Genomic DNA, 211,041 nt, shown 5'->3' with positions numbered 1-211,041 from the left:
TCATCCAATGATACCTAGCCTTATATGAAGTTCGTGTTCCTCAGACCGGAGGTTTGCCGCTTGCTTCCTTCAGATTCCACGTCACCGTGGACACCCTTGCATTAAGCTAACCACTACTACTGCCTTCATGATTCGGGACTTCCACCCTATAGATTGCACCCATGCCGGGCGCACAAAAAAAGCATCCTTTTTAGGATGCGTCAGTTTGTCGACAAAAGGGGTTCGGAATTAAATCATTCCGAACCCCTTTTGAAATTCCCTTTGAATTTTGCTCAATATTAAGGAATTGGGTCTTTTACTCGCGATGCCCTCTTTATTCGTCGTGGAGTATTTAAAAATCTCTCCTGATGGGCAAAGGTCTAACAATCAAAATGTTCATCGTAAACTTAGTCATGTTTGCGGAAGAATCCTTCTTTTGTTCGAGGACGTATACGTAAAGCCGGTGTTATTTTATGACCAAATAGATAGCTTGTAATCGCCGGTGTTTTATAAGCTGCATATGCGGTAACAGCTTCTGGTTTCCCAACTTTTTCAATTACTTGTCAACCATGCGTAAAACGATTGAAGAAGTTGAAACAAATATAGCTTACCGTTAGTTCTTAGGCTATGGTTGCCATGATAAAGTGCCGCTTTCAACGTTCGGGGAAAATTATGAGCGACGCTTTAAAGATACAGACTTATTTACAGATTTTCTATCGCATCTTAATGGCAGCTGCTTATAGAAAGTTAATCAGTGCAGAGCACATATTTGTCGATTCCACACATGTGAAAGCCATTGCAAATATTCGAAGATTCGAAAAGAAAATCGTTCGCAAGGAAACACGTGCGTATCAAGGACGACTTCAAGAAGAAATAAATCAAGACCGTGAAAACCATAATAAAAAACCTTTTCCACTGGATAAACTTAATAAGAAAGAATACCGATTGTATATTGAATGAATGTCAGTTTAAATAAAATAACTGGATCAATACTTGGGCGTCCTACCTCTGAATACATATCTTTCGCCAAGTCATATAGGAATGAGAAGTCAATGGCGGCCTCCATTTTTCGGACCAAATGGTTCGCTGGCACCAGTTGATCTAAAGTAATCATTTCAAGTTGATCTCGCTGAATATATATGTTTAGAAAGCATCCTCATCACCTCAAGTTTTAATACTCAAAGTTGATTGGAGCGAGTGTGCGAGACTCCTGCTTAGAAAAGCGCGTCTAGGGGAGACACCAAAGGCGAAAGCCGAGGGCCGACCGCCCGCGGAAAGCGAGTGCCCTACGTTCAAATCAACGTCCAAATTGTATAAGCTAAAAAAATAGACAAACTCGATTTTCATCGGGTTTGTCTACAGTCTGACGCATCCTTTTTAGGATGCATTTTTCCCTGCGAGCCTCATAGTTGAATCTCTTCAACTTGATATTGAGGCGGGGCCGTTCGGAATGCCTTTGTGATATATAATAAATAACAAAAACCAATAATAAACCACCCTGACCCCATTATTAGTGAACTTGTCTCAAGATTGATCCAGAGAATGCCAATTGATATAGCTCCGATTAAAGGCATAATTAAGTAATTGATATATCCCTTTATAGTACGATGCTTTTTTTCCCGGATGATAAAATGGCTGACCACTGACAGATTTACAAAGGTAAATGCCATTAATGCACCAAAGTTGATCAGTGATGCAGCTGTGACTAGATCAAAGAATAAAGCCGACAATGAAATGACTCCAACTATGAGAACATTAATGGCTGGCGTTTTCCACTTAGGGTGAATAAACCCAAACCATTTTTCCGGAAACACTTTATCACGACCCATGACATACAAAAGTCGTGAAACGCTGGCATGTGATGCGAGTCCTGATGCTAGCGTATTGACAAGAGTCGTGCACAGAAAAATGGATTGGAATAGCTTTCCACCTACATAAAGGGCGATTTCCGGCAACGCAGCATCAGGTTCTTTAAAACGCGATATATCCGGAAAAAAGAGCTGAATAAAGAAAGAAGAGGTAATGAAGATGATTCCACCCCAAAGTGCAGTTAAAAATATCGCTTTTGGAATCGTTTTTTTCGGATTTGGCGTCTCCTCAGATAGTGTCGTTACCGCATCAAACCCCAAAAAGGAAAAACAAAGAATCGTGGCTCCGGTTATAATAGCCGAATAGTCCATTCCTTCATTTATGAAAGGTTTTATTGTAAACACTTCCCCTGTACCTTCTCCATTGTGCAAACCTTTGATAACAAGAATGATGAACACTGCCATGATGGCAATCTGAATTAAAACAAAAAGAGCATTAAAGTTAGCTAGTACATTAACGCTGCGGAGATTGAGAATGGTGACAATTGCCACGAATAATACTACCCATAGCCATGATGGAACTTCTGGAAATAAAGCAGTGAGATAAATTTTGGTCAACAATGCATTTACCATAGGTAAAAATAAATAGTCTAACAACGAAGACCATCCTACCAGGAATCCTAAATGTCGGTTAATGGCCTTTTGAGTATAAGTATAGGCAGAACCTGCAGTGGGAAAAACCTTTACTAGTTTTCCATAGCTTGCAGCTGTAAAAAGCATCCCTACCAACGCGACGATATAAGCAGTCGGCACATGGCCCCCCGTAATCCCAGATACAATGCCAAATGTATCAAATACGACCATGGGTGTCATATAAGCTAACCCCATCATAACAATTTGCCATAATTTCAGCGTTCTTTTCAATGTTACCTCATTTTCCACCTATCATTCCTCCTTGAAACCGTTTTCAAATTGTAGGATCAATATTTTTTAAATTGATAAATTTCAATGCCTCCCTCTTTATAAAAATTTCCACTGTATACCTTAATGCAAGTTTTGTGCCATCTGATTTCGGTTTACTTCGATAAATGAATTACGCTAGAAATGTTTTTTATTCCTGCATTCTTACCTGCATTGGATTGATTTATAGGAATAAAAGTCGTTCAGCATCTTATAATTGGCGATTCAATTTCCCATAAATTATTCGCACTTGCATATTCCATTCAAATGATATCTGGTTAGAAGCCACAAAAAACCACTTACTGTGACTTGGCATGATAATTGCATAATTAATCATCCATAGGAATTCATTTATATGAGTTTCAAAACTATTATCGTTATAAGAAAATGGAGGAATAGAAAAATGAAATATCCATTATCCCCTGATGTTAAACCAGAGTTTTGTACGACCGGTTCATTTATGCGCTTACCATCTTCAAGAGAAAATGCCAAATTGGCAGTGGTAGGTATGCCTTTTGATACAGCTGCTTCATTCAGGGTAGGAGCTCGGTTTGCTCCACAGGCTGTCCGCCAGGCATCCATGACGTTGTTTCCTTACCATCCCATTCACAAGGTATTTCCGTTTGACGAATGTAATGCCATTGATATTGGGGACGTTTCGGTAATTCCCCATAATATACATCGAAGCTATGAGATAATTGAAAAGGCTATGGGAGACTTGATGAAAAACGGTATCATTCCAATCGGCATCGGAGGGGATCATTCAGTAACATTGGCTAATCTAAGAGCTGCCGCAAAAATACACGGTCCTGTTGCACTTCTTCATTTTGATTCACATACAGATACCTGGGATACTTATTATGATGAAAAATATTGGCATGGTTCCCCGTTTATCCGTGCATATGAGGAAGGCTTGCTCCAAACGGATAAAGTTTTCCAGATTGGCATCAGAGGCACGCTCAATCATCCAGGAGATATAGATTCAAGTACGGATCTAGGTTACAATGTGATAACTACTCCCGAGCTGAAGAAAAGAGGAATCGAAGATGTCGTGAAGGAGGTCAAGAAAACCATTGGGGATACACCATGTTTCTTGAGCTTTGATATTGATTTTGTTGATCCATCCTGTGCCCCTGGTACTGGCACACTTGAGGTCGGCGGTCTAAATAGCTTTGAAACCCTAGAAATGATACGCTCTCTGCAAGGATTCAACTTTATTGGGTTCGACCTGGTGGAAGTCCTCCCGCCGTACGATCCAACTCAAATTACATCACTATTGGCAGCCACCATCATTCATGACTTTGCCAGTTTAGTAGCCTTACAGCTAAAAGAAGAACAAAAAAAGGAGAATTCGACCCAAAATAGTTTATAGGAACAAACATCAACTATTGAAGAAGGGACATTTCAGATCGATTCTGTTATCGTTCAAAAGGCATCTGCTTTTAGTGAAAGCAGATGCCTTTTTTCTATGTCATCTTTTATCTTGTCCTATAAATATGAGCAAGTTTGAGCTTCTATCGGTATGCGAAAATTTTAAAAAAACACATCCCAGATGGGATGTGTCATCATTTCATTCGTCTGATTCTCCCCCAGAACGATTCGTTTGTGTTGGCAGGGTGTCCCAAAAGCTTGCATCGACCGTTTCAATTGAATGATCTGCAATAGCTCTAACAGCTGCATCCAAAGTGGTGACTGTTTGCTTTATTAGATAGCCATTACTTTTTTGTCCAAGTGCAACTGTCTCGACATTGTGGTCAGACATCCCCCGCATCTCAAAGAGTAAAGTTGCAATATCATAACGAACGGCCGCACCATTACGGCCTATATTTTCTCCTGAACCGCCATCATATTTACCAATATGGCCCCAACCAGTAGGTTCAATTGAGTTATATACAACAGCCCCCAGTTTTTTTGAAGCTTCTAGCACTTCAGGCTTTACGTTTGCGTTTGTAGGATAAAGTATTGAACCTGAAACAAGTTCACCATCTGTTTCGCTTAACGTCCCTTGATGATGTAAATCTATCATGTAATCGATATCGTATTTTGCTAATACATTTTCGTGTAAAGCTTTTACCTCGACTTGCATTTGATTGGTTTTTTTATCATGCTCCCGGTTTAAGTCGACCCCATTTGCATTTGCCCGGGTTAGATGTCGATCACCCTTTGCCAAATAGTCATCAAGAGAGAAATTAACATCTCCCATTGCCCCATCTGCGTTTAACATTGGAATGATAAGAATGTTAACATTTTCCAATATCCCTTTAGTCTTATTTGTTCCTAAATGTTTAATGAACTCCAGAGCACCCTCAGTAGTCAGCTGTTCATTTCCATGCTGTTGAGTTAAAAATAGTATAGTTGGGTTTTTAGGATTGGAAATATATTTCGCAAGATAAATATCTCTTCCTTTTACCGTTTCCCCGATTACTTCCAATGCCAACCTTTCTTGTTTAGCATCCTGGGTTTTTAGATAACTTACCAAGTTTTCGTATGTATGCAGATTTGAAGTTGTCACTTGACCATTTCCAGCACTGGGGCCATTTCCAACCGCTCCGACTGGTAGTGCAACAGCTGTTACAGCGCTTAAAGACATTAAACTAGATAATGAAACTGTTAGAACTTTCTTCTTAAAATTCAAAAAAAAACCTCCCTTTTCATTTAATAATCATAAAAATAACTATTACTAATATTCTGACATTTTTAACACTTTGTGTTAATAGTGAAAAATACCTATGTTTGCAAATAGTTTTCTTCTAAACACCATATAACTTGAAAAGAATTACAAAGGCGATATTCAAAAAACTTTTTCTGTTTGCCGAAACCGATCATGAAGAAAAACCAGGCGGGTACCCGTCTGGTTACTAAGTTGATAAAACTATCAATTTAGGTTTGGACTCATAATCGAATGATTCATTTTTGTATGTATAATAGTTCCATGATGGATTCGCTCCTGCTATCTGTGGAAACTGTTCCACGACCTCTGCCCAGGTCATATCATTTCCCCGACGGTTCAATTCGCAGCATCCGGATTCATTTTAGGCAAAGCGACAAGGGTAATTTCTTTACGAATTTTCTCCGCTTCAGGAGAATTGGTTCCCAAAAACCTCAAGATATTCAAGATTGCATCCGTACCAGTTGTCTCATTTCCGTGGATCTCACTTTGAATTAAAACGACTTTGTCGCCTGTTCCCACGGTTGCTTTATAAATTTCTCTATTTCTATTGGAATATCCAGCTACATCCACTTTTACTTTACCTTGGCTATCACTCGCAATTTGTTCTAGCTTTTTCCCAAGTTCCGCATGCTGGAAAACCTGAAACCGAATAAGTTTGTTGAATGGGTGTACCAGGGGATGTTTCATTAGCTGCAAATGTTGGTGCCGCAATACTTGCCGATAAAACGGCAACTCCTAGAGTTGAAACAATTTTCCATTTTTTTCACATTGCAACAATCACTTACATAAAATATTTTTCTATCTCATTATACAAAATGGCAAAGTAGAAATATGCTGGAATTTGATGTCGTATTATGGCTTTTTATGATTCGGGCATTTGCTTTAACTATAAGATGGTTGCTGCACTCCCTATTCAGATCGTAGTTACATGCTCTTTTTATGGTACTGTGCAAAAAGTGCAGATTTTCCCACGCAAAAGATCCGCGACATTCTTATCACGGATTGTTGTTGCGGGAGGTCTGTCTGTCGAATTGAAGATTTGTACTATAACATCACATTACGTTATAATAAAAGGAAAAATACGAGAAAGGGGAAAACATGAAACTCAACACAAATAGTTCTACACCATTATACATACAATTAAAACAATCTATTATCGAAGATATTAACAAAGGGATTTACTCTCCTGGCGAAAGATTACCAACCGAAACAGAATTATGTGACATATATGGAGTAAGTCGCATTACTGTCAGAAAGGCGGTTTTGGACTTGGTGGAAGAGGGTCTTCTAATACGCCAACAAGGAAAGGGAACATTTGTCCAATATCCTAAAGTAAAAAGGGAATTATTTGCTGTTAATGGTCATGCTGAATATATGTCAGAATTAGGGAAGATACCTCAAACAAAAATCCTTTCATTTGGGATCATACCTGCATCGGCTAATATTTCCAAATCCTTGGAGATTACCCCTGAAAGTGATGTTCTTGAATTACAACGGATCTTATACTATGATAATCAACCTCTCACCTTAGAAATTTCTCATTATTCCTTAAAGGTCCTGCCTGATTTAAATCAACATGTCCATAACTCTGTTTCCATGTATGATATCATAAAGCATAAATATAATATAACTCCTGTTCATAACACGAAACTTTTAAATATGGTTTTGGCAAATGCCGATGAAGCAAAATATTTAGAATGCGAAGTGGGAGACCCCCTTTTCAAAGTGGAGAAAGTGGCATATGACGCTAAGAAGCAACCTATCCATTCATCCTTCCTCTATTATCCTGCTAATCGAGTGACTTTTACGATTGATAGTTCCATATCACAAGAAAAAGGTAACGAATCCCCGTCCTAATCCGGGATCTCGTTACCTTTTTCCATCTAAATCATTTTAAACCATCATATGGTCAGGATGATATTCTTTACCATACCCGAAAGCACCATAGTCCTGACAGGTTTGGGAGGCAACTAAAGCTCCTTTTTGTAAAGCTTTATATACATCTTGACCCTGGACGTACGATGAGAGAAAACCAGCAATAAAAGAATCTCCCGCCCCCAACGTATCTACAACTTTGGTTTGGATAATAGCTTGTTCATATAATTGATTTTCAGTTGATAAAATTGCTCCCTTTTCCCCACGAGTAACACATATCACTTTTGTGCCGAACGAATGCACCTTTTGAATCAGTGCATTGCACTCTGCCTCGTTCAAATTGCTTCCGGAAAAAAATGCATAAGTTACATACGGACAAACTTTTTGTAAATAGTGATCCTCTTGATTTGTCGAAAAATCAAAAGAAATGTCAATGAATTGGCTTAATATTGGAAGATTATGCTCTATTCGGCTATATACACTTGTATGAAGAAGGTCGTGTTGCCGAATATAATCCAAATCCTTGTCATTCAGTACAATCCCCAATCTTGATTGAATTCCCCCCTTATTGGAACCAACAAAAATTCGGTCCCCGTCCTTATCCAACGCGACGACGGCCATCCCATTCTCTCCTACTGCTTGTCTTACTCTACTAATCTCTATCTTTTCCTTTTGCAATACCTCTAACACATGATCTGCTGCCACGTCATTACCTACAATGCCAATATATGAAGACTGTTTATCATTTAAACGATTGTACAGCACTGCCACGTTTAATGTATTGCCGCCAGGATATATCTTTCCTTGGTCTTTATAAAAATCTACTACGTTATCTCCAATTCCAATTAGCTTCATGCCTGTTCCCCCTGTTATCATTTTACACTTCCACTAGCAATTCCACGGATAAAATACTTCTGCATGAATAAAAATAAAATGACGATAGGTGCCGCTGAAATAGTTAATCCAGAAAGTAACACACCCCAATCGGTTTGCAGTGCATCTCGGAATTGCATTAAACCGGCAGGTATCGTACGTAAACTATCATCGTCTATGAAGATGATGGCGAACATAAATTCATTCCATGTATAGTAAGCTGTTAAAATTGCCGTTGTTAATAAAATAGGCTTACTCATAGGGATGAAAATCCTAAAAAGGATTCCAAGATTCGTACATCCATCCAACCGGGCAGCCTCTTCCAGTTCTTTCGGAATGGACAGGAAGTAAGCCCGGATCAATAAGATGGTTAGCGGAATTCTGTATGCTACATAAGGTAAAATTAACGCCCAGTGTGTGTTATATATACCTAGCTTCTGAATGATATTATACAAAGGGATCAGGCTTACTTGGGGAGATAGCATCAAACCGCCTAAGCATATGACCAAAATGAAAGCCTTTCCACGAAAATCAAAGCGAGATAATCCGTAGGCACCCAACGCACTTACTAATACCGTTAGAATACAAGTCATGCCAGTAACCATGACACTATTTAAAAAGTAGGAAGAAATCCCACTATTCCAAGCTGTTACATAATTTTCAAACAACCATGTATGAGGAAGTGACCAACTATGGCTGAAAATTTCCTCTGTGCTTTTGAAAGAACTGATGACCATCCATAATAAGGGATATGCAACAACAAGAAAGTAGGCGATCAAACCTGCATAAACAAGGGCTACTCTCATATTAAAGACTTTTCTTTTCCTTGCATACTCTAGATTTTCCACAACTAATTCCGGTACTCTAATAGTTGATTTAGGCATCTCCATTATTAGTCCTCCTTTCCCGTTTTAAATATTTTCATTTGAACAAGAGAAATAAGTAACGTAATAATTAAGATAACCGTTGCTATGGCAGAAGCATATCCCATCATATCTTTTGAAAAAGCCGTTTTATATAAATAGGTACTTAGTACTTCAGAAGAAGTTCCCGGTCCCCCTCCGGTTAAGATATATGGCTCATTAAACACTGTAAAGGCACCTGTCAATGTTAATATTACGGCGACGAATGTCATTTCCTTTGTTGCTGGAACCGTAATGTGAAAAAACGTTTTTATTTTATTCGCTCCATCCATTTCAGCTGCTTCATATAGTTCAGGTGAAATTTTTTGAATGGATACGATATATAGCATGGCTATATAACCAATCGATTGCCACTGTGAGACAGCAATGACTGCATAGATTGCCGTTTCACTATCACCCAACCATGGCAGTGCTAAATTATTCAATCCAATCATTTTAAGAAACTGATTTAATAATCCCACTTCCGGGTTGTAAAAAAATGAAAACAGCAATGCGATGACTGTCATTGAAACGACGACCGGCAAAAAATAGACTGTGCGAAAGATAGGTGAAAATTTACGGATTAATTTATCTTCTAAAACAGCTGCAACAATTAACCCTCCAAAAACCTGGAAAACAATTGAAATGACAGCATAAAGAATATTATTTTTTAAAGCTTCATAAAATACGGGATCTTTAAATAAAGTAAAGTAGTTATCCATCCCTACAAATGCTTTATCTGGTGAAAATGTACTCCAATTATACATACTATCGCCAATATTCTGGAAAATGGGAATATAAACAAGCAATAAAAAAACTAAGGCTGGAAGAAGATATAGATAAGGTACAAATTTATCGGGTTTTATCATTAAAATATCACTCCCTTAATAAAACGGAAAAATGAATTCCCTTATTTCCCCGCTTCAGTTCTAACAGTATCAGCAGCTTTTTGAACATCACGCATAATTTGTTTAGGTGTTTTATCTCCATTTAACATCATTTGTGTTCCGGTTAAATAGGCATCTGCAATACGCGTATCAATGCTCATGTCAAACCATGGGGCCATTTCTTTTGTGTTTAATATGCTTTGAACCGCTTCCAGCTGTTCCGGGGAAGAATTATTTTCATTCACCGTTCCTTTAACTGCACTATACTTGCCCACATCAGTGACTAGTTTCTCTCCCATCTGTTTAGTGGTTAGAAACTTTAAAAACTCCATCGCTTCTTTAGGATGCTTTGTCTTAGAAGAAATCATAAAGCCCTCAGGTGATCCCGTTAGATTTGTTTGATTACCCTTTCCGCCTTCCACTTCAGGAAAGTTAAACATTCCAAGTTCAAACTTAGTAGGTCCAAATAACTTGATTTCTGCCGTTTCTGCATAAAACATAGGTGCTTTACCATTTGAAAATTGCTGCCTAGCATATTCATGATCTATTGAATTCGTATTCTCGTTAAAATAAGGTAACAACTCTTGGAATTTCTCAAGCGCTTTTATGTAGTCGTCATCCTTGAATTTTCCGGTTTTTCGATTATAATCCATTGCCAGCACTTCCGGACTAACCAGACGTTGATTCAATGTGCCCACATAATGGGAAATTGTCCAAGTATCTTGACTGCCGAATTGAATGGCTGTGTAGTTATTCTTTTTTAACACTTTTAATACATCGATTAATTCATTCCATGTTTTAGGTGGGTATATGTTCAATTTTTCGAAAACATCCTTGTTATAGAAAAACATTTTCCCATCCATTGTTACGGGGACACCATACACCTTATTATTAAATGTATATGGTTTGACTTGGGATGGAACGAGTTGAGAAGACCATGTCGGATCGTTTTTATAATAAGAAGTTAAATCCAAAGCTTTATTTCCTCGCACAAACTGACTGGCAAATTCATCACTCCATGAGAAATAAACATCAGGTGGATTATTTGTACCAGTCATTACTTTAATCTTGTCTTTATACGAATCGTTTAGCACTGCTTCGGTTTTAATATGGATATCGGGGTTTTGTTTTTCAAATTCTTTTACAACTTCATTAAAGTAAGTTTTTTCCGGTTCCTTTGGCCACCTATGGAAAAATGTTAAGGTAGTTTTTCCAACATCTGATTCTGAAGCTGTTTTTTCACCAGAACATCCCCCAAGCATTAAAGATAAACTTAAAAATGATGCAAATATAAGTTTTGTTTTTCTCATGAATACCCTCCTTTTTATAAATGCTTTTAATATCAGGAAATTATACTATAATGTTATAAAACATTATAGTATAATTCGTAAATAAAATATACAGAATATTAAGTTTTCTCCAGCTATTAGTATTCTACTTTCCACATATAACGTCTCTTGCTTAAAGGATGATTACGCGCTTCCGCTAATTCTTCTGCATATTGACGCAATACACGATTTAAGATTAGCGGCGCAATATATCCTTTTACTTCTTCATCGATACCACCAAGATCATACTGTTTTGCATCTAACACAGTTAGCTTTTTGCCATAACGCTGAGAAAAAGATAACGCTCTTTCTTCTAACGGTCTTGTTTCATCCAATCCCAATAGAATGATAAACGGTACATTTTCGTCAATAATTTCGAATGGTCCATGGAAGTACTCACCAGCATGAATGGCATGTGAGTGTATCCATTGCATTTCCATTAAGATACAAATACTGAAAGAATAGGCTGTCCCATAGTTGGAACCACTGGCCATTGTATAGATAACAGGTTCTTTTGCATGAGATTGGGCGAATATTCTTGCATTAGAAGCTTCTTGCTGTAGAGCTTTTTCATACACTGGCTGTAAGTTCTCTAAACTTGATACTAGTTTTCCAAACTTCTCATTGTTTTCCGCTATATGAAGTACACCAAAAACTAGTTGATATAAAACACTGAGGTTTGTATCAAAGGCGTTTACACCGTTACCCCATTCATATTTAATATAAAGGTCCGAATTTTGGGCCAATGGTGATGCTGGTTCGTTCGTTAATGCCACTGTAAACGCACCTTTACTTTTTGCAAACTTAGCCGCTTCTGCTGTTTCAGGAGTTGTTCCAGACATAGAGCATAAAATTACTAAAGATTCCTTCCCTAATTGTTGTGGATTACGATGTATAAACTCATTTGAACTATATAGATCAGAAGTTATATTTTTAGCTTCACGATCCAGTATATACTTAGCTGAATACATAATGGCAGAAGATCCACCGCATGCTACAAAATAAATATTGTTAATTTTCCTACCCTTTAATTGATCCAATACTGTTTTTACATTACTTTTTACATTAATAACAGATTTACTCATTTTCCCACTCCTTCAATATTTGATATACAACATTATGTAATGTTATATATTGTTATATTAATTCATAGTCTTTCTTTAGTCAATATATTTGTCAGAATATTTCATTTATCCTTTAACCTTTTAATATCCATGAATCAGTTACCCAATACATTGCAGTTTCTTTTCCCATTAAAATTTTCATGGGAAATTTTCTTTTGTTGTGAAACGCCCACTTTAACATCAAATATGATGCAAGCCACCTTTCGATTTACCTAATATTACTAATAACTACCAAACTGGCAATAAAATTTGATAATGCACTATATCGGGATGTAAAAAATTGTATGATAATGAAAAAAGAGGATTTTTGTAACATTGCAAACCTAGCGATTGAACTAGTCCTAAGGCGAGTCCATAAAGAAAAGAACGCCGCCAGCTAATAAAGTCCCTAAATAAAAGTTTTTCTTCATTTAAGCCTTTTTGTTTACATATCGAGTGATCATAAAACAAGCTGAACATAAGACAGTGCTAAAGAGTGATATGATCTCCCTTTACCGGTTTCATGCCTTCTTCAAATATAGGTTGCATATTTTCGATTTTGATATCTGGAATAAGAAATACGAATAATATGAAAAGCAGCAGTATTGCTTTTATTTGGTTCATTACTAGATAACAAGTGGTTAAACTAAATGACTATCGTTTTCTGACTTACCCTCTCTCTGGGAATGATCACTATAGTTTTATCCCTAGTATGAAAATATAGCCAAATCAAATAAACCAGCTGAATTATGGACTTCTTACTCTCTGCCTTCCCTTTTTATTGTTGGTAGTAATTAAAATAGGGTGAGTAAAATAGTATATAAGGTGATTTTGATGAATAGCCTGATTTTCTATATTTTCGGAATTGATTGCCTCCATTTCATGACCTATGGAAAGAATAATCCACCTCAAGACGTTTCTATTCACATAAGGTAATTTGGTATGTTAATTGTTTTTTATTAATCTCCAACTTTCTTGCATTTGGAGACAGTTACCTCATCTAATCGTTTATAGGCATCCTGAAGCACAATCTCAATCAAATTCATTGGAAGTTTTTTTAAAAAAGTCTCCTATGAATAAATGCATAGATTGCCAATATGCGCATAATTTATTATAATTTTGAGATCAACGACTTCAATTTTCCCTTGTTGTACTAAGTGGCAGAAAGTTGGATGGTTTAGGGTCACAAAAAAGATAAATGAAGAAAAACCCTGCAGAGATTCCTCTATGCAGAGTTTGTATAAGCTTTCCATTAATTTTTGGATGGCAGGGCACCCATTCCTTTGAATAGGTGCATGGATTTTTTCTCCTTTAACTTGTTCAGATGTATGTTTCATCCCAAGTTTATTTGTTTTTCCAACCTTAACTTCATAATGGTTTTGTCCCCCATTTCCCCTTCAATCTAGAAGCCGTAAAAATTCATCCTATGTACGAAAAAAAATCTACACCCAATAGGTACCAACCCCATCCTAAAAAAATTGTACATTTTGGCGTCAAGGCGCCGAATTCAAGATTCCAATGTAATATATTCAGCTCCATATTCTTTTGCCCAATTATGTATATAACTAAGCAGACTATATCCAAGGCCACTAGGACGATGATTTACATCAGTAACCAAATCATGTACATAAATATAGCGTTCATTATCTGGATCTTCACGCCAGCTAACACCTGCTAATGCTACGATACTTGTATCATGATATAAAGCAAATAACTGTTTACCCTCCTTACGCATATCATTTACTAATTCTAGATATTCCATTAAAGTCAAATCAGGACGTAACTGACTCAATATAGGATAAGCCTGTAAGAATTGATGTTCTACAGTTAACTCTACTATATTTTCCACTGGTATTTTCATACTAATTTACTCCTAACCTTTTTAAGTTTAATTGCTTCGCTTTCCCTTTATGAATCAGGATTAACTTTCTGACATATAAACCATTCCAATATGCTTGATAACCAAGGGCTTAAATGTTCTTCATTAATTATGTGTCTAACAGTTTCCTACTCTCTTCCTTTCTCCTATATATTCGATATACCAACAATTATATGCAAAAATCGTGCCACTCAAAGGAACTATACAAATGGAGTGTCATTTTAAAAAAACAAGCGAACATAATACATATCGGAGTACTACACTTTTTTTCCAAATCCAGGTTGCGATTTTGTTTCTGGAATAAGAGTAATATGAAAACAGCAAATATAATTCGTAATGGCAATTCATTGTTTTTCTTTTAAAGCGATTTCGCGATAGATTCCATACCTTCACCAATGGAATCGGTTCTAATGAATATATTGGAATATTTAGGTAAAAGACAGAAAAATTGAGACCGAATGAAACGGTGATGAATTGTTGAAGAAGGGCAATTAATTTCTGTATGAATAACTTGAACATGAATGGCCAAAAATAAGAAGTATTAAGAAGGAAGGAACAAAAAAAAGGTGAATGCCTGATCGTTTCAACATTTAATCCTTTGTATTTAGTTGGAAAGGCTGTTTTACATACCCCTTCTCCTTTAGCTGTAGTAGTTGTTGTCTTGAAAGTAAGGTTGGAAATTTTCTTCATATTACTTACTATTTTTTAAAAATTTCTATCATCCTTATGCCATATACAAAACATCCAGCTCATTTTGGTAAATCTAACTAAACCTGTTATATATTTAATGATTTTCCCTTCAAAGTTCACTAAAGGAATAAAGCTTTTTTACCTGATATTGATCGGAGGAACCATTTTAATTCTGGTTATCATTCTGGATATCTTGGTTCTTTGGCCCACTATAAAGAAAGCACTTATGGTAGCAAAGTAATTATAATAATGCGAGTTGGCGGCAAATAAAGATCATCATAAAAAAGGCTGGAAATTCGAACAAATCCATTTTCACCGTTGCATTTTGGTTGAATACTATAGGATGATCCAATGAATGTTATGAATGAGGTGGTATGTTGAAACATAAAATAATCATTATTCTTAGTTTAGTTTTTGTAGTATTTATGACTGTTTTATTCATCTTTTACCTCATTAAAGATGATTCTTCCCGATGGATGGTAGCTCTTGGGGGTATATTGATAAGTGCCTTGCCCATTTCAATATTATTTGTTAAACATAATCCCTTTAACATTCCGATCATTATTGGTTTTTATGTTTTTGTTTTCTGTACGACATTTTTAGGGTCAATCGCAAATTTTTATGTGGATTTTAAATGGTGGGACTCTACCCTTCATTTCTACAAGGGCATTTTTATCGGTTTTGTTGGAATTGCTCTCTATAAATTTTTCATCCCTCAAGGGGCGCGAAAAGATATTTCAAGTTGGGTCATCTTTCTATTTGTTCTCTCACTTTCAGTCACTGCCACTGTTCTTTGGGAAGTCTATGAGTTCGCAGGAGACCTGACTTTTACTCAAACCATGCAGCGAGGCGGTAATAAAGATACTATGTACGATATGATTTTCGGTCTTACTGGCGGTCTTCTTATCTCCATTTATTCTAGTGTACAAAAAAATCATGATAATTTGCAGAGGTAATCATATGAATCGTAAGTTAGTTATTTCATTTAGTTTGGTCTATGTACTTTTCATGGCAGCTTTATCTATCTTTTACTATACAACCGATGAAACTTTCAAATCCCTTGTTTCGATAGGTGGTGTGGTTTGTGGAGCAATTCCCCTGCTATTGGCCCTATTTACTAAGCTTCAATTCAATCTGCCCATTATCATTTCCTATTTAATCTTCTTGTTCGGTTCACAATATTTAGGATCTATTTTAGGCTGGTATGGACTGGGGTGGTGGGACACATTCTTACATTTCCTAAGTGGATCCCTTCTTGCTTTTACTGCAATTGCTTTATATGAACGTTTGGTACACAGAAATGCAGGTAATGGGATATCCCCCTGGTTTGTCTTTTTGTTTACCCTCTCTTTCGCAGCACTTGGTGGTGTTATATGGGAAATCTACGAATTTAGTTCTGATCAATTATTCGGAATGACATTACAAGGCGGAGGAAATAAAGATACAATGACAGATTTAATCGCCGATACTGTTGGAGGTCTCATTATTGCAATGTGGGCCGGAGTTCGGACAAAGGTTAAGGTAAGGAAAACATGAAAAAGTTCACATGTTTTAACAATCTTCCATTTCATCTCATCTTAATTGTTAAAGGTTTATGCAAAAATCGGCTAATCAAATCTTAAGTATAGAAATGGTAACATTGCGTTGACTGCATATAAAAACCGACCATCACATGGATGGCCGGTTTTTATGGTCATTTAAATATGATGGATATGATTTTATCCGTCGTCATCTCACTATCTACCACATATGTTCCAGGTCGTAGTCCGTTGGCCTTGCCTTTCTTTTCAACCTCGTCTGAAAACTTATTGGCATTCTTAATGACTTTTGCTTTTTGAAGGGTTTTACCCACATCGATACTTGTCGAGCCTTTAGACACTCTCAGAACTGTACGATATATGACTTTCTCTGTTGGTTCTTTTACATTTTCTTTTTCAGCTTCCGCTTTATCTTTAATCGACTTTGCTTCAGCAATCTCATCTTCCCATTCTTTTTCTGTATGTATGACATACCCTTCAGAAGCCAGAGATTCTTTCATCTCATCTGCTGTTAGTTTCTCTGAAGTGCCCGTCGCTTCACTTGGACCAAAGAAATACACTGCACCGCACAAACCTGCCGCAACAATAAGGCCACCGGCAAAGCTGCGCATTGATTTAGATGTCATTGGCCACATTTCTCCTTTCACTCTTCGTTTTAATGTAAGGAGTAAGCAAGCCTTCTATCTCATTTTCCGTCTGTTTTGTTTTCAGTGCGATGCTTTCAAATGAATAGCCTCGCTTATGTAGGTCGAGTACTTCACGCAACAAGTTCCGCTTTTCGGAAGACATTGCAAGAATGCCTGCCTCTTGCACCGTAATTTCAGCATCTATCTCGATGTTCCTGATTTTTTCCTGTAATACATTCATTTCATTTCCAAAAGTGATAGCAAGCTGTTCCAATTGACTGTCCACTTTTACAGAATCCTTTTTAATAAACGATAAAATGAACAGTAAAACTGCTACACCAAACAAAATGATTAGAGCCCATTCCATCATTCTATGTCCCTCCTTAATAAATTTAAATCTATTATCTCGCTTTCTAATTATATATTGATTTGTTCAAAAACTCGATTTAAAAGTACTAAATACGATAATAGTCACGTAACAAATATAAAAAAGGAATAATTAGCATGTTTTCGGGTTTATCAATAGCTAACACACTCCTTCTCTGTAACTATTATACCATATGAGGACAATATTACCATAAAAAAAGACTCGCTATTTAGGGCCAGTTAGGTCAAAATGATGAAGATTTTTTATAATGTTAGTATTTAGCCCACGCTAACAGCACAATCCTGTCAGCAGGAAAAATTTCCTTTGATAAGTTTAGTGAAATAGGTAGCTTTTAATCTAAACTTTAAAGGGTGCAAACACTTACAAAAAGGCCAAATAATATTAGCTCTGCTTGCATCAGCTAATCGAGACGAAATTGAACGCGACCATGAATTTGATATTCACCATAATCCAAGTCCTCAGATTGCATTTGGACACGGCAATCATATCTGTCTTGGTGCTCCTCCTTTAGACCGGTTGGAGTCTAATATCTCCTTAACGGAATTGGTGAAAATTAAAACTATTATTCCTTCTACTGTTTAGCGTCAAGATTTGTTCTTGCTGGAATTGGGGGGGGGAAATAAACAAAGGGACATTTATTCAAGCCAATAAAGGGTTTGTAATTGAAATGGTTATTTACTTCACTTGTTTTCAAAACTATAAAAAATTCGCTAAGATAAAATGCTTGCTGCACGAGACGATTAATGAACGTCAGAAGCAACGTGTAAAAAAAGGTATCTATCATATACAGCACGTTAATAACTTTTACAACAGACTAAAGGGTTGCATGGAGCGTTTTCAAGGAGTTGGAACATATTATCTGGATAAATTACCTTTACTGGTTTCGCTGGCTAGAAATAGGAAAGAATATGGCGTTTGATAAACGTGTTGAACATATGCTTATTTCAGCTTGTCAAAGATCCAACTATCACACTGTTGAAATGTTAAGAAGATAATGGGTTTGGATTTTAGTAAGCAAAAACGCTCAGAGCATTTTTGTACTCTAAGCGAAGCGTCATAATTTAAATGGACCATTATTAATTTAAGTGAACATAATTTCAGCTAAATAGCTGCATAGGATATTGAACAAGAAAATCAACAATTTTTCTTAACTAAATATATATAAATCAAAAACGATTTCTGCTTGAATTAAGCTAGAAAAATCAATAATGTTTTTCTGTAAATACATTGCGGGTTTTTCGTTATTTTCTATTTGAATTACAATCATAAAAAGAAACTCTAAACCATATTTCACTTTGAGTTGTTTTAAATCTTCCGTTTTCCCTTCAAGGGATTTTAGAATAGGATTCAACTGGTTGTTAATATCGTATGACTCTTGGTATCCTGTGCTTAAAGTCCAATCGGTCTTTTTCCTCCGTCTAATTTTGGTTGATACAAGATTAGGGTTAGTAGAACTTTCGATAATATCTCCCTTTTTGTAAGTTTCTGTGGGTTCAATACCAAGAACATCGGTTACTATCTCCAAAGGGAATTCATCACCAAATGCACTAAAATAAGCCATTACTTTTGTTTTATTCAGAATACTTCATCCTCTTCCTATTTTAAAAAATGTTTAGTACTTGTATCATATACAATAATAAATGGCTAAGCCATTAAGGTTTCTTGTCAAATAACCTGAATCCTTCTAAGTACAAACCTTTCGGACCGACCATTGTTTCGATATTTGTTTAGTTGTTAGTTCATTGAAAGTTAAGCTTATCTCTATAAAGATGTTAGATTTTCTTAATTGAATAGCAACAATCTTTTAGAAAACAGCCTAAAACAAAAATGACTCCAGGCGCAAAAGTGTTCCATCTAAAAGGCAAGACAAAGTTGATTGGAGCGGGTGTTCGAGACTCCTGCGGGAAAAGCGCGTCTAGGGGAGACACCAAAGGCGAAAGCCGAGGAGGCTCCCCGACCGCCCGCGGAAAGCGAGTGCCCTACGTTCCAAACGTCCAAATTGTACAAGCCATAAAAATAGACAAACTCGATTTTCATAGAGTTTGTCTACAGTCTGGAACGATTCCTTTAAGAGGAATCGTTCTTTTGTTTGTGTTTAATTTTCTGTAGTTTCGCTTACTCCTGAATAGCTTTTCTTATGCTTAAAGACAAAGTAAAGTAATGTCAATATCATAAAGCTAATTGTAAAGCCAAGTAAAACATAGACGTTTTGCCACATTAAACCAAAGTTACCACTTGATATAACCTCTTTAAACCCTCTAACTGAGAAGGTCATCGGTAACCAATTATTGAATATTTGTAATGGTTCTGGTATTAATTCAAGTGGGAATGTTCCAGCACTTGTCGTTAATTGTAAGATCAAGATAACAATCGCGATGAAACGACCTGGATCTCCCAATGTTGTTACAAGCAACTGAATCAATGTAATGAATACCAAACTCGTTATAATCGAGAACATTACGAATAACGGTACACTTTTCACTTCCATATCAAGCAGTACTAATGTTAATCCTGAGGCTATAATTGCTTGGATAATACCTACTGCAGCAATAATGCCAAATTTACTTAAGAACCAAGTGAACCCGTTTTTCGGAATTCCAATCGGCTCTCTTAATGGAAAGACAATTGAGAGCAATAATGCACCTACAAACAAACCTAATGATAGAAAGTAAGGAGCAAAACCAGTTCCATAGTTCGGAACTTTATTGATGCTTTCTTTTTCAACCTTAACAGGTTCTGCAACCATGTTATACGTTTCTTCACTAGCATTAATATCAGCTGAACCTTTAGCCGCTTTATTGATTTTATCCTTAAACTCTGTCGACCCTTCCGCCAACTTACTTGTTCCATTTACAATTTTACTAGAACCATCCGCTAATTGACTAGATCCATCTGCTAATGCTGCCGATCCTGCTGTAAGCTGATTGACTCCATCTGCAAGTGTCGCTGAACCTGAAGCGAGGTTTTGGCTACCGGTTGCTGCTTCTGATAATTTCTCACCGAATGTTACTAGACCTACTCTTAATTGAGATTGACCTTCTTTTAATTGAGCAGCCCCTGTTTCTAATTGACCTGCTCCTTCATTTAATTGAGAGACACCTGTTTGAAGTGCTTTTTGGCCACTATTCAGGGTCGAAATATTTTCAGAAAGGCTAGAGGCACCTGCTTGAATCTGACCGGCAGAATTAGCAAGCTCTTTATTCCCTGATTCAAGCTTTGTAGCGCCAGCTGATAAATTATCAAATGCTTGCTTCAATGCATCTTGCTGTTCTTTTGGTAAAGCCCCCAAATATGGGTCTAAGGTCGATTGAAGAGTCGATACACCTTCTTTCAATCCTGATGCACCTTCAGCTAAGCTATTTGAACCTGACTCTAACTGTTGCAAGGAACCTGTCAGTTGCTTACTTCCATCATGGATTTTTTCCGTACCTGAAACAAGTTCATTCATCTTTTCTTCAACTGTACCAATGCCAGTATGAGTTTTTTCAATACCAGCTTGAAGGCTTCCTGCCCCATCTTCTGCCTTTTTCGCTCCGTCAATCAATTGTTTTTGAGCGTTAGATAACTGGCCTAAACCATCAGCAAGAGTTTTTGCTCCTTTTTGTAGCTCAACGGTACCATCCTGAACTTTCTTGGTACCACCTGTAAATTCAACTTGTTTCTCAGCTAATGATGATAATTTTTCTTCTAAAGTTTTTGCACCATTATCAACGTCCAGGATTCCATCTTTCAGTTTCCCAGCTGCTTCATCCGTTGACTGAAACCCTTCGCCCATTTCAGTAATGATGTCAAACATGGTCTCTGCATATGTCTCAGTTACTTTTTCTGCAAGAGCCATTTGGATTTTTTGAACAGCTGTTTCTCCTATTTGAGCTGATAAGAAGTTAAAGCTTTCATTTGGAACATACTTTAATTCAAGTTTTTTCGGCTTTTCATCCATTAACGTCGTCGCGTTTTTTGAAAAATTCTCTGGAACTTCTACTAGTAAATAATATTTTTGATCCTCTAAGTTTTTGTAGCCTGTTTTACGATCAACAAACTGAAAATTAAAGTCCTTACTTTTCTTCAGTTTTTCTACAAATTCATCTCCTAGTTTTATTTCTTCTCCCTCTAACTCAGCACCGGAGTCATTATTAACAATGGCAACTGGTAAATCTTCCAGACGATCATACGGATCCCAAAAAGCCCATAAGAACATGCCACTATACAAAATAGGAATAAACAGGATTGCGATAATCGGAATAAGCAGTTTTTTATTTTTAAACAGGCCAAGTAACTCCTGTTTTATTAAACTAGATTTCAAAGAATTTCCCCCTAAGTATGATTGACCATTTAGTTCATTTGGTCATTTTTTTACAAATAATAAGGACTATCATGAGTGACAGCCAATCCGTTAAACAAATATTACTGAAATAGTTCTGCTATTTCTTCTTTTTCAAGTGGTTTATGATTTCTTTCCCCGTCGAATATAAGTGCTAAATAAATCTTCAACATGATAAAAGCTGTTATTTCAGGATTACATGGAGAAATATCTTTCTTTTCGATAGCTAATTTAATTTTTTCCTTAATATAAGAAATAATCGCTATTTCCATTTCATTTAACATTTGTAAAACGGCTGGCGTTCCCATTTCTTTTTCTTCCTGAAATAGCTTCAGTGATAATTGATGCTCCTTTCTGAATTTTAAGATTCGATAAAGTGCACTATGCAGGTTTTCATAAAAGGTTAAGTTTGGTTTAATTGACTGCTCAGCCTCATTTTTCATTTCTTCAATCATTCGTAACACAATCTCTTTAAACAATTGCTCTTTATTGGCATAAAAGATATAGATGGTCCCTTTTCCGACATTTGCTATTTTGGCTACTTGTTCCATTGTTGTAGCTTTATAACCAAAGAGTGAAAAAGACTTTGTCGCAGCTTCTAATATTAACTTTTTCCTGTCAATTGACATATATCACCTCAAACTGACCAGTTGAACAAAACGGTCAATAAGTTATTTTATGATATTAACAAATTTTTTTAATAATAGCAAGGCATCTTTTTTTGAGTTTAGGAAAATCATATTCAAGAGGCTTTTTATCTTTCTTCTTTTTTACTTTATCCCCAGATTGATTCCTTAATATTGAAGTATAATAAATGACAAATCAGTATCTAAGCGATAAGATATAGACAATTAGGTTCCTTTTCCTGATTCCTTAAAAAATTCGTGTAAAATATACCGTACCGACCATGAGATGAAACAAAAGGTAACCAATACAAATTTCATATTTCAAGAATGCATATTAAGGAGGAAACTATGAATATTAAGATAAATAATATACCGCGTTTCATGCAATCCGAAATCGAAAAACTTCAATCAAAACTGTCCCCATTATTGAAGAAAAATATGAAATACAGTTTTTTTTCAACCGTAATGATAGGGTTTTCCATCATAAATCTATTTTTTCTTTTATTTAAAAACGACTCATACCCAATCTCTAAAATTGCTCTTGCAATATATGCATTAGTGGGTGCTATAGGATTTGCCCTTTTAAAGGAAAACAAACACAACCAAAAAGAAATAATGAAAATGAGCAAGAAGCATATGCTGGAGAGAATGAAAGAAAGCAACTACTTAACCGATGCCAGGAAAAGTAATTACTATAAAAAGGTAAATGAGCAGCCGCTATCTGCAATGAATGTCTTTTTGGAGTTTCTTGCGGAAGAACAACAAAGGAAGAATAAATCTTTCCATAATGAATAAAGAAGGACAAAATAAATCCCCTTATGAGAGGTCATAAGGGGATTTCAGACTGTAGACAAACTCGATGAAAATCGAGTTTGTCTATTTTTTATGAGTTGTACAATTTGGCCGTTGATTGGAACGTAGGGCACTCGCTTTCCGCGGGCGGTCGGGGAGCCTCCTCGGCTTTCGCCTGCGGGGTCTCCCCTAGACGCGCTTTTCCCGCAGGAGTCTCGTACACCCGCTCCAATCAACTTTGTCTTACCTTTTAGATAAACACTTTTGCCTGGAGTCATTTTTGTTTTAAAATAGAAGTATTAAAACTTGAGGTGATGAGGATGCTTTCTAAACATGATTCTATTCAGCGAGATCAACTTGAAATGATTACGTTAGATCAACTGGTGCCACCGAACCATTTGGTTCGTAAAATGGAGGCTGCCATTGACTTCACTTTCATTTATGACTTGGTGAAAGAGATGTATTCAGAGGTAGGACGCCCAAGTATTGATCCAGTTATTTTAGTTAAACTGACATTCATTCAATATACCTTCGGTATTCGTTCCATGCGTAAAACGATTGAGCGTGTATTCGCAGATGCAAAAGAAAAGCATGGTATGCGTTGGACAACTTTAAGGGGACTTAAAAAATTGTCGATGCAGGCGATGCTTACTTTCGCTGCCATTAATTTAAAGAAGATGGCCAATTGGACATGGCGAGGTCCAAAAATGGCCTAACATAGTGGGCTCGTAGAGCCCCAATCTCCTAACTTCAGGCAAAAATTCAAAGCGAATCTCAAAAAGGGGTTCGGAATTTTTTAATTCCGAACCCCTTTTGTCTACAAACTGAAATCCCCTTATGAGAGGTCATAAGGGGATTTTTCTTACGATATTCATTTACTTAAAACGGGATCTGCAATGACAAGGATTTTTCCGGACTTGATATCTTCCACATATCGATCGACTTCAGCTTCCTCCAGTCCAATATTCAATAATGGCTTCCTCAATCCGCCTGCTCCTGAAGCTGCCCCGGCAGCAGCTCCGCCAAAAGTGGCGAAAATCGGGCCTGCTGCCAAAATCGGACCAATTCCAGTTATTGCCAATGCACTCATTCCAATAAGTAAACCTGTCAAACCGACAGCTCCGCCGGCCGCTGCCCCTGCTACGAATCCATCAGGCTTTGTTGGGCTGACTTCCTCGGCTTCATTTGGTAATTTATCAATTTTTTTGGCAACTACTGATATTTGATCGGATGTATATCCTTGTTCCTTTAAATTTTCGACTGCTGAAGTTGCTTCATTTTCATTCTCATATATTGCTATAAACCTATTATCCATGGTATCTGCTCCTTTAAAAGTAATGTATTATACAATACCCTTAATTGAGTTTTAATAACCTACGATGGAAAAATGAATTTCACTCCCTGGTTTGCCCCTGACCATAAATGAAATACTTGCTTGATGTTAAGGCCGGTAAACCCATTGGTCCACGTGCATGGAGCTTTTGTGTGGAAATGCCGATTTCTGCACCATAACCGAATTCAAAACCATCGGTAAAACGGGTGGAAGCATTGTGATAAACTGCTGCCGCATCTACTTTATTCAAAAATATGGAAGCGTTTTGTTCATCTCCCGTTAGGATTGCTTCAGAATGCTTGGAACCGTATCGGTTAATGTGTTCAATTGCATCCGATACACCGTTTACAATTTTCACGCTGATTTTTAATGCTAGGTACTCTGTTGACCAATCATCCTCCGTTGCCTTTTTCGCTCTTGGAAAAGCGCTGCAAACCATTTCGTCTCCATATACTTCAATACCCTTTTCATCCAGGATTTCCAAAATCAGCTTTCCATTTTCTTCAAACCATTTTTCGTGAATAAGAAGGCCCTCAATTGCATTGCATACGGAAGGTCGCTGTGTTTTACCGTTTAAGACAATTTTCTCGACCATCGTGACATCTGCTGTCTGATCGATGAAGATATGGCAATTGCCTGATCCCGTTTCAAGGACGGGAACAGTGGACTCCTTAATGACCGTTTCAATTAAATTCTTTCCACCACGAGGAATCAAAACATCTAAATACTCATTAAGGTGAAAAAGTTCCTTAGCGGATTCCCGACTCGTATCCTCGATTAACTGAATAGCCTCTACAGGAATTTCCGTATTCTCTAAAGCCTTATGAATGGAAGAGATCAGTGCCATATTGGAGTATTTGGCTGAAGAGCTGCCTCTTAAAAGGACCGCATTCCCCGTTTTCAAGGATAATGTAGCTGCATCGATGGTCACATTTGGCCTTGCTTCATAAATCATTCCGATTACACCGATCGGCACTCGTAACTTTTTAATCAATAAACCATTTTCTTTTTCGATAGTCTCCAATTTTTCTCCAATTGGATCTTTTAAATCGATTAAAAGCCTAATTGCAGCTGCCATGTCATCAATACGATTAACATTTAACATTATTCGATCTAATATCGACTCACTGAAACCTTTTTTCCTGCCTTCTTCTAGATCCTTTTGATTTTCTTTTATCAAATGATCTTTATCGTTAACAATTTGCTTTGCAATTTTTCCAAGTGCCTCATTCTTCTTTTTCGTAGTCAATCCAATTAGCTGATAACTGGCTTTTTTGGCTGCCTTTCCTTTCGCAGTCACTTCACTCATTTTAATGCCCCCTTTTCTTTCTCTAAAATTGATTACCTATGCTCTCACCCATTTATCGCGATGGATCACTTCTATGGAAGTGATCACAAGCTCGGTTGTCCGCTTGCCCATAGCCTGTTTTAATTCTTCGTCGGAATAAAGGACCTCACCCCTGCCCAATAACCCATTTGCACCAAAGACCTCGACGACATCCCCCTTATTGAATACTCCTTTAATTTCATAAATTCCAGCTGGTAGTAGACTGCTCCCATTTGAAACTAAAGCCCTTTCGGCACCTTCATCAACGAAAATTTTTCCGGATACTTGTGAATGAAGGGATATCCACTGTTTGTTTTTCGTTACCGTCGTCAAGACATCATTCCCAATATATGTGCCATCACCATTGCCTTCAAGGATAGTTAGTAGTTTTTCGCTCCCCACACCAGAACCGATGAATACTTTCACTCCAAGAGACAATGCAGTTTGGGCTGCAATCAGCTTCGATTTCATCCCCCCGGTTCCAACATTAGATCCCGCACCTTCTGCCATTTGCAATAAATCCGACGTTACTTCGGAAAGCTTTTCAAATCGTTTGGCCCCTGGGTTTGTCTGTGGATTGGAATCATAGAGCCCATTAATGTCCGTTAAAATGATCAAGTTGTTGGCGTGGACTAACCCGCTTACTAAGGCGGATAGCATATCATTATCACCGAAAGTCAACTCCTCGACTGATACTGTATCATTTTCATTAATAATCGGGAGGATGCCGCGTTCAAGCAATTCCATCAATGTTGCATATGCATTTTTATATCTTTCTTTTTTCGAGAAATCTTTCCTTGTTAATAAAATCTGAGCCGGAACGATTCCAAAGTGCCCTAATTGTTCCATATATGATTGAATCAATAGGCTTTGCCCTACAGCTGCAGCAGCTTGTTTTCCTTTGAGAGTGACAGGTCTCGTAGGATAACCGAGCTTGCGAAAACCTGTCGCTACAGCACCTGATGAAACAAGGACAACTTCATGTCCCGCCTTTCTTAATGCTGCCACTGCCTGGATATGATCGGAAAATTTTGTTTGGTCGATTTCACCTTGTGTGTTGGTTAAAGAACTACTTCCTATCTTTATAACGATGCGTTTCTTTTCCATCGATTTTTCCTCCAATAAATATCTTAGACATGAAAAAAAGCCCTTTTCATCCTCGAAATAAGGACGAAAAGGGCTGCTCTCCGTGGTACCACCTTCATTGAATGCAAGTACATGCATTCCACTTTGCCTGATAACGCCAGGATTTGCGCCTATGTTTTGCATAGGACTCAAGAAGCAGGTTCTGCGCTTTCCTGTCGCGGGTCTTCCAGCAATTGACCCCGCTCTCTGTCACAGTGATTTTCGCATACTAATCTTCTCTCAACGTTCATTGTTTTAATATAGTATGCAAAAAAATCTTCTTGATGTCAATAACCTTCCTAACATGAATAACATTAAAGCGCCATTGCCGGGCCGAAGAACTCATAGTGAATTTTATCCGTATCTATCCCCAATTCTTTCAGGTAAGTGATGATCGCCTTCATAAAAGGAACAGGGCCACACACATAATAATCAGCTTCAGGTTTAACAAAACTGCTCACTAATTCCTTATCAATATACCCTTCTTTTTCAAAATTCGGGAGGTTCTTATCATCCTCACTCGGATTTTTAAAGACAAAGGATAATTCATAGTTGGTAAGCTTGTGTCCGAGTTCTGTCAGTTCCATTCTGAACGGCTGTAAATGGCCATTATCGGTTGCATGAATGAATTGTACATCACGCTCAGGTGTTTGTTCAGCTACCGCATGGACCATGCTCATGAAAGGCGTTATGCCAACGCCCCCGCTCAAGAATACTGCCGGTGTTCGTTTATCCAAGTCGATGGTGAAATCACCTGCAGGAGCCGTTACGTCAATACTGTCACCCATCTGAATGGATTCATGCAAGTAGTTAGAGACCCTTCCATCAGGTGAGGTTCCCGGCTTTTCTTTTTTAACGGAAATACGGAAATAATCTTTTCCCGGAACATCAGATAAACTATACTGACGGTTGAATAAGTACGATTCACCCGGTATCTCGATCCGAACGGTAATATATTGTCCCGGAAGAAATGCCGGAACCTTATCTCCATCTGATGGCTTTAGATAAAAGGATGTGATTACGTCACTTTCCCGTACTTTTTCCACCACTGTGAATCGTTTGAAATCAGACCATCCTCCGACCTGATTGGAAGCTTCGTCGTACATTTCCTTTTCGATGCTAATGAAAACATCCGCAATGACTCCATAAGCCTCTCCCCAAGCTTGAAGGATTTCTTCTGTCGCCGAATCTTGTAATACTTCCTTGATTGCACCTAATAGATGTTCTCCTACAATGGGATAATGTTCAGCTTTAACTGCGAGACTTCTATGTTTTTGTGCTATTTGCTTCACTGCAGGTAAAATCGTTTCAAGTTGATCTATATATTTGGCTGCTGCCAAAACCGTGTTGGCTAGTGCATTTTGCTGGCGCCCTTTTTTTTGATTGGCATGATTAAAGACATTTAATAATTCAGGATGTGCTTCGAAAAGATTTTTATAGAATACAGTTGTTATAGTTGTACCATGCACTTCTAAAACAGGTACGGTTGATTTTATAATATCGATCGTTTTCTGGGATAGCATAAATAAACCCCTCTTCTTAAACAAGTATTTTTAATACATGTTTATATTAGAACTTAATTGCATTAAAAGCAATATTTTTAATACATCTTTTTAGAAATTATGTTTTCATGTTTATAAAATGTTCACATTTATGATATAGTCAAATGGGGATAGAATGTGAGGCGATAAACATGAGGTTGACGAGTTATTCCGATTACTCACTTAGAGTGTTGATTTACCTGGCTTCCCACGACCAAAGCAAATTATCAAATATAAAAGAGATTTCTGAAGTTTATCAACTATCTAAAAATCATTTGATGAAGATTGTTCATAATCTAGGTAAACTAGGCTATATTGAGACGATACGCGGAAGAAATGGCGGTTTCCGGCTTGCAAAATCACCTGCTGACATAAATGTAGGGGAACTGGTGCGGAAAACCGAAGAGGACTTTTATCTAGTGGAATGTTTTAAAGATCACGATAACTGTGTGATTTCTCCCGTTTGTTCATTGAAATTTGTCCTTAATAATGCCTTGGATGCTTTTCTACAGGTCCTTGATCAATATACGATTGCAGACTTCAGCGAAAATAAAGTGATGCTCAAAGCCTATTTCGATTCGGTAAAGCAGAATGATGAAGAGCCCGATTTTTTATAATCGGGCTCTTTTTTCATTAACCGATGATCCGTTCGATCCGCCATTCCTTTTCCACCCGCAAATCAATGATCCCTTCACTGGTTTTTATTAAAACTTTAAGGGGATCGTACGGATTGATCATAATGATCGTCCAGGTTCGTTTATTAGTAAGCATGACTTCTTTTTCGACCAAGGTGGTCATTAATCGGATTTTAAACTCCAGCAGGATTTCAGGATTGAATTTACCGAACATATCACTTTTCATTTGCTCAATCACCCTAAAAACGGCATGGCCTATAATACTATATCCTCCATGACTTTGTGTGATGATGAAAGCAATTTTCGCTACTTACGAAAGGTCACTAAGTTCATTTCCCAGCTGTTTTAATTTTTCACCAACTGTACACTCTGAAATACAGAACTGATGGGCATATGAACGCCCCTTCTCTTTTCGAAAATGCTTTCGTAAAAAACAATCTTGGCAAAATGAAGCGAGAACATCTTCCACTTCTTCATATATTTTTTTCCTGTTCATTGGTGTTATGTCTCCTTTGACCCAGCAATTTCTATTTTGCTGAAAATGGCTTTTCCCTGAAGAGCAAGTGTTGCCAGGCGATCGGCTTCCTGGTTCTCTTTTCGGGAAATTGGCTTATAGACCGGAATGATCTTTAACTCATCCAGTTTCGCTTCAATGCGGTCCAGCCATTTATTTAAGTTTTCTTCCATACATGGCCATTCACCGGAAAGTTGATTTAAGACAACTAGGGAATCCCCTTTAAATACACAGCTTTGATGGTGGATTCCAAGTTCGTCCATCTGCCTGACCGCTTCATGAAAGGCCGCATATTCCGCTTCATTATTAGATTCGAATTGCTCCAATTTCACGTTGGTGCGTACCCTCCAGAACTTCTTACCTTGACGAAAATAAATGGCAACACCGATCCCTGCCACCTTTTCATCTTTTTGAAAACCGCCATCAAAAAAAACCGTCACATCCTGAGGCTCCTCCTCAACTTCAGTCAGGAGTTTTTTTAGCTCCTTCTTTGTCCATACTGTATCGAATTCATCCTTGAATTCCACTTCTTTCAGCCTTCCTGCCTTTTCAAGATCTTCCGTAATGACCAGTGCAGTCCCGGCATCAAGCCAATCCGAAACGAAATCGGCAGATGGTTTTTTTGAAGCATGATATGTCCATTGCATAATTACCTTCAAAGATTTCCAGCTCCTTATCCATTCACCATTCATGCAGAACAGCTTACAATTTTCATACCTTTTTTTCGGTATACCATTTATAATATAATGTAAGCAATTGAATCATCTTTTAATTATAGTTCCCATACCAGGCTGAAATTCTCATGTTTCAATTTTAATTTTATATGAAATGTTTTTTTATCATAGTATATTAACTGTTAAACTCGAGGAGGAGCACATCTTGATCGAAGTGTATATTGATGGTGCCAGTGCGGGCAATCCAGGGCCGAGCGGCGCAGGTGTTTTCATTAATAATAACGGTGTGGTTGAGCGGCATTCCTTTCCGCTTGGAAATATGGAAAACCATGAAGCGGAGTACCATGCTTTAATCAAAGCATTGGAAATTTGTGTAGCCAATAAGTATCAAATCGTTTCTTTTCGTACTGACTCCCAAGCCATCAACCAGGCCATTGAAAAAAGATTTGCAAAAAATAAGTATGCCATATTGCTGGAAAGGGCTCTAAAGCTTTCCGACGAGCTTGAATTATTTTTCATAAAATGGATTCCAAATCTCGAAAACAAATCCGCGGATGAGTTGGCAAGACGGGCCATTCGCTTGAATAAAGCTTTAGGAAATTCATGAACAAGACAGCTGATTTTTCATTATTATTCGTTGTATTCATCTGGGGCGTCACGTTTGTAATGGTTCAAAATGCCCTATCTTTTCTTGAACCATTCACGTTCAATGCCGTCCGTTTCTTCATGGCCTTCGTTTTCTTGCTTATCCCTTATATATCGACTTTACACAAAAAGGGAAAAACCTGGAATAAGGGCCTTTTTAAAGCTGGGTTTCATATCGGAGTTTGGCTTTTTTTAGGCTATGGGCTTCAAACAATCGGATTGAATTTTACTACTCCTGCGAAGACAGGCTTCATAACGGGATTAAGTGTCGTCATGGTACCGGTTTTTTCTCTGCTTCTTTTAAAACATAGGCTTTCCCGTAATACAATTATAGGTGTCACTGCCGCAACCGTTGGGCTTTATTTAATGACGTTCGCTGACCGGTCCAATTTGAATATCGGTGATTTATTGGTATTTTTATGCGCAATAAGTTTTGCCATGCAGATCATTACGACTGCTAGATATGCCAAGACCCTTCCCGCATTACCGTTGACGCTGATTCAGATTTCCACCGTATCTTTATTATCCTATGTTTCAGCCTTCATTTTCAATGAGAATCATTCTATCATCTTCAGCTCAGAGGTCATGTTACAGAAAGACGTATGGACTGCTTTATTGGTTACGGCAGCCCTTGCCACTGCGTTCGCTTTTTTCGCACAAACCTTCTTCCAAGCCTATACGACACCTACGAGAGTCGCATTGATTTTTTCAATGGAACCGGTTTTTGCTGCGTTATCCTCATACATATTGATAGGGGAAAAATTGACTTCCGCTTCCATCATTGGCTGTGCATTCATTTTCTTGGGGATGATACTTGCTGATCTGCCTGCTAATAAAAAGAAACCGATAGCAAAGGAGTTTTCTTGAAAAGCCATAAAAATAAATCGGACTTCAAAGTAACGAAGTCCGATTTATTTAAGCAGCCCCTGTTCTTTTGCAAACGATACTGCTTCACTGCGGGTTTTAATACCATTTTGTTTTAAGTTTTCCAAAAAGGAAATATAAAAGCTGCCATCAAAACTCTTTTGAACCTTCAAAGTCAATTCTATTGCTGCATTGACTAAAATATCACTTGCTTCCGTGTAGCGCTTACCAAAATAAATAAAACCAATATCGTCGCTACCAAAAGTGAATCCCTTACCCTCTAAAAAACTAACATACTCTTCAGTTGATCTCGCCACTTCTGCATCCACTCCATACTTCATGCCTTATTTTCATCTTACCGTATATCAAAGATTTTGACTATCCATTTTTCGACAAAAAATTCACCGTATAAATTAAAGGAGCTCCCATTGGGGAGCTCCGAAATTTTCATTATTAAATCATTTTTAGTAAAGCCCTGAATTCATGATCCCTAGCCAGATTTTTGACCTTCTCGCGATCATACTGATAAACCGCATCGTCCAAAGAGCATGAAATGGGTACATCACATTTTATTTCGGCCAGTTTTCTGGATAAATGAAGCATATCTACGGCAGATTCAATCTTAGCTCTCTGCCCGTTTGTCAATGAAGCAACATTTTCAAGAATCCCTTCGATATTTTGATACTGAATCAATAATTTCAACGCTGTCTTCTCCCCAATTCCTTTAACTCCGGGATAGTTATCAGCTGTATCGCCCATTAAAGCTTTTAAATCGATCATTTGTCTTGGAGTGATCCCTTTCCATTCATAAAAGCTATCAGGATTATGAACTTCATAGTTACCATATCCTTTTTTTAACAATAGTACAGAAATATTTTCTTCTATCAACTGGAGCATATCTTGATCGCCTGTCAATATACCCACCCGGCTATGTTGGGCAGATGCCTTCGCAATTGTCCCGATACAGTCATCCGCTTCATATCCAGAGAGCCCTATGTTAGGGATATCAAATGCTTCAACCGCTTTTTTCGCTAAGTCGAATTGAGGGATCATTTCGACCGGAGCTTCTGAACGATTAGCCTTGTATCCATCAAATAATTCATTTCTGAAAGTCTTGCTGCCCATATCCCAGCACACCGCTACATGGCTAGGTGAAAAATGATTCACCGCTGTCAGCATATGCTTCAAAAAACCTTGGACGGCATTAGTAGGAATACCTTTTGAGTTAATCATGAATTGACCAGTAACGGCCGTTGCATAAAAAGCTCTGAATAATAGCGCCATCCCGTCGACAAGCAAAAAGGAAGGATGTTGCTCATTTTCTTTCATTAACACATTATCACCTCTATCATGATGTACATCCATTTTAACATAACTATCCTCTTTTTTAAGGATCGTTTAATTGGAAAAAATATTATTCAATCGGATTATCATCATAGGAGATCCAGTCACTGAAACTGCCAACATATATCTTCACATCTTTAAAGCCCGCTTCTTTCAGGGCGATATAATTGGGAGATGCCGTTACACCTGAACCACAGTAGACAATGATTTCCTTATCCCTGCCAATGTCTGTGAAATTTTCCTGAAGATCTTCCTTGTTTTTATAATAGCCATTATCCAAAACGTTCGTCCACACCTTATTAACTGCACCAGGTATATGGCCTGCTTTTTTATCAATCGGCTCCTCGATTCCCTCGTACCGTTTAGATTCCCTTGAATCCATTAAAACGATATGGTCAGGCCTATTCATTGTATAGTCCTTCACTTTTTGAAAAGATGCAAGCACGGTTTCATTTAAATCGATATGATATTCTCTAGTACTATTATTCGTTTGATTCGAGTCAATCGGATAGCCCGCATCCTTCCAGGCGCGATACCCCCCGTTAAGAACATAGACTTTCTGGTGCCCAAGATAGCTTAGCAGCCAGACAAACCTAGAAGCAAAAGAACCTTCCCCCCCATCATAAGCAATAAGCACCGTATCATTGGAGATTCCATTTGATTCTAGTTTATCTTTAAACTTTTCCAGGTCAGGAAGAGGATGTCTTCCGCCGTGTTTAAGAACTTGCCCCGATAAATCCTTTTCGAGATCGAAATAAACAGCGCCGGAAATATGTTCTTTCTCGTATTCATTATGCCCTGCATCAGGAGAACCCAGCTGAAAGCGGCAGTCACAGATCCTGATATCACTAGAATTCAACAATGGCAACAGCTCTTCTTTTTCCATTATATAACCCATATGCATAGCCCCCTATTTCAAAATGGTCCAAATTAATTGATTAAGCTCCGTTTCCATGTTCTTCCCTGGAGGAAGCTTATTTATTTCATTCTTTAAGGAAAGTGATTTCCCTTCTAATAATGAAAGATTCTTTTCGCTTTCATTGTTGCTTATAAATTCTTCCTTTTGTTTTGCTTTAAATATTCGGGTCATCCTGGTTTTCATTTCTTGATTGATGGTAACCGATTCAAGTAATTCCCAAACGGATAAAGGTGGCAATGCCCCCTTTTGGATGATATGTTCCAGGATTAAATACGAACGGTAAACTTGTACCCATGTTTTTAGTCCTTTTCTTTCAGAGTCCCTTGTTTTTGTCAATTGTTGAAGGTTGTCGCCCATCATCCGATAGTAATGATGTCCTAGTGTCTTTTGGGAATAGCAATCCGCTATCAAACCATTCATCTTCCTATAATAATCCGGATGTGTAATCAGCTTGATTGGTGACTGAAATAATTCAAATAGTGCAGGATTACTCTTTATCGTAAGACGGGATGATTTAAATAGATCCCAGCCTTCCATGTCATATATGTTTTCTTTCAAATGAATCACTTCAACTGCAGGACTCAAGCTGAGGTAAGATCGCTTATCATTATGAACATATATAAACCGAACATCGATATCCGAATGGACGGATGGTAAACCAAAAGAATGGCTGCCAGTAACAGCAGCCATCAAAATGGTCATATTCTTTTTTTTCCAGGATTTTCAATTTTGAAATAAGGTTTTCTTTCATGAATGAACCTCGTTTCTATTTCGAATGCATTTTTGCCAATTCAGCTACTGCATTTTCATAATACGGTAAATCTACCGTTTCCTCCATTGCTGCACGTAAACCTGCAAAGATCTCCGATATTTCCGTCTTAAACTCTTTTTGAATCGCAAGTAACTCTTGATCAAGGACTTCATTATACATTTCGAAAATCCGCTCACCCTGTCCTTTTACATACATTAGGGCAGGATCATCCAAACGCTTCTGAAGCCCTTCGCTCATTTTCAATTTCTCATTTTTTTCAAAGAAAGATTTTGGATTTTTAAATAACGCCAATTCCTTTTTGAATTCCCCAATTTCCAATTGGACAAAAGCTCCTGTGAATTCAAGGGACTCCCTCTCATTAGGTTCATAAGGCTGTAATGAAAGGGTTTTTCTTACTTTTTGAATTTGCTGAAGCAAACTGCTTTGTTTCTCGTTCAGCAATTTATTTACGAACATTTCCGTCCTTAAAGCCGTTGCCCGCATTTCCTGGGCAAGGTCAAAGCCCAACGCATCCAATAAGTTCTTCATCGCTTGCTTGAGGACAATTTTCAGATCCCCCCCATCATCCTTTAAGACGGCCGGGTTGAACGATTCCTTGAAGAAATCATTAAATCGGAAAAAGACCCGTTGCTTACTATAGAAAGTCAATTCATCGATTTCTTTTTTCAAACGTTGCTTTTCCGCATCCCCTTTAATGACAGAGAGCAGTTCCGAAATGGACTGTGCCTCATGTGAAAGGGAGTCCAGAGCTTTTCGTTTTGCCTTTTCATCCTGCATGGAAGCTGCAATTACATCACGGAGCAGTTCTTCCGTTCTTTTTACGGCCGCTTTAGCCGATTCGATTGCAAGTCCAGTTAAATCGTTTTCGATGAAAGCATCGAATTGGTCTTGGAATTCCGAAATACCGCTATTTTGAAGGAATGAATGCTTAAATGAACCAGGCGTCTGTTTTTCCATCAATGCTCCCTTACTCGTAAGCGGGAACAGTTTTGGAAAACGGATTCCGAATCCATTCAATTGATCTGTGACATAATCCATCACTTCGTCCAATTCGTCAGTGGTTTGTGCAAGATCGACTGCATTGACAATGAAGAACATCTTATCCATCGCGAAAGAATCTTTTACACGTCCAAGTTGTATCAAGAACTCCCTATCTGCCCGTGAAAATGGGTGATTATAATAGGTCACAAAAAGGATGGCATCCGAATTCTTAATATATTCGAAAGCTGCTCCTGTATGTCTGGCATTTATCGAATCCGCCCCAGGTGTGTCAACAAGCACCATCCCCTGCTTTGTCATTTCACAGTCGTAACGCAATTCAATCAAATCAACAAGGCACGACTTGGACTCTTCTGCAGCAAAACGTTTAAACCCTTCAAGATCTACCGTAATCACATTCCCTAAATCATCTTGGTGCTGGGGCATCCCTTGATGGAAAGCCCTTAAGAAGGATAAATGCGTTTTCCCTTTGTCAACTTCCCCTGCCTTCGCAATGATTTGCCCTGCTATGTGAAGTGCTTCATCCAGTGTCTTTGCCGATTTATCAAAAGCTGCCAAAGCCAGGCTCACATCTTCTAACAGCATCGCTTCCGTCTTTAATTTGACGGTTGCCGTTCCATGTGGATGCTCAGCATCTGAAGACATGATTTTGTTGATTGCCGCAGTTGTCGGATTAGGTGAAACAGGAAGGACACTTTCTCCCATCAGTGCATTGGCAAAGGAAGATTTACCCGCACTGAATGCACCAAAGAGGGCAACCGTGAAAGTCTGCTGTTCCAGGCGATTTGCCTTATCTGTCAATTCTTTATAAAGTGATTGAAATCCTCTCAAAGGCTGTATAAGCTTGGCTGCCTGATGTAAACTCGTTGCAGTCTCCATCAGCTTTTCTTTTCCGCGTAAATCAGCAGCATCAGATGAAGAAACAGCTATAGAAGGAACAGCTTCCTTACTTTCTATATCATGATCCGTTTCAGGTTGTTCGTCGACGTGCATTGAATTACTTCCTTTATCGATTCTCATGATTTTTACTGTAATATTTTTTTCTTCTTCATTCCATTGAGTTAAAAGCGTATCGATATCACGCTCATCAACTGATGTTTCAGTTTGATTGGCAATGGCCTCTAATCGTTCCGTTTGGTACTTGATTTCCGCGTTCATCGCCGCTGTAACTTTAAGGGCTTCCGCAAATTCGGAAAAACCTTCAAGTTCCTTATCTAAGGATATAGACTGCTGTTCCACTATTCCTTCCATAACGGCGACCATTCCATTCAAAAATCCTTCAGATATTTCACGTGCTTTCTTCTTGATAGCTGAGGCTAAATCATTCGTATAGTTTAAAACGTATTCACCTGTAATATCGACTTGGGGCTTTAAAGAGTTTTTTATGTAGGCTTCCGTTACCTCGATATGAAGTCCCTGCGCCTTACTTTCAAATGTTGAATCATGGATTTCCGCTTGATTAAGCGTTTTAACCGCCAATTCTTTAAGATGCCATTCAAGCTGGGTTTTCACCTTTTCTTGTAAATCGGCCAAGAATGCTTTAATACGTTCCTCACGCTCGGCCTCAGTTTTTTTCTTGGCAAATAATAGACCCATTTTAAAATCCGGCTGAGCCGATTCCAAGAAAGATTTACCTAGGTCCCGTGTAGCCGCGGGCATGATGTATGCACTTTTCAAAATTGTTTCTAATGCTTCAGCATATTGGACCTTGATGTCCTCTATTCGTCCAGTTAATGATTTTTTTTCTTTTAATAGGCTGTCCACTTGATTCGTCAACTGAATTCGCTCTTCATGAGGAAGGTCTGATAATACTTCTAAATCCTCGGCATGTTCCTCTTCATATTGTTCCTTCAGCCAAATAAGGTGCCTTTCGACAAGCGCTTTAGCCGATTGCATGATGGCATCTTTCCCATCATTCTGACCTTTGTCTGCCATTTCATATATAAATTGCCGAACGACTTCAATTTCATTTTCGCTATTGTTCAAATCTCTTACAGATGTATAAAAAATCCCATCAGGATATACATTCCAGTTCGCAAATGCTTCAGTAACGGAAAGCTTGAAGTCTTGGAAGCTAAGCTCATTCTCATCATGCTTATCGATCATATTGATAATTAAGTATGTCGGCTTTTCAGCCTCCAACAATTCTTTGGTGAATAGGAAGTTGACTTCTGATTGGACGTGATTATAATCCATAACATAGAAGACGACATCAGCTAAATGCAAGGCGGATTCCGTAGAAACTCGATGTGCATCATCCGTCGAATCAATTCCTGGCGTATCCATGATTGCACATGATTCCGGCATTGAAAAGTGATTGGAACTTATCGTTATTGCCGATACTGAATCACCATCCTTGGCAAATTTCTTGACCTCTTTAAAATCATAAGGTGCAGGAAATAAGACTGGAGGCTGATGATGGTAAAAGACTTTGGCATAGTCTTCCCCTTTTTGGACCTTTACCGTATTTGCACTCGTTGGAATCGGACTTGAAGGCAATACTTGATCACCAAGGAGAAAGTTGATCATACTTGATTTACCCGCTGAAAAATGCCCGCAAAAAGCAATGATGAACTCCTCATCATTCACTTTCATGATTAATTGTTTCAGTTTATCTGCATTGCCTGTATCGCCTGCCGATTGAAATTTATCATACATGGCAGTCAAAATCCCCAATTTGGACCGTTGTTTTACTGTTTCTTGAATCATGAATCCATACCCCTTAATCTATCGTCATTTTAATACTCTTATTGTAAACGATTTCGTTTGTTATTCATACAGTCAGCTTTAGTTTTACTTTATGATTTATTATAGGCCATGTTCAAAAAAAAACCACCTATTGGCGGATTCATGCAGTTTGATTCATATCTTGTTAATTCATTTGAATAAAACAGGCTCTTTTCGTAAAGATTGTTGTTTTTAAAACGAAACTATTTAAGGTTGATTGGAGCGAGCATCTGGAGGGGAAATCAACCACAACTCACTACCTGGTAAATAGCAACAAAGTATGTGAAAACAGCCATAAAAAAAAACCAGGATGATTACCTGGTTGTAGGAGTGGGGTTAAATGCAGCTCGGTTTTCCATTGTTGACCCGGTAAAGGGTTTAACTGCCTTTGCCGGTTTTTGAATATTATTTAATACATGTTTCATCACAAAACCATATGTAGCGATTGTCAATAAAATGAATAACCAGACCATTACCAACACCATCCTCTTATATATTGAGTAGCTTTAGTTTTATTATAAAATTTATCGATATTTGATTGAGAATAATTTTCATCTTCATTTAGAATCTTATCATGAACGATAATCATTTTCAATAAGAAAATAAAGTTTTTATTATTTTCCCTTAAAAACCGTAGAATATTCCGTATGTTCCTTTAATGCCTTTTCTTCGAGGGGGATTCGAACCGCCATCATCCATGCGTTCAAAAAACTAAAGATTATAGCTGTATAATATGCATTGAATAATAAAGAAATAACTATAATCTCCGTTGCCACTATTATATAGTTCGGATGTTTGAAATATTTATAAGGACCTTTAATGACTACTTCGGCATTAGGAACCACTATGATTTTTGTATTCCAATGTTTTCCCAATGAACTGATCACCCAAATCCTTCCCGACTGCGCAATCAGAAAAAGGATCAGCCAAATCGGCCAAAGTCCAGCCACATCCCTTTCATAAGCGAGCACTTCAATAATGAGAACAATAAAAAAACTAAGGTGCATAAGAACCATCCATCTGTAATGGGACTCACCGTATTCTACAGCTCCTGCACCTTTCAACTGCTTTTCATTTTGTTTGGCAATATATAATTCAACCAGGCGCTGAATGGCAATCAAGACGATGAAAATGGCAAAGAGCATCATTCCCACCTCATTAACACAAGTTCAGATGAAAAACCAGGCCCCAATGCTGCAGCCAATCCCACCTCACCTTTATTCCCGCCACGCTGCATGAATCTCTCAAGGACGTACAAAATAGTTGCTGAGGACATATTTCCAAATTCTCTTAATATTCTCATTGATACTGCAGTCATGCTTTCATCGAATCCTAGGGATTCGTGATAAGCATCAATTACTTTTTTCCCTCCAGGATGGGCAATGAAATCTTTTATATCCCCGAGATCCATTCCATTTCCCGCTAAGAACTCTTGGACATTCGGTTTAAGCCAATCCTTGATGATTGTAGGGATATCTTTCGAAAATATCACATATAAGCCTTGGTCTTTAACATCCCACCCCATTACATCCAATGAATTTGGCATTAGCGTGGATTGCGAATCCAAAAATTTCAAATGTAGTCCTTTTCTTGAATACTGTTCATCCGGCACATCATCACCGCAAACCAAAACACAGCTTACTCCATCAGAGAATAAGGAGGTTCCAATTAAATTACTTTTGGAGATATCATTCCTTTGAAAAGTCAGACTGCATAACTCCACACTTAAAACAATGACCTTAGCCGTCGGGTACGCTCGGCAATATTCAAAAGCACGTGATAGGCCGCTCGCTCCCCCTGCACATCCAAGCCCCCATATCGGAATTCTTTTTGCATGCGGGTTAAATGGAAGTTCATTCATTATCCTGGCATCAATGGTCGGGGTAGCAACCCCTGTGCTTGATATAAAAAAGAAAGCATCTAGTTCGAATGCCTGCAGCTCTTCTTGTAAAAATTCTGGGTTGGTTAAACATTTTTCTATAGCCTCTTTCCCAAACTTTACAGCCTGCTTTATGTATAAATCATTCCGATCAGCAAAAGAATGATCCTTTTTAAACCAATCAAGATCATTTGAAAAATATCGATTTTCCACTTGTCCATTCGTAAAGGCCTTTAATAACCGATCTATACTCTTAAATGAGGATCCAAAGATTTCTCTTGAAAATTCCATGATTTTTTCCTGTGAAAGTAAATATGGTAGCTTTATATGTGATGCAGATAATAAATATGGCATGATCCCACCCCTTATTATTCATGATATGGTTAATATACCCACCAAGATATCATTTATGCTCTATAGCTTAATGGTCATCTAAGGTGAAACTCTTGAATTTTTCGCAGCAGAACTAAGACAACATGCTAAGCCGGCAATATCGCCACCTCCTTAGCATTTGCGAGAATACAATCATGGATTTTACACCTCCCGTCATGGAGGGCCAAACAAAAATGTATAGGTTTACATGAAGCAAGCAATTTACCCATTTCATTGGATGGCGTAGGCACCCTACATATCATCTCAATGATCAAAATGTAATTGGAAACAATAAAACCCCCTTACCTAGATAATCGGTAAGGGGGCTGCTTTCATTCTTCCTTCTTTACTGAAGATTGATTTTGTACTTGTATAATGATATTTTGAAACTCCTCTTTACCGCACACACTGCACCTATACTCCTGACTTAAAATGGTCCGACAATGAATACAATATTTTTTCTCCATCTCTATCACTACTTTCCTGAACATATACTATCAATATATTCAAAAAGTGACGAGAGTTTCCTTTTATCTGACAAAACTCCATTTCATTAAAAAACTTCATTTAACAATGATGAGTTTTCGGACTAATAAAAAATGCCCTCTAATCCTCATCATCTGTGGATTAGGGGGCATTTAATAGTTTACAGAATCTATTTTTAATCAGGCAACATTCTGTCTTTCAACACGGGCTTCCTTTACTTTCGCTTTTGTCGGGACAATGTTAAAGACGATATTCAAGAAAATGGCTGACAAACTTCCAGCCACGATTCCATTATCCGTTAATATTTGAATGCTTTCCGGAATTTGAGCAAATAGCTCAGGAACGACCGTTACCCCAAGTCCCATACCTACGGAACAAGCGATGATCAATAAGTTTTCTTGAGAGGCAAAATCCACCTTACTTAACATCTTAATTCCAGCGGCAATAACCATGCCAAACATGGCAACCATTGCCCCGCCTAACACGGACGAAGGGATAATGGTCGTGAATGCACCAATTTTCGGGACAAAACCAATGAAAATGAGCATCCCTGCCGTTGTATAAATGACATTTCTTGTTTTAATACCCGACAATTGAATTAAACCGACATTTTGTGAAAAAGCTGTATAAGGAAAAGCATTAAACAAACCGCCAAGCATGATGGCAAGCCCTTCAGAACGGTATCCACGTGCCAGATCATCTTCCGAAATCTCTTTGTCCGTGATTTCTCCTAAGGCATAATAGACGCCAGTCGATTCCACTAAGCTGACTATCGCCACCAAAGTCATGGTAATGATCGCCGTGATGTTGAAAGTCGGAGTGCCAAAGTAGAAAAAATGTGGAAGATGCAACCAACTTGCACTTGCAACTGAGCTAAAATCAACTTTCCCAAGGAAGAAAGCTGCAAGAGTTCCGACTAACAGTCCTAATAATATAGAGATGGAGCGCACGAATCCCGTTGAGAATTTATACATGAAAATGATGAAAAGCAAAGTTCCAAAACCAAGGGCTACGTTATCCAAGGCTCCAAAGTCAGCAGCACCTTGTCCGCCCCCAAGATTGTTGATGGCGACAGGAATGAGTGTGATCCCGATGATCATAACGACTGAACCAGTAACGACCGGCGGGAAAAACCTAGCCAGTTTCCCGAAGAACTTACTAATTAAAACGACGATTAATCCCGACACTAAGATGGCCCCATAAATGGTGGTGACTCCATATTGGGTACCTACCGCAATCATTGGGCTGACTGCCGTGAATGTACAGCCTAGAACGACGGGTAGGCCGATTCCGAAGAATTTATTTTTCCAGACTTGCAATAAGGTCGCTATTCCACACATTAAGATGTCAATCGAAACTAAATAGGTTAACTGCGCAGCAGTTAAATTTAACGCTCCCCCAACAATCAATGGAACGACGATCGCACCAGCATACATTGCAAGAACATGTTGTAATCCTAAGGAAGCAACTTTTAATGGTGATTGATTAGACATTGACAGTTGCCCCTTCCATTTCCTCAACGAAAGTGATCTCACCGAATTTCAACTTCGCAATTCGTGCCAGGGATTCCACTTGAAACCCTTGTTCCCGAAGGTCCTTACCACCACTTTGGAATGCTTTTTCAATAACAATTCCGATCCCGGCTACTTCTGCTCCAACCTGCTCACAGATATCCACCAAGCCCCGAGCCGCTTGTCCGACCGCAAGGAAGTCATCGATGATCAGAACCTTATCACCAGCTTCTATATATTTATTGGAAACTGTAATTGTATTTGTTTCTTTTTTTGTAAAGGAATGAACGGACGCCGTCACTAAATCATTTGTCAAAGTAAGTGATTTACGTTTACGGGCAAAAATTAGCGGAACTTCCAATTCCAAGGCAGCCATCAAACCAGGTCCAATGCCTGAAGATTCAATGGTAAGCACTTTCGTTATTTCCTTTTGTTCGAAACGTTTAACGAATTCTTTACCTATTTCTTTCATCAGCATAGGATCCATTTGATGATTCAAGAATGAATCTACTTTTAAAATATCTTCTGATAAAGCTTGACCCTCGGACAAGATTTTTTCCTTTAAAATTTGCATGAAGGTTCCTCCCAATCTTGGATGTTTATTGACCTATAAACCATGCAAATGTTTCCCAGATATAAAAAAGCCCAAGAAACATTGCAGCACTTTTTGAGTGAAGCAATATTTCTTGGGCATAAATGAAAAATGAAACAGCAAAATCCTTCCATTATGCAACAAGATCAATTACTCACCCATAGTCGAATTATTTACGGTAATCCGGTAGAAACTTGCAGGCCATATTCCTGCTATTATACGAGTGAAACTTTATATTTTATTAATATATAAATTATAACAACGCTGTCTTATTTTGAAAAGTCATTTTTAACAAAAACCGAACTTTCAATTAAAAATATAAAACATTATTCGTAATTTTAGAAAATTGCGAAATCACCAAGACTAATTAACCTGGATTCACCATCAACAAAAAGCCATCACTTGAAATTACGGGTATTTTTCAAAGAATTAGAAATATTATAGTCGCCTAAATGATACCTTTTATTGATGTTAACAAAAATGCCCACGGTTCATAAGGATTTAAATTGTGTGAACCATTGAAAAAAGAAGAAGGCCTTGATAATTATTCCAAGGCCTTCTCTAATTAAATTCATTTGATTTTATAAACTTCTTTATATTTATTTTCAAGATACTTTATTAAATACTGAACATTCAGGCCTTCCCCTGTCGTTTCTTTCAAAATCTCTAGGGGCTCTTTTGTTTTTCCATATTTATGTATCTTTTCATTAAGCCATTTCCTGATTGGAGCAATATCGCCCGCTTCCAAAAGCCCATCAAAATCAGGCAAATCTTTAAGCATCGACTGCTTGATTTGGGCTGCATACATATATCCCAATGCATACGATGGGAAATAACCAAAACTGCCATCTGCCCAGTGTACATCCTGTAACACGCCCATTGCATCATTTTCAGGAACAATTCCCAAATAATCCTTGTATTTTTCATTCCAGACTTCCGGTAAATCCTTCACTTCAAGTTCTCCATTAAAGAGAGCCTTTTCCAGTTCATACCGAATCATTATATGTAGGGGATAAGTTAGTTCATCTGCTTCAATACGGATGAACGATGGTTTTGATTCGTTAATCCCCCGGTAGAATTCATCCAGCGTCACATCATTGAATTGTTCAGGAGCATATTCTTTCAATAGGGAGAATTTATTTTTCCAGAAGCTATAGTTCCGTCCAATGAAGTTTTCAAAAAACAGTGATTGGGATTCATGGATTCCCATTGATGTCCCATTATCGAGCAGTGTCCCGGTTAACTCTTCGGCGATATTCTGCTCATAAATGGCATGTCCACATTCATGAATGGTACCAAAGATCGCCCCCCTAAAATCACATTCATCGTAACGGGTCGTCACCCGGACATCGCCCCTATTTATTCCAGTAGCAAAAGGGTGAACTGTTTCATCCAGCCTGCCAGCCTTGAAATCGTATCCTAGATGTTTTAAAACTTCCAGGTTGAGGCGATGCTGTTTTTCTTTTGGAAATTCTTTATAAAGGAACGCTGTTTCAGGTCTATTTTCGCTTTTTGCAATCTGTTTTACCAGAGGTACTATACTCGACCGAAGCTCACTGAATACGCTGTCAAGTAGATCTACAGTCATGCCGGGTTCATACATGTCTAAAAGGGTATTATATTTCTGTCCTTCGTATCCCCAGTACTCTATGAATTTACGGGTATATGCAACAACTTGCTCCAGATAAGGTTGGAATAACGAAAAATCCGCTTTTTCCTTTGCCTCTTCCCAAGCACTTTCAGAGCGGGATTGTAAAATGACGAATTCCTTATATTCGTTTGCAGGAATCTTCTTATTCCTTTCAAACTCTTTTTTACACTCTTGTACCATCTTATTCGTCGTTTCACTAAGAGACCCCTTCGAAAGTTCCGTAATGAAGGATTCCATCTTTTTACTTGTGGTCATATTAAAAACCTCAGAGGAAAGCACCCCGATCACTTCAGAACGCTGCTCAACTCCCTTTTTCGGTGCACCTGTCCGTAAGTCCCAAAAAATTAACGCGAGCGCTTCATTATAGGCCGAGATTTTCTTGACATATTCTTTAAATTCTTTTTCTATCAAATCTATACCTTCTTTTTCCATATTCACAACTCCTTCCAACTACACTTTACCATATTATACAAAAATCTTTCTTATCAGAACTACCCGTTAAAAAAAAATAAGAGCCAAGGGCACCTCTCCCATGACTCTTAGATTAAATTGACTTAAAGCGTTACAGGAAGAACGGATACAATCTTCTCTTTCACCTGTTCCGAGAGATCCTTTTCCATCAAAATCTGTACGGTTCCCGAATCATTGCTAGTCCTGATCAAACGCCCTATTCCCTGACGTAATCGAAGGAGCATGTATGGGAGATCCACTTCTTCGAATGCATCGGTAACCGAATTACGTTTGGCCTCGAACACTGGATCGCGTGGCGGGAATGGAAGTGAGTGTATCACTACATTTTGTAATGAAGGCCCTGGAACATCAAGTCCTTCCCATAAATGATAGGAGAAAAGAACAGATTGCTCATTCTCTTGAAACTTCTTAACAAGCTCGCTGATTTCCGCTTCCCCTTCAAAATAAAAAGGATAGGATGATGTTGGGCAGTTTTCCTTGAACCAATGCAATTCTTCTTTTGATTGGAATAACACAAGCGTTCGGCCCTCATTTTCCTCAATTGACTTCATGGTGTATTGAAGTTTAGCCAATTGGTCTCCGTTTTCGAAGGCAGGCATGTTCATTTTCATGACTTCATCGTAATCAAATGGTGATTCAACAGAAAAGCTGTCATACTTCTCTATCCCTAAGCTATCTGCAATGTATTGGAAAGATTTATTATCCGATAATGTCGCCGATGAAAAAATGTAAGGGATTTTTTTAGAGAATACCTGTTCAGACAAAATATCCTGTACAAGCCTTGGCATAATGACCAATGTTTTGGTCATTTCATTTTCTTCAAACCAGGAAACGGCCTGTTCATCCTTCACAAATAGAGAAATGGAGTAGCCCAGCTGTTCTAAATATTCTTCTGTCACTTTTAAATCATAATCATTGATCGTATACATTTCCGCCTCAAAAACAAGGTTCTCCTCTAACTCTTCAACCTTTTTATGCAGCTTTTGCGCAAAGCTTGTTATTTCCTTGGACATTGGGATTTCATAACGATTAGATCCGGTGACATGTATGGATTTTTCATCCAACAAATCAAAAAACTCTTCATTAATATCAATTAAGTCCTCAATGATGTATAAGGTTTCTTCACGAACCTGATTGGCAGTAAGCAATTCTAAAACCGAAGCAAGGGTTTGTTCCCCAACTTTATAAGTTAAAGCCTTTTGAGCAGCAAATTCCAGTAGATGACCTTCATCAAAGACAACACAGCTATGTTCAGGCAACAGTGGTAACTGTCCTTCACGCTTACGTTTTTCCTTAGTCCAAACATGTTCCATGAAGAAGTCATGTGAACAAATGATCAAATCGCTTGATTTTCGGTAGTGGTCCCGCGATAGGGTCTGTCCACAACGATGGCGCTTATCACAAGTAAAACAGTTTTGAAGCTGATCCCAGCCAACTTTAGACCAGTCTTCATCATTTAAATATGGATACTGTTTACGGTCCCCATATGCTGAATAAGCGTTCATCGATGAGTTATCATGGACAAACTTGGGAAGTTCATCATAGAGTTGATCTATTCCCTCTGAATCTTCATGATTCACTGCGTAATCCAATTTCTTAAGACATACATATTGATCGTGATATTTGGCAAGCCGAACATCCACTTCAATACCTAAAGCATTCTTAATTTTTTGGATGTCGCCTTCTTCTTTGACAAGCTGTTCAATCAACGTTTCGTCTGCACACGAAATAATTGCCGGTTTATTCGTATATCTCGCATAACAAATCGCATATAGTAAATAGACCAAGGTCTTACCGGTCCCTACCCCTGCTTCAGCAAAGCTTACATTCTTTTCTTTAAAGGCTTTTTCTAACTGAAAAGCCATGAAGATTTGTTCATCACGCAGCTCAAATCCTTTTTCGGGAAGAATATCGTAAAAAACATCACCGATCCATTCTGAAAGCTTATCGTAAAAAGAATCTTCCTTTGTTACCGAAAAAGGCAGTGTTTTAAGCATCTTGGTCTCCCCTTTTATCTATCATCAGTGTATCGATCCGCATCATAATATTTCTAGGCAAAAGGATATTATCCTTTATTTCACATTAATAGTCAAGATATTTACCCTACCATAAGAAATGAAATGTAAAAAGTATGTTTTTCTTCTATGTATGCTGCCATGTTTCCAGACTTGTAAAATAAAAGACAGGCTCCAAAAGAGAGCCTGTCTGTAAATAATATAGGGTTGAATTAAGCTTTGTTTACGTTTGATGCTTGTGGTCCACGTTGACCTTGTTCTACATCAAATGTAACGTCTTGGCCTTCTTCAAGTGTTTTGAAACCTTCGCCTTGGATAGCTGAGAAATGTACGAATACATCGTCTCCACCTTCACGTTCGATGAATCCAAAACCTTTTTCTGCGTTAAACCATTTTACTTTACCTTGTTCCATTTTTGTTGCCTCCTAGTGTGTTCTCCACACATTATATTACTATCCTTGCTCAAAAGAATATTAAGGTATTCCTTAAATCTGAACAAAAATAATTCATTATTAGAATAACAGAAAAGGAAATGATAAGCAAGACTGGAACCTATTATGAATAAATCGTCCTGACTATTGAAATCCTCCGTTATATTTTACCTACTCATTCACCTTGAGGCTGTCTCGGCGGCCTTTTTCCCCAATATTGATAAAGGTCTGCACGGATGAAACCATTGAACAGTTTCCTTTTTTTCGTTGCAGGCTTACCGTAATGCTGTTCGAAGTCAGGATTGGAGGTAATCATGTATACTGACCAGGTGTCAAGCTTCTTGAAAGCTTGACCCATTTCTCTATACATCTGCTCAACCGCTTTTTGCTCACCAAGACGTTCTCCGTAAGGCGGGTTCCCGACAATGACACCATACTCTTTCCTAGTCGAGATATCCCTCACCTGCATTTGTTTAAATTCAATCAGATCACCAAGGCCGGCTTCAAAACTATTCGCTTTAGATATATCGACCATTCGATGGTCAATATCACAGCCGGTTATGTCCAAGTACTGATCATAATCGGCTAAATCTTCAGCCTCAACCCGCGCTTCATCCCAAACCTTGCTGTCCATCCATGACCAGGTCTCAGAAACGAATTCCCTGTTAAACCCAGGTGCTATGTTCTGCCCAATTAAGGCAGCCTCGATAGGAATCGTTCCAGATCCACAAAATGGATCAATGAAAGGTTTATCCGGTTTCCAATTGGTCAGCATGATTAACGCAGCCGCCAATGTTTCTTTAAGGGGCGCCTCCCCCTGCCCTGTGCGATATCCCCGCTTATGCAAACCAGCACCTGAAGTGTCCATGGTAAGTGTCACTACATCTTTTAAAATAGACACTTCAATTTTAAACAAAGGACCAGTCTCTGCAAACCAAGATACTTGCTTATATTTGCTTTTCAATCTATCAACAATCGCCTTTTTGACGATAGCCTGACAATCAGGAACACTGTAAAGCTGTGACTTAACCGATTTTCCACTCACAGGGAACTCAACATCGGCTGATAAGTAATCTTCCCAATTCAAGGCCTTTGTTTTTTCAAACAACTCATCAAATGAATATGCTTTAAATTCTGCAACTTTAATTTTAACCCTGTCGGCACTCCGCAGCCATAAATTAGAGCGGGCAATGGCAGATTGGTCCCCTTTGTACGTGATCTTACCATTCTCGACTTGACAATCGTAACCAAGATCCCGAACCTCCTTAGCGACAATTGATTCCAATCCCATTGCTGATGTTGCGATAATATCGAATTGTTTCATTTATCCTGCACCTTCTTTCCATTAATCCAACTCTATTGCATATCTACCTAAATTCCCCTAACTAAGAATAAGGTATCGATTTTAGACATGTAAACCTTATTTAAAAGTTCCACTGGTCAATTTATATTTTGCTTATAGTCCGTCATTGATTGCCTAGATTAAATGTCATTGTCATGTAGTAGAGCATTTTTTTAATAACCGGGATCAACGCGATAAAATAAAGTTTAACTCAATTATCTATGTATCAATAAGGTAGGCTGCAAATATTCATGAATGAAATCCTCCAAGGCAACGAAGGGCCATTTATTCACAACCAATTATGTATACTCATAACAAAATGCTTAAGACATGTCTTAATACCTTCAAATAAGGGCAATCAGTAAAGGTAAAAAACCTTTTATAAATAGGGTACCCATAATCCAGGAAATGCTTAACACTTCAACGCTATTTTTTAAATCGTTACGGTCAGATGTCAATTAGCCATTGTCCTTCTGCTGAACACTTTCAATTAGAAATCTTTCGATGGAATTAAAAAGTTGCCAAGACCTTAGTTTAACACAGCATGGTTTCAGAAAACGAAAAATAATTTGGAATGCCCGGCTTTTTATAAATGGGCAATTCCCAAAAACAAAAACTCTCCTTTTAAAAGGAGAGTTGTGCTTTTGGTGTCATATGATAACGTTCTGTAAGCCATGTTTTGTTCCTCAGTACTGCAAGCGACTCGCGTCTCGTACTTCGGCGGTAATCATCTATCTACAGAAGCATGGCTTCTGTCCTTCTCCTCGTTCAATTCCAAGGAAGAAAGCGCCCCTACCATTAATTTGGGTTTCTCGCTCGTGGGGTTTACCTCGTTCCACCCTTTACATTTCTGTAAAGGCTCCGTCACTGTGGCACTTTTATAGGTATTCATGCCATATCCAAAAGGACTTAGGCATTTTCCCAGCCGTCAGCAATCCAAGATTGCTGCCCAAGCTTATTTTTTCGCCAGGCACGAACACTACGGACATCGCAGTCCGTGCGAGCATGGACTTTCCTCTACTGCAAAAATGCAGCAGCAATTACCCAAACGTTAACATAACATAATTGATTATACTCCATTATTCATTAAAACACAATACCTAAATCAATTTCACTTTTAACATGCAAAACCTCAATCAAAAAGCTTGTTTCCAAAAACGTGCTTTTCCAAGTTGGATAACCGTTTAAGGATGTCAAAGTTAGTGGTTCCCGGAGTAGCACTGGGAGCAGGTTGATTTGGACGTTTTGTACTCTCTTCGGCTTGTTTTTTCAATTTAAGATTTTCTTGTTTAAGATCTTCAATTTCCTGATGGAACACTTCATAATCTTTAATGATCAGATCCAGGAATTGATCCACGTCTTCTGGTTTATAACCGCGCATTGCTGTTTTAAAATCTTTTTCAAGAATATCTTTAGCCGTTAATTTTATCTTATCGGATAGCATAAGACTTCACCTCAATACTTTCGCCAATACAATCGACTTTTTATTATTTTTTCAAATCTGCTTGGGTTTGTCAACGAAACACCTTTTTATCTGCATAATGATGTTTCAGTGAACGATATGTACCCCCATGAATCTGTATCTAAATTTCATCATAATATGAATATGCTTTAGAAACAACTTTTAATCCATAATTATTTTCACTCCGTCATTCTTCGGACCAGCTGCCTTCTTCCGCAGCCAGTTGCAGATCATCAAAGTTTATCTGATAGATAGGGTATGGCTGTGTTTCAGCCTTTTTCATCGCTTCGAAATATGGATATCGTGCTGACCCTTCTTTTTCGGCTTCGAAAATGATGAGCATGGCGTCACTTTTATGAACCATATACCTATTTTTGATTTTCAGCTGTTGCGGCCCTTCATATTGTTTGTTGAAAATGGACTCAACAAAATCGGCACGGGCCAATATGGAACGGTAATAGTCTTGATTCGTCTCGTTCCATGACTCTTCCTGTTTCAGGAAAGGAGTTAGCACCCCTAATTTAAGCTGACTGTATTCTTCCTGTATATCGAACACCACTTCGGCACCCCATAGCTCCGTACCCAACTGACCTGATATGATCACCCATTCCAGCCCATCTTCCACCAATGGAAGAAGACGTTGCTTCATCGCTTTCTTAATATATTTTACGGCTTCATGGTCATTTTTGAATATCCCGAATTCAAAAGCCTTATAGCCAGTCATATACAAAACCTTCATTGCTTGGTTAATCTCCCTTTTAACATGTTTATGTAAGAAAATAAGGGCTAATTAAGCCCTTACTTTTTTTAGTATCCGAAAGGCATAGGCGGACAGCATGGGGGGGGCGGACAGCATGGGTTAATCGGTGGCCTTCCGCAAATCAAGTTTTGCGTAAAGCATTGGTTCACCACGGATTGAGTATGTGGGAAGTAATGCTTATACGTGTTCAAATGTTTATTGACAGTTGTAGTGTGTGATGGATGAACGACAGGAATCACTGTGTTCGATACATTCGTATTAACAAATTGCTGTGTTGGAGAGACTTGCGCTGGAGCAAGTTGAGTAGGAAGTGCTTGCGTTGGGCCAAGTTGCGCTGGAGATACAGCCGATGGACCATATTGCGCTGGAGATACAGCCGATGGACCATATTGCGCTGGAGATACAGCCGTTGGACCAGTAAAGGCTCCCATTACGTTAGAGTGTTTATGTTTCCCGGTTGATGCGCCCATTACTCCAGGAGCGTTCCCGTATGCTCCCATTACATTGGATTTATTTCCTCCACAATTACGAAAATACATATATAATTCGTCCCCTTTCATTATGATAAGTTTAGTCTTACCATTACAGACTATGAAAAAAAGGGGAGACGTGTACTGATGAAATGACCTATTTATACAGAATAAGTATAAAACTATGTATGGCCGTCAATAAGTACACTATTATAATATATGGCTACCCTTCAAATGCACTGTGGGTAATTTTCTATAAAAAGGAATAGAGACTGTCTTTTAATGATGTAAAAATAACAATCGTTAAACAAAGGACAACAAAAAATAGAAATAAAGTCGTTTTATACATTTCTCCGCTCCGCTTTCAACTTAAATTTATTTGATGTAAAGGTATGAAATGAATGCTTCGGAAATTCACCCTCAACTCTTTCCATTTTACACATTATAGTTGAAGGCTACAATATTTGTATCCATATTTTTTATTTTCGGCATTTCGCACTTAAAAACAATTCTGATTCGCTTATCTTATACAGACATACCCTTGGAATCCTCTTTCATTTCGAGACGTTTAATCCTCTTTTCCAATTCCGACTTTTGTTTCACCACAATGGTACCTTCCCTCAACATCTCTTGATGCGCGTTTAATGCACATTTTAGAGCATTGCCGACTTCCTTAAATTGATGTTCATATAATTTTGCACATTCAATCTGTGCCTGTATCCTTATTTGAACATTCCCTTTTAAGGCGACCTCCTTCCAAATTTCCAACGCTTCGTTGAATTGTTTTTGCTTCTTTTTCTGAAAGGCTATGGCATGGCCAGCTATTATCCGATCTTCCTCATTTCCCGCTTCCACTATTTTTTCATAAGTCTCGACCGATTCCTCTTTTTTTCCTAGATAAGCGAGCCAGCGTGCAATTTCCATGGAATCTTCCGTATATCCATCAATTTGGAGGATTTTCCGGGACAAATGAATATACAATGTGATCAGTGATAAAATATCCAATTCATTATGCTTCATGATCCCAAATAAAATTTCCGGATTTTTCCTCTCGACAAAATCAAAATAAATCATCGGTGCCAAATATCCAGGAATATCATCTTCTCTATGTACACCTAGAATATCCGTTTCGACTGCTGATAATTTAACTCGTTCCAATTTGTTTCTCCAAAGGCGTCTTGAAGCATGATACAAATCGAAATGTCCGAATTCCGGTAGTTTTGGAACATGTTCTTTAATCAAGGTATGTCGGGTTTTCAGCTGGGGCCAATCAAAAGATTTACCATTATATGTGACAAGCGTTTCGTAATTGATGTTTTCCAGAAAGCTTTGGTAAAGCGGTATTTCACTTCCGGGCTGCGGCAGGATATGTTGTTTCACCACAACTTCATCACCTTCTAAATAGGCATATCCAAGTAAAAAAATGGTGTTTCCCGCTCCGCCTCCAAGTCCTGTTGTTTCCGTATCGAAGAAAAACAGGTCTTCACTTTTAACTCCCCTAGCGGATAAGGGATGCTCCAATGGAGTTTGATTCCACTCTTTTACGATCTTTTTCAGCTCAGAAAATGCATATAACCCATGTTTGTGATTTATAGGGTAGCGGACCTCCCTAATGAAACAATAATCATCATCGAAATGAAAGGAAACGGTATCGTTCTTCAGCCACTTTTCAAGATAAGGAATTTCTTCCTTCACTGCTTGGCTATTTTCTTGTTCAGGAGAAGGATGTTTCACTGGTTCTATGTTCATATGCGTTTTCAAACGGTTCAATTTATTTTTCAAAGACAAAAAATACACCTCTTTTCACTTATCCCCGTATCTATGATTGTTTTTCCTTACAAAATTGACCTAATAACTGTTTTGCATCATTTTTGGCTGTTTTCGCAGCGGATTCCGTTCCGATACAGGAAGGGCAGCCGCTTTCACAAGAACAATTTCCGATCATGGATATGGTTTCCAGTAGGATGACTTCAGAGTTTTCATATACTTTATCACTTAGCCCTATGCCCCCCGGATAACTATCATAGATAAAAATGGTTGGTTTTTCATTATGTGCTGCCTTAACCTGTGGATAAACATGGATATCATGCGGATCACACATAACATATAACGGAATCATGTAATTAAGAGCATGGGATGCACCTATCATTCCTTGCTCTATTCGATTTTCGTCCCACTCGAATATATCAGGCTCCATGGAAAGCATGGCCGAACTCGTGTGCAGTTCCATCTCAGGCAGGCTGATTGGCCCTGAACCAATATTTTCATGAGTTTCAAATTTGATTTTTTTGAAGATCGTAGGCATCGCCCGGATGGCGACGTCACCAAAGGCAGCTGTGGTGGAAGCGAAAGTTCGCTGTTTATCCACTTCCAATACAGACAAATGCACAGCAAGGTTAGCATCCGTATAATAGTCCACATTGACTTCACGTACATAAGCTTTCTTTTCATCCCAATCAAGTTCTTCCACCTGAAATTGCATTCCCTGGTGCAAATAAATGGCTTCATCGTGGAGAAGGGTCATTGCACTGAACGTATCCATTTCTCCTATGACCCGGTTAACCGGTGCATTCGTTTGGTCGATGATTACGACATTTTCCTGTGCAGCAGAACGCAGGCTTATATTGCTTGCTGGAAAAGCATCGTTCATCCAATGCCATTTGTCCCCATTTTGGTGTAAGACCCTTTCTTCGGTAAGGAATTCCAGTACGTCCAGAATCTCTGTTTTTCCAAAGGCATCACCTTTTTTAAATGGCAGCTCATATGCTGCACATTTGACATGATCAACCAGGATCAAAAGATTATCGGGATTGATTCTTGCAGTTTCTGGATTTCTGGTAAAGAAATAATCGGGATGCTGGACGATATATTGATCAAGGGCACTTGAACTGCCGACCATGATGATCAGCGCTTCACCATGCCTTCTTCCTGCTCGTCCCGCCTGTTGCCAGGCACTCGATATCGATCCAGGGTAACCAGTCATTATGCAAACCTGGAGCTGCCCGATATCGACACCTAACTCAAGAGCATTCGTGGATACCACCCCATAAATGGAACCATCCCTGAGGCCCTGTTCAATTTCTCTACGCTGTGTTGGCAGATACCCGCCACGATAGCCCCTGATTGATTTGGGCCCCAATTGCTTTGACACGAGTCCCTGTAAATAGGTCAATAGAATTTCCACACGAACCCTGCTTCGCGCAAAAACGATTGTTTGAATTTTATTTTTCAAAAATTCATTTGCGAGCTTCCTGACTTCCAAAACCGCACTTCTTCGAATGTTTAGCGGTTTATTGACTATTGGGGGATTATAGAAAACAAAATGTTTTTTCCCACTAGGGGCCCCGTTATTATCGATAAGCACCATTTGTTTTTCCGTAAGCTCTTCTGCCAACTCTTTTGGATTATTGATCGTTGCAGAAGTACAGACGAATACAGGATCACTGCCATAAAACTTGCAGATCCTTTTTAACCTTCTTATGACGTTAGCCGTATGACTTCCGAAAACGCCGCGGTAAATATGGAGTTCATCGATGATCACATACTTCAAGTTTTCAAACAATGAGACCCATTTCGTGTGATGCGGCAAGATTCCGGAATGGAGCATATCGGGATTGGTGATGACGATATGCCCTGCCTGACGGATTTTTTGCCTGATATTTGAAGGTGTGTCCCCATCGTACGTATAACTATTTATCTCGGCATCCATTTCATGTATCATTTCGTTCAATTCGCTTTTTTGATCATAACTCAGCGCTTTTGTCGGAAATATATATAGCGCTCTAGTTTTTTCATCTTCAAGAATTTTTTGAAGGACCGGCAAATTATAGCATAATGTTTTACCAGAAGCCGTTGGGGTGACCGCTACAAGACTTTCGCCACTGACAGCCGTATCAAATGCGGTCGCCTGATGGGTATACAACCCATTTATCCCCCGTTTTTCAAGAGCATGCTTGATCTTATCATTCATTCGATCGGGAAAAGGAACATGTTTTGCCTCTTTCGCTTCAATTACTTGCCAGTGTACAATATTATCTTTATAATCCTCATTGGTTTTTAATTCCGTGATGACTTCTTGTAAATTTTTTCGCAGTTTCATATAACCACCTCATACTCCTATTCTACCGAATGAACGTTCTATGCAAAAGGGAAACTATTTCCTATTCAAAAAAAAATCAGGAAACGGCTACTCCCGCTTCCTGATCATTCTTTTTCAGTTAATTCTTCTCGACATATCGAATGATTTCTTCGGCTAGTCTGCTCGGAGCTTCCAACATTCCCATATGACCGCTTCCCTCAAGTATAACTTCATTAATATGGCTCCCTTTAACTGAAAAGGTTTTTTCAGCGGGAATTACTTTATCCTTTTCACCTGCAACCAAAAGGACTGGGAGCTTCGTCTCTTTGAGTACATGATTTCTGTCTGTTCTGTTCCTCATGGCATGCAAAGACCCAATCGCACCGCTTTCACTTGTTTTATAACCGATTTCCTTTGTATGTTCAATATTCGGATCATCGGAATTAGCGAAAAGCTTTGGTACAAGTCCATCAATGAAAGGAATGATTCCATCCATTTCTATTTTCCCGACAGATTTTAAACGCCCCTCCTTACCAGCTTCATCGTCAGGCAAAGCGGTAGAATGAATCAGTGAAAAACCAGACAATTTCCCAGGAAACCTTTCTGCGAATGCCAAGGTGATATATCCTCCAAGAGAATGACCAAACATATAAGCCTTTCCGATTCCCTGTTCTTCCATAAATGAAGCAATATCAGCAGCCATATCATCAATCGAGAAAGATGCCCCTATTTCTTCACTTGCACCATGCCCTCGTAAATCAATGGCAACAACTCGGTATTCATCTTTTAATTCAGCAATGATGTTCTTCCAATATTCATGACTTCCACAAAACCCATGGATGAACAACAATGTTTTATTTCCTTTCCCGGTATCTATGTAGGAAAGCTTGCTATTTTCTGTCATATCAATCCCTCATTTCCTTTACTAATCAATCAGTAACGTTATTCCCTCTATATCCGTATCTAAAACCCATTGGTTCATTCACAATTCTTCAGTCCTAACATAGCCTATAGGCAAAGGAATTTTTTAGGAAGGAGAACCGTGATGACCTCTTCTGAAAAAAATAATAATCGAAATCGAAATGAACCCTTTACCCATTTTATTAACAAAATGGATCGATTGTTTTCCGAAAGGCCTCCTAAAGGCATGCTGCAATCTCTTGACGATTTCTTCGGTTCTACTAAAGAACGCAGCTTTCCGGTTGATGTCCATGAGACAAATTCAGAGTATACCCTTACCGCTACCTTGCCCGGTATTGCACGCAGCCAAATATCCATTGATGTGCTGCCCCATGCCGTGACCATTTCTGCAAAACATGTTGATAGGCAGCATAAAACGCAAGGAATGTTTCAAAAAGAAGTTTCAGCCGGTACATTTTCAAGAACTATTTCCTTTCCAAAACCGATTGATGAAGCAAAAGTCACCGCACGACATCGCGATGGCATCCTCACGCTTCACCTGCCCAAAATTAGAGGGAATCGGATTGAAATCAATTAGGCAAATTTAAAAGCAGACTTAAATAAGTGGCTGGGTCACTTGTAAGTCTGCTTTTCCTTTATTCACCATCTAAGCTTTGAAGAAGCCCCCTACTCCTTTGACCATTGACGATACTTGAGAAACTGTATTCATCATTTGTCCAGCTGTATTCATCATTTTCGTTATATCCATGGAACCATCTTGTGTTTTGAATTGATTCATGACCGATTTGATACCAGATGGCTGGGGTTTTTGCATGAACTGTTGCTTTGGATAGGGATTATGAGCCTGCTGCTGACCTTGCGGGGGTCGTTTAGCTGGCTGCAACGGATTATCGAACGGACTAAAAGCCTGCGGCTGCAGCTGCTGATTGGACTGAATCGGCTGCATTTGTGGCATTTGTGGCATTTGCATTGGCTGCATTTGTGGCATTGGCTGCATTTGCGGCATTTGCGGCATTGGCTGCATTACACTGTTACTCGGATAAGCTCCAACAGGCATCGCCTGCTGCTGAATTTGTTGGAATGGATGATAGGCCGCCTGCTGATAAGGATCATGATATGGCGTCATATAGCCCCCTGTATCCTGGGTATGATATGGATACATTAATGGCCGTTCAAGATTATGATTATTTTGCAGAGGATACTGTATTGGCTGCTGGTACCCTCCCCAATATTCCGGCATTGATTGAGGATACTGTCTTTGATTTGGGGAGACTTGGTTAAAACCGGATCTCATCATGTTCAATGAGCCCTCCTCTTTTTTCATTACATGGTTCTGATAATATATGAAAAAAGAGGAAATAAAGTGTAGGTGTTTTTATGATAAAATCCGATCGATCTCCGCTTTTACATTATGAAGGATAAATTCGACTGATTGGACATGACTTTTAAATCGCTTGTAACTGGTTTTAGGAAAGAATGCCTGAACGGCCACATCAGAAAGGTTATGAGCGGTTTGTTCGATTTGCTCGGGGAAAAGATGCTTAAACTCGGTTTCTTTCATCCACTCCTTCATTCCGTTTTCCCAATCGATGCATGAGGCCCTGACCTGATCAGCAAACGGCTTGACTTCCGAAAAGAAATCCTTTTCCTTTTCTTCTTTGCGTACATCCTCATAGATATCATCCGCTTGGACCGTATATTTTATTAATTGTTCGGTTAATAGCTGCAGTTTCTCTTTTTGCACAATATATTCCTCCGCACATTTGTTTCCTCTTAGTATAATCCAGTTCTTTATAAAAGGAAATTCTATCGGCTTATACGTGCAATTCGGTGAAAACCTTGTGCTTTATAATTGGTTTTTCCAGAACAATGGAAAAGGAATAGTTTACACCTTCAGCATTCACCCAATAATCCTCGGCTTTCTCAATGGCTTCCTGGACATTGTTAACCAATGTATATTGCTCTGCCCAAAGTTTGCACCTCACTGTATTTACAGTTTCCCCATATGAAATTTCCAAACGATCCAGGCTGGTACTGATCTCAGCTATCATCCTTAATATTTCCTCTGTTGAGACACTTTTATTGACCATGCTGATCCCTCCATTCTATACGTGTACTATTCTTTTTTTTAGTAGAAAGCCCTTCAAGGTTGACAAAACTAGAAGCGAATCGGCAAAGAAAGTGCTATTCACTTAATTTATTATGCCCTTCGACAACAATGGCAGAATGAAGAATGGAGTTTTAAACAAAAATACAGACAGGAGGTGATTTTATGCAGTCGAATGAAAGCAGACAGCAAGAAAACGAAAAACGACAAAAGCCGCCTACTAAAAAGGCAGGAACGGGAAACCCGAAACTTAGTGGGGAAAACCGCCCCTCAACGTAAGGCATCAATACTTGTACAATTAACAGGGAAGGCATAATCGACGCCTTCCCTGTTTCCTTTTAAAAAAACCACTTTTTGATCATTGCAGCGGTGTGCAGCTGCTTTTGTTTATGGTCATACCAATCGGTCAATTCCGGGTCTTCCTCCCATTGGGGTTCAATAAACCAATCTTTTTTAATCCTTTTATTCACATCCCATTGCTCTGTCCCCCCTGCTTGATGATGAATCAATGGATAAACTCCCCTCAGCATCGGGGTTTCATGGTACCTAGGCTTTTTTCGATATTGTTCGTAATCAAATCTAGCACCGGTTGGTTCAGTCCTGCAGGAAAATTCATAAAATAACGGAAATAAATCTTCAGAAAATAAAAGGCCGGCCAACCTTTTCCCCAATTCAATCCTTTTATCGATATTTCTAAAATTCGAAACGGACGAACCATACAGCTTACCATTGCAGGTAGGAAATAATACAGTGCTAAAATGCATCCAGTCCTGCAGGAAAAATAATATAGAATGAAAAACGAAAGTTTGCTTTTTAATAACAGGCTTTTCAATGACGTTTTGTTCATTTATTATAAGCGCAGTGACTAACTTTTCACGATTTCCATGTTTCCAAAAGGAATACCATTCGTTCGTCATGAATTCAGTAATAAAAAAATAATGACATAAATGAAACATTGGACGCCCATACTTCGTCGAATAATGATAGAGAAGCAATTGAGGATACGCATCCTGGAATATTCTCCAATTGGCTTCTTCATAAGTTAGGAATAGGTGATGCCTGTATTTAAGGCTAAGCAAATGGGAATACCATATTCCTTCAAGGTCACACATATTCCAGCCTGCATTTCTAGAAACCATCCCGGCTAAAAAAGACCATTGTATTTCTGGGTGGTTTCTGAAAAATTGTTCATATGCCTTTGTTCTTGATATATTATCCCTATTCCCTTTCGCGGTTTGGACTTTTATGGAATGGAGCATTTGCTTTTCCGTATTCAACACTTGCATCTATGTGTCCATCCTTTCCAAAGCGATTAATTGTGACATTTAGTTGTACATAAATCCTATCGTTCAAAGAAACAATTCTTTTTATTCACATATTGGATTCTTTTTTTGCTAATATAGATAAGTGAAAAAAAGGAGGGGTAAAAGTGGCATTTCATTATCCCAATGGACGAAGATTTGTACCGCAGGCTTTGGAAGAAAAGAAAAGCCCACTAAAAAAAATCAGTTATAGCAACCGGGGAAAAACATTGGAAGACGATTTGAACGAAACCAATCAGTTTTATTTAGCACACGGCATTGCCGTCATTCATAAAAAACCGACGCCCATTCAAATTGTTGATGTCCATTACCCGAAGAGAAGTGCTGCAGTCATTAAAGAAGCCTACTTCAAACAAGCATCGACCACCGATTACAATGGTGTTTATAAAGGAAAGTACATTGATTTTGAGGCAAAGGAAACGAAAAACAGCAGTTCGTTCCCTCTGAAAAATTTTCATGACCATCAAATTGAACATATGAAACACATCGTTCAGCATGGCGGAATTGCATTTGTCATCATCAGGTTTTCCGCAATGGATGATATATATCTAATGGGTTCTGAACAACTTAGTCTTTATTGGAAGAGAATGAAAGACGGCGGACGCAAATCTATAACTCTTCAAGAAGTTGAAAGCAGTTCACGAAAGATTACTCTTGGCTTTCAACCGAGAATTGACTATATTAAAGTAGTAGATTCGCTCATCTCAGAAAATTTTTAGTTTTTTTAGAAAGGCAGGTTAGCTGTAATGGCTGAAAAATATAATACTAGAGAAGAACGCCGAAAGCAGGGGCAGACACAAAAAAAGGAACCGAACAAAGGTCCTAAGAAGCCAACCAATATGCTTAAGCGCATTTTCCTTATACTTGTTACAATCGGAATTATAGGCTTGGTTGGCGGAGGAGCTGCAATGGCTTACTTTATAAGCGATACTCCAAAACTTGATGAAAAGCTTTTAAAAGATCCAGTCACATCCAAAATTCTCGATGAAAATGGTAAATTGCTAGCCGAAGTCGGAACAGAAAACCGGGATTATGTAAATTATGAAGACATTCCCAAACTTGTCGAAGATGCTTTCCTGGCTACGGAAGATTCACGCTTTTATAAACACCACGGGGTGGATTTCTTGCGTCTGGGCAGTGCCGTCATAGCCAACTTCAAACACGGATTCGGCTCAGAGGGTGCAAGTACATTGACGCAGCAGGTTATCAAGCGTTCTTATTTAACACCTGATAAGACCATTAAAAGGAAAGTCCAGGAAATGTGGCTAGCCATACAGCTTGAAAGAAAATATACAAAACAAGAAATTTTCGAAATGTATGTGAATAAGATTTTCTTTGCAAACCGTGCAAACGGGATATTAACTGCTTCCCATACTTATTATGGAAAAGAACTAAGCGAATTGAAATTGAATGAAGTGGCCATGCTTGTAGGTTTACCGCAAAGCCCAAGCCGTTATAACCCTTATTTACACCCAGAACGCGCGAAAGAACGCCGTGATATTGTCCTTCACTTAATGAATAAACATGGATATATCACTGAACAGGAAATGAAAAATGCACAAAGCATCGATATAACAGAAGGACTTCAAGAAATCGATAAAAGCAAAAAAGACACGACTGCTTATGATGCATTCATCGATTTGGTCATTGAGGAAGTCGGACAAATGGGTGACTATAACGTCTTTACCGATGGTTTGGAAATCCATACGACCATTGATAAAGATGCCCAAGAATATGTCTATAAAATGTTGAACAGTAATGAGATCGTCAATTATCCAAGTAAAGATCTCCAAGCTGGAGTCACCTTACTAGATACTGAAACTGGTGAAATTAAAGCAGTTGGCGGCGGCAGGAACACGACGGTTAAACGCGGCTGGAATTATGCAACGGACGCCAAGCGTTCACCTGGTTCGACCATTAAGCCAATTCTGGATTATGGTCCTGCCGTAGAATATTTAAATTGGTCCACCTACCATCCAATCAAAGATGAGGAATATACCTACAGTGATGGAACACCGCTTAAAAATGCTTCCGGGAGACATTATGGTACTGTAACAGCTCGCGAAGCACTAGCACGGTCATTAAATATCCCTGCCTTAAAGACGCTTCAAGCAGTCGGCTTGGACCGGGCGCGTGATTTTGCCGTTGACCTTGGCATGCCTTTCAAGAATGAAATAAGTGAATCTGCTGCAATTGGAGGCGGTCAAGACGTTTCTACGCTTGAACTTGCCGGTGCATACAGTTCATTCGGAAACAACGGTATTTATAATAAACCGCATAGTGTGACAAAGATTGTTTTACGTGACAAAACCACCATCAAAAACAAGACGGAATCGAAACCGGTCATGAAAGATTCCACGGCTTTCATCGTGACGGACATGTTGAAGAGCGTCATTAAAGAACCTTATGGAACAGGAAGGCTAGCCAATATACCTAATCTTCCAGTAGCCGGTAAAACGGGTTCAACCAATTTCACGCCTGACCAGCGTGCACGGAACAACATCCCAACATCCGGTGTAAAAGATAGCTGGATGGCGGGTTATACAACCAATTATACAGTCGCAGTATGGGCTGGATATGATAATGCACCAGGCAATAAAATGGAATATCTTGGCGATTCATCTCAAAGGATCCCTAAATCAATTTTCAAGAACTTGATGGAACATATGGCTCAGTCAAAAGAAACGAAAGACTTTAATCAACCTGACAGTGTTGTGAAGGTTGGAATCATAAAAGGTTCCAATCCAGCTGTTAAAGCCAATCAATATACACCAAGCGATAAAATCACTTATGAATATTATGTTAAAGGTCACGAGCCAACACAAGTGACGACAGAATATGAGAAAGTCGATTCACCTGGCATTAACGCTTCTTACGATAAGGAAAGTAATGAAATCAATCTATCATGGTCATATCCTAAAGGTAATGCCAAATTCGAGGTTATGATGTCCGTTGATGGCGGAGCACAGAGCGTGTTAAAAAAATCGAAGGATACTAGTTTAACGATCCCTAATCCAACCCCTGGAAGTAAATATACTTTCTCAGTGGTAGCCATAGTGGATAACCAACAAAGTGATCCTGCCAGTACATCGGTCGAAATCCCTGCAGAAGCGGAAGATCCTAAGGGTACTGACGAGGAGATCAAAGATCCGGCAGAGGGTGAAAATCCAGAACAAGAAACTCCTGCTGAGGGCGAAGAAGATAAGCAAGACGAAGATAAAAATAACAACGGCAACAACGGCAACAACGGAAATGGAATTGATAATGGAAACACTGATAATAATGGAAATGGAAACAATACTGATGATGGAACAGGCAATAAGGATGATGAAAACGTTGGAGGTGGGGATATTATCACCGACCCTGGGACTGTAGAAGAAGAAAAACCAGGCGAAACCCCTGACCCTAACCCGGCTCCTGAACCAGAAAAAGAGAAAGACAAGGATAAAGAAAACAAAGATTGACTATTAAACGTCTAAGCTAAATGCTAGAGCAGCTTGTAGACAAAAAGGTTTCGGAATGAGTACATTCCGAAACCTTTTTCATTTTTTATTGGATTTGAAGCAGTTATAGAGAAAGACCTTTTCTGGCCCTCGGCAAGCCCAGTTGGCCAACGCGAATACCAAGGTATGTTTAATGAATGTCAGTTTGTACAAATAACTGGATCTATACTTAGGCGTCCTACCTTGGAATACTTTCACCTCAAGTTCTTCTTTTAAAACAAAAAAGACTGTTGGCAAACGGGGTTCTGTCTAAATATTAAAAAAAAGTTGATTGGAACAGGTGTGCGTGACACCTGCGGGAAAAGCGTGTCCAATGGAGACCCCGCAGGTGCAAAGGGCGCCGAGGGCGGACCTCCCGCGGAAAGCGGGTTCCCTACGTTCCAATCAATGTTTAAATTACAAACCCTCAAAAAAACTGTAGACAAACTCAATTTTTTATCGAGTTTGTCTACAGTTTGCGTCTAAGCTAAAAGCTTAGACGTTTCTTTTATTCTTATTAATGATCATGAGCTTCACATATAGTTTCTCAAATTCTCGGAACAACTCACTAAGTTGTCTATAAGAATGGAAAGAAGCGGGTCTTGCAAGGATGAAAGAAACTCTTTCAGCCGCGTTCACCGGAATATTATGAAAGGATTCTATTTGCACTCGGCAGTCACTCAATACCACTGGCTTTCCATGCATCCAGAAGACTGCATTTAAAAATAAACCGATACCCTGCTTCATGAGTCCCAAGGTCCTTCCCGCTTTTCGCTCTGAAAATAGTATGCTGCATTCAGTGTCTATTCCCTCCCATTTTTCCAGTAGTTCCTTTATATGCATTGCCCCCTTGGCCCAAGGAGCATACGACACTACATTATTATAATAAAGTATCTCATACGGGAAAGCCTCGAATGGGATTGATCCATTCCATCCTGTATAGCATTCTTTTTCCAAAATGGTTTCCTTTTCAGGGAAAAAGAACGGATGGTCCAATTCGGCCGGGACTTTTAATGATATGGACTGCGTCAATTGGCTTCTTTCCTTTTCATTCTTTTTTTTCCTTCACGGCAAACTTCTAGGAGTGGGCAGGTTTCACACCTTGGTGACTGGGCCTTGCAATGATAGCGTCCAAAGAATATCAGACGGTGATGCGTAACGGACCATTCATCCTTCGGTATCTTAGCCATCAACGTTTTCTCAACATCGAGGACACTATCCTTCCAGCGGCATAATCCCAGGCGCTTGGAAACCCTCTCTACATGGGTATCTACAGCTATCGCTGGCACATCATACGCAACTGAAACGACTACATTCGCCGTCTTTCTGCCCACGCCAGGCAATTTAACAAGCTCATCACGATCCCTGGGAACTTCCTTACCGTATTCTTCGATCAGCATTCGCGACAACTTTTGAATGTTCTTAGCCTTGTTACGAAACAAACCGATTGAGCGAATGTCATTTTCCAACTCTTCTACCGGAACGCTTATGTAATCCTCAGGCCTTTTATATTTTTGAAATAAATCCTTCGTAACTTTATTCACTAATACATCCGTACATTGAGCTGACAGAGCAACAGCAATCACCAATTCAAATGGATTGGAGTGATTCAGCTCACAATGGGCATCTCGAAACATTTCCCCCATTGTATCCAGACAATATCGAACTTGAGCTTTATTCAACATATTGGTTCTCCTTCAATTTACATTACTGCTCGAGCCAGTTATAAAAGGGCACATCTTTCAATGGTTGTGTAGTTTCCGTTTTTCGGTCTCTTTTTTGATGCACTCTAAATTTTTTTCCTTGCTCCCTTGCCTGTTCCAAGGTTTTAATTCCATTCTTTTTCCACTCGAACAAAATTCGATCAATGTATCGGAAATTCAATTTACCGGAAATGACTGACTCCCTAAGAGCTGTCTTAATGATTTCAGGTTGATGGTCGTCCTCCATCCACATTGCCAATGTTTCACATTCAAATGGAGATAAAGGGCGGCCGAACTCCTGTTCAAAAATCGTATAAAGGCTCTCTCCCGCTTTTTGGACCTCAGCTGACTCTGACTGTTTCAAAGTTTTTAAGAAGCAGTCCATCATTTTTTCATAAAGTGGAGCCAACGAATATTTTTCCTGTCCGATTTCTTGACTTCCTTCAACCACCATTTCAACAAATCCCCTTTGAACCAAACGCTGGATTAAGAATAGACATTCCGTTTCCTGTAATGTCATTCGGTCAGATAGTTGGGATGGTGCAGGGAAATGGTTACCTTTATCGATAAAGCTTTGCAATTGTAATAATAGGACCATTTCTTGTTCATTCAGTCCCATTGTCTTATAGTTAGTCAACAAAAAGGATGGAATCGTTATCGTTCCTTCCTTAAACCACGCATATAAATGTTCTTTATTCATGTTATTGGACACCTCTGATTAAGTATAACATGAATATGGCTCCCCTAATAAGCTTATAATTTTAACAAAAAACGGTTATCTGCCCAATTTGGCAAGATAACCGCTTCATTACGAGATCAAGGATATAAACGATTTAATAGACGTGGGAACGGAATGGTTTCACGGACATGTTCAACACCACTGATCCAAGCAACGGTACGTTCTAACCCCAAACCGAAGCCTGAATGCGGTACAGATCCGTATTTTCTTAATTCCATATACCATTTGTAAGCATCTTCGCTCAAGCCATGCTCATTGATTCTCTGTTCAAGCAATTCCTGATCATGAATCCGCTCCGAGCCGCCAATTATTTCTCCGTACCCTTCCGGAGCAATCAAATCGGCACAAAGAACGACTTCTTCCCTGTCAGGAGCAGGCTGCATATAAAAAGGTTTGATTTTGGTTGGATAATGAGTTATGAAGACTGGCTTATCATAACTTTCTGCTATCGCAGTTTCGTGCGGTGCTCCAAAATCATCACCCCATTGGATATCATCAAATCCTTGTTCATGAAGGAACTTTATGGCTTCATCATATGTAATACGAGGGAATGGAGCTTTAATTTGTTCAAGCTTCGCTGTGTCACGGCCCAGCGTATTCAACTCAAGCTGACAGTTTTTCAAAACAGATTGGATGATGGAAGATACGAATTGTTCCTGAACCTCCAGATTTTCTTTGAATTCGATGAAAGCCATTTCTGGTTCAATCATCCAGAACTCGATTAAATGCCGTCTTGTTTTGGATTTTTCCGCCCTGAAAGTAGGTCCAAAGGAAAATACCTTCCCTAGTGCCATTGCTGCCGCTTCCATATAAAGCTGACCACTTTGTGAAAGGTATGCATCCTCATCAAAGTATTTAGTGGCGAACAATTCACTAGTTCCCTCTGGTGCGCTTCCTGTTAAAATTGGGGGATCGACTTTAACGAAACCTTCTTCATTAAAGAATTCATATGTAGCACGGATTATTTCATTCCGGATTTTCATGACTGCATGCTGTCGTTTTGAACGCAGCCACAAATGGCGGTTATCCATTAAGAATTCAGGACCATGTGCTTTAGGTGTAATGGGATAATCCAATGATTCATGAATGATTTCAATATCTTTCACTTGTAACTCAAAACCGAACGGCGAGCGTTCATCCTTTTGAATGACACCTGTTACATACAAGGATGTCTCTTGCGAAACCGATTTCGCACGTGCAAAAATTTCTTCACCCACATCAGCTTTCACGACGACACCTTGAATGAAACCTGAGCCATCACGGATTTGAAGGAATGCAATTTTACCACTGGAACGTTTGCTGGCAAGCCAGCCTCCAATGGTAACTTCTTGATCGACGAATTTGCTAGCATCTTTTATTGTGATTTTCACGGGATTTCCCTCCAAAAATAGCTTAACTCACTAAGAATTTACTCTACTTATTATACCCATTGCCCTGCTTACAAGCAAATAAATCAGGTTGCATGCCTTTTATATCACTTTATCAATTTATCGAGGTGTATCCGCCATATTGCACACTTTTTCACTAACGAATTTGTTGATATGGTATTTGCTCCATCCTAACTAAATGTTCAAGGCATTTTTCTGTTGAAACCAACCTTTCCCTTAACAATTTTTACCTGATTATACTGAATAATCTAAAAATGTTGAACTTAAACAAAAAATCATATACGATATCATATATGATTAATAAAAAATCAAGGGGGGATTGTCCATGGCAAAAGCAAGAGTGAAACTTAAGAAGTCAGATTATTCGGAAGAAATGGATATATTGTCGAACGGTTATATATTAATGAACGGTGATAAATACGATGTATCCCAAATAAAGTTGGATATCCCTATTTCAGGGACTGTATATGGGACATTATTAAACTATAAAGGATCATTGGAGGCATTGAAGGAAAAGATCGGCCACCCTCCTTATAATGAGCCTCCTAAAGGGCCGATCCTTTATATTAAACCTAGAAACACGTTTTCTTCTTTTTCAACTCCAGTTCCCCTTCCAAATGGTATACCTGAATTGGAAATCGGGGCGGCCCTTGGAATAGTGATCAATAAAACGGCCACTAGGGTCAAGAAAGAACATGCATCGGATTATATAGAAGGTTTTACGATCGTCAATGATATTAGCATTCCGCATGAAAGCGTTTACCGTCCTGCGATCCGTTATAAAGCCCGAGATGGATTTTGCCCGATCGGTCCCTGGGTCGTATCCAAGGAATCCATATCCAACCCCGATTCATTAGGAATCCGTGTATTTATAAATGGGGAGCTCAGGCAAGAAAATTCAACCGTAAATCTAATTCGCTCCATTTCCCACCTCATTGAGGATGTAACAGACTTCATGACTCTGAATTCGGGTGACGTCCTTCTAGTTGGGGTTCCTGAGAATGCACCACTGGCAAAAGCCGATGATCATATTAGAATTGAAATTGACGAAATCGGATATTTGGAAAATACAATCATTTCGGAAGTAAAGCTATCAAAGGAGGGGGTTTTATGAAGAGAGCCCGTGTAGCCTATGCAGGTGCCATACATCTAGCAAGTGAATATAATGGCCGGCTCCAATTGACGGATGGCCGGATTGTCGATGAGCAAGATGTTGTCTGGCTTCCCCCGGTGGAACCCCGTACTGTATTCGCGCTTGGCTTGAATTATGCCGACCATGCGAAGGAGCTGGCTTTTAAAGCCCCGGAAGAACCCCTTGCGTTCTTAAAAGGGCCAAATACCTTTATCGGGCACCGTGGACAGACAAGACGGCCTTCTGATGCATCTTATATGCATTATGAATGTGAACTGGCAGTCGTCATCGGTAAAAAGGCGAAGAACATAAAAAAAGTAGACGCCTTTAAGTATGTAAGTGGATATACCATTGCAAATGATTATGCAATACGGGATTATCTGGAGAATTACTACCGGCCAAACTTAAAGGTCAAAAATCGCGATACCTGCACCCCAATTGGACCGTGGCTAGTGGATGCCGAAGATATTCCAGATCCTTCGAATCTTTCCATCAAGACATACGTCAACGAAAAATTGACTCAGGAAGGCAACACGAAAGACATGATATTCAGCATTGCTGATTTAATTGAATATTTCAGCGGCTTCATGACATTGAGTCCAGGCGATATCATATTGACAGGCACACCCGAAGGATTGGCGGATACTGCTGTAGGTGATGAAATCACCACTGAAATTGAAGGTATCGGAAAACTCGTTAGCACAATAGTCGGGGACGATATATTTAGAGAAGACGGGGATCGGTCGCATTTAAAAATTCATAATTAACGGAAGGGAAGGATCACATGCCTCATATAATTATAGAATATACCGATAATATCAAAGATGAACTCCAGATTGACGGTTTGTTAAAGAAAGTGAATGATGTATTAATCTCCTATCCTTCCATCTTTCCAATTGGCGGCATTCGATCTCGAGCCATTGAATTAAAGCATTATCGTGTTGCCGATGGTTCAGAGGATGATGCCTTTGTTCATGCCATACTAAAAATTGGCGCTGGACGCCATGACAAGGATAAAACCAAAGTATGTGACCACCTTTTTGAAACGCTGGAGTCCCATTTGGCAGCCCTCTTCTCAAAGAGATATCTTGCCCTTTCCATGGAGCTTACGGAATTCAGTGATTTTGGCACATATAAAAAGAATAATATCCATAACCGATTTAAATAAAAGATTTCATATTTAAAGGCCTTCCTGAGCATCAGGAAGGCCTTTATGGTTACATACTGCTACAGGGCTCAGTTGATTTCTGCAAGATTTTCAGCACGGTTTAAGAACTCCTTGACACGGTCCACATATTCCTGTTTATCATAGCCAGTATATAAAGCGCTGGCCATACGAACCGGATCCCCAAAAAAGAAGCGCTCATATAGTGTTTGCCTTGTTCCAAATGAACTCATGCATACATCCCATGCGAGACGATACAGTTTAACCCTGTCATACGCCCCTCCATTAGCGGATTGAAGGTATTTATCCAAATCCGGTCGAAGCTCCGAATTGAAATCGGCTTCATTTGGTATCGCCATTAAGCCACTAGCCCCAAGAAGTTGCATGATTTCACTGAATCTAGGGTAAATCTTTGGATAATAATTACGGGCAATGTTTAACGGTGTGAAATCTGGTGTCATTATTCCCCACTTATCCACTTTTGCGTTTGCCTCCGAAGCTGTAATGAAAGCTTTTACCGTTTCAAGTGCTATGATGACTTCCGAAATTTTCTCCTGAACATGCTGGTATTGCCCAATATTGATCGTTTCCACCATTAGTTGCAAAATACCCAGAATGAACTCGGTTTTGACAATATTCTTCGATACCACCTGATGGGTCATATGAACAACCGCATTGCTTTCATTATAAGCCTGGTTGCAAATGCCGACATCCCCATATGCGAATACCCGGTTCCAAGGAACGACTACATCATCAAAAACGATTATAGTATCCATTTCCTCAAATCGTGAGCCAAGTGGATGGTCAAAATTTGATTTGCCATAGTCGAATGATTCACGACAGATGAATTTTACCCCCGGTGTATTATTCGGTATGGAGAATGCGAATGCATAAGGGTTTTCTTCTTCTGATTGTTTAAGCAACGTTGAAGGAAAAACCATGATTTCATCCGTAATTCCGCCTTGTGTAGCTAATAATCTGGCTCCCTTTATAATTAGCCCTTCTGAATCCTTGCCAGCAATCCGTGCAGCGATGTAAGGGTCCGGAAGCTTTGCCGCACTAACTCCCCTATTAACCTGGGGTTGAATCAGCGTATGTGTCAACGACAAATCCATTTCCCGGCAGAGCTCATAGTAAGCTTTCATATTTTTAGCAAATGCCGAATCCTGAGTGCCGAACATATCCGCCGCAGAACCATACGCCATCATCCCACTGTTGATGTAATCAGGGGAACGTCCCATCATTCCATTATTATGTCTTGCCCATTCTTGAATCATTTTCCTCCTTTTTTCAAGATCTTCCTTAGTCCGGGGCTGCATGAATGAGGCCCCTACACTTTCATTGGAGGTTGGTGAAATATAAGTCATGATATCTTTTTTCCCGGGATCATGCTGGAGGTCATATAATTCGGCCTGTGTTTTCATGACCCCTTTAAAAGCTGGGTGTTCACTGATTTTATCTTTTACTTGCTCCCCATTTATCCATACGTTCGCCTTTGCGTTGTCTACCCTATTAATATATTCTTCACCTGTTTTTGCCGGCATGATTGCATCCCCCTTTAAAATAAATGAAGCGCTTACAATTAAAAAATCCCAAATATTGAATTAATTCCTATAACAAAATATACCATGTGTTATGATATATATATAATACTTAAAAAATTCAATATGTATATGTAAATCATATGTATGAGGTGTATATAATGGACATCCGGCAGTTAAAGTATTTTGTGACCATCGTTCAGGAAAAACAAGTAACAAAAGCCGCAAAAAAATTACATATGGCCCAACCGCCTCTTAGCCAGCAGCTTAAATTAATGGAAATGGAAATCGGTGAAAAGCTTTTCGATCGGAATGGAAAGAAACTTGAACTCACTGAAACTGGCAAGGTCCTATATAAAAAAGCTGAAGCTCTATTAAACCAGTTTGAAGAATCCCTACTGGAAGTGAAGGAAGTCAGTAAAGGGGTAAAGGGCACTCTTTCCATAGGATCTGTAAAAACTTGCTTTTCTTACATTCCGCAAAGGATGAGAACCTTTAGAGCAGAATACCCTGACATACGCTTCAAGTTAATGGAAGGAGATACGTTCCGTTTGACGGAAGGCTTAATGAACAGGGAAATCGAGTTGGCCATTGTACGGCTTCCTATTAATGGTAAGCAATTCTCAGCGATTAACCTTCAGCCGGAAGATTTTGTGCTTGTTACCCCAAAAGATTGGGATATCCCAGACTCCATTGAATTTAAACATATTAAAAAATTTCCCCTTTTATTGCTTCATAGGGTTAGCGGTCAAGGTACTTATGAACTTATCGTGGATGAATGCTTCAGACATGGATTTGAACCTGCCATTGTATGTGAATGTCCTGATGCAGCAATGATATTATCTTTAGTGAAAGAAGGAATAGGTGCTACTATCATGCCGCGCACCACCTCTAAATCTTTTTCAACTCAGGGTATAAAAATAGTCGAATTCAAAGATTGTGCAGTAAAATCGGAAGCCGCCCTTATATGGCTCGAAGACCGATATCTTTCCAAAGGCGCCGTCAAATTTCTAGAAACCTTTTTCTGAATGAGTTGCCATTATCCATGGATCTTCATTTCATTTATACTCATTCATCGATCAATTTTGTGTGGGTTTGAATTTTATCCAATAAAAAGGGGAAAACCCCTTTAGATAGATGGCTGATTTTTCCCAGTTCATTCACAAGGGCAGGTATGCTTTTACATCCTTCAATGTCGCACAACACCCTTAACGTCATGTCCAGTATTGGACTTTACAAGGATTTCATTAAAATTATCTTTTGTTACCGTTTTTAAATTTGCCCGGCGGTTACCGAACAGAGCACCTAAATAACATGCCAGGAACCCAAGCGGAATGGACACAATCCCTGGTGAATTCAAAGGGAAAATCGGGTTACCTGTAATTATTGTGGCCCCCTGAACAGGGTTCCAGACATTTGGACTTAAGGCTACGAGCAAAAGTGTACCTAAAAGACCAGTCATCATACCGACTATTGCACCGGTTTTATTGAATTTTTTCCAATAGATCGTAAGAAGGATGACTGGCAAATTCGAACTTGCGGCCAATGTAAAGGCAATCGATGCTAGAAACGCTACATTGAATTCCTGCAGACCTAATGATAAAACGATCGCAAGCGCCGTCACACCTACGGAAGCCCATCTTGCCATCGTCATTTGCTGTTTTTCCGTCGCTTTTCCATCTTTTAATATTTCATTATAAAAGTCATGTGAAAAAGCCGTAGCACCTGTTAACACGATTCCCGCAACTACTGCGAGTATCGTTGCAAAGGAAACCGCTGCAATAAAGGCGAATAAAATGTCCCCGCCCACAAGTTGGGCCAATAATGGTGCAGCCATGTTCCCTGCTGGGTTTGCAGCAATGATATTCGATGTTCCAACCAACTTCGCTGCACCGAACCCGAGAAAAATGACCATGATGTGAAAAGCACCCATAATCCACATCACCCAAACAACCGACTTTCTTGCCACTTGTGCATTCGGGACAGTCAAAAACCGTATTAAAATGTGAGGCAGACCTGCTGTTCCTAGAATAAGGCCTAGTGACAAGGAAGCTGCATCCCAACCACTGGCATATTTAATACCTGCCTTCAAATAATCTGCACCCATAGGTGTCGCTGTTTTCATATCCGAGAAAATTCCGACGAAATTAAAATTCAACTTCCACATGACAATCATGAATAATATAAACACCCCGCCAATTAACAGGATGGCTTTAATGATCTGCACCCAACTCGTTGCAGTCATCCCTCCAAATAGAACAAATACCAACATTGCAATACCTACGATGATAACAGATGCATTATACGGGATGTCTAAAAGCAATTTAAATAAAGCACCTGCCGCAACAAGTTGACCCAGCATGTACATGACTGATATCACCAGAGTATTAAAGGCGGTCACTCCCCGGACCTGTTTATACTTAAACCTCGTAGTCACCATATCGGCCAATGTGTATTTTCCTAAGTTCCGTAAAGGTTCAGCCACTAGGAATAAAACGACCAGGAATGAAACAAGTGCCCCATACATCAGGAAAAAACCATCATACCCCGTTAGGGAAAATGCCCCAATCAATCCTAAAAAAGTTGAAGCAGACATAAAATCCCCGGCCAATGCGAGTCCATTTTGCCTAGCTGTCAACCCGCCCCCTGCCGTATAAAAAGAACCTGCCGTTTTAGTTTTTTTGGATGCGAAATACGTGATGAAAAGGGTGCCTATCGACATTAGCGCAAATAGAATAATAACTGTCCAATTCATGTTAAAGCCCTTCTTTCTCGATGATTTTTTTAATTTGTTCATCGATTCTTTCTGATTTCCTTACATATATGCTGCAAACCCCTACAGACATAACCGTAATGGAGACACCGTACACCCACGCCCATGTTATGTCTCCAATGAAAGGGTGATCCAGGATATCTGTGTAAAAAACTAAGAAGGGCAGCAGAAGGGAATACCCCATAAAAAAAATCGTAAAAGGAATGACAAATTTCTTTTTATCGGAAATCATCTGCTGAAACTCTTTGGAAACAACAATCTTTTCATAATCCAATAGCTTGGTTTGTTCCGATTCTTCAGGGTTTTGTTTTTCAAACTGTACCATCACTTCACACCTCTTCTGGCATTTATATTTCCAAGGACGGTAACCTAGCAAAAGTCTTGATCTTCACCATTGTTAGCAGCTCTCCTCAATGGGATATAGGCTCCCCTCCTCATCCAATTGCAAGGCCATTGTAAAGATTTCAAATGAACTGCAAGTCAGGGGATAAAAAAATCTACTGTAAGAGGTTCTAAGGTCAGGCTCCTTGCTCCTTGATTCACAACCCGAATTCCTTCCGTGACGCTTACAGATAGGGCAGCAGTAAGTACCCACTGCTGCCCTGCCCCGGACCACATATCTTTTAGTAGGCGTGCACTTTTTTTATAGACTTGGCCCTTAACGACTATAAAGGTTCCTACACCTATTTCCTGCATTACTTTTTGCTCTAATGGAGTCATGTTGGGGTGTTGATCGCCATCCATGATTTGTCTTGCGTGTAAAAAAATGTCATGACCGCCAATTTCAAATCTTGCTGTAATGCAATGCTTTTTGGCTTATAAATGCTTGAGTGTCAAGTCAGTTTTAATGGGACGCTCGCCCCTTCACCCTAATCCCCGCTTCATTCAGATGATGAATTCAGGCTTGCTTTTTTCCAGTATCGGTTCTTCAAGAGAAACTTCTTGACCTGATATTATATCAAGGACAGCAGAAGCCTCATCAAACCATGAATCCGGAGCTTTTGCCCCCCAGAATGTCTGACGCCTTGGATCATCCAGATTCCAATGAATCGGTTCGGTATCTGGGTCAGACGTTAAGTAATCCCCATTGTATAATTCGATCCTGTGACCGTCAGGATCTCTTAAATATAGGAAGAATGCATTGGATAGGCCATGTCTTCCGGGCCCGCGTTCGATCGACCCTGCATATCCGAGTGATGCCAGCACATCACACGCATGGATAAGCGCAAGGGGATCTGGCAGAAAGAAGCCTACATGATGAAGTCTTGGGCCGATTCCGTTCATGAATGCCTGGTCATGGACCGTTTGTTTTCTATGTAGCCACGTAGCCCATAATTGACCCGACTCATCGACAGTATCTTCCGAGCAGGCAAAGCCTAATTCTTTCACATAAAAATCATGGGCTTTTTGCACATTTGGAACACTACAATTCACATGATCGATCCTTTGGACCCTTGAACCTCTATGCAAATCGAATTTTTGCAGCAATCTCTCGGCTTTATCCATTTTGCTGAAAAATTCCACTGGCAAGCCTGAAATGTCCTGAACTCGGAGTGATTTGCCTAGTGCATGCTGTGTTCCTTCATTCATCCACTTCATTTTCATTCCCTTGGAAAGGAAAATAGTTTCCAATTCTTTAAGATCTTCCTCTTTTTCAACCTTGTATCCTATCACTTCCACGCTTGGCTTTTCTGCCTTTTGCAAGATAAGCGAGTGATGATGCGCTTCCTCTAAACCACGTAAATATATTTGATCATTTGTTCGTTCCGTTTCAACAAAACCTAAAGCATCCACATAAAAGGCTCTTGATTTGTCTAAATCTGTTACATTAAGTATCGTTCTCGCAACACGAATAATAGAAAAATTCATAGTATTCTCCCTTTCATTAATGAAAACCGGATTATTTTTCAGCAGAAGAAACGGCATTTTGTTTGAAATCCCCAAACTTTGGAATATGATGTTCTCCAATTGCCACGTGGATAACCTGTGTTTCTGTATAGAATTCAAAGCTATAATGACCACCCTCACGTCCTACCCCACTATATTTCGATCCTCCAAAAGGTATCCGCAAATCCCTCACATTTTGTGAATTCACCCAGACCATCCCACTATCGACAGCTTGAGCAAATCTATGCCCACGCTTCATATCATTTGTCCATACATAAGCAGCAAGCCCATACTTTACATCGTTGGCCATACTCAGTACTTCCTCTTCCGACTTAAAAGGAATGACTGCCATGACTGGTCCAAAAATCTCTTCCTGTGCCACCGTCATATCATTTGTACAGTTCAAGAGAAGCGTCGGGGCGATATAATTCCCTTCCTTGAATTCACTCGGTATGACACCGCTTACAATATCTGCCCCTTCATCTTTTGCTATATCCAGATAACGGGAGACATTATCAAAATGGTTTCGATGGATCAGAGGTCCGATTTCCGTTCCTGGTTCCATTGGATTTCCAATTTTGATATTATGAACACGTTCCTTCAATTCTTCAACGAACTGGTCTATTATCGATTCATGGACAAATAACCTGGAATTAGCTGTGCAGCGCTCCCCATTGAATGAATAGATTCCCCAAACCACTGAATCCAGGGCCTTTTCTAGATCGGCATCTTCAAAAATGATCGCTGGTGATTTACCGCCGAGTTCCATGGAAAAACGTTTCATTGTATCCGCACCATTTTTAATGATTTCAGTGCCGGTCGCCGTTTCCCCGGTAAAGGATATCAATTGGACTTCAGGATGGGCAACCAAGGACACCCCTGCTGTCTCCCCAAAACCGTGAACGATATTGAATACGCCTTTTGGTAAACCGGATTGATCAATGATTTGAGCCAATTTATTGGCTGTCAATGGAGACCATTCCGCCGGTTTTAGGACACAAGTATTACCTGTTGCAAGGGCCGGGGCGATTTTCCAGGTTTCTAACATGAAAGGCGCATTCCAAGGAGTGATTAATCCCGCCACTCCAATCGGTTTATGAATCGTATAATTGATGAAAGTGTCATCCATTTGATACGATTCTCCTATAAGCCTGCTTTTCACCATTTCAGAATAGAAACGGAAATTCTCCGCTCCCCTTGCTGCCTGTTTTTTTGTCTGGCTAATCGGCAACCCAGTGTCAAGTGATTCCAAATAGGAAATTTCTTCGGCATTTTCTTCAATTAATTCAGCGATCCTATTAATGTACTTCAATCTTTCTGCCACTTTCATCGTTCTCCATGGACCGTTATCGAATGCATCTCTTGCAGCAGCCACCGCTTGATCAATGTCCTGTTTAACCCCTTCTGCCACATTATTGATTGCTTGATTATTAAAAGGGCTTAGATTTTCAAATGTTTTTCCTGAAGCACCATCAACAAATTGACCATTGATGTAATGCTGGACATCTTGCACTGGAAAAGTTGGCATGATAAATCCTCCTTTAAAAAATATATTATGGAAGAAGACAATAATCGTTCGGATCCTGCAATCTTCCCAATCTAGCAATTATGATTCAATCACTTGGTCAATCAATCCGTATAATTGAAGGGTTTCACGCAGTTCCCTTTCTAATGGTTCAGAAGGCGGGCCCATAGGCGGCCTTAATGCAGGATTGATTTTTCCCATCATCCCCATCGCAGCTTTTAATGGTCCTGGATTGGTTTCTTTAAACAAAACATCATTCAATGGCATTAATTTATAATGTAGGTCCAGAGCCTTATCCACATCACCTTCCACCCAATGGTTATAAATTTCCGCCACCTCCTTAGGAGTTATATTGGCTGTAGCACTAATATGTCCTGCTCCTCCGATAGCCAGCATTGGATAGCATAATAATTCGATACCCGAATATAAGAGGAAGTCTCTTCCACAATTCAATAAGACACGGTTTACATGTTCGAAATCCTTATTAGATTCCTTTACACCAATAATATTCTTACAATCTTCAGCAAGACGTGCCAATGTCTTCACTTCTAAATTCGTCGCCGTTCTTCCTGGAATGTTATAGACGATAAGCGGGATGTCAACAGAATCAGCAACCGTTTTAAAATGATTGTAAAGTGCCTGTTGATTTGGCTTATTGTAATAGGGAACGATCACTAAAGCAGCTTCCGCCCCCATTTCTTGTGCCCTTTTTGTCAAATGCAACGTTTCTTTCTGATTGGCAGAGCCAGTACCTGGTGCGACCGGAACACGGGCATTTGCTGTTTTAATTGCCGTTTCCATCACTAATTCCCGCTCTTCAATCGATAGTGAACTGGGCTCCCCGGTAGTGCCGCATACCGAGATTCCATGGGAACCGCTTTCAATATGCCAGTTTACTAGATTTTCAATTGCTTTTACATCCACTTCCATCTTGTCATCGAACGGAGTGATTACTGGAGCGATGGATCCTCTTAAACGACTTTTGATATCCTCATACATTTTTTCTGCCACCCTTTCATTATTTGAATATTCGGAATAATATAAGTAAAAAAATCGGCTTTGTTTTTATAAATAATCGATCGACTATCATAAAACAAAGCCTAGGTCATCATAGTGCCTGATCGTGATTAGATTCCGCCCTTTGCTTGAATGTACTGATGGCATTCAATTTATGCTTTCTTACCAATGATTCAATTTCTTCAAAAGAAGCTTTTTCCTGTAGAAGCTTTATGATGATTTCATGTTCACGAATGGATTGGATTGCTCTTTGCGGCACCATGGTGAACATGGATTTTCTGACTCTATTCATTCTTTGTTGCGCCTGTTTAATTTCCTCCATTAAAAAGGAATTTCCGCACTTTTCATAAATTTCAGCATGAAAACACTCGTTTAACTTACCAAACAGCTCTAATTCAAAGTGATGGAGCGCTTTTTCCATTTCTTTGTTTAATTTAATTAGATTATCAAAATCATGATCAGTCATCGTTAAAGAACTGAGGGCAGCTGCATAGCCTTCAAGCAAAGATAAAACAGAAAGGGTTTCAATGTATTCGCTCTCATTAATGCTTGTAACCACTGCTCCACTATAAGGCTTATATTGAATAAGCCCGTCAGACTCCAGTTGTCTGATCGCTTCCCTGACAGGAATAGGGCTTAAACCAAGTTCTTTTGCCATTTGATCGATAATGATTCGCTGTCCGGAACCGTATGTTCCATCCAAAATTAGTTTACGAAGGTGCTCATAGGCAATTTGCTTTTTGCTGGGGTTTTTGTTTTTATCTTCCATATTTTTATCATATATGAAATCATATATGATTGCAATCGGTTTTTATCAAATATCATATATGATTTTCATTTTTTCATTTACAAATCCTGATTTGCATTATGATCGGTTTCATATGCATATAGAAAAACTCCCTTGGCGAAGGGAGGAGTTTATTAATTCCAGGAAATCCTTGAGGATGCCTCTTTTTCCTCGAATTTTTTAATAACCTGGAATGGATTATCATGCCTTATTCCCAAATGTACTATTTCAATATTTTTAAACAAAAAAAACCTGCAGACCCCGTTGTAGCCAGGTAGTCTGCAGGTTAAAGTTTTTATGACATTTTTGATTTAACGAATGAATGGATTCTTTCAATGGCTGCTTCCAGCAATTCCAATGAAGTTGCATAAGAGAGCCTGATATTATCAGGTGCACCAAATCCTGAACCTGGTATAACAGCCACTTGAGCTTCCTCCAGCAACGCAGTCGAAAAATCATCAACATTGCTGTAGCCAGTTAATTCAACTGCATGTTTAACGTTCGGGAATAAGTAAAATGCTCCCTGTGGTTTAATACAGCTTATACCTGGAATCTCAACCAATTTATCATATGCCTTATTCAAGCGGCTTTCGAATGCCTGACGCATTTCTTCCACGGGCTCCTGCGAACCTTCATAGGCGGCAATCGCTCCATATTGAGCAGTTGTCGTAGGGTTTGACGTGCTATGGCTAGCAAGGTTCGTCATTGCTTTAATGATGGACTCTTCACCAACGGCATAACCAATTCTCCAGCCTGTCATCGAATGCGATTTAGAAACACCATTGATGATGATCGTTTGCTTTTTCAATTCAGGTGAAATCTCTGCAATGGATGTATGTTTAGCATTTCCATAAACCAATTTTTCGTAAATTTCGTCGGAAACGATCAATATATCATGAGCTAGGCAAACTTCCCCGATAGCCGCTAGTTCTTCCCTGGAATAAAGCATGCCAGTTGGATTGCTTGGCGAGTTGATGATAACCGCTTTCGTTTTTTCGGTAATCGCTTGTTCTAATTGTTCCTTAGTGATTTTATATTGATTTTCTTCCGTACCGACAATATAAACTGGCTTTCCGTCAGCAAGCTTGATTTGTTCTGGATAACTTACCCAATAAGGTATCGGAACGATGACTTCGTCTTCTTCATCCAGAATCGCTTGAAACAATGTGTAAAGTGCATGCTTTGCACCTGAGCCTACTACAATTTCAGAAGGTTTGTAATCCAAGCCTTGATCACGCTTCAATTTAGCTGCAATTGCTTCTTTTAGCTTCGGCAGACCAGCTGATGGCGTGTATTTAGTTTGACCTTCATTCATGGATTGAAAGGCTGCATCTATGATATGTTGGGGCGTATTATAGTCTGGTTCCCCTGCCCCCAAACCAATAATATCAAGACCTTGGTCCTTAAGTTCCTTTGCTTTTGCCGTGATGGCCAATGTTGTTGATGGCGTTAATGACTGAACTCGGTTAGCTAATTTCATTTAAAATTAATCCTCCATTTCTAAATGCTTCGATAATACTTAAGCCATTTCCCAGTTTTAAAATCATAATAATCATAGTTAAAACGCTCGGATTTATCAAGATAAGTTACTTCCCAAAGAGGAACATTCTTTTCCATGCCCAGCTTAACTGAAATGATTTTTTGGGGATTGAGTTTATCTTTGACAATGCTTAAGATTTCTTTTTTTGATTTACCATCTTTATAATTTTCCACTACTATTTCTTTCTTCTTGTCCTCAGGAAGCCAGACTACTTTTTTAGTCCCTTTTTCTCCCTTACCAATGATGACGGAGTATGAATCCTTCCCATTATAAAGGTAGAATTCATCCATGGTCACAAGGCCGGCCTTTTCCTTCGCCTGTTTAAAAGCCTCATTACCAGCTTCTTTTTTAGGCTGCATCGCTTTAATATATGCACCGCTGACAAATCCGATAAAACAAAGGACTAGGATAGAAGCAATAATCAACCATTTTTTCAAAGCTGCTTTTCCCTCTTTCTATGTACGATAAATTGTAAATATCGCTTTTTCTTGATCTTCGGAATCCAATGCCAGACCGAACATTAAGTCATCTTTTTTCAATGTTCGGTTCAAAGAATCCACAATTTTATACAGATCAGGAGAATGTTGCAACCTGACTGTCGAAATTACTTCTATTTTACTCTCCATGAAAACGCCCCTCCATTTTAAAATTTGTCAACAACCACTGGTATGAATAGGATTTGAAGGCTTTACCACCTTTCACATTATACCAGTTCAAAAGTTATTTTTCTTTATAAATTCATAAAAATTCTATTAGATTAATGAATAATCTAAAGCTTCATTAAATCCACTCTTCTATCATATCAGCCATTTCTATTATTGAGGTTTGGTGCCAGTCGACTTGCGGAATGGCCTTTTGAAATTCAGGACCATATTTGGCAGTGACGATGCGGCGATCGAGAATAACCAAAATCCCTTTATCTTCTGGAGTGCGTATAAGCCTGCCGAATCCTTGTCGGAACCTTAACAGCGCTTCTGGTAAAGAATACGCAGAGAAAGGATTGCGCCCTTGCTTCTCGAGAAGTTGGCACTTTGCTGCTGTCACTGGTTCATCCGGTGGAGAAAAAGGCAGCCTGACGATGATTAAACAAGATAAATCCTCGCCTGGAATATCGACTCCTTCCCAAAGGCTTGTTGTCCCAAAAAGGACGGCTTTCTCGAAGTTTTGGAAATTCCTGAGCAGCCTCATACGGCTTCCACCAGAAATCCCTTGTGCAAAGAGGGTGAACTCATCCAGAACCCCAGTGTCTTTGATGGAATAATAGGTTGCCCGCAGCATCTCATGCGAGGTGAATAATACCATCATCCTGCCTTTGGCTGCCTGAGCTGCAGCAATAATGTGGTTTGCCGCGGTTTCGGAAAATTCCTCCATTGATAAGCAATTGATATCCGGTATATCATTTGGAACTAGAACCTTTACGAGTTCCTTATATGGAAAAGGCGAAGGAAACCTTGCTGTCTGCATTGGCTCATTCTCTAAACCGAGTTGCTCTTTAAAATAATTGAAAGAATCCTTCACGACAAGGGTCGCTGATGTCATTACCACACTTTTTTGGTGCCCGAAATAGGAATCCCACAACCATTTACTTCCTGCAATCGGCTGAACCGTCAGTGTCACCCCATGCTGAGGTGCCGCATTCGTATAATCAAGCCAATATATATTCTCTTCATGCGGCTTAATGAAAAATTCATGTAAGGAGTCCCTTGTGTCCTGCAATTGTCCAAGCAGGACTTCGATATCATTTAAGTAAAACAATGAATTTTTCCCTAAGGGGGACTCATTATTTAATAAAAGAGCCAATCTTTTCTCTAACTCCGTAATGATATACCCTAACAAGTCCACCAATCGCTCAGCCACCAGGATCGCTTTCCCCCATCTGCCATCATCAATTTTAAATGAAAGCCGTTTCGGACTCATGGAACGTGAAAGTTTTTCCGCCTGATTGGAGATGTAATAAAATAGCTGTTCGAATTCATAGGAGAAATCATTCAGCTTTTGGTCTAATTCATACGTAGGCTTCCCATCTGTCAGTCCCTTATTTAAGAGTAATCTGTCCAATTTGTACAATAATTGCTTTTGATCTGATGTCCCTATTCTGTTCAAAACCGTCTTCACCGAAATATAGTTAAGCCTGCTTCCTAGTTGTTTAGATGCAGCCTGTTCCAAATGGTGTGCTTCATCGAGTATCAGATACCCTTTCTTGGGAATCAAGGCGTCTTCTGTCAGTAGATCCGTCATTAAAAATGAATGATTAGTAATGATGATATCCGCCTTGGCCGCCGTTCTTTTGGCCCTTTCAAAAAAGTCCAATTCAAGCCAGGGCTGTTTTAAACCGGCGTATGTAAGACCATCACTTTGCAGTCTATTCCAAAACAGCTGACCACCGCTTGTAAGATTCAATTCATCTTTATCTCCTGTTACGGTTTCAGTAAGCCAAACCAATATCTGCATTTTCGTTAATGCCGTTTCATAATTATCTTCCTTTTCACGCAATGCCCTTTCAAACTTTGCCAAACTCAAATAGTTACTTCTCCCCTTTAACAAAACAGCTTGAAAGGTGAAGGGAAGGATTGCCTTCAGCTTAGGAACCTCGTTTTGGAGAAGTTGATCCTGTAGCTGAAGCGTATATGTCGAAACGACGACCGGTTTTTGATGTTTTCTTGCAAAATAAACGGCTGGAAGCAGATAACCTAAGGATTTTCCAATACCTGTCCCAGCTTCAATGATTGCATCATGGCTGGATTCGAAGGAATGGTGGATCATGTTCATCATATCAAGCTGTCCGCTTCTTGCTTCAAAAGCCGGAAATGCACGTTGAAGCAAGGCTATTTTTTCCTCATTATCGAGCGGGAATACTGACTCCGTGTCTTTATGATCACTTTCAACGACTGCCTTTTTAAATGCAAGGCCCCGATAAGTTATAAGTTCAGGTGAATGGACTTCTGCTTTAGCAAGTTTGCTTGCAATGCAAGCATCTATCAATTCGGAAATCTCACTTTGTAAGGAATAAGATAATCGATATAACTGTTTAAGCGTCATCACTGGAAGTTTCATCAGCTTTTTTTTCAATTCCAACAATAATAAAGCGGTGGCATATGCATCACTATCCGCTTGATGGGGCCTGGAATGATCCAGGTTTTCTTCTTTAGCCAGTTGGTGCAGCTTGTATCCATCGGATGTTGGTTTTAATATTTTTGCTAACTCCACTGTATCAAGGGTGGAACCATAAAACGGCTCAAATCCACAGCGTACTAGTTCCTCCTGTAAAAAAGATAAGTCAAATAAAACATTATGGGCAACAAAACAAGCCCCTTCTATCAGCCGGGCAATATTTTCTGCGACATCTTCAAAGTCAGGTGCATTTTTTACCGTCTCGTTGCTTATTCCGGTCAATTCTTCAATAAACAAGGAAATTTCCTGACCAGGGTGGATGAATGTCGAGTATTCATCGACAATTTGGTCATTTTCGATGACCACGCCAGCAAATTGAATAATCCTATCCCCTTTTTTCGGGGAATTCCCTGTTGTTTCCAAATCGACCACTACATATCGTTGCGTCATGAATTGTACACCTCAAACTTCGCTTTCTCCACTTCCTGATGGAATTCTCTTATCTTTTTTATACCATAATAATCGTAATAAAGGAAACAAGCCGTTCATCATGCCCATTCTAAAAAACAGGTTCCCCACTATTCCACCATTCATCATTAGACGAAAAGGGCCGGCACCCGTATGCATGATTCATGCACATGTGCCGGCCTTCCGCTTACATGATTGTTGCTGCAGGTTCGTTTGAAATCAGCTCAATGATTTTGTTGTTTTCATCCATAATCGCAACTTTTGGTTTGTGATCTCCCAGTTTATTCTCGGATACCATCACGTAAGAAATGATAATCACGATATCATCCGGCTGCACCAGTCTTGCTGCCGCTCCGTTCAAACACACAACACCGCTCCCCCGTTCACCCGCAATTACATACGTTTCAAGTCGCGCACCATTATTATTATTCACGATGGCGACTTTCTCGTTGGGCAGAATACCCACCGCATCAATTATGTCTTCATCAATTGTAATACTGCCAACATAGTTCAAATTAGCTTCAGTTACCCTTGCACGGTGGATTTTTCCATTCATCATCGTTCGAAACATTTAATTTCCCCCCCTATCATTATTTATTCTATATTTATAGTGATATTATCAATTAGCCTTGCATGCTTGAACTTAATTGCCATTGCAATGATGACGTGTCCGGATAGCGTTTCAATTGGTTTAAGTTCCGGGTATTGATAGACTTCAATATAGTCGATCACTCCACTTGTATGGGCACCAATATGTTCACTTACTAGAGCAGTGACGGCTGCAGCATTTCTTTCACCTGATTCAACCGCCTCTTTTGCCTTTAATAAACTTTGGTAGAGCTCTTTAGCTTCCATGCGTTCCTGAACTGATAGGTTTACATTTCGCGAGCTCTTCGCTAACCCATCTTCTTCGCGAACGGTATCTACAGCAACAAGCTGGATCGGGAAATTAAAGTCTTGGATCAATCCATCTATCACGGCAACTTGCTGGGCATCCTTCTTACCGAAGTAAGCCCTATCAGGGAGGATGATATTGAAGAACTTCGTTAAGACTGTCGCTACACCATCAAAGTGTCCAGGCCTTTTTCTTCCGCATAAACAATCCGTCCTGCTTTGGACAACAACTTTGACCGATGGTTCTTCACCATACATTTCGTGGACTGTTGGGTAGAAGAGATAATCCACTCCGGCCTTTGCTGCGACATTCTCATCCCGCTCCAAATCACGTGGATATGTTTCAAAATCCTCATTTGGTCCAAATTGCAACGGATTAACAAAAATACTCAATACCACAATATCATTTTCATTGCGCGCCTTTTCCAGAAGGGTAGCATGCCCCTGGTGTAAAAAGCCCATTGTCGGCACATAGCCAATGCTATTATGATGGCTTTTTTCCTCTCGGAGCGCCTGCTGCAACTCAGCTGCTGATGTAAAAGTTTTCATCTTTTCCCTCCGTAAAGTTCTGTAAGCTGCTCTTCCTTCATCGTAAATGAATGTTCTTTCGACGGAAAATCTTTGGATTTCACTTCATTCACATACCTGTTTATCGATTGGCCAATCAGTTCATTGGCATCTCCATAAACTTTTACGAATTTTGCAACGCGATTTACACCATACCTGATGACATCATGATAAACGAGGACTTGACCATCCGTATCTGCACCTGCCCCAATTCCAATGGTCGGGATTCCCAAATTGCGTGTGGCGAGTTCTCCCACTTGATATGGTACACATTCAAATACTACTGCCATCGCCCCCGCCGCTTCACACTTTTTCGCATCTTCCACGAGCTGTGCTGCAGCATCGGCGTCTTTTCCTTGCACTTTATATCCGCCAAGAACTCCGACTGATTGAGGAGTCAAGCCAAGATGGGCTACAACCGGAATGCCTGCCTTCGTCAATGCTGATATTTTTTCAACAACATCATCTGCTCCCTCAAGCTTCACGGCATCAGCATGACCTTCCTGCATGATACGGGCTGCATTCTTGAGTGTTTCATCCATAGAAAGGTGATAGCTCATAAAGGGCATATCGGTGACGACAAATGTATTTGGGGCCCCGCGTTTTACTGCCTTTGTATGATGGATCATGTCATTCACCGTAACAGGGATGGTTGATTCATAACCCAAAACGACCATTCCTAAAGAATCGCCGACTAAAATCATGTCTACACCTGATTGTTCCGCTAACTTTGCTGACGGAAAATCATAAGCCGTAAGCATGACAATTTTCTCTTGATTTTGTTTCATTTTCAAAAAATCCCCGGACAATTTCATTACGTTTCCTCCTTTTTGATGGAGGAGATGAAAACATCAGCGTTATAAAAACTGGTGTCTATACATTCATACGCAAAAAAAAGACTGACTAAAAAAGTAACTGTTTCCAACGAAAAATGGTTTAAAAACCATATATCGTTCAATAAACAGCACTTGTCTTTTTAGCCAATCCCTTTGTTCCATCAGAAGTTTCATCCCTCCGTCCCAGTCCAATTCTCTGGATCAAGGCAGATTTTCAAATAATTTGGTATTTATGGGGGTGCAGTTCACATGAGATACTGCCCACTTGAATTATATCAAGCCAAATTCAAAAATTCTATTTATTTTTCACGAATTTGACAAAAATCTACTGAATTTCAATATCTGCTGAATAAATCGAATGTATGGTTCCTTTTCCGTCTTCAAGGAGTAAAACGCCTGAATCCGTTATGCCCAATGCCTTTCCAACAATCGTGTCATTGACAGTACTGGCTTTGATAACCTGTCCAAGGCTGATCGCATAACTCTCCCATAATTCCTTTATTGGCATGAAGCCTTCATTTAAATAGAGGTCGTACAAGTTTTCCAGACGGAACAATGCTCTTTGAATGACCTTGGACCTTGAAACCGTTTCTCCACTTTCTATGAAAAGGGACGACGCTTTTCCGTGCAGATCTTCCGGAAAATCCACCATTTTCTGATTGATATTCATTCCAATCCCGATAATGACAGAATGGATTCTATCCGATTCCGCCTGCATCTCCGTCAGGATGCCTACCACTTTCTTACGATTCACCAAAATATCATTCGGCCATTTTATTTGTGGTTTTAAATCAGTTGTATCCTCTATCGCCTGTGCCACAGCGACCGCGGCCAATAATGTCAGTTGAGGAGCCTCATGAATCGGAATTTTCGGTCTTAGGATTAGACTCATCCAAATGCCGCTGAATTTTGGGGAATGCCAAGATCTCATCAATCTTCCTTTTCCGGATAACTGCTCCTCGGCAACGACGAGCGTCCCCTCCTGAACTCCTTCATTCGCTAATTGATGCGCAATTTTTTGAGTGGATTCCACTGTTTCCTGATAGTGGATCATCTTGCCGATTGTTTTTGTTTCCAGACCAAGTTGTATTTCGCTTTCGGACACTTTTTCCGGTGCTGATATGATCCGATAGCCTTTTTTCCTAACGGCTTCAACATTATAACCTTCACTGCGCAAGTCTTCTATATGCTTCCAGACCGCTGTACGCGAACAGCCAATATATTCAGCAATTTCCTGACCGGATTTAAATGCACCATCTGCTTTTGAGAGGGCTTCCATCAGCTTTGTTCTTAACTCAGATTGCATTTTTCCAGCCACCTCTTTATTTCTTCTTTATCATTTCTTAATTCTTCATTCAAGACAGCTTTCAATATTATTTCCAAGTATTCTTTCACCCATGGACCTGGTTTTTCTTGATGCCAAATTAATAAATCCGTCCCTTTAACGGCAAGATCCGACATATCCTTTATAATGAGTTCATTATATCGGTGATGGGCGTTCTCCTCTGCATCCGTTACATTTCCCCCTGTCAGGGCTGCCTTGACTTTAGCAGCTTGTACAGTTATGCCTTGACCTGCCTGAAATACATCGATGGCTGAATTTTCAAAGGATGGTTCTTTCTTCACCAGCTGTATGATACGTTGAACATTCCTTATTGTTTTCAATGGCAGCTTCCATGCCCTTAATGCCTCTTCCATATCCTGATCACTTGTATGAACCATGATTATAGACCATATTTCTGTGGCTTTTAGCTGATGAAGCGGAAGATTTAGTAATTTCCCTAAATGATCCTTCTTGCTGGAGAATTGAGGAAGGTATTGATATAATCCGCTTTCTAGCAAGAGTGAGAAAGCCCTTTTTTTATTGATGCCGGTCAATAGCTTCTCAAATTCAACCAGGATTCTTTCGACAGCTATTTCACTGATGATCTGGGCGTTCTCTTTAAGGGAATCAAAAGATTCTTGATCCAGTTCAAAATCAAGTTGACTGACGAACCTTAATGCACGCATCATTCTCAAAGCATCCTCATGAAACCTTTCGTGCGGGTTGCCAACCGTGATAATCCTTTTTTCTGCTAAATCATGTCTACCATTAAATGGATCGATAATATTACCGGACTTATCCATTGCCATTGCGTTCATTGTAAAATCCCTTCTCTGTAAATCCTCAGTCAATGAACGGACAAATTGCACAGAATCAGGTCTCCGGAAGTCCGAATAATCGCTTTCTGTTCTAAAAGTCGTAATTTCGTATGTACCCGAATCCGCAATTACAAGCACTGTTCCATGGTCAATCCCGATATCAGCCGTTTTTGGAAAAATCCTTTTGATTTCCTGGGGTGTTGCGGAAGTAGCGATGTCCACATCGTTGATGGGACTGCCGAGGATATAATCCCTCACAGAGCCACCAACGAAATAGGCCTCGAATCCTGCTTTTTCAATTAATTCAAGAATGGGTACTGATTTTAAGAATAACTGATCCATCAGCCTCCCCTCCTTATTTCATAGATTGTCCTTCAAGTGCTTTAATGTAGATGGCTTCATACTCTGACATGATTGTATCCGAGTGAAAATCGGTGTTGGCCCTTTTCAGCGCAGCCTCTGAAAAACGTTTATGTAAAACCGGGTCGCTTAAAAGCCCAATCGCTTTTTCAGCAACCGTTTTAACATCTCCCAATTCACAAATATAACCAGTCTCACCATCAACGATGACCTCCGGAATCCCTCCGATATTCGTTCCGATACAAGGAACTCCACATGCCATCGCCTCGAGCAGCACAAGTCCGAAACTCTCTTTTTCCGATAACAGGAATATCACATCACTGATTGAATATAATTCGGCAAGGTTATCCTGCTTACCAAGAAACAAAACCGATTCATCGATTCCAAAATCTTTAGCCAATTTCAATACGGTTGTAACTTCCGGACCGTCCCCTACGAGCAGAAGCTTAGCGGGCATATCCTTTTGAGTTAAATAAAACGCCTGGATGACGTCTTTCACACGCTTGACCGAACGGAAATTCGATACATGTATGACCACTTTTTCATTTTCCCTTATACCGTATTCATCCCTTAGATATTCGGAGTTCGTTTTATGGTAATCCCTTTCATCAATAAAATTATAAACGGTTTTTATTTCCTTATCCGGAGCGATTAAATCATGCGTTTCCTGCACAAGAGAATTAGATACCCCTGTAACTACATCGGATTGCTCAATCCCAAATTTTATCAAATTGGTCAATGAGGGATCATGCCCTAATACCGTTATGTCCGTACCATGCAGTGTGGTCACGATCTTTACTTCATTACCTGACATCTGCTTTGCAAGGATTGCACAGACAGCATGCGGAATCGCATAATGAACGTGAAGGATATCTAATTTCTCCCGTTTTACGACATCCGCAATCTTGCTCGCAAGTGCCAGGTCATATGGTGGATATTGAAAGACTGAGTACGAGTTCACTTCAACTTGGTGATAAAAAATATTGCAGTACATCTTATTCAAGCGAAAAGGAAGGCTTGAAGAAATGAAATGTATCTCATGTCCTTTTTCTGCAAGCATCTTGCCTAATTCAGTTGCTACGACACCAGAACCCCCAACTGTAGGGTAACAGGTAATTCCAATTTTTAATTTCATAAGATTATTTTTCTCCTAACAAGTCGGCATCGATCAGTAGCGGTTTTTTTGTCATGAATCCTTCCGCATAGGCGACACCCACTTCTTTTCCGAACATCCGCTCCCGTGCCTCCACAGTCTCGATATAGCCATTCACTAGCGGGGTTTCAACAGTTACATCACTTTTTTCGAATTGGCTGCCATATGCTCTAAGGCTATCCAGCTTTTTCGTTATTGAAGAAGTGATGTCCACTACGAAGTCCGGTTTGTGAAAACCATTTATCATATAATAGTACATATTTTGGACACGATGAGAATCAAGTCCATTTTCTTCCATATATTTTTTGACTCCTGCCGAAAAAACTGCTTCTTCCACTAATTTGGCACAGTTTCCATGATCGGGATGGCGATCTTCCAAAAAAGGTGCAAAAACAAGTGCAGGTTTATATTTACGGATCACCTTAATGATTTGATCTATGTACTCCGCTTTCATATATAAACCCCGGTCAGGTAAATCAAGGGAAATCCTCTTCGCCCCAAGGATTTCTGCAGCATTTCGTGCTTCCTCTTGCCGTAATGGAACGGTTCCATTGGATGACATTTCAGCTTTTGTCAAATCACAAATGACAATTTCCCTGCCTTGTTGCACATATTTAGCAATCGTGCCTCCCATACCAATTTCAACATCATCCGCATGTGCGCCGAAAGCCAGGATATCTATATTACTTTTGTTTATCATTTATCTCACCTTGTTTTTTCCGTAGTTTAAGCCAATCCATATACCCATGTTTCAAACCTTGTATCAGTACTTCTGCCGTGCCCATATTGGTCGCTAAGGGAATTTCATAGACATCGGAAAGGCGTATAAGCGCTGATACATCAGGTTCATGTGGCTGTGATGTCAATGGGTCGCGGAAAAATAGGATCATATCCATTTCTCCGCGTGCAATCATTGCACCTATTTCCTGATCTCCACCAAGAGGTCCCGAATGAAAGCGATGGACAGGCAGTGATACTTCTTCCATAATTCGTTTTCCGGTCGTACCTGTTGCAAATAATTCATGCTGCTCGAATACAGCTTTATAAGCTGTTACAAATTGAATGATATCTTCCTTTTTCTTATCATGGGCAATTAAGGCAATCCTCATCGTATATCTCCCATCCCTATTCGATAATATTTTCCAGGCCGTATACAAGAATATCCAATTTCATGACGGTATCGACGGCGAGTTTGACCCCTGACATGAAGGATGCCCGATTAAAGGAATCATGCCGAATCGTCAATAGCTCTCCATCACTACCGAAAAGCACCTGTTGATGAGCAACCAGTCCCGGAAGCCGTACACTATGGATATGCATGCCATCTACATTTGCCCCTCTTGCCCCCTGAATGGTTTCTTTTTCATCAGGGTGCCCCTGTTGTTTCATTTCACGTACAGCAGCAATCATATCTGCCGTTTTGGAAGCAGTCCCCGAAGGTGCATCCAGTTTTTGATCATGATGCATTTCTATGATTTCCACATCCGGGAAATACTTTGCAGCCATTTGTGAAAACTTCATCATCAAAATGGCTCCAATTGCAAAGTTTGGTGCGATGATGCAACCGATGCCCTTTTCTTTTGTTAAAGAATCCAGCTTCGCTAAATCTTCCTTTGTAAAACCTGTCGTTCCCACTACAGGCCGGATGCCATGGTTAAGTGCCATTTCGGTATGAAACATCCCCACTTCAGGTGTGGTTAAATCAATCAATACGTCAGCTTTTACAGAAGAAAAACATTCATTTATATCCGAATAAACAGGTGCTTCAATACCTTGAAAACCTTCTATTGTGGAGAGGCTTACCCCGTTATGCTTACGATCTATGACAGCTGCCAATTCAAATCCTTCTGTCCTATGTACAAGCTTCACCGCTTCATTTCCCATTCTGCCACGAGGACCAGCCACGATCACTTTTACTTTACTCATCTTTACCTTCACCCTCCATTTTCTCTTCTTTTTTTGTCCATCTATCTTTATCACGGGTTGTAAACTTATGCATGACCTTATCATGTGAGCTTTGAAGGTCAATCCCTAAAGAATTGGCAAAACAAATTAAAACAAAAAGCATGTCCCCCAATTCCGCTTCTACGGTATTCTCTTCCTCAGTTGCTTTCTTTGGTTTTTCGCCATGATAATGATTGACTTCCCTGGCCAATTCCCCAAGTTCTTCAGACATCCGTGCGAGCATGGCCAGCGGGCTGAAATATCCTTCTTTGAACTGTCCTATGTATTGGTCGACTTCCGCTTGCATTTGTTGGATCGTCTTGTGATTTTCCATATAGTCACCCATTCTTGATTTTCGTTTTCACACATTATACCTTCTCCATGTTAGCTAAAAGTGAAACATATGACAACAGATACGTTCGAGAATCAAAATTGCTCATAGTTGGTTAATTAGTTATAATTAGTAAATTGATGATATGCAAACCTTTGGAGGTATGGACATGCTTTTGGGCTTAAAATTGAAAAATACTATATTCATCCTTTTTGGGGCTGGAATCTTCGCCTTTGGACTTGTGCACTTTAACATGCAGAACCATTTGGCCGAAGGCGGATTCACCGGTCTCACCTTGATTATATATCAACTTATTGGGATAAATCCTTCTTATTCTAATTTGGTTTTGAATATTCCCTTATTTGCAATAGGCTGGAAATATTTAGGTCGCACATCTTTCTTTTATACGCTTATCGGAACGGTTGGCCTCTCCGTTTGGTTATGGGTTTTCGAGAAATATCAAATCGAAATCAATCTCGGAAACGATTTGATGCTGGTGGCATTGTTTGCCGGGGTATTTGTTGGTGTCGGGTTGGGCATCATCTTTCGTTATGGGGGGACTACAGGCGGTGTAGATATCATTGCCCGTTTTGCCCACCGGTACTTGGGAATTGGCATGGGACGGACCATGTTCATCTTTGATGCCGTCGTTATCGGCCTGTCCATCCTTACCTACCTGGATTACCGGCAAGCGATGTATACCCTCGTTGCCGTATTTATAGGTGCTAGAGTAATCGACTTTATGCAAGAAGGAGCTTATGCCGCTAGAGGTGCCATGATCATTAGTGAGAAAAACAAGGAAATTGCAGAAAAAATCATGAATGATATGGAGCGGGGCGTAACAGTATTAAGGGGATATGGGTCCTTTACACGCAATGACCGGGAAGTGCTCTATTGTGTTGTTGGGAAAAATGAGCTTGTCCGCTTAAAAAATGCCATAACATCGGTGGACCCCCATGCATTCGTATCTGTAAGTGAAGTGCATGACGTATTAGGTGAGGGCTTTACCCTTGATGAGAATAAGAACCCGATTGAAAGATAATCGATTGGCAGAGGCATTACCGAATTGAATGTAATCCTTTTGAATTTTTCCCCGAATACTGAAATTTATAAGCAGTGTACAACAAATATTTTTATAGGCTTTTAAAAACGCATATTAATTTAAAAAAGGGCGCCATAATGATGGCGTCCTCCTTCTAAATTAATCCTCTTCTCTCATTCCTGAATACATAAGCAGAAGACGAACTAATTCCAGTACGGCAACTAGAGCGGCAGCAACATAAGTCATCGCAGCTGCACTTAATACTTTTTTCGTTTCCCGTTCTTCGTCATTACGGATAACTCCTACAGAAACGAGTTGATCCATTGCCCGAGAGGAAGCATTGAACTCCACTGGCAGAGTGATTACTTGAAATAATACTGCTGCTGCCATAAATACGATACCTGCTATTAGTAAGCCTGGAATTCTGGCTAACACCCCGATTAAAATTAAGATCCAAGATATATTGGAACCGAAGTTAGCGACAGGCACTAAAGCATGACGGAAACGTAAGAATGCATATGCTTCTTTATCTTGAATCGCATGTCCCACTTCATGGGCTGCAACAGCTACGCCTGCAACTGAATGGCCGTGATAGTTATCCGTTGATAAACGCACCGTTTTATCCCTTGGATCATAATGGTCCGATAGCATACCAGGTGTCTCTTCGACCCTGACATTGAACAGTCCATTTTGATCCAAAATGGCCCGTGCCGTCTCAGCACCATTCATACCAGAAGAAGCCTGTACTTTTGAATATTTTTTATACGTGCTTTTCACTTTCATTTGTGCATAAATCGGGATTAAAATGATAATCGCCAAATAAATGAAATACATGGTATCCTCCTATAACTATTATTACTCTTAATTCTATGGAATGAAGGCACCCCTGTCAAATATAGTGTTCTCTTCCCATGTCTTTTTAATCATTATGTCCTTTCCTTGGCTTTTCCCTATCACCTTTATATTTTCTCCAGCCTACATAAGAAAGCGTCATGATAATGATGCTGCCTGTTGATATGATGACCCACCAAAGGGAAGGGTCGGCATCATCTTCTCCCATATCATCAAAAATGGAGGTTAGTTCGTTTTGTAACGCATCAAGTTCCTTTTGACTTTCTTCATCTCTGATCACTTCCGGGCGGTATTGGTTGATGTATTGAATTCTCGTGTCCAGTTGCTGCATCGTTTCTTTAGAAAGGTCGACTTTCAAGCTTGGATATATCATTTCATATTGTGAAAGGAATAAGTTCAATTGGCTATTGAATGTAATTGTGTCTTGATTGATTGCGGCATTCTTTGTCTGCTGGAAAGAATTCATCATTTGATCCTCCATCTCTGTCCAAAGGGGCTGATGGGTAGACTTTACCGCATCGACAACAAGCCGGAACTTTGTGACAGAATTAATCTTTTCGGAGTCTCCCTTATTCATATCCTTTATTGTCATCAACGCCTCGTTATGAGCTACAGTGATAATTCGAAGTTCGTCCATGTCAAGTATCTGCTCTTTCGCTGTCTCTTTTAAAAACCGATCAGAAAAAAACGTCAGCATCTTTTCCGAATCTCCATATCGCTTCAACTTGGTCATTTCCAAGGCTCTATCGGAAATGTTATCTAATTGCTCCAAACTTGAAGAGGATTCTGCATAGACAGGGAAATGTAAGACGACAAATAAAACAGCAATGGTTAATATGAATTTTTTCAACATGCTACTCGTCCCTCCTCATATCTCTACTAAAACGATATGAAAGAAAAAACATGAGTAGACCTCGTTCAACATAAAAAAGTTAACCCCGCTTTTACAAAGCTATACGCGGGGTTAACTTTTTAATGGATGAAGGATAGGGTGAACCGCTTTTTTCTATACCCAAAGTACCAGCCGACAAAAATGGAAAGTATGCTGAGCCAGAATGTAAAATAACCAATCGAATTCATATATACCAATAGATCACGGTATATAGGCATCATTTCAAAAACATAATCGATTATGTCATTATGTATGGTCCAAATCCCTGCCACTATCAAATGCCATGGTTTTATTCGATAAAATGGTGCATATAATATCCCTTGAATCGCCATCCCCAAATGAGAAGCCATTAGCATATAGCCTTCCCATGGCAATGATCCTGTTGTCACCAAGGTCAGTAAATTCATAACGACTGCCCATATACCATATTTGAAAAGTGTTATTATCGCCAACGCTTCCATAAGTCCAAAATTTCTTTTTAATAGGAACGCCAATAATACAAATACAAAAAATAGGCTAGCTGTCGGGCTGTCCGGTACAAATGCCAAAAAAATGGCCGGAGTATTTTCCAATTGACTGCCGTACCAATAATATCCAAAAGCGGTTCCAAATATATTTATTACTAATAACAAAACGAGCATTTGCCGATTCGCAAGCCAGCTGTAGATAACATTCATTCTTTAACCCTCTCTTACATTCTTATGTACACTCATTTTACAGGTCATCAACTTGAAAACCAAGCTTCATTTCAAATTATTTTCTTTTACGCTTCAATTTACCAATAAAAAAGCCGACAACCGTAGTCGTCAGCTTTTCATTTGCAGCATATGAAAGAAAATGCTGTTGATGGTTATATTATTTTGCTGATAATCCAGATACAAATTCAGCTAATGTTGCCAATTCCTCATCTGTACCTTTGAACATGCCAGCTGGCATGGCACCCTGTCCTTTGACAGCGATTTTAGAGATTTCTTCTGGCTTTAATCCAGTGTCAATTAAGCTTGGCGCTCCAGCTCCACCAGTTAATTCTGCTCCATGACAACTAATGCAGCCATTTTTATCCATCAATTTATACCCATCGCTCTCTTTATCAATGTCTGCACCTTCCACGATTGCCCCTTGCTTCTTAGAAGCTTCCCAATCGTGATGGGCTGCGGACTCCCATGTTAAATAGAATACCCCTGCCATTGCCAATAGCATGAAGCCTACAGCAAAAGGACGTTTCGCGGGGCTCCGGTCTGGGCCACGGTCTAAAAAAGGTGCCAAGAGCAATGCCCCGAAAGCCAAACCAGGTATTACCATTGACCCTATTGCATTATAAGGTCCTGAAGCATAAGTATACTTAAGTAATTGGTAAAGGAAAAGGAAATACCAGTCCGGCAGCGGAACATAAGCTGTATCCGTAGGGTCTGCTATCCTTTCCAATGGTGACGGATGTGCGATTGTCAGGCATAGATAACCTACAAGAAATACAGCTCCGACCATCCATTCTTTTAAAAGGAAATTAGGCCAAAATGCTTCAGTTTTCCCAGGATACTCTGAATAATCTTTCGGAATATTCGGTTTACGGTCCGCGGAGATACGCGAGTCACCTACGAATTTCATACCTTTCCCACGATGCATTGAACAATTCCCCTCCTTTATGAAAAGGTTTTTTTGGATCTTGGTTCATAATTCTTTTATAGTGGACCTGAAATACCTTGTTTTCGGATCATTAGGAAATGAGCCGCTAGTAAAGCAAATAATGCTGCAGGCAGGAAGAATACATGAATTGCAAAGAATCGTGTTAAAGTCTGTGCTCCAACAATGGTTGGATCTCCTGCTATCAATGTCTTTAGTGCCGGTCCCATTAACGGTACCGATTCGACGATTGTCAAAGTAACTTTCGTTGCGAATAGCGCTTTCATATCCCATGGCAATAAATAACCGGTCAATCCTAATGCCAGCATGATGAAGAAAATCAATACGCCGACCATCCAGTTCAATTCGCGCGGTTTTTTGTATGCTCCCTGGAAGAAGACACGAAGAGTATGTAAAAACATCATAACAATAACTAGACTTGCTCCCCAGTGATGCATACCACGGACAATTTGACCGAAGGCAACTTCATTTTGTAAATAATAAACGGATTCCCAAGCGTTTTTAATGTCCGGGACATAGTACATCGTCAAGAACATTCCTGACAAGATTTGGATGACCGTAATAAAGAAAGTTAACCCGCCAAAACAATATACGAATGCAGAAAAATGATGTGCGGGGTTAACATGTTCAGGAACCTCATGGTCAGCAATATCCCGCCATAATGGCGTAATATCTAAACGCTCGTCCACCCAGTCATATAACTTTGTTAGCAATGTTTACGCCTCCCCATGCGGTTTTAGTTGACCCAAATAAAGAATTCCATCTTTTTCTTTCGTGGCATAGACATCCAATGGTTTAACCGGCGGTGTCCCTTTCACGTTCACTCCATCTTTCGTATACCTGCCATAATGGCAAGGACAGAAAAATTGATTCGGATTAGACTTATCCGTATTCCACGCTACCGTACAGCCTAAATGCTTACAGATTGGAGATAAAGCAACGATAGTACCATCATCCATTTTGTAAACCCAAGCTGTATTTGTTTCTTCAGACTCGTACCACCCATCGACCTGCTTAAAAGTAAAGTCGACACGGGTCGGTTCGGTAGTCAGTTCACTTACCTTCTGTTTAGTTGCAATATAATCCCCGCCTTTATCTGCTGATAATACAGGATCAATTGCAAACCTAACCATAGGCATCAACATACCGGCCGCCATAAATCCACCAACGCCAGTAAGTGTGTAATTAAGGAATTGACGTCGTGAAACATTATGCTTGCTCATGCGTTTTCCCCCCCTCTATTACTATACTGAGAGCCCAAAGGACCAATAAATAGCAACACTATAAAACTAGGACATTTCCATGATATCTCAATAATTTACCAAGGTCAATATTTGTAAAACCCAAAAGGTGGCAACTATGTGTCAAATAATGCGAAAAATCCTACTTTTTTTCATTTTTCCAATTATAAGTGAAAACATCAAGGATTTGGAGAACCTGCTGGTTAATCATTTCCCTTGCTTGTTCAGTTTCAAGACTCTCCAGGGGGATGGCAGGAATCCATACTAAATTATTTTCCAATTCCCTCTCTTCCTTTTTCCACTCAAAATCTGAAGTTAGGAAAAAAATATGCTTGAAATCTTTTTCTTTCACTTCCTTGGCCCAACGATTTAACCGCTCTACCTTATCCATTTCATCACTTAAATAATGGAATGTTGGCAATAAAAGAATTCTCCCTTTCATCTGCTTTTCAATTTCCAAGCTTAAAATGGTAAGAAATTCATTCATTGAGCCCGTTTGCTTCATTTGCCCCCCAAAAGATAAGGGAACCAAAGGAATTAAAACGGTATCCACATACTCTTTTGACTGTATATACATGTCAAGATCTTTTGCTGTCCATTTCATGTTTTTTCTTCACTCCCGATTTTTCAAATCAACTCCTTATCATTTTACCATTATTTTTATAACATCTTTACCATATACCCATAGTCTTTACAAAAATGTTGATTTTATCTATCTTTTATAAAAAATAAAAACCTTTCCTGATTACGGAAAGGTCATTTTATTTCATCCAAGTACTTTTAATTGATTCAATTGCTCTGTTAAGTTTTTAAATGCTTGTTCATCATGCTTATCAAGTGCTTCATCGATTTCCTTAAGCAGGCGGTCCCTCTGAAAATACAACATGCTTCTTTCTAAAAATTGTTCAGCTAGCAGCTGATCCTTTTCGTTCGCTGCCGTAGATTTCGGCATGAAGGGATTGCTTTCCAGTACCGCTGCATATTGATAGGAAGAGTAAGATGATTTAAAGTTGAGCTGAATATAAATATCTTCATCCCGATTTAAGCGGATATCGTGAAAAGATTTCTCTGCATCGGTCGTCATGATATTAGACTTATAGAACCTGAAAGGGACCTCATCCACACAATGTGTCGACATTATTAGTCCACGTGGGCAATATTGGGCATTTTCTACAAAATGAACCTTTTTCATTAGTTGATCATGACTCATTAAGTAATTCAATATCCACACGCATTCTCTTCGTTTCAGTTGATAATGATTTAAAAACCACCGAATAAAATCCTTCTTCTCATTCACAGAAACAGGGGCAGCCACCATGAATTCCCTCCTCTGTCTAGATTTAGTTTTATTTCCCTTATCTACATTCCATCTGTACTTTCACCTAGCCGCTCCAAAATCATCACATACTCATCATTCGCTGGGTTTATCTCAAGCAGCTTATTAAATATTTCTCTAGATGTGGCTCTGTCTCCTTCTTCAATTAAAAAGAAACCATAGTCTTCCAGGAAATCTTGATTGTCCTTGAATGAATTATATGCTTTATGATAGCTGGTTAATGACTCTTTAAATTGTTCGGTGTGTTGATAAGATACAGCAGCGATCCATTCAAACTGCGGATCATCCTCTCCATATCTCCTAACTTCACCAATACACTCCAATACATCTTCATACCTTTCGTGATGCATATACAATTTCAAGAGGGTGAGTGCAGCTTCCAAATAACCTGGATCTATGGCAAGAGCTTCTTTAAATAGATTTTCCGCCTCTTCTTCAAGTCCGCTTTTCAAGGCTATCTTTCCGCCGAAGAAGTAAAGTTCCTTATTGAATTCATCAGCCTTGATTCCTTCTTTGACCACTTTCAAGGCATTTTCCAAATCTTCAAGATGTTCATAACTCTTTGCCAGATATAAATATAGGGAATGGTATTCATGATCCATTTCTTTCAGTTCTGTAAACTTACGAACGGCTGTCTCGTAAAGGCCTGCCTGAAATGCTGTAAATGCATATTCAAATAGGGTATTGATTTCAAGTCCCTCATTTAAGGCCTTTTCAAAGTGCGGAAGGGCCTCCTCGAACTTTCCGGAGCTGCTTAATGCTTCAGCAAGTCTCTGATTGACATTGACTCCTGCGATTTCTTGTTCCTGTTCCAAAACCCTTATGTAATTTGCAATGGCTTCCTGATCCCTTCCTTGATGAAAGTACAGTTCACCTAGCGCAAAATCAATGATGACTTCATCTGGAAGTATTTCCTTGGCCTGAAGCAATTTTCGTTCACTGACCTCATCCATCCCCTGTAATTGATAAAGGTCCGCTTCTAAAAGTAAAGCACTTGGATATACTTCATCATCTACACTCACTTTTTCAAGCATTAGCATCGCTTCATCTTCCTGGTCCATGTCAATCAGGATTTCCGCCAACGAAACAATCAATTCTCCTTCATCAGGATAAAGTTCCAATAGATGTTCAAATAGATCCTTTGCCTCCTCCACAAAACCAAGCTGGAGCATTTCCTCGGCCAGCATCAATATGTCCTCTGCTGACTCTGATGATTTAATTCGATTTATATGTTTAAGAGCTTCAGTTAATTCCCCTTTTTTTAAATGCTGTACAACTTGTTCCACTGTGTTCATTGTTGATTCCTTCCTTTTGCATGATAGACTTGGTTTCTAGTCATACACACTCACGCCATAATGTCATCTTCTCTGCCATAAAGAACCAAATCCCCTTGTAATCGTGAGATGCATAGTAAACAGTATTCATTAGTTTACCATACTGTAGCCCTGTATTCCATTGATGAAGTCCCCTCCATTCTCATTAAAAAAAGGTTACTAGTTAATTCTCCATTCTACGGTCAATCTCCTTTTTGATCAGGGATCCCTTTTTCATAATTTTCTTGAATAATAGAGGCATAAAAGCCCGTATGTTAGCGCTTTCAACATTTTCAAGCAAGTAAAAAAAAGTTTACAAACCAAATAAGGTTTGTAAACTTTTTATATATTTACTTTATCAATTGTGTCAAATGCCCAAAAAATTGTGGGTATGATACATCTATGGCATCAGGGTCAGCAAGTTCCACTTCCCCATCCGTTATTAAAGCCGCGACAGCGAGCATCATCCCGATACGATGATCTCCATGACTTGTAACCTTGCCCCCATTGAGGGCTTTACGTCCATTGATAATCAATCCGTCTGCTGTCGGAGTTATATCTGCCCCCAGGATGGAAAGCTCATTTGCGACCGTATCAATTCTATTGGTCTCTTTCACTTTAAGTTCTGCTGCATCCTTGATTGTCGTTATCCCTTCAGCCTGTGTTGCCAGAAGTGCAATTACCGGTATTTCATCGATGAGACGGGGAATCAGTTCACCGCTGATGGTGGTTCCTTGTAAGCGGGAGCTTCTGACAGTGATATCTCCTGCAGGTTCACCTTCACTCGTCTTCTTCTCTATCGTAATATCTGCCCCCATCGATTTCATGACTTCGATGATTCCAGTCCTTGTCGAATTAAGGCCCACATTCTTTAACACTACTTCACTATTTTCCGTAATCGCTGCAGCCACCATGAAGAAAGCCGCTGAAGAAATATCACCCGGCACATGGATGGTGGTTCCTTTGAAGACTTGATTTCCGCTTACTTTGATCGTTTGACCGTCCTTTTCGATTTTCCCGCCAAACTCTTGGATCATTCGTTCAGTATGGTCACGGGTCTCTTCTGGTTCGATAATGACCGTTTCTCCTTCAGCCTGTAAGCCTGCCAAGATTATTGCTGATTTGACCTGCGCACTTGCCACAGGCAATTCATAGCGAAACCCTTGTAACTTGCCTCCTCTTATGAAGAGCGGGGTATATTCGGCTCCTTTACGGCCATCAATGACCGCTCCCATCTGACGAAGAGGGTTTACTACCCGTGTCATAGGACGTTTGGCTATCGATTCGTCCCCTGCCAGCACGGCCGAAAAATCCTGCCCTGCCAAAATCCCCATCATTAACCTTATTGTGGTACCAGAATTTCCGACATCCAGCACTTCTTCCGGTTCCTTTAATCCATTAAAACCTTTGCCTTCAATTCTGACGTGCTGGCCTTCTTGTTCAATATGGACTCCAAGCTGCTTAAAACAGGAAATCGTACTTAAACAATCGGCTCCTGGAAGAAAATTAGTAACTGTCGTTTCCCCCTCGGCAAGGGCTCCGAACATTACCGAACGATGGGAGATGGACTTGTCTCCCGGTATGGCAATCGAACCACGTAATGATTGGATGTTCGTTTGTAATTTTTTTGTATTCATACAACCATCCTTCCTTATTATATTATGCCAGGATCGTTTCATAATCTGTATGTCTTGAGATACAATCTGCGGCTTTTATGCGATCTACATCCGTTTGGAAGCTGATGACCAGCACACCATATATCTCTTCCCTTGTTTCTATGATCCTTATGTTTGTAATGCTGATACCTTCTTGTGCCAAATATCCGGTAATCTCAGAAATTATTCCGGCATAATCCGGTATATCGATATATAAATCATAAAACGCTGGTATGGCGCCTTTCGCATCGGTTGGTAAATCATCCCTGAAAATCTTGGCATCAGTAAAGAATCGAAGGATTTCTTCACTATCTTCATTTGCTACCAACCCTTTTATATGCTCCATTTCATTCAGCCAATCATTCATTAATTCAAGTAAAACATCGCGGTTATGTAACAAAATGTCACGCCACATTTCCGGACTGCTTGAAGCAATTCTTGTAATATCCCGAAAGCCACCAGCTGCAAGCCTTGAAATCAACTTATTTTCCTTACTATAATTTTCTGCCTGCTTGACCAGCCCTGATGCGACAATATGCGGAAAATGACTGATGACTCCAGTCAGCTTATCATGTGTAGCAGGGGTGACAACCAAAAAGTTCGCTCTTGTCCCTTGTAACCACTCTTTCAATTGCTCAACTTTTTCTTCGTCAATTGAATCTCCAGGAGTTAGCAAATAAAACGCATGTTCAAATAAATGCAGTTTGGCTGCCCCGGCGCCGCTTTTATGTGAACCAGCCATAGGGTGCCCCCCAATGAAGGCCACCCCTTTATCTATCAATGGTTTTGCTGCCTTAACCACTGTATCCTTCGTACTTCCTGCATCCGATATGATGACATTACTTTTTAAATCCATATTAGCTAATTGAGCTAAAATCTTGACGGTTTCATTGACAGGCACAGCAAGTAGAATCAAATCAGCTTCACATGCTCCCGCTTCCAGAGATGATACAGAATCATCAATGATCCCCAATAGCATCGATAGTTGAATATTCTTTTCACTTAGGTCCGTACCAACAATCACGGCTTCAGGATGTGCATGGCGTATGGCCATGGCCAATGATCCGCCAATTAGACCTAGACCTATTACAAAAACCTTTCCCTTCACTCTTCTCTCCCCCGCATCTTTTATGCTCCTCTAGGTTTGATAAAAACGTTAAAGCAGCGAATCAGAAGGTGCCTCAACTTCATTCAAGAAAGTTTTAATAGCGTTAATCATTCCTTCATTTTCTTCAGTAGATCCAATCGTTACCCTTAGGCTGTTAGGAAAGCCGAAGGATTTCCCCGATCTTGCAATGTATCCGCGCTCAAGCAAATATTGAAACACCACATCGGCATCCTGTTTAAAATGGATAAAGATAAAATTACCTTGTGACGGGTAATAAGCTAAATTTTCCATATTGCAAAATTCATAGTACCGCTTGAGCCCTTTTTGATTTTCTTCCTTGCATTTTTCAATGAAAGCTTGATCTTCCAAAGCGACGATAGCAATATTCTGTGCGAATGTGTTGACATTGAATGGTTCCCGGGATGGATCTAGTTTCTGAATAATATCCTCATCTGCCAAACCGTACCCTACCCTAAAACTTGCAAGCCCATAAATTTTTGAAAATGTACGAAGTATGATCAAGTTTTTAAATTTATTAATCCATTGATTCGTTCTCGGGTAATCCTCAGCCGTTGCATATTCACAATAAGCTTCATCCAGAACGATAAGAACATCTTCCGGCACTTTTTCGATGAACGATAATAAGTCCTGTTCCGAAATGTATTTACCAGTAGGATTATTGGGTGTACAAAGCCAGACAACAGCCGTTTTTTCATCTATAACTTTTAGCATTCCTTCTAGATTATGAGCTCCGTCTATATGAGGAACTTCCCTTATTTCCGCACCTTCTAGCGTGGCATTATGGCGATACTGCGAAAATGTGCCTGTTGCCATGACCGTATTCTTTCCAGCTCCCAATAGGCTTCTGGAAATGATTTGAATGTTCTCATCAGATCCATTCCCAAAAATAAGCTGAGTTTCTTTCACACCTGTATGTTTTGCAACAGCTTCCCTAAGCATCGTTGCATATCCATCCGGATAGATGGCAAAAGAATGGGTTGAATTCCTAACGGATTCCTTGACCTTTTCAGAACAGCCAAAAGGATTTTCATTTGAAGCCAATTTCGTTATTTTTTCCAGCCCGTATAATTTTTTCACTTCATCAGTGGATTTTCCCGGTTGATAAGACTTCAAGGATAGGACCGCTTCATTCCATTTCATGTCAATCACCTCTATATTTTTTCACTTAAAGTAAGAAAGTGTTAGAATCGTATTCATATTCATATATTAAAATCATCTTATATTTATCTTTTTTGTTTTAAATCTGGTCGTAATACGGTAGCCCCTGCCTGGTATACATGCTGTATTTCTTTTTGAGATTTCGCCGTATTTACATGGATCATTACCCGGATGCAAAATGGCAAGGAATTGCTCACCGGTATTTCTTTCATGCATGTGACCGGTACATAGGTCCAGCCTTCGAATTTCCTCAAGGCTTTGGCAGGGAAGACAGAACGAATCTCATCCGTAGCAGAAAAAAATACAGAAGCCACCATATCGGGGTCAATCTCGTTGACCTGAATGATTTCTGCCATCAACTTTTCGACAGCGGCAATCACTTCCATTTCTGAGTCTTTTTCTACTGTTGTGGCACCCCTTATTCCTCTTATCACACATAGTTCCCCCTTATCCTGAACCCTATATCATATCAACCATTTCCTCTATCAGCTCAGAGTCGGCTATATCCATTAATAGTGGTGAACCCACTTGCTTTAGCAAGACAAAGGTAGCTGCATCATTGACTGACTTTTTGTCTGTTTTCATTAAATTAAGTAAAATTGCACTTTCCAGTCGGGTTGGAATTGTAACTTGATAACCTAAAGAAGATACCCAATTAATAAACTCCTCTAGTTTAAAATCGAGATCCTCTTTCTTTTTGCTTAATTTAAGAGCATATATCATCCCGATTAAAATGGATTCCCCATGCGTAAAGTTTCCATATCCCATTGAACCTTCCACTGCATGTCCAAGCGTATGACCAAAATTCAAAAAGGCACGAATGCCGTTTTCCTTCTCATCCTCTTCGACAATTTTAGCTTTAATGCCAATCCCTTTTGTAATCATTGTTAGGAATTGCTCATCCGTTATATCATTCAAATCCATAATATTCGACTTTAACCATAGATAAAACTCATTATCGGCTATCAAGGAATGTTTAATGACTTCAGCAAAACCTGACCTTAATTCTTTAAGAGGCAGGGTTTTTAAAAATTCAAGATCATATATGACCGCTTCAGGTTGATGAAAGGCACCAATCATATTTTTTCCTAGTGGGTGATTGATGGCAACCTTGCCGCCCACCGCACTATCGTGAGCGAGCAAAGTCGTCGGAACCTGTATAAATGGAATCCCTCTCATAAAAGTAGCCGCAACAAATCCAGCCAAGTCGCCGACTGCACCACCACCAAGGGCGATAATCAGCGACTTTCGATTAATCTGTTGTGATAAGCAGTAACTTTGGCATTCATAAAACACATCGAATGTTTTAGCATGCTCCCCCTCTGGCACAACATGATGCAGGACCGGTTTCCCCGTCTTGATCAGGGTGTTTTTCACGGTTTGCAAATGCAATTCCGCCACTTTCTCATCAGTTATGATCAGAATCTTGTTTAAATGATTTAATTCCTGTGTTATTAATTCGGGTAATTCATTTATCGCCTTCTTGCCAATTAAAACCGGATATTGCTTGGAAGCCGTTTTTATTTGGATGGATTCCATGATTTAAAACCCCTTTACTTCTTTCCGATATGATCTAATGTATTCCGCTAATTGCTCATAACGATCTGAAGGGAATTGCTCAACGATCGCAGCCGCCAGTTCCCATGCCACTACTGCCTCAGCAACCACTGCTGCGGCGGGAACTGCACAACTATCAGAACGTTCGACACTTGCTTCGAACACTTCCTTCGTATCAATATCAACACTTTTCAAAGGTTTATATAAAGTAGGGATCGGCTTCATTACACCGCGCACAACTATCGGCATTCCAGTAGTCATACCGCCTTCAAAACCGCCAAGGCGATTGGTTTTCCGGTAATACCCCTGTTCTTCATCCCATGCGATCTCATCATGGACATCACTGCCGAATCGATGGGCCGCTTCAAACCCAAGACCAATTTCTACCCCTTTAAATGCATTGATGCTCATTATCGCAGCGGCAAGTTTTGCATCAAGCTTACGGTCATAATGCACATAACTTCCTACACCCACCGGCATTCCTTCTACAATGACTTCAACGATGCCGCCGATGGAATCCCCTTTTTGTTTCGCTTCATCAATTGCGTCCTTCATCTGCTGCTCTACGTTTTTATCAAAACATCTAACAGATGATTCTTCTGTCACCTGCTGCAATTGCTGAATCGTTTCGTACTTTAGCGGTTCTGCCTTCACTCCACCAATTTCCAAAACATGTGATGCCACTTCTATCCCCAATAAAGACAAAAGCTTTTTAGCGACAGCCCCTGCTGCTACCCTTACGGTCGTTTCACGGGCTGAAGACCGTTCCAAAACATTTCTTAAATCGCGGTGCCCGTACTTAATCCCACCGTTCAAATCAGCATGACCAGGGCGAGGCCGGGTGATTTTACGTTTGATTTCTTCAGCTTCTTCCTCTGAAAGCCCTTCACTTCCCATGATCTTCGTCCAATGCTTCCAGTCGTCGTTCTCTACCACTAAAGCCACTGGTGATCCTAGTGTGTAGCCGTGTCTGATTCCCGAAGATATAAAAGCTTGATCTTTCTCGATCTGCATCCTTCGTCCACGCCCATGCCCTTTTTGCCGGCGTCCTAATTCTTGATTTATATCCTCAGTCGTAATCGGCATTCCTGCCGGTAATCCCTCAATAATAGTAGTAAGTTGCGGACCATGCGATTCTCCCGCTGTTAAATATCTCATCTTCCAGCCCCCTTTTAGCACTTTAAAGTGTATATGTATCAATATACCACAATTTTATGAGTTGTGGGTATATGTAAAACGTAAAAACTATATTGTTTGAATTTTATCACTTTTCGTTCCATTTTACATGTTCACCAACATTTTCGATATAGTTTAATCTTTCCGATCCATGGGTCCTACGTTTGCCTGATTCCATGGCAAACGAAAAGGGACTGAATGCGCATGCAGGTTCAGCCCCTTTTAACAAGTATTTACTTTTTCTTATAAAAAAATGTGTCGACCGTTTCAAATTGATATTTTCCAGGAGTGAATATTTGCTCAGTACTTCCTACAAAGAATATCCCGCCGTTTTTTAGAGACGCACTGAATTTTTCATATAATAAACTTTTGGCTTCTTCAGTGAAATAAATTAAAACATTGCGGCAAACGACTAAATCGAACCCCCGATCGAACCGATCCGCAAGAAGATTTTGCTTTTTAAATGTCACTCTCTTCTTGATTTCATCATTGACACGATAAAAACTTCCTTCTTTTTCAAAGTATTTCCTTTTTATTTCTTCCGGCACTTCAGTTAAGGACCGTTCAGGATAAATCCCCAATACCGCACGCGCCAATACATTTTCATCCAAATCCGTCGCCAAGATCTCTATCTGGCTAAGTGGAACTAGATTGGATAATATCATTGCAATGGTATATGGTTCCTCACCCGTTGAACAGGCCGCACTCCAAATTTTCAACTTTTTTTTGCTTCCTAATAGCCCAGGAAGGATTTTCCGCTCTAGCACTTCCCATCTTTTCGGATTTCTATAAAATTCGGAAACATTGATTGTCATTCTATCCAAAAACTCATTTAAAACTCCGGGACAGGTTTGAATGTCTTTATAGTATTTACGAAATGAATGATAACCTCTTTTTTCATATAGAGATGTTAGTCGCCTTTTCATTTGGCCTTCCTTATATGATGCCAAATCAATGCCTGTCAACATTTTGATATTACGAATGAACTCTTCATATTCTTGAGGCATTCCTACGACTCCCCTGTACATAATTATTTTAAGTGGTTCTTCTCTTTATATATCGGAGAGTGCCATATTTTCTTTAAACTAATAATATTCCCTTACGATTGCAGCTCTAAAATAAAGGCTGTTTTCACATACTTTGTTGCTATTTATCAGGTAGTGAGTTGTGGTTGATTTCCCCTTCAGATGCTCGCTTTCCGCTCCAATCAACCTTAAATAGTTTCGTTTTAAAAACAACAATCTTTACGAAAAGAGCCAAAATAAAAAAAAGCAATTCAAAAAAAGCGGATTCCATCGCATAATGTCGATGGAACCCGCTTTTTATATAATGATCGTATTAATTAATAAACCCACTCGTTAACAAGTTTTGAATACTCAACAAGCTCTTCTTCTTTGAAGAATAAACCAATTTCACGTACAGCACTTTCAGCTGAATCAGATCCGTGAATGATGTTTTTGCCAACAGTTACGGCAAAATCACCACGAATTGTTGCTGCTGCTGCATCTTTAGGGTTAGTAGCACCCATCATTTGACGTGCAGTAGCGATTACATTTTCACCTTCCCAAACCATTGCGAAGACAGGACCTGAAGTAATGAAGTCCACTAATTCGCCAAAGAAAGGACGTTCTTTGTGCTCGCCGTAATGTTGCTCAGCCAATTCCTGGGAAATGACCATTAATTTTGCTCCTGCAAGAAGGAAGCCTTTCTTTTCAAAACGGGAAACGATTTCACCGATTAAATTGCGTTGAACGCCGTCAGGCTTTACCATTAAAAATGTTCTTTCCATGAATGTCACTCCTAATATGTATCATTGTTATTTGCCTTTATAAGGCAATCCTTTTAGAATATTACCATTGTTTGATAAGTTTCGCAACTCCTAGTATCAAAACTTTCTTTTTCCGATATTTTTTGCGATATCGGATAAAGTTTTTCTGGCTTTAATAGCAGGAAGACCTTTCAACTCAGTAAAAGCCTTTTCTAAATACATATCACTGATTCTCGCTGCCTGTTCAATGGCCCCGGAAGATTTTATCGCATTGATTATATGCGACATTTCGTCTTTTGGCGTATCTTCCCGAACTGTTTCGATAAGTTTTTTCAACTTTGGATCTTCCATTGCAATCAAAACGGGTAAAGTGATATTCCCTTGAATCAAATCACTTCCGGCTGGTTTCCCAAGCTCTTCTTCCGAAGCCGTAAAATCCAATATATCATCTGTGATTTGATAAGACATACCGACATAATATCCGAATTTAAATAGCTTTTGGTGAACTTTCTCTTCAACCCCCGCTGAAATTGCTCCCAACTGGCAGCTGGATGCAATCAGTAATGCCGTTTTTCGTTTGATCCTTCTAAGGTATATCCGCCAATTCTGTTCGAAATTGTATTTATCTTTTATTTGTTCAATTTCCCCAAGACATAGTTCAACCATAGTATCAGCGAGAATTTGATGCGCAAGAGGAGACTCGATCACCGCCATCATTTCCAGTGCACGAGCAAAAATGAAGTCGCCTGTATACATGGCGACACGATTATCCCATTTTGATTTAATGGTCGCAGATCCCCTGCGTAAATCCGCATCATCCACAACATCATCATGTACAAGGGAAGCCGTATGAATCAGTTCCAATGTCGCTGCAACATGCTTTACGACATGGATATCATAACTGCCAAACTTCGCACCCAATAGGACGAATACCGGACGGATCCGCTTTCCACCGGATTGCAGTAAATGCAGGGAAGCTTCCCTTAAAACAGTGGAATCCGCTTCAATTGCGGCTTCTAGTTCTTTTTCTATTAATTGCAAATCTGCATTCAAAAATGAATACATCATTTTAAATTTCATACATTCCACCCAGCTTTGTCCATTGCTATTATGCTTATTTTGAAGGCTTGTACCCGAAATGTGTTGCTGCAACACCGCCGAAATGTGCCTTGTAACTGACATTTTCCATTCCAGCCTGCTTGAACATGCTTTCAAGCTTTTTCATGCCTGGGAAATCTCGAGCTGACTCCTGCAACCATGAATATTCGCTATAGCTTTTTGCGAATAATTTGCCGAACATGGGCATGATGAAACGGAAATAAAAATAATAGCCCTGTTTAAAACCAAGCATAGTCGGCTGTGAAGTATCCAGGCAAACGACCATTCCACCCGGCTTGGCTACCCGGTTTAACTCTTTAAGCACTTGCATGTAATCAGGGACATTCCGCAGCCCGAAACCGATCGTGACATAATCAAAGCTATTGTCCTCAAAAGGCAGTTCCATTGCATTCCCATGCCTTAGGGACACTTGATCTAAATTGAGTTCATTCACCTTTTGTTCGCCGATTTTCAGCATGTTCTTACTAAAATCCAAACCAACAACCTTTCCTTCTGGTCCTACTTCGTTAGCAAGGGCAATGGTCCAGTCCGCTGTTCCACAGCATACATCAAGTGCATGGGCGCCTTTTGGGACATTCATGATGGCCATTGTAGCCTTCCGCCATTTAAGATGCTGTTTAAAGCTGATGAGGGAATTCATCTTGTCATAGTTTCCATAGATCTTTTCAAAGACATGATGAACTTTTTGCTCTTTAGACTGCTCCATGACTCACCCTTCTTTCACATATGAATTTGCGATACTCTCTGTTTGCTCCAAGATGACATTCACTCTTTCCTGAAGTTCATCACCCAATTTAGACAGCTTCCGCATCGAGCACTGTACGGATTGCCTGGCATCCCTTAGGCACTTGTCGAATTGGGTCCGTACCCGTTCTTCTTTTTCTGACATCAGCATGGTTCCACTAATCGAGTCATCAAAAGGCATTTCCCTTAGGACATCAAAAACTATCGATTGACCCGACTTCAGATAACTCCTCTTCTCGGCAAGCAACCGATTCAAAAGCAGCAGATCTTCCGATATGTCTATCCAGTCAGGCTGATTATAGTAATCCGCCAGTTTATGAATCAGCGAAGCCTCGATCGCTTTTATCGTCTTTAAAAGCGTTGGCACATCATTAATGGACCCTTGTTGATAAAGGATGATTTTATTATCATTTATTTTTTTTATCGCGCTTGAAAGGATACGGATCATATCAACATTACCTACACTGGCAAGCCCTTGATAGTATAAGCCACTATAGTAATCGCCAGCAAGCACTTGTAGTTGGCGATTTTTCAAAACCTCAGGCAACTCGGCTCCTTCACCAGAATTCGATACGATTTCATGGGTATCCAGAGCTATTTGCACTAACATTGTTGAAATGATGTATTGATTCCGTTTTTCGCTTAAAACGTCCAAATCGCTAAACAATCCCCAAAGCAATAACAGTTTATCTTCATCTAAGCTTGGCTTTTGTATATATTTCAATAAATATGGATGTTGAGCTTTCGTTTCTATTAATCGTTTTAATTGCCTTATGTCGTCCGTTATGTTTAACAATTGAGATCACCCTTGCATCCCCGAAAGATAATTTTTTTCATACATATTGGTTTCTGTCCGTGTAAAATACACATTATTATACCATAAAAACAACCAGATGAAATGGACAACGTTTATAAAAAGAAACTTCCAAAACTAAGGAAACCATCGTCTTTTGTTCTTCAAAAAAATGGATGCGGGAAATTTACAGCTTGTTAAACGCGATATCAGATGATTGATTTAATATTTAACCCATTAGAGATAAGCTATCATTTGTCAGATGCATTCTTTTTAGAATCACTTTCTATCTCCCCGAATGGAGTATAAACTTTTGCATGTCCCCTGATTTTTATCGCCGAGGTGTGCTCCGTGAATTGTGCGATCATAACCTCTCCTGAGTCAAGTTTTTCAGAGTGATGAAACTTGGTGTCGGTTCCTCTTGTTAACCCGATGACATTCACACTATCCTCAATGGCCTTGATTACGACAAAATCATTCAGAATCTTTTTTTCATTCATTTTTCCCTGCCCCCAAGTCCTTAGTCTTTAATGAATGCCAACACTTCAGCTCTAGTGCGGTGATCCTTCGCAAACGTTCCCCTTACAGCAGAAGTCACTGTTTTAGATCCGGGTTTTTTCACGCCTCGCATGGTCATGCACATATGTTCAGCCTCCACTACAACCATTACACCATGAGGCTCGAGCTTTTCCATGATCGAGTCTGCAACTGTAGAAGTGATGCGCTCTTGAAGCTGCGGACGCTTCGATACAGCCTCAACCGCCCTTGCCAATTTGCTTAAACCAGTCACTTTTCCGTTTTTCGGAATATATGCTACATGGGCTTTCCCGTAAAAAGGGACTAAATGATGTTCACATACCGAGTAAAACGGAATATCCTTTACAAGTACGAGTTCTTCATGGTCCTCCCCAAAAACAGTATCGAAATATTCCTTTGGATCCTGATTAAGTCCAGAAAAAATTTCTTCATACATTCTGGCTACCCGAGCAGGAGTATCCAGCAGCCCTTCTCTCGTAGGGTCTTCCCCTACAGCCTCAAGAAGCATTTTAACCGCTTCTTCTATTTTGGCATGATTAACATTAGCCATTTATAGTACCTCCTAAAAATTCATTAATATTATGTATTCAGAAATTCAAGGCATTACACCCTGATATCCATATTTCCTATAATTAAAGCGGCCCATTACCTCCAGCAATGACAATCCCAAGAAACGCAGCACCGCCGGAAACGGTTTTTTTACTGATTATTTCCTGATGACAAATTCACCATTTACAGCGTTTCTAAAATATTCACTGTCTTTTATATTATCACAGATAGAAATTAAGAAGCAAAAAAAGGACCGCGTTTTCACGCGGCCCTTTTCGGTTAAGCACCCGTATGTAATGGTAGAATTACTTCACTGCATCTTTCAGTGCTTTACCAGGTTTGAAAGCTGGCACTTTGCTAGCTGCAATTTCGATTTCGTCACCAGTTTGTGGGTTACGACCTTTACGAGCCGCACGTTCACGAACTTCAAAGTTACCAAAACCAATCAATTGGACTTTATCACCGTTTTTTAGCGCTTCTAAGATTGTATCAAAAACAGCATCAACAGCTTTTGTAGCGTCTTTCTTAGAAATTTCAGTTGCTGTCACAACTTCATTAATTAATTCTGTTTTGTTCATGCCATTCACCTCCTCCCAAAAGGATTCTTTATAAAAAATCATTATTACAACACTATAATAGTGATTTGATATTAGTTTCGGTTTACAAATTTTCATTCCCTGGAAATCAAGGATTACCTAGCCGAATTAATTTCCAAATAATGCATCCATAAATTTAAAAATAGGTTGAAATCGCTGTTATAACGCGTTTTCTGTATGTAGATTATCACAAATCCTATTAGCTTAGCAAGGGAATTCAAAAAATAATGGGAATCTTTTCATAAATAATTGTATATATTATAAATTTTGTCTTTCGCTATTCATCATTTCCCTTTTTTATAGAAATTAAACTTATTATATTACTGAAAATCGCTTAACCACAGGGTTTTTTCAAGATTATACTAAAAAACAATAGTTTTTTTCAACTATAAGCCTCCGCAAGTGATATTTTATTTGTGACCCTTCCGTCCATAGCATGCAAAAAGACCAATCCATTAATGGAGTTGGTCCAGCTTTTAAACGTTTTTTATAAGATGATGGCAATCAATCCCCCACTGCCCTCATTAATAATCCTCTCCAGTGTCTCTTTCAATTTATAGCGTGCATTGTCTGGCATCATTGCTAATTTCACCTGTATGCCTTCCCTTACATAGGAACTTAGGCTTCTGCCAAAAATATCAGAGTTCCATATGGAAAGTGGATTGTCTTCGAAATCCTGCATCAGATAACGGACCAATTCTTCACTTTGCTTTTCCGTTCCGATGATTGGCGAGAATTCGGATTCGACATCGACCTTGATCATGTGGATGGAAGGAGCTACAGCTTTTAGCCTGACACCGAACCTGGCTCCCTGACGGATGATTTCCGGTTCATCAAGACTCATATCGTTAAGGGAAGGGGCTGCGACACCATATCCAGTTTGTTTGACCATTCTCAATGCATCGGCCACCTGATCATATTCTGCTTTCGCATACGCAAAGTCCTGCATCAAAGATAACAGATGATCCTTGCCCCGAATCTCCACACCGACAATTTCCTTCAGAATATCATCATAAAGTTCATCTGGGGCGTATAGGTCGATTTCTGCAACACCCTGCCCCATCTCAATGCCTGCAAGCGCGGCACGGTCAATGAACTCGAATTCATTGAAATGACCGACTACACGATCTACATCCCTCAGGCGTTTAATGTCCTTAACTGTCTCTTTAACCGCTTCCTGGTAACTTTCCCTTAACCAATGATCCTCTCGCAGAACCATTACCCAACTTGGTAGATTAACATTGACTTCGAGAACAGGGAATTCGTACAGGGCCTCACGAAGTACGCTGTAAACATCCGATTCCCGCATTCCTTCGACACTCATGGCCAATACAGGGATATCATACTTTTCCTGCAAGGATTCCTTCAGTGCGACCGTATTTGGGTGGTGAGGCTGAACGGAATTGACAATCATGATAAATGGCTTGCCAACCTCCTTCAATTCTTCAACAACCCTTTCCTCGGCATCTAAATAATCACTTCGCGGGATTTCTCCTATTGATCCATCCGTCGTGACGACTACGCCTAATGTGGAATGATCCTGTATTACTTTGCGAGTACCGATCTCAGCCGCTTCATTGAACGGAATCGGCTCTTCATACCAAGGCGTATGAATCATGCGGGGACCATTTTCATCTTCATACCCTTTAGCCCCAGGTATTGTATAACCGACACAATCGACTAAACGGATGTTCACATCAAGACCTTCAGCTACCTGAATCGATGCTGCCTGATTCGGTACGAATTTTGGTTCTGTAGTCATGATCGTCTTTCCAGCAGCACTTTGAGGCAATTCATCCTGTGCCCTGGCACGGTCCGCCTCTGACGGGATATTCGGAATAACGACTAACTCCATGAATTTTTTAATAAATGTGGATTTCCCAGTCCTGACGGCACCGACAACCCCCAAATATATATCGCCACCGGTCCGCTCAGCTATATCTTTAAAAATATCTACCTTTTCCAAGGTATCCCCTCCCGAATTAGAGTTTTGGGATTTCGTTTATCCATTTGATTTTATTTAGGACACTATATATCTATGATGTTGTCCTAAAAATTTATTCCAATTATTTCCCTGGTTCAATCCCTTCCTCCACCAGAAATTTTATATAAGGGTTGTTATTTAAAATGTAGGATGAAATAAAGATAAAGAAATAACCCTTCCCCTACAATATATTTTGCAGAAGAAGGGTTATGCCTATTTTGTAAGAAATATTGGATTATTTGTTTTTTCATCAATTGTATATGGCAATGAATAGGCAGGGACGAACTCCGAACTCTGCACTAGCAAGTCCCGGATATCATCACCTGGCTTGATTTCCCCATCATGCTTCTTCAATGCCTCAAGTAAATCCGGGGTATAATCAACAAAAATATCACCTTGACCATCAACTACAAGGTATAAGTCTTTTTGTGAAAATGGACTCGTGACCGTAGGAGCTTCCTTCAGGCCCATTTTTTCATAATCAAGTGTAAAGACATTATCGGATAACCTTTCCCTAAATGGCGGATATCCGTTGCTTTGCTGATAAGCAGTCAATCTCAAGGAAACATCCTGAATCTTCTGTGCCATCCTGACATCCAACAGCTTTACAGTCGGATCTTTTTCAGCATTAACGAGGATGTATTGAAAGACGCCCCCTGATTCAAAGGCATTGTCCGGCGGTTCAGCCAGATACCTCGGTGAGATCTTAGAAAACTTTATAACATATTTTTGATAAATCGGTGTTTCTGCATCTTTTGTAACAATGGGCAGTATGCCGCCTTCATCTTTCTGAAATTGATCGACTGCACTTTGTACGGATTGTATCTGCTCTTTATAAGGCAGTTGGTTTTGCATTTTTTGCTTCTCTGGATATAAACAGCCAGATAATGATACGGCAATGCATAATAAACATAATATTTTGAAAAAATTTTTCATCATTTCTCCTCACCTATTAAGTGGTTGGCCCGCTAAGAACAACGATAAGGATGATCAAGCCGGCTAGAATCATAAGTATGTATGCGATAATTGCTGTCAAGCCTCTCCAAAAACCTTTTAATTTATAACGGCTAATGTAGATTAGAAATATAGAGATAACCATAAAGCCCATAGCTATAAAGGATATCCACATTTTTTGCAGAGCAGGTGTCATATCTTCATCACTCCTTTTTCCAGAAATTATTATAACATACCAAATTACGTTAAAGGAATTAAATCATTGTCAAAACTGTGTAATTCTCAATTTACATGACTCATTTTCGCGCAAAAAAATTTTAGGTACAGATATATAACAAAAAAATGTATAGTAATTTCCATACCTTCTCCCTCCAATCAAAAAAACAGCCCTAAGGCTGTTTTTCTGCTTACTTATATTAAGATTGAAGCGTCGGCAAAACCTCTTTAAACGCTTTTATGACTGTATCCACTTCATCCAAATGTATAGTCAATGACGGCTCGATCCTGATTGTTTTGGAGTTTATAAGCGTACCTGCCACCAAGATGCCTTTATCAAAGAGGGCTTTAGAAAATTCATAACCCACTTCGTCTTTATGGAACTCAATACCAATCATCAATCCTTGTCCGCGAATCTCCAATACCTTATCTTTGTGCTCTTTAGCCACTTCCCTTAACCCATTTAAGAAGTATTCACCAACTTCTGCAGCACGCTCCGGTAATTTTTCCTCCAAAAGCACGTCGATCGTAGCAATGGCAGCAGCACATGCTAGTGGATTTCCACCAAATGTCGTAGTGTGCATGAATGGATTGTCGAACCAGCTTTTAAACACTTTCTCATTGGCTACAACGGCCCCTGCAGGCATTACTCCGCCGCCAAATGCTTTCGCTAAACAAAGAATGTCCGGAACCACATCATAAAGCTGGGATGCAAACATTTTACCTGTACGTCCCATTCCTGTTTGAACCTCATCCAATATCAATAACGCATCATATTCGTCACATAGTGCCCGAACCTGCTTTAAATAATCTTGCGGAGGGAGGATGACCCCTCCTTCACCCTGGATAGGCTCCAACAGCACAGCGGCAACGTCTTCACCGACCAACGCACAACTTTCAAACGTTTTTCTCATCATATCCACATCACCGAAAGGTACATGACGCACACCTGGAATCAGTGGAATGAACGGTTTTCGGAACATGCCCTTTGCTGTTGCTGATAAGGAACCAAGACTTTTACCATGAAATGATTTTGTCGTTGAAATAATCGTGAATTTGTCACTGTACATTTTAGCCAACTTAAGCGCAGCCTCCACGCTCTCCGTACCGCTGTTCGTAAAGAATGAGTATTTTAAATCTCCCGGCGTGATATCGGCTAGGATCTTTGCTAGCATTGCACGCAATGGATCAAGTAAGTCCTGGCTATGAAGGGCTTGTCTTTGCAATTGATCGGTTACGGCCTTTACTACTTTAGGGTTACGATGGCCAACATTATAAATGCCAAACCCACCTAAACAATCAATATATTTTTTTCCATTAACATCCGTAAAACATGAATCTTGATCAGACCACTCTACCGCAGCGAATTGTGTGTCTTTAGTGACCGTCTTCCGATATTCCAAAAACCCTGGGTTTACATGGTTACGGAAATTCTCGACCGTTTCTTTCGTTACCCATTGGGCATCTTCTTTTGAAATTTCTTTTTGCTCAATTAATTGAAGCACCTTTTTAATATAATCCTTGGTTTCTGATTGGTTGGCTTGAGTTTTACTTTCTACGTTAATTGACATTTTATACTCTCCCTTTTTTATAAATTTATTGGATGGTTAATTAAGGATGCTTTTAATGAATCTTTAATGCTTACCTCCCTTTTTTCTTATACTTACTTATCAAGCAAGTACCGTGCCAAGATAATTAACCAATAAAATCGCCTTTTTTTTAATAAATACCACTAAACCTATGCAATTTTGCATATAATTATTTTACTTTGCATAATCTATCCTTGGAAAACCATTAAAAAAGCTTACCAAATTCCTTCATAAAAAAAGCCGTTGATAAGTGAATAACATCACTCGTCAACGGCTTTTTTTCAATATGCATTTTTTTCGATCCTCTTACTCTGTTCAGCCAAGACTTTTTGATACTTCCTGCTCACTGATGATTGACTTATCCCCAACGCTTTTGCCGCTTTCGTCGTAGTCTTATACTGTTTCATGGCCAGCATGATCAATTGCTCTTCAACATGATCCTGGGCTTCCTGCAGCGGAAGGATTCTCGTAATGATGGGTTTTGTTTGTTTAAAGTCACTGCCGACCGGAATGAACCTTTGAATGAAGCCGGCATCGATCATCTCTTCATCTGCAGAAACAACCAATCTTTCAATCATGTTCTGCAATTCACGAATGTTCCCCGGCCATGTATAGACTTCCAGTATATTCAAGGCATCAGGGGAAAAGTGGTAATTCCGCTGATACCTTTCATTCAGTTTTTGCAGAAAATGAAAGGCTAGCGGCGGTATATCCTCCGGCCTTTCCCTTAACGGGGGCACATGTATGGGAATGACATTCAATCGATAGAATAAATCTTCTCTAAACGTCCCCATCTCGACCATTTTTTCCAGTCTCTTATTCGTTGCCGCAACAATTTGAACATCGATGGAGACAGGTGTCGTACTGCCTATCGGGATCACTTCCTGTTCCTGGAGGACTCGCAGCAGCTTGACTTGCAGATGTATAGGCATGTCACCCACTTCATCAAGGAATAAAACACCGTTATTGGCCTGTTGAAAGTATCCTACTTTCCCATTTTTATCCGCTCCTGTAAATGAACCCTTCGTATAACCAAACAATTCACTTTCGAGGAGGTTTTCCGGAATCGCCCCGCAATTTATCTTCAGGAAAGGTTGCTTGGAGCGCCTGCCCATTTTATGGATGGCTTCGGCTATCACTTCTTTACCCACTCCCGACTCCCCGTTGATTAATACAGTAGATGAAAAATGAGCGATTTTCTGGACTTGGCTGATTATCTGCTCCATTTTAGGACTGGCAAAAATCAACTCTTTATAAAATTGATCTTGTTTTTTGAATGAGTCCAGTTCTTTCTTCATTTCATTTAGTTCCGATTTCAATTGTGCATTTTCCGTTATATCCCTAGATGCAATGACTATACGCTCTATATCCCCTTTTTCATTGAATACTGGAGTACCGACGGAAAGTACTTTTTTATTCATTTTCGTATCTTGGACAATCGATACTTTCTTTTTTTGTTCAAGGACTAACCGGGGGACCGAAGGATTGAAAATCCCTTCATCTTCTAATTGCAAGAGATTCTTTCCGATATAATCTTTTAAATCCTTTCCCCAGAAACCTGAGATGATGCTGTCACTATAGCGTAATAGCTCCCCTTTTTGATTGACGACCAGAATTTCATCATAGATATTCGCTAAAATGGCATTCAAGTCTTTATTCGAGCTTTTTATCAAATCTATTTCCATGGCCATTTCCTCAACCATCGGTAAATCCTGAACGATGATGATCAGGCCTTCGACTTCTTTTTCATGATTTAAAATCGGGCTATAATCGACAAGCACACTCATGACATCAGTAATCTCCAGCTGATTAAGAATACTGCTCCCGCTGGCAAACACGTTATGTATATGCTGCTTATCGAAGATGTTTGCAGCAGGTTCATTAAGGACTTGTTCTGAAGGTTTTTTTATCATTTTCAAGCCAGATTCATTGAAGTTCACGATATTTTTTTCTTTATCAGCCACAAAAATCCCCATAGGAATGGATGTTAAAATCACATTTAGCAGGTCTAAGTTTTGTTTGCTGTCCTGCTTGAATAATTCAGCTAAAACATCTTCCCTTTTTACATAACCGGTAAGCAGGCCTTCATCCGTTTTTATCAGTACGATAGGTTCACCGATAATTTGAAACAGGAGCGGCATGGAAATGTTTGGATGCAATTTACAAACATTTTCAATCGAGAAAGCATACTGTAAAAGCTGATCGACTGTTGTTACTCTTTCATTTAACGGGAGGTCATCCATGCGGATATAGGCAAATACTTGATTATCCTTCATAAGAAAGAAGAAAGGTTCCTGTATCTCATCAATTTTTTGCTCTGAAAATGTTGGTTGATCAATTGTTATAGATATGAATGGTCTAATTTTATCATCCGGAATAGATAACACAGTTTCACTCTCCTTTTGTAACCCAACCTATATTTTAACACAATTCTGAATTGCAAGATAAAAAAATAAATATGTCCAGCTTCTCATACCCAACATTTACCTTTATTCGATCCATAATAAAAGGGGTTCCTTCTACATGTTAAAACAAAGTGATTGGAACGGGTGCGTGAGACTCCTGCGGGAAAAGCCCGTCCATGGGGAGACCCCGCAGGCGCAAAGGGCCGAGGGCGGACCGTCCGTGGAAAGCGAGTGCCCTACGTTCCAATCAACGTTCTATTTTACAAACCCTCAAAAAGACTGCAGACAAACTCAATTATTATCGAGTTTATCTACAGTCTGAAGAGTTCTTTATTGAACCCTTTTGACCTAAAGATCAGTTATACATCTTTTACTTATTTTTCATTGGACAAAGGGGCGTTCACCTTTTCGTATTTAATATCCTCCACAATATCGATATTCGTCGCAATAGTCAGTAAATTAAAAGCCCGCACATAAGCCGGTACAGAAGGAAAGCTGCTGAAAAGAACGGCTGAACAACAAACAATTGACCATTGGAATGAATAAAATCCATTAGTATCGACCAACCCACCAGAAAACCGGCATATGGATTAATCGACTTTTGCGTAGGCATATGCTGAACCTGCCGATGGAATGACCTTCGCCGTCTGTCCATAACTGTTTTCCGTGAAAAGCATCACCATTAAAGCGAGTATGTAGGCTCCAGGAACCACATGTGACATTTCTGCTGCGATGCCATATGTGCTGAACACCGTTGCTAAAGCCATGAATGAAAAACCGAATAGAATAACAGGCATGAAACCTCTCCATTTTCTCATCAGACTTATAACCTCCCCCCTTCGTTACATCAATAGAGTGAATTCACTGGGCTTCTTTAAAATGAAATAGCGGAGGGGATTCCGTAAACCATTTTGTCCGGTACAGAAGATAACAAATTCCAATTAACGCCCAGACAACCCCTAGGATCAATGAACTCATATCGAGATTAAGCCACAGAATGAATACCGATGCCCCTCCAATAACCGGGGACAGAATAGTTGAAAGAAATCCTTTCATCGTTCGGAAACTTTTGTTTCTTATTGCATGGACGATTACACAAATATTCACGAAAGTAAAAGCAATTAGAGCCCCAAAGTTAATGAGGGAAGCGGCCGTAACCAAATCAAGGAATAAGGCAATCATTGATATGGTCCCGACAAAGATGACATTAAAAAATGGCGTATTATATTTGGGGTGGACAAACCCAAAAAGTTTTTTTGAGATCATTTGGTCACGCCCCATGACATATAACAACCTAGAAACACTAGCATGGGATGCAAGACCGGAGGCAAGGGTACCGGATAAAGTTCCAGCGAGAAAGAAAGCTTGAAATAACTTCCCGCCCACAAAAAGGGCAATTTCCGGGGAAGCCGCCTCAGGATCGCCAAAACGGGAAACATCAGGGAAAAATAACTGTGTAAAGAATGCAGCCGTCACAAATAAAACCCCACCGATCAGGGCAGTCAAAAAGATGGCCCGGGGAATCGTTTTAGATGGATTTGGTGTTTCTTCCGATAATGTAGTGACAGCGTCAAACCCCAGAAACGAAAAACAAAGGATTGTAGCGCCTGTAATGAGTGTCGACATTTCCATATGAGGCCCGATGAATGGCTGAACTGAAAAAACGTCACCTGTTCCTTCTCCACCCATGACCCCTTTGACCACAAGAGCCACAAAAATAATGATGACCAACATTTGAAAGAAAACTAGAAAGCTATTAAAGTTGGCAGCAAAATTAACATTGAATAAGTTAATCCCTGTCATTAAAAGAACAAATGCCACTACCCATATCCACGGGTATACTTCAGGAAAAAGAGCTGTTAGGTATATTTTTGTTAAAATGGCGTTCACCATCGGTAAAAATAAATAATCAAGCATCGATGACCACCCGACAAGGAAGCCTAAATGTGGATTTATCGTTTTTTGAGTATAAGTATAGGATGAACCTGCCTGCGGATAAATTTTCACCATTTTTCCATAGCTAGCTGCAGTAAACAACATCGCCATAAGAGCAATGACATAAGCTGTTGGCACATGCCCCCCCGTTTCTTCTGAAACTATCCCGAAAGTATCAAAAACAACCATCGGCGTCATATAACCAACACCAAGCAATACGATATGCCATAAGTTTAAAGACCTTTTCAGTTGACCTGTTTGCATGTATCCTTCCCCTTCCTTGTTTAACCAGAAAAGTTATCCAACTTTCCCGGCCTCCTTTATAATTTTTTTGTTATAATACACTTCGCAATTTTCATACCAAAAAAAAAGTCGATTTTTAACAAAAAACAAGGAAATAAGTAGAATATTTCATGCAAATTTGAATAACTCATGCAATTATTCATAATCCCTAAAGTTAGCTAAAAGAGAATCAATGATTTTTACCCATAAAAAAAAGCAGAAGATATAAAGATACCTTCTGCTCATTTGACTAAATCCCCCGTGCCGAGGTCAAATTACTAGTTTACTTTCGTTGCATTGTATGCTGATACACGGCAAGGCGCATCATCGAATGCCTAATTTAATGAAATTCTTTTATTAAAATCAACAAACGCGAGGTTAATCCTGCTGTCTGCTATCCAATATGTTAAAAAGTTCTTCCATTTCATTCGTTTTTGAACGATTCATTAAAAGGTCAACTGCCTTTTTCACTTCTTCCCCATTGAATAAAACATCGTACAAGGCTTCTGTGATCGGCATGTTCACTTCGTATTTTTTAGCTAGTTGATGGGCGGCTTTAGTGGTTCTGACACCTTCAACGACCATACCCATGTTTTCCAAAACTTCTTCAAGCTTTTGCCCTTTACCAAGCATATTCCCAGCTCTCCAATTACGGGAATGGACGCTTGTACAAGTGACGATCAAGTCGCCAATCCCAGCTAAACCTGAAAACGTTAGTGGGTTGGCCCCCATGGCCACCCCCAGGCGGGATATTTCAGCCAATCCCCGTGTCATTAATGCAGCCTTGGCATTATCACCATAGCCTAAACCATCCGTAAGGCCGGCACCCAAAGCAATGATGTTCTTCAATGCCCCACCGATTTCAACACCAATCAAGTCGGGATTTGTATACACACGGAAATTATTATTGATAAAGATGTCCTGAACCCTTTCGGCTGCCTTCATATTCTTTGAAGAAACGGCAACTGTTGTCGGGTGACGCAGACTGACTTCTTCTGCATGACTCGGTCCTGAAAGAACCACTATATCTTTAAGCCAATCCGCCGAAGAGACTTCTTCAATCATTTCCGATATACGAAGCAGTGAATCAGGTTCAATTCCTTTACTCACATGAACGATCGTCAATGGTTTATCATGAGCCTCTTTAATCTGACCAAGCACTTCCCTGTAGGCTTTGGTCGGCACCGCCAAAATAATTATTTCAATCCCGGCCAACGCTTCTTTAATGGACGAATATCCTTTAATCCCCAAAGGCAATTCAATCCCAGGCAAGTATTTTTCATTCGTATGATTTTGATTCATTTCATCAATTTGTTTCTGATTATGTCCCCATAATCTCACTTCATGCTGGTTATCAGCTATTACCATCGCTAAAGCAGTTCCCCAGCTCCCTGCACCAATCACAGCGATACTTTCTTTTGCTTTCACCATTGTATAACCACCTTTACTATTTCCTTTGGCGTCCAAAAATTCGTATCGGTGTTCCTTCAAAACCAAAGGCATCCCTAATTCGATTTTCTAAAAATCTCTCATATGAGAAATGCAATAACTCCGGATCGTTAACGAATACAACGAAAGTAGGCGGCTTAATCGCAACCTGAGTCGTATAATAGATTTTCAAACGGTTGCCATTATGAGTCGGTGTCGGATTCATCGCCACGGCATCCATGACCACTTCATTCAATACATTTGTCTGAACACGGATAGCATGATTCTCACTAGCCTGATCGATGACTGGTATTAAGGTATGTGTCCTTTTTCTAGTTAAGGCAGAAAGATAGATGATTGGCGCATAATCCAAGAATAGGAAATGGGCACGGATCTTTTCTTCAAAATCCTTCATCGTTTTTTCATCTTTCTCGATGGCATCCCACTTATTGACGACGATGATGACCGCTCTACCCGCTTCATGGGCATATCCGGCAATTTTTTTATCCTGCTCACGAATACCTTCTTCAGCGTTCAGGACCACAAGAACAACGTCTGAACGTTCAATTGCCCTTAATGCACGAAGAACGCTATATTTCTCCGTACTTTCATACACTTTCCCTTTTTTCCGCATCCCAGCAGTATCAATAATGACATATTCTTTGCCATTATATTTATAAGGGGAGTCAATCGCGTCGCGAGTCGTTCCTTCAATTTCACTTACAATGACACGATCTTCACCTAACAATGCATTGACCAGTGAAGATTTACCTACATTCGGTCGTCCAATCAAACTGAATTTAATGACATCATCAGCATAATCCTGGCCGCTGAATTTAGGGAAGTGTTTGGCCGCTTCATCCAGTAGGTCACCAAGACCGAGTCCATGAGACCCGGAGATCGGAAATGGATCGCCAAAACCTAACGCATAGAAATCATAGATTTGATCTCTCATTTCTGGGTTATCAACTTTATTTACCGCAAGGACAACTGGCTTTCTCGATTTAAAGAGAATCTTAGCGACCTCTTCATCTGCAGACGTTACCCCTTCACGACCATTCGTCATAAAAATTATCACATCGGCTTCATCGATGGCAATTTCAGCCTGCTGGCGAATTTGTTCTAGGAACGGCTCGTCACCGATATCAATTCCACCCGTATCAATAATGTTAAAATCATGTGTCAACCATTCACCTGAACTATAAATCCTGTCACGTGTTACTCCAGGAACGTCTTCGACAATCGAAACCCGTTCTCCCACTATTCTATTAAAGATTGTCGATTTTCCCACGTTCGGACGACCGACTATCGCAATTACCGGTTTTGGCATTGCTATTCACCCTTTCTGCTACTATATCTCTGTCAAAGTCACGAAATTCATGAATGCATTTATTAAGGTTGCTTTTTGCATTATTGATTTTCATTATTTCCTTTTAAAGGAAAAGGCTGTATCCATCATCATATAAAGGAAAATTTCATCAGTAAGAGAATTCCCTACTGATGTTCAGTTAAACGTATCAAGTATTTACAGGCAGTTTGTCCACTTTACTCCCCAGTTCCTCAGGTGACGTGAAGCTGAACCCTCAGCATGCTAAAACGTGATTATAAACAGCCCAAAAAAATGAAGAAGCTTTCGGCACACTGCTTCCTTTTAATTTTTTAGAGCATTTTACGATTTATCTACAGAACTCTAACTATCCTATAGTAACAAATTTCTCGCCAATCAACAATGATTGTATGCATAAAAGCCTTCCATTTCCAATTGATTCCATTTAAACCTGCAGCATTTTGGATAAAAACGGATAACACCCCAAATCTTTTTTCCTTAATCTTTCCCAATACTCCTCATTGATTAAAATTCTCTTTTCTTTGTTTTGATAACAATCTCGATTGGGATGATGAATAAATGTATTGGCCAACAAGCTCCAACATTCTCCACAGTATGTTCGTGCCCAATATCAGCACTGCATTATCGTGCCATGCGTATGCAAGGGCCACATAAGACAAAGAGTGATAAACAAGCAATCCAGAATATATGATATCACCCATTATCAAACCGATTAAAAGGACGAACAATCGATGTTTCCAATTTTTAAAAAGTAATAGGATAAGATAATTCAGGAAAATACACAAAAGATAAGAGGGTTTCATGATGAGCCATATCGGATCAAGTAAAGAAAAAAGTTGAAAACTGGCATAGGCGAGAGTGATAATAAGACTTCCGCAGATCAGTTCCATCACCTTGATGATTGATTGTTTCCTAATATACACACATAGTATAAAGAAAAGATATGGACCGCTCAAATGCATGGAAAATAAGGAAACCTCCAGTTTATACCCCGTTAATACCATTACGGCTAATAGATGAAAAAGAAAATCAAAACGAAATGGAACCGTTTTTGGAATAAAATACATGACAATGACCCAAACTATCCATGACATCCAATAAAACAAAATTCCATCCATGCATGCATCCCCCTTTTAGGAACATTATGGCTTGTTTATTCAAAGAATAAACGTAAAGGCGGGGATTTAAATGAGGAACTGCAATATTCATCCATAAAACCGTCCCCCTATCATTTTAAAAAGGAGGTGTAAACATGGGCAAAGATCGACAAGAAAAGAAATTGAAAGAAAGTAAACGGGTGGAGTCCGATAGGGACCAATCCTTGGGTCATAAAGGGGCAACAAGAATGGAAAGTCCCGAAGAGGCACGAAAAAGGAATAGCTAAGTTATCCCGAACAAAAAGAAGCATCTCAATCGTTTCAATTGAGATGCTTCTTTTTGTGGAATTCATTTAGCATATGCCGAACAATTTATGCCTCTTTGAGATAACCAATGATAGGTGTTGCCTTTGATGACTATTTTCGCGTTCCTTAATTCTGAGATATTACCGCACCCTAGTGCAGTCATGATGATCTTTAAATCTTCATGTATGTAGTTTATTTCTTTAATCAATTGTACCAGGCCAAACTCTTTATGCAGCTTGAGGAAATGTCCGGCTAACCCGACACCTTTCGCTCCTAAGGCCAGGCTTTTTGTAATTTCCAAAGGGCTTTGAATGCCCCCCGATCCAATAACTGAAAGCTGAGGTGAAACATTAACGGCTTCGACTATCGAAGCAGCTGTCGGTATGCCCCATTCATTAAAATATCCGAGTATTTTCGCTCGTCTTTCATTTTCGATTTTAGCAAAATTCGTTCCGCCAAACCCGCCTACATCAATGATCGATACACCAACGGAATGTAATTGCTGCACCGTTTCCTTACTCATCCCAAATCCAACCTCTTTTACGATGACAGGAATTCCGATACTTCTGTTGATTTTCTCTATTCTCGAAAGGGTACCCGCAAAATTCCTATCTCCTTCAGGCATCGTCAATTCCTGAATGACGTTAAGATGAATCTGCAGGGCATTTGCCCCGATCATTTCGCTGGCTCGCTTTGCCTGTTCGACTGTTGCTTCACCGCCAAGATTACCAATCAGCACCCCATCAGGATTTTCCTGTCTTACCACTTTAAAGGAGTCTTGCTGACTAGAATCCTTGATGGCTGCCATTTGTGATCCAACCGCCATAGCGATTCCTGTTTCCCGGGCAGCAACGGCCAGGTCACCATTCAATTTTTCAGTTTCAGGGCCTCCGCCACCGGTCATGGCATTTATAAAAATTGGCGAACTTAATTCAAGTCCGCCAACTTCCGCTGATAGGTTCACATTATCCAAGGAAATTCCTGGTAAGCTTTGGTGAATAAACGAAATATCCTCTAGCCCGGTTTTATGCTGCTGACCTGTTTTTAACGCAAATTCTATATGATCTAATTTTCGTTGTTCTCTCTGCAAGGCCCTCACCATTATTATCTTATTTTAGTTTTTTCAATTGATCACCAATCATTTCACCTAGCTGAAAGCCCTTCGATTCTTCAGGAAGCTCATAATCCGATGTGTTGTATTTGGATTGAGGTTCTTCAAGTTCTTTAATGCTCAATGATAGACGTTGATCCGTTTCATTGACATCCAGGACCTTCACTTCGACAGACTGGCCTTCTTTAAGAATTTCTTGTGGTGTTGCAATATGCTTGTGCGAGATCTGTGAAATATGGACAAGACCTTCTACCCCTGGGAAAATCTCAACGAATGCACCAAAAGAAACAAGGCGTTTAACGATACCATCTTGTGTAGAGCCCTTTGCCGCTTTTTCTGCAATTCCTGACCATGGTCCCGGAAGAGTATCCTTTATGGAAAGTGAAATCCTTTCATTATCTCGATCAATGGATAGAACTTTCACCTGTACATTATCCCCTTCGGAAACCACATCGGATGCCTTTTCGACATGCTGATGGGATAGCTGGGAAATGTGGACAAGACCATCTACGCCGCCAATATCCACGAATGCACCAAAATCGGTAATCCTTTGGACCACACCTTCAAGCACCTGCCCGCTTTCGATCTTATCCAAAACGTTTGCTTTTTGTTTTTCCTTTTGGTCTTGGACGACTGCCCGATGTGAGAGGATTAAGCGATTCTTGTCTTTCTCAAGCTCAACGATCTTGAATGTTAAGGTTTTGTTTTTGTAATCAGAAAAGTCTTCAACGAAATAGTCTTCTACTAGAGAAGCTGGAACAAAACCACGTACGCCTAGATCTACAACAAGCCCGCCTTTGACGACATCTTTAACTTCAGCCTCAAATACGTCCCCGTTTTCAAATTTCAATTCCAGGTCATCCCATGCTTTCAGAGCGTCAATCTTACGTTTAGATAGAATGAGAGCTTCTTCTTCTACTTTAATGATTTCCAGCTCCAATACATCACCTACCGAAACGGCATCTGACGCCTTTTCGACATGAAGGCTCGATAACTCACTGATAGGAATGATTCCATCTGTCTTGCTGTTTTCACAATCGACAATGACCTGTTTTTCTTCTACCTTTGAAACGGTACCTTTAACTTGATCCCCAACTTTGTAATTGTTCACTTCTACCTGGTTCATATCTTCTGTCATTACTAACTCCTCCTTAACCCATGACTGATCAGCAAACTTCCTCTTCATCGGCCACATATTTTATTTAAAGTGGTTCAATAAAAACACTTTCCTAATAAAGATAAAAACAGTTTTTTTTAGAGTAATAAGGTTATATTCCTTTTCATCCCCAATAAGGAACAATACCCTTATTTTATAAATTCTAACAAAATCAGAAAATTGTCAAGTATCAAGAACTATTTATGCTCGGAAATCAATTTTCCAATTTGTTCCATGATGATTTTAGTAGCTTCATCAGCTGATATTTTCCGTTCCCGATATTCGGTAAAATTTATAGGAGGTCCGTAAACCACCTTCAAAGGACGCAAAAGTTTATATGGGCCGATAATCGCACATGGTATGATCACGGCATCAGATCGCAGTGCGAAAAATCCGGCGCCAGCCAAACCTTCTCCCAATTCACCTGTCTTACTCCTGGTTCCCTCGGGAAACAGCCCAATAGCCTTGCCCTCTTTCAATAGCTTTAAACCTTTTCTAAGGGATTCCCGATCGCTATTGCCCCGCTTCACGGGAAATGCATTTACTCTGGGTAATATATCCTTTAAAATAGGTGCTTGAAACAACTCTTCTTTCGCCATGAAATGGATGTCCCTTGGAGATGTCATGCCAACTACAGGCGGATCAAAATTATCAATGTGATTGGCACAAATCAATACTCCGCCCTCTTTAGGGATATGTTCCTTTCCAAGCGTCTTAACCCTATACGCTGGCATTAAAACGCCTTTTACGACGTTTTTGCCAAATGTGTAAAAATCCAATTTCATCTTTTCCTCTCTTCTATTAAAGACATGATACTTTCTGCCACTTCTTGAATCGATAATGAAGTCGTATCAATTTCGATGGCATCCACTGCCTTTTTCAGGGGCGATACCTCGCGTTCCGAGTCCAGCTTGTCCCTTGTTGCAATTTCTTCCCTTAACTTTTCGATATCGGATGGGAAACCTTTCAATATATTTTCCTGATGTCTCCGCTGTGCCCTTTCATCTACAGAGGCGACTAGAAATACTTTTACTTCGGCGTTGGGAAGAACGTGCGTTCCGATATCCCTACCATCCATGACAACTCCGCCATTTTCACCAAAGATTTGCTGCCTGCAAACCATTTCTTCCCGGATGCTCCGGTGCTTTGCCACCTCCGAAACAGAACCAGTCACTTCATTGTTTCTGATTTGGGCTGTCACGTCCACATTATCCACGAACACCAACTGCCCATTTTCACTTGGTCTTAATTCGATATCTGTATTGATGAGAACTTCGGATAGTGCTTGTTCATCATTCAGTCGAATCTGTTGGTTAATGGCCTTATAAGTAAGGGCCCTGTACATTGCACCTGTATCCACATATATGTAATTGAACTTTTCTGCAACAATTTTAGCAACCGTGCTTTTTCCAGCAGCAGCTGGTCCATCGATTGCAACTGATAATTTTTTTTCCATAAATCCTCCCAAGAATCCTACAATCATGCTGATTATTTAGTACCCTTATATTTTATCACATCTAGCGGGAAAATCATTAATAAAAGGGAAGTGTACGTTCAAAATCACCTAGTTCATCTCTCGATCATACATCCATCAATCATTTCCCTTTATCGAAAATCTTCATACAAAAAAAGCGGATCACCGCTTTTACTTTGAGGTCCCATTGAATGTTTCAATGATTTTCGTATAATTATTGCTAGTGACACCTTCATACCTCGAAAGCTTGGTCAAATCAAAGATTTGATCCTCCCTGCTCAAAAGGAACTGGAAAAAAAATAAGCAGGCCAATTGGATGATTATCACTTTAATTAATAGTCTTTCAAATGTTTTCATAAGCCGCACCTTCCATACTGTTTATATTAGCAGTATGGATGGAATAGCTGTTTTTCATTCAATCATGTCAAACTTACAAGCCTTTTTTCTTTAAATCGACCTGCTTTTCAAAAATGAATCTCATTAGTGTCTGTACTTCATTTTTAGTCAATCCAAGAAATTGACGTACAGTAGCTTATCTCCATGCTCTTTCTCCGTTACACTAAACGTAAATAATGGATCTCCCCGATTTTAGTGTAAGCGCCATCCACAGGTATCATTGCGAAACCGATTGTATATGAGCCCCTTTTTAAAGCCTTTAGAAGCTCTGCTACTGATATCCACCATTGCGAAAGGGAGTACACCCGGAATGTTCTGGATATATGCCGTATCAAGGGTTACAACCATTCGCACGTATTTGAACATATCAGGAAACAACATAACATTACCAATGAATTTTCCCATATAAAAAAGGGAAAGTGACTTGGCACATTTCCCTAAATGCATGAAACATCCTGACAGTTTAAATTAAATTCTCGTATACGGGTTCGGAGTTCTTTAATTTTTCCACCTTTTCTTCTTGACCAGTATCTGCATTAATGAAAATACGGTAGGTATCCTCTTTAATCGTGCCGAGAAATTCATAACAAAGTACTTCTTCACCAATATCATTGATGATTAACGCCTTTCCTTCTTCCATTACTTTCACATTCAAGTTGATTTTGTCCTTAGCTTCTTTCTCGGATATTTTCGGATTTCCTATTTCCCTGGTTTTATGTGATTTTAAATACTCGTCAGCTGAAAATCCTATAACGGATCCGTCATCCAATGCGATTTTGACCTTGACTGAATCAGGATAAATCTTGACTCCATTTTCAGATGATACGAAATTAAGTAAAGCGATATTATCGTACTGAGCACTTTCAAATAATTCAAGTGAACTGAAATCATGTTCCTTTAAAAAATCTATGGCTTTTGTATTGGCTTGATTCAAATCAAGATTTGTTTTGTTCACGTCCCTATTATTGATATACCAAATAGGGTAACCGCCTTTTTTTGTTAAATCCATATTTAATTCGGTACCGGAGTCCTTATCGAGGATGCTCACACTATAAAATCCATAATCGGAACCTTTGCCGTTTTCTTCAACATTCACCTTCAAATTTTTGCTTTTTGAATGAGCATAGCTTTTTGCTGTCGCAATCGCTTCTTGTTTTGTAATGGTTGCACCTTGCAAATTTTTGAAGTTTTCATCCCTCTGTGGTGCAGTAGTAAACGTCGGATTCATCTCATTTGTTTCCCCATATCCAGAAACTTTTTTCTCTACAGTTTTTAATCCGTCTATGATCGTGTTATCTGAATTTTCTTTTCCAGATGCAAGAGCCATTTCGACATCCATCCATCTTAAATTGTTTTTAAGGACTAGATACTGGACTTTTCTTAACTCGTCCTGGATGTCCCCTGCCTGCGTGTACAAGGATTGCAAAGTCGAATATTCCTGATCATTCAATGGTTCTTTTTCAAGGTCACGTACAGCTGTTTTATAACTGAAGTCCGCAATTTTTGATAAAAATTCTTCTGTCTTATTAAAAGGAAGCAAGGTCAATGGCAATTGCCCTACATCACTTTGGGCTTCGGAAGTGATACGCCAAACATCTGTTAAAGCTGGACTTAATGAATATCTTGAATTCATCGCCAAAGTACCGCCGACCTTATCGTGCAATAAATCTACTTGGTAGCTTAAATCATGAAAGGCTCGCTGATACGTATTTTCCGCGTTAATTAATATAGCATTTTTTTCCTTATGTTCTTGATAGCCCCAGAATGCAGTTCCTGCAACAACTACAACAAGCAGGGCAATCACTATATTCCTGATCATTTTCCTTCACCTCTTTACTTACAAAAGATATGTTTTCCGATTCTTTTAATTTGTTGTCTTGACCAGATCCATTTACTTGTTGCCGTATCGGGATTAAAGTAATATTCTGCATTACTGCTTGGATCCCAACCATTGATGGCATCCACCACGGCTTCTTTTGCCCTTTCGTTTGGAGTCAGCCAAATCTGACCATCCGCAACAGCTGTAAAGGCCCCAGGTTCAAAAATTACTCCTGAAATCGTATTCGGGAAAGCTGCACTTTCCACCCTATTCAGTATTACTGCTGCAACAGCAACCTGACCTGTATATGGCTCCCCTCGTGCCTCTCCATAAACGGCATTGGCCATCAGCTGTATATCGTTTTGAGAATATCCTCCCGGAAGATTGGCTGATGTCGCCGTTTTGGAAGGGGCATTTCCGGAAGCATTGCCTCCACCTGACTTGGATCCATTTGCATTTCTTTTCACTTTCACCTGTTTTTCAATGGGGACCCCCCCATAATAGGTGAACTCGTTCCCTTTATTGATCTGTTCGTGAACAAATTTTTTATTGAAGTTAGAGGCATTGGTCAACTTCTGTTTTGTTGTAGTTCCTGCTAAACCATCGATAGGAAGCCCGAAATCTTGTTGAAAGTTTCGAAGTGCCCAATAAGTTCCCCACCCATAGGCTCCATCAATCTTTCCATTATAGTAACCGATGTTTTGTAATCGTGCCTGCATTTCAATTACATCATCACCAACCGCACCTTTTTGAATGACTTGGCTCGAAAAGGCATTTGTTCTTGTTTCCGGGTAAATTCCGAAACAAATAGTTATACACGAAAACAGCAATAGCCATTTCCATTTTGACGAAATTCCTTTCATCAAAAACACTCCTCTTTTTCTTGAATTAATGTAATACTATTTTCTTCTTAACTGGCTTTTTTATTCCATACCATAAAAAAACGGAGCGGGCAAAATATGCCAGCACTCCGTTTTGGAAGTATTTATCATTTGCTAATAAAATGTTTTTGAGAAAGTTTTTCTGCGTGAAAGTCAGACAACAAACGTGCTTTTTTTACTTTTTTCATACCTAACCACCATAGGCAAATCATAAATGGCATAATGAAGTATACCCAAAATTTTTGGGAAACTAAAATATAGTCATAAACCCCATGTAAAGCGATTGGGATGACCAATGCCAATAATAAATAGAACCTATTATTCGAAGCTGAAAATTTCGCCTTGCCCAAATAATACCCCATGAGCACACCGAACAAAGCATGACTGGATACAGGGAGAACCGCCCTGAGAAAAGCATGTTCCACCCCGTTGGCCAGCAGGTATAAAATATTCTCCATCGTAGCGAATCCAAGGGAGACTGCAGCGCCGTACACGATCCCATCATATGGCTCATCGAATGCTACGTGCTGATAAATAACATAAATGAGAATGAACCACTTGAAGAATTCCTCAAGCAGTGCAGCCCATAAAAATGCATTAGCTAAGTCGGTATTCAAGATATGTTCCGTTTCGAGCACATACTGTATGAACATTATCGGCAAAACCAGAAAGACACCGAATAAAAATGTTTTGACCACAACCGATATAGGCTCGGTTTCATATTGATCTTTCAAATAGAAATAGCTAAGTAGCGCCAACCCTGGCGCAATAGCCGCTGACAACATGACCAGCATTAGCTGACCCTCTTTTCCTCTTCTTTTCCTTAATCGTACCACGGAATGAAGAAAAACTGAATCCAAGAATCAAGTCTTCCAGCATTTATTTACTTAAAGAAAGTTTCATCTACAGAGTTTTCGCTTGCCAGCACGACAGCTAACTTAATTCTAGCCTTTTTGCTGTCATAATCAGCACCTAATATCACACCGCGCTGTTTTAAATCAAATGCGCTGCCTACATAATCATATGCCGGGTAAACTTTACCTTCTTCGGCACTTGTTGTCATGACGACCGTAATGCCATTATCGATTACATTTTGTATGGAAGTTACCATTTCAGGGGTGCCTTGTCCCCTTCCTACACCCTCGAGCACGATGCCTTTTGCACCATTTGCAACCGCTGCCTCAATAAAGATGCCATCAGCACCTGTGTGGCACTTGATGATATCCACTCTGGGAATGCAATTCTGAATCTCGTAATACTCCCTATGTAAGGGTTTTTGATAAATGCTTACGACATCATTATCAATAATCCCCAAATATCCATATCCAAAGGATTCGAATCCCTGCAAATTGGAAGCATGGACTTTTTTAACATACTTTGCTGAATAGATCCGCTCATTAAAAACGACAACTACGCCAACATCCCTAAGCAAATCACTCGCAGCGCATAATATTGAATTCCTTAGATTGGAATATACATCGGTTCCCACGTCATGGGGAGACCGCTGGGAGCCGGTTAATACAATTGGACGTTGATCTTTATTCGTGACATCAAGGAAGTAAGCCGTTTCCTCTAGTGTATCCGTACCGTGGGTCACAACGATTCCCGTAACTTCCGGATCTTCCAATTCCTTATGAATGGCTAATTTAAGCTGTTGCATTTTCTCAAAGGACATGGACATGCTTGAAATCTGGAAAACATCCACCACTTTAACCTCGATATCGTTGGGTAGTTCGCAAAGTGATGCCAACTCCTGGCCAGTCAATGCACCTGAGGCCAACATACCATTAATTGTTTCTTTACTGGCAATAGTCCCGCCTGTCGTTATCAATGTTATTTTATCCATATTTCCACATCCTCCTTTTTCATTCCATTCACTTTTCTTTAACAGCCAAATGATAGGCAATCAAACCACCATGGAACCTGCCATTTTCAATGAAGATTTCGTTCGCATTATTTCCAGCTGCCAGAACTCCTGCAATATAAAGGCCTTTAACGTTCGTTTCCATCGTTTCCTCGTTATATTCGGGCCTTCCAGTCTCCTTATCAATATTTATGCCCATTGAAGCTAAAAAGGTATGATCAGGATGGTAGCCAGTCATGGCAAACACAAAATCATTTTTAACAACTTTTTCCTCTTCACCTACATGATATATGACGCTATCTTCAGTTATCTTATCAACATTCGCATTAAACTCCATCTTGATCGTGCCATTGCGGACTAATGATTCAAATTCCGGGAGAATCCATGGTTTGACTTTTGAAGAGTAATCCGATCCTCTATAAAGGACTGTAACTCTTGCGCCTGATTTGACCAATTCCAGTGCCGCATCCACACTTGAGTTTTTACCACCGATGACTGCAACATCACAATTAAAGTAGGGGTGGCCCTCCTTGAAGTAATGAAACACTTTAGGAAGCTGTTCGCCTGGAATGCACATATAGTTAGGATGATCATAATATCCGGTCGATACGATCACATGTAGAGCAGTATAGTCACCTTTTGATGTCTTGACCAAAAATTTTCCATCTTTACGTTTTTCCACTTTTTCTACTTTTTCAAATTTATTGATCCGCAATTCTTTCCTTCTGACCACTTCCCTATAATAGGCTAGAGCCTGATTACGGACCGGTTTACGATTTTCGATAATAAAAGCGGTATCACCAATCTCCAGTTTTTCACTTGAACTGAAAAATGTTTGGTGAGTTGGATACCGATAAATGGAATCCACCACATTACCTTTTTCAATGATCAGGGACTGTATTCCCACTTCTTTAAGAGCGATAGCAGCAGCCAATCCACAAGGCCCCCCGCCTATGATAATGACTTCTTCAACATTCATCTATACTCCACTGCCTTTCCATTCACTATATAATTCGTTCGTCTAAAAATAAAAACTCCTATCAATACATGATAGGAGTTTTTACAAATCATTTCAATGATAAAGCAATGAACATGATTTTAATTATAATCAATACATGATCTGAATCTTTTAGATCCAACCACGGAAGCGTGAAGCTTCAGCCATTTTTCTTACACCGATCATATAAGCCGCAAGACGCATATCAACACGTCTGGATTGTGCAAGTTCATATATATTATTAAAAGATTTGACAAGGATTTTTTCCAGCTTTTCGTCCACTTCTTCTTCAGACCAGTAATATCCTTGATTATTTTGTACCCATTCGAAGTAGGAAACCGTTACTCCACCAGCAGAAGCAAGAACATCAGGAACAAGAAGGATTCCACGATCCGTTAGGATTTGTGTCGCTTCAATTGTTGTAGGTCCGTTTGCTGCCTCGACAACGATCGATGCTTTGATATCAGCAGCATTTTCTTCAGTGATTTGGTTTTCAATTGCAGCCGGAACTAAAATATCACAATCTAATTCAAGCAGTTCCTTATTTGAAATTGTGCTTTTAAACAATTTCGTAACGGTTCCGAAACTATCTCTCCGATCGAGAAGATAATCGATATCCAAGCCTTCAGGATCATGAAGAGCACCATATGCATCTGAAATCCCAATAACTTTAGCACCTGCATCATGCATGAATTTAGCTAAGAAACTACCTGCGTTACCAAAACCTTGAATGACGACACGTGCACCTTTAATATCAATGCCGCGTTTCTTGGCAGCTTCATTGATACAAATCGTTACACCCTTGGCAGTGGCTGATTCACGGCCATGAGAACCGCCAAGTACAAGCGGTTTACCCGTAATGAATCCTGGTGAGTTGAATTCATCCATACGGCTGTATTCATCCATCATCCAAGCCATGATCTGAGAATTTGTAAATACATCAGGTGCCGGGATATCTTTAGTCGGCCCAACGATTTGGCTAATTGCGCGAACATAGCCACGGCTTAGCCTTTCCAGTTCACGGAAGGACATATTACGAGGATCACAAACGATACCGCCTTTACCCCCGCCATATGGTAAATCAACGATTCCGCATTTCAAACTCATCCAAATGGATAATGCTTTCACTTCACGTTCCGTTACATTTGGGTGAAAACGGATACCACCTTTTGTAGGCCCAACAGCATCGTTATGCTGTGCACGGTAACCAGTGAAAATTTTAACTGACCCATCATCCATGCGGATTGGCATCTTCACCGTTAATAAACGCAATGGTTCCTTCAAAAGCTCATAAACTTCTTCCGGGTAACCCAGCTTATCTAAAGCTTTATGTATTACTGTTTGGGTAGACCTCAGTACGTCGTGTTTTTCCTCTTCATTTACATGGCTATTGCCTTTTGCCGATTCCATTAAAAGTACCTCCTAGAAAATCTCATCCATATATCAAATTATAATCTTCAAATAGTCCTCTTCATGTGCTAGTATACACCTTCGTTATATTTATGCAAGAGTTAAAATGGGAATTTAAAAGTTGGAAATATTCTAAAAATGAAAACGTTATCATATCAACTGTTTTCTTACCCTTCTACCATATATTTTCTTCGGCAGGAAAGGTGAGACAAGTAAGGCAACCCGCATTGATTTTCCATTATGTGGCTGCCTTGTCTCTTTCGGTTTACATCTAACTAAAGTGTGAGATCAAAACATGTATCGCTTCATTTTCGATTATACATGTTCCATATTCATTGATGCGGTATAGTGTAAGTGTTGATGCATGGCCATACTCAGCCGCTAAAGAGATGATCGTATCATATGTCGCGTCTATAATATTTTCGATAAGTAAATAGTATCTTCCCTCATAATGATAAAGATTACTCTTTATCAAACCTTGAAAAGACAATCTTTGAGATAATTGGACGATATCTTCAAAATCATCGAAAACATATAGAATATGGGGATGGTCATCAATTTTCACCTGTAAATCCAAAAATTCCTCTTCGTCTGTCAATAACTCCTCTTCTTCCTTCGTTACAATGATTATTAACCCTTGAGCAGGCAGGGAAAAAATTTCGATTGCAATGGAACCACTCATTTTAAAGCTGAGTTCTTCGCACGCTTCTTCGACCATATCCTGAAATAACTTGTGGACCTTTAAGGAATTCCCTAAAATATCTTCTTTTGTTATACCTCTATCAATCAAATCATCAAGGGTCAAAAAAATCTTGATTTTATTATTAGTTAATCGCTCCAGCTTCATAAAAAAATGCCCCCTGGTTACCATCTTCATACATCATATGAAGCCTTGGTCTTAGAGTGCATATCCATTATTTCTCCAAAGCCTGCCGCTAACCCTTCAGCCATTCCTCCCATTCCGATTGTGAATCACCCATTAAAACTCCGCTGAAGGAAGTACGGATTTCTTCGGATACAAGGCTCAGCGCCGCACCCCCAAGACCCACCTTCAAATCCGGAAAATCCTTTATTAAGGCTTCAACCAGCCTGAATGTTCCATCGAGATTCTCTTTCAGTGAACATGACATGAATAAGTATGAGGGCCTTATGATGTTTAAAACAGTAAAAAGATCCTTATCGACGATGGATTCTCCCAAATAAATGGTTTCATATCCTTTCCGTTTCAAAAAAACGGTAAAGACCAACAGTCCGAATTCATGTTTTTCACCAGGGGCACAAACGGTAAGGGCTTTCGGAAGAAAACCGTTAGTCGGAATCGTATGCATGACTGAACTGATCCTGGATTTTAGGATGTTCGAAGCAAAGTGTTCATGGGCGGAAGTAATTTCTCCCCTTTCCCACTTATCCCCTACCTGAACCAATATGGAACCGAGTATATCAACTATGGTATGTTCGAGTGTATACATACTGAATGCTTGGCTTATCAGCATGTGTGCTTTATTTTCATTGAAATTCAATAGGGCCTCGATTAATTGATCCGATAACTTAATCGTTTGTTCGTCCTTACGGGTCATTTCAGGAACTTCAGTCGCTGGAGTGCCAGTACTTTCAAGAAGTGAAACGGCCTGGCTGATTGTGAAACCTTGCTCTGTTTTATTGATGAGCCATTTTAGGATTTGCAAATGTTTTTCTGTATACAGCCGGTGCCCTGATTCATTCCTGACAGGTTCGATAAATTTATAGCGCCTTTCCCATGCCCTCAAGGTTCCCGGCTGAATGTCTAGCAGTTTTGAAACTGCCTTTATATTATATTTACCTTCTTGCATGGTTTTACAAGGCCTCCAATAACTGTACGTTCATTTGTTGAAATTATAGTTGATTATTTTAAGTCTGTAAAACCCAGATATGCTAGATTAAAAGCAGCTTAATAGGTCTTCACCACCGGAACGCCCACCTCCGTGCTCGTCCCCCTTTTCAGGTTGAATAGATGCGTTTCCGGCTTAGCCTCAAGCCTTAAAGGGACTGTGCTTGTCCCATAACCATTACTCGTCATAAACAAACACTCCCCCTCCTTTTTAATGCTGCCTATCTTATAGGGCCCTAATCCGAATAGGCGGATCTGTCCGCCATGGGTGTGACCGGACAGGACGAGACCTATCTGGTGTTCCGGAATCAATTGTTTCATTATCAAAGGGTTATGACTCACCAAAATCCGAAAAGTCTCATTCCCGCAATCCGACAGAGCAAGGTCAAGCCTATCTCGTTCCTCCGTTATATCATCAATGCCCAGAAGAGCGATTTTCCTGCCATTTTGAGACTCAAAAGAAACAGCTGTATTATCAAGCATTTTTACTCCATGCTTCAGAAGAGTTGCATCAAGCTCATGGAAATCCCCTTCATAATCATTATTTCCCCAAACAAAATAAAGGGGACCAAGTTCTTTTAATTTTAATATATTTTTTTCCACACGTTCTATGGGGACCCCTCTTTCCCTTATGTCCCCGCCTATGATTACCAAATCTGCCTTGTCACGGGCACCCTCAATTAATTTATCCGATATGATCCGTCGATGAAGATCGGATATGAAGAAAATCCGCATATCGCCAAACCCTTCAGGAAAGTCTTTGAAATATAAATCTTGAAAAATCAGCCTATCTTGCTTAGCCGTACGCCACATATAAATGATCGTGGCAACTATCAGTAAAATGATGACTAATAGTAATCCAGATACCAATAACATCCTTCGTTAAACCTTCTTTCCATCCTAATCCCAAGAGTTACCTTCATATAACCATAAAACAAAATTACTCGCAATCAAATATGATTTTTAACGTGATCATTCATTTATTTTCATGATATAAGTTAATATCATAATTTTTTTTCATCATTTCAAATACTTTATGTCGATTTTTCCATTCTTCCTCTTTTTCCCATAATTGCTTGCTTTTATTAATAATTTCGCAGCGAAGAAGCTGAAACTCCTTTTCTGCTTTATCAAGCTTTTTTTTAATTAATACCATATATCCATATAGGCCAATGGTGGCCGCCAAAAAAAGGAAATGGCTAAAATGGTCGACGAAAACACTAAACATACTAAAAAAGGAATAGGAATAAGGTACAACGATATAAAAATAAAGATACACCAAAAAAAGGGCAGCAACAATCATGGTTGCCCACAAGCTTTGAAGATGCTTCTTTTTAAGAGCCTCGAACTTTTTTTTTCGACCCACAACATTCTGAAGCATTTGTTTTGTTGCTTGATCGGTTTTTTCATCCAATAAAATGATTGTCGATTCCATCGCATTTCCTCCTCTACTCTTACAAATCATGATATGAAGCTGTCCAGGAAAAAATGATAAAGTACCTGTCAAGTTTACATCCTAAAAACAAGCCAAACATTTAACAAAAACACCCTGCCTCTAAAGACAGGGTGCCATCATTATTTCTTGATCGGTATTTTTAACACCTGACCCTTGGAGATTTCATTGCCATTCAGCCCATTCCACTCCCTGATAAGGGCAATGCCTTCCTGTGATTTGTAGTAGTTCATGGAGATGCGGAATAATGTTTCCTCACCTTGTACAGTATGTAAGAGAACCTTGTAATCATCTTTATTCGGTTTCGCGTCTTGAACGCGTTCGGCTGTCACTTTCTTTTCGGCTGCTTCCCTCTTTGCTTTTTCATCAGCTATTTGCTGTGCTTTTGCTTTTTCGTCAGCTATTTGCTGTGCTTTTGCCTTTTCTTCTGCTACTTGCTGTGCTTTTGCCTTTTCTTCTGCCTTTTTCTTTGCTTGCTCCTCTTTTGCGGCTTTCCGCTTCTCTTCTTCCTCTGCTTTAGCTTTAGCTTCAGCTTCTTCTTTTTCTTTCTCCGCTTCAGCCTTTGCCGACGCTTTCTCTTTCTTTTCCTTTAAATCAGCTGCAGTTGCTGTAGTTGGAATCGTTTCTTTATCCTCGTCTCCCTTATTTTCATCAATGACGACTTGGTCACTTTTTGTATCATGTACAGGTCTATGCTGAAGATATGTATAAAGGCTGTAAAACCCAATTGGAAGCAAAATAAAAAATAACGCTAATAATTGTATCATTGGAAACTTAATCTTCACTTTACTTTTTTTCTTTTTATTTTGGTGGACTTTACTGCGCTTGGGCAATGATGACTTAGCCTTCTGACGTTCAATTCGCGAACGAAGTTCACCAGCCTGGTCGTTTTCTTTTTCATTCTTTTGGACTCGGCTCATTCAAGTCACCCCCTTTCTTGCTCAACCCTCTTTGCTTTTTGCTCCTGATTAGAACACCAAGGATAAAGTCAATCAAAAAGTGGGCCGTAATCGTCACGATGATATTATTAGTCATTTCAAATAGAAAACCGATAAAGAAGCTCAAAACCAAAACATTTAAAAATAAAAACCAATTAAAAAGGTAACGATAATGAACGGCTGCAAAAATCAGGCTCGTCCATAGCAATCCCAAATGTGTTTGCAACACTCCACGAAATAATAATTCTTCGCTTATCGCTACCACTAAAGCAACGACAAAAATCATCTGGTATGACAAGTTACTGAAAATGCGTTCGTTAATACCACCATCATCCTGATAGGAAGATGGTGTCACTCTCATCAATAAAATGTCAAATAACAAGACAATGACTCCAGCGGGAATTCCAATCAGCAAAATATTCAGGTCATCAAAGATAAATAAGTCGAAAAAAGCAGAACGGTCCTCAAATAAAATAATACCTAAAAAAGCGGCTAACGTTAAGAGAATAATTTGTGTAAGAAACAAATTATATAGCAACTGCTTGTCTGTTAGTTGTTTAATTAATTCAGCTTGCTTATTTTTCATTCCCATTTTCCTTCTTTAATAAGATTAAAGCCAATTCATTTTTCCACGTGGAAAAGGGATTAACTGGATCAACCTTAACTTCCGGCCATACATCAGCCATTTTTTCGGCATCCATTCCACAGATATCACAGCAAATGGGGTTCACTACTCGCTGCTTTTCTTCAAAGTAGTGCAGTATCCCTATACGGCGACATTCACGTGCATATAACCAATGAAGGAATTTATGCAGCTTTTCTTGATTACCGGATTTCCTCTTTTGGCAATACTCTTTCATTTCTGACATTTGGTCTAAAGGATTTTTAGTTCCATTAATGAGCTGGGTAAAAAAACGAAGATGGATATCGTTCAAAGAAAAAGATTGAGACAGCTGTTCTTTTTCTGATAGGGTGAAATTCGCCAAACCCTTTTGTGAAGCATTAAGGAAAGAACAAACACCCTCGATTTGCATATCCGTAGGTAACTGTTGTTCCATCAAACGCAAGGGAAGCCCTTCATCCCCTTCGCCATATAATAAGACAGCGACACTTTGTTTCCGATCTCGTCCCGCCCTGCCTATCTCCTGAAGATATGCTTCCATCGTGGATGGCATATGAAAATGGATAACGTATCTGACATCCGATTTATTTACACCCATGCCAAAAGCACTTGTTGCACATATAATTTTCAACTGACCAGAAATGAATTGCTGCTGAATGAGCATCCTTTGTTCCTGTTCCATGCCACCGTGATAATAATTGACACTGTCAATCCCGTTTTCCTGTAAAAACCCAGCGACCGATTCCGCAACCTTTTTAGATGAAAAATAAATAATACCGCTCCCTGTCAATTTCCTGACAAGCTCCAGTACACGGGATAGCTTTTCATCGTAACTGATCAGGCGCTCGACAATTATTGCAATATTTTCCCGATCAACAGATGAGACGATTTCTTCGGCTTGACCAATTTCGAGTTTACTTACGATGTCCCTTCGGACTTCAGTGGTTGCAGTTGCTGTCAGGGCAAGCGTCAACGGATTGTTCAACTCACGCCTCACTTCTCCTAAATTCAAATAATCCGGACGGAAATCGTAACCCCATTGTGAGATGCAGTGTGCTTCATCTATGACGAACAAACCGATTTCTATCGATTTCAAGGATTTTAGCACACTCTCAAGACTTAGCATTTCAGGAGATAAAAAGATAAAACGATAACTATGTAATCGATCGAGAGCTTTCCTTTTTTGATTTAGCGTCAAAAAAGAATTGAGGGTCAATACGCTTTTTTCGCCACTCATCTTCAGCTGATCTGCCTGATCCTGCATTAATGATAATAATGGGGAGACAATTAGGACAGTCTTATTTAAAAGGTAAGCCGGCAGCTGATAACACAATGATTTACCGGATCCGGTGGGTAGCATCGCTAATGTATGACGTCCGGACATCAATGATTCGATCACTTCTTTTTGTCCAGGACGAAATTCATCAAATCCAAATTTTTCTTTTAGGACACGTTCTATATTCATCATCCATCACCTATTTTCGCAAGTACAAGCCTGATTTGGAAAAAGCTTATCTGTTTATTATCGACCATCTGCTTGATAGCCTTAAGCTTTTTCGTACCAAGTTCATTAATAGCGGCTGCAATTTCCCTCTCATCGTCGAGAGACACATAATCGGCAATCGGAAAACTTTTATCCGATAGGACAATTTCGACTAGGTGATCCTCAATGGTGTTGACTTTCAATCGGCGGACCTCAGCTATTTCCCCAAGGTTTTTCCCTTCTTGGATGTATCGTAAAGTAGTTTGTGTAGATTGTGTCAAATGAGGATTTTCACCCCTTTGCCAATCATAGATCAACGTTGACAAAAGGGGGTAACCCGTTCCCGTTTCCATTTCAGAAAGCATTTGATGCAACGAGTCAAGGAAAGTAAAGCGGATAAACTCTTCTTCTAGATCTTTCCTTTTTGCAATCTGTTCAAACGTAAGCCCAATCCTGTTTGTCCCAGTTAATTTCATAATGAAAACATCTCGTTTCAAATCACTTTGACTTTCTAAAAGGGATATCAGTTCTTCATATAGATGTTGCGCAATCAACTCTCGGTCCTGACGATTGGCATGTAAAAATTCCTTTACGAAAAATTGGATTTTGGGATTTCTTTGTATCGGATAAAAACGTCTTTCATTGTGGACAATATGGGATATGGTTTGAATGAGTAAGTTTAACCTTCCCCAGAAAATCGGGGTGATATTGTGATACTTCCAACCATTTATAAAATTCGGAAAAGGATTATCATTGAAGTAATCGATTAACATCTCCTCACCTTGCATACTAATTTCAAATGCATCTGATTTATCCGTTGTATTTATGTATTCATGGTCAAGGAACTGTTCAATGTTTTGATTTAACTGCTGACGGGTAAATCGTGGTATTGTCCCAAATATATTCGTCAGCCCGAATAAATGGGCATCCTGGATTGTTTGTGACGACTTCTTCCCCTGAAGCATATGGTATATAGCATAAATGGAACGTTCACCTTGAAATTTTTTTATCGCATATAGAATGATTGCCTGTAGATAATTTTTCATGGGACTCACATCCTTGTTTCATTTATCCAATAAACCTATTGTAACAAAAAACTGCAAAAATCGCCGTTATTATTGATGAAAACAAGGGAAATTATGTGACTAAATGACGCATCATGGAAAGGGCCATGTTAATTATTTCGATGATTTTCGTTGACATCCTGCTACATGATAGTTATTATCAATACAATTTCTATTGAAAAGTTTGGCATTCGGTCTTACAATAAGAAAGAGATAATAATCTGAAATAAAAAGATTATCAGTTGTCTATCAACTTAGGAGGGGTTATATTCATGGCTAAATTTACTATTGTGGATAAAGAAACATGCATCGCTTGTGGCGCTTGCGGAGCAGCAGCACCAGATATATATGATTATGATGACGAAGGGATTGCATTTGTTACCCTTGACGATAACGAGGGAATCGTTGAAATTCCAGATGTACTTATAGATGACATGATGGATGCATTTGAAGGATGTCCAACGGATTCTATTAAAGTTGCTGATGAGGCATTTGACGGGGATGCACTAAAATTCGAATAAAGATACAAGCCATTTTCAATCGAGAATGGCTTTTTTTTTTGGTCAATTTCATTGCATCTTCCCCTGCCAAATTAAACGGACATAAAAAAACAACCGAATTGGATATCGGTTGTTTTTTTATGTTTCTATCGTAAATGCCATTAAGCATTTTTATATAATGTTTGCTTATTGATCCATGCCTGTAATTTAATGAACAACAACATGAATACAGATGTTATAAGCACGCCTTTAATTACATTGAAAGGCAAGATTGCCGTCGTGATTAGCTTTCTTGATTCGGGTGCCGACATTGCATCCCATCCCATAAAGAAGGTATAAGCCGGTAAAAAGACATAATAGTTTAAAACACTCATAAATACTGCCATGGAAACTGTTCCCGCAAGTAAAGCGAACGTCATCCCTTTTTTTGAATTGATTTTCTGAAATACATAATAAGTTGGCAAGACAAACAGTATTCCAGCTATAAAGTTTGCAATATGCCCCACAGGTACAGCTGTCAAGGTCCCTGTCATGACTAAATCCAATAGGTTTTTAAGGAATTCAACTAGAATTCCTGCCATAGGACCAAAAATCAATGCCGCCATCAATGCTGGTATGTCGCTAAAATCAACATTCAGAAAAGGTGGAAATCCTGGAAACGGAAAATTCAAAAGCATCAATAAATAAGAAATGCTTCCCATCATTGCCAGTGTGACCGTTTTTTTCACTTTATTCTTTTTCATAGTTCTCTCTCCTTCTTTTCCGATCTACCTGAAAAGAGGTTAGTGTTCCTTAATGATGTCGATGCTCAATAAAAAAACCTTTAATTCCAATAGAATTAAAGGGATAAATTAAAGGTTACATCAAACAAACGTATCAGCAAATGACTGTTGAAACGCACTCAGGAACCTCCATCTTCTCCCATCCAGACTATACTGTCGGCTTTGGAATCACACCAAATCCTGCCCCGTAAGGCTCGCGGGCTTAGAAGGAGAACTTCCTTCATCACCGCCGGTGGGGAATTGCACCCCGCCCCGAAGATAGACCTATAAAATTTTTAGTTTCCTTTCGTTTCCGAAAGGTGCGTTAAGTAGCTTTGTATCAGCAGTTTATTCGTATAGGCGATTTAATGTGTTTCCACTAATCCCCTTTGAAAACCCGCTTTTCCAACCAAGTTTCCTACCAAAAACCTACCGTCTCTCCACCACTTAATTTATTTGATTTTATCATGCACATTTAAAAAAGCAAGAAATAAATTTCCGTCTTTAACCTTTTTTCATTTGCTCCAAACCAATCCGCTAAGACTTACTTACTTTATCTTTGGTCCAGTAATCCACTTTGGGCTTACCAGTGGTTTTGAGCTTTTATCCAACAGGAAAAAAGGATTCTTTATAAGTAGTTCTTTTTAAATGAAGTTTGCACAAGGTTATATATTTTTTATTTTCCCATCAGCCAGGCCTTTATCTTGAAGTGTTTTTTATGGGACTCATCGAGATGGAAAAGATTTATTTTTTGAAGAGTTCAGGAATAAAGTGATTTTTAAGATGGCCTTCATACATGGCTAAGCAAATAAAAAACCATTTTTCCACCTATGTTAAAGCGCATCTAAACCTTGACACAAAAAAAAGTAACTATTTTCGGACAAAAATAGTTACTCATTAAATGGGATCCATAAAAAGCAAAGAGTTCTTCTCCATTTAATTTATGCAAATGCTGCAAAATGAAGTTCCAAAACTTTTTAACCAATTAAAATCCCTGGGCAGATTGCCCCTTTAGCTTATATTCTTTTTGAAGAAAATTGAGCGTGCGGAAGATAGCTTATTTAAAGGAACAATTTTTGCAAAATACTTTAATCTCGATTTTCTTATTGGTATTCTTATGCCCTCTTTGGAAAATGTGAGAATACAATGAGCTTTGAATTACCGGAATTAGACAGGAGAGAAACATAGAAGGCGGTGGGAGAAATATAGATTATATAAATACTTATTATATGAAGAAAGAGAAACTTCAGTAACAGCAAGCTCAGACTTCTGGGTAACCTGGCCAGTATTCAGCTGAATCGTCAGAAGAGCAGGGGTAATGGTACTTGTCTACTCGAGAAGATAAGGAAGGACCGAAAAGTATTTTTTCTGTTACATACAGTTAGGATGAATATCTATCGTCATGGTGAATGTCCATTTATAGATTAAAAGGTTTAAAACAATAATTGGATACAAAATGATGATTCGGAATAATGTAAATAATTTTTCTTTTTTAGCAATCGATGAGGAAGTCAATATTATGGCGGCCTTCCACACACGATCAGGATGATAATTATTGTTTTAAGCGCTTACATCCATTTAAGTCAAATTGACATAATTACCATTTCAATTGTAAAATTAACTGAAATTTAAGATAATTATTCTCCCCTAGGAAGGTGTTTAGCATGTATCGGATTTTAGTGGCAGATGCCATCAAACCAGAAGGACTCGGACCGCTATCAGAGGCATCCCATATTCTTCTTATTCAGAAGACAGTAGAGGAAGCGGCAAATGAACTTGATCGGATTGATGCAATACTTGTAAGAAGTGCAACGAAGGTAACGGAAGATTTAATGAACCGTATGCCGCAGTTGAAAATCATAGCACGCGCTGGTGTCGGCGTCGATAACATAGACATCCCCGCAGCGACAAAACGCGGAATTGTCGTGGTTAATGCACCCGACGGAAATACCATTTCAACAGCAGAACATACATTTGCGATGATGGCTTCCATGATGCGACATATTCCGCAAGCTTATGCTTCATTAAAGAATGGGGAGTGGAAACGTTCTTCATATACAGGAACGGAACTTCGCGGCAAAACATTGGGTATAGTCGGCTTTGGACGTATCGGAGGGGAAATTGCCAAACGTGCTAAAGTATTTGGTATGGATGTCATTGTCTACGATCCGTTCCTTACTGCCGATCGTGCAAAGAAAATGTCCGTTACATCCCTGCCCTTAGATGAATTGCTTCCTAAAGCAGACATCATTACTGTGCATACTCCCCTAACGAATGAAACTAGAGGATTGATCAATAAAGAAAAACTGCTTACCTGTAAAAAAGGCATATATGTACTGAACTGCGCCCGTGGCGGTATTCTGGATGAAGATGACTTATATGAAGCGATAGTTGAAGGACATGTTGCCGGAGCGGCACTGGACGTTTTCGTCGAAGAACCTCCACTTGGCCATAAACTGCTTGAACTGGATAGCGTCATAGCTACACCTCATCTAGGTGCATCTACGAAAGAGGCCCAATTAAATGTGGCCGTACAGGTTGCCCAAGAAGTATTGACCTATTTCGAAGGAAATCCAGTCTCAAGTTCCATCAACCTTCCAGCCATTTCTAAAGAAGTCTTTGAAAAGGTACAACCATTCTATCAACTTGTTCAGCAAATGGGATCCATTGCTTCCCAGTGCATGAAAGAAGGAATTCAGGAAATCTCCGTTACGTATGCTGGAGAATCATTGGACTTCGATACAGCGATTCTGACAAAAAGTCTGATCTCAGGTTTCTTCAAATCAAGAGTTGATGCAGCCGTCAATGAAGTGAATGCCCTGCTGATCGCAAAAGAGCGTGGCATCACAGTTGGTGAAAAAGTCTCTACGGATTCTTTAGGGTACTCTAACTTGATCAGCCTTAAAGTAAAAGGTGACAACCGTGAATTAACAATCAGTGGAACTTATATCGAAAATTACGGTTCTCGAATTGTTAGTTTGAATGATTTCAAAATCGACTTTCATCCGGAATCGAATTTACTTTATATCCAGCATACCGATAAACCTGGTGTTATTGGTAACGTAGGTAAGATCCTTGGTGACCACGGAGTGAATATCGCCACAATGCAGGTAGGTCGTAAAAAGGCTGGCGGGGAAGCCATCATGGTTCTGAGCTTTGATGAACCCTTAGAGGACAACATGAAACAATTTTTAATGGAAATAGATGATATTACGTTCATGGCCCGTATTTCATTATAAGAAGAAAAAAAGTGCCCGTCATGCGCGGGCACTTTTCTTTTAGGGTGTTTTAATATGTACGTTCTTCAGCACCATTACATGTACTTCTCCCCATCATTTAGCCTAACTCCCTGCATCAATTGACTTGGTTCGGTGCTTTGGGCACCACTATGGCTTCAGTTAAATTCAGCTTGCCTACCTCTTCAATAGGAGCATTTTCAAATTTCACTTTTTCAAAACCAAAATCCTTAGCAATGAAGAGAATGGCTTCTAAAGCTTGAAGGGATTCCTTGCTATTTTCAATAGCAGCTTGATCTGATAGATTAATGATCACAAGATCTCCTTTTGAACGTATACTTTCCCAATTCAGGTCATCCGGGATTGCAGGTGATATTCCCTCAATGTCCGGCTTCCCTTTTCCAGCTTGAAGCGCCTCTTCGAAGTCCTGATAATCCAGATTGCTTGGAACAAGAAACCTTGGAGAGGATTCATCTCTTTGGTAAAGAAGGTATGTGCGTTTTTTTTGATGAGGAATATCCGCCTCCTTTAAAAATCCTTCATGTGCAAACATTGCACCTTGCTTACCACCTGTAGAAAAAGTCATCTTCTCAATATTATTATAGGAAAGCGTTTCTTCCATCGAGTGGAGAAAAAGTGTATCATCATCCAATAGCCGGCTGTTTTTTCGAAAGTCAATATTAGCAGTGTTCATCTCTTTTCCTTGGCTAATCTTTATATCAAGCGGAAAATAGTCAAATAGCCCATATTGCTCTTCATCGATATTGGACATTTGGTTAACTAACCGATTCAGTGTATTCGATTCGTCATTATGTTTGAGTTTTATTGAGATGGGAACGATGAAATTCATTTGATCATCTGGTATGCCCATGGTAATGAACGAAGCATTTTTCAGGTCGTCTTGATAAATCGCATGTACAAAAGTTTTTTCCTTTTCACCTTTTAATGGTTCTATTTCTGAAACCTCGTCGTTAGATTCAATTTCCACTCGCTTACCCAAAAACTCTTGATTATCCTGTTTATCTTCTGATGTATCTTCTTTGATACCCTGCCGTTCATGTTCTGTCGTTTCCTTATTTTCAGAAATGGAAAATTTCCCATTACTGCCGGTCTCCTCTTGACTTGTAGTTCCTTTTTTCCCAATAATTAATGATGACGCAAAAGCAACCAATAAGAATAAGGAGGTAACACCCGCAATTAGAGGCATCCAGTGTTTCTTTCTCTTTTTATCATGTATTCCCGCAAACACCTCTGCCTTTGTTCGGTCATCTTTTAATTTTGGAAGTTCGCGCAGCATGTCTTCAATTTCGCTTTCTTTCCAACGGGATTTTCTCAATGCGGTGGCCCTCCTTCCCTGATGAATCTTCCATCAATTTTTTGATTGCCTTTAAAGCACGGTGCTGGGTCGTTTTTACCTTACTTTCACTCCAATTTAATACTTCAGCAGTTTCCGTAATGGACATGCTCTGAATATATCGTAAAATGATGACGGATCTTTGATTCGTGGTACACCGGTTTAAGCATTGATAAATATCTTGGATATCATCGTTCATGATAGCCACTTCTTCCGGAATGGGCTGTGTATCTTTAATCAATTGCCTATCCCAATCAAAGTTAGGGAAGATTTTGTCTTTCCACCCTTTTTGTTTCCGAAAAAAATCAATTGTCACATTTCTTGCAATCGAATAAATCCACGTTTTTTCACTGCTTTTTCCTTCGAAGCGTTCATAGGCCTTCAATACCCGGATATAGACCTCCTGAACAAGGTCCTCAGCCGTTTCACGATTTTTAGTCATATAATAAATGAATTGATAAATTTCCTGATGATATTTTTCATAAAGATCGTGGAAAACGGAATCCTTCATTTCCCCACATCCGTTCATAAATATAGTCGTCATTCCTAAATAAAAGTTACATACCTCGGCTTTAATCTTATTATAAAATTCCGTAAATTACCACATATCCGAGGCTTCTCATCTTTCTCCTAAAAAAAACAAAGACAAGTTGGAAATGAATCCAATTGCCTTTGTCTTCACAGTTTTGTATGAAACAAGATTTTTTGGCAAGCTACCCGTCATTCATTCAGCATTTTCCATAATTCGAGGCAGGATAAAACTGAACGTTGTCCCTTTATTAGGTAAACTGTTTACCGAAATGTAGCCGTCATGGGCATTGATTATATTTTTTACGATTGCCAACCCCAATCCGGTACCTGATCTGCCGCGGGTCCTTGCTTTATCCGCTTTATAAAACCTCTCGAATACAAAAGGTAAATCCTCTTCGGGAATACCTGATCCAGAGTCCCTCACATCAATGATCAGACCCCTTCGATCACTAGTCCTCTGTATGACATCAATGTTACCGCCTGAAGGAGTATGACGAATCGCATTATCAATTAAATTAGTCAAAACCTGTTCAATCCGGTCAGGGTCAAATTGCCATTCGATTTCATTGTCTTGAAGACTGGCTGATATTGTGATCCCCTTTTCTTTGGCAAGTCCGGAAAACTTACTTGTTATCCGCTTTAAATAAGGAGATATAGGCACACATTCAAAGCTAAGGTTCATTTTTCCCGATTCCAATTTAGCCAGATCAAGCAGGTCATTGACTAAACGTCCCATTCTCAAAGATTCATCATAGATGATTCGGGCCATTTCCACCTTTTCCTCTTCACTGCTCGCAATGTCATCTACGATCGCTTCACTATATCCTTGCAACATGGAAATTGGCGTTCTTAACTCATGGGAGACATTCGCTATGAAATCCGTCCTAAGTTTGTCCATACGTCTTTCATCACTCATATCCCGTATGATGGCCACCGCTCCCCGGATATTGTCGGCATTTGTATATAGCGGGCTGACAATCAAACCCCAATCACGGCCTTGCAAGGTAATTTCACCGACTCGCTCCTTATCGAAGGACTCTGATTCATCAAAAAGATTCATCAAAACCAAGGGGACATTCACGTTATCCTCCCGGTTAAAGCCTTTCTCAAAGTACCAGGATTGCAGAAACCTTTCCGCTGGCGGATTCGTTTCAAGGATTGTGCCATCTTTATTGAAGGTAATGACCCCATCAGCCATACTGCTAAGAATGCTTGAGAGATGTTCTTTTTCCTGACTAAGTGCATTCATATTGAATTTCAGTTGCTTTCTCATCTGATTAAACGCTATGGCCAACTCACCAATCTCATCTTGTGTCAAGATAGGAACCTTTGTATCAAATTTTCCCCGGGCAATCGCTAGCGCGGCTTCCCTCATCTTCACCAATGGGGCATTGATTCTTGTAGATAAAAAGAAAGCAAAAATCGTTGTCAATATGATGGCGATGCCCGCTGCCAATAAAATGAACTGTGTAGTGGACTTTGTGGTTTCTTCCATGGATTCCAACGATTGAAATAAGAAAACTTCATCCTGTTCCCCATTCAATTCAAGTGGAATCCCTACAACAATTGCGGATAATTCCTCTTTACCCGCATCATCGGATAACGCGATTTCCTTTTTGACTGTCTTTCTATCCGTAAAAACCTTGAGCAATTCGGGATCATTCTTAATGAATTCCGCCGTGATTTCAAACTCCTTTTCTCCTCCGATGGATGAGAATACCATTTTTTCATCGTTAAGAATGATCATTTTCGTTTCGTTGCCTATTAATTCCGAAGCTATTTGTAAAACCTCATTGTTAGATCCTTGATGGTCATTGGTTACCTTAATGATTTGTTCAGCCGTTTTGGTTAAATTATTTTCAATATTTTCAATTTGGAAGTTCTGAAAGAATTCGACCAGCAGAACGGTTAAAACGATTAATACAAACGACACGAGCAATAGGATCGTTGCCCATAGCTTCCCAACAACACTGCCCCATAGCATCAGTCATTAATGACTTCGAACTTGTAACCTACACCCCAAACAGTGACAATCATCTTGGCTGCGTTTTCGGATATGCGGTTTAATTTTTCACGTAAGCGTTTAACATGCGTGTCTACAGTTCGAAGATCTCCAAAGAATTCATAGTGCCACACTTCTTTTAACAATTGCTCTCTATCGAAAACTTTATCGGGGGATTTGGCTAAGAAATATAATAATTCATATTCTTTTGGTGTTAAAGAAACCTCTTTGCTATCAGCAAGTACACGGTGGGCATCATTATCGATCGTTAGATGTGAGAAGACGATTACATCTTTTGCCGTTGTTTCCGTCTGCATGTAACTCGTGCTTGAAGAGCGACGTAATAAAGCTTTTACCCTTAACACGACTTCACGAGGACTGAACGGCTTTACGATATAATCATCGGTACCCACTTCGAACCCTTGAACGCGGTTCACTTCTTCCCCTTTAGCAGTCAGCATGATAATAGGTGTCGTTTTCTTCTCCCTTAATTCACGGCAAACTTCGATTCCATCTTTACCAGGCATCATAATATCCAATAAAATTAAATCATAATCATTATCAAGGGCTTTTGATAAAGCCATATCTCCATTTTCAGCTTCATCGATTATGTATTCTTCCCTTTCCAAATACATCTTTAGCAGCCGGCGGATTCTTTCCTCATCATCCACCACGAGAATTTTTATAGCATTATACATTATGTAATCAGCCTCCTATCATATATTCTACAAAATGAAAACTTCCATGACTAATACTTTTTCCGCACAAAGTACGATAAAGAGCCAATTTTGCATGGCTTCCATGAACCTTTCACCATTTTGTCACAAAAAAAGACTTCGACCGCTCACTAAAAGTTCATGAATGCTATTTCACCGAAATATCCTTATTAAAGGGAGTGACGGAAAAAAGGATCATTCTCCAGAAAAATCGATAAGCCAACTCCTCGACGTTTCTTTCAAAAGACCCCCTTCATCTAAATATTACAATACAGAATCAAGCATATGAATGCAAACCAGCAATAACAAGATTGACGAATATCAAGTTAAACATAATGATGGCAAAACCGATGACGGCAAGCCAAGCTGATTTTTCCCCTTGCCATCCCTTTGACATGCGCAGATGCAAGAAAGCTGCATAAAACAACCAAGTAACCAGTGCCCAGACCTCTTTCGGATCCCAGCCCCAGAATCGTGTCCAGGCCACTTGAGCCCAGATCATTGCAAAAATGAGGGCACCGAGTGTAAAAATCGGAAAACCGATAAGGACCGAACGATAACTAATCTCATCCAATAAATTCAAATTCACATTTTTAACGATCGGTTTAATCAATGCTGCCACTCTTTTGCGAGCAATCAACCTTATTAAACCATACAAGACGAGCCCCATACCGAATGACCAAAGTACAGTATTCAGTTTCTTGGCATTGATCAGTGGAGGCATGTCCACCAGTGGTTCAAATCGATCCGTCTCGATAAGTTTCCCTTCATTGGGACCAACCAATGCCGGTAAGTTGAATTCCTGTTTGACTTCGGCTCCGTGTTTATCGACCCAATCAAAATTCGCCTTATAATCCATCGCAGCAAAAGAAGAAGTGATGATGACGAATCCGATGGTGCAGACTAATGTGAACATGATGCCTTCAAGCCAGAACGTTCTTTTGCTTGATTGTGTCTGATCGACGAATTTGATTAAATAAATGATGGCAGTAACGAAACTTATGGCAAGGATCGACTGTCCTGCCGCTGCAGTCGTTACATGAATATGAAGCCAATCACTTTGCAAAGCAGGAATGAGTGGCGAAATTTCTGTAGGGAACATACTTGCATATGCGATTATCAATAACGCAATCGGTAAAGCGAATAACCCAAGGGCGGGTGTTTTATAAAGGAAATAAATTAATATGAAAGCACCGACCAGCATCATTCCGAAAAAGGTCGTAAATTCAAACAGGTTACTAACCGGGGCATGGCCGGCAGCGATCCATCTAGTGATGAAATACCCAATTTGCGCAGTGAAACCGAGAATGGTAATGAAAATGCCCAGTTTAGCCCATTTATTTTGTTTCTTTTCCTCCGCTCCACTTTTATCCTTTATCGATCCCCCGAATAAAAAGGTAGCGAGCAGATATAATAAGAAAGCTGCATATAAAAAGTTACTGCTTAATTCAGCCATTTAAAACTTCCCCCTTAGTAGAAGATTTCTCCTCCTCAAGTTGATCCGTTGGTTCGCAAAGAGATGTTGATTCTATCGCTTGTTCTATATCTCTTTTAATACCGTGCCAGTTTTTGTTTGTATGGCCGGCCATTAATATTTCATCATCCTTCCTCTTGATCCATATACGCCGGTGATTCCAATAAGAGCCTTGGACAACGCCTATCATGAAAATGATTCCACCTGTGAATAGGACCCAAAGCGTTAAATCCTTCCTTACGGTCAAAGCCGTGACATCTTGGGTTTCCACACCATTAAAAGCCATTTTATAAGTGTTTTCCCCTAAAGGCTCCACAGTCTCTTTAATCGCAACGAAACTGACTTCACCCTCTGGCTTATCCGGAGTATGCATTTTAAAGATAAATGCTGGATTATTCGGAATCTTCGATATCGTTCTAGGTACACCTTTATCATCGAATTCGAAATCAGGGAAGTAACTGATCAAATCAACAGAATATCCTTCCTTCAACTCGTATTTCTTTTGAGGATTATTCAAATCAACCTTTAAGCTGCCATATTTCTCCCCGGTTTTTTTATTTATTAAATTAAAAGCCATCGTACTGAGCTCATCAAGTTTATAATCTACTTGGTAAAGGGCATAATGATCATATTTCAGAGGTTCATTGACTTTGATTTTATAATCTTTTACCTTATCAAGATCCACCTTTTCCCCTGGTATTGAATCTCCCTTGCGCTCATAAAGCGTAACATCAGATTGATAGGTTTTGGCAATCGTACCGGTTTTATCTATTGCAGCACTGTATTGTTCATCTTCTTTATTTCCTTTGTCATACACCTCTAAGGTGAATTCATTATTCTGAAGATAGTATTCACCATTTGTACCCGGGATTTCTTTTCTCTCACCTTCCCGTAGCCAAAGTACTTTGTCGATATACATCCCGGGGACAGAACGCAATAATGCTCCAATTAAGAAAATGATAAGTCCAATATGATTTACATAGGGTCCCCAACGTGAAAAACGCCCCTTTTCGGCAAGTATATGACCGTTTTCCTCGCGAATATGATAACGCTGCCTTTTTAATCTATTCTTTACTTCTTCAAGGTTTATATCTTGGTCTTCAAGCTTTGTCACTCCATAAAGCCTCTGACGCTTCATGAAACCGTCATGACGTGTGACCCCTTGTTTTTTTAACGATCGATATAATGGAAAAAAACGATCGATACTGGCAATCAGGAGTGAGGTGCCCAGCATGCCTATGATAATCAAATACCACCATGAACTATATAAATTATGGAACCCGAGTTCATAATACACCTTCCCGAACCAGCCGTATTCCAGTTCATAATGTTCTGCAGGCGTCGCGGTTGAAGGTATATACATTTCCTGGGGTAAGATCGTCCCGATAGCTGAAGCGACCAAGGCAATGACAATGAGCGTCACCCCTACCTTAACGGAAGAAAAGAAGTTCCATATTTTATCAATGATCGTTTTTTTATATGTTTGTGAACGCCTGGCAGTTCCTTCATATCGCATATCAATAAGCTTGTTTTCTTTTTCGTTACCAAGGACCATCCCGCATTTCCCACAAATCTTTGTGCCAAACGGATTTACATGACCACAATCGCATTTTACTTCTTTCATGTCAAAAACTCCCCAATATTATGGTTTAATTCTCTCCATATGCTTTTGGATGCTCTTTTCTGTCAAAGCTCCGGTGATGATATCTACCACTTTCCCCTCTTTATCGACCAAAAAGGTAACTGGCAAAATATCCACGCGATAGGCATTTTCCACTTCCCTGCCTTTATCGATCATGACTGGAAAGGTAAGATTATGCTTTGTAATAAAATTATTGACAGCATAGTCAGATTCCCCGACATTGACCGCTAATATCTCAACGCCCTGGTCCTTAAAGCTTTTATATTGATTTTCCATATAAGGCATTTCATATTCACACGGCTTACAATATGTACCCCAAAAGTTCAGGAAGACGCCTTGTCCTTTGTATTCAGAAAGTTTATGCTCTTTGCCTTCCATATCAGTCAAAACGAAATTGGGTGCATCTGATCCTTTTCTCAGACTTTCATTCTTATCTTTAGTGAAGTTCGTATAAAGGGCAAACACTAAAGCTGCACCTAAAAGCAGAAGAATGATGGTCCTGCTTATTAGGCGTCGCTTCTTCTTATCCATAGAGATCCTCCTAATGCCACACTAAATTTAACCATACCATTATACCATTCAACACCATGCCCATTTTATTTACATTTCTGAAGGTTTTGTGACATTCATTCCCGATTCATGAAAGAAAAGGTATTTACAGGTTGTTTTCCACCACCCATTCTTCCAGAGGAAAAATGGGGTAGTGGTTTCAACCTATTAATAAAGGAAATATTCTTTTTTACATTCTCCGCTGTTTAGGTTCGGTCGATGCTAAAGTCCTCATTAATTTAACTTCATGTGGAGTCAGCTCCCTGGAATCTCCTGCTGTTAAACCGTCCAAAGTCAAGAAACCATATTGTTCCCTCTTCAATTTTATGACGGGATGGCCGATTGCTTCAAACATCCTGCGGACTTGCCTGTTCCTGCCTTCATGTATTGTGATTTCAACAATGGCCGTTTCCTTTTTTTTGTCGGTAGACAATACCCTAGTCTTGGCTGGAGCAGTCTTGCCATCCTCCAATTTGATACCTTTATCCAACTTTTTCAAGCTTTCACGCAAAGGCATCCCTTTTACTTTTGCAACATACACTTTATCCACTTCATGCTTCGGATGCATTAACGTGTTTGCAAATTCTCCGTCATTGGTTAAAATCAACAAACCTGAAGTATCGTAATCCAAGCGGCCAACTGGATAAATCCGCTCATTGATGTAAGGGAAATAGTCCGTTACGACTTTTCTATTCTTATCATCCGAAACTGCCGAAATGACACCGCGCGGTTTATAGAATAGGAAATAAACAGGAGCTTCTTTTTCAAGCGGGACTTCATTAACCTGAACCTTATCATTAGGACCCACCTTCACGCCTAATTCCTTCACTACTTTACCGTTCACTTTTACCTTGCCTTCTAAAATCAACTCTTCTGCTTTACGGCGGGAAGCCAGTCCAGCATGTGCTATCACCTTTTGTAATCGTTCCATCTATCTTCACCCCATAGTATAATCATTCGTTTGTTATTGTCTATACATACACAATCATACAATTATTACATATGGAGAGGCAAAAACAAAAGGTTTTTCGCGATTAAGAGCTTTTCTTTTATCAATACACTAATAATGAGACTGTTAAATGGTCTGGTTTCCATAATGAGTGTAACATAGCTTATTTTTCCATACAAAAAAATGTTTCTTTTAGATGAAAGTTTGAACCCCATTTAAAATCGATAGCCCATCATAGCCGTTAGTTTAAGAAAAAGACAAAAAAAAAGAAATGGGATGCCCATTTCCTTCCTTTTACTTCATTCCGAAAACTAGTGTGACAACGATAACGGCAGCTATGATTCCGATCAGGTCCGCCAAAAGACCGACCTTAAGGGCATCACCCATTTTTTTGATCCCGACCGCTCCAAAATAAACGGTCAATACGTAGAATGTGGTGTCTGTACTTCCCTGAATCGTGGCAGCCAAGCGTCCAACGAATGAATCCGGTCCATAAACCGATATAAGGTCGCTGGTCATGCCTAAAGCGGCTGTTCCGGATATTGGTCTAATAATCGCAAGGGGTAAAACCTCAGACGGAAAATGAAGAAAGGAAAGCAATGGGTTTAATAATTGTACAATGAAGTCCAATGCCCCTGATGCCCTAAATACCGAAATCGCCACAAGCATGCCTACCAGGAAAGGGATGAGGGAAAAGGACATGTTGATCCCTTCTTTCCCACCCTCGACGAAGGTCTCATAGGTGGGAATCCTTTTCAATGTACCGTACAGTAATATACAGAGGATCAAAATCGGTATCATCCAAATTGATATGGTGGTCATCCAGTGTAACATCCTATTCCCTCCCGCTTCTCTTTCTCCTGTAATAAAAATATCGGTCTATCGCGATTCCTCCAACGGCAGAAATGGCTGTTGCTATTATTGTCGGGAAAACGATGTCTGTCGGGGAGTGGGCATCGTAATTCATGCGGATTGCAATAACAGTCGTCGGAATCAACGTTACACTTGAGGTATTGATCGCTAAAAAAGTGACCATCGAGCGGCTTACCGTTGCTTTTCCTCCATTTAGTTTCTTTAGCTGCTCCATGGCTTTAATACCAAGAGGTGTAGCGGCATTCCCCAAACCGAATGTGTTTGCCATCATGTTCGAAAGGATATATCCCATAGCCGGATGATTAGGCGGCACTTCAGGGAACAGCCATCTCATGAATGGCTTGAACAAATTGGATAGTTTATCAAGCAGTCCCGATTCTTCCGCTATTTTCATCAAACCCAGCCAAAAGACAAGAATGCTCATCAGTCCCAGACAAAGAGTGACCGCTTCCTTTGCACTTACAAAAAGAGCTTTATTTACCTGATCCATGGTCCCATTAATCATGCCAAATACAATACCGATCACAAACATCCCAACCCAAATGTAATTAACCATTTCGTTCGATTCCCAATACCGCTTCAAATACCTCGGCCCATGATGATTGGAACGATTGTTGTTTGAAGCTTTCTTTTGATTCCCCATAAAAAATTGAACGCGTACCTATTTTCTTTCCATCGAGATAGATGGATGCCCTGCCGACCACTTCCGGGATTTTCCTTTTATCTTTCCAATCCTTCTGAGGCTTCAACAATTTCATTTTCACATTGACCAACTTTGTCTCTTCTTTTGTTAGTGGGTACGAAAAATCCTTTTTAATGTAGACATGCCCTTTATATATTTTATTTTCCAAGTTCTTTACCATGCCTTCAGGTAAAATTTCTGTTGGCTTATAATCCTTAAAGGCGGCTTCGTACATTTGAATATGATCATTCCAATCATCCGGACCATTCAATGTCACTGCAATCAGGTCATGCCCGTTTTTTGTTGCCGTCGTGACCAAGGTACGTTTTGCTAGTTTCGTATACCCTGTTTTCCCCCCTGTGCAATACTCATATAATTGTGTAAGTAGGCGATTTTTGTTTTTCCATACATAATCCCATTGTTCTGTGGAATTAGGTGCCCTATGTTCCTTTGTGCCGGCAATCTTTACATACGTTTCATTTTGCATGGCATAACGAGTGAGTATGGCCATATCATATGCGGTTGAATAATGATTTTTCGTATTATCCAAACCATGTGGATTTGAAAAATGAGTATTTTTCATCCCGATTTCTTCCGCCTTTTGATTCATCATCCAGACGAATCCATCCAGGCTTCCGCCAACCTTTTCACTGATTGCGACTGCAGCATCATTGCCTGAACGAAGCATCAAGCCATAAACCAAATCTTCGAGCTTAATTCTTTCACCTTCTTTTAAATAAAGGGATGATCCCTCCGTCCCGAAGGCAGTACTGCTCACCTTCACTTTTTCATCCATTAGTCCCGATTCAATAGCCAAGATAGCCGTCATTATTTTCGTAATGCTTGCTATACGATTCTTTTCATGGGCATTCACTTCATAAATGACCCTTCCGCTATCCTCATCCATTAAAATCGCACTATGGGCACTTACGGAAACCTTTGCTTTGGCGCTTTGTAAGGGTGCCATAAAAGACAACAGGAGAAGGACGATACACAAACTTGATAACCCTTTATATGAAAAACGCATAAGTGCCCCCTCGTCTCTTTACTTGTTTTTGTACAAGTTTATGCAAATGGACAAGGGTTATGAATAAAAAGAATGTAAACCTTCATGATATCTCCATATTTTCAAAGATCATTTCCAATAAATAAAAAAATCGATAGGAGGACAGTCCCCTATCGATTTAGTGTTCTATCATACTAATAATGCAGCGATTTCATCTATTTTCTTAGCGCCGAATACCACTTCTTCATCATTGATGATCATAGCCGGCACGCTCATGACTTTATATTTCTTCTTAATTTCCTGGAAATTGCTTATATCGACCATTTCAGCTTCAACGTTAGGGTTTTCAATCGCTATGCGCTGTGCACCCACTACAACGTCTGGACAGTAGTGACATGCCAACGAAACCATAACCTTAATGTTCGCTTTTTTACTGATTCCCTTAATTGAATTCAATACGGCTGAATCCAATGCCTGACCTGGTCCGGCCAGGTTATAGATAGCCAAGATGAAGGAATTCAGCTCATGGCCGCCTGGTACACCGTGGTATTTGACGCCGCTGTATTCACCTTTTGAATTTAAGAGGGAAACGACTGGGAACTTATCTGCATTGATTTTTGCTTCAATTTCCGTATTTTCCCCCTTGTTGTATAACTCAAGATGAAGATTATCGCCTAATTCCGCAACATCCAACAAGAAGTCTCGCAATTCGACTGATTTTGGCAAACTTTCATCGACGATGGACACCAATGTAACGTCGCTCTCCATCTTGCCGAAGATTCCCTTCAGTTGGCCACGTAACGCATCACTTAATAAAGCGCTCTTTCCTGCTGGGACAGCGGCCTGTTCTTTTTTCGCCGGTTTTTCAACTTCAGGTTCATCTTTAATGCCTAAACGATCTTTTTCTTCAGCAATATATTTGCCGGCATCCGTTGCTGCAATCGCTCCGTCAGATACAGCGGTGATAATCTGGCGCAAAGATTTTGGCCTTAGGTCGCCCGCCGCATATACACCCTTCACATTAGTATTCATATCATCATCCGTGAGAATGTAACCAGCATGGTCCATTTCGATATGGCCAGTGAAAATCTCTGTTTTCGGCTCGTAACCAATGAAAACGAATACTCCAAACGTACTGTCTTCTTCCTTCGCCTTATATTCAAATTCTTCTTTAGTCTCGTTATTGATGAAACGGGCACTTTGAATCATCCCGTCCCCATATACCCCAAGGATCTCCGTATTGAATTTCACTTCAATCTTATCATTTGCCATCACTTTATCAACGATGGACGGGGCACACGAGAAGCTTGATTCCCGGGCGATGATTGTAACTTTTGTAGCAAAGCGTGTCAGGAATATAGCTTCTTCGGCGGCTGCATACCCTGCCCCGATAACGAAAACTTCCAACCCTTCAAAGAACTCGCCATCACAAGTTGAACAATAAGCTACACCGCGTCCAGTGAATTCCTCTTCACCCGGAAAGCCCAATGTTCTTGGAGTAGCACCCGTTGCGATGATGACGGCGCGGGCCTGGTAGTCCCCACCAAGGGTTTTAACGACTTTGATCTCACCGGAGAAATCCACGCCCGTTACATCGGCTTTGGCGAATTCCACGCCAAAATCTTCATTTTGAAGCTTCATTTCTTCAACTAACCTTGGGCCCGAAATATGGCGGATACCAGGATAATTGGCTATTTCCGATGTAGTTGCAGCTTGTCCGCCGCCAGTTCCTTTTTCAAGAATTATTGTCTTTAGTTTAGCTCTTCCTGCATAAACGCCCGCTGAGAGGCCTGCAGGACCGCCGCCAATAATTAATAAATCATATATTTTTTTCATATTTGTTCTCCTTGCTGAAAGAAAATGCGTGCTAAACTGATTATTTTGAAAAACAAAAGGCACTTATTTTAGGTAAGTGCCTTTTGTCATTAGATCTTGTCGGACGAATTGTCCCAGTAATCGTAATCAATTGCTGGATATATCCATTAATCAAAGAAATGGATCATCCCATTAAAAATTAAAGTTTACCTACAAGGTCTAGGCTTGGTTCAAGAGTAGCTTCACCTGGAGTCCATTTTGCAGGGCAAACTTTATCTCCGTGTTCTGCTACGAATTGTGCAGCTTGAACTTTTCTCACAAGTTCTTCTGCATTACGGCCAATCCCTAAGTCATTAACTTCGTATGCTTTAATTTGTCCTTCTGGATTTACGATGAAAGTTCCGCGTAGAGCCAATCCATCCTCTTCGATTAATACACCGAATTGACGGGATAAAACGTTTGCTGGGTCAGCTAACATTGGATATTGAATTTTACCGATTGTATCAGTAGCATCAGCCCAGCCTTTGTGGCTGAAATGAGTATCTGTTGAAACTGAGTAAACTTCACAACCAATTTCCTTGAATGTTTCATAATTATCTTGAAGATCAGCTAATTCAGTTGGACATACGAATGAGAAGTCAGCTGGATAGAAAAAGAATACTGCCCATTTTCCTTTAACATCTTCAAGTGTAACTTCTTTGAATTCTCCTGCATGGTAAGCTTGTACTTTAAAATCTTCAACTTGTTTATTGATCAATGACATAATAAATTCCTCCAATAGCTATTTTTTTATATGCTCCTATTTATAGTAATTATTAAATAGAAATTAGTCAATAAATATACCTTAATAATTTTCAAGTTCACAAATTAGTCACAGTTTTTATATTGATATAAATTAATTATTTTAAAAAACCCATGTCACTTCAAAATCGCCTCTTTAACACATTTTAAATGTTATTTTAAGGTTAAAAACAAGACACATGCTCATTATTTCAGAAATTGATATCATCCCCTTTCCAATCAAATAAAAATGTTCAAATGAGAATCAATGGCCGTTTCAAATAAAATTGTCAGTCATCCCTTTATATCATTGCCATATTTTCCCTAAAAGATTCTTAATACAGGATTTTCTGACAAAAAAAAACGAACCATCACGGCTCGTCTGCGAATTGGTTTTCCTTAGACATTTCTTTATTTTATCAATTATTGTTTTTTCCAAATAAGCTTCTTCGCTTCTGTGAACCTTACCGCTGTTTGCGGCCAGTTTACAACGTCCCACCATTTGTCCACATACCCTGCCCGATTATTTTTATATTGCAGGTAATAAGCATGTTCCCATACATCAAGAACAAGGATTGGGATCGTATCCCACTGGGTCAACACCATATGCAATTCCGATTGAAGTATTTCTAGCCGCCGCGCACGTGGAACCCAGACTAAAATCGCCCAGCCAACACCTACTACCTGTTTGGCCGCTTCACTAAAATGACTTTTAAACGCTGCAAAGCTTCCAAAATCCTTCTCAATCTGTTTAAGTAAATCTCCCTTTGGCTGTCCGCCTCCTCCTGGAATCATCACTTCCCAAAACAGCGTATGGAGATAATGGCCTGACCCATGAAAAGCTGCTTCCTTTTCCCAATGCTTCAACAAGGAAAAATCTTTCGTCTCCCTCGCTTTTTGCATCATCAATTCCGCTTTATTCAGCCCATCGACATATGCTTGATGATGCTTATCATGGTGCAGAAACATTATTTCCCTTGAAATCGTCGGTTCCAACGCTTCATAGGCATAAGGTAATGGCGGAAGTGTATGCCTCCCAATCGGCACTGATTGCCTTTCCTGTATACTGAATTCTCTAGCGAGTTCTTCAATTTCTTGGTATACCCGTGCCATCTCTTCCTCAATCAGGACCATATCCTCATCATCCATTTCTTCCTCATTCAAACCTTTTGTCAACTGGGAAAGTCGTTCAATGTTTGACAACAATTGCGAATCGGTGATATCGATCTTCTCAAGATATTCCATGACTCCATCAACCCATTCACTTACGTCTTTTGCATACTCTTCTACATCAGACATCTTCGAACCTCCTCTTAACCTTCATGCACTTTTAATCATCAAAGTATTTTATGTTTCGATTAAGCGGAGATTCCATTTATAGCTAAAAAAACAGCTAGGCCTGTTAAGCCTAGCTGCTTCTCTATCTTGACTGTAACATTTTCGTCCGGTAATCCGTTTCATAAAACTCCAATTCTTCACGCATGGTCTGGAATCCACTTTCCACGGCCTTCAGAATGGAGATTATGCTGTCAGGTACACTTTGGTGAAATTTAATCGAGTTTTTTCCTGTATAGGCAGATCTGCTGTCCTCAAACCACCGATCTGATTTTGGGGAAAAGTATTCTTCGATACATTGATGATAAACTCTATAAAGCGTCTTTTCAGCTGCAGCTTTATTGAAAACATCATTTTTCAGAACGATTTGGCAAGCCTCCAAGCCCTCTTCACAACTTACAAGCATTCTTCTTAAACTAGAAAGGATCCCTTTATAATAGGTTTCATCCCCGCTTTTTTCCTCTTGCAGCTTAGAATAGGTCGTCTCATTTATAAATTCTTCTAGTTGAGCCACTGTCGTTTCTAAAAACCCTTTTACATCCTCAAGCTGAGATTTTACCAATGTATTCCCCAACCGTGAACCCTCCTCAAAATGATTAAGATTGAATATAATAGTCAACATGTGATTCTATATCATATGGTTTAGCTTGGTCAATAGATATAAACACTTTCTCCAATTTTTCAAAATCTATATTTTCGAAATAACCAGCCAGCTCTTTTTCTGCATTTATATATATACGTTTTCGGTTAACCAGGCTCGGGTCTTTGAGCAGACAGACCATGGCAATGATATCGGCCATATAAATATCCCGGTTAGGGCTTTTGAATAGAGGATTGGCGGGATATGGGGTCCAAAGAGTGACCATCTCATCAAAATAGCGAAGATACAGTACATTCAGCGTCTTTTCTTCTCCATCCTTTATGTATTGTATAACGGATCGATTAAAGAAGTCCTCAGGTGAATTTGACTTTTCCTTTTCAAGCCCAAATCCATTGCATGCCACAATTCGCACCCGCAATCCCCCCGCATTCATTTTTTTCTATATTATCACAATTCAGGAAAAAATGTTATTCGATTGTTTGCTGAAATTTTTCAAAAAACAGATCGGCTTCACCATTTTCAAAGCTATCATCCGAATTATCCGCGAGCGGCGGTAATTCATCTATGGAATTCAGGCCGAAGTAATCCAAAAACTCTTTTGTTGTCCCATATAAATAAGCCCGGCCGGATCCTTCAGCACGTCCTACCTCTTTTATTAAGACTTTCGTGACAAGTGTATGGATGGGGCGTTCCGTTTTGACCCCGCGAATTTCATCAATTTCAGCTCTAGTAATCGGCTGCTTATAGGCAATGATGGCGAGTGTTTCCAAAGCTGCCTGTGACAAACCTTGTGTGCTTGTCGTTTCCACCAGTCTTTTCAGGTAATCCGAGTGTGCTTTTTTTGTCGTCATTTGATAAACACCCGCTATTTCAATCACCTGAATCCCGCGTACATCCGATATATATTCTTCCTTTAAACTTTCAACGATGTCTCTTGCTTGATATTCCGTAATTTCAAGGACAGAGGCAATTTGTTTGACGGAGAGTCCTTCATCTCCTGTTGCAAACAATAATGCCTCAAGAATCCCTTTCCAATTAATAACTTCCAACTTGCTCTACACCTTCCTTAGCAGCAATCATGATTTCCGAAAAATTATCTTCCTGTTCAACGATGATTTCATTTAGTTTCATTAATTCCAGTACTGCCATAAAAGTGATGACGATATGCTCTTTAACCGGAAGCGAAAACAGTTCAAAAAAACTTTTCTTCCCTTTAATTGATTGTAACTCAATCATGATTTCATCCATTCGTTTTTCTATCGATATCTCTTGTTTCGTTACTTTCGTGTAAAGCGGCTTTTGTATTTTTTGCCTTCGGAGCAGTTTTTGCAGAGCTCCGAGCATATCGTATAGACTTATATTCAACTCTTGTTTATCACTTTCCGCTTCTTTAACATATACAGATAAATCACTTGGGGGTTTAGTGAACATCAGGCTGCGTTCTTCTTCCATCCCTTTAAACTCTTCAGCTGCATACTTATACTTTTTATATTCTAATAGTTTCTCCACAAGCTCATCCCGTGGGTCTTCTTCAAATATTTCTCCATCTTCATCAATCAATTGTTCATCTTCATGCTTTGGAAGCAGCATTTTACTCTTGATGGCAAGCAGTGTTGCAGCCATCACCAAATATTCGCTGGCCACATCCAATTCCAGGTGCTGCATCGTATGGATGTATCCTAGGTATTGATCTGTAATATCAGCCATCGGAATATCGTAGATGTCTATTTCAAGGCGATTAATCAAATGCAGGAGTAAATCCATCGGACCTTCGAAAGCGTCAATTTTTATATTATAACCCATTAAATTACCCCATTTAAATCTAATTGGCCGATAATAGGCCTATTTCTTTTACTAATCAAGTATAGTGGATTGCCGCCCTTTATCCAATAATAATAATTTAGGACCTTAGAAAAGTTCTTAAAAGGGATTTGTGAAATTGGGTCAATGCCCAATCACATTCTCAAATCCTACATAGTCTAGAAATGTAAGAACAGCAGAACAAAGGAGGTACTTATTATGGGTGCAGGTGGTTTTGGGCACGGCGGCGGTTTCGCGTTTATTGTAGTATTGTTCATTTTATTAATTATCGTCGGTGCTAGTTGGTGTTAATTGACTTATGAGTCAAGCTGATTGCCTTGCAATCGGCTTTCTTTATTTTCCAAGAAAAAATTCTATGCTAAACTTAGGGTGGATACATGGCGGATATCTAGCTATGGAAAATGGCTTTTAGCCTTACCTTGGATGATTTCATCAAACAAAAGGGGTGCTCGTATTGAATTACGCGGAAGACTACCTTTCTTTCCTTGTCCATTTCCATGGAACAAGGGATTACTTCGAATGTCATGAAATTCTTGAAGAATATTGGAAGGAAACCGCTCCAAAAGAACGTGACTCCCACTGGGTCGGGCTCATCCAAATTGCGGTTGCCCTATACCATGATCGCAGGGAAAACAAAAAAGGGGCTGCAAGGACACTTGCTAAAGCCCTTGCAAATCTCCACTCTAAACAAGCCGAGCTCCTGAAATTGGGGCTCGATCCAGAAAAACTGTTCAAATTGCTCGAGGACACACATGAACGGATGCTATCCCAAAAGCCATATGAAAGCATTAATCTTCCGATAGCGGATCAAGGGTTGATCGAAAAATGCCAATCCATGTGTTTGCAGGAAGGGTACATATGGGGCGAAGGTAGCGACATGGCTAATTTATCAATTGTTGATAAACATTTATTGCGCGACCGTTCGGATGTCATTTCTGAAAGGGCTCGGCAGCTATCCCTTCGAAAAACAGGAATGGAGGACCGCCCTTAAAGGTGATCCTCCATTCCCACTTTCATATTAGACTTCTTCACACCTGTCAAGAAAGCTTTCCGTAAACTCATTTGCTTTTAGTTCTTTATCAGGATATTGCTCCTTGATGGCCCTTACCATCGTTTTACCGATACCTTGCTTCCGAAAGGATGGATTTACAGATATATGCTGTATCTCAATGTGGGTTGGAGAGATTTCTATTCCGATCAAGCCCGTAATCTCTTCATCTTTCCATAAGAACAGCTGTAGGTTTTCATCCGTTTCATAATTCTTCATCGTATTCCGAAGCGTTTTTATCTCTTTTTCATTTGGCATGAAAGATAATAATCCCATGGCAAACTTCTCATAACTTTTCTTATACTTAATCAACATAATATCCCTCGTTACTAAATAACGTTTTTATTATCTACCTGTTTCTAATTAATTCGCTTAGAATAATAAGCTCACATATAACATTTCCATCATACATAAAAAATTCGTTCGTTTCAACATCACTTTCAGCACTTGATTTATCGATGTGCTATGTGCTAAGCGATAAACAGCCAATATATGATTCCCCACATCAAAGCGATAATAAGCATCATAAGTAAAAGAGTTTTATTGCTTTTCCTCATCCCATACTCCTTTTATGAATGGTCCAAATATTTAAATAACGAATTCATTCTACTATAACTTAACACAATCTGACAAATATCCTTGCAATCTTGCTTCGATTTTACTACATTGGTAAAGTGGCCTTAGATTCATAGAGTGCATAATAGGTATAAAAGACAAGATGCAATCACTTCCTCCTTTGAAAGAGCTATAGCTATTTTGTGCTATATAAATATTTTTCAGGAAAATATGTATCCTTTTTATCCTTTGTTTCGTCAAATACTATGAATCTTTATTTAAAACGCCGCTCTTTTAATGAAAGATCTCAATTCAGCAGGAAAAGTTAAGGAGGATTATCATGAAAAAAACGAATAAATGGGTCTTTTTAACCATTTTTTTATGTCTATTATTGCCATATAAAGCTTTTGCAGATGCAGCTGTTGGTGAAATGACCGTCACACTAGGAGAAAATTTGACAAATGAACAAAAAAATATGGTTTTGTCTGAAATGAAAGCCCCTAATAATGTTGAGGTTCTAACGGTTACAAATGCGGAGGAACATGAATACTTAGGAGACTATATCGCCAGCCGGCTGATTGGTACAAAAGCTATTTCATCCTCTGCCATTACTTTGGAGGAAAAAGGCACTGGACTTAAACTGGAGTCGAAAAACATTAACTGGGTCACAGACGAAATGTATATCAACGCATTGGCAACTGCTGGAGTAAAAGATGCTACCGTTTATGTCACCGCACCTATACCCGTTTCCGGTACAGCAGCTTTGACAGGGGTCATTAAAGCCTATGAAATCTCTTCAGACAAGAAGATTCCGGAAGATGTGAAGCAGGCAGCGAATGAAGAAATGGTAAAAACAGCTAAATTGGGTGATGAAATCGGTACAGAGGAAGCCTCTGCACTGGTAACGAAAATCAAAGAAGAAATGGCTGAAAATCCTCCGGCCAACACTGAAGAGGTCCGCGATGTTGTCGAGTCTTCAGCAAAAGAACTGGGAATTGCCTTAAATGATAATCAAGTTCAAAGTTTAATTGATTTATTCAATAAACTAAAAGAATTGAATATTGATTGGAACTCTGTCGGGGATCAGCTTACTGCCGCCAAAGATAAGCTTTCCAATTTTCTTGAGTCCGAAGAGGGTCAATCATTCTTAGATAAATTGAAAGAAGTCTTCAGCAGTTTAATAGACGCGATCAAATCTTTTTTCAGCTGATTTGAATAAAAAAAGGATGGCCGATGCCATCCTTTTTTTATTCTTTATTGACGACGGCCGCTTCATGAAGGGCCAAATCCAAATGGATAAGATCTTCATACGTCTCACGTTTGATGACCAATCGGGCTTCTCCTTTTTCGGCAAAGACGACAGCCGGTCTCGGAATCCGATTGTAATTATTCGACATGGAATATCCATATGCCCCTGTACAAAAGACTGCCAAGACATCACCGCGTCCGGCTTTTGGCAATGGTAAATCCCAAATCAACATATCTCCGCTTTCGCAGCATTTCCCAGCAATGGACACTGTCTCTTCTACAGGGTCAAGTGGGCGGTTTGCAAGAATTGCGTCATACTTCGCTTCATAAAGAGCTGGACGTATGTTATCACTCATGCCCCCGTCAACGGCAATATATTTACGGACATTAGGCACTTCCTTTTCAGAACCGACCTTATACAAGGTCACCCCGGCGTCTCCGACTAATGAACGGCCAGGTTCAATCCAGATTTCAGGCATCACTAAATCAGAGTCAGCAATCAGGTTCTGTACTTCCCTAACGATTTCTTCTACATATTGAGATGCCGGAAGCGGGTCGTCCTCTTGTGTATACCGAATTCCGAATCCCCCTCCGAGATTCAATACCTTTGGTTGAAACCCTATCGAACCATGCCATTCATTTAACTTGCCGATAATTTTTTGGGCAGCCAGAAGGAAACCGGTCGTTTGAAAGATCTGGGAACCGATATGGCAGTGGAGTCCCAGCACTTCCAGAAACTCGCTTTTCAGCGCTTGTCGAAGAGCGCTTTCCGCCTGTCCGTTAATAAGATCAAAACCAAATTTCGAATCCTCTTGCCCTGTCAAGATATAATCATGCGTATGGGCTTCAATTCCTGGTGTTACACGAAGAAGGATTTTCACCTTTTGTTCACGGCTTGTACAAACTTCTTCCAAAAGTGCCAACTCTGAAAAATTATCGACTACTATACAGCCAATTTCATAATCCAAAGCCATATGCAGCTCTTCTTCACTTTTGTTATTTCCATGAAAGTGAATGCGTTCAGTTGGGAAACTTGCCTTAATTGCCGTATACAATTCCCCCGCTGAGACAACATCGAGAGAAAGCCCTTCTTGATCAGCCAACTGAATCATGGCAATCGAAGAGAAAGCCTTACTTGCGTATGCAACTTGGGCTGAGATCCCCAATTCTTCAAAAGTTCTCTTGAACCCTCTTGCCCGTTCACGAATTAGCTCTACATCATAAACATATAATGGAGTGCCAAATTGTTCGATCAGTTCGATCGTGTCCACTCCGCCAATCTCCAGATGTCCACGTTCATTGACACCACTGGTTCCGTACAAATGCATGATAGCCTCACCTTCCTGACTTAAAACTAAAGATTGATAAGAAATGAGGCAGCCTCAAATAAAGCAACCCTCATGCAAGTTAAAAAGAGGTGTCTATATGAACAAGCCTCATCCGAATCAATCGATTATCCCATTGGATATTGTTCTCTATGACTGCTTCGTAGTTCGAAGGGAAAGACAGATTGGTTTAACTTCAAAGAGCCATAAGCGCCCTATCTCTTTGTGAAGCCTTAACTTTACCGCTTTTTCCGAATAAAATTAAATTACCACAACTTTTCGACAACATCAACCTTAAGATTTTCTCGGCTGCCTATATTTATCCTGGGGATGCACAATACTAGGACGCTCCGCAGCTCCTGGATAAGGTCTTCTTAATAGAATATGTGACATTCCCTTTGGCTGAAAGGGGATAAGCGGCCATAAATAAGGTGTATTTAACGTTTTTATACTAGTAAGCAAAATAATGTAGAGTGTGATGCCTATGATTAAGCCAGGCACTTTAAAGATAGCAACCAACACTAGCAATACTAAACGGGAAATTTTATTCGCAACCCCCAATTCTAAACTTGGAGTGACAAAAGTGCCGATTGCCGCTACGGAAGCATAGAGAACCACTTCAGGAACAAATAGGCCAACATCTATCGCTATCTGTCCAATCAAAACTGCCGCAACCAAGCCCATTGCCGTAGAAAGCGGGGTCGGGGTATGAACGGCTGCCATCCTTAAGAATTCTATTCCTATATCGGAAATGAAGATTTGGACCAAAGTTGGTATATGCGTTTTATCATTTGGTCCGATAAACTCTAACTTATCCGGTAAAAGCGATGGTTCCAAAGCAAACAATAACCATATCGGCAACAAATATAACGAAACGAATATCCCTAGAAAACGTGTCCAGCGCACCAACGTTCCAACAGCAGGTGCCTGCCGATACTCCTCAGCATGCTGCATGTGATGGAAAAGAGTGGACGGAGTAATGATGACACTCGGTGACGTATCCACATAAATCAGGACATGACCCTCAAGTAAATGTGTTGCCGCTACATCAGCCCGTTCCGTATACCTTACAAGCGGGTATGGGTTATATCCTTGCTTGACGATGAACTCTTCGATCGTTTTATCAGCCATCGTTATGCCATCAACCTCAATGCTATTCAATTCCTTACGAACGATATCTATTAAATCAGGATCGGCAATATCTTCTATGTAGCCGATGGATATATCCGTTTTCGAACGCTCCCCTACGTGCAGCATTTCAAATCGTAATTTTTCATCCCGGATTCTTCTTCTTGTTATCGCTGTATTAATGATGATGTTTTCGACAAAACCATCCCTGGATCCACGGACGACTTTTTCCGTATCGGGTTCAACTGGCTGTCTTCCGGGATAACTCCTGACATCAACAACCAATCCTATTGGTTTGCCATCGACAACGATGACTATTAATCCTGATAATACCTTATCAACCAGCTCATCCATCGTCGTTAATTCTTCAACCGATTGGTGTACGAGCAAGCCTTTGATTACATCAAAAACTTTTCCACTCATGATATCAGAATTCTTATTATGGATTAGCGAGTCCAGAATTCCAATGATGTACTCGGTATCCGTCAGGCCGTTTATATAGTAAAGATGAACATCTTTTCTTAAGACCTTTACCCTTCTTACTCCTAAATCGAAGCTGACGCCCAGACCTACTTTCTCTTTCATATACGCGTCAACTTCCGTTACCCTATTCGGAATCGGTTTCATGTTTCGAGGTTTTTCTGAAGTCATCATGACCACTCCTTTCCAATATGATTTCGACCGCTAACTTCGTGATCGGTGCTCCTCTTTTAAAATCATCCTGATGGGACATTTTTCCGATATCCCCTATCCCTACAACTATGGGAACTTGTAATTGATCGATGCAATACACTGTATCTCCTGTAATCTTGCCCAGTTCAAATTCCTCAGCACCGTATTTATCCACCCCGTTCGGTGTCAAATTACCATCCCGGTCAATACAGATATCCACCTTGGTCCATTCTTCCCTTCTAGTCTTTGAAGCGACCGCTATCACGCCAAGGACATTAATATCAGGATGTCCGGCAACTACCTTCATTGCCTGTTCGCCTGATCCTTCACCGATAAAACCGCTATCATCAAACATGACCAATATGGGATCATACTTTGCCTTTTTTATTAATTCAACAAGCTCCAAGCCAGTATATCGTGATGGATTACCTTGGGACATGGAGATACATCTTCCCCCAATTTCCTTGGCCACAAGCTCGACAGCCCGTTTAGCATACTCATCTCCATCCGTAATCAATATCACTTTTCGTTTGGTCACCATCTTGGGCCTACCTTTCATCATCAGGAATAGTTACCTCATAAACTTATAAATCGCCAAAATAAATCCATTGGAATAATGATCCGACTATTTTCCCCAATACGAGTGCCATTAACAGATAAATGATTTTCTCTTGAATACCGATTCGCTTAGACAGAATCGGAAATACATTCAGGACTTCAGTTAAGGCAGCAGCAAGCATCCCATTAAAGATCCCGTCTGCCAAGCCGATCGGAATTAACAAAAGTTTCGGGAGGGCAAGTTCCGTTTCCTGTAATCCGAACCATGTTCCTGCGACAACGCCGGCAATGATGGCCCCTTCGTAGAAATGAATCATTTTCATTGTTTTTGTCAGCTGAGTCAGTCTCGGAATCACACCAAGTACAGTTAAAAACGCTACAAAACCGGCACCTGTCGCGAAACCTCCAGCTAAACCGACAAAGATTCCGAAGATAATTTTACCTGTCATCAAGATGGCGCACGTTCTCCCTATTTTCATTCATGGTTACATAATTGTCCAAATCCTGCTGATAGTTGAACATTTCAACCTCGAGCGGACTAGGTTCCTCATTGAAGCGTTTTTTAAAAAAGTGATTAAAAAATAAGATCATGCCTATACCAAGGCCGAAACTATATGGGATTTGGATCAGCAACGGCTTTTCTTCCACTTTTCCCGTTATAATAGTAAAGATTTTTTGGTGTACTTCCCCCATACTTACATCCACATGAAAATTCATGATAGTCATCCCGCCGCCGACAAACAACAGGAACCAGACTAAGGCGAAAGTTAGGAATGACATTTTCTTTTTCGAGAGAATGACTTCGATGATCGTTTGGGAGGGCCCGAATGTCTCCACTTCAATAGTTGGATCCATTTTGCGAATGGCCATGATAACTTGAGCCAAATCAATGACAATAATATTCTTATCTTCCTTCTTGACCGTTAATAATATGATGTCCTCGATTATTTGAATCACTTCTTCAGGTCCGATTATCCTTGCAATATCTTTTATCCTCACCGTTTGATTTCCATTTACTTGTACACGGTTCCTCATCCTGATATATACAACTGCCACTTCCATCACATCCCGACCTTTTATTTCCTTATGCTAGTAGTATGGATTGGAAACAGATTGAAAATGCAGGAAGTGACCCATGTCCAGATATTACTAATTGATAACAAAAAAAAGACACGCTGCAACGACAGCGTGTCTTTTTGATTTTCATTCATAAATTAATGAGTGGGGAAGAAAATCAGCTGAACCAAAAATATCAATCCAAAAATATAAATGAGCGGATGTACCGTTTTTCCTTTTCCGCTGAATACCTTCATAAGTGGATATGTTATGAATCCGATCGCAATCCCTGTAGATATGCTTGAAGTAAGCGGCATCGTTAAAATAATCGCAAATGCCGGAAATGCTTCATCGAAAATTTTCCAATTGACTTTAGCCAGGCCTTCCATCATAAAACATCCTACGATGATCAATACGGGAGCTGTGATTGCTTGAACTGAAGAAATTGCCGATATTAATGGAGAAAAGAAAATCGATACAGCGAATAGGATTGCCACAACAGTAGCAGTTAACCCAGTACGTCCGCCTGCGGCCACTCCTGTGCTCGATTCAACGTAAGCTGTTGAAGGACTTGTTCCAAACATCGAGCCGACAGTCGTCGCAATCGCATCACCTAAAAATGCTTTCTTTGCACGAGGGATTTTCCCATCCTTCGTTAATCCTGCCTGTTCCGTCACGCCAATCAAGGTACCTGTCGTATCAAAGATCGTCACAAGTAAAAAGGCGAACACAACTGAATATAAAGAATGCGTGAAGACCCCGGCAATATCGATATCGAAAAATACCGGTGTTGGAGGTACAGATAAGACTCCATCAAAGTTGAGCAAACCGATAAAGTAGCCAATGATTGCCGTAATGATCATACCAATAAAAATTGCCCCTTTAATATTACGGGCCATAAAAATCAAGGTAATGAATAAGCCTGCTAACGCTAAAACGGTTCCAGGCTGATGCAAATCGCCAAGAGTCACCATCGTTGATTCATTAGGTACAACGATTCCAGCGTTTTTCAATCCGATGAACGCAATGAATAAACCAATTCCGGATGTGATTCCATATTTTAATGAGTTAGGAATCGCATCAATTATCATTTTACGCAAGCTTGTCACGCTAATTAATAGAAATAGCAAACCTGCTATGAAAACCGTACCGAATACGGTCTGATATGAGAGGCCCTGAGCCCCCACTACGCTGGCGAAATAAGCATTCAAACCCATCCCTGGCGCTATTGCAATCGGGTATTTTGCTACCAGCCCCATGATAAGGGTACCCATCACCGCTGATATGACTGTTGCCATGAAAACCTGTTCAAATGGAATTCCGATTGAAGACAATAAAGCCGGATTCACAATAAGGATATAAACCATAGTTAAAAATGTCGTAACACCCGCCATGACTTCTGTACGGACATCCGTCCCATTTTCTTTCAGGGAGAAAAACTTTTCCATAAACATATTTAGACCTCCAGATCTAAAGGAAACACCGACAACCGTTTGCACGTAAAGACAAGGTGTCCTAAAATTGTACTGCATCAACGCTTTTCCTTATCAATTATTCGTTGAAAGAAAGATAAAAAGGCGAATGAAAAACGCGACCTTTACTATAATATTCGTTTTTAATTCTAAATTCAACTAAAAAATGAATCCACTCATATTTTCATTTTTATCTACCCGGATCACTGAGGGAATTATTATTACTTTTTCCTAAAAACAAGATTTATCTCCAGCAAAAAAAAAACCACATGAATCACTGATTCATGTGGTTTTTCATTTGCTGAAGAATCTTCTTTTCCAGCCTTGACACCTGAACTTGGGAAATACCAAGCCTTGCCGCTACTTCCGATTGCGTCTGATCTTTATAATACCTCAGGAAAACAATCAGCCTTTCGCGCTCATTCAATTCATGTATGGCTTCTTTCAAAGCGATTTGATCAAACCAAGATGTTTCGTTATGATCGGCAATCTGGTCAAGAAGAGTAATGGGATCTCCATCATTTTCGTAAACCGTTTCATGGATGGATGAAGGGCTTCTGCTAGCTTCTTGGGCCATGATGATCTCCTCTGGCGACAGCTCAAGGTGTTCCGCCAATTCATTGACAGTCGGAACGCGGCCATACGTCTTTGAAAGCTCCTCCTTGGCCCTGCGAATTTTATTCGCCATTTCCTTTAAAGACCGGCTTACCTTAACCGTTCCGTCATCACGGATAAAACGTTGGATTTCACCAATGATCATTGGTACAGCATACGTTGAGAATTTCACTTCAAACGATAAGTCAAATTTATCCACGGACTTCAACAAGCCAATACAGCCTATTTGATAAAGGTCGTCCGGTTCATAACCTCGATTGAGGAATCTTTGCACGACTGACCATACAAGCCTAAGATTGCTATTGACAATCAGGTTCCTTGCATCTTGGTCACCGCTCTGGCTGCGTTGGATTAAATTCCGTAATTCCTCATCTTTTAAATGGGGCTGTCCTTTCTTGCTCTTCTGGTTTTTAACCTCCACATCCATATGCAAGTCTCCCTTAATTGCACAAAGCTCTACTTGTAGTTAAGTGCTTTTTTAATCGAATGATCGTACCTTCGCCCTTATGGGAAATTATATTGATTTCATCCATGAAGTTTTCCATGATGGTAAATCCCATACCGGAACGTTCAAGTTCGGGTTTTGTCGTAAATAACGGCTGTTTAGCCTCCTCGACGTCCTCAATGCCCAGTCCTTCATCACGGATGGTCAATTCCACAGTATCGCCTTCGATGACCACTGAAATGTAGACCCAGCCTTCCGGGTCACTCTCATACCCATGGATAATCGAATTCGTAACGGCCTCTGACACGACAGTCTTGATCTCTGTCAATTCATCCATCGTCGGGTCCAATTGGGCAATGAAAGCCGCAACAGTTACCCTTGCAAAAGATTCATTTTGGCTTAGTGCAGAAAATTTTGTTTCCATTTTATTTTTCATCTTAGGCAACCCCCAGTCTTTGCAAAGCGTTTTTTTCGGATAGTTCCATTTTAACAATTTTAAACAACCCTGACATCTCAAATAACCGCTTTACCGCTGGAGAAATTGCACAGACCACCATTTCACCTTGCTTTTTGTTTACCTGCTTATACCGCCCTAAAATAACTCCGAGCCCTGAACTGTCCATAAAATGCAATTCTTCCATGTTAAGGATAATATGCTTGATGTTATGCTTTTGAATAGCTGCCTCTGCCTGGTTTTTCAATTTTTCTGCTGTATGATGATCTAAATCACCTTTGAGACGAATGCACAATACGCGGTTTTTCGCCTCCATATTAATCGTAAGACTCACTATATACAGCCTCCTTCACTGTCTTATAAGGAGTCAAATTCTCTTTTTCACCTGCCAATTCCTTCTTACAGGCAAAACTAGTGGTGTTTCGCCTAAATTAGTAAGATTAACAGGCATTGCGACAATTTATTCTATTTGGCTTGGGTAAACATGCCGAAAGCCCTTTTATACAATTGCCACCAACTGGCATTTTCAACAGTTTCCTTTGCGACAATCGGAGATTCGACATAAACCTTACCCTTTTTCTTCAATTCAAGCGTTCCAATTTGATCACCTTTTTTAATGGGGGCATTCAAATCTTTTTCAATAGTGATTTTTTTTGTAAAATCCTTTGCCGTTCCGTTTTTGGCTGTCAAGACTGAAATAGGTTCACTTGTCACTCCCACCACGGATTTCTTGTGGCCTTTACTTACCTTTGCTTCACCTAACACCTCGCCGCGTTTGTAAATCGGATATGTGATGTATTGTGAAAATGCATAATCTAACATCTTGGTGACCTGAGCGTTTCGTTCCTTTGGAGAAACGGCTCCGAAAACGACGGCAATGACACGCATATTCCCTTTTTTTGCTGTTGCTGTCAAACAATACTTCGCTTCATTTGTGAATCCTGTCTTCAGTCCATCCACTCCAGGGTAAAATTTCACTAATCTGTTCGTGTTGACAAGCCAAAATTTCTTTTCGGTATTTTCACGGAGATAATCTTCATATGTACCCGTGAACCTTGTAATCGTATCGTATTTCAATAGTTCCTTCGCCATGATCGACATATCATGGGCCGAACTGTAATGATCTTTAACAGGAAGGCCTGTTGCGTTTTGGAACTTTGTATTTTTCAACCCGAGGTCTTTCGCCTTTTTGTTCATTTTCCTAACAAACTCTTCTTCCGAACCAGCTAGACGTTCAGCCATCGCGACCGATGCATCATTCGCCGAACCAATCGAGATGCCCTTAAGCATTTGTTCTGTAGTCATCTCTTCACCGGGCTCGAGGAAGATCTGGGAACCGCCCATCGATGCCGCATACTCACTAGTCCTGATTTTCTCCTTCATGCTAAGTTCGCCTTTATCGACCGCTTCCATGATTAGCAGCATCGTCATGATTTTTGTCATGCTTGCCGGTGAAAGGCGAACATCTGCATTTTTGTCATATAGAACAGTACCTGTATCCCGTTCAATCAAAATAGCGGATTTAGCATTTGCCGCCAGCTCGACACCTTTTTCTTCAGCTGCTTCTGTATGCGGGATGCTAAAACCCATTGCTACTAATACGGTTAAAAATAGAGAAAGAATCCGCTTCATCTCCATACCCTCCAATCTTTATATGATTTATTTTTTCCATCAAACCCATTTTTATACAAATAAAGATGAATTTAAGATCATATAATGGATATCAAGTAATAAATTAACAAAAAAAATAAAAGAGGCTGCGCATGGGCATCCTCTTTTAAACATTCATTGGGACAGACAAAAAGACCGCTCTAAATAATGAGCGGCCTTTTTTTGAAAAAATTTATTCCATAATCTCTTTATAGATCAAAGTAGGTTTTTCTACTTTCTCTTTTGAAATCGCAATGCTTTCATATAATTTTTCCTTTACCTTTGAAACATCTTCAAAATTACTGTAAATCGTCACAAGGGATTCACCTTTTACAACGGTTTCTCCGATTTTTTTACGGAGTACCAGCCCGACTGCCAAATCTATCTCTGATTCTTTTGTCGCCCGGCCTGCTCCTAAAAGCATAGCTGCCGTTCCTACTTCATCAGCGATGATTTCCGATACATACCCGTCCACTTTCGCTTCCAGCTCGAAAGTATGAGCAGCCTGCGGAAGTTTTTCCGGCTGATCTACAACCGAACCATCGCCTCCTTGCGCTTCTAGGAAGACCTTGAATGAGTTAAGTGCAGAACCATCTTTAATCGCATTTTCAAGCAGGGTTCTTGCTTCTTCCAGCGAGCTTGCCTTTTTGGCAAGGTATACCATATGGCTTCCTAGCGTTAAAGAAAGTTCCGTTAAATCTTCCGGCCCTTCCCCTTTAAGCGTATCGATGGCTTCTTTCACCTCTAAAGCATTTCCGATTGCGTAACCCAGCGGTTGGCTCATATCAGAAATGACAGCCATCGTATTTCGTCCCACATTGTTCCCAATGCTCACCATCGCGTGCGCTAACTCTTCGGAATCTTCGAGAGTTTTCATGAAAGCGCCTGCTCCCGTTTTAACATCGAGTACAATCGCATCTGCACCAGCAGCGATTTTCTTACTCATGATCGAGCCGGCAATCAAGCCGATACTATTAACGGTAGCCGTAACATCGCGCAATGCATATAACTTTTTGTCCGCTGGGGTCAGGTTGCCACTTTGCCCAATGACAGCTATCTTATTTTTATTTACAAGTCGAATGAACTCGTCATTTTCTATTTCGACATGAAAGCCTTTTACAGATTCCAACTTATCGATCGTACCGCCTGTATGTCCGAGGCCGCGTCCTGACATCTTTGCCACCGGAACACCTACAGCAGCAACCAATGGTCCAAGTACTAGTGTTGTGGTATCACCCACACCGCCTGTTGAATGTTTATCGACCTTAATTCCTTCAATCATCGATAAATCAATTTGATCGCCCGACTCGACCATTGCCATGGTTAGATCAGCACGTTCCTGCTCATTCATCCCTTTGAAATAAACAGCCATCGACCAAGCACTCATTTGATAATCCGGAATCGATCCATCGGTAAACCCTTTGATAATGAACTGTATTTCTTCAGTAGAAAGAGCCTTTCCATCACGCTTTTTCTCGATTAAATCTACCATTCTCATATTAGAATCCCCACTTTTTAAAGACACCGCTTCTAAAAAGGTGTACTTGTATTTTTTTGGAACGTTTTATATGTCTTTAACGATGTGCTTAACAAATTCCAGAAAACTGCTTTTCACTTTTTCCGTTGTTTCAATTACCTCTACATGCGACAAAGGCTGATCCAGAATGCCTGCGGCCATATTGGTAAGGCATGATATTCCTAGCACCTTCATACCGCTATGTCTAGCTACGATAACTTCAGGAACTGTTGACATTCCAACTGCATCCCCGCCAAGGATCCTTGCCATTTTCACTTCGGCAGGTGTCTCATAAGTCGGTCCTGAATTCCCGATATATACACCTTCTTTAATATCCAACCCGAGTGTTGATGCTATTTTTTTAGCTTGTGTCCGAAGGCCTTTATTATAAGCCTCTGACATATCAGGGAATCTAGGGCCGAAACGTTCTTCATTAGGACCAATCAATGGGTTTGCCCCCATTAAATTAATATGATCCGTAATGAGCATCAAGTCACCAGGTGCGTAGCTTTCATTAACGCTTCCCGCAGCATTCGTTACAATTAACTGCTCAACTCCAAGAAGTTTCATTACACGTACTGGAAATGTGACTTTCTCCATGGAGTATCCTTCATAAAAGTGAAAACGCCCCTGCATTGCTACAACTTTTTTGCCACTTAATTGACCAATGACAAGCTGTCCGGCGTGTCCTTCAACAGTCGATACCGGAAATTCCGGTATTTCGTGGTATGGGATCGTTATGGGATTTTCAATTTCATCTGCCAATACTCCAAGTCCAGAACCAAGAATCAGTCCTATCTCCGGGGAGCCTTCAATCTTATTTTTTATAAATGACGCAGCTGTCTCTATTTTATTAAACATCTTTTTAATCTCCCCTTATTTTATATCGCCCAATATATTTTTCCCAAAGGCAGGCATTTTGACATCAAAATTGGCAGCGACCGTCGCCCCTATATCAGCAAATGTATCTCTAATTGGGAGCTCGGCACCTTCTGTAAATTGTTTGGAATAGACTAATAATGGTACATACTCACGTGTGTGATCGGTTCCTTCATGTACCGGATCATTCCCGTGATCGGCAGTGATGATCAATAAATCATCCTCTTTCAGTTTTTCAAGGACTTCCGGCATCCGAGCATCGAATTCTTCCAATGCCTTTCCGTATCCCTCTGGATCGCGGCGGTGGCCGTATAAAGCATCGAAGTCGACTAGGTTCAGGAAACTTAACCCTTTGAAGTCCTGTTCTATCGTTTGGATTAATTTATCCATTCCATCCATATTAGATACGGTCCTTAATGATTCAGTGACGCCTTCACCATCAAAGATATCCGAGATCTTCCCGATTGCGAGAACATCATATCCAGAATCCTTCAATTCGTCCATTACTGTCCGGTTAAAAGGCTTCAATGCATAATCATGACGGTTAGGCGTTCTTTTGAAGCTGCCTGGTTCACCCGTGAAAGGTCTGGCAATCACTCGCCCAACCTTGAACTCATCAGCCATTGTCACCTCACGAGCAATTTCACAAATCTTGTATAATTCGTCTATCGGAACGATATCTTCATGTGCAGCAATCTGTAAAACGGAATCAGCTGATGTATATACGATCAACGCACCCGTTTTCATATGTTCCTCACCAAGTCTTTCAATGATTTCCGTTCCGCTTGCCGGGACGTTCCCAATTATTCCACGTCCCATTTTCGTCTCAAGTTCATTGACTAATAATTCCGGAAAACCATCGGGAAATACACGGAATGGGGTGGATATATTCAACCCCATTATTTCCCAATGTCCAGTCATCGTATCTTTTCCTGTAGAGGCTTCTTTCATTTTCGTATAGTATGCGAGAGGTTGCTGAGCCTTATCAATCCCTTTTATTTCACGGATATTTCCTAAACCCAATTTTGCGAGAGTCGGCATTTTCAATCCATTCATTTTTTCAGCGATATGGCCGAGTGTATCCGCCCCTTTATCACCGAATAAATCGGCATCAGGTGCTTCGCCAATTCCAACTGAATCCATAACCACAACAAATATACGTTTAAACGCTGAATTTCCTTTCATGAGTCATTCCTCCTAAAATAGTAAATCACTTTTTATACTCCCTATAATACCCTTATTCTGCTCAGATACTCTTCAATTAAATGAAATCACGAGAACGTCAGAAGTCTGACCTCTCTACATTGTAAACGATTACCCTTGATTGAGACAAATAATATATTTCGAAATGAAACAAAGTGCCATCAGATGGCGCGAGAATCGTCTGCATCCATTTTGCAGCCCGGTCCATAAAAAAAAGGCTGCTCCCTTTAACTGTCTCGCAGTTAAATTCACAACCTTTCTATCATTCTACTATTTTTTTAAGCTCGCGGATGGAATTTTGAATAGACATCCTTGATCCGTACGTTCGTAATATGTGTATAAATTTGAGTTGTCGAAATATCCGCATGACCCAGCATTTCTTGGACGGCACGTAAATCAGCCCCATTCATCAATAGATGTGTCGCGAAAGAATGACGCAGTGTATGTGGTGTAATTTCTTTTTCTATTTGTGCCGATTTTACAAGTTTTTTTAGAATTTTCCAAAATCCCTGTCTTGTCAGCCTGTTGCCATGATGATTCAAAAAAAGTGAATCCGTCCTGTGCTTGGGGCTGGCCAATCTCCCTCGAGCCCCTTCCATGTAATGTTCAATGGCACTCAATGCCGTTTGCCCAATCGGAATGATCCTCTCTTTTTTTCCTTTCCCTACGCAACGGACAAACCCCATCGATCCATGGACATCCCCCACATCCATGGATATCAATTCACTGACACGCATACCTGTCGCATACATCAGTTCCAGCATCGCCTTATCGCGCAATCCGAATTCATCCAATATCTTCGGGGCTTCCAATAATGCTTCAACCTCTTCCATGCTTAATACTTTTGGAAGGCTTCGTTCCGGCTTTGGCGTTTCTATATGTATGGACGGATCCTGATCGGTTACCTTTTCCCTTAGAAGAAATTGATGAAAAGATCGAATGGAGGCAATATGGCGCGCTACCGTCTTCGATGATTTCCCTTGATCCTTCAAATGGACGAGAAAATGCAAGATGTTCACCCGCCGTGAATCATTCCAGTCGTTAATGGTTTCAACATCTTTCAGATAGCTCCAATATGATCTTAAGTCGCGCTCATAGGAAACGAGCGTATTCTTGGCAAGTCCTTTTTCAATGGTTAAAAAATGAATGAAATCCCTAATTTGATTCTCCATATTCATTACTCCCCGTTTAAATAAAACAACATTAAGCGTTCAAGCCATGCATCATCACCCGTATCAACTGCCTTTGATACTTTTACAGCCATACCTTTGGGCTCATCATAACGATGATAGCTTTGATATTCCTGATTCAACCATACCATTCCTATATAAAAAAGAACAGTGAAGCTAACAAAGAGAATCATCACTTTAGCCGTATGCAAAACAAGCGATAAGGATGTTTTCATCATCTTTCCCCTCCCATTCGATCCTTTGTATCAATCTATGCCCAACAGGACAAGTTTTATACGTGTTTCGGCAAGGAGAAAGCAAAAACAGCCTTTACGTGAAAAAAATCATTCTTCATCCTGATATTTTTCTTGAGATGCCTCGCAATAGGTTTTTAGCCTTTTAAAAATGCAAAAAACCTTCTCCATCAAATGGAAAAGGTCCGACTTCATTCACCTTTATTTTCTTCTTTGCCATGACATCGATGGCAAATGCCATGAAAGGTTAATCTATGGTCTTTTATCTTGAAGTTCCAGTCGCGTTCCACAATGTCTTCTACGTCTTCAAGCAGGTCTTCTTGGATCTCATCTACCGCGCCACATTCCACACAAACAAGATGATGGTGGAAATGCGCAGCTCCTTCTTGTCTTAAATCATAACGGGAAACCCCGTCTCCAAAGTTAATTTTATCTACTATCTTCAATTCAGTCAGCAACTCTAGCGTACGGTAAACTGTTGCCAATCCAATTTCCGGCGACTTTTCTTTAACAAGGAGGTAAACGTCTTCTGCGCTTAAATGATCCTCTTCATGCTCAAGTAAAACGCGGACGGTCGCTTCTCGCTGAGGCGTTAATTTGTAGCTGGACGAGTGCAACTGCTTTTTTATCCTATCAATTCTATTTTCTATTTCCATACCTAATATTCCCTCCCGCGCCGCTATCTTATCCATTATATCAAAAGAGGGAAAACTGTCAAAATAGATTTCTTGTTAATGATAAAAAAAGTTACGGGAAGGGCAATTTTCCATCAATTACCCAATAAGCTTACGACATTTTTCATTAAAGAAGGGGATAGGTACGCTTCAAATGCAGCAGCTGTTATCAAAAATAACCCCGACAAAACCAACGAGAAAATATACCTTGATATTATCGGCTTAAGCGGCTCACGGACCTGCTTAAGGAAAATCCGGCTGATCATTTTCATTGATAGTGAGACGGCAAGGACGGTTATCACGATGAATATCGGGACTATGAATATATTTTGGGGCAGAATGGCGACGAACGATAATAAGAACCCACTCCATCCCATTTGATTGACTAAAAAGCCGACTGTGAATCCAACAACCATTCCTTTTATAAATAACAAAACCAAGATGACCGGCAAACCTATGACCGATATTCCGAGAATCCAGATGACGCCGATATATTTTATATTATGCATAATACTTTGGCTGAACATATCATGCGAAGATGCAAATTCACCTTTGGAAACTTGTCCGAAAAATTGCGATAAATAATAGAACAAGTCCTCCTTTTGGGTAAAACTCAAACTATTCACCAGTACTGCCCCAAAAATGACACCCATCAAAAAAAGCACGGTGATAAAGACATATAATGAGGAATGTTCGTTAATATGTTTCATTACGGCATTTTGTACGACAGATTTTTTTTTCATCTTTCATCCTCCCAACTCCGCTTACTAGAATCTATGTTTTCACTCTCTCATTTATGCTAAGAAAACTTTCCCATCAGCAGAACACCTTTAACTGTATTTGTGTTATAATTTTCCATATTAATTATATGGAGGCAGGATATGAAAGCTATATTAATGGATTTCCCAGAGAAGATTGAAACCCCTCGATTATATCTAAGGCCTTGTCAGCCTGGTGATGGCATTGACGTTTACGAAGCCATTGTCCATTCTAAATATGAATTGAAACAGTGGCTGCCCTTTGCCCATCAGGATGCCTCTTCGGAAACTTTAGAACGGAATGTTCTGAAGGCTTTTGCGGACTTTATTTTAAAAGAGGATATTAGACTTCATATTTATAGGAAAGAAGACGACCAATTCATCGGCTCCACTGGTCTGCATCGAATTAACTGGGATATCCCTAAATTTGAAATTGGCTATTGGATTGATACGAGGTACAGTAAACAAGGGTACATAACGGAAGCGATAGAGAAGTTAACCAAATTCGCTTTTTACCATTATGGTGCTAAGCGGGTCGAAATCCGCTGTGACCCTAAGAATATTGCCAGCAGACGGATTCCCGAGAAGCTAGGGTATACCTTTGAAGGAACTTTGCGGTATGACTGTCTTAGTGCAGATGGCAAGGAATTGCGGGACACCTCAATTTATGCAAAAACAACATACTAAAAAAAGTCCTGACAGTTAACCATCTCATCTGTCAGGACTTTTTTTCAGGTTAGCTTTCCTTTTTGACCTTTCCATACTTGCCTCCGCCCCCCACTTCAAAAGAAAGCGTCCCTTTCCTTGCAGAATCGATGTAGCCCGCCAATTTTTCAGGAACGATTTCCATGAGCTGCTCAAGCGTAACTTCATGAAGGATATTCATCTCGGTTCCAAATGCCACCAGCAGTTTTTCCATGGATTTAGGTCCAAGGCCTGGGATGAAATCAAGTGGTACTTGGTGGATATATGGCGGTCTTTCCCTCCCATATCTTCCGTTCATTTTGGAAATGGAGAGTTCTTTGATCCGGGATGACACCCCTTTTATAATGGACTTATTACCACACTCAGGACATTTTTCACTATCCCCCAATACCTGGTGTAAACACCCTGAACATACGGTTTGATGATACTTTCCCAATAAGGGGTTCAAACCATAATTGACGGTTACTTTTCGATTTTCTTTTTCTTGAAGTGCTTTTGCCAACTCATTGAAACTTGGTTCTTCAAGCTGGATTTTTTGATATTCACGAGCGATTTTCCCAAGCGAATGCGCATCAGAATTTGTCACGAATACATAGGATTCCAACTCTTCGATATCCTTGACCATTTCTGTATCTGAACTTAAACCAAGTTCGATGGCATCAATTAGCTCCGGGTCTAATACTTCAGTGAGACTGGATCGCACCCCTTTCCCGTATAAGCTTTTAAATGGGGTGAAAACATGTGCCGGGATAAACAGGCCACCCAATGACTTCACCATCTTTTGTAACGTTCTTCCATCACAATAAATCCTTTGCGAGCTTAATGTGATATTTTTAACATGGCCGCTCATCCATGATGAGAATTCCTTCATCACTTTTAAAGTGGGAAAATAGGCGAGGACATGGATTGGTCCATTACAATTCTGATCATAAATTTCTATCTCCGAGCCTGGAATGATGGTTGTATTCTTGTATTGAAGACCGCCTTCAATCTTTTCCGTGATTTCGCCATCCTGAATTCCCGCTTCGATCTCTTCGATAATTTCAGGAGAATGGCAATCGATTATCCCGATTAGATCAAGGCCCTTCCTTTCACTTGCCACTTGCAGCACATTGCTGAAGGTTAACGTTTTAGCACCTGTTATTTTCACGGCCCTTCCGCTTCTCGTTCTGCCAATATGGATATGGAGATCAGCGTAAAACTCTTTCATTTATGATGTCGCCTTTTTCAACATCAGATACTGAACGGCATATGCCGTTTTGGCATCCTGGATCTTTCCTTCAGCCATATAAGTTTGGGCTTCCTCCAACGTGAGTTCCATCATCTCGACAAATTCATCTTCATCCAGCGGGGCCGCATTTTCTTTCTTTTTCAAATTGTGGGCCACATACAGGTGAACCAATTCATCGGCGAAACCTGGGGATGTATAGAAGGATATGATGTGCTCCATTTTTTCGCATTCATAACCTGTCTCCTCTTCAAGCTCCCGTTTTGCCGATAGGACCGGTTCTTCGCCTTTTTCCAGCTTTCCTGCAGGGATTTCCACCAAACTTCTCTCCAGCGCTTTACGGTACTGTTCAACCATGATGATTTTATTTTCTGCCGTAAGAGCTATGATGGCAACTGCTCCCGGATGTTTCACTATTTCACGTTTACCCGTTTTCCCATCAGGAAGCTCTACATCATCCACTTGCAGGCTGATTACCTTTCCTGTGAAGATTTTTTCCGAAGACAGCGTTTTTTCTTCAAATTTTTTCATCCTGACCACTCCTTGTTCTAATTTCAGCATGATTCCTCATACATTTTACCATAATAGAGAGGGAGGGCGATTTAATGAAGGTTTACGTATTGGAAAAAAGCGTTACTTTATCCGGAAAGAGTTGGGAAATCATTCAAAAACTAAAACAATTGCAAAATCAATATGTCTATATCAATGATTGGATTGCCGACATACACCATCAGGTGCCACCCACTCCTTTAAAACGGATTAAGTGAATTCTTTGAGTGGAATGGATTTCTCCTTTACAATGAATGTAAAGGGAGTGGATACCATGAAAAAACGCAAACTAGGGAATTCAGAAATGCTAGTATCTGAAATCGGGCTCGGATGCATGTCATTGGGGACTGTTGAAAATCAGGCATCCGAAATCATACAGGCCGCTTTAGATGAAGGAATCAATTATTTTGATACTGCTGACTTATATGATTTCGGTATGAATGAAGAAATCGTCGGAAAGAATTTAAAATCGGTCCGCGATAAGGTATACATAGCCACCAAGGTTGGAAACCGTTGGAATGAAAATAAGGATGCCTGGAGCTGGGATCCATCTGGCGCTCATATTAAAACGGCAGTAAAAGATAGCTTAAAACGATTGGGCACTGATTATATCGACCTTTATCAGTTACATGGAGGCACCACTTCAGACAATATCGAAGAAACGGCAGAAGCATTTGAAGAGCTAAAAAAAGAAGGATATATCCGATATTATGGAATTTCCTCAATTCGTCCGAATGTAATCAAGGAATTCACTGAAAAGTCTGAGCTTGATTCCGTTATGATGCAGTATAATCTACTCGATCGCCGCCCAGAAGAGTGGATATCCCTTTTGGCCAACAATCAGATAAGCATCATCGCCCGCGGGCCGCTTGCTAAAGGGCTGCTTAGTGAGAAAATGCTTGAAAAGGCAAACGAGGATGGATACCTTGACTATAGCTATCACGAACTTAAAGATTTGCTTCCGCAAATAAAGGACAAACTTTCTGATAGGAAGCTTTATGAAACGGCACTTCAATATGTTTTGTCCCATCAAAGCGTCGCTACCGTTGTACCAGGCGCAAGCTCGGTACAGCAACTCCGTGAAAACTGCCAGGCCGCTAACAGCTCCTCACTGTCCAAAACCGAGCTTGATATCCTGAAGCAGTTGACCAAAGCGAACAAATATGAAAGTCACCGGGAATAAAAAATGATGAACTGAACTGATTGTTTCAAAGGACGTTTTGTAGGCTGCCTTGCCTCGTTTAACCAACGGGAGGGGCAGCCTATTTCCGTTCCATCGTTTTATCGTTTACTTCGCCATACTGATTCTGTACCGTTTTCAAGTTTCCCATCATTCTAATCCGATCTGAGTGGGTTCGCTCACGGGAATGCGCTCCTTCGTCATGCAGGATTGCATCTCGCTGAAGCAAGCTCTGGGAAGTGGAAAGGCCAAATTGTTCTTTCCAAACGTGGAAGATCACGCCTGCGGCGTTACCTCTTCCTTGCGACCATGAGTCTGGTGGTGAAGAAGATTAAGAAAATGAAATCCATCATGAAACTTTGTGGAAAACTCGCCCGTGTCCTAGTAGGGATTGCTCGTAATGGCTCTGTCTATAAACCGGACATGGTATTCCCTCTTGAACAACTAACAGCGTAAATTTACATTCACATACGAAGTACTGGATATATAGAACAAAAGGGCAATGACCCGTTCCGTTAGCAAAACCAGCCTCCACCCCTTGGATATGCATGACGAAGGAATGAAAGGGCATAGGATTATGACCCGTTGAGACATGGGAGGGAAAGCCTCCAGGGGCAGCGTGGAGAATGCATGCAGTATATGTAAGAATATGGGGTTTTCGATAGATCCCCTATTTCAATCTGCCCTCAGAGTATCAAAACGGTCCTATCTCTTTCGTTCATCTAAAGCAACCTATACTATGTGGTTTGAAATCCTGCGAATAAGCGAGTATTCGAGAGCATTGTCTATTAATGTAATTTAAATAACGCATCCTTCAATATCCCCCTTGAATTTCCTATTATTCTTTTTCGCTCTTTACTTCATACAATTATCCAACTAGATTTTTCGTATTCGTGTCTTCCTCCACTGTGGAACCTTGTTTTCTTGTTATGGCACTGACAACTAACGTTACAACAATATTGATAATTAATACGGCTAATCCGATATCTAAATCCTTGATTACTTGTGGAAGGGAGGGGAAAAATGTTGCAAGTGACGTTTCTGTAATAGTTAAATATACGACGATCATAATACTGACAATCATTCCGGAAAAAGCCCCCTGAACGGTAACAGGATTCCTTTTCCAAAGACTAAAAATCAGTGCAGGAGATAACTGTGCCATAAAACTATAAGACAAGAGATATAGCGTAAGAATGTTGTTTCCGCCATTGAATGTAAAGTAAAGTGCCACCAAAGCAATGACAGGCACCAACATTTTGCTCAACTTTACCAACTGTTGATCAGTTGTGTTTGGTTTCCATACTTTATAGATGTTTTTAGAAAGAATCGTTGCAGTTGCCGTCAATATTAATGAACTTGGGATAAGAGCGGCCATTGCTCCAGCTGCCCCAATCACACCAACAAACCAAGGATCAAAAGACATTTTAGCCATTTTAAACACGGCTAAATCTGCATCTGTACCATTTAAATCTGGAACTTGAATAATAGCGGAAAAGCCGATAAGCAAGGAAAAAACAATAATGATCTGATAAATGGGCATTACCCCCGCATTCACACGCAGTGATTTAGCACTTTTAGCCGAGAACACCCCCGCTAGCATATGTGGAAACATGTAAAAGCCTAGTGCAGTCATGATCGTTGCAGAAACAAACCATGATATACTCAACCCTTGTTCAGGGAATAGTAAAAATTCACTTTTTTCCGTATTGATTGCTTCAAACATCGGACGTATTCCGTCGTAATAATGAAAAGGAAAATAAAATCCCATAAAGACGATCACAGCCAGGATCAGAATATCTTTAATAATCGCTGTCCATGCGGCCCCATGCATCCCTGATATCGTTACATAAATTGTGACGGCAATCACCCCTACCACTATCGCCATGTTGGGAGAAATCGAACCATAGGATGCTTGGGATACAATAATTCCTAACCCTTTTAACTGCATCACCAAATACGGGATAATGGCAATAACACTTATTATTGCTACTAGAACCCCGAGAGCCGGGCTATTATACTTTTTTTCATAGAAGTCTGATTGGGAGAGGACATTATTTTTCTTCGCAAACTTCCAAATGGGTGGCAACAACCAGTAAGCGATTACAAAATAGAAGCAATTAAAAGCGTATAGGGCTGTGGGCATACCAGATCTATAGACACCACCACTTGCTCCTAGAAAAGTATAAGTAGTAAACATCTCACCCGCTAGCAAAAAGAACAGCAATATACTTCCAAAACCCCGTCCCCCGACAGACCACTGTTCCATATTCATTTCTTTCCCTTTACCAGCCTGTAGTCCTAACCATATACACAAAACTAGGAAAAAGAGTATTACTAGAAGGGCTGCATTCATAATTCTTCTTCCTCCTTATTTGAGGGATCCAGTTTATTAGCAATGATCAAAAACAAAGATGTCAGACAAACCCAGCATATAGCCCAAAAAAGGACAAATGGCAATCCAAGTACATAGGGTTCCACTCGATTAACCACAATAAGTGAACCCAAGGCAGGTATAATAGTTAATATAAAAATCTTCTTTTTCATCTTCCATCTCCTCATTTAGAATACGTACATGTATATATGGTTGTTGTATCTTACAATTCAAAACAGGTTAGTGGATGTATGGATGGGAAATGGCCCTATAATAATCTGAATATTCAATCGGTATTAAGTGCAATGATTAAATAGAAATATCACGACCGAGAAGAATTGGGAGAGCAGGCATTAATGTTATGTGCCTATTAAGTTTCTTTATTTCATTCCCCTAAAAGTTCTTCAGATGATCCTGAAAATCTATTATACTGTTTTATTGGGTTGCCCATTTGTTAGGATAGTAGCATCGATATTCTTTCTGGTAAATTTAAAATAGTAAAAGACATAACAAGCTACAACGAAGCCGAATCCTATATACAGTGATGTCTGTTGTTTCGGATCGAAAGCGGTAAACACGACTATACCTACGCACATGATGAGGCAACCAATTGGAACTAGAGGGAAGAAAGGAACCTTAAATTTTAAATCCTCCAACTTTCCACCAGACGCAATATACTGTTTGCGGAATTTATACTGTGCTAACGCAATCGCCATCCACGTAACCAACCCTCCAACACCACTGATAGCAAGCAGCACTACAAATAATGTTTCCTCTGCCATGACACTAGTAAGCAAGGACAGCAAGGCAAAGACGAGAGTCACGAGTAAGGCGTTCATAGGTATTCCGCGTGTGTTTACCTTTCCGAATAATCGTGGAGCCTGCCCGCTTTGTGAAAGTGAGAAAAGGATTCTCGTACAAGCAAACAAACCTGTATTTCCCACGGAAAGAATTGCTGTTAAAATAACGAAGTTCATAATATCAGCTGCATAAGGAATACCGATCATATCGAATACAGTTACAAACGGGCTTTCGAGTATACCCGCTTTTTTCCACGGAACAATTGCTGATAAGACAAAAGTTGCTAGTACATAGAAAATTAAAATACGGATGACGATACTCCGGATTGCTCTTGGGATACTCTTTTCGGGATCCTCTGTCTCACCTGCTGCAACTCCCAAAATTTCCGAACCCATAAACGCATAGACGACTGTCATCATCGATATAAACACACCAATGAATCCCGTTGGAAATAATCCGTCACCAATAAAGTTTGAAAATAGCGGGGCAGATTGTCCCTTTATAGGAACCAATCCGAACACCGCTGCTCCGCCAATCACGATAAAAAAGAGTACAGCAATTACTTTAATTGCAGAGAACCAATATTCCGTCTCCGCAAAGCTTCTTGTTGTCAAAGCGTTTATACCGAATAAAAGCAAGGCGAAAACTGTACACCACACCCATACTGGTACATTTGGAAACCATCTGGCCATCAGTAAACTAGCCGCAATAAACTCTAGCCCTACGTAAATAGCCCAGCTCAACCAGTAAGTCCAGCCGATCATAAACCCAGAGGCGGGGCCGATAAAGCGCTCTGCATGGGCTTGAAATGAACCCGAGACCGGCATCACTACGGATAGTTCTCCGAGACAAACCATGACCATGTACATAAGTAAGCCCCCGACCAAATAGGCAGTAATGGCCCCTACAGGTCCGGCTTCACCGATTGCATACCCGGACCCTAGGAAAAGACCAGTTCCAATGACTCCACCTATGGAAAGCATAAATAAATGTCTACTTTTCATCGAACGTTTTAATTCTTTTGGTTGACTCCCTTGTACCGACTTCATCCAATCCCCACCGTTTCTTCTATCAGAATGAAATATTTAGGAGAAATTATTATCCGTTTTATTAACTGCTTATCGAGTAGCTACCTTTTTGGACGGATCCTCAAACTCTAATAAATCGCTGACTTCCGGTTTGAAAATTTCATTAGCAACGTCTCGCTGATACCTGTTTTGTTTCTTTGCTTCCGAAAATAGTTGATAGGTATTTTTTCGGCATAGCTTTTCAATATCATCAATCACAGCCTGCGGATCCGGTTTGACCAGTCCAAAAATAACTGCGTCATAAAATCTTATGGCACCTAGGTTCGCAACAAAATCATTGACGATGTCAATTCCCATTTGTTTGATGATTTCGTCTCCTTCGGAAGAGATCGGAATATTAGCAGCTTCAACAATCAAGCTTCCTTTTACGGTACCAGCATTAGAATGGTTAATAACGTCCTCTAATGCACATGGGATAAGAATATCGCAGTCCACATTAAGCCAGTCCGAGTTGGGCCTTACAGTATAGTTCGGTTCAAAATAGTCTTGATCCATTTCTCCGTATACATTCTTATGGTCAATGAGCTTTTGAACATCTAATCCTTCTTCACATGTGACTAACAAGTTCGCATCCGAAATTCCGACGACTTTATAACCTAATTGAGACAATTTCAATGCGCAACTTGCACCTACACAACCGAAGCCTTGGATGACAACCCTCGCACCGTCTTTACCATTTTTAAATTTCCAAGCTTCATCTGCCGAAAATGCAACACCATATCCTGTGACAACATCATTTAAAAGCAATCCGTCAATTCTTGTTTTCATTAGCTCATCAAAATCCTTTATCCCTTGAAGGACAGCAGGATCTTGTTTCATTGACTTCGTCAGAGGGATATCTATGCCGAATTCGTTAAAGACTTTAAGTACATCTTCATATTTAGTACCTAGATCACTTCCCAAAGATACGCCGATATCAATATAAGGCATCATTGCAATTAAAAATCTTCTTAATACGGCATATGCATCCGGAGCTTTGTAATCATAAGAAATACCTGCTTTACATCCGCCAGTCGTTCCGCTGTCACAAGCTACATACTTATAAGCCATGGCCTCGGCCAATCTTTTAACCTCTTCTTTTGTAACTGACGGATGCATTCTCGTACCGCCGCCTGTATAGCCTTTCATGAAGTTATGAACAACAAGCCAACCTTGTGCATCTGTTTTCGTATCATTCCACTCTACAACTAAATATGGTTTAGACATTCCAATACCCCCTAAAGATTTAGTCTTTCACTGCTTCTATTACTATCGTAAAACCTACACGCAAGCCTCATGTAGACACTTGCTTTAAGATAAAATTTCGAGATTGCTATTCTAAACAAACAAGAGACCCGGAATATCCACCGGTTTCGATGTCCAAAAATGCACTTCTTAATATGTCTTAAATCGTTCATACTCACTATGAAAATGTTGTTAATTAATAAGATATCATGGAACTTAAGCTGAAGTTTGCAATCATAATGATTGTATTTTTTAGAATCCAGGCAGCAAATTCATGTATCACCCCCTCTATATGTAAATTCATAGCGGCTCTTCTTTCGCTTCTAAAAAACTTCATGTTTTGATCGGGTACGACTCCCTCATATTTTTTTAGCAAACCATGGTCGCGCCCACATTTTCACATAGAGATTCTTCACCCTGTCCTTTTTAAGCGCTTTCAAAAAGAAGGAAGTCCATCGATTAGTCTTGCCGCCATCTCATTCCCCAAAAAAACTCCCTCTTATAGTTTAGATACTTGCAAAATTCATCCAAACTTTTTTGTATACAAAACCGGATACCGATAAGGTTTATAAAAGTGAAAGTGAGTGCAATTGTGTTCATAGAGTGCCTGCAAACTCACCCGCACGTGTTCAATCCAAAAGAAAAGATGAATTACCTGGCCTCGAAAAAAACTATTTCAGTACTAATCCTTGGGAGTTCCATAATAACGTTGAAACTTCCACAATGGCCTCTTCCATTTAAAAGTAAGGTGACGTCTCAGCTATTTTTGGGATTATCGATTATTATAGTAAACCCCAACATTAAAGTCTCTTGTATGAAAAACTTGCAGAAGATTCCCTGCAAGCTTTTCGTTAATCTTCTATTCAAACCAATGAATCGGCTTCGGAGATAGATTAATGTTAATCTGTTTCGTTTCCTGGTATTCACCCAAACCATACGTACCAAGGCTTCTGCCGATCCCACTTTGTTTATAGCCGCCCCATGGGGCTTGAATATTCGTAAGGTGGTAGGCGTTCACCCATGTGATGCCAGCCCGGACTTTTTTGATAACACGCAAGGCTTTGTTTTGATCTGTAGAGAATACAGCACCCGCAAGTCCAAATTCTGTGTCATTGGCAATCTTGATTGCCTCTTCTTCATTTTTGAATTTCTGAATGGTGACTACAGGACCGAAGATTTCTTCTCTGACAATCCGCATATCACTTGTTACATGAGTGAAGACGGTAGGTTCAATGAAAAATCCTTTTTCTAAACCGTCTTTCTTGATTCGATTGCCGCCCAGAGCAAGGTTTGCACCTTCTACTTTTCCAATCCGAATGTAGTCTAGTATGCTCTCGAAGTGCTTTTCGCTGACAATGGCTCCCATCTGGGATTGCTTGTCATTTCCGGGACCAACTCTTATCCCTTTTGCTTTTTCTACATACTTTTCCACAAATTCATCATAAATCCCCTCTTGGACAAGAATGCGGCTTCCCGAAGAGCAAACTTGCCCAGAACCCATGAAAATGCCAAATAAGGAGTAATCGACGGCTGTTTCCAAATCTGCATCATCAAAGATAATGTTCGGAGATTTTCCTCCCAGCTCAAGGGACACTTTTTTCATATTGCCTGTTGCGGCCTGCATGATATGGCGACCGACCCCTGTGCTTCCAGTAAAGGAAACAACGTCCACATCATCGCTTTCAGCAATCGTCTGGCCAACAACCGATCCAGATCCCATAAGGAGGTTAGCTACTCCCTTTGGTAAATCGGACTCATCAATCAGCTCAAACACTTTTACCGCTGTCATCGGAGTAATTTCTGCCGGTTTTAAAAGAATGCTATTACCTGCTGCCAAAGCTGGAGCAATCTTCCAAACACTCATCAATAAAGGGAAATTCCAAGGAACAATCAATCCCGCAACACCTATCGGTTCCTTTACGATCAATGTCTGCATATCCCCGGAGGTTTCATACGTTTGGCCATTAGGCGTATTAAGTAGACCTGCATAATAACGAAATGTACTAGCGGCCTCTTCAGCATCCGACCGTGCTTCTCTTCTCGTTTTTCCGTTATTTTGTACTTCCAACTCTGTTAACTCATCAATGTTTTCCTGCAATTTATCAGCAATCTGAAGTAAAACCGCCGCTCTTTCTTGCGGAGAACGGTCAGACCAGACACCACTTTCAAATGTTCTCTTCGCTATTTTGATTGTTTCTTCTGTTTCTTCTTTTGTTGCTTTCGCGGCTCTAGCAATGACTTCCTGTGTAGCAGGATTAATGATATTAAGTTTTTCCGGGTCACTTGATTCTACCCATTGCCCATTTATATATTGTTTCAATTCTTTTGTCATAACTTTGCTTCCTCCCCACTTGTCAGCTTCCAGTCTAGCAAATGCGAAATCAAGACTGTGTTGCTGATGATGACAGTCATACACCCTTGATTTGCAGCACTTAAATAATTCAATCCTGCGATTCCGAGCAACAAATTCAATCTGGCCAATTATATCCACACTCTACAACATAGCCGCATTCCGGAAAGTGATCCATTTACAGTGCTTTAACAATTCACACCACTGTTTTCTACAGTTTTTTCAATGATAATTTATGCAAATTTCATGCCAACTTCATTCTTCAATAAAAGCTGATAATGATAAGCTTTCATTCATAAGGTTGAGTACGCTCATACTCAAAGAGGCTCTTTTAAACTCACCTGGTAGTAATCGATGACTTTGGTTGGCTTATTGCAATCAAATGTAAGCGCTCTATTAAAATAATAAACACTACACAATCTTTTGATAGGCTTGCTGGAGATAGCTATTCTTATCACGATCAAAAGCGAAAAAACTATTTACTCTTTTTAAATTCTTTCTTAATATTTTCCAATAAGTCTTTATCTGTAAAAACATCGTATCCCGTATAAGCTAATGCTAGTGCACCATTAACAAGTGCTCGACTGCCTTCTTCTGATACTGTTCTATCAGCAAATTCCTGGGTATGTAATACTAACTCTGTATCATTCAATCCAATAAATGGATGAATTGCTGGTACGACACGACTTACATTTCCCATATCAATAGATGCATTACTATGTTCAGCAGTTAGAACCGGTTGAACGATGATTTCTTGTAAATTTTTAGTGAAAGCTTGGGATAGATATTGATTTGTAACCATATTATCGTAGCTTATTTGATAATTTGATATTTCAAGCTCAGAACCTGTCATAAGGGCAGCACCATTTGCGATATTTTTTATTTTTTTTACAATTTCATCTAATGTGGAACGTTGTTTTGCTCTAATATAAAATTGAGCGACTGCTAAATATGGAACAATATTCGCGGCTTGACCACCCTCAGAAATAATCCCGTGCACACGAACATCTGTCGGCAAATGCTCTCGAAGTGCATTTATACCATTAAAAAGTTGGATAACACTATCCAGTGCATTAATTCCATGTTCAGGAGCCGTTGCTGCATGTGATGCTTTTCCTTTATATTTGAATTGAAGTGCATCTACCGCCAAAGTTGTTCCACTTTCAACGGATACATTATTAGGATGGAGAATCATCGCAACATCTACACTTTCGAATACTCCTTCTTGACTCATCGGAACTTTGGCACCATTCGTTTCCTCTGCCGGAGTACCTAATACGACAACACTTCCTCCTACTTCACTTATCAGCTTGCTAAGAATAATACCAGCGCCCACACTCATCGTGCCGATCAAATTATGTCCGCACCCATGGCCAATTTCAGGCAAAGCATCATATTCTGCTAAAAAGGCTATTGTAGGACCATCTTTTTCACCTTTAAATTCAGCTTTAAAAGAAGTTGGACGGTCAACCAATCCTGTTTCAATCCGAAAATCGTGTTCAGACAATAAGTTTGTCAGTAGTTGCATTGATTCAAATTCCTTGTCACCGAGTTCAGGGTTTCTGTACATCTGATCACTGATTTCCCATAATTTTGACTTTATTTTATCTAATTCATGTTTAAGTGTATCTTTCACTATTAACATCACCTTCCTTATATTTCAGATTATGTTTTCTAAATATATTGTTTGTTACAAGAATACTCCCGCTTCCTAAAATGGTCCATAATTGATCAATTGGGCTATTATTAAGAAAATTACTCCGACACTCACTATGAGAAGGAAATAAGGAAAAACCCATCTAATCCATGTTACATACGGAATACCCGCAATAGTTAAGACACCCAATAGTAATCCTCCTGTAGGTAAGGTGATATTTGACACTACATCCTCCATTCGGAAAGCGAGTACTGTTGTTTGTCTCGTTAATCCCACCATATCTCCCACTGACCTGACAATTGGCATAGTTAAAGCTGCTTGCCCACTGCCAGAAGGAACTAAAAAGTTAAGAGATAACTGAACAAAGAATAACCCGATTGCATTCAACGCTGGCGGGAGGATTCCAGGTAATCCCATCCATAGAAAAAGAGCGAGTTCCGCAATTCCTTGAGCAACTCCTACATTATATGGGTTGGTAATACCTGTTAGGAACCCAGCCATCGCTCCAAGATATACCATTGCATAACCAGTCATTGCATCGTAACCAAGCGCAATTGCCATCGGAATCATAATTCCAATATGGTAAATTGATGGCCATATTACTTCATATGGCCATCCAATCTATCTAACTTTTAATAGACACATAGGCTCTGGTTAATCAGCTAAAACTTATCCGTGATTGGGACGGAAAGATGCGATGTATTCCTCCGAATCTTTGTATTCCAATACTCCTACTGCTTCTACATCTACTACAACCATATAAGGTTTCTTGCTTGCGATTGCATTCGCTAACCCTTCCTTGAACTCATCGACCGAGCGTACTTTCTCTGATTCGAAGCCCATAGATTTTGCCATCATGACGAAGTCTGGGTTTTTCAAGTCTACAGCTGTACGTCTGCCATAAGCTGCTTCTTGGTAGTATCTTAAGATTCCATATCCGCCATCGTCGAATAATAGAACGATAATCGGCGTATCTTCTTGAATCGCAGTGATCATCTCACCAGCATTCACCATGAATCCGCCGTCTCCTGCAATAAGAACGACAGGCTTTTCTGGTTGACCAATTTGGGCACCGATTGCCATTGGCAAGCCTTGTCCGATACCTCCGCCGGTCATGTAGAGGTAATTTCTTGGTTCATAAATGTCGAACAATTTATTTCCCCAAGTGTATCCAGGAATGGTTACGTCAGTCACCAAGATCGTATTCTCAGGCAGCTGTTCACGCATGATATCTGCAACTTCTCCGTAAGGCCCAATTTGGCTACGAAGGTCATCACGAACTGCTTGACGGGCAGACTTCACTTCATCTACAAAAGCTGCATCTGGATTAATCTCCTTATTTTTTAAAGCACTGTTAATCTCGTGTAAAACTGCTTTGGCATCTCCTACCAGTGTATACAATGTATCAAAATTGCGGTTAAATGCATTTGGATTCAAATCGATATTAATGTGATTTTCAGGTACTGGGAGCGTCCAGCTATACGTTTCACTACCGCGGAAACGGACCCCGATACTAATGAGTAAATCTGATTTTTTCAATAGTTCCTCCATTTGAGGTGTAACCGCAAAGTTGCCGATGCAAAGCGGATGATTTTCAGGGATAGACCCTTTTCCGGATTCACTTGTAACGACAGCAGGCTGAATTAGATCTACCAACGCTTGGAGTTCCTCGGATGCTCCCGAAGCAATAACTCCATTTCCTGCCCAGATGACCGGTCTTTTTGCAGTGGCAATTTTTTCAACCACATCAGTTGGAATGTTGATTTTCACTTCTGGATTTTGAACGGTTTCCACATCGATTAATTGATTTTGCGGAATAATTTGCGCTTGGAAATTTGTTGGAATGGAAATAGTTACCGGCCCTGTAGGAACAGACAGTGCCTCTTTGATCGCTTTGCGCATAAAGGGTGTGATTTGCTTTGGACGCTTCAACAAATAAGCTGTTTTGTTCGCGCCCTCCATCATTTTTAACTGGTCTTTAGCTTCGTGGATATAACGTTGATCCGTTCCAATATAATTAGAATCCGCTTCCCCCGTAATGTGCAATAACGGAGTCCCGGAGTTCCATGTTTCTGTCAATGAACCTGCACCGTTCCCTGCCCCAGCACCAGTACTTGTTAATACAACGCCCAATTTCCCTGTAGCACGCGCATAGGCATCAGCCATGTTGACCGCTCCACTTTCACCGCGGGAAGTGACCATGCGGATGCTTCCTTCACGCAGCATCGCGTCATAAATCGGCATATTGTGGATACTAACGATCCCGTATACTACGTCCACTTCTGCTTGTACAAGCTCTTTTACGATTGCATCTGCAACTGTGAATTCTGTTTGATTGTTCATGGTAATATCCTCCCAAAATGTCTAATAGTATTTCTAAGAAGCTTACTCCGTTAGTTTAAAGGAAAATCCAATCCGGTTACTCCATCCTGAATTCTCCGGTTTAAATAACAAATCCCCACTGTCTTACGGAGATTTCCCTTAAAGCCTTCTCTTTCAATCCCTGAAACAAATGGTCCTCTTCCTGACTCCTTCAACTTTTTCATTTTTTTTGTACTAAACTTACGTCATATGTAATGACAAAGTTAATGACCAAAATGACTAAACCTGTATCGAAGTCCTTGATTTATGCCCAAAGCTTCTAAATAATGTGACCATTGTCGTATCAGTAACGATGAGCACCCCTGAAGGCATTCTTGCCATTCGGAGTGCTTAAGCTTTGTGCCCCTGGTACCTGAAGACGGATAATCACTTATTCCTGAGATTTTTTGCTTTCTTTAAAAAAGAAGGAGTTCCGCTATCTAGTTCCTTCTTTCACTCACCATTGATGGCGTTTTCATAAAGGCCGTGGAAAAATTTGATTGCATACTCAGTCGGAGAATACACTCCGTATTTGAAGGCATTCGTGTGGAAACCTTTTTGCAATAACTCCACAAGGTCGAAATCTTCTTTTCTGACCTGATCCACGAATCGAATCAGTTCTTTCTGCTCCTCATTAATTTCATCTGATTTAAAGTAGTAGCTATAGATAGCCAGCGATTTATCCGGAGTCAGCGGCAAAATTTGGCTTGTCGTCATATTTCCGGCTTCTCCAGGATAGATGCTCACCATCAAGTTCGGCCATACCCAATAGAAATTGGCGTGCTCCTCTTGATCTTCATTTGTTTTGTTGGTCAGTTTGGAATATTGACATGAAAAATTGTCATACAAATCAATGTGGTAATTTTTCATATCGAAGGTTTTTGAAAACTCAGGGTGTGCAATCGTACAATGGTCACACTCCAGGTAGTTATCAACAACCGCTTTCCAGTTGGCATCAATGACTCTTTGTGTTACGCGAACTTTTTTCAAGGAATCCAAGAACGTGTATTTTTCCAAGTTGGCCATCAATTCTCCATATGTTTCCGCCATCGGCCTTGCCTCTGGGTTCAAATTTATGAAGATCAATGACTGGAATACTTCAAGCTTCACTTGTGTCATGCAGCTATGGTTGCCTAATTCATTTGTATCAAAGTTTGGTGCCCTATTCAATTTTCCGTTCAATTGAAATGTCCAGCCGTGATAAGAACACATGAAAACCTTTTTATTCCCTTGTTCACTTTTTTCCACTTTCGATCCTCTATGAGGACAAATATTGTAAAAAGCATTCAATTCATTATTTTTATCTCTGCTGATGATTAATGGCTGATCTGCTATATCAAAAGTGAAGAAGTCTCCAACTTTTTCCACTTGGCTTGTATGTCCGGCTAAAATCCAGTTGTTTTGGAAGATTTTTTTCTTTTCCTCTTCAAATATTTGCGGGTTCACATAATTACCGTATGGAAGAGTGTGTTCCAAGGTCTGATTTGTTGGTAACTTTTTCATTTTTTCCATTCCCCCTTCTATCATTCAAATCCCTGAAAATGTTTTCTCCTAAAATTCATTGCAAATTTCATGCCAACTACTTTTTTATATAAAAGCCGATATTGACGAGGTTTTAAAAAATGAAAGCGAGTTCATTAGCGTTCAGAGTGTGTACCTAAACTCACTCACTGGCACTAAACTGCTTCGTCTTTTAAAGAAGCTGCAAAACGGTTCTTCTTCCACTTTGATTGAGTTTGTAGGGCAGCCATCGCAGGCATCCTCCAATCATCAACAAGATCTTCCGAGACTGGCATGGTTCCTTCATTAAAATTCAAAAGGCTAAAAGAAATTCCTCTTTCATCATAATCAAGGATATCAGGAGCCACTGCCCCGCAGGCTCCGCATCCAATGCAAGTATCCCGGTCTACTTTTACATATAATGCCATCGATAGCCCCTCCTGTTAAAAATTACTTTAAACTAATGATTTTTCTTTCTTCGTTTCTTTTTCTTCCATTAATGTTGTACTGTGCACCGTATGCAATTTAGTTTTCGGATCCAAATACACTTTTGCGTTGCTGACAGCAATTGGTGCTTCGCCAAAACCGGTCGCTATCAATTTCACTTTTCCTTCATATGTGCAAATGTCACCAACTGCATAAATACCTTCTATGTTCGTTTCCATTTTGGAATTCACTGCAATCGAGTTTTTCTCGAATTCCAATCCCCAATCTTTAATTGGTCCAAGTGAAGAAATAAAGCCGTAATTTACGAGTACATCGTCAACATCCATTTCGATTGTTTCGTCATATTTCGCATGTTTGACTATCACTTTTTCTACTTCCTCATCTCCGACAAGTTCAACCGGAACATATGGAGTCAATATCTCCACCTTCGACCGATTTAATAAATCTACACTGTGCTCATGGGCACGGAATTGATCTCTGCGGTGAACGATGGTTACTTTTTCTGTGATCGGCTCCAACATCAACACCCAGTCAACTGCCGAATCTCCTCCGCCAAACACGGACACTTTTTTGCCTTCAAACTGCGCTAAGTTTTGAACGGAATAATGTAGATTCGTTTCTTCGAATTTGTCTTCCCCTTCAAGCTTCAGCTTGCGTGGTTGGAAAGCACCGTTTCCTGCGGTAATAATGATTGTTTTCGAATAGTGAACTTCCTTATCTGTTTCAATGGTGAAAATGCCTTCTTTATCTTTTTCCACATGCTCAACCGATTGTCCGAGACAGGTTTGAACTTCGAACTGATTCATTTGTTCAACCAGGTTGTTGATGAGTTCTTGTGCCTTCACTTTTGGGAATCCAGCAACATCATAAATAAACTTCTCGGGATAAAGAGCCGATAATTGCCCACCTAACTGTGGTAAACTCTCAATAATTTTCACGGTTGCTTGGCGCATGCCTGCATAAAAAGCAGTGTATAATCCCGCCGGCCCTCCGCCAATAATGGTAATATCTACAACCTCACGATGGTCTCCCATTTAAGTGCCCTCCTTCATCTATTTACAGTTCAAAATATTTCAACTATTATTAAGTGCAAAGTAATAAGATTCTATCGGCATAACGAATCATTATATGTAAGCGCACACACAACCTCCCACTCTTATTACTGTACTCTATAATACTTGCAATAACCGTGCCAACTTTTAAAGAGCGGCGAAACCACATGTTGATTCACTAAATCGCCCAACATTCATTTTTTTTGAACGTTCTTGTACTCAATTGAGTTCTCTCAAACTCACATTATGTTTTTCAGGAGGTCACAACATGATTCTATCCAACTTTTTAACCAATTTCGATTTGGATATGGAAACGCTTATTAAAATTTTGGATTATTCTTCTGATGAAATTTTTGTTTTGGATAAGAATATGAAAATTATTTATGTAAATGATGCCTGTAAGAAGCATTACGGTTTAAATAAGGAAGAAGTTATAGGGAAATCAAGCTTGGAATTAGTCGATAAAGGCTATTGGTATCCCTCAATTTTTCCCGATATATTGGAAAGAAAAGAGCCGATTATGATTAAACAAACCACTGTCCTCGGTGCAGAGCTGCTCACTTCTGCTATCCCTATTTTAAATGAAAAGAAGGAAGTGGAATTGGTTGTTACAACCGCAAGGGAATTACAAAGCTATAAAATGCTGAAGGTAAAAGAAAAGGATTCAGATCAAAGTAAAGAAACGGAAGACCCATTCGCCAGCATCATCACTAATAATGAAAAAATGAAAAATGTACTGAAGTTTGCCAAGAAGGTAGCGGCTGCAAACTCTACTATATTAATTCTTGGTGAGTCCGGAACAGGTAAAAGCGTTTTGGCCCAATATGTCCACGAAAACGGTAGCAGAAAGAACGGTCCCTTTTTAACAATCAACTGTGCAGCCATTCCAGCCGAATTAATGGAGTCCGAGCTTTTTGGCTATACACCAGGAGCTTTTACCAATGCAAACCGATCCGGAAAAAAAGGGCTACTAGAAAGTGTTGATGGAGGTACACTATTTCTTGATGAAATTGGGGACATGCCTTTATCTCTTCAGGCCAAAATACTGCAAGTCATACAAGAGAAAAAATTCATTCCTATTGGTGGAAATAAAGAAAAGGTGGTGGATATCCGTATTATTGCCGCGACCAATAAAGACTTGAACGAAATGGTGGCAAATAAAACGTTTCGGGAGGATTTATATTACAGGCTGAATGTAGTGGATATCACAATGCTTCCCCTTCGAGAACGACAGGAAGATATCAGCCCACTCACTTATTATTTCTTATATAAATTTAACCGAAAAAATGAAATGAACAAATTAATTTCGAAAGATTGCCTCCAATGGCTGACCTATTATGCCTGGCCCGGAAACGTAAGGCAATTAGAAAACCTCATTGAAAGGCTTGTCATTACAAGCGATGAGGTCATCGGTATCGATGACCTACCCGAAGGAATTTATAACCATAACCAGCAGAAGATTGGAAAAAATGCCTCCACTTCCCTCAATGAGGCTATAGAATTGGCAAAAAAGGAGATGGTTCTTACATCTTACAAACTGAATCGAAGCTCCAGGCGCGTCGCCAAGGATTTACAAATCAGCCAAACACATGCAGCCAAATTGATCAGAGAGTATTGTCAGGACTTGCAAGAGGATTGAACAGCCAGGCAGATGTTACGAAGCTTAGCTTGTTGTCTGGGGTAATGAAATATAAGCTACGGATACGATTCAAAAGCACTCGGCTTCCTTAACTTCGTGGAGATTTAATTTCTAAAACATTTTTATTTATTGGATTTAGTTTCGATGATCCAAATTAAAGACGTCGCAGAAAAATGGGGTTTATCTCGAACAACGATTTATCGGTATTTAGAAAAACAGTAAAATGAAGAAATCCGGTTCTGGTGCAAAAAAACAATAGAGACATAGAAGATACATGGCTTGTTTAATGCCAGATTATGATGCAATTCCAAACAACTTATGTATGAATTTGACTTCATTTTGGACAGACTTCACCCGTTGGTAAAGTTGTCCTTTTTTCATCATATGCATCGCTTCAATGCCACTCAATATAGAAGTGCTGTTTCATACGACTTGAATCCAAACATAGAACGCACACGTTTCTTAATGAAACGATGATTTTGTTTCACTATATTGTTAAGGTACCATATTGGTCTGATTTTAACGCCTTCAGGCATCATCTTTTCCTTTTTAACTGCTCAATGGCTAAAGGATACGCTCGATTTTTATCAACCGTAACGACATGTGGTGTTGTAGAATGACAAACAGCCAAGGCTTTTTTGAAAAAGCGCTTGGCTGCTTTGGTATCTCTTGATTTACTTAAATAAAGGTCAATTGTATTTCCTTCAGAATCCACAGCACGATATAGATACATCCATTGGCCTTAGACTTTGATACGTTTCATCGACTCTCCAGGAGTCATTTGTTGGCTTAAGATGACTCCATACTCTTTCATCTAATTCAGGCCCGTATTGATGAACCCAACACATACTGGTTGTGTGAGCCATGGATAAGCCGTGTTCCTCCATCATTTCCATCAAATCACGAAAACTAAGGCTGTACCGTAGGTACCATCTAACCGTTTCCAAATCACTTTAACTTCATACCAACGTTTTTAACTTTTTCATTGGACATCCCAAAATTAATATTGTACAATTCAGTTGCACACAATTTAAAGGTAAAAAGATAGGAGAAAAAATGATGACAAAAACATTATTTACAACGTCTGTAACAGTTGATGGCGGAAGAGAAGGAACGGCAATTTCTGCTGACGGCAACTTCACGGTTGATATTGCGATGCCTGGAACACCTAGGGCTGAACAGATGCCTGAAGCATCTAATCCGGAACAGCTTTTTGCAGCTGGATATGCTGCATGTTTTGATAGTGCTTTACAATCAGTTGGTAAAATTGAACGCGTTTCTTTCGATTCCAAAGTCACTGCAAGCGTCAGTCTTTTGATGGGTGAGATGCATCAGTACAGCTTGGCTGTAACTTTGGCTGTGAAGGGATCCGGGATTGATAAAGAAACATTTGAGGCCATTGTTCATAAAGCGCATCAAATGTGTCCTTATTCAAAAGCAATCAACGGCAATGTGGACGTCGCCTTTGAAATAGATGTAGATTAAAATCCGACAAAAAGACGCTTGCGGTTACCAAGCGTCTTTTTGCTACAATTCCTGTAATGTTTTCAATAGTTGGATCAGCGAAGCTTTCAAATCTTCAACCACCCTCTTATCCTCACCCGATATAGCCGAAATGCGATCGGGAATGAAACAGGCCTCTTCCTGTAAACCAAGTCCCTTTTCCGTCAACTTAATCATGACAGACCGTTCATCTTCAATGGAACGTTCACGGACAATCAAGCCATTCTGCTCCATTCGTTTCAACATGGGGGTAAGCGTTCCTGAGTCGAGGGCAAGCAGCTCCCCTAGCTTTTTTACTGTAAGTGTATCCTGTTCCCATAGTAGAAGAAGAACGAGATATTGAGGATATGTCACTTCGAGTTTATCAAGCAGAGGTTTATATTTCTTCGTCATTTCCCTTGAACTTGCATAAAGAAGGAAACATAATTGATTTTCCAATATTTTACTTTCCATCACATCACCAGCTAGTAGTAGTCCATCCGATATGAATGCATATCGAACTTACCTTAAATATAATCGTTATGCTTTATAAAATAAAGGAATATCAGTAAGGGGTGTTCCCATATCCTTTTAGAATGGTTCTTCCTGTGGATGGGCTACACTGCCCCCTTTTTTCTTTATTTATAGTTCTTCCAGTTCATATCGCTTTCACCCAATAGCTCCTCGAATGATTTGTTCTTCTCCCGCTGCTTTCTTTCTTCGCGTTTTCTTTCTTCCTCTGCTGCCCTTTTCTCCTGTTCAGCCTCATTCAGTTCCTTTTGCTTTTGACGAAGCTGGGACATGATATCTTGATTGATCATATCACCAAGTTTCAATGATGATGAATCTTTATCTTGGTTTTTGCTTTGATTTTGATTTCGCGGCTGCTTCTTTTTCATCCTTAAAACCTCCTGGCCATTTATTTGAAATTATTATATCACGACTGTCGTTTTCCTCGTTATGGTTTTCAAACAGTGTTTTCCCATTTCCCTCATGGTAAAATAAAGAAAATCAACCGAGGAGGACCCTTCATGAAAAAATGGTGGTTTGCAATAGCTGGAATCCTAACCTATATCATCGGCGTCGGCATTTATTTTTCCAATCGGATCATGTACATGAAAAAGAAGGAAACCGATTATATCCAGAATCGTGAAATCATGGCTAAACGTCTGATCAGGGAGGATTTTGATAATCTGCCTAAAACGGAAATTTGGGTACCCTCACCATCCGGATATTCCTTGAAATGCTTGTTCATCGAACCGCATGAAACCAATAAATGGGTGGTCATTTCTCATGGTGTGACGGAAAACAAAGTCAATTCGATTAAGTACATGAATATTTTTCTTAAGCGCGGCTTCAACGCCATCATTTATGACCACCGGCGGCACGGGGATTCTGGTGGCAAGACGAGCAGTTATGGACATTATGAAAAATTCGACCTGAAGGCCGTAATCGATGAATTGAAAAGACGTAAAGGTTCCGATCTTCATATTGGCATTCATGGAGAATCCATGGGGGCCGTAACCCTGCTTTTATATGCCGGAATGCTTGAAGATGGTGCTGATTTTTACATTGCCGACTGTCCATTTTCAAATTTCGAGGATCAGATCAAACACCAGCTCAAGCTTGAAATCCCATTTCCCTCTTGGACCGTGTTTCCGCTTGGGCGTACGTTCATCAAACTCCGTGATGGATATTGGACAAATGAAGTGTCCCCCATCGATTATATGAAAAACATCCGAAACCCTGTGCTCTTCATCCATAGTGAAAACGACAGCTTCATTCCCGCTTCCATGACAGCGGAATTATATGCAGCAAAAGAGGGCCCAAAGCAGCTGTACATCGCTAAAAAAGGGGCCCACGCTCAATCTTATAATGAAAATCCAAAAGAATATGAAGATCAA

207 protein-coding genes, 1 other RNA gene, 6 pseudogenes, 2 riboswitches and 1 other annotated feature (1 of these 217 running past the window's edge) are annotated in these 211,041 nt (G+C 39.8%); of the genes and pseudogenes, 34 read left to right on the top strand and 180 right to left on the bottom strand.

What is annotated here, in order from left to right:
• Positions 1 to 539: 539 nt before the first annotated feature.
• Positions 540 to 918 (top strand): annotated as a pseudogene (locus tag SB775_RS03365) (transposase); the annotation flags it as partial.
• Here the strand turns inward: SB775_RS03365 and SB775_RS03360 are convergent.
• Both SB775_RS03360 and SB775_RS03355 read right to left on the bottom strand, forming a co-directional pair.
• Positions 911 to 1,093 (bottom strand): annotated as a pseudogene (locus SB775_RS03360) (transposase); the annotation flags it as partial. The pseudogenes SB775_RS03365 and SB775_RS03360 overlap by 8 nt on opposite strands.
• Positions 1,094 to 1,382: 289 nt before the next feature.
• Positions 1,383 to 2,729: an APC family permease gene (locus SB775_RS03355; RefSeq protein WP_286140887.1), complete on the bottom strand. Its 1,347-nt coding sequence runs from the start codon at positions 2,727 to 2,729 to the stop codon at positions 1,383 to 1,385.
• Between the two features lie 421 nt (positions 2,730 to 3,150).
• On the opposite strand from SB775_RS03355, the gene speB reads away from it, so the two are divergent.
• Positions 3,151 to 4,119: an agmatinase gene (speB, locus tag SB775_RS03350; protein ID WP_061463796.1), complete on the top strand. Its 969-nt coding sequence runs from the start codon at positions 3,151 to 3,153 to the stop codon at positions 4,117 to 4,119.
• A 198-nt stretch (positions 4,120 to 4,317) separates the two neighbouring features.
• On the opposite strand, the gene SB775_RS03345 is transcribed toward speB, so the two are convergent.
• From SB775_RS03345 to SB775_RS03335, 3 genes are all read right to left on the bottom strand, one after another.
• The gene (locus SB775_RS03345; RefSeq protein WP_410860515.1) at positions 4,318 to 5,382 is read right to left on the bottom strand and encodes a M14 family zinc carboxypeptidase; all 1,065 of its coding nucleotides are present in this window, start codon (positions 5,380 to 5,382) and stop codon (positions 4,318 to 4,320) included.
• Positions 5,383 to 5,605: 223 nt separating this feature from the next.
• Positions 5,606 to 5,737 (bottom strand): hypothetical protein, encoded by a 132-nt coding sequence (locus SB775_RS03340; RefSeq protein ID WP_410860513.1) that lies wholly within the window; start codon positions 5,735 to 5,737, stop codon positions 5,606 to 5,608.
• Positions 5,738 to 5,754: 17 nt separating this feature from the next.
• Entirely contained in the window at positions 5,755 to 6,105 is a 351-nt protein-coding gene (locus tag SB775_RS03335; protein ID WP_410860526.1) for a M14 family zinc carboxypeptidase, read from the bottom strand.
• 411 nt (positions 6,106 to 6,516) lie between these two features.
• On the opposite strand from SB775_RS03335, the gene SB775_RS03330 reads away from it, so the two are divergent.
• Positions 6,517 to 7,275, top strand: coding sequence for a GntR family transcriptional regulator (locus SB775_RS03330; RefSeq protein WP_089363224.1), 759 nt, complete (start codon positions 6,517 to 6,519; stop codon positions 7,273 to 7,275).
• Positions 7,276 to 7,311: 36 nt separating this feature from the next.
• Here SB775_RS03330 and SB775_RS03325 read toward each other — a convergent pair whose 3' ends face one another.
• The 6 genes from SB775_RS03325 to SB775_RS03300 all read right to left on the bottom strand — a co-directional run bounded on the left by SB775_RS03325 (position 7,312) and on the right by SB775_RS03300 (position 14,247).
• Entirely contained in the window at positions 7,312 to 8,148 is an 837-nt protein-coding gene (locus SB775_RS03325) for a PfkB family carbohydrate kinase (RefSeq protein WP_410860511.1), read from the bottom strand.
• Between the two features lie 17 nt (positions 8,149 to 8,165).
• Positions 8,166 to 8,972, bottom strand: a complete 807-nt coding sequence (locus tag SB775_RS03320) for a carbohydrate ABC transporter permease (RefSeq protein ID WP_410860525.1) — start codon at positions 8,970 to 8,972, stop codon at positions 8,166 to 8,168.
• A gap of 86 nt (positions 8,973 to 9,058) precedes the next feature.
• Positions 9,059 to 9,937, bottom strand: coding sequence for a carbohydrate ABC transporter permease (locus SB775_RS03315; protein ID WP_034307788.1), 879 nt, complete (start codon positions 9,935 to 9,937; stop codon positions 9,059 to 9,061).
• A gap of 41 nt (positions 9,938 to 9,978) precedes the next feature.
• Positions 9,979 to 11,265: an ABC transporter substrate-binding protein gene (locus SB775_RS03310; protein ID WP_410860509.1), complete on the bottom strand. Its 1,287-nt coding sequence runs from the start codon at positions 11,263 to 11,265 to the stop codon at positions 9,979 to 9,981.
• Positions 11,266 to 11,381: 116 nt separating this feature from the next.
• Positions 11,382 to 12,368: an SIS domain-containing protein gene (locus SB775_RS03305; RefSeq protein WP_410860508.1), complete on the bottom strand. Its 987-nt coding sequence runs from the start codon at positions 12,366 to 12,368 to the stop codon at positions 11,382 to 11,384.
• A 1,525-nt stretch (positions 12,369 to 13,893) separates the two neighbouring features.
• Positions 13,894 to 14,247, bottom strand: coding sequence for a GNAT family N-acetyltransferase (locus SB775_RS03300; protein WP_089363218.1), 354 nt, complete (start codon positions 14,245 to 14,247; stop codon positions 13,894 to 13,896).
• Positions 14,248 to 15,332: 1,085 nt separating this feature from the next.
• Between SB775_RS03300 and SB775_RS03295 the strand changes: the two genes are divergently transcribed.
• Both SB775_RS03295 and SB775_RS03290 read left to right on the top strand, forming a co-directional pair.
• Entirely contained in the window at positions 15,333 to 15,911 is a 579-nt protein-coding gene (locus SB775_RS03295) for a DUF2238 domain-containing protein (protein ID WP_410860507.1), read from the top strand.
• Between the two features lie 4 nt (positions 15,912 to 15,915).
• Positions 15,916 to 16,491: a DUF2238 domain-containing protein gene (locus SB775_RS03290; protein WP_061463799.1), complete on the top strand. Its 576-nt coding sequence runs from the start codon at positions 15,916 to 15,918 to the stop codon at positions 16,489 to 16,491.
• A gap of 157 nt (positions 16,492 to 16,648) precedes the next feature.
• Here SB775_RS03290 and SB775_RS03285 read toward each other — a convergent pair whose 3' ends face one another.
• Positions 16,649 to 17,119 (bottom strand): hypothetical protein, encoded by a 471-nt coding sequence (locus tag SB775_RS03285; protein ID WP_089363215.1) that lies wholly within the window; start codon positions 17,117 to 17,119, stop codon positions 16,649 to 16,651.
• Positions 17,109 to 17,489, bottom strand: coding sequence for a hypothetical protein (locus tag SB775_RS03280; protein ID WP_250211678.1), 381 nt, complete (start codon positions 17,487 to 17,489; stop codon positions 17,109 to 17,111). Before SB775_RS03280 ends, SB775_RS03285 begins: the two co-directional genes overlap by 11 nt.
• 712 nt (positions 17,490 to 18,201) lie before the next feature.
• Between SB775_RS03280 and SB775_RS03275 the strand changes: the two are divergent.
• Positions 18,202 to 18,502 (top strand): annotated as a pseudogene (locus tag SB775_RS03275) (IS1595 family transposase); the annotation flags it as partial.
• A 152-nt stretch (positions 18,503 to 18,654) separates the two neighbouring features.
• On the opposite strand, the gene SB775_RS03270 reads toward SB775_RS03275, so the two are convergent.
• From SB775_RS03270 to SB775_RS03260, 3 genes are all read right to left on the bottom strand, one after another.
• A complete protein-coding gene (locus SB775_RS03270; protein ID WP_089363214.1) occupies positions 18,655 to 19,068 on the bottom strand; it encodes a DUF4279 domain-containing protein in 414 nt (137 codons plus the stop codon).
• A 534-nt stretch (positions 19,069 to 19,602) separates the two neighbouring features.
• Entirely contained in the window at positions 19,603 to 21,810 is a 2,208-nt protein-coding gene (locus SB775_RS03265; RefSeq protein WP_410860506.1) for a YhgE/Pip family protein, read from the bottom strand.
• 101 nt (positions 21,811 to 21,911) lie between these two features.
• Positions 21,912 to 22,457 (bottom strand): TetR/AcrR family transcriptional regulator, encoded by a 546-nt coding sequence (locus SB775_RS03260; protein ID WP_410860504.1) that lies wholly within the window; start codon positions 22,455 to 22,457, stop codon positions 21,912 to 21,914.
• A gap of 345 nt (positions 22,458 to 22,802) precedes the next feature.
• Here SB775_RS03260 and SB775_RS03255 point away from each other — a divergent pair, with 345 nt between their 5' ends.
• Together SB775_RS03255 and SB775_RS03250 are read left to right on the top strand one after the other, a co-directional pair.
• Complete coding sequence (locus SB775_RS03255; protein ID WP_410860503.1) at positions 22,803 to 23,249, top strand: DUF5392 family protein; 447 nt, start codon at positions 22,803 to 22,805, stop codon at positions 23,247 to 23,249.
• 317 nt (positions 23,250 to 23,566) lie between these two features.
• Positions 23,567 to 23,962: a transposase gene (locus tag SB775_RS03250; protein ID WP_410860501.1), complete on the top strand. Its 396-nt coding sequence runs from the start codon at positions 23,567 to 23,569 to the stop codon at positions 23,960 to 23,962.
• Positions 23,963 to 24,117: 155 nt separating this feature from the next.
• Here SB775_RS03250 and SB775_RS03245 read toward each other — a convergent pair whose 3' ends face one another.
• From SB775_RS03245 to hmpA, 4 genes are all read right to left on the bottom strand, one after another.
• Positions 24,118 to 24,561: a general stress protein gene (locus SB775_RS03245; protein ID WP_410860500.1), complete on the bottom strand. Its 444-nt coding sequence runs from the start codon at positions 24,559 to 24,561 to the stop codon at positions 24,118 to 24,120.
• A gap of 79 nt (positions 24,562 to 24,640) precedes the next feature.
• Positions 24,641 to 25,888 (bottom strand): glutamate-5-semialdehyde dehydrogenase, encoded by a 1,248-nt coding sequence (locus SB775_RS03240; protein WP_410860499.1) that lies wholly within the window; start codon positions 25,886 to 25,888, stop codon positions 24,641 to 24,643.
• A 36-nt stretch (positions 25,889 to 25,924) separates the two neighbouring features.
• Entirely contained in the window at positions 25,925 to 27,013 is a 1,089-nt protein-coding gene (gene proB / locus SB775_RS03235) for a glutamate 5-kinase (RefSeq protein ID WP_410860498.1), read from the bottom strand.
• Positions 27,014 to 27,069: 56 nt separating this feature from the next.
• Positions 27,070 to 27,284: a binding site (T-box leader), on the bottom strand.
• 61 nt (positions 27,285 to 27,345) lie between these two features.
• Positions 27,346 to 28,554, bottom strand: a complete 1,209-nt coding sequence (gene hmpA, locus SB775_RS03230) for an NO-inducible flavohemoprotein (RefSeq protein WP_410860496.1) — start codon at positions 28,552 to 28,554, stop codon at positions 27,346 to 27,348.
• A 170-nt stretch (positions 28,555 to 28,724) separates the two neighbouring features.
• On the opposite strand from hmpA, the gene SB775_RS03225 reads away from it, so the two are divergent.
• Entirely contained in the window at positions 28,725 to 29,189 is a 465-nt protein-coding gene (locus tag SB775_RS03225; protein WP_061463806.1) for an RrF2 family transcriptional regulator, read from the top strand.
• 16 nt (positions 29,190 to 29,205) lie between these two features.
• Here SB775_RS03225 and SB775_RS03220 read toward each other — a convergent pair whose 3' ends face one another.
• From SB775_RS03220 to SB775_RS03210, 3 genes are all read right to left on the bottom strand, one after another.
• Positions 29,206 to 29,433 carry a hypothetical protein gene (locus SB775_RS03220; RefSeq protein WP_410860495.1) on the bottom strand — a complete coding sequence of 76 codons (228 nt, stop codon included), beginning with the start codon at positions 29,431 to 29,433 and terminating at the stop codon, positions 29,206 to 29,208.
• A gap of 84 nt (positions 29,434 to 29,517) precedes the next feature.
• Complete coding sequence (locus SB775_RS03215) at positions 29,518 to 29,703, bottom strand: zinc-finger domain-containing protein (protein WP_061463808.1); 186 nt, start codon at positions 29,701 to 29,703, stop codon at positions 29,518 to 29,520.
• A gap of 5 nt (positions 29,704 to 29,708) precedes the next feature.
• Positions 29,709 to 30,380 (bottom strand): reverse transcriptase-like protein, encoded by a 672-nt coding sequence (locus SB775_RS03210; protein WP_410860494.1) that lies wholly within the window; start codon positions 30,378 to 30,380, stop codon positions 29,709 to 29,711.
• A 220-nt stretch (positions 30,381 to 30,600) separates the two neighbouring features.
• Here SB775_RS03210 and SB775_RS03205 point away from each other — a divergent pair, with 220 nt between their 5' ends.
• A complete protein-coding gene (locus SB775_RS03205; RefSeq protein WP_061463809.1) occupies positions 30,601 to 31,002 on the top strand; it encodes a reverse transcriptase-like protein in 402 nt (133 codons plus the stop codon).
• Complete coding sequence (locus tag SB775_RS03200) at positions 30,999 to 31,907, top strand: DMT family transporter (RefSeq protein ID WP_410860493.1); 909 nt, start codon at positions 30,999 to 31,001, stop codon at positions 31,905 to 31,907. Before SB775_RS03205 ends, SB775_RS03200 begins: the two co-directional genes overlap by 4 nt.
• A 44-nt stretch (positions 31,908 to 31,951) precedes the next feature.
• Here the strand turns inward: SB775_RS03200 and SB775_RS03195 are convergent, their stop codons facing one another.
• From SB775_RS03195 to SB775_RS03095, 21 genes are all read right to left on the bottom strand, one after another.
• Positions 31,952 to 32,245: a DUF6123 family protein gene (locus SB775_RS03195; protein WP_061463811.1), complete on the bottom strand. Its 294-nt coding sequence runs from the start codon at positions 32,243 to 32,245 to the stop codon at positions 31,952 to 31,954.
• 112 nt (positions 32,246 to 32,357) lie between these two features.
• Positions 32,358 to 33,233 (bottom strand): 5'-3' exonuclease, encoded by an 876-nt coding sequence (locus SB775_RS03190; RefSeq protein ID WP_089363230.1) that lies wholly within the window; start codon positions 33,231 to 33,233, stop codon positions 32,358 to 32,360.
• A gap of 85 nt (positions 33,234 to 33,318) precedes the next feature.
• Positions 33,319 to 34,146 carry a sulfurtransferase gene (locus tag SB775_RS03185; protein WP_410860492.1) on the bottom strand — a complete coding sequence of 276 codons (828 nt, stop codon included), beginning with the start codon at positions 34,144 to 34,146 and terminating at the stop codon, positions 33,319 to 33,321.
• Between the two features lie 12 nt (positions 34,147 to 34,158).
• Entirely contained in the window at positions 34,159 to 34,869 is a 711-nt protein-coding gene (locus tag SB775_RS03180; RefSeq protein WP_410860491.1) for a DNA polymerase beta superfamily protein, read from the bottom strand.
• A gap of 64 nt (positions 34,870 to 34,933) precedes the next feature.
• Complete coding sequence (locus SB775_RS03175; RefSeq protein ID WP_410860490.1) at positions 34,934 to 38,647, bottom strand: dynamin family protein; 3,714 nt, start codon at positions 38,645 to 38,647, stop codon at positions 34,934 to 34,936.
• Positions 38,648 to 38,979: 332 nt separating this feature from the next.
• The gene (locus SB775_RS03170) at positions 38,980 to 39,138 is read right to left on the bottom strand and encodes a hypothetical protein (RefSeq protein ID WP_176431939.1); all 159 of its coding nucleotides are present in this window, start codon (positions 39,136 to 39,138) and stop codon (positions 38,980 to 38,982) included.
• 141 nt (positions 39,139 to 39,279) lie between these two features.
• Entirely contained in the window at positions 39,280 to 39,810 is a 531-nt protein-coding gene (locus tag SB775_RS03165) for an isoprenylcysteine carboxyl methyltransferase family protein (RefSeq protein ID WP_410860488.1), read from the bottom strand.
• Entirely contained in the window at positions 39,810 to 40,898 is a 1,089-nt protein-coding gene (locus SB775_RS03160; protein ID WP_410860486.1) for a type III polyketide synthase, read from the bottom strand. Before SB775_RS03160 ends, SB775_RS03165 begins: the two co-directional genes overlap by 1 nt.
• A gap of 683 nt (positions 40,899 to 41,581) precedes the next feature.
• Positions 41,582 to 42,895: a nucleobase:cation symporter-2 family protein gene (locus tag SB775_RS03155; protein ID WP_410860485.1), complete on the bottom strand. Its 1,314-nt coding sequence runs from the start codon at positions 42,893 to 42,895 to the stop codon at positions 41,582 to 41,584.
• The gene (locus SB775_RS03150; RefSeq protein WP_410860484.1) at positions 42,888 to 43,487 is read right to left on the bottom strand and encodes a xanthine phosphoribosyltransferase; all 600 of its coding nucleotides are present in this window, start codon (positions 43,485 to 43,487) and stop codon (positions 42,888 to 42,890) included. The genes SB775_RS03155 and SB775_RS03150 overlap by 8 nt, the downstream gene beginning before the upstream one ends.
• A 159-nt stretch (positions 43,488 to 43,646) precedes the next feature.
• Positions 43,647 to 43,748: riboswitch (purine riboswitch) on the bottom strand.
• A gap of 328 nt (positions 43,749 to 44,076) precedes the next feature.
• The gene (locus SB775_RS03145) at positions 44,077 to 45,588 is read right to left on the bottom strand and encodes a carboxypeptidase M32 (protein ID WP_410860483.1); all 1,512 of its coding nucleotides are present in this window, start codon (positions 45,586 to 45,588) and stop codon (positions 44,077 to 44,079) included.
• 122 nt (positions 45,589 to 45,710) lie between these two features.
• The gene (locus SB775_RS03140; RefSeq protein WP_089363196.1) at positions 45,711 to 47,624 is read right to left on the bottom strand and encodes an ATP-dependent DNA helicase; all 1,914 of its coding nucleotides are present in this window, start codon (positions 47,622 to 47,624) and stop codon (positions 45,711 to 45,713) included.
• A 230-nt stretch (positions 47,625 to 47,854) separates the two neighbouring features.
• Positions 47,855 to 48,055, bottom strand: coding sequence for a cold-shock protein (locus SB775_RS03135; RefSeq protein WP_034307871.1), 201 nt, complete (start codon positions 48,053 to 48,055; stop codon positions 47,855 to 47,857).
• 193 nt (positions 48,056 to 48,248) lie between these two features.
• The gene (locus tag SB775_RS03130; RefSeq protein WP_284470353.1) at positions 48,249 to 49,397 is read right to left on the bottom strand and encodes a THUMP domain-containing class I SAM-dependent RNA methyltransferase; all 1,149 of its coding nucleotides are present in this window, start codon (positions 49,395 to 49,397) and stop codon (positions 48,249 to 48,251) included.
• A 681-nt stretch (positions 49,398 to 50,078) separates the two neighbouring features.
• An RNA gene (rnpB, locus tag SB775_RS03125) (RNase P RNA component class B) lies at positions 50,079 to 50,467 on the bottom strand.
• An 80-nt stretch (positions 50,468 to 50,547) separates the two neighbouring features.
• Positions 50,548 to 50,859 (bottom strand): cell division regulator GpsB, encoded by a 312-nt coding sequence (gene gpsB / locus SB775_RS03120; RefSeq protein ID WP_061463822.1) that lies wholly within the window; start codon positions 50,857 to 50,859, stop codon positions 50,548 to 50,550.
• A gap of 205 nt (positions 50,860 to 51,064) precedes the next feature.
• Positions 51,065 to 51,616, bottom strand: coding sequence for an SLOG family protein (locus tag SB775_RS03115; RefSeq protein WP_410860482.1), 552 nt, complete (start codon positions 51,614 to 51,616; stop codon positions 51,065 to 51,067).
• 68 nt (positions 51,617 to 51,684) lie between these two features.
• The gene (locus SB775_RS03110) at positions 51,685 to 52,176 is read right to left on the bottom strand and encodes a CotD family spore coat protein (protein WP_377384202.1); all 492 of its coding nucleotides are present in this window, start codon (positions 52,174 to 52,176) and stop codon (positions 51,685 to 51,687) included.
• A gap of 456 nt (positions 52,177 to 52,632) precedes the next feature.
• Positions 52,633 to 53,895, bottom strand: coding sequence for a ribonuclease H-like domain-containing protein (locus tag SB775_RS03105; RefSeq protein WP_089363193.1), 1,263 nt, complete (start codon positions 53,893 to 53,895; stop codon positions 52,633 to 52,635).
• Between the two features lie 31 nt (positions 53,896 to 53,926).
• Positions 53,927 to 56,206 carry a DEAD/DEAH box helicase gene (locus SB775_RS03100; RefSeq protein WP_089363192.1) on the bottom strand — a complete coding sequence of 760 codons (2,280 nt, stop codon included), beginning with the start codon at positions 56,204 to 56,206 and terminating at the stop codon, positions 53,927 to 53,929.
• A gap of 118 nt (positions 56,207 to 56,324) precedes the next feature.
• Positions 56,325 to 57,089, bottom strand: coding sequence for an alpha/beta fold hydrolase (locus SB775_RS03095; protein ID WP_410860481.1), 765 nt, complete (start codon positions 57,087 to 57,089; stop codon positions 56,325 to 56,327).
• A gap of 141 nt (positions 57,090 to 57,230) precedes the next feature.
• On the opposite strand from SB775_RS03095, the gene SB775_RS03090 reads away from it, so the two are divergent.
• Entirely contained in the window at positions 57,231 to 57,683 is a 453-nt protein-coding gene (locus SB775_RS03090; RefSeq protein ID WP_089363190.1) for an Hsp20/alpha crystallin family protein, read from the top strand.
• Between the two features lie 69 nt (positions 57,684 to 57,752).
• On the opposite strand, the gene SB775_RS03085 is transcribed toward SB775_RS03090, so the two are convergent.
• The gene (locus SB775_RS03085) at positions 57,753 to 58,232 is read right to left on the bottom strand and encodes a YppG family protein (RefSeq protein ID WP_286140873.1); all 480 of its coding nucleotides are present in this window, start codon (positions 58,230 to 58,232) and stop codon (positions 57,753 to 57,755) included.
• Between SB775_RS03085 and SB775_RS03080 the strand changes: the two genes are divergently transcribed.
• Positions 58,223 to 58,387 carry a hypothetical protein gene (locus SB775_RS03080; protein WP_176431936.1) on the top strand — a complete coding sequence of 55 codons (165 nt, stop codon included), beginning with the start codon at positions 58,223 to 58,225 and terminating at the stop codon, positions 58,385 to 58,387. The two genes, SB775_RS03085 and SB775_RS03080, sit on opposite strands and share 10 nt — an antisense overlap.
• Positions 58,388 to 58,481: 94 nt before the next feature.
• Here the strand turns inward: SB775_RS03080 and SB775_RS03075 are convergent, their stop codons facing one another.
• The 3 genes from SB775_RS03075 to SB775_RS03065 all read right to left on the bottom strand — a co-directional run bounded on the left by SB775_RS03075 (position 58,482) and on the right by SB775_RS03065 (position 60,499).
• On the bottom strand, positions 58,482 to 58,850 hold the full coding sequence (locus SB775_RS03075; protein WP_176431938.1) for a YppE family protein: 369 nt from the start codon (positions 58,848 to 58,850) through the stop codon (positions 58,482 to 58,484).
• A gap of 70 nt (positions 58,851 to 58,920) precedes the next feature.
• On the bottom strand, positions 58,921 to 59,196 hold the full coding sequence (locus SB775_RS03070; RefSeq protein WP_410860480.1) for a hypothetical protein: 276 nt from the start codon (positions 59,194 to 59,196) through the stop codon (positions 58,921 to 58,923).
• A 355-nt stretch (positions 59,197 to 59,551) separates the two neighbouring features.
• On the bottom strand, positions 59,552 to 60,499 hold the full coding sequence (locus SB775_RS03065) for a DUF2515 family protein (protein ID WP_089363187.1): 948 nt from the start codon (positions 60,497 to 60,499) through the stop codon (positions 59,552 to 59,554).
• A 143-nt stretch (positions 60,500 to 60,642) separates the two neighbouring features.
• Between SB775_RS03065 and recU the strand changes: the two genes are divergently transcribed.
• Together recU and SB775_RS03055 are read left to right on the top strand one after the other, a co-directional pair.
• Positions 60,643 to 61,254: a Holliday junction resolvase RecU gene (gene recU / locus SB775_RS03060; protein ID WP_410860479.1), complete on the top strand. Its 612-nt coding sequence runs from the start codon at positions 60,643 to 60,645 to the stop codon at positions 61,252 to 61,254.
• A 27-nt stretch (positions 61,255 to 61,281) separates the two neighbouring features.
• The gene (locus SB775_RS03055; RefSeq protein WP_410860478.1) at positions 61,282 to 63,999 is read left to right on the top strand and encodes a PBP1A family penicillin-binding protein; all 2,718 of its coding nucleotides are present in this window, start codon (positions 61,282 to 61,284) and stop codon (positions 63,997 to 63,999) included.
• Between the two features lie 513 nt (positions 64,000 to 64,512).
• Here SB775_RS03055 and SB775_RS03050 read toward each other — a convergent pair.
• From SB775_RS03050 to asnS, 4 genes are all read right to left on the bottom strand, one after another.
• On the bottom strand, positions 64,513 to 65,049 hold the full coding sequence (locus SB775_RS03050) for a YpoC family protein (RefSeq protein WP_410860477.1): 537 nt from the start codon (positions 65,047 to 65,049) through the stop codon (positions 64,513 to 64,515).
• The gene (gene nth, locus SB775_RS03045; RefSeq protein ID WP_410860475.1) at positions 65,046 to 65,702 is read right to left on the bottom strand and encodes an endonuclease III; all 657 of its coding nucleotides are present in this window, start codon (positions 65,700 to 65,702) and stop codon (positions 65,046 to 65,048) included. Before nth ends, SB775_RS03050 begins: the two co-directional genes overlap by 4 nt.
• Before the next feature lie 22 nt (positions 65,703 to 65,724).
• Positions 65,725 to 66,420, bottom strand: a complete 696-nt coding sequence (locus SB775_RS03040; RefSeq protein WP_089363182.1) for a DnaD domain-containing protein — start codon at positions 66,418 to 66,420, stop codon at positions 65,725 to 65,727.
• A 116-nt stretch (positions 66,421 to 66,536) separates the two neighbouring features.
• Complete coding sequence (gene asnS, locus SB775_RS03035) at positions 66,537 to 67,829, bottom strand: asparagine--tRNA ligase (RefSeq protein ID WP_061463836.1); 1,293 nt, start codon at positions 67,827 to 67,829, stop codon at positions 66,537 to 66,539.
• 343 nt (positions 67,830 to 68,172) lie between these two features.
• On the opposite strand from asnS, the gene SB775_RS03030 reads away from it, so the two are divergent.
• The 3 genes from SB775_RS03030 to SB775_RS03020 are packed head-to-tail and all read left to right on the top strand — an operon-like array spanning position 68,173 to position 70,147.
• The gene (locus SB775_RS03030; RefSeq protein WP_410860473.1) at positions 68,173 to 68,961 is read left to right on the top strand and encodes a fumarylacetoacetate hydrolase family protein; all 789 of its coding nucleotides are present in this window, start codon (positions 68,173 to 68,175) and stop codon (positions 68,959 to 68,961) included.
• Positions 68,958 to 69,746 carry a fumarylacetoacetate hydrolase family protein gene (locus SB775_RS03025; protein ID WP_410860472.1) on the top strand — a complete coding sequence of 263 codons (789 nt, stop codon included), beginning with the start codon at positions 68,958 to 68,960 and terminating at the stop codon, positions 69,744 to 69,746. Before SB775_RS03030 ends, SB775_RS03025 begins: the two co-directional genes overlap by 4 nt.
• A gap of 17 nt (positions 69,747 to 69,763) precedes the next feature.
• On the top strand, positions 69,764 to 70,147 hold the full coding sequence (locus tag SB775_RS03020) for a 5-carboxymethyl-2-hydroxymuconate Delta-isomerase (protein ID WP_089363179.1): 384 nt from the start codon (positions 69,764 to 69,766) through the stop codon (positions 70,145 to 70,147).
• 68 nt (positions 70,148 to 70,215) lie between these two features.
• On the opposite strand, the gene hpaB is transcribed toward SB775_RS03020, so the two are convergent.
• A complete protein-coding gene (gene hpaB / locus SB775_RS03015; RefSeq protein ID WP_410860471.1) occupies positions 70,216 to 71,688 on the bottom strand; it encodes a 4-hydroxyphenylacetate 3-monooxygenase, oxygenase component in 1,473 nt (490 codons plus the stop codon).
• 158 nt (positions 71,689 to 71,846) lie between these two features.
• Between hpaB and SB775_RS03010 the strand changes: the two genes are divergently transcribed.
• The gene (locus SB775_RS03010; RefSeq protein ID WP_410860469.1) at positions 71,847 to 72,713 is read left to right on the top strand and encodes a LysR family transcriptional regulator; all 867 of its coding nucleotides are present in this window, start codon (positions 71,847 to 71,849) and stop codon (positions 72,711 to 72,713) included.
• Positions 72,714 to 72,874: 161 nt separating this feature from the next.
• Here SB775_RS03010 and SB775_RS03005 read toward each other — a convergent pair whose 3' ends face one another.
• From SB775_RS03005 to SB775_RS02905, 21 genes are all read right to left on the bottom strand, one after another.
• The gene (locus tag SB775_RS03005; RefSeq protein WP_410860468.1) at positions 72,875 to 74,440 is read right to left on the bottom strand and encodes a solute symporter family protein; all 1,566 of its coding nucleotides are present in this window, start codon (positions 74,438 to 74,440) and stop codon (positions 72,875 to 72,877) included.
• Between the two features lies 1 nt (position 74,441).
• Positions 74,442 to 74,783 (bottom strand): DUF485 domain-containing protein, encoded by a 342-nt coding sequence (locus SB775_RS03000; protein ID WP_061463843.1) that lies wholly within the window; start codon positions 74,781 to 74,783, stop codon positions 74,442 to 74,444.
• A 155-nt stretch (positions 74,784 to 74,938) separates the two neighbouring features.
• Positions 74,939 to 75,202, bottom strand: a complete 264-nt coding sequence (locus SB775_RS02995) for a hypothetical protein (protein WP_410860467.1) — start codon at positions 75,200 to 75,202, stop codon at positions 74,939 to 74,941.
• A gap of 141 nt (positions 75,203 to 75,343) precedes the next feature.
• Positions 75,344 to 76,327 carry a 3,4-dihydroxyphenylacetate 2,3-dioxygenase gene (gene hpaD / locus SB775_RS02990; protein ID WP_410860466.1) on the bottom strand — a complete coding sequence of 328 codons (984 nt, stop codon included), beginning with the start codon at positions 76,325 to 76,327 and terminating at the stop codon, positions 75,344 to 75,346.
• A gap of 31 nt (positions 76,328 to 76,358) precedes the next feature.
• Complete coding sequence (gene hpaE, locus SB775_RS02985) at positions 76,359 to 77,873, bottom strand: 5-carboxymethyl-2-hydroxymuconate semialdehyde dehydrogenase (RefSeq protein ID WP_410860464.1); 1,515 nt, start codon at positions 77,871 to 77,873, stop codon at positions 76,359 to 76,361.
• Between the two features lie 78 nt (positions 77,874 to 77,951).
• Positions 77,952 to 78,869, bottom strand: a complete 918-nt coding sequence (hpaI, locus tag SB775_RS02980; RefSeq protein WP_410860463.1) for a 2,4-dihydroxyhept-2-ene-1,7-dioic acid aldolase — start codon at positions 78,867 to 78,869, stop codon at positions 77,952 to 77,954.
• Positions 78,870 to 78,978: 109 nt separating this feature from the next.
• Positions 78,979 to 79,656: a GntR family transcriptional regulator gene (locus SB775_RS02975; protein WP_410860462.1), complete on the bottom strand. Its 678-nt coding sequence runs from the start codon at positions 79,654 to 79,656 to the stop codon at positions 78,979 to 78,981.
• A gap of 313 nt (positions 79,657 to 79,969) precedes the next feature.
• Complete coding sequence (locus SB775_RS02970) at positions 79,970 to 81,154, bottom strand: pyridoxal phosphate-dependent aminotransferase (RefSeq protein ID WP_377384165.1); 1,185 nt, start codon at positions 81,152 to 81,154, stop codon at positions 79,970 to 79,972.
• A gap of 20 nt (positions 81,155 to 81,174) precedes the next feature.
• Positions 81,175 to 81,651, bottom strand: coding sequence for a cell wall elongation regulator TseB-like domain-containing protein (locus tag SB775_RS02965; protein WP_089363171.1), 477 nt, complete (start codon positions 81,649 to 81,651; stop codon positions 81,175 to 81,177).
• 18 nt (positions 81,652 to 81,669) lie between these two features.
• The gene (locus SB775_RS02960) at positions 81,670 to 81,840 is read right to left on the bottom strand and encodes a YpmA family protein (RefSeq protein ID WP_064505144.1); all 171 of its coding nucleotides are present in this window, start codon (positions 81,838 to 81,840) and stop codon (positions 81,670 to 81,672) included.
• A 154-nt stretch (positions 81,841 to 81,994) separates the two neighbouring features.
• Positions 81,995 to 84,775 carry an ATP-dependent DNA helicase DinG gene (gene dinG, locus SB775_RS02955; RefSeq protein ID WP_410860461.1) on the bottom strand — a complete coding sequence of 927 codons (2,781 nt, stop codon included), beginning with the start codon at positions 84,773 to 84,775 and terminating at the stop codon, positions 81,995 to 81,997.
• A gap of 205 nt (positions 84,776 to 84,980) precedes the next feature.
• Positions 84,981 to 85,364, bottom strand: coding sequence for an aspartate 1-decarboxylase (gene panD / locus SB775_RS02950; RefSeq protein WP_410860460.1), 384 nt, complete (start codon positions 85,362 to 85,364; stop codon positions 84,981 to 84,983).
• A gap of 23 nt (positions 85,365 to 85,387) precedes the next feature.
• Positions 85,388 to 86,236 (bottom strand): pantoate--beta-alanine ligase, encoded by an 849-nt coding sequence (panC, locus tag SB775_RS02945; protein WP_410860458.1) that lies wholly within the window; start codon positions 86,234 to 86,236, stop codon positions 85,388 to 85,390.
• A complete protein-coding gene (panB, locus tag SB775_RS02940) occupies positions 86,233 to 87,069 on the bottom strand; it encodes a 3-methyl-2-oxobutanoate hydroxymethyltransferase (RefSeq protein ID WP_089363167.1) in 837 nt (278 codons plus the stop codon). Before panB ends, panC begins: the two co-directional genes overlap by 4 nt.
• Before the next feature lie 346 nt (positions 87,070 to 87,415).
• A complete protein-coding gene (locus SB775_RS02935; protein WP_089363165.1) occupies positions 87,416 to 88,396 on the bottom strand; it encodes a biotin--[acetyl-CoA-carboxylase] ligase in 981 nt (326 codons plus the stop codon).
• Positions 88,381 to 89,574, bottom strand: a complete 1,194-nt coding sequence (locus tag SB775_RS02930) for a CCA tRNA nucleotidyltransferase (RefSeq protein ID WP_089363164.1) — start codon at positions 89,572 to 89,574, stop codon at positions 88,381 to 88,383. The genes SB775_RS02935 and SB775_RS02930 overlap by 16 nt, the downstream gene beginning before the upstream one ends.
• A gap of 13 nt (positions 89,575 to 89,587) precedes the next feature.
• On the bottom strand, positions 89,588 to 90,727 hold the full coding sequence (bshA, locus tag SB775_RS02925; protein WP_410860456.1) for an N-acetyl-alpha-D-glucosaminyl L-malate synthase BshA: 1,140 nt from the start codon (positions 90,725 to 90,727) through the stop codon (positions 89,588 to 89,590).
• Positions 90,728 to 90,731: 4 nt separating this feature from the next.
• Entirely contained in the window at positions 90,732 to 91,445 is a 714-nt protein-coding gene (gene bshB1 / locus SB775_RS02920) for a bacillithiol biosynthesis deacetylase BshB1 (protein WP_089363162.1), read from the bottom strand.
• Positions 91,429 to 91,854 (bottom strand): methylglyoxal synthase, encoded by a 426-nt coding sequence (locus tag SB775_RS02915; protein ID WP_061463858.1) that lies wholly within the window; start codon positions 91,852 to 91,854, stop codon positions 91,429 to 91,431. The genes bshB1 and SB775_RS02915 overlap by 17 nt, the downstream gene beginning before the upstream one ends.
• Before the next feature lie 16 nt (positions 91,855 to 91,870).
• On the bottom strand, positions 91,871 to 92,671 hold the full coding sequence (dapB, locus tag SB775_RS02910; RefSeq protein WP_089363161.1) for a 4-hydroxy-tetrahydrodipicolinate reductase: 801 nt from the start codon (positions 92,669 to 92,671) through the stop codon (positions 91,871 to 91,873).
• Positions 92,664 to 93,023 carry a nucleotide pyrophosphohydrolase gene (locus SB775_RS02905; protein WP_061466131.1) on the bottom strand — a complete coding sequence of 120 codons (360 nt, stop codon included), beginning with the start codon at positions 93,021 to 93,023 and terminating at the stop codon, positions 92,664 to 92,666. The genes dapB and SB775_RS02905 overlap by 8 nt, the downstream gene beginning before the upstream one ends.
• 166 nt (positions 93,024 to 93,189) lie before the next feature.
• On the opposite strand from SB775_RS02905, the gene SB775_RS02900 reads away from it, so the two are divergent.
• A complete protein-coding gene (locus tag SB775_RS02900; protein ID WP_410860454.1) occupies positions 93,190 to 94,062 on the top strand; it encodes a YitT family protein in 873 nt (290 codons plus the stop codon).
• 159 nt (positions 94,063 to 94,221) lie between these two features.
• Here SB775_RS02900 and SB775_RS02895 read toward each other — a convergent pair whose 3' ends face one another.
• From SB775_RS02895 to SB775_RS02735, 33 genes are all read right to left on the bottom strand, one after another.
• Positions 94,222 to 94,896: a zinc metallopeptidase gene (locus SB775_RS02895; RefSeq protein WP_061463861.1), complete on the bottom strand. Its 675-nt coding sequence runs from the start codon at positions 94,894 to 94,896 to the stop codon at positions 94,222 to 94,224.
• Between the two features lie 85 nt (positions 94,897 to 94,981).
• Positions 94,982 to 95,767 carry a sporulation protein YpjB gene (gene ypjB / locus SB775_RS02890; protein WP_089363160.1) on the bottom strand — a complete coding sequence of 262 codons (786 nt, stop codon included), beginning with the start codon at positions 95,765 to 95,767 and terminating at the stop codon, positions 94,982 to 94,984.
• 119 nt (positions 95,768 to 95,886) lie between these two features.
• Complete coding sequence (gene lhaT, locus SB775_RS02885) at positions 95,887 to 96,483, bottom strand: lipoprotein heptaprenylglyceryl N-acetyltransferase LhaT (protein WP_089363159.1); 597 nt, start codon at positions 96,481 to 96,483, stop codon at positions 95,887 to 95,889.
• 178 nt (positions 96,484 to 96,661) lie between these two features.
• Positions 96,662 to 97,429, bottom strand: coding sequence for a menaquinol-cytochrome c reductase cytochrome b/c subunit (locus SB775_RS02880; RefSeq protein WP_125162223.1), 768 nt, complete (start codon positions 97,427 to 97,429; stop codon positions 96,662 to 96,664).
• A 56-nt stretch (positions 97,430 to 97,485) separates the two neighbouring features.
• Entirely contained in the window at positions 97,486 to 98,160 is a 675-nt protein-coding gene (qcrB, locus tag SB775_RS02875; RefSeq protein WP_034307974.1) for a menaquinol-cytochrome c reductase cytochrome b subunit, read from the bottom strand.
• Positions 98,161 to 98,163: 3 nt separating this feature from the next.
• A complete protein-coding gene (locus SB775_RS02870) occupies positions 98,164 to 98,670 on the bottom strand; it encodes a QcrA and Rieske domain-containing protein (protein WP_061463865.1) in 507 nt (168 codons plus the stop codon).
• A gap of 160 nt (positions 98,671 to 98,830) precedes the next feature.
• Positions 98,831 to 99,292: a YpiF family protein gene (locus tag SB775_RS02865; RefSeq protein ID WP_061463866.1), complete on the bottom strand. Its 462-nt coding sequence runs from the start codon at positions 99,290 to 99,292 to the stop codon at positions 98,831 to 98,833.
• Positions 99,293 to 99,454: 162 nt separating this feature from the next.
• Complete coding sequence (locus SB775_RS02860) at positions 99,455 to 100,006, bottom strand: ReoY family proteolytic degradation factor (protein ID WP_061463867.1); 552 nt, start codon at positions 100,004 to 100,006, stop codon at positions 99,455 to 99,457.
• Positions 100,007 to 100,047: 41 nt separating this feature from the next.
• Entirely contained in the window at positions 100,048 to 101,319 is a 1,272-nt protein-coding gene (locus tag SB775_RS02855) for a tetratricopeptide repeat protein (RefSeq protein WP_061463868.1), read from the bottom strand.
• A gap of 368 nt (positions 101,320 to 101,687) precedes the next feature.
• Positions 101,688 to 102,974 carry a 3-phosphoshikimate 1-carboxyvinyltransferase gene (aroA, locus tag SB775_RS02850; protein WP_089363158.1) on the bottom strand — a complete coding sequence of 429 codons (1,287 nt, stop codon included), beginning with the start codon at positions 102,972 to 102,974 and terminating at the stop codon, positions 101,688 to 101,690.
• Between the two features lie 22 nt (positions 102,975 to 102,996).
• On the bottom strand, positions 102,997 to 104,100 hold the full coding sequence (locus tag SB775_RS02845) for a prephenate dehydrogenase (RefSeq protein WP_284470317.1): 1,104 nt from the start codon (positions 104,098 to 104,100) through the stop codon (positions 102,997 to 102,999).
• A 48-nt stretch (positions 104,101 to 104,148) separates the two neighbouring features.
• Positions 104,149 to 105,261, bottom strand: coding sequence for a histidinol-phosphate transaminase (gene hisC, locus SB775_RS02840; protein ID WP_410860453.1), 1,113 nt, complete (start codon positions 105,259 to 105,261; stop codon positions 104,149 to 104,151).
• Positions 105,262 to 105,344: 83 nt separating this feature from the next.
• On the bottom strand, positions 105,345 to 105,713 hold the full coding sequence (gene aroH, locus SB775_RS02835; RefSeq protein ID WP_061463872.1) for a chorismate mutase: 369 nt from the start codon (positions 105,711 to 105,713) through the stop codon (positions 105,345 to 105,347).
• A gap of 25 nt (positions 105,714 to 105,738) precedes the next feature.
• Positions 105,739 to 106,818 carry a 3-dehydroquinate synthase gene (gene aroB, locus SB775_RS02830; RefSeq protein WP_410860451.1) on the bottom strand — a complete coding sequence of 360 codons (1,080 nt, stop codon included), beginning with the start codon at positions 106,816 to 106,818 and terminating at the stop codon, positions 105,739 to 105,741.
• Between the two features lie 3 nt (positions 106,819 to 106,821).
• Positions 106,822 to 107,994, bottom strand: coding sequence for a chorismate synthase (gene aroC, locus SB775_RS02825; protein WP_377384129.1), 1,173 nt, complete (start codon positions 107,992 to 107,994; stop codon positions 106,822 to 106,824).
• A 251-nt stretch (positions 107,995 to 108,245) separates the two neighbouring features.
• Positions 108,246 to 109,019: a CheR family methyltransferase gene (locus SB775_RS02820; RefSeq protein ID WP_410860450.1), complete on the bottom strand. Its 774-nt coding sequence runs from the start codon at positions 109,017 to 109,019 to the stop codon at positions 108,246 to 108,248.
• A 335-nt stretch (positions 109,020 to 109,354) separates the two neighbouring features.
• On the bottom strand, positions 109,355 to 109,801 hold the full coding sequence (gene ndk, locus SB775_RS02815) for a nucleoside-diphosphate kinase (RefSeq protein ID WP_034308008.1): 447 nt from the start codon (positions 109,799 to 109,801) through the stop codon (positions 109,355 to 109,357).
• Between the two features lie 96 nt (positions 109,802 to 109,897).
• The gene (hepT, locus tag SB775_RS02810) at positions 109,898 to 110,860 is read right to left on the bottom strand and encodes a heptaprenyl diphosphate synthase component II (protein ID WP_061463876.1); all 963 of its coding nucleotides are present in this window, start codon (positions 110,858 to 110,860) and stop codon (positions 109,898 to 109,900) included.
• A gap of 34 nt (positions 110,861 to 110,894) precedes the next feature.
• Complete coding sequence (locus SB775_RS02805; RefSeq protein WP_061463877.1) at positions 110,895 to 111,605, bottom strand: demethylmenaquinone methyltransferase; 711 nt, start codon at positions 111,603 to 111,605, stop codon at positions 110,895 to 110,897.
• 3 nt (positions 111,606 to 111,608) lie between these two features.
• Positions 111,609 to 112,439, bottom strand: a complete 831-nt coding sequence (locus tag SB775_RS02800) for a heptaprenyl diphosphate synthase component 1 (RefSeq protein ID WP_410860448.1) — start codon at positions 112,437 to 112,439, stop codon at positions 111,609 to 111,611.
• Between the two features lie 248 nt (positions 112,440 to 112,687).
• Positions 112,688 to 112,936, bottom strand: coding sequence for a trp RNA-binding attenuation protein MtrB (gene mtrB / locus SB775_RS02795; protein WP_061463879.1), 249 nt, complete (start codon positions 112,934 to 112,936; stop codon positions 112,688 to 112,690).
• 20 nt (positions 112,937 to 112,956) lie between these two features.
• A complete protein-coding gene (gene folE / locus SB775_RS02790; protein ID WP_410860447.1) occupies positions 112,957 to 113,523 on the bottom strand; it encodes a GTP cyclohydrolase I FolE in 567 nt (188 codons plus the stop codon).
• A 304-nt stretch (positions 113,524 to 113,827) separates the two neighbouring features.
• Positions 113,828 to 114,100 carry an HU family DNA-binding protein gene (locus SB775_RS02785; protein ID WP_034308023.1) on the bottom strand — a complete coding sequence of 91 codons (273 nt, stop codon included), beginning with the start codon at positions 114,098 to 114,100 and terminating at the stop codon, positions 113,828 to 113,830.
• 505 nt (positions 114,101 to 114,605) lie between these two features.
• On the bottom strand, positions 114,606 to 116,084 hold the full coding sequence (gene spoIVA, locus SB775_RS02780) for a stage IV sporulation protein A (protein ID WP_061463881.1): 1,479 nt from the start codon (positions 116,082 to 116,084) through the stop codon (positions 114,606 to 114,608).
• Positions 116,085 to 116,315: 231 nt separating this feature from the next.
• Positions 116,316 to 117,041 carry a hypothetical protein gene (locus tag SB775_RS02775; protein WP_375166216.1) on the bottom strand — a complete coding sequence of 242 codons (726 nt, stop codon included), beginning with the start codon at positions 117,039 to 117,041 and terminating at the stop codon, positions 116,316 to 116,318.
• Positions 117,042 to 117,054: 13 nt separating this feature from the next.
• A complete protein-coding gene (locus SB775_RS02770) occupies positions 117,055 to 117,252 on the bottom strand; it encodes a DUF2768 domain-containing protein (RefSeq protein ID WP_061463882.1) in 198 nt (65 codons plus the stop codon).
• Between the two features lie 220 nt (positions 117,253 to 117,472).
• Entirely contained in the window at positions 117,473 to 118,843 is a 1,371-nt protein-coding gene (locus SB775_RS02765) for a putrescine aminotransferase (RefSeq protein WP_410860445.1), read from the bottom strand.
• A 299-nt stretch (positions 118,844 to 119,142) separates the two neighbouring features.
• On the bottom strand, positions 119,143 to 121,248 hold the full coding sequence (locus SB775_RS02760) for a sigma 54-interacting transcriptional regulator (RefSeq protein ID WP_410860444.1): 2,106 nt from the start codon (positions 121,246 to 121,248) through the stop codon (positions 119,143 to 119,145).
• Positions 121,249 to 121,856: 608 nt separating this feature from the next.
• On the bottom strand, positions 121,857 to 122,084 hold the full coding sequence (locus tag SB775_RS02755; protein WP_410860443.1) for a hypothetical protein: 228 nt from the start codon (positions 122,082 to 122,084) through the stop codon (positions 121,857 to 121,859).
• A gap of 43 nt (positions 122,085 to 122,127) precedes the next feature.
• Positions 122,128 to 123,465 (bottom strand): APC family permease, encoded by a 1,338-nt coding sequence (locus SB775_RS02750; protein ID WP_089364786.1) that lies wholly within the window; start codon positions 123,463 to 123,465, stop codon positions 122,128 to 122,130.
• A gap of 396 nt (positions 123,466 to 123,861) precedes the next feature.
• Complete coding sequence (locus tag SB775_RS02745; protein WP_410860442.1) at positions 123,862 to 124,914, bottom strand: NAD(P)H-dependent glycerol-3-phosphate dehydrogenase; 1,053 nt, start codon at positions 124,912 to 124,914, stop codon at positions 123,862 to 123,864.
• Between the two features lie 16 nt (positions 124,915 to 124,930).
• Positions 124,931 to 126,241 (bottom strand): ribosome biogenesis GTPase Der, encoded by a 1,311-nt coding sequence (gene der, locus SB775_RS02740; RefSeq protein ID WP_089364788.1) that lies wholly within the window; start codon positions 126,239 to 126,241, stop codon positions 124,931 to 124,933.
• Positions 126,242 to 126,756: 515 nt separating this feature from the next.
• Positions 126,757 to 127,377, bottom strand: a complete 621-nt coding sequence (locus SB775_RS02735) for a YphA family membrane protein (protein ID WP_089364789.1) — start codon at positions 127,375 to 127,377, stop codon at positions 126,757 to 126,759.
• Positions 127,378 to 127,511: 134 nt separating this feature from the next.
• Between SB775_RS02735 and SB775_RS02730 the strand changes: the two genes are divergently transcribed.
• Positions 127,512 to 127,643: a YpzI family protein gene (locus SB775_RS02730; protein WP_081108853.1), complete on the top strand. Its 132-nt coding sequence runs from the start codon at positions 127,512 to 127,514 to the stop codon at positions 127,641 to 127,643.
• 62 nt (positions 127,644 to 127,705) lie between these two features.
• Here the strand turns inward: SB775_RS02730 and fni are convergent, their stop codons facing one another.
• From fni to SB775_RS02635, 19 genes are all read right to left on the bottom strand, one after another.
• Positions 127,706 to 128,752 carry a type 2 isopentenyl-diphosphate Delta-isomerase gene (gene fni / locus SB775_RS02725; RefSeq protein ID WP_410860441.1) on the bottom strand — a complete coding sequence of 349 codons (1,047 nt, stop codon included), beginning with the start codon at positions 128,750 to 128,752 and terminating at the stop codon, positions 127,706 to 127,708.
• 19 nt (positions 128,753 to 128,771) lie between these two features.
• Entirely contained in the window at positions 128,772 to 129,911 is a 1,140-nt protein-coding gene (gene rpsA / locus SB775_RS02720; protein ID WP_061463893.1) for a 30S ribosomal protein S1, read from the bottom strand.
• Between the two features lie 215 nt (positions 129,912 to 130,126).
• Positions 130,127 to 130,708, bottom strand: a complete 582-nt coding sequence (locus SB775_RS02715; RefSeq protein WP_410860523.1) for a lysophospholipid acyltransferase family protein — start codon at positions 130,706 to 130,708, stop codon at positions 130,127 to 130,129.
• A gap of 2 nt (positions 130,709 to 130,710) precedes the next feature.
• Entirely contained in the window at positions 130,711 to 131,385 is a 675-nt protein-coding gene (gene cmk, locus SB775_RS02710; RefSeq protein ID WP_061463894.1) for a (d)CMP kinase, read from the bottom strand.
• Positions 131,386 to 131,574: 189 nt separating this feature from the next.
• Positions 131,575 to 131,760, bottom strand: coding sequence for a YpfB family protein (locus SB775_RS02705; RefSeq protein WP_061463895.1), 186 nt, complete (start codon positions 131,758 to 131,760; stop codon positions 131,575 to 131,577).
• A 502-nt stretch (positions 131,761 to 132,262) separates the two neighbouring features.
• Positions 132,263 to 133,618 (bottom strand): germination protein YpeB, encoded by a 1,356-nt coding sequence (ypeB, locus tag SB775_RS02700; protein WP_410860440.1) that lies wholly within the window; start codon positions 133,616 to 133,618, stop codon positions 132,263 to 132,265.
• Between the two features lie 14 nt (positions 133,619 to 133,632).
• Positions 133,633 to 134,481, bottom strand: a complete 849-nt coding sequence (gene sleB, locus SB775_RS02695) for a spore cortex-lytic enzyme (RefSeq protein WP_061463897.1) — start codon at positions 134,479 to 134,481, stop codon at positions 133,633 to 133,635.
• A gap of 125 nt (positions 134,482 to 134,606) precedes the next feature.
• Complete coding sequence (gene prsW / locus SB775_RS02690) at positions 134,607 to 135,293, bottom strand: glutamic-type intramembrane protease PrsW (RefSeq protein WP_061463898.1); 687 nt, start codon at positions 135,291 to 135,293, stop codon at positions 134,607 to 134,609.
• An 89-nt stretch (positions 135,294 to 135,382) separates the two neighbouring features.
• Entirely contained in the window at positions 135,383 to 136,345 is a 963-nt protein-coding gene (locus tag SB775_RS02685; protein ID WP_089364794.1) for an asparaginase, read from the bottom strand.
• 28 nt (positions 136,346 to 136,373) lie between these two features.
• On the bottom strand, positions 136,374 to 137,342 hold the full coding sequence (locus SB775_RS02680) for a YpdA family putative bacillithiol disulfide reductase (RefSeq protein WP_089364795.1): 969 nt from the start codon (positions 137,340 to 137,342) through the stop codon (positions 136,374 to 136,376).
• 150 nt (positions 137,343 to 137,492) lie between these two features.
• Positions 137,493 to 138,770 (bottom strand): Glu/Leu/Phe/Val family dehydrogenase, encoded by a 1,278-nt coding sequence (locus SB775_RS02675; RefSeq protein ID WP_089364796.1) that lies wholly within the window; start codon positions 138,768 to 138,770, stop codon positions 137,493 to 137,495.
• A gap of 271 nt (positions 138,771 to 139,041) precedes the next feature.
• Positions 139,042 to 139,617 (bottom strand): genetic competence negative regulator, encoded by a 576-nt coding sequence (locus tag SB775_RS02670; protein ID WP_089364797.1) that lies wholly within the window; start codon positions 139,615 to 139,617, stop codon positions 139,042 to 139,044.
• An 88-nt stretch (positions 139,618 to 139,705) separates the two neighbouring features.
• A complete protein-coding gene (locus tag SB775_RS02665; RefSeq protein ID WP_410860438.1) occupies positions 139,706 to 140,599 on the bottom strand; it encodes a MerR family transcriptional regulator in 894 nt (297 codons plus the stop codon).
• Positions 140,600 to 140,697: 98 nt separating this feature from the next.
• Positions 140,698 to 141,513 carry a metallophosphoesterase gene (locus SB775_RS02660; RefSeq protein WP_410860437.1) on the bottom strand — a complete coding sequence of 272 codons (816 nt, stop codon included), beginning with the start codon at positions 141,511 to 141,513 and terminating at the stop codon, positions 140,698 to 140,700.
• Positions 141,514 to 141,613: 100 nt separating this feature from the next.
• Positions 141,614 to 142,072, bottom strand: a complete 459-nt coding sequence (locus SB775_RS02655) for a YpbF family protein (RefSeq protein ID WP_410860436.1) — start codon at positions 142,070 to 142,072, stop codon at positions 141,614 to 141,616.
• Between the two features lie 140 nt (positions 142,073 to 142,212).
• The gene (locus tag SB775_RS02650; protein ID WP_410860435.1) at positions 142,213 to 143,010 is read right to left on the bottom strand and encodes a LysM peptidoglycan-binding domain-containing protein; all 798 of its coding nucleotides are present in this window, start codon (positions 143,008 to 143,010) and stop codon (positions 142,213 to 142,215) included.
• Positions 142,988 to 143,614, bottom strand: a complete 627-nt coding sequence (locus tag SB775_RS02645; protein WP_089364800.1) for a CPBP family intramembrane glutamic endopeptidase — start codon at positions 143,612 to 143,614, stop codon at positions 142,988 to 142,990. Before SB775_RS02645 ends, SB775_RS02650 begins: the two co-directional genes overlap by 23 nt.
• Positions 143,604 to 145,115, bottom strand: coding sequence for a RecQ family ATP-dependent DNA helicase (locus tag SB775_RS02640; protein WP_410860434.1), 1,512 nt, complete (start codon positions 145,113 to 145,115; stop codon positions 143,604 to 143,606). The genes SB775_RS02645 and SB775_RS02640 overlap by 11 nt, the downstream gene beginning before the upstream one ends.
• On the bottom strand, positions 145,115 to 146,179 hold the full coding sequence (locus SB775_RS02635; RefSeq protein ID WP_410860433.1) for a YpbB family protein: 1,065 nt from the start codon (positions 146,177 to 146,179) through the stop codon (positions 145,115 to 145,117). The genes SB775_RS02640 and SB775_RS02635 overlap by 1 nt, the downstream gene beginning before the upstream one ends.
• A 290-nt stretch (positions 146,180 to 146,469) precedes the next feature.
• Between SB775_RS02635 and SB775_RS02630 the strand changes: the two genes are divergently transcribed.
• Complete coding sequence (locus SB775_RS02630) at positions 146,470 to 146,718, top strand: ferredoxin (RefSeq protein ID WP_034308087.1); 249 nt, start codon at positions 146,470 to 146,472, stop codon at positions 146,716 to 146,718.
• Between the two features lie 140 nt (positions 146,719 to 146,858).
• On the opposite strand, the gene SB775_RS02625 is transcribed toward SB775_RS02630, so the two are convergent.
• Entirely contained in the window at positions 146,859 to 147,440 is a 582-nt protein-coding gene (locus SB775_RS02625; RefSeq protein WP_061463910.1) for an ECF transporter S component, read from the bottom strand.
• Between the two features lie 166 nt (positions 147,441 to 147,606).
• Positions 147,607 to 147,743: riboswitch (FMN riboswitch) on the bottom strand.
• Between the two features lie 1,379 nt (positions 147,744 to 149,122).
• Between SB775_RS02625 and serA the strand changes: the two genes are divergently transcribed.
• Positions 149,123 to 150,697 (top strand): phosphoglycerate dehydrogenase, encoded by a 1,575-nt coding sequence (gene serA / locus SB775_RS02620; protein WP_410860432.1) that lies wholly within the window; start codon positions 149,123 to 149,125, stop codon positions 150,695 to 150,697.
• A 115-nt stretch (positions 150,698 to 150,812) separates the two neighbouring features.
• On the opposite strand, the gene SB775_RS02615 is transcribed toward serA, so the two are convergent.
• From SB775_RS02615 to SB775_RS02530, 18 genes are all read right to left on the bottom strand, one after another.
• A complete protein-coding gene (locus SB775_RS02615; RefSeq protein WP_410860431.1) occupies positions 150,813 to 152,030 on the bottom strand; it encodes a hypothetical protein in 1,218 nt (405 codons plus the stop codon).
• Positions 151,996 to 152,559, bottom strand: a complete 564-nt coding sequence (gene sigX, locus SB775_RS02610) for an RNA polymerase sigma factor SigX (protein ID WP_061466134.1) — start codon at positions 152,557 to 152,559, stop codon at positions 151,996 to 151,998. The genes SB775_RS02615 and sigX overlap by 35 nt, the downstream gene beginning before the upstream one ends.
• 213 nt (positions 152,560 to 152,772) lie before the next feature.
• Positions 152,773 to 154,566: an ATP-binding protein gene (locus tag SB775_RS02605; RefSeq protein ID WP_410860521.1), complete on the bottom strand. Its 1,794-nt coding sequence runs from the start codon at positions 154,564 to 154,566 to the stop codon at positions 152,773 to 152,775.
• Positions 154,563 to 155,279 (bottom strand): response regulator, encoded by a 717-nt coding sequence (locus SB775_RS02600; RefSeq protein ID WP_089361435.1) that lies wholly within the window; start codon positions 155,277 to 155,279, stop codon positions 154,563 to 154,565. The genes SB775_RS02605 and SB775_RS02600 overlap by 4 nt, the downstream gene beginning before the upstream one ends.
• Before the next feature lie 295 nt (positions 155,280 to 155,574).
• On the bottom strand, positions 155,575 to 156,753 hold the full coding sequence (ccsB, locus tag SB775_RS02595; protein ID WP_089361436.1) for a c-type cytochrome biogenesis protein CcsB: 1,179 nt from the start codon (positions 156,751 to 156,753) through the stop codon (positions 155,575 to 155,577).
• A complete protein-coding gene (gene resB, locus SB775_RS02590; RefSeq protein WP_410860429.1) occupies positions 156,746 to 158,395 on the bottom strand; it encodes a cytochrome c biogenesis protein ResB in 1,650 nt (549 codons plus the stop codon). The genes ccsB and resB overlap by 8 nt, the downstream gene beginning before the upstream one ends.
• Before the next feature lie 18 nt (positions 158,396 to 158,413).
• Positions 158,414 to 158,944, bottom strand: coding sequence for a thiol-disulfide oxidoreductase ResA (gene resA, locus SB775_RS02585; RefSeq protein WP_410860428.1), 531 nt, complete (start codon positions 158,942 to 158,944; stop codon positions 158,414 to 158,416).
• Positions 158,945 to 159,152: 208 nt separating this feature from the next.
• Positions 159,153 to 159,893: a 23S rRNA pseudouridine(2605) synthase RluB gene (rluB, locus tag SB775_RS02580; protein ID WP_061463918.1), complete on the bottom strand. Its 741-nt coding sequence runs from the start codon at positions 159,891 to 159,893 to the stop codon at positions 159,153 to 159,155.
• Between the two features lie 312 nt (positions 159,894 to 160,205).
• Positions 160,206 to 160,733, bottom strand: coding sequence for a spore maturation protein (locus SB775_RS02575; RefSeq protein ID WP_375166287.1), 528 nt, complete (start codon positions 160,731 to 160,733; stop codon positions 160,206 to 160,208).
• Positions 160,734 to 160,746: 13 nt separating this feature from the next.
• A complete protein-coding gene (locus SB775_RS02570) occupies positions 160,747 to 161,340 on the bottom strand; it encodes a nucleoside recognition domain-containing protein (RefSeq protein ID WP_061463920.1) in 594 nt (197 codons plus the stop codon).
• Positions 161,333 to 162,493 carry a D-alanyl-D-alanine carboxypeptidase family protein gene (locus SB775_RS02565; protein ID WP_410860427.1) on the bottom strand — a complete coding sequence of 387 codons (1,161 nt, stop codon included), beginning with the start codon at positions 162,491 to 162,493 and terminating at the stop codon, positions 161,333 to 161,335. The genes SB775_RS02570 and SB775_RS02565 overlap by 8 nt, the downstream gene beginning before the upstream one ends.
• Positions 162,494 to 162,661: 168 nt before the next feature.
• Positions 162,662 to 164,308, bottom strand: a complete 1,647-nt coding sequence (locus tag SB775_RS02560; protein WP_410860425.1) for an FAD-dependent oxidoreductase — start codon at positions 164,306 to 164,308, stop codon at positions 162,662 to 162,664.
• 178 nt (positions 164,309 to 164,486) lie between these two features.
• Positions 164,487 to 165,050, bottom strand: a complete 564-nt coding sequence (gene ahpC / locus SB775_RS02555) for an alkyl hydroperoxide reductase subunit C (RefSeq protein WP_057217417.1) — start codon at positions 165,048 to 165,050, stop codon at positions 164,487 to 164,489.
• A gap of 440 nt (positions 165,051 to 165,490) precedes the next feature.
• A complete protein-coding gene (locus tag SB775_RS02550) occupies positions 165,491 to 166,366 on the bottom strand; it encodes a superoxide dismutase (protein ID WP_410860424.1) in 876 nt (291 codons plus the stop codon).
• A 121-nt stretch (positions 166,367 to 166,487) separates the two neighbouring features.
• On the bottom strand, positions 166,488 to 166,976 hold the full coding sequence (locus SB775_RS02545) for a YpuI family protein (protein WP_034308117.1): 489 nt from the start codon (positions 166,974 to 166,976) through the stop codon (positions 166,488 to 166,490).
• 22 nt (positions 166,977 to 166,998) lie between these two features.
• The gene (locus SB775_RS02540) at positions 166,999 to 167,415 is read right to left on the bottom strand and encodes a hypothetical protein (RefSeq protein WP_061463924.1); all 417 of its coding nucleotides are present in this window, start codon (positions 167,413 to 167,415) and stop codon (positions 166,999 to 167,001) included.
• Positions 167,416 to 167,470: 55 nt separating this feature from the next.
• Positions 167,471 to 168,052 carry an SMC-Scp complex subunit ScpB gene (gene scpB, locus SB775_RS02535; RefSeq protein ID WP_061463925.1) on the bottom strand — a complete coding sequence of 194 codons (582 nt, stop codon included), beginning with the start codon at positions 168,050 to 168,052 and terminating at the stop codon, positions 167,471 to 167,473.
• Entirely contained in the window at positions 168,039 to 168,806 is a 768-nt protein-coding gene (locus tag SB775_RS02530; RefSeq protein ID WP_061463926.1) for a segregation/condensation protein A, read from the bottom strand. Before SB775_RS02530 ends, scpB begins: the two co-directional genes overlap by 14 nt.
• 216 nt (positions 168,807 to 169,022) lie before the next feature.
• Here SB775_RS02530 and SB775_RS02525 point away from each other — a divergent pair, with 216 nt between their 5' ends.
• A complete protein-coding gene (locus SB775_RS02525; RefSeq protein WP_283897220.1) occupies positions 169,023 to 169,115 on the top strand; it encodes a YjcZ family sporulation protein in 93 nt (30 codons plus the stop codon).
• 163 nt (positions 169,116 to 169,278) lie between these two features.
• Positions 169,279 to 169,815: a DUF309 domain-containing protein gene (locus tag SB775_RS02520; RefSeq protein ID WP_410860422.1), complete on the top strand. Its 537-nt coding sequence runs from the start codon at positions 169,279 to 169,281 to the stop codon at positions 169,813 to 169,815.
• A gap of 27 nt (positions 169,816 to 169,842) precedes the next feature.
• On the opposite strand, the gene SB775_RS02515 is transcribed toward SB775_RS02520, so the two are convergent.
• Positions 169,843 to 170,187 carry a GNAT family N-acetyltransferase gene (locus SB775_RS02515; RefSeq protein WP_410860421.1) on the bottom strand — a complete coding sequence of 115 codons (345 nt, stop codon included), beginning with the start codon at positions 170,185 to 170,187 and terminating at the stop codon, positions 169,843 to 169,845.
• A 580-nt stretch (positions 170,188 to 170,767) separates the two neighbouring features.
• Between SB775_RS02515 and SB775_RS02510 the strand changes: the two genes are divergently transcribed.
• Positions 170,768 to 171,637, top strand: coding sequence for a DUF1002 domain-containing protein (locus SB775_RS02510; protein ID WP_410860419.1), 870 nt, complete (start codon positions 170,768 to 170,770; stop codon positions 171,635 to 171,637).
• A gap of 37 nt (positions 171,638 to 171,674) precedes the next feature.
• Here SB775_RS02510 and lysA read toward each other — a convergent pair whose 3' ends face one another.
• The 17 genes from lysA to spoIIM form a co-directional block, all read right to left on the bottom strand.
• Entirely contained in the window at positions 171,675 to 173,003 is a 1,329-nt protein-coding gene (lysA, locus tag SB775_RS02505) for a diaminopimelate decarboxylase (RefSeq protein WP_410860417.1), read from the bottom strand.
• A 291-nt stretch (positions 173,004 to 173,294) separates the two neighbouring features.
• A complete protein-coding gene (locus SB775_RS02500; RefSeq protein WP_410860415.1) occupies positions 173,295 to 174,779 on the bottom strand; it encodes a spore germination protein in 1,485 nt (494 codons plus the stop codon).
• The gene (spoVAEA, locus tag SB775_RS02495) at positions 174,736 to 175,341 is read right to left on the bottom strand and encodes a stage V sporulation protein SpoVABEA (RefSeq protein WP_061463932.1); all 606 of its coding nucleotides are present in this window, start codon (positions 175,339 to 175,341) and stop codon (positions 174,736 to 174,738) included. Before spoVAEA ends, SB775_RS02500 begins: the two co-directional genes overlap by 44 nt.
• A 43-nt stretch (positions 175,342 to 175,384) precedes the next feature.
• Positions 175,385 to 175,807, bottom strand: coding sequence for a stage V sporulation protein AB (locus SB775_RS02490; protein WP_089361446.1), 423 nt, complete (start codon positions 175,805 to 175,807; stop codon positions 175,385 to 175,387).
• A complete protein-coding gene (locus SB775_RS02485; RefSeq protein WP_061463934.1) occupies positions 175,797 to 176,420 on the bottom strand; it encodes a stage V sporulation protein AA in 624 nt (207 codons plus the stop codon). Before SB775_RS02485 ends, SB775_RS02490 begins: the two co-directional genes overlap by 11 nt.
• A 152-nt stretch (positions 176,421 to 176,572) precedes the next feature.
• The gene (locus SB775_RS02480) at positions 176,573 to 177,862 is read right to left on the bottom strand and encodes an NCS2 family permease (RefSeq protein WP_410860520.1); all 1,290 of its coding nucleotides are present in this window, start codon (positions 177,860 to 177,862) and stop codon (positions 176,573 to 176,575) included.
• A 298-nt stretch (positions 177,863 to 178,160) separates the two neighbouring features.
• Positions 178,161 to 178,928, bottom strand: coding sequence for an RNA polymerase sporulation sigma factor SigF (gene sigF, locus SB775_RS02475; RefSeq protein WP_061463935.1), 768 nt, complete (start codon positions 178,926 to 178,928; stop codon positions 178,161 to 178,163).
• 13 nt (positions 178,929 to 178,941) lie between these two features.
• Positions 178,942 to 179,382 (bottom strand): anti-sigma F factor, encoded by a 441-nt coding sequence (gene spoIIAB, locus SB775_RS02470; protein WP_034308139.1) that lies wholly within the window; start codon positions 179,380 to 179,382, stop codon positions 178,942 to 178,944.
• Between the two features lies 1 nt (position 179,383).
• On the bottom strand, positions 179,384 to 179,734 hold the full coding sequence (gene spoIIAA / locus SB775_RS02465) for an anti-sigma F factor antagonist (RefSeq protein WP_061463936.1): 351 nt from the start codon (positions 179,732 to 179,734) through the stop codon (positions 179,384 to 179,386).
• A 131-nt stretch (positions 179,735 to 179,865) separates the two neighbouring features.
• A complete protein-coding gene (locus SB775_RS02460; protein ID WP_061463937.1) occupies positions 179,866 to 181,032 on the bottom strand; it encodes a D-alanyl-D-alanine carboxypeptidase family protein in 1,167 nt (388 codons plus the stop codon).
• A 211-nt stretch (positions 181,033 to 181,243) separates the two neighbouring features.
• Positions 181,244 to 182,548, bottom strand: coding sequence for a pyrimidine-nucleoside phosphorylase (locus tag SB775_RS02455; protein ID WP_061463938.1), 1,305 nt, complete (start codon positions 182,546 to 182,548; stop codon positions 181,244 to 181,246).
• Between the two features lie 66 nt (positions 182,549 to 182,614).
• A complete protein-coding gene (locus tag SB775_RS02450) occupies positions 182,615 to 183,427 on the bottom strand; it encodes a purine-nucleoside phosphorylase (RefSeq protein ID WP_317777350.1) in 813 nt (270 codons plus the stop codon).
• A gap of 15 nt (positions 183,428 to 183,442) precedes the next feature.
• Complete coding sequence (gene deoB, locus SB775_RS02445; protein ID WP_284470280.1) at positions 183,443 to 184,630, bottom strand: phosphopentomutase; 1,188 nt, start codon at positions 184,628 to 184,630, stop codon at positions 183,443 to 183,445.
• A 296-nt stretch (positions 184,631 to 184,926) separates the two neighbouring features.
• Entirely contained in the window at positions 184,927 to 185,820 is an 894-nt protein-coding gene (gene xerD / locus SB775_RS02440) for a site-specific tyrosine recombinase XerD (RefSeq protein WP_089361449.1), read from the bottom strand.
• Positions 185,821 to 185,825: 5 nt separating this feature from the next.
• A complete protein-coding gene (locus SB775_RS02435; protein WP_375166215.1) occupies positions 185,826 to 186,056 on the bottom strand; it encodes a YqzK family protein in 231 nt (76 codons plus the stop codon).
• Between the two features lie 206 nt (positions 186,057 to 186,262).
• Complete coding sequence (gene fur, locus SB775_RS02430) at positions 186,263 to 186,721, bottom strand: ferric iron uptake transcriptional regulator (protein WP_061466137.1); 459 nt, start codon at positions 186,719 to 186,721, stop codon at positions 186,263 to 186,265.
• 119 nt (positions 186,722 to 186,840) lie between these two features.
• Complete coding sequence (gene spoIIM / locus SB775_RS02425; protein ID WP_061463942.1) at positions 186,841 to 187,488, bottom strand: stage II sporulation protein M; 648 nt, start codon at positions 187,486 to 187,488, stop codon at positions 186,841 to 186,843.
• Positions 187,489 to 187,626: 138 nt separating this feature from the next.
• On the opposite strand from spoIIM, the gene SB775_RS02420 reads away from it, so the two are divergent.
• Positions 187,627 to 188,190, top strand: coding sequence for a GNAT family N-acetyltransferase (locus SB775_RS02420; protein ID WP_089361450.1), 564 nt, complete (start codon positions 187,627 to 187,629; stop codon positions 188,188 to 188,190).
• Between the two features lie 49 nt (positions 188,191 to 188,239).
• Here SB775_RS02420 and SB775_RS02415 read toward each other — a convergent pair whose 3' ends face one another.
• Together SB775_RS02415 and SB775_RS02410 are read right to left on the bottom strand one after the other, a co-directional pair.
• Positions 188,240 to 189,418 (bottom strand): endonuclease Q family protein, encoded by a 1,179-nt coding sequence (locus tag SB775_RS02415; protein WP_410860414.1) that lies wholly within the window; start codon positions 189,416 to 189,418, stop codon positions 188,240 to 188,242.
• Entirely contained in the window at positions 189,419 to 189,967 is a 549-nt protein-coding gene (locus SB775_RS02410) for an NUDIX hydrolase (protein ID WP_061463945.1), read from the bottom strand.
• A gap of 74 nt (positions 189,968 to 190,041) precedes the next feature.
• Here SB775_RS02410 and mciZ point away from each other — a divergent pair, with 74 nt between their 5' ends.
• From mciZ to SB775_RS02395, 3 genes and pseudogenes are all read left to right on the top strand, one after another.
• A complete protein-coding gene (gene mciZ, locus SB775_RS02405) occupies positions 190,042 to 190,203 on the top strand; it encodes a Z-ring formation inhibitor MciZ (RefSeq protein WP_089361452.1) in 162 nt (53 codons plus the stop codon).
• Positions 190,204 to 190,259: 56 nt separating this feature from the next.
• Positions 190,260 to 191,168 carry an aldo/keto reductase gene (locus SB775_RS02400; RefSeq protein WP_410860413.1) on the top strand — a complete coding sequence of 303 codons (909 nt, stop codon included), beginning with the start codon at positions 190,260 to 190,262 and terminating at the stop codon, positions 191,166 to 191,168.
• 159 nt (positions 191,169 to 191,327) lie between these two features.
• Positions 191,328 to 191,621, top strand: a pseudogene (locus SB775_RS02395) (transposase); the annotation flags it as partial.
• A 412-nt stretch (positions 191,622 to 192,033) separates the two neighbouring features.
• Here SB775_RS02395 and SB775_RS02390 read toward each other — a convergent pair.
• The 12 genes and pseudogenes from SB775_RS02390 to SB775_RS02335 form a co-directional block, all read right to left on the bottom strand.
• Positions 192,034 to 193,518, bottom strand: a complete 1,485-nt coding sequence (locus SB775_RS02390; RefSeq protein WP_410860412.1) for a sodium:solute symporter family protein — start codon at positions 193,516 to 193,518, stop codon at positions 192,034 to 192,036.
• Positions 193,515 to 193,709 (bottom strand): DUF3311 domain-containing protein, encoded by a 195-nt coding sequence (locus SB775_RS02385; protein WP_410860411.1) that lies wholly within the window; start codon positions 193,707 to 193,709, stop codon positions 193,515 to 193,517. Before SB775_RS02385 ends, SB775_RS02390 begins: the two co-directional genes overlap by 4 nt.
• A gap of 252 nt (positions 193,710 to 193,961) precedes the next feature.
• The gene (locus tag SB775_RS02380) at positions 193,962 to 195,386 is read right to left on the bottom strand and encodes an amino acid permease (protein ID WP_410860410.1); all 1,425 of its coding nucleotides are present in this window, start codon (positions 195,384 to 195,386) and stop codon (positions 193,962 to 193,964) included.
• 69 nt (positions 195,387 to 195,455) lie between these two features.
• Positions 195,456 to 196,631 carry a Glu/Leu/Phe/Val family dehydrogenase gene (locus SB775_RS02375; RefSeq protein WP_410860409.1) on the bottom strand — a complete coding sequence of 392 codons (1,176 nt, stop codon included), beginning with the start codon at positions 196,629 to 196,631 and terminating at the stop codon, positions 195,456 to 195,458.
• 877 nt (positions 196,632 to 197,508) lie between these two features.
• Positions 197,509 to 198,981: an aldehyde dehydrogenase family protein gene (locus SB775_RS02370; protein WP_410860408.1), complete on the bottom strand. Its 1,473-nt coding sequence runs from the start codon at positions 198,979 to 198,981 to the stop codon at positions 197,509 to 197,511.
• A complete protein-coding gene (locus SB775_RS02365; protein WP_410860406.1) occupies positions 198,978 to 199,130 on the bottom strand; it encodes a hypothetical protein in 153 nt (50 codons plus the stop codon). Before SB775_RS02365 ends, SB775_RS02370 begins: the two co-directional genes overlap by 4 nt.
• Positions 199,131 to 199,474: 344 nt before the next feature.
• A complete protein-coding gene (locus SB775_RS02360) occupies positions 199,475 to 200,635 on the bottom strand; it encodes a M20 family metallopeptidase (protein WP_410860405.1) in 1,161 nt (386 codons plus the stop codon).
• Between the two features lie 75 nt (positions 200,636 to 200,710).
• Complete coding sequence (locus tag SB775_RS02355; RefSeq protein ID WP_410860403.1) at positions 200,711 to 201,226, bottom strand: hypothetical protein; 516 nt, start codon at positions 201,224 to 201,226, stop codon at positions 200,711 to 200,713.
• A gap of 99 nt (positions 201,227 to 201,325) precedes the next feature.
• Positions 201,326 to 202,999 (bottom strand): thiamine pyrophosphate-binding protein, encoded by a 1,674-nt coding sequence (locus tag SB775_RS02350; RefSeq protein ID WP_410860401.1) that lies wholly within the window; start codon positions 202,997 to 202,999, stop codon positions 201,326 to 201,328.
• Positions 203,000 to 203,470: 471 nt separating this feature from the next.
• Positions 203,471 to 204,520 carry an aromatic ring-hydroxylating oxygenase subunit alpha gene (locus tag SB775_RS02345; protein ID WP_410860400.1) on the bottom strand — a complete coding sequence of 350 codons (1,050 nt, stop codon included), beginning with the start codon at positions 204,518 to 204,520 and terminating at the stop codon, positions 203,471 to 203,473.
• Between the two features lie 141 nt (positions 204,521 to 204,661).
• A pseudogene (locus SB775_RS02340) lies at positions 204,662 to 204,945 on the bottom strand (ferredoxin).
• Positions 204,946 to 204,972: 27 nt separating this feature from the next.
• Positions 204,973 to 205,998, bottom strand: coding sequence for an NAD(P)/FAD-dependent oxidoreductase (locus SB775_RS02335; RefSeq protein WP_410860398.1), 1,026 nt, complete (start codon positions 205,996 to 205,998; stop codon positions 204,973 to 204,975).
• 286 nt (positions 205,999 to 206,284) lie between these two features.
• Between SB775_RS02335 and SB775_RS02330 the strand changes: the two genes are divergently transcribed.
• The gene (locus tag SB775_RS02330; RefSeq protein ID WP_410860397.1) at positions 206,285 to 207,655 is read left to right on the top strand and encodes a sigma-54 interaction domain-containing protein; all 1,371 of its coding nucleotides are present in this window, start codon (positions 206,285 to 206,287) and stop codon (positions 207,653 to 207,655) included.
• A 144-nt stretch (positions 207,656 to 207,799) separates the two neighbouring features.
• Positions 207,800 to 207,877 carry a helix-turn-helix domain-containing protein gene (locus tag SB775_RS02325; RefSeq protein WP_252432727.1) on the top strand — a complete coding sequence of 26 codons (78 nt, stop codon included), beginning with the start codon at positions 207,800 to 207,802 and terminating at the stop codon, positions 207,875 to 207,877.
• Positions 207,878 to 207,949: 72 nt separating this feature from the next.
• Here the strand turns inward: SB775_RS02325 and SB775_RS02320 are convergent.
• Positions 207,950 to 208,602, bottom strand: a pseudogene (locus SB775_RS02320) (IS6 family transposase).
• Positions 208,603 to 208,714: 112 nt separating this feature from the next.
• Between SB775_RS02320 and SB775_RS02315 the strand changes: the two are divergent.
• Positions 208,715 to 209,140 carry an Ohr family peroxiredoxin gene (locus SB775_RS02315; RefSeq protein ID WP_410860396.1) on the top strand — a complete coding sequence of 142 codons (426 nt, stop codon included), beginning with the start codon at positions 208,715 to 208,717 and terminating at the stop codon, positions 209,138 to 209,140.
• A gap of 42 nt (positions 209,141 to 209,182) precedes the next feature.
• On the opposite strand, the gene SB775_RS02310 is transcribed toward SB775_RS02315, so the two are convergent.
• Both SB775_RS02310 and SB775_RS02305 read right to left on the bottom strand, forming a co-directional pair.
• On the bottom strand, positions 209,183 to 209,611 hold the full coding sequence (locus SB775_RS02310) for a MarR family winged helix-turn-helix transcriptional regulator (protein ID WP_410860395.1): 429 nt from the start codon (positions 209,609 to 209,611) through the stop codon (positions 209,183 to 209,185).
• Between the two features lie 164 nt (positions 209,612 to 209,775).
• A complete protein-coding gene (locus tag SB775_RS02305; RefSeq protein ID WP_061463949.1) occupies positions 209,776 to 210,036 on the bottom strand; it encodes a YqkE family protein in 261 nt (86 codons plus the stop codon).
• Positions 210,037 to 210,168: 132 nt separating this feature from the next.
• Here SB775_RS02305 and SB775_RS02300 point away from each other — a divergent pair, with 132 nt between their 5' ends.
• Positions 210,169 to 211,041, top strand: the 5' portion of a protein-coding gene (locus tag SB775_RS02300; protein WP_410860394.1) for an alpha/beta hydrolase. The gene runs 27 nt beyond the window's last position; the window shows 873 of its 900 coding nt (coding positions 1-873); its start codon is at positions 210,169 to 210,171; its stop codon lies beyond the right edge, outside the window.

It is taken from the genome of Peribacillus sp. SIMBA_075, from assembly GCF_046534585.1.
Note: the sequence above shows the minus strand (reverse complement) of the source record. Positions and strands in the feature narration are given on the sequence as shown.

Bases quoted from the DNA above. Each gene is read 5' to 3' on its own strand.
- SB775_RS03165 (WP_410860488.1), bottom strand. From the start codon at position 39,810: ATGCTCTTTGCCATTTTCATCGTCTTGATTGCCATTCAGCGCCTGGTT.
- SB775_RS03155 (WP_410860485.1), bottom strand. From the start codon at position 42,895: ATGTCTAATCAATCACCATTAAAAGTTGCTTCCTTAGGATTACAACAT.
- SB775_RS02565 (WP_410860427.1), bottom strand. From the start codon at position 162,493: ATGCGTTTTTCATATAAAGGGTTATCAAGTTTGTGTATCGTCCTTCTC.
- SB775_RS03340 (WP_410860513.1), bottom strand. From the start codon at position 5,737: ATGACCTGGGCAGAGGTCGTGGAACAGTTTCCACAGATAGCAGGAGCG.
- SB775_RS03085 (WP_286140873.1), bottom strand. From the start codon at position 58,232: ATGACGCCATATCATGATCCTTATCAGCAGGCGGCCTATCATCCATTC.
- SB775_RS02660 (WP_410860437.1), bottom strand. From the start codon at position 141,513: ATGTTATTGGTATCTGGATTACTATTAGTCATCATTTTACTGATAGTT.
- SB775_RS02640 (WP_410860434.1), bottom strand. From the start codon at position 145,115: ATGAATATAGAACGTGTCCTAAAAGAAAAATTTGGATTTGATGAATTT.
- SB775_RS03330 (WP_089363224.1), top strand. From the start codon at position 6,517: ATGAAACTCAACACAAATAGTTCTACACCATTATACATACAATTAAAA.
- aroA (WP_089363158.1), bottom strand. From the start codon at position 102,974: ATGAATACAAAAAAATTACAAACGAACATCCAATCATTACGTGGTTCG.
- SB775_RS02345 (WP_410860400.1), bottom strand. From the start codon at position 204,520: ATGAAAAAGTTACCAACAAATCAGACCTTGGAACACACTCTTCCATAC.
- SB775_RS03005 (WP_410860468.1), bottom strand. From the start codon at position 74,440: ATGAATTGGACAGTTATTATTCTATTTGCGCTAATGTCGATAGGCACC.
- ccsB (WP_089361436.1), bottom strand. From the start codon at position 156,753: ATGGCTGAATTAAGCAGTAACTTTTTATATGCAGCTTTCTTATTATAT.
- SB775_RS03260 (WP_410860504.1), bottom strand. From the start codon at position 22,457: ATGTCAATTGACAGGAAAAAGTTAATATTAGAAGCTGCGACAAAGTCT.
- SB775_RS03250 (WP_410860501.1), top strand. From the start codon at position 23,567: ATGCTTTCTAAACATGATTCTATTCAGCGAGATCAACTTGAAATGATT.
- rluB (WP_061463918.1), bottom strand. From the start codon at position 159,893: ATGGAACGATTACAAAAGGTGATAGCACATGCTGGACTGGCTTCCCGC.
- SB775_RS03115 (WP_410860482.1), bottom strand. From the start codon at position 51,616: ATGAAGGTTTTGTATATGACTGGCTATAAGGCTTTTGAATTCGGGATA.
- SB775_RS02335 (WP_410860398.1), bottom strand. From the start codon at position 205,998: ATGGGAGACCATCGTGAGGTTGTAGATATTACCATTATTGGCGGAGGG.
- deoB (WP_284470280.1), bottom strand. From the start codon at position 184,630: ATGAAAGGAAATTCAGCGTTTAAACGTATATTTGTTGTGGTTATGGAT.
- SB775_RS02665 (WP_410860438.1), bottom strand. From the start codon at position 140,599: ATGCAAGAAGGTAAATATAATATAAAGGCAGTTTCAAAACTGCTAGAC.
- SB775_RS02385 (WP_410860411.1), bottom strand. From the start codon at position 193,709: ATGAAAAAGAAGATTTTTATATTAACTATTATACCTGCCTTGGGTTCA.
- SB775_RS02305 (WP_061463949.1), bottom strand. From the start codon at position 210,036: ATGAAAAAGAAGCAGCCGCGAAATCAAAATCAAAGCAAAAACCAAGAT.
- SB775_RS02805 (WP_061463877.1), bottom strand. From the start codon at position 111,605: ATGGAGCAGTCTAAAGAGCAAAAAGTTCATCATGTCTTTGAAAAGATC.
- der (WP_089364788.1), bottom strand. From the start codon at position 126,241: ATGCCAAAACCGGTAATTGCGATAGTCGGTCGTCCGAACGTGGGAAAA.
- SB775_RS03195 (WP_061463811.1), bottom strand. From the start codon at position 32,245: ATGAAGTATGGAGTGGATGCAGAAGTGGCGAGATCAACTGAAGAGTAT.
- SB775_RS02865 (WP_061463866.1), bottom strand. From the start codon at position 99,292: ATGAAATGGACAGCAAAAGATCTTGACATGTATATACAGTCAAAAGAG.
- resB (WP_410860429.1), bottom strand. From the start codon at position 158,395: ATGAAAGAAGTAAAATGCGATTGTGGTCATGTAAATCCGTTTGGCACA.
- sleB (WP_061463897.1), bottom strand. From the start codon at position 134,481: ATGAAAGGAATTTCGTCAAAATGGAAATGGCTATTGCTGTTTTCGTGT.
- panB (WP_089363167.1), bottom strand. From the start codon at position 87,069: ATGAAATTGTCCGGGGATTTTTTGAAAATGAAACAAAATCAAGAGAAA.
- SB775_RS03095 (WP_410860481.1), bottom strand. From the start codon at position 57,089: ATGACAGAAAATAGCAAGCTTTCCTACATAGATACCGGGAAAGGAAAT.
- prsW (WP_061463898.1), bottom strand. From the start codon at position 135,293: ATGCTGGTCATGTTGTCAGCGGCTATTGCGCCAGGGTTGGCGCTACTT.
- hepT (WP_061463876.1), bottom strand. From the start codon at position 110,860: ATGAAATTTAAAATGATGTATTCATTTTTGAATGCAGATTTGCAATTA.
- spoVAEA (WP_061463932.1), bottom strand. From the start codon at position 175,341: ATGGTGACCAAACGAAAAGTGATATTGATTACGGATGGAGATGAGTAT.
- SB775_RS02485 (WP_061463934.1), bottom strand. From the start codon at position 176,420: ATGGAAGTGGCAGTTGTATATATCAGGATGAGGAACCGTGTACAAGTA.
- SB775_RS02510 (WP_410860419.1), top strand. From the start codon at position 170,768: ATGAAAAAAACGAATAAATGGGTCTTTTTAACCATTTTTTTATGTCTA.
- SB775_RS03090 (WP_089363190.1), top strand. From the start codon at position 57,231: ATGACCTCTTCTGAAAAAAATAATAATCGAAATCGAAATGAACCCTTT.
- SB775_RS03030 (WP_410860473.1), top strand. From the start codon at position 68,173: ATGGCAAAAGCAAGAGTGAAACTTAAGAAGTCAGATTATTCGGAAGAA.
- SB775_RS02905 (WP_061466131.1), bottom strand. From the start codon at position 93,023: ATGGAAAATCACAAGACGATCCAACAAATGCAAGCGGAAGTCGACCAA.
- SB775_RS02435 (WP_375166215.1), bottom strand. From the start codon at position 186,056: ATGATGAAAACATCCTTATCGCTTGTTTTGCATACGGCTAAAGTGATG.
- SB775_RS02630 (WP_034308087.1), top strand. From the start codon at position 146,470: ATGGCTAAATTTACTATTGTGGATAAAGAAACATGCATCGCTTGTGGC.
- SB775_RS03055 (WP_410860478.1), top strand. From the start codon at position 61,282: ATGGCTGAAAAATATAATACTAGAGAAGAACGCCGAAAGCAGGGGCAG.
- SB775_RS02775 (WP_375166216.1), bottom strand. From the start codon at position 117,041: ATGATGAAAAATTTTTTCAAAATATTATGTTTATTATGCATTGCCGTA.
- SB775_RS02490 (WP_089361446.1), bottom strand. From the start codon at position 175,807: ATGACAGGTAAAATTATCTTCGGAATCTTTGTCGGTTTAGCTGGAGGT.
- SB775_RS02330 (WP_410860397.1), top strand. From the start codon at position 206,285: ATGATTCTATCCAACTTTTTAACCAATTTCGATTTGGATATGGAAACG.
- SB775_RS02525 (WP_283897220.1), top strand. From the start codon at position 169,023: ATGGGTGCAGGTGGTTTTGGGCACGGCGGCGGTTTCGCGTTTATTGTA.
- SB775_RS03010 (WP_410860469.1), top strand. From the start codon at position 71,847: ATGGACATCCGGCAGTTAAAGTATTTTGTGACCATCGTTCAGGAAAAA.
- hpaD (WP_410860466.1), bottom strand. From the start codon at position 76,327: ATGAATTTTTCTATTATTCGTGTTGCGAGAACGATACTTAATGTAACA.
- SB775_RS02400 (WP_410860413.1), top strand. From the start codon at position 190,260: ATGAAAAAACGCAAACTAGGGAATTCAGAAATGCTAGTATCTGAAATC.
- hisC (WP_410860453.1), bottom strand. From the start codon at position 105,261: ATGAAATGGAATGAAGCGGTCCTATCCTTGAAGTCTTATCAACCGGGA.
- SB775_RS02415 (WP_410860414.1), bottom strand. From the start codon at position 189,418: ATGAAAGAGTTTTACGCTGATCTCCATATCCATATTGGCAGAACGAGA.
- SB775_RS02675 (WP_089364796.1), bottom strand. From the start codon at position 138,770: ATGGAATCGGCAAAAGGCAATAGCCATGTAAATGAAGAGGAAAAACAC.
- SB775_RS02930 (WP_089363164.1), bottom strand. From the start codon at position 89,574: ATGGATCAGTTATTCTTAAAATCAGTACCCATTCTTGAATTAATTGAA.
- SB775_RS02645 (WP_089364800.1), bottom strand. From the start codon at position 143,614: ATGAAAAATAAGCAAGCTGAATTAATTAAACAACTAACAGACAAGCAG.
- SB775_RS02355 (WP_410860403.1), bottom strand. From the start codon at position 201,226: ATGATTCCGATGGCAATTGCGCTTGGTTACGATGCAATGACTGGTTAT.
- proB (WP_410860498.1), bottom strand. From the start codon at position 27,013: ATGGAAAAGAAACGCATCGTTATAAAGATAGGAAGTAGTTCTTTAACC.
- SB775_RS03000 (WP_061463843.1), bottom strand. From the start codon at position 74,783: ATGGTACAGTTTGAAAAACAAAACCCTGAAGAATCGGAACAAACCAAG.
- SB775_RS03225 (WP_061463806.1), top strand. From the start codon at position 28,725: ATGAGGTTGACGAGTTATTCCGATTACTCACTTAGAGTGTTGATTTAC.
- SB775_RS02450 (WP_317777350.1), bottom strand. From the start codon at position 183,427: ATGTTTAATAAAATAGAGACAGCTGCGTCATTTATAAAAAATAAGATT.
- SB775_RS02900 (WP_410860454.1), top strand. From the start codon at position 93,190: ATGCTTTTGGGCTTAAAATTGAAAAATACTATATTCATCCTTTTTGGG.
- SB775_RS03280 (WP_250211678.1), bottom strand. From the start codon at position 17,489: ATGATGGAATGGGCTCTAATCATTTTGTTTGGTGTAGCAGTTTTACTG.
- SB775_RS02765 (WP_410860445.1), bottom strand. From the start codon at position 118,843: ATGTCAATTAACGTAGAAAGTAAAACTCAAGCCAACCAATCAGAAACC.
- SB775_RS03220 (WP_410860495.1), bottom strand. From the start codon at position 29,433: ATGAAAAGTGATATGTTCGGTAAATTCAATCCTGAAATCCTGCTGGAG.
- SB775_RS02975 (WP_410860462.1), bottom strand. From the start codon at position 79,656: ATGGAAGATAAAAACAAAAACCCCAGCAAAAAGCAAATTGCCTATGAG.
- SB775_RS03285 (WP_089363215.1), bottom strand. From the start codon at position 17,119: ATGACATCTAAATCAATGCGCAGCTTTGCCGGTGGCCTTATTGTTGCG.
- SB775_RS02655 (WP_410860436.1), bottom strand. From the start codon at position 142,072: ATGGAATCGACAATCATTTTATTGGATGAAAAAACCGATCAAGCAACA.
- SB775_RS03140 (WP_089363196.1), bottom strand. From the start codon at position 47,624: ATGCTTAAAACACTGCCTTTTTCGGTAACAAAGGAAGATTCTTTTTAC.
- SB775_RS02650 (WP_410860435.1), bottom strand. From the start codon at position 143,010: ATGAGCCGAGTCCAAAAGAATGAAAAAGAAAACGACCAGGCTGGTGAA.
- SB775_RS03215 (WP_061463808.1), bottom strand. From the start codon at position 29,703: ATGAACAGGAAAAAAATATATGAAGAAGTGGAAGATGTTCTCGCTTCA.
- SB775_RS03130 (WP_284470353.1), bottom strand. From the start codon at position 49,397: ATGAAACAATTCGATATTATCGCAACATCAGCAATGGGATTGGAATCA.
- SB775_RS03190 (WP_089363230.1), bottom strand. From the start codon at position 33,233: ATGAAAGAAAATGAGCAACATCCTTCCTTTTTGCTTGTCGACGGGATG.
- SB775_RS02315 (WP_410860396.1), top strand. From the start codon at position 208,715: ATGACAAAAACATTATTTACAACGTCTGTAACAGTTGATGGCGGAAGA.
- panC (WP_410860458.1), bottom strand. From the start codon at position 86,236: ATGAAAACTTTTACATCAGCAGCTGAGTTGCAGCAGGCGCTCCGAGAG.
- SB775_RS02750 (WP_089364786.1), bottom strand. From the start codon at position 123,465: ATGCAAACAGGTCAACTGAAAAGGTCTTTAAACTTATGGCATATCGTA.
- SB775_RS03180 (WP_410860491.1), bottom strand. From the start codon at position 34,869: ATGACCATTTTGATGGCTGCTGTTACTGGCAGCCATTCTTTTGGTTTA.
- SB775_RS02935 (WP_089363165.1), bottom strand. From the start codon at position 88,396: ATGCAATCTGAGTTAAGAACAAAGCTGATGGAAGCCCTCTCAAAAGCA.
- SB775_RS02500 (WP_410860415.1), bottom strand. From the start codon at position 174,779: ATGACTTCAGAAAAACCTCGAAACATGAAACCGATTCCGAATAGGGTA.
- panD (WP_410860460.1), bottom strand. From the start codon at position 85,364: ATGTTTCGAACGATGATGAATGGAAAAATCCACCGTGCAAGGGTAACT.
- SB775_RS03325 (WP_410860511.1), bottom strand. From the start codon at position 8,148: ATGAAGCTAATTGGAATTGGAGATAACGTAGTAGATTTTTATAAAGAC.
- ndk (WP_034308008.1), bottom strand. From the start codon at position 109,801: ATGGAAAGAACATTTTTAATGGTAAAGCCTGACGGCGTTCAACGCAAT.
- SB775_RS03175 (WP_410860490.1), bottom strand. From the start codon at position 38,647: ATGATTCAAGAAACAGTAAAACAACGGTCCAAATTGGGGATTTTGACT.
- SB775_RS02860 (WP_061463867.1), bottom strand. From the start codon at position 100,006: ATGGTGGCTGCCCCTGTTTCTGTGAATGAGAAGAAGGATTTTATTCGG.
- SB775_RS02705 (WP_061463895.1), bottom strand. From the start codon at position 131,760: ATGAAAACATTTGAAAGACTATTAATTAAAGTGATAATCATCCAATTG.
- SB775_RS03300 (WP_089363218.1), bottom strand. From the start codon at position 14,247: ATGAAAATACCAGTGGAAAATATAGTAGAGTTAACTGTAGAACATCAA.
- SB775_RS02390 (WP_410860412.1), bottom strand. From the start codon at position 193,518: ATGAATGCAGCCCTTCTAGTAATACTCTTTTTCCTAGTTTTGTGTATA.
- SB775_RS03170 (WP_176431939.1), bottom strand. From the start codon at position 39,138: ATGGTCTGGTTATTCATTTTATTGACAATCGCTACATATGGTTTTGTG.
- SB775_RS02635 (WP_410860433.1), bottom strand. From the start codon at position 146,179: ATGAAAAATTATCTACAGGCAATCATTCTATATGCGATAAAAAAATTT.
- ypeB (WP_410860440.1), bottom strand. From the start codon at position 133,618: ATGATCAGGAATATAGTGATTGCCCTGCTTGTTGTAGTTGTTGCAGGA.
- SB775_RS02670 (WP_089364797.1), bottom strand. From the start codon at position 139,617: ATGAAGCTGGAGCGATTAACTAATAATAAAATCAAGATTTTTTTGACC.
- ypjB (WP_089363160.1), bottom strand. From the start codon at position 95,767: ATGTTGAAAAAATTCATATTAACCATTGCTGTTTTATTTGTCGTCTTA.
- SB775_RS02680 (WP_089364795.1), bottom strand. From the start codon at position 137,342: ATGAATGTTGAAGAAGTCATTATCATAGGCGGGGGGCCTTGTGGATTG.
- xerD (WP_089361449.1), bottom strand. From the start codon at position 185,820: ATGGAGAATCAAATTAGGGATTTCATTCATTTTTTAACCATTGAAAAA.
- SB775_RS03080 (WP_176431936.1), top strand. From the start codon at position 58,223: ATGGCGTCATATAGCCCCCTGTATCCTGGGTATGATATGGATACATTA.
- SB775_RS02570 (WP_061463920.1), bottom strand. From the start codon at position 161,340: ATGGTTAATTACATTTGGGTTGGGATGTTTGTGATCGGTATTGTATTT.
- rpsA (WP_061463893.1), bottom strand. From the start codon at position 129,911: ATGACAGAAGATATGAACCAGGTAGAAGTGAACAATTACAAAGTTGGG.
- resA (WP_410860428.1), bottom strand. From the start codon at position 158,944: ATGGATAAGAAGAAGCGACGCCTAATAAGCAGGACCATCATTCTTCTG.
- SB775_RS02410 (WP_061463945.1), bottom strand. From the start codon at position 189,967: ATGAAAAAATTTGAAGAAAAAACGCTGTCTTCGGAAAAAATCTTCACA.
- hmpA (WP_410860496.1), bottom strand. From the start codon at position 28,554: ATGCTATCCCAGAAAACGATCGATATTATAAAATCAACCGTACCTGTT.
- SB775_RS03305 (WP_410860508.1), bottom strand. From the start codon at position 12,368: ATGAGTAAATCTGTTATTAATGTAAAAAGTAATGTAAAAACAGTATTG.
- SB775_RS03255 (WP_410860503.1), top strand. From the start codon at position 22,803: ATGAATATTAAGATAAATAATATACCGCGTTTCATGCAATCCGAAATC.
- lysA (WP_410860417.1), bottom strand. From the start codon at position 173,003: ATGCATTTGTACGGAACCAGTGGTGTCAATGAACGTGGACATCTGGAG.
- SB775_RS03240 (WP_410860499.1), bottom strand. From the start codon at position 25,888: ATGAGTGAAGTGACTGCGAAAGGAAAGGCAGCCAAAAAAGCCAGTTAT.
- SB775_RS03290 (WP_061463799.1), top strand. From the start codon at position 15,916: ATGAATCGTAAGTTAGTTATTTCATTTAGTTTGGTCTATGTACTTTTC.
- SB775_RS02600 (WP_089361435.1), bottom strand. From the start codon at position 155,279: ATGTATAATGCTATAAAAATTCTCGTGGTGGATGATGAGGAAAGAATC.
- bshA (WP_410860456.1), bottom strand. From the start codon at position 90,727: ATGAAATTAAAAATTGGAATTACCTGTTACCCTACAGTTGGGGGTTCT.
- SB775_RS02995 (WP_410860467.1), bottom strand. From the start codon at position 75,202: ATGGATGGCGATCAACACCCCAACATGACTCCATTAGAGCAAAAAGTA.
- SB775_RS02880 (WP_125162223.1), bottom strand. From the start codon at position 97,429: ATGCATCGTGGGAAAGGTATGAAATTCGTAGGTGACTCGCGTATCTCC.
- serA (WP_410860432.1), top strand. From the start codon at position 149,123: ATGTATCGGATTTTAGTGGCAGATGCCATCAAACCAGAAGGACTCGGA.
- SB775_RS03245 (WP_410860500.1), bottom strand. From the start codon at position 24,561: ATGGATAATAGGTTTATAGCAATATATGAGAATGAAAATGAAGCAACT.
- sigF (WP_061463935.1), bottom strand. From the start codon at position 178,928: ATGGATGTGGAGGTTAAAAACCAGAAGAGCAAGAAAGGACAGCCCCAT.
- SB775_RS02735 (WP_089364789.1), bottom strand. From the start codon at position 127,377: ATGGATGGAATTTTGTTTTATTGGATGTCATGGATAGTTTGGGTCATT.
- mciZ (WP_089361452.1), top strand. From the start codon at position 190,042: ATGAAGGTTTACGTATTGGAAAAAAGCGTTACTTTATCCGGAAAGAGT.
- gpsB (WP_061463822.1), bottom strand. From the start codon at position 50,859: ATGCTATCCGATAAGATAAAATTAACGGCTAAAGATATTCTTGAAAAA.
- SB775_RS03100 (WP_089363192.1), bottom strand. From the start codon at position 56,206: ATGAAACTGCGAAAAAATTTACAAGAAGTCATCACGGAATTAAAAACC.
- SB775_RS03025 (WP_410860472.1), top strand. From the start codon at position 68,958: ATGAAGAGAGCCCGTGTAGCCTATGCAGGTGCCATACATCTAGCAAGT.
- aroC (WP_377384129.1), bottom strand. From the start codon at position 107,994: ATGAGATATTTAACAGCGGGAGAATCGCATGGTCCGCAACTTACTACT.
- SB775_RS03070 (WP_410860480.1), bottom strand. From the start codon at position 59,196: ATGGTCAATAAAAGTGTCTCAACAGAGGAAATATTAAGGATGATAGCT.
- SB775_RS02970 (WP_377384165.1), bottom strand. From the start codon at position 81,154: ATGAAATTAGCTAACCGAGTTCAGTCATTAACGCCATCAACAACATTG.
- hpaE (WP_410860464.1), bottom strand. From the start codon at position 77,873: ATGCCAACTTTTCCAGTGCAAGATGTCCAGCATTACATCAATGGTCAA.
- SB775_RS02460 (WP_061463937.1), bottom strand. From the start codon at position 181,032: ATGAAGCGGATTCTTTCTCTATTTTTAACCGTATTAGTAGCAATGGGT.
- bshB1 (WP_089363162.1), bottom strand. From the start codon at position 91,445: ATGATAAACAAAAGTAATATAGATATCCTGGCTTTCGGCGCACATGCG.
- SB775_RS03135 (WP_034307871.1), bottom strand. From the start codon at position 48,055: ATGGAACAAGGTAAAGTAAAATGGTTTAACGCAGAAAAAGGTTTTGGA.
- SB775_RS02870 (WP_061463865.1), bottom strand. From the start codon at position 98,670: ATGAGCAAGCATAATGTTTCACGACGTCAATTCCTTAATTACACACTT.
- dapB (WP_089363161.1), bottom strand. From the start codon at position 92,671: ATGAGTAAAGTAAAAGTGATCGTGGCTGGTCCTCGTGGCAGAATGGGA.
- SB775_RS02480 (WP_410860520.1), bottom strand. From the start codon at position 177,862: ATGGAAAAGTTTTTCTCCCTGAAAGAAAATGGGACGGATGTCCGTACA.
- SB775_RS02625 (WP_061463910.1), bottom strand. From the start codon at position 147,440: ATGAAAAAGAATAAAGTGAAAAAAACGGTCACACTGGCAATGATGGGA.
- SB775_RS02455 (WP_061463938.1), bottom strand. From the start codon at position 182,548: ATGAGAATGGTAGATTTAATCGAGAAAAAGCGTGATGGAAAGGCTCTT.
- SB775_RS03145 (WP_410860483.1), bottom strand. From the start codon at position 45,588: ATGGAAAAAGAAGGTATAGATTTGATAGAAAAAGAATTTAAAGAATAT.
- hpaB (WP_410860471.1), bottom strand. From the start codon at position 71,688: ATGCCGGCAAAAACAGGTGAAGAATATATTAATAGGGTAGACAACGCA.
- SB775_RS02310 (WP_410860395.1), bottom strand. From the start codon at position 209,611: ATGGAAAGTAAAATATTGGAAAATCAATTATGTTTCCTTCTTTATGCA.
- SB775_RS02820 (WP_410860450.1), bottom strand. From the start codon at position 109,019: ATGCCTCAAGAATATGAAGAGTTCATTCGTAATATCAAAATGTTGACA.
- SB775_RS03310 (WP_410860509.1), bottom strand. From the start codon at position 11,265: ATGAGAAAAACAAAACTTATATTTGCATCATTTTTAAGTTTATCTTTA.
- SB775_RS02730 (WP_081108853.1), top strand. From the start codon at position 127,512: ATGGGCAAAGATCGACAAGAAAAGAAATTGAAAGAAAGTAAACGGGTG.
- SB775_RS02685 (WP_089364794.1), bottom strand. From the start codon at position 136,345: ATGGATAAAATAACATTGATAACGACAGGCGGGACTATTGCCAGTAAA.
- SB775_RS02515 (WP_410860421.1), bottom strand. From the start codon at position 170,187: ATGTTGATTAAGTATAAGAAAAGTTATGAGAAGTTTGCCATGGGATTA.
- SB775_RS02915 (WP_061463858.1), bottom strand. From the start codon at position 91,854: ATGAGGATTGCCTTAATTGCCCATGATAAGAAAAAGGAAGATATCATT.
- nth (WP_410860475.1), bottom strand. From the start codon at position 65,702: ATGTTGAATAAAGCTCAAGTTCGATATTGTCTGGATACAATGGGGGAA.
- SB775_RS02375 (WP_410860409.1), bottom strand. From the start codon at position 196,631: ATGTCTAAACCATATTTAGTTGTAGAGTGGAATGATACGAAAACAGAT.
- SB775_RS02350 (WP_410860401.1), bottom strand. From the start codon at position 202,999: ATGAACAATCAAACAGAATTCACAGTTGCAGATGCAATCGTAAAAGAG.
- SB775_RS03020 (WP_089363179.1), top strand. From the start codon at position 69,764: ATGCCTCATATAATTATAGAATATACCGATAATATCAAAGATGAACTC.
- SB775_RS02420 (WP_089361450.1), top strand. From the start codon at position 187,627: ATGAAAGCTATATTAATGGATTTCCCAGAGAAGATTGAAACCCCTCGA.
- speB (WP_061463796.1), top strand. From the start codon at position 3,151: ATGAAATATCCATTATCCCCTGATGTTAAACCAGAGTTTTGTACGACC.
- SB775_RS02575 (WP_375166287.1), bottom strand. From the start codon at position 160,733: ATGACCACCATATCAATTTGGATGATACCGATTTTGATCCTCTGTATA.
- lhaT (WP_089363159.1), bottom strand. From the start codon at position 96,483: ATGAATGTTATCTACAGCTGGCTTGCGAATCGGCAAATGCTCGTTTTG.
- SB775_RS02560 (WP_410860425.1), bottom strand. From the start codon at position 164,308: ATGAAAAAAATATATGATTTATTAATTATTGGCGGCGGTCCTGCAGGC.
- SB775_RS03320 (WP_410860525.1), bottom strand. From the start codon at position 8,972: ATGAGAGTAGCCCTTGTTTATGCAGGTTTGATCGCCTACTTTCTTGTT.
- SB775_RS03270 (WP_089363214.1), bottom strand. From the start codon at position 19,068: ATGGCTTATTTTAGTGCATTTGGTGATGAATTCCCTTTGGAGATAGTA.
- SB775_RS02895 (WP_061463861.1), bottom strand. From the start codon at position 94,896: ATGTATTTCATTTATTTGGCGATTATCATTTTAATCCCGATTTATGCA.
- dinG (WP_410860461.1), bottom strand. From the start codon at position 84,775: ATGACGCAACGATATGTAGTGGTCGATTTGGAAACAACAGGGAATTCC.
- SB775_RS03200 (WP_410860493.1), top strand. From the start codon at position 30,999: ATGAACAAGACAGCTGATTTTTCATTATTATTCGTTGTATTCATCTGG.
- SB775_RS03040 (WP_089363182.1), bottom strand. From the start codon at position 66,420: ATGAATAAAGAACATTTATATGCGTGGTTTAAGGAAGGAACGATAACG.
- SB775_RS03150 (WP_410860484.1), bottom strand. From the start codon at position 43,487: ATGCAAATTTTAAAGGAAAAAATCTTGTCCGAGGGTCAAGCTTTATCA.
- SB775_RS02960 (WP_064505144.1), bottom strand. From the start codon at position 81,840: ATGGAGAGTAAAATAGAAGTAATTTCGACAGTCAGGTTGCAACATTCT.
- SB775_RS03185 (WP_410860492.1), bottom strand. From the start codon at position 34,146: ATGGGTTATATAATGGAAAAAGAAGAGCTGTTGCCATTGTTGAATTCT.
- SB775_RS02785 (WP_034308023.1), bottom strand. From the start codon at position 114,100: ATGAACAAAACAGAATTAATTAATGAAGTTGTGACAGCAACTGAAATT.
- SB775_RS02855 (WP_061463868.1), bottom strand. From the start codon at position 101,319: ATGAACACAGTGGAACAAGTTGTACAGCATTTAAAAAAAGGGGAATTA.
- SB775_RS02380 (WP_410860410.1), bottom strand. From the start codon at position 195,386: ATGAAGTCGGTACAAGGGAGTCAACCAAAAGAATTAAAACGTTCGATG.
- SB775_RS03110 (WP_377384202.1), bottom strand. From the start codon at position 52,176: ATGTATTTTCGTAATTGTGGAGGAAATAAATCCAATGTAATGGGAGCA.
- hpaI (WP_410860463.1), bottom strand. From the start codon at position 78,869: ATGTATGAGGATATCAAAAGTCGTTTAAGAGGATCCATCGCTCCAGTA.
- cmk (WP_061463894.1), bottom strand. From the start codon at position 131,385: ATGGAAAAAAAATTATCAGTTGCAATCGATGGACCAGCTGCTGCTGGA.
- SB775_RS02325 (WP_252432727.1), top strand. From the start codon at position 207,800: ATGATCCAAATTAAAGACGTCGCAGAAAAATGGGGTTTATCTCGAACA.
- SB775_RS03315 (WP_034307788.1), bottom strand. From the start codon at position 9,937: ATGATAAAACCCGATAAATTTGTACCTTATCTATATCTTCTTCCAGCC.
- SB775_RS02745 (WP_410860442.1), bottom strand. From the start codon at position 124,914: ATGGTGAAAGCAAAAGAAAGTATCGCTGTGATTGGTGCAGGGAGCTGG.
- folE (WP_410860447.1), bottom strand. From the start codon at position 113,523: ATGGCTAATGTTAATCATGCCAAAATAGAAGAAGCGGTTAAAATGCTT.
- spoIIAB (WP_034308139.1), bottom strand. From the start codon at position 179,382: ATGAAAAATAAAATGGAAACAAAATTTTCTGCACTAAGCCAAAATGAA.
- SB775_RS02370 (WP_410860408.1), bottom strand. From the start codon at position 198,981: ATGACAAAAGAATTGAAACAATATATAAATGGGCAATGGGTAGAATCA.
- SB775_RS03160 (WP_410860486.1), bottom strand. From the start codon at position 40,898: ATGCCATATTTATTATCTGCATCACATATAAAGCTACCATATTTACTT.
- sigX (WP_061466134.1), bottom strand. From the start codon at position 152,559: ATGAAGGATTCCGTTTTCCACGATCTTTATGAAAAATATCATCAGGAA.
- aroB (WP_410860451.1), bottom strand. From the start codon at position 106,818: ATGGAATCCATCCAAATAAAAACGGCTTCCAAGCAATATCCGGTTTTA.
- SB775_RS02770 (WP_061463882.1), bottom strand. From the start codon at position 117,252: ATGACACCTGCTCTGCAAAAAATGTGGATATCCTTTATAGCTATGGGC.
- ahpC (WP_057217417.1), bottom strand. From the start codon at position 165,050: ATGTCATTGATCAATAAACAAGTTGAAGATTTTAAAGTACAAGCTTAC.
- SB775_RS02530 (WP_061463926.1), bottom strand. From the start codon at position 168,806: ATGGGTTATAATATAAAAATTGACGCTTTCGAAGGTCCGATGGATTTA.
- SB775_RS03335 (WP_410860526.1), bottom strand. From the start codon at position 6,105: ATGAAACATCCCCTGGTACACCCATTCAACAAACTTATTCGGTTTCAG.
- SB775_RS02755 (WP_410860443.1), bottom strand. From the start codon at position 122,084: ATGAGAAAATGGAGAGGTTTCATGCCTGTTATTCTATTCGGTTTTTCA.
- mtrB (WP_061463879.1), bottom strand. From the start codon at position 112,936: ATGAATGAAAAAAAGATTCTGAATGATTTTGTCGTAATCAAGGCCATT.
- SB775_RS02550 (WP_410860424.1), bottom strand. From the start codon at position 166,366: ATGTCTGATGTAGAAGAGTATGCAAAAGACGTAAGTGAATGGGTTGAT.
- SB775_RS03065 (WP_089363187.1), bottom strand. From the start codon at position 60,499: ATGCAAGTGTTGAATACGGAAAAGCAAATGCTCCATTCCATAAAAGTC.
- spoIIM (WP_061463942.1), bottom strand. From the start codon at position 187,488: ATGAAAAAAAAATCTGTCGTACAAAATGCCGTAATGAAACATATTAAC.